Origin of the sequence: Paraburkholderia phytofirmans PsJN (genome assembly GCF_000020125.1) — a bacterium.
Lineage (GTDB): Bacteria > Pseudomonadota > Gammaproteobacteria > Burkholderiales > Burkholderiaceae > Paraburkholderia > Paraburkholderia phytofirmans.
Window position 1 is genome coordinate 3,999,070 of the sequence record NC_010681.1, and the last position, 225,504, is coordinate 4,224,573.

At 61.5% G+C, this 225,504-nt stretch carries 212 protein-coding genes, 6 tRNA genes, 3 rRNA genes, 3 pseudogenes and 3 riboswitches (2 of these 227 cut by a window edge); of the genes and pseudogenes, 72 read left to right on the plus strand and 152 right to left on the minus strand.

Annotation, left to right across the window (positions count from 1 at the left end; genetic code table 11):
* The 18 genes from hisB to BPHYT_RS17785 all read right to left on the minus strand — a co-directional run.
* Positions 1–318 carry the 5' portion of an imidazoleglycerol-phosphate dehydratase HisB gene (hisB, locus tag BPHYT_RS17700; protein WP_012434507.1) on the minus strand. 270 nt of this gene lie to the left of the window's left edge, so the window shows 318 of its 588 coding nt (coding positions 1–318); its start codon is at positions 316–318; its stop codon lies off the left edge, out of view.
* Positions 319–431: 113 nt separating this feature from the next.
* Positions 432–1,502, minus strand: a complete 1,071-nt coding sequence (gene hisC / locus BPHYT_RS17705) for a histidinol-phosphate transaminase (RefSeq protein WP_012434508.1) — start codon at positions 1,500–1,502, stop codon at positions 432–434.
* 168 nt (positions 1,503–1,670) lie between these two features.
* The gene (hisD, locus tag BPHYT_RS17710) at positions 1,671–2,993 is read right to left on the minus strand and encodes a histidinol dehydrogenase (RefSeq protein WP_012434509.1); all 1,323 of its coding nucleotides are present in this window, start codon (positions 2,991–2,993) and stop codon (positions 1,671–1,673) included.
* A 57-nt stretch (positions 2,994–3,050) separates the two neighbouring features.
* A complete protein-coding gene (hisG, locus tag BPHYT_RS17715; protein ID WP_012434510.1) occupies positions 3,051–3,749 on the minus strand; it encodes an ATP phosphoribosyltransferase in 699 nt (232 codons plus the stop codon).
* Positions 3,746–5,008 carry a UDP-N-acetylglucosamine 1-carboxyvinyltransferase gene (murA, locus tag BPHYT_RS17720; RefSeq protein WP_012434511.1) on the minus strand — a complete coding sequence of 421 codons (1,263 nt, stop codon included), beginning with the start codon at positions 5,006–5,008 and terminating at the stop codon, positions 3,746–3,748. Before murA ends, hisG begins: the two co-directional genes overlap by 4 nt.
* A gap of 111 nt (positions 5,009–5,119) precedes the next feature.
* A complete protein-coding gene (locus BPHYT_RS17725; RefSeq protein ID WP_006052280.1) occupies positions 5,120–5,359 on the minus strand; it encodes a BolA family protein in 240 nt (79 codons plus the stop codon).
* 15 nt (positions 5,360–5,374) lie between these two features.
* Positions 5,375–6,130, minus strand: coding sequence for an ABC transporter permease (locus tag BPHYT_RS17730; RefSeq protein WP_012434512.1), 756 nt, complete (start codon positions 6,128–6,130; stop codon positions 5,375–5,377).
* The gene (locus BPHYT_RS17735; RefSeq protein ID WP_012434513.1) at positions 6,127–7,059 is read right to left on the minus strand and encodes an ABC transporter ATP-binding protein; all 933 of its coding nucleotides are present in this window, start codon (positions 7,057–7,059) and stop codon (positions 6,127–6,129) included. Before BPHYT_RS17735 ends, BPHYT_RS17730 begins: the two co-directional genes overlap by 4 nt.
* A gap of 171 nt (positions 7,060–7,230) precedes the next feature.
* Positions 7,231–7,524, minus strand: coding sequence for an STAS domain-containing protein (locus tag BPHYT_RS17740; protein WP_012434514.1), 294 nt, complete (start codon positions 7,522–7,524; stop codon positions 7,231–7,233).
* A complete protein-coding gene (locus BPHYT_RS17745; RefSeq protein WP_012434515.1) occupies positions 7,521–8,153 on the minus strand; it encodes an MlaC/ttg2D family ABC transporter substrate-binding protein in 633 nt (210 codons plus the stop codon). Before BPHYT_RS17745 ends, BPHYT_RS17740 begins: the two co-directional genes overlap by 4 nt.
* A gap of 115 nt (positions 8,154–8,268) precedes the next feature.
* A complete protein-coding gene (locus BPHYT_RS17750; protein ID WP_012434516.1) occupies positions 8,269–9,291 on the minus strand; it encodes an MlaA family lipoprotein in 1,023 nt (340 codons plus the stop codon).
* A gap of 11 nt (positions 9,292–9,302) precedes the next feature.
* Positions 9,303–9,863: an outer membrane lipid asymmetry maintenance protein MlaD gene (gene mlaD, locus BPHYT_RS17755; protein WP_012434517.1), complete on the minus strand. Its 561-nt coding sequence runs from the start codon at positions 9,861–9,863 to the stop codon at positions 9,303–9,305.
* A 91-nt stretch (positions 9,864–9,954) separates the two neighbouring features.
* Positions 9,955–10,722, minus strand: coding sequence for a lipid asymmetry maintenance ABC transporter permease subunit MlaE (mlaE, locus tag BPHYT_RS17760; RefSeq protein WP_012434518.1), 768 nt, complete (start codon positions 10,720–10,722; stop codon positions 9,955–9,957).
* Complete coding sequence (locus BPHYT_RS17765) at positions 10,719–11,540, minus strand: ABC transporter ATP-binding protein (RefSeq protein ID WP_012434519.1); 822 nt, start codon at positions 11,538–11,540, stop codon at positions 10,719–10,721. The genes mlaE and BPHYT_RS17765 overlap by 4 nt, the downstream gene beginning before the upstream one ends.
* Before the next feature lie 94 nt (positions 11,541–11,634).
* Entirely contained in the window at positions 11,635–12,738 is a 1,104-nt protein-coding gene (gene thiE / locus BPHYT_RS37330; RefSeq protein WP_012434520.1) for a thiamine phosphate synthase, read from the minus strand.
* Positions 12,735–13,550 carry a thiazole synthase gene (locus tag BPHYT_RS17775; RefSeq protein WP_012434521.1) on the minus strand — a complete coding sequence of 272 codons (816 nt, stop codon included), beginning with the start codon at positions 13,548–13,550 and terminating at the stop codon, positions 12,735–12,737. Before BPHYT_RS17775 ends, thiE begins: the two co-directional genes overlap by 4 nt.
* 72 nt (positions 13,551–13,622) lie before the next feature.
* Positions 13,623–13,820 (minus strand): sulfur carrier protein ThiS, encoded by a 198-nt coding sequence (gene thiS / locus BPHYT_RS17780; RefSeq protein ID WP_012434522.1) that lies wholly within the window; start codon positions 13,818–13,820, stop codon positions 13,623–13,625.
* Between the two features lie 81 nt (positions 13,821–13,901).
* A complete protein-coding gene (locus tag BPHYT_RS17785; protein ID WP_012434523.1) occupies positions 13,902–15,032 on the minus strand; it encodes an FAD-dependent oxidoreductase in 1,131 nt (376 codons plus the stop codon).
* A gap of 216 nt (positions 15,033–15,248) precedes the next feature.
* Positions 15,249–15,372, minus strand: a riboswitch (TPP riboswitch).
* A gap of 381 nt (positions 15,373–15,753) precedes the next feature.
* Here BPHYT_RS17785 and BPHYT_RS17790 point away from each other — a divergent pair.
* The 5 genes from BPHYT_RS17790 (at position 15,754) to BPHYT_RS17810 (ending at position 20,625) form a co-directional block, all read left to right on the plus strand.
* Entirely contained in the window at positions 15,754–17,505 is a 1,752-nt protein-coding gene (locus BPHYT_RS17790; protein WP_012434524.1) for an ABC transporter ATP-binding protein/permease, read from the plus strand.
* Positions 17,502–18,311 carry an SDR family NAD(P)-dependent oxidoreductase gene (locus tag BPHYT_RS17795; RefSeq protein ID WP_012434525.1) on the plus strand — a complete coding sequence of 270 codons (810 nt, stop codon included), beginning with the start codon at positions 17,502–17,504 and terminating at the stop codon, positions 18,309–18,311. Before BPHYT_RS17790 ends, BPHYT_RS17795 begins: the two co-directional genes overlap by 4 nt.
* Before the next feature lie 302 nt (positions 18,312–18,613).
* Positions 18,614–19,075: a hypothetical protein gene (locus BPHYT_RS17800; protein WP_012434526.1), complete on the plus strand. Its 462-nt coding sequence runs from the start codon at positions 18,614–18,616 to the stop codon at positions 19,073–19,075.
* Positions 19,076–19,163: 88 nt separating this feature from the next.
* Positions 19,164–19,805, plus strand: a complete 642-nt coding sequence (locus tag BPHYT_RS17805) for a hypothetical protein (protein ID WP_012434527.1) — start codon at positions 19,164–19,166, stop codon at positions 19,803–19,805.
* Positions 19,806–19,896: 91 nt separating this feature from the next.
* Positions 19,897–20,625 (plus strand): response regulator, encoded by a 729-nt coding sequence (locus tag BPHYT_RS17810; RefSeq protein ID WP_012434528.1) that lies wholly within the window; start codon positions 19,897–19,899, stop codon positions 20,623–20,625.
* Between the two features lie 85 nt (positions 20,626–20,710).
* On the opposite strand, the gene BPHYT_RS17815 is transcribed toward BPHYT_RS17810, so the two are convergent.
* The 4 genes from BPHYT_RS17815 to BPHYT_RS37335 all read right to left on the minus strand — a co-directional run bounded on the left by BPHYT_RS17815 (position 20,711) and on the right by BPHYT_RS37335 (position 22,557).
* Positions 20,711–21,382, minus strand: a complete 672-nt coding sequence (locus BPHYT_RS17815; protein ID WP_012434529.1) for a flagellar basal body L-ring protein FlgH — start codon at positions 21,380–21,382, stop codon at positions 20,711–20,713.
* 62 nt (positions 21,383–21,444) lie between these two features.
* Positions 21,445–22,158, minus strand: coding sequence for a hypothetical protein (locus tag BPHYT_RS17820; RefSeq protein ID WP_012434530.1), 714 nt, complete (start codon positions 22,156–22,158; stop codon positions 21,445–21,447).
* 3 nt (positions 22,159–22,161) lie between these two features.
* Complete coding sequence (locus BPHYT_RS38250; protein WP_012434531.1) at positions 22,162–22,329, minus strand: DUF6726 family protein; 168 nt, start codon at positions 22,327–22,329, stop codon at positions 22,162–22,164.
* 45 nt (positions 22,330–22,374) lie between these two features.
* On the minus strand, positions 22,375–22,557 hold the full coding sequence (locus BPHYT_RS37335) for a hypothetical protein (protein ID WP_012434532.1): 183 nt from the start codon (positions 22,555–22,557) through the stop codon (positions 22,375–22,377).
* Positions 22,558–22,966: 409 nt separating this feature from the next.
* Between BPHYT_RS37335 and BPHYT_RS17825 the strand changes: the two genes are divergently transcribed.
* Together BPHYT_RS17825 and BPHYT_RS17830 are read left to right on the plus strand one after the other, a co-directional pair.
* Positions 22,967–23,707, plus strand: coding sequence for a response regulator (locus BPHYT_RS17825; protein ID WP_012434533.1), 741 nt, complete (start codon positions 22,967–22,969; stop codon positions 23,705–23,707).
* Positions 23,704–24,975 (plus strand): ATP-binding protein, encoded by a 1,272-nt coding sequence (locus BPHYT_RS17830; protein ID WP_012434534.1) that lies wholly within the window; start codon positions 23,704–23,706, stop codon positions 24,973–24,975. Before BPHYT_RS17825 ends, BPHYT_RS17830 begins: the two co-directional genes overlap by 4 nt.
* Before the next feature lie 187 nt (positions 24,976–25,162).
* Here BPHYT_RS17830 and BPHYT_RS17835 read toward each other — a convergent pair whose 3' ends face one another.
* Positions 25,163–26,113: a tyrosine-protein phosphatase gene (locus tag BPHYT_RS17835; RefSeq protein WP_012434535.1), complete on the minus strand. Its 951-nt coding sequence runs from the start codon at positions 26,111–26,113 to the stop codon at positions 25,163–25,165.
* Between the two features lie 334 nt (positions 26,114–26,447).
* Here BPHYT_RS17835 and BPHYT_RS17840 point away from each other — a divergent pair, with 334 nt between their 5' ends.
* The gene (locus tag BPHYT_RS17840) at positions 26,448–27,707 is read left to right on the plus strand and encodes an MFS transporter (protein ID WP_012434536.1); all 1,260 of its coding nucleotides are present in this window, start codon (positions 26,448–26,450) and stop codon (positions 27,705–27,707) included.
* 17 nt (positions 27,708–27,724) lie between these two features.
* Complete coding sequence (locus BPHYT_RS17845) at positions 27,725–28,999, plus strand: D-amino acid dehydrogenase (RefSeq protein ID WP_012434537.1); 1,275 nt, start codon at positions 27,725–27,727, stop codon at positions 28,997–28,999.
* A 164-nt stretch (positions 29,000–29,163) separates the two neighbouring features.
* On the opposite strand, the gene BPHYT_RS17850 is transcribed toward BPHYT_RS17845, so the two are convergent.
* The 3 genes from BPHYT_RS17850 to BPHYT_RS17860 form a co-directional block, all read right to left on the minus strand.
* Entirely contained in the window at positions 29,164–30,633 is a 1,470-nt protein-coding gene (locus BPHYT_RS17850; RefSeq protein ID WP_012434538.1) for a glutamate synthase subunit beta, read from the minus strand.
* Positions 30,634–30,754: 121 nt separating this feature from the next.
* Entirely contained in the window at positions 30,755–35,458 is a 4,704-nt protein-coding gene (locus BPHYT_RS17855; RefSeq protein WP_012434539.1) for a glutamate synthase-related protein, read from the minus strand.
* Between the two features lie 294 nt (positions 35,459–35,752).
* Positions 35,753–36,460, minus strand: coding sequence for a transposase (locus BPHYT_RS17860; RefSeq protein ID WP_012434540.1), 708 nt, complete (start codon positions 36,458–36,460; stop codon positions 35,753–35,755).
* 187 nt (positions 36,461–36,647) lie between these two features.
* Between BPHYT_RS17860 and BPHYT_RS17865 the strand changes: the two genes are divergently transcribed.
* A complete protein-coding gene (locus BPHYT_RS17865) occupies positions 36,648–37,373 on the plus strand; it encodes an OmpW/AlkL family protein (protein WP_012434541.1) in 726 nt (241 codons plus the stop codon).
* Positions 37,374–37,722: 349 nt separating this feature from the next.
* On the plus strand, positions 37,723–38,103 hold the full coding sequence (locus BPHYT_RS17875; protein ID WP_012434543.1) for a DUF883 family protein: 381 nt from the start codon (positions 37,723–37,725) through the stop codon (positions 38,101–38,103).
* A gap of 125 nt (positions 38,104–38,228) precedes the next feature.
* Here BPHYT_RS17875 and BPHYT_RS17880 read toward each other — a convergent pair whose 3' ends face one another.
* The 7 genes from BPHYT_RS17880 to pilM form a co-directional block, all read right to left on the minus strand.
* Positions 38,229–39,434, minus strand: a complete 1,206-nt coding sequence (locus tag BPHYT_RS17880; protein ID WP_012434544.1) for a deoxyguanosinetriphosphate triphosphohydrolase — start codon at positions 39,432–39,434, stop codon at positions 38,229–38,231.
* A 71-nt stretch (positions 39,435–39,505) separates the two neighbouring features.
* On the minus strand, positions 39,506–40,591 hold the full coding sequence (gene aroB / locus BPHYT_RS17885) for a 3-dehydroquinate synthase (protein ID WP_012434545.1): 1,086 nt from the start codon (positions 40,589–40,591) through the stop codon (positions 39,506–39,508).
* Positions 40,591–41,142, minus strand: coding sequence for a shikimate kinase (locus BPHYT_RS17890; RefSeq protein ID WP_012434546.1), 552 nt, complete (start codon positions 41,140–41,142; stop codon positions 40,591–40,593). The genes aroB and BPHYT_RS17890 overlap by 1 nt, the downstream gene beginning before the upstream one ends.
* 195 nt (positions 41,143–41,337) lie before the next feature.
* Positions 41,338–43,113, minus strand: coding sequence for a type IV pilus secretin PilQ (locus tag BPHYT_RS17895; protein ID WP_012434547.1), 1,776 nt, complete (start codon positions 43,111–43,113; stop codon positions 41,338–41,340).
* Positions 43,113–44,045, minus strand: a complete 933-nt coding sequence (locus tag BPHYT_RS17900) for a hypothetical protein (RefSeq protein ID WP_012434548.1) — start codon at positions 44,043–44,045, stop codon at positions 43,113–43,115. Before BPHYT_RS17900 ends, BPHYT_RS17895 begins: the two co-directional genes overlap by 1 nt.
* Positions 44,042–44,761, minus strand: a complete 720-nt coding sequence (locus BPHYT_RS17905; protein ID WP_012434549.1) for a hypothetical protein — start codon at positions 44,759–44,761, stop codon at positions 44,042–44,044. Before BPHYT_RS17905 ends, BPHYT_RS17900 begins: the two co-directional genes overlap by 4 nt.
* Positions 44,758–45,750 carry a type IV pilus biogenesis protein PilM gene (gene pilM, locus BPHYT_RS17910; protein ID WP_012434550.1) on the minus strand — a complete coding sequence of 331 codons (993 nt, stop codon included), beginning with the start codon at positions 45,748–45,750 and terminating at the stop codon, positions 44,758–44,760. The genes BPHYT_RS17905 and pilM overlap by 4 nt, the downstream gene beginning before the upstream one ends.
* Before the next feature lie 254 nt (positions 45,751–46,004).
* Here pilM and BPHYT_RS17915 point away from each other — a divergent pair, with 254 nt between their 5' ends.
* A complete protein-coding gene (locus tag BPHYT_RS17915) occupies positions 46,005–48,404 on the plus strand; it encodes a penicillin-binding protein 1A (RefSeq protein ID WP_012434551.1) in 2,400 nt (799 codons plus the stop codon).
* 123 nt (positions 48,405–48,527) lie between these two features.
* Here the strand turns inward: BPHYT_RS17915 and cyaY are convergent, their stop codons facing one another.
* A complete protein-coding gene (gene cyaY / locus BPHYT_RS17920) occupies positions 48,528–48,845 on the minus strand; it encodes an iron donor protein CyaY (protein WP_012434552.1) in 318 nt (105 codons plus the stop codon).
* Between the two features lie 35 nt (positions 48,846–48,880).
* Here cyaY and lptM point away from each other — a divergent pair, with 35 nt between their 5' ends.
* Together lptM and lysA are read left to right on the plus strand one after the other, a co-directional pair.
* Entirely contained in the window at positions 48,881–49,219 is a 339-nt protein-coding gene (gene lptM / locus BPHYT_RS37340; RefSeq protein WP_012434553.1) for an LPS translocon maturation chaperone LptM, read from the plus strand.
* Positions 49,220–49,228: 9 nt separating this feature from the next.
* On the plus strand, positions 49,229–50,491 hold the full coding sequence (gene lysA, locus BPHYT_RS17930; RefSeq protein ID WP_012434554.1) for a diaminopimelate decarboxylase: 1,263 nt from the start codon (positions 49,229–49,231) through the stop codon (positions 50,489–50,491).
* 87 nt (positions 50,492–50,578) lie between these two features.
* Here the strand turns inward: lysA and msrQ are convergent, their stop codons facing one another.
* From msrQ to BPHYT_RS17955, 5 genes are all read right to left on the minus strand, one after another.
* Entirely contained in the window at positions 50,579–51,277 is a 699-nt protein-coding gene (gene msrQ / locus BPHYT_RS17935) for a protein-methionine-sulfoxide reductase heme-binding subunit MsrQ (protein ID WP_012434555.1), read from the minus strand.
* A gap of 11 nt (positions 51,278–51,288) precedes the next feature.
* Positions 51,289–52,284: a protein-methionine-sulfoxide reductase catalytic subunit MsrP gene (gene msrP / locus BPHYT_RS17940; protein ID WP_012434556.1), complete on the minus strand. Its 996-nt coding sequence runs from the start codon at positions 52,282–52,284 to the stop codon at positions 51,289–51,291.
* 189 nt (positions 52,285–52,473) lie between these two features.
* Positions 52,474–53,679, minus strand: a complete 1,206-nt coding sequence (gene ccsB / locus BPHYT_RS17945) for a c-type cytochrome biogenesis protein CcsB (protein WP_012434557.1) — start codon at positions 53,677–53,679, stop codon at positions 52,474–52,476.
* 4 nt (positions 53,680–53,683) lie between these two features.
* Positions 53,684–55,897 (minus strand): cytochrome c biogenesis protein ResB, encoded by a 2,214-nt coding sequence (locus BPHYT_RS17950; protein ID WP_012434558.1) that lies wholly within the window; start codon positions 55,895–55,897, stop codon positions 53,684–53,686.
* A 201-nt stretch (positions 55,898–56,098) separates the two neighbouring features.
* Positions 56,099–56,752 (minus strand): c-type cytochrome, encoded by a 654-nt coding sequence (locus BPHYT_RS17955; protein ID WP_012434559.1) that lies wholly within the window; start codon positions 56,750–56,752, stop codon positions 56,099–56,101.
* Between the two features lie 264 nt (positions 56,753–57,016).
* Between BPHYT_RS17955 and yihA the strand changes: the two genes are divergently transcribed.
* The gene (yihA, locus tag BPHYT_RS17960) at positions 57,017–57,670 is read left to right on the plus strand and encodes a ribosome biogenesis GTP-binding protein YihA/YsxC (RefSeq protein WP_012434560.1); all 654 of its coding nucleotides are present in this window, start codon (positions 57,017–57,019) and stop codon (positions 57,668–57,670) included.
* 252 nt (positions 57,671–57,922) lie between these two features.
* Complete coding sequence (gene hemB / locus BPHYT_RS17965; protein ID WP_012434561.1) at positions 57,923–58,921, plus strand: porphobilinogen synthase; 999 nt, start codon at positions 57,923–57,925, stop codon at positions 58,919–58,921.
* A gap of 294 nt (positions 58,922–59,215) precedes the next feature.
* Here the strand turns inward: hemB and dsbD are convergent, their stop codons facing one another.
* The 56 genes from dsbD to BPHYT_RS18245 form a co-directional block, all read right to left on the minus strand.
* Positions 59,216–61,096 (minus strand): protein-disulfide reductase DsbD, encoded by a 1,881-nt coding sequence (gene dsbD, locus BPHYT_RS17970; RefSeq protein WP_012434563.1) that lies wholly within the window; start codon positions 61,094–61,096, stop codon positions 59,216–59,218.
* Positions 61,089–61,421, minus strand: a complete 333-nt coding sequence (gene cutA, locus BPHYT_RS17975) for a divalent-cation tolerance protein CutA (RefSeq protein ID WP_012434564.1) — start codon at positions 61,419–61,421, stop codon at positions 61,089–61,091. The genes dsbD and cutA overlap by 8 nt, the downstream gene beginning before the upstream one ends.
* Before the next feature lie 167 nt (positions 61,422–61,588).
* On the minus strand, positions 61,589–61,981 hold the full coding sequence (rplQ, locus tag BPHYT_RS17980; protein WP_006052227.1) for a 50S ribosomal protein L17: 393 nt from the start codon (positions 61,979–61,981) through the stop codon (positions 61,589–61,591).
* 182 nt (positions 61,982–62,163) lie between these two features.
* Positions 62,164–63,141 (minus strand): DNA-directed RNA polymerase subunit alpha, encoded by a 978-nt coding sequence (locus BPHYT_RS17985; protein ID WP_006052226.1) that lies wholly within the window; start codon positions 63,139–63,141, stop codon positions 62,164–62,166.
* Positions 63,142–63,265: 124 nt separating this feature from the next.
* The gene (gene rpsD, locus BPHYT_RS17990) at positions 63,266–63,889 is read right to left on the minus strand and encodes a 30S ribosomal protein S4 (RefSeq protein ID WP_012434565.1); all 624 of its coding nucleotides are present in this window, start codon (positions 63,887–63,889) and stop codon (positions 63,266–63,268) included.
* 147 nt (positions 63,890–64,036) lie between these two features.
* On the minus strand, positions 64,037–64,441 hold the full coding sequence (gene rpsK / locus BPHYT_RS17995) for a 30S ribosomal protein S11 (RefSeq protein WP_006052224.1): 405 nt from the start codon (positions 64,439–64,441) through the stop codon (positions 64,037–64,039).
* Between the two features lie 28 nt (positions 64,442–64,469).
* Complete coding sequence (gene rpsM, locus BPHYT_RS18000; RefSeq protein ID WP_012434566.1) at positions 64,470–64,835, minus strand: 30S ribosomal protein S13; 366 nt, start codon at positions 64,833–64,835, stop codon at positions 64,470–64,472.
* A gap of 41 nt (positions 64,836–64,876) precedes the next feature.
* Positions 64,877–64,993, minus strand: coding sequence for a 50S ribosomal protein L36 (gene rpmJ / locus BPHYT_RS18005; RefSeq protein ID WP_004199844.1), 117 nt, complete (start codon positions 64,991–64,993; stop codon positions 64,877–64,879).
* A gap of 20 nt (positions 64,994–65,013) precedes the next feature.
* Complete coding sequence (gene infA, locus BPHYT_RS18010) at positions 65,014–65,232, minus strand: translation initiation factor IF-1 (RefSeq protein WP_004521905.1); 219 nt, start codon at positions 65,230–65,232, stop codon at positions 65,014–65,016.
* A gap of 8 nt (positions 65,233–65,240) precedes the next feature.
* Positions 65,241–66,587 (minus strand): preprotein translocase subunit SecY, encoded by a 1,347-nt coding sequence (gene secY, locus BPHYT_RS18015; RefSeq protein ID WP_011490049.1) that lies wholly within the window; start codon positions 66,585–66,587, stop codon positions 65,241–65,243.
* 46 nt (positions 66,588–66,633) lie between these two features.
* Entirely contained in the window at positions 66,634–67,068 is a 435-nt protein-coding gene (gene rplO, locus BPHYT_RS18020; RefSeq protein ID WP_012434567.1) for a 50S ribosomal protein L15, read from the minus strand.
* 29 nt (positions 67,069–67,097) lie between these two features.
* Entirely contained in the window at positions 67,098–67,280 is a 183-nt protein-coding gene (gene rpmD, locus BPHYT_RS18025; protein WP_007180126.1) for a 50S ribosomal protein L30, read from the minus strand.
* Between the two features lie 10 nt (positions 67,281–67,290).
* Positions 67,291–67,809 (minus strand): 30S ribosomal protein S5, encoded by a 519-nt coding sequence (gene rpsE / locus BPHYT_RS18030; RefSeq protein WP_006052219.1) that lies wholly within the window; start codon positions 67,807–67,809, stop codon positions 67,291–67,293.
* Between the two features lie 14 nt (positions 67,810–67,823).
* Entirely contained in the window at positions 67,824–68,189 is a 366-nt protein-coding gene (rplR, locus tag BPHYT_RS18035; RefSeq protein WP_012434568.1) for a 50S ribosomal protein L18, read from the minus strand.
* Positions 68,190–68,201: 12 nt separating this feature from the next.
* Positions 68,202–68,732 carry a 50S ribosomal protein L6 gene (rplF, locus tag BPHYT_RS18040; RefSeq protein WP_012434569.1) on the minus strand — a complete coding sequence of 177 codons (531 nt, stop codon included), beginning with the start codon at positions 68,730–68,732 and terminating at the stop codon, positions 68,202–68,204.
* An 18-nt stretch (positions 68,733–68,750) separates the two neighbouring features.
* A complete protein-coding gene (gene rpsH / locus BPHYT_RS18045) occupies positions 68,751–69,146 on the minus strand; it encodes a 30S ribosomal protein S8 (protein ID WP_006052216.1) in 396 nt (131 codons plus the stop codon).
* A gap of 14 nt (positions 69,147–69,160) precedes the next feature.
* On the minus strand, positions 69,161–69,466 hold the full coding sequence (rpsN, locus tag BPHYT_RS18050; RefSeq protein ID WP_006052215.1) for a 30S ribosomal protein S14: 306 nt from the start codon (positions 69,464–69,466) through the stop codon (positions 69,161–69,163).
* A gap of 7 nt (positions 69,467–69,473) precedes the next feature.
* Positions 69,474–70,013, minus strand: coding sequence for a 50S ribosomal protein L5 (rplE, locus tag BPHYT_RS18055; protein WP_006052214.1), 540 nt, complete (start codon positions 70,011–70,013; stop codon positions 69,474–69,476).
* Positions 70,014–70,030: 17 nt separating this feature from the next.
* On the minus strand, positions 70,031–70,339 hold the full coding sequence (rplX, locus tag BPHYT_RS18060) for a 50S ribosomal protein L24 (protein ID WP_006052213.1): 309 nt from the start codon (positions 70,337–70,339) through the stop codon (positions 70,031–70,033).
* 9 nt (positions 70,340–70,348) lie between these two features.
* Positions 70,349–70,717, minus strand: coding sequence for a 50S ribosomal protein L14 (rplN, locus tag BPHYT_RS18065; protein ID WP_006052212.1), 369 nt, complete (start codon positions 70,715–70,717; stop codon positions 70,349–70,351).
* A 290-nt stretch (positions 70,718–71,007) separates the two neighbouring features.
* The gene (gene rpsQ, locus BPHYT_RS18070; RefSeq protein ID WP_007180129.1) at positions 71,008–71,280 is read right to left on the minus strand and encodes a 30S ribosomal protein S17; all 273 of its coding nucleotides are present in this window, start codon (positions 71,278–71,280) and stop codon (positions 71,008–71,010) included.
* Complete coding sequence (gene rpmC, locus BPHYT_RS18075) at positions 71,277–71,471, minus strand: 50S ribosomal protein L29 (RefSeq protein WP_007180130.1); 195 nt, start codon at positions 71,469–71,471, stop codon at positions 71,277–71,279. The genes rpsQ and rpmC overlap by 4 nt, the downstream gene beginning before the upstream one ends.
* Positions 71,472–71,481: 10 nt before the next feature.
* Positions 71,482–71,898, minus strand: coding sequence for a 50S ribosomal protein L16 (gene rplP / locus BPHYT_RS18080; RefSeq protein WP_007180131.1), 417 nt, complete (start codon positions 71,896–71,898; stop codon positions 71,482–71,484).
* 2 nt (positions 71,899–71,900) lie between these two features.
* Entirely contained in the window at positions 71,901–72,707 is an 807-nt protein-coding gene (gene rpsC / locus BPHYT_RS18085) for a 30S ribosomal protein S3 (protein WP_012434570.1), read from the minus strand.
* A gap of 11 nt (positions 72,708–72,718) precedes the next feature.
* The gene (gene rplV, locus BPHYT_RS18090; RefSeq protein WP_007180133.1) at positions 72,719–73,051 is read right to left on the minus strand and encodes a 50S ribosomal protein L22; all 333 of its coding nucleotides are present in this window, start codon (positions 73,049–73,051) and stop codon (positions 72,719–72,721) included.
* A 7-nt stretch (positions 73,052–73,058) separates the two neighbouring features.
* Positions 73,059–73,334, minus strand: coding sequence for a 30S ribosomal protein S19 (gene rpsS / locus BPHYT_RS18095; RefSeq protein WP_004199273.1), 276 nt, complete (start codon positions 73,332–73,334; stop codon positions 73,059–73,061).
* A 10-nt stretch (positions 73,335–73,344) separates the two neighbouring features.
* Entirely contained in the window at positions 73,345–74,172 is an 828-nt protein-coding gene (rplB, locus tag BPHYT_RS18100) for a 50S ribosomal protein L2 (protein WP_012434571.1), read from the minus strand.
* 2 nt (positions 74,173–74,174) lie between these two features.
* Entirely contained in the window at positions 74,175–74,489 is a 315-nt protein-coding gene (rplW, locus tag BPHYT_RS18105; protein WP_007180135.1) for a 50S ribosomal protein L23, read from the minus strand.
* Positions 74,486–75,106, minus strand: a complete 621-nt coding sequence (gene rplD, locus BPHYT_RS18110; RefSeq protein ID WP_007180136.1) for a 50S ribosomal protein L4 — start codon at positions 75,104–75,106, stop codon at positions 74,486–74,488. The genes rplW and rplD overlap by 4 nt, the downstream gene beginning before the upstream one ends.
* On the minus strand, positions 75,106–75,765 hold the full coding sequence (rplC, locus tag BPHYT_RS18115; RefSeq protein ID WP_007180137.1) for a 50S ribosomal protein L3: 660 nt from the start codon (positions 75,763–75,765) through the stop codon (positions 75,106–75,108). The genes rplD and rplC overlap by 1 nt, the downstream gene beginning before the upstream one ends.
* A 201-nt stretch (positions 75,766–75,966) precedes the next feature.
* Positions 75,967–76,278: a 30S ribosomal protein S10 gene (gene rpsJ / locus BPHYT_RS18120; RefSeq protein WP_006998489.1), complete on the minus strand. Its 312-nt coding sequence runs from the start codon at positions 76,276–76,278 to the stop codon at positions 75,967–75,969.
* A 130-nt stretch (positions 76,279–76,408) separates the two neighbouring features.
* A complete protein-coding gene (gene tuf / locus BPHYT_RS18125; protein WP_012434572.1) occupies positions 76,409–77,599 on the minus strand; it encodes an elongation factor Tu in 1,191 nt (396 codons plus the stop codon).
* Between the two features lie 47 nt (positions 77,600–77,646).
* The gene (gene fusA, locus BPHYT_RS18130; RefSeq protein WP_012434573.1) at positions 77,647–79,749 is read right to left on the minus strand and encodes an elongation factor G; all 2,103 of its coding nucleotides are present in this window, start codon (positions 79,747–79,749) and stop codon (positions 77,647–77,649) included.
* 134 nt (positions 79,750–79,883) lie between these two features.
* Positions 79,884–80,354: a 30S ribosomal protein S7 gene (gene rpsG / locus BPHYT_RS18135; RefSeq protein WP_006053291.1), complete on the minus strand. Its 471-nt coding sequence runs from the start codon at positions 80,352–80,354 to the stop codon at positions 79,884–79,886.
* 178 nt (positions 80,355–80,532) lie between these two features.
* A complete protein-coding gene (rpsL, locus tag BPHYT_RS18140) occupies positions 80,533–80,913 on the minus strand; it encodes a 30S ribosomal protein S12 (RefSeq protein WP_012434574.1) in 381 nt (126 codons plus the stop codon).
* Positions 80,914–81,135: 222 nt separating this feature from the next.
* On the minus strand, positions 81,136–82,983 hold the full coding sequence (gene recQ / locus BPHYT_RS18145) for a DNA helicase RecQ (RefSeq protein WP_012434575.1): 1,848 nt from the start codon (positions 82,981–82,983) through the stop codon (positions 81,136–81,138).
* A 218-nt stretch (positions 82,984–83,201) separates the two neighbouring features.
* The gene (gene rpoC, locus BPHYT_RS18150) at positions 83,202–87,440 is read right to left on the minus strand and encodes a DNA-directed RNA polymerase subunit beta' (RefSeq protein WP_012434576.1); all 4,239 of its coding nucleotides are present in this window, start codon (positions 87,438–87,440) and stop codon (positions 83,202–83,204) included.
* A 21-nt stretch (positions 87,441–87,461) separates the two neighbouring features.
* Complete coding sequence (rpoB, locus tag BPHYT_RS18155; RefSeq protein WP_012434577.1) at positions 87,462–91,568, minus strand: DNA-directed RNA polymerase subunit beta; 4,107 nt, start codon at positions 91,566–91,568, stop codon at positions 87,462–87,464.
* A gap of 371 nt (positions 91,569–91,939) precedes the next feature.
* Positions 91,940–92,314, minus strand: coding sequence for a 50S ribosomal protein L7/L12 (gene rplL / locus BPHYT_RS18160; protein ID WP_011490060.1), 375 nt, complete (start codon positions 92,312–92,314; stop codon positions 91,940–91,942).
* 63 nt (positions 92,315–92,377) lie between these two features.
* Positions 92,378–92,881: a 50S ribosomal protein L10 gene (gene rplJ, locus BPHYT_RS18165; RefSeq protein ID WP_007180144.1), complete on the minus strand. Its 504-nt coding sequence runs from the start codon at positions 92,879–92,881 to the stop codon at positions 92,378–92,380.
* Between the two features lie 301 nt (positions 92,882–93,182).
* Positions 93,183–93,881 carry a 50S ribosomal protein L1 gene (gene rplA, locus BPHYT_RS18170; protein ID WP_007180145.1) on the minus strand — a complete coding sequence of 233 codons (699 nt, stop codon included), beginning with the start codon at positions 93,879–93,881 and terminating at the stop codon, positions 93,183–93,185.
* Positions 93,882–94,313, minus strand: coding sequence for a 50S ribosomal protein L11 (gene rplK, locus BPHYT_RS18175; protein ID WP_012434578.1), 432 nt, complete (start codon positions 94,311–94,313; stop codon positions 93,882–93,884). It lies immediately after the preceding gene.
* A gap of 165 nt (positions 94,314–94,478) precedes the next feature.
* Positions 94,479–95,036, minus strand: coding sequence for a transcription termination/antitermination protein NusG (gene nusG / locus BPHYT_RS18180; protein WP_007180147.1), 558 nt, complete (start codon positions 95,034–95,036; stop codon positions 94,479–94,481).
* Position 95,037: 1 nt separating this feature from the next.
* Complete coding sequence (gene secE, locus BPHYT_RS18185; RefSeq protein WP_012434579.1) at positions 95,038–95,418, minus strand: preprotein translocase subunit SecE; 381 nt, start codon at positions 95,416–95,418, stop codon at positions 95,038–95,040.
* Positions 95,419–95,454: 36 nt separating this feature from the next.
* Positions 95,455–95,530, minus strand: a tRNA-Trp gene (locus tag BPHYT_RS18190).
* A gap of 64 nt (positions 95,531–95,594) precedes the next feature.
* The gene (gene tuf, locus BPHYT_RS18195; protein WP_012434572.1) at positions 95,595–96,785 is read right to left on the minus strand and encodes an elongation factor Tu; all 1,191 of its coding nucleotides are present in this window, start codon (positions 96,783–96,785) and stop codon (positions 95,595–95,597) included.
* 63 nt (positions 96,786–96,848) lie between these two features.
* Positions 96,849–96,923 (minus strand) — tRNA-Thr (locus BPHYT_RS18200).
* A gap of 16 nt (positions 96,924–96,939) precedes the next feature.
* Positions 96,940–97,013, minus strand: a tRNA-Gly gene (locus BPHYT_RS18205).
* 41 nt (positions 97,014–97,054) lie between these two features.
* A tRNA-Tyr gene (locus tag BPHYT_RS18210) sits at positions 97,055–97,140 on the minus strand.
* Between the two features lie 156 nt (positions 97,141–97,296).
* Positions 97,297–97,410, minus strand: a 5S ribosomal RNA gene (gene rrf / locus BPHYT_RS18215).
* A 205-nt stretch (positions 97,411–97,615) separates the two neighbouring features.
* Positions 97,616–100,495 (minus strand): 23S ribosomal RNA (locus tag BPHYT_RS18220).
* A 321-nt stretch (positions 100,496–100,816) separates the two neighbouring features.
* A tRNA-Ala gene (locus tag BPHYT_RS18225) sits at positions 100,817–100,892 on the minus strand.
* A gap of 68 nt (positions 100,893–100,960) precedes the next feature.
* A tRNA-Ile gene (locus BPHYT_RS18230) sits at positions 100,961–101,037 on the minus strand.
* Between the two features lie 79 nt (positions 101,038–101,116).
* Positions 101,117–102,647, minus strand: a 16S ribosomal RNA gene (locus BPHYT_RS18235).
* Together the 16S, 23S and 5S rRNA genes with 5 tRNA genes alongside form the textbook arrangement of a ribosomal RNA operon.
* Positions 102,648–103,148: 501 nt before the next feature.
* On the minus strand, positions 103,149–104,417 hold the full coding sequence (locus BPHYT_RS18240; RefSeq protein ID WP_012434580.1) for an SGNH/GDSL hydrolase family protein: 1,269 nt from the start codon (positions 104,415–104,417) through the stop codon (positions 103,149–103,151).
* A 91-nt stretch (positions 104,418–104,508) separates the two neighbouring features.
* Positions 104,509–106,131 (minus strand): NAD(P)/FAD-dependent oxidoreductase, encoded by a 1,623-nt coding sequence (locus BPHYT_RS18245; protein ID WP_012434581.1) that lies wholly within the window; start codon positions 106,129–106,131, stop codon positions 104,509–104,511.
* A gap of 215 nt (positions 106,132–106,346) precedes the next feature.
* Between BPHYT_RS18245 and paaA the strand changes: the two genes are divergently transcribed.
* From paaA to BPHYT_RS18285, 8 genes are all read left to right on the plus strand, one after another.
* Positions 106,347–107,345 carry a 1,2-phenylacetyl-CoA epoxidase subunit PaaA gene (paaA, locus tag BPHYT_RS18250; RefSeq protein ID WP_012434582.1) on the plus strand — a complete coding sequence of 333 codons (999 nt, stop codon included), beginning with the start codon at positions 106,347–106,349 and terminating at the stop codon, positions 107,343–107,345.
* Between the two features lie 38 nt (positions 107,346–107,383).
* Positions 107,384–107,668, plus strand: coding sequence for a 1,2-phenylacetyl-CoA epoxidase subunit PaaB (paaB, locus tag BPHYT_RS18255; protein WP_007179854.1), 285 nt, complete (start codon positions 107,384–107,386; stop codon positions 107,666–107,668).
* An 8-nt stretch (positions 107,669–107,676) separates the two neighbouring features.
* Complete coding sequence (gene paaC / locus BPHYT_RS18260) at positions 107,677–108,480, plus strand: 1,2-phenylacetyl-CoA epoxidase subunit PaaC (protein ID WP_012434583.1); 804 nt, start codon at positions 107,677–107,679, stop codon at positions 108,478–108,480.
* Between the two features lie 7 nt (positions 108,481–108,487).
* On the plus strand, positions 108,488–109,039 hold the full coding sequence (gene paaD, locus BPHYT_RS18265) for a 1,2-phenylacetyl-CoA epoxidase subunit PaaD (RefSeq protein WP_012434584.1): 552 nt from the start codon (positions 108,488–108,490) through the stop codon (positions 109,037–109,039).
* Position 109,040: 1 nt separating this feature from the next.
* Entirely contained in the window at positions 109,041–110,129 is a 1,089-nt protein-coding gene (gene paaE, locus BPHYT_RS18270) for a 1,2-phenylacetyl-CoA epoxidase subunit PaaE (RefSeq protein WP_012434585.1), read from the plus strand.
* Positions 110,130–110,275: 146 nt separating this feature from the next.
* Positions 110,276–111,088, plus strand: a complete 813-nt coding sequence (locus BPHYT_RS18275) for a DUF1835 domain-containing protein (protein WP_012434586.1) — start codon at positions 110,276–110,278, stop codon at positions 111,086–111,088.
* Positions 111,089–111,102: 14 nt separating this feature from the next.
* Positions 111,103–111,711 carry a TetR/AcrR family transcriptional regulator gene (locus BPHYT_RS18280; RefSeq protein WP_012434587.1) on the plus strand — a complete coding sequence of 203 codons (609 nt, stop codon included), beginning with the start codon at positions 111,103–111,105 and terminating at the stop codon, positions 111,709–111,711.
* Positions 111,712–111,952: 241 nt separating this feature from the next.
* The gene (locus BPHYT_RS18285; protein ID WP_012434588.1) at positions 111,953–112,621 is read left to right on the plus strand and encodes a GNAT family N-acetyltransferase; all 669 of its coding nucleotides are present in this window, start codon (positions 111,953–111,955) and stop codon (positions 112,619–112,621) included.
* Positions 112,622–112,703: 82 nt separating this feature from the next.
* Here the strand turns inward: BPHYT_RS18285 and BPHYT_RS18290 are convergent, their stop codons facing one another.
* Positions 112,704–113,201 (minus strand): Lrp/AsnC family transcriptional regulator, encoded by a 498-nt coding sequence (locus BPHYT_RS18290; RefSeq protein ID WP_012434589.1) that lies wholly within the window; start codon positions 113,199–113,201, stop codon positions 112,704–112,706.
* Positions 113,202–113,355: 154 nt separating this feature from the next.
* On the opposite strand from BPHYT_RS18290, the gene hppD reads away from it, so the two are divergent.
* Positions 113,356–114,453 (plus strand): 4-hydroxyphenylpyruvate dioxygenase, encoded by a 1,098-nt coding sequence (hppD, locus tag BPHYT_RS18295; protein WP_012434590.1) that lies wholly within the window; start codon positions 113,356–113,358, stop codon positions 114,451–114,453.
* 157 nt (positions 114,454–114,610) lie between these two features.
* On the opposite strand, the gene BPHYT_RS37345 is transcribed toward hppD, so the two are convergent.
* Positions 114,611–114,811: a hypothetical protein gene (locus BPHYT_RS37345; protein WP_012434591.1), complete on the minus strand. Its 201-nt coding sequence runs from the start codon at positions 114,809–114,811 to the stop codon at positions 114,611–114,613.
* A 357-nt stretch (positions 114,812–115,168) separates the two neighbouring features.
* On the opposite strand from BPHYT_RS37345, the gene BPHYT_RS18305 reads away from it, so the two are divergent.
* Positions 115,169–118,768, plus strand: coding sequence for an indolepyruvate ferredoxin oxidoreductase family protein (locus BPHYT_RS18305; protein WP_012434592.1), 3,600 nt, complete (start codon positions 115,169–115,171; stop codon positions 118,766–118,768).
* A 221-nt stretch (positions 118,769–118,989) separates the two neighbouring features.
* On the opposite strand, the gene BPHYT_RS18310 is transcribed toward BPHYT_RS18305, so the two are convergent.
* A complete protein-coding gene (locus BPHYT_RS18310) occupies positions 118,990–121,272 on the minus strand; it encodes an NADP-dependent malic enzyme (protein WP_012434593.1) in 2,283 nt (760 codons plus the stop codon).
* 313 nt (positions 121,273–121,585) lie between these two features.
* Positions 121,586–122,818 carry an MFS transporter gene (locus BPHYT_RS18315; RefSeq protein WP_012434594.1) on the minus strand — a complete coding sequence of 411 codons (1,233 nt, stop codon included), beginning with the start codon at positions 122,816–122,818 and terminating at the stop codon, positions 121,586–121,588.
* 363 nt (positions 122,819–123,181) lie between these two features.
* Between BPHYT_RS18315 and BPHYT_RS18320 the strand changes: the two genes are divergently transcribed.
* Positions 123,182–123,868, plus strand: coding sequence for an orotate phosphoribosyltransferase (locus BPHYT_RS18320; RefSeq protein ID WP_007179868.1), 687 nt, complete (start codon positions 123,182–123,184; stop codon positions 123,866–123,868).
* A gap of 92 nt (positions 123,869–123,960) precedes the next feature.
* Here the strand turns inward: BPHYT_RS18320 and BPHYT_RS18325 are convergent, their stop codons facing one another.
* Positions 123,961–124,650: a response regulator gene (locus tag BPHYT_RS18325; RefSeq protein WP_012434595.1), complete on the minus strand. Its 690-nt coding sequence runs from the start codon at positions 124,648–124,650 to the stop codon at positions 123,961–123,963.
* A 265-nt stretch (positions 124,651–124,915) separates the two neighbouring features.
* Here BPHYT_RS18325 and BPHYT_RS18330 point away from each other — a divergent pair, with 265 nt between their 5' ends.
* The 6 genes from BPHYT_RS18330 to BPHYT_RS18355 all read left to right on the plus strand — a co-directional run bounded on the left by BPHYT_RS18330 (position 124,916) and on the right by BPHYT_RS18355 (position 131,733).
* Positions 124,916–125,518 (plus strand): YbhB/YbcL family Raf kinase inhibitor-like protein, encoded by a 603-nt coding sequence (locus tag BPHYT_RS18330; protein WP_012434596.1) that lies wholly within the window; start codon positions 124,916–124,918, stop codon positions 125,516–125,518.
* Between the two features lie 216 nt (positions 125,519–125,734).
* A complete protein-coding gene (locus tag BPHYT_RS18335) occupies positions 125,735–126,307 on the plus strand; it encodes a flavodoxin family protein (RefSeq protein ID WP_012434597.1) in 573 nt (190 codons plus the stop codon).
* A gap of 184 nt (positions 126,308–126,491) precedes the next feature.
* Positions 126,492–127,439, plus strand: a complete 948-nt coding sequence (gene argC / locus BPHYT_RS18340; protein WP_041759048.1) for an N-acetyl-gamma-glutamyl-phosphate reductase — start codon at positions 126,492–126,494, stop codon at positions 127,437–127,439.
* Between the two features lie 494 nt (positions 127,440–127,933).
* Positions 127,934–129,364, plus strand: coding sequence for a DUF2957 domain-containing protein (locus BPHYT_RS18345; protein WP_012434599.1), 1,431 nt, complete (start codon positions 127,934–127,936; stop codon positions 129,362–129,364).
* A 125-nt stretch (positions 129,365–129,489) separates the two neighbouring features.
* Positions 129,490–130,734: a DUF2957 domain-containing protein gene (locus tag BPHYT_RS18350; protein WP_012434600.1), complete on the plus strand. Its 1,245-nt coding sequence runs from the start codon at positions 129,490–129,492 to the stop codon at positions 130,732–130,734.
* Positions 130,735–130,908: 174 nt separating this feature from the next.
* Positions 130,909–131,733, plus strand: a complete 825-nt coding sequence (locus tag BPHYT_RS18355; protein ID WP_012434601.1) for an OmpW/AlkL family protein — start codon at positions 130,909–130,911, stop codon at positions 131,731–131,733.
* Between the two features lie 271 nt (positions 131,734–132,004).
* On the opposite strand, the gene BPHYT_RS18360 is transcribed toward BPHYT_RS18355, so the two are convergent.
* Together BPHYT_RS18360 and BPHYT_RS18365 are read right to left on the minus strand one after the other, a co-directional pair.
* Positions 132,005–132,640 carry a LysE family translocator gene (locus tag BPHYT_RS18360; protein WP_012434602.1) on the minus strand — a complete coding sequence of 212 codons (636 nt, stop codon included), beginning with the start codon at positions 132,638–132,640 and terminating at the stop codon, positions 132,005–132,007.
* Positions 132,641–132,722: 82 nt separating this feature from the next.
* Positions 132,723–133,592, minus strand: coding sequence for an NAD(P)-dependent oxidoreductase (locus BPHYT_RS18365; RefSeq protein WP_012434603.1), 870 nt, complete (start codon positions 133,590–133,592; stop codon positions 132,723–132,725).
* Positions 133,593–133,686: 94 nt separating this feature from the next.
* Between BPHYT_RS18365 and BPHYT_RS18370 the strand changes: the two genes are divergently transcribed.
* Both BPHYT_RS18370 and BPHYT_RS18375 read left to right on the plus strand, forming a co-directional pair.
* Positions 133,687–134,448: a Mut7-C RNAse domain-containing protein gene (locus BPHYT_RS18370; RefSeq protein ID WP_012434604.1), complete on the plus strand. Its 762-nt coding sequence runs from the start codon at positions 133,687–133,689 to the stop codon at positions 134,446–134,448.
* A gap of 128 nt (positions 134,449–134,576) precedes the next feature.
* On the plus strand, positions 134,577–134,855 hold the full coding sequence (locus BPHYT_RS18375) for a hypothetical protein (protein WP_012434605.1): 279 nt from the start codon (positions 134,577–134,579) through the stop codon (positions 134,853–134,855).
* A 154-nt stretch (positions 134,856–135,009) separates the two neighbouring features.
* Here the strand turns inward: BPHYT_RS18375 and BPHYT_RS18380 are convergent, their stop codons facing one another.
* Complete coding sequence (locus BPHYT_RS18380; RefSeq protein ID WP_012434606.1) at positions 135,010–135,219, minus strand: hypothetical protein; 210 nt, start codon at positions 135,217–135,219, stop codon at positions 135,010–135,012.
* A 224-nt stretch (positions 135,220–135,443) separates the two neighbouring features.
* Positions 135,444–136,196 carry an IclR family transcriptional regulator domain-containing protein gene (locus BPHYT_RS18385; protein WP_012434607.1) on the minus strand — a complete coding sequence of 251 codons (753 nt, stop codon included), beginning with the start codon at positions 136,194–136,196 and terminating at the stop codon, positions 135,444–135,446.
* A 203-nt stretch (positions 136,197–136,399) separates the two neighbouring features.
* Between BPHYT_RS18385 and BPHYT_RS18390 the strand changes: the two genes are divergently transcribed.
* Complete coding sequence (locus BPHYT_RS18390) at positions 136,400–137,332, plus strand: DMT family transporter (RefSeq protein WP_041758615.1); 933 nt, start codon at positions 136,400–136,402, stop codon at positions 137,330–137,332.
* 87 nt (positions 137,333–137,419) lie between these two features.
* Here BPHYT_RS18390 and BPHYT_RS39120 read toward each other — a convergent pair whose 3' ends face one another.
* The 5 genes from BPHYT_RS39120 to BPHYT_RS18405 form a co-directional block, all read right to left on the minus strand.
* Positions 137,420–137,671, minus strand: coding sequence for a hypothetical protein (locus BPHYT_RS39120; RefSeq protein WP_012434609.1), 252 nt, complete (start codon positions 137,669–137,671; stop codon positions 137,420–137,422).
* A complete protein-coding gene (locus BPHYT_RS38255) occupies positions 137,668–137,874 on the minus strand; it encodes a hypothetical protein (RefSeq protein WP_148225098.1) in 207 nt (68 codons plus the stop codon). The genes BPHYT_RS39120 and BPHYT_RS38255 overlap by 4 nt, the downstream gene beginning before the upstream one ends.
* Before the next feature lie 576 nt (positions 137,875–138,450).
* Positions 138,451–139,137, minus strand: a complete 687-nt coding sequence (locus tag BPHYT_RS18395) for a DUF2242 domain-containing protein (RefSeq protein ID WP_012434610.1) — start codon at positions 139,135–139,137, stop codon at positions 138,451–138,453.
* Between the two features lie 156 nt (positions 139,138–139,293).
* Entirely contained in the window at positions 139,294–139,944 is a 651-nt protein-coding gene (locus BPHYT_RS18400) for a lytic transglycosylase domain-containing protein (RefSeq protein ID WP_041758618.1), read from the minus strand.
* Positions 139,945–140,316: 372 nt separating this feature from the next.
* Complete coding sequence (locus tag BPHYT_RS18405) at positions 140,317–141,300, minus strand: helix-turn-helix transcriptional regulator (RefSeq protein WP_202945175.1); 984 nt, start codon at positions 141,298–141,300, stop codon at positions 140,317–140,319.
* Between the two features lie 115 nt (positions 141,301–141,415).
* Between BPHYT_RS18405 and BPHYT_RS18410 the strand changes: the two genes are divergently transcribed.
* The 3 genes from BPHYT_RS18410 (at position 141,416) to BPHYT_RS18420 (ending at position 143,178) form a co-directional block, all read left to right on the plus strand.
* Positions 141,416–142,063: a glutathione S-transferase family protein gene (locus BPHYT_RS18410; RefSeq protein ID WP_012434613.1), complete on the plus strand. Its 648-nt coding sequence runs from the start codon at positions 141,416–141,418 to the stop codon at positions 142,061–142,063.
* 179 nt (positions 142,064–142,242) lie between these two features.
* Positions 142,243–142,503 (plus strand): DUF6723 family protein, encoded by a 261-nt coding sequence (locus BPHYT_RS18415; RefSeq protein ID WP_012434614.1) that lies wholly within the window; start codon positions 142,243–142,245, stop codon positions 142,501–142,503.
* 72 nt (positions 142,504–142,575) lie between these two features.
* Positions 142,576–143,178: a copper-binding protein gene (locus BPHYT_RS18420; RefSeq protein WP_012434615.1), complete on the plus strand. Its 603-nt coding sequence runs from the start codon at positions 142,576–142,578 to the stop codon at positions 143,176–143,178.
* A 4-nt stretch (positions 143,179–143,182) separates the two neighbouring features.
* Here BPHYT_RS18420 and BPHYT_RS18425 read toward each other — a convergent pair whose 3' ends face one another.
* Positions 143,183–143,560 (minus strand): response regulator, encoded by a 378-nt coding sequence (locus tag BPHYT_RS18425; protein WP_012434616.1) that lies wholly within the window; start codon positions 143,558–143,560, stop codon positions 143,183–143,185.
* A gap of 194 nt (positions 143,561–143,754) precedes the next feature.
* Here BPHYT_RS18425 and BPHYT_RS18430 point away from each other — a divergent pair, with 194 nt between their 5' ends.
* A complete protein-coding gene (locus BPHYT_RS18430) occupies positions 143,755–144,405 on the plus strand; it encodes a DUF429 domain-containing protein (RefSeq protein WP_012434617.1) in 651 nt (216 codons plus the stop codon).
* Between the two features lie 526 nt (positions 144,406–144,931).
* Here BPHYT_RS18430 and BPHYT_RS18435 read toward each other — a convergent pair.
* From BPHYT_RS18435 to BPHYT_RS18450, 4 genes and pseudogenes are all read right to left on the minus strand, one after another.
* Entirely contained in the window at positions 144,932–145,912 is a 981-nt protein-coding gene (locus tag BPHYT_RS18435; RefSeq protein WP_012434618.1) for a hypothetical protein, read from the minus strand.
* 169 nt (positions 145,913–146,081) lie between these two features.
* Positions 146,082–146,594 (minus strand): annotated as a pseudogene (locus BPHYT_RS18440) (MFS transporter); the annotation flags it as partial.
* A gap of 133 nt (positions 146,595–146,727) precedes the next feature.
* Positions 146,728–147,084, minus strand: a complete 357-nt coding sequence (locus tag BPHYT_RS39650; protein WP_012434620.1) for a DUF190 domain-containing protein — start codon at positions 147,082–147,084, stop codon at positions 146,728–146,730.
* 36 nt (positions 147,085–147,120) lie between these two features.
* The gene (locus tag BPHYT_RS18450) at positions 147,121–148,431 is read right to left on the minus strand and encodes a voltage-gated chloride channel family protein (protein ID WP_012434621.1); all 1,311 of its coding nucleotides are present in this window, start codon (positions 148,429–148,431) and stop codon (positions 147,121–147,123) included.
* A 79-nt stretch (positions 148,432–148,510) separates the two neighbouring features.
* Positions 148,511–148,582: riboswitch (Fluoride riboswitch) on the minus strand.
* A 320-nt stretch (positions 148,583–148,902) separates the two neighbouring features.
* Between BPHYT_RS18450 and arsD the strand changes: the two genes are divergently transcribed.
* The 5 genes from arsD to BPHYT_RS39655 all read left to right on the plus strand — a co-directional run bounded on the left by arsD (position 148,903) and on the right by BPHYT_RS39655 (position 154,436).
* Positions 148,903–149,268: an arsenite efflux transporter metallochaperone ArsD gene (arsD, locus tag BPHYT_RS18455; protein ID WP_012434622.1), complete on the plus strand. Its 366-nt coding sequence runs from the start codon at positions 148,903–148,905 to the stop codon at positions 149,266–149,268.
* A 13-nt stretch (positions 149,269–149,281) separates the two neighbouring features.
* Positions 149,282–151,036, plus strand: coding sequence for an arsenical pump-driving ATPase (arsA, locus tag BPHYT_RS18460; protein ID WP_012434623.1), 1,755 nt, complete (start codon positions 149,282–149,284; stop codon positions 151,034–151,036).
* Between the two features lie 115 nt (positions 151,037–151,151).
* Positions 151,152–152,414, plus strand: coding sequence for a putative Na+/H+ antiporter (locus BPHYT_RS18465; protein WP_012434624.1), 1,263 nt, complete (start codon positions 151,152–151,154; stop codon positions 152,412–152,414).
* A gap of 396 nt (positions 152,415–152,810) precedes the next feature.
* A complete protein-coding gene (locus BPHYT_RS18470) occupies positions 152,811–153,464 on the plus strand; it encodes an H-NS family nucleoid-associated regulatory protein (protein WP_012434625.1) in 654 nt (217 codons plus the stop codon).
* Between the two features lie 582 nt (positions 153,465–154,046).
* Positions 154,047–154,436, plus strand: coding sequence for a LysR substrate-binding domain-containing protein (locus BPHYT_RS39655; RefSeq protein ID WP_407669197.1), 390 nt, complete (start codon positions 154,047–154,049; stop codon positions 154,434–154,436).
* Positions 154,437–154,651: 215 nt separating this feature from the next.
* Here BPHYT_RS39655 and BPHYT_RS18475 read toward each other — a convergent pair whose 3' ends face one another.
* Positions 154,652–155,752 (minus strand): porin, encoded by a 1,101-nt coding sequence (locus BPHYT_RS18475; RefSeq protein WP_238535664.1) that lies wholly within the window; start codon positions 155,750–155,752, stop codon positions 154,652–154,654.
* Between the two features lie 402 nt (positions 155,753–156,154).
* Positions 156,155–157,381: an MFS transporter gene (locus BPHYT_RS18480; RefSeq protein ID WP_012434627.1), complete on the minus strand. Its 1,227-nt coding sequence runs from the start codon at positions 157,379–157,381 to the stop codon at positions 156,155–156,157.
* Positions 157,382–157,674: 293 nt separating this feature from the next.
* On the opposite strand from BPHYT_RS18480, the gene BPHYT_RS18485 reads away from it, so the two are divergent.
* Positions 157,675–159,123: a M81 family metallopeptidase gene (locus BPHYT_RS18485; protein ID WP_012434628.1), complete on the plus strand. Its 1,449-nt coding sequence runs from the start codon at positions 157,675–157,677 to the stop codon at positions 159,121–159,123.
* A 212-nt stretch (positions 159,124–159,335) separates the two neighbouring features.
* Here the strand turns inward: BPHYT_RS18485 and BPHYT_RS39790 are convergent.
* A pseudogene (locus BPHYT_RS39790) lies at positions 159,336–159,446 on the minus strand (AtuA-related protein); the annotation flags it as partial.
* On the opposite strand from BPHYT_RS39790, the pseudogene BPHYT_RS39660 reads away from it, so the two are divergent.
* Positions 159,440–159,972 (plus strand): annotated as a pseudogene (locus BPHYT_RS39660) (LysR substrate-binding domain-containing protein); the annotation flags it as partial. The pseudogenes BPHYT_RS39790 and BPHYT_RS39660 sit on opposite strands and share 7 nt — an antisense overlap.
* 10 nt (positions 159,973–159,982) lie before the next feature.
* Here BPHYT_RS39660 and BPHYT_RS18490 read toward each other — a convergent pair.
* The 3 genes from BPHYT_RS18490 to BPHYT_RS18500 all read right to left on the minus strand — a co-directional run bounded on the left by BPHYT_RS18490 (position 159,983) and on the right by BPHYT_RS18500 (position 163,519).
* The gene (locus BPHYT_RS18490; protein WP_049869098.1) at positions 159,983–160,876 is read right to left on the minus strand and encodes a LysR family transcriptional regulator; all 894 of its coding nucleotides are present in this window, start codon (positions 160,874–160,876) and stop codon (positions 159,983–159,985) included.
* 186 nt (positions 160,877–161,062) lie between these two features.
* A complete protein-coding gene (locus tag BPHYT_RS18495; protein WP_012434630.1) occupies positions 161,063–162,523 on the minus strand; it encodes an N-acyl-D-amino-acid deacylase family protein in 1,461 nt (486 codons plus the stop codon).
* Positions 162,524–162,607: 84 nt separating this feature from the next.
* Positions 162,608–163,519: an ornithine cyclodeaminase family protein gene (locus BPHYT_RS18500; RefSeq protein WP_041759053.1), complete on the minus strand. Its 912-nt coding sequence runs from the start codon at positions 163,517–163,519 to the stop codon at positions 162,608–162,610.
* Between the two features lie 334 nt (positions 163,520–163,853).
* On the opposite strand from BPHYT_RS18500, the gene BPHYT_RS18505 reads away from it, so the two are divergent.
* The 6 genes from BPHYT_RS18505 to BPHYT_RS18530 all read left to right on the plus strand — a co-directional run bounded on the left by BPHYT_RS18505 (position 163,854) and on the right by BPHYT_RS18530 (position 169,218).
* Positions 163,854–165,137 (plus strand): D-amino acid dehydrogenase, encoded by a 1,284-nt coding sequence (locus BPHYT_RS18505; RefSeq protein WP_049869180.1) that lies wholly within the window; start codon positions 163,854–163,856, stop codon positions 165,135–165,137.
* A gap of 25 nt (positions 165,138–165,162) precedes the next feature.
* Positions 165,163–165,516 carry a RidA family protein gene (locus BPHYT_RS18510; RefSeq protein ID WP_012434633.1) on the plus strand — a complete coding sequence of 118 codons (354 nt, stop codon included), beginning with the start codon at positions 165,163–165,165 and terminating at the stop codon, positions 165,514–165,516.
* Between the two features lie 75 nt (positions 165,517–165,591).
* Positions 165,592–165,720, plus strand: coding sequence for a hypothetical protein (locus tag BPHYT_RS39460; RefSeq protein WP_274378458.1), 129 nt, complete (start codon positions 165,592–165,594; stop codon positions 165,718–165,720).
* A 1,231-nt stretch (positions 165,721–166,951) separates the two neighbouring features.
* Complete coding sequence (locus BPHYT_RS18520; RefSeq protein ID WP_041759055.1) at positions 166,952–167,527, plus strand: LexA family protein; 576 nt, start codon at positions 166,952–166,954, stop codon at positions 167,525–167,527.
* A 102-nt stretch (positions 167,528–167,629) separates the two neighbouring features.
* Complete coding sequence (locus tag BPHYT_RS36685) at positions 167,630–168,307, plus strand: hypothetical protein (protein ID WP_012434635.1); 678 nt, start codon at positions 167,630–167,632, stop codon at positions 168,305–168,307.
* 161 nt (positions 168,308–168,468) lie between these two features.
* Entirely contained in the window at positions 168,469–169,218 is a 750-nt protein-coding gene (locus BPHYT_RS18530) for a DUF5131 family protein (RefSeq protein WP_012434636.1), read from the plus strand.
* A gap of 7 nt (positions 169,219–169,225) precedes the next feature.
* Here BPHYT_RS18530 and BPHYT_RS18535 read toward each other — a convergent pair whose 3' ends face one another.
* The gene (locus BPHYT_RS18535; protein WP_012434637.1) at positions 169,226–170,503 is read right to left on the minus strand and encodes a three-Cys-motif partner protein TcmP; all 1,278 of its coding nucleotides are present in this window, start codon (positions 170,501–170,503) and stop codon (positions 169,226–169,228) included.
* Between the two features lie 113 nt (positions 170,504–170,616).
* Between BPHYT_RS18535 and tcmP the strand changes: the two genes are divergently transcribed.
* Together tcmP and BPHYT_RS18545 are read left to right on the plus strand one after the other, a co-directional pair.
* Positions 170,617–171,453 (plus strand): three-Cys-motif partner protein TcmP, encoded by an 837-nt coding sequence (gene tcmP / locus BPHYT_RS18540; protein WP_238535600.1) that lies wholly within the window; start codon positions 170,617–170,619, stop codon positions 171,451–171,453.
* A 187-nt stretch (positions 171,454–171,640) separates the two neighbouring features.
* Positions 171,641–173,275 (plus strand): anti-phage dCTP deaminase, encoded by a 1,635-nt coding sequence (locus tag BPHYT_RS18545; protein ID WP_012434639.1) that lies wholly within the window; start codon positions 171,641–171,643, stop codon positions 173,273–173,275.
* Between the two features lie 992 nt (positions 173,276–174,267).
* Here BPHYT_RS18545 and BPHYT_RS18555 read toward each other — a convergent pair.
* The 6 genes from BPHYT_RS18555 to BPHYT_RS18580 form a co-directional block, all read right to left on the minus strand.
* Complete coding sequence (locus BPHYT_RS18555; RefSeq protein ID WP_012434643.1) at positions 174,268–175,242, minus strand: DUF3644 domain-containing protein; 975 nt, start codon at positions 175,240–175,242, stop codon at positions 174,268–174,270.
* Positions 175,243–175,854: 612 nt separating this feature from the next.
* Positions 175,855–177,672 carry a glutamine--fructose-6-phosphate transaminase (isomerizing) gene (gene glmS, locus BPHYT_RS18560; protein ID WP_012434644.1) on the minus strand — a complete coding sequence of 606 codons (1,818 nt, stop codon included), beginning with the start codon at positions 177,670–177,672 and terminating at the stop codon, positions 175,855–175,857.
* Between the two features lie 69 nt (positions 177,673–177,741).
* A complete protein-coding gene (glmU, locus tag BPHYT_RS18565; RefSeq protein WP_012434645.1) occupies positions 177,742–179,103 on the minus strand; it encodes a bifunctional UDP-N-acetylglucosamine diphosphorylase/glucosamine-1-phosphate N-acetyltransferase GlmU in 1,362 nt (453 codons plus the stop codon).
* 126 nt (positions 179,104–179,229) lie between these two features.
* The gene (gene ttcA / locus BPHYT_RS18570) at positions 179,230–180,240 is read right to left on the minus strand and encodes a tRNA 2-thiocytidine(32) synthetase TtcA (RefSeq protein WP_012434646.1); all 1,011 of its coding nucleotides are present in this window, start codon (positions 180,238–180,240) and stop codon (positions 179,230–179,232) included.
* 3 nt (positions 180,241–180,243) lie between these two features.
* Positions 180,244–180,639 carry a dihydroneopterin aldolase gene (locus tag BPHYT_RS18575; RefSeq protein WP_012434647.1) on the minus strand — a complete coding sequence of 132 codons (396 nt, stop codon included), beginning with the start codon at positions 180,637–180,639 and terminating at the stop codon, positions 180,244–180,246.
* A 90-nt stretch (positions 180,640–180,729) separates the two neighbouring features.
* Positions 180,730–181,548: an SDR family oxidoreductase gene (locus tag BPHYT_RS18580; RefSeq protein ID WP_012434648.1), complete on the minus strand. Its 819-nt coding sequence runs from the start codon at positions 181,546–181,548 to the stop codon at positions 180,730–180,732.
* Positions 181,549–181,561: 13 nt separating this feature from the next.
* Between BPHYT_RS18580 and BPHYT_RS18585 the strand changes: the two genes are divergently transcribed.
* Both BPHYT_RS18585 and BPHYT_RS18590 read left to right on the plus strand, forming a co-directional pair.
* Entirely contained in the window at positions 181,562–182,752 is a 1,191-nt protein-coding gene (locus BPHYT_RS18585; protein WP_012434649.1) for a class I SAM-dependent methyltransferase, read from the plus strand.
* 22 nt (positions 182,753–182,774) lie between these two features.
* On the plus strand, positions 182,775–182,969 hold the full coding sequence (locus tag BPHYT_RS18590; RefSeq protein ID WP_012434650.1) for a DUF2905 domain-containing protein: 195 nt from the start codon (positions 182,775–182,777) through the stop codon (positions 182,967–182,969).
* 749 nt (positions 182,970–183,718) lie between these two features.
* On the opposite strand, the gene BPHYT_RS18595 is transcribed toward BPHYT_RS18590, so the two are convergent.
* The 4 genes from BPHYT_RS18595 to BPHYT_RS18610 form a co-directional block, all read right to left on the minus strand.
* Positions 183,719–184,951, minus strand: coding sequence for a multifunctional CCA addition/repair protein (locus tag BPHYT_RS18595; RefSeq protein ID WP_012434651.1), 1,233 nt, complete (start codon positions 184,949–184,951; stop codon positions 183,719–183,721).
* Positions 184,948–185,601 (minus strand): glutathione S-transferase family protein, encoded by a 654-nt coding sequence (locus tag BPHYT_RS18600; protein WP_012434652.1) that lies wholly within the window; start codon positions 185,599–185,601, stop codon positions 184,948–184,950. Before BPHYT_RS18600 ends, BPHYT_RS18595 begins: the two co-directional genes overlap by 4 nt.
* Before the next feature lie 26 nt (positions 185,602–185,627).
* Positions 185,628–186,581, minus strand: a complete 954-nt coding sequence (locus tag BPHYT_RS18605; protein ID WP_012434653.1) for a complex I NDUFA9 subunit family protein — start codon at positions 186,579–186,581, stop codon at positions 185,628–185,630.
* 82 nt (positions 186,582–186,663) lie between these two features.
* Positions 186,664–188,631, minus strand: a complete 1,968-nt coding sequence (locus BPHYT_RS18610) for a lytic transglycosylase domain-containing protein (protein ID WP_012434654.1) — start codon at positions 188,629–188,631, stop codon at positions 186,664–186,666.
* 77 nt (positions 188,632–188,708) lie between these two features.
* On the opposite strand from BPHYT_RS18610, the gene BPHYT_RS18615 reads away from it, so the two are divergent.
* A complete protein-coding gene (locus tag BPHYT_RS18615) occupies positions 188,709–189,251 on the plus strand; it encodes a 5-formyltetrahydrofolate cyclo-ligase (protein WP_012434655.1) in 543 nt (180 codons plus the stop codon).
* Positions 189,252–189,294: 43 nt separating this feature from the next.
* On the opposite strand, the gene BPHYT_RS18620 is transcribed toward BPHYT_RS18615, so the two are convergent.
* Complete coding sequence (locus tag BPHYT_RS18620; protein ID WP_012434656.1) at positions 189,295–189,807, minus strand: winged helix DNA-binding protein; 513 nt, start codon at positions 189,805–189,807, stop codon at positions 189,295–189,297.
* Positions 189,808–190,012: 205 nt separating this feature from the next.
* Here BPHYT_RS18620 and pxpB point away from each other — a divergent pair, with 205 nt between their 5' ends.
* From pxpB to BPHYT_RS18650, 6 genes are all read left to right on the plus strand, one after another.
* Positions 190,013–190,666 carry a 5-oxoprolinase subunit PxpB gene (gene pxpB, locus BPHYT_RS18625; RefSeq protein ID WP_012434657.1) on the plus strand — a complete coding sequence of 218 codons (654 nt, stop codon included), beginning with the start codon at positions 190,013–190,015 and terminating at the stop codon, positions 190,664–190,666.
* Entirely contained in the window at positions 190,663–191,715 is a 1,053-nt protein-coding gene (locus tag BPHYT_RS18630) for a 5-oxoprolinase subunit C family protein (RefSeq protein ID WP_012434658.1), read from the plus strand. The genes pxpB and BPHYT_RS18630 overlap by 4 nt, the downstream gene beginning before the upstream one ends.
* A gap of 103 nt (positions 191,716–191,818) precedes the next feature.
* Positions 191,819–192,571 carry a 5-oxoprolinase subunit PxpA gene (pxpA, locus tag BPHYT_RS18635; protein ID WP_012434659.1) on the plus strand — a complete coding sequence of 251 codons (753 nt, stop codon included), beginning with the start codon at positions 191,819–191,821 and terminating at the stop codon, positions 192,569–192,571.
* A gap of 264 nt (positions 192,572–192,835) precedes the next feature.
* On the plus strand, positions 192,836–193,585 hold the full coding sequence (locus BPHYT_RS18640) for a DUF969 domain-containing protein (RefSeq protein WP_012434660.1): 750 nt from the start codon (positions 192,836–192,838) through the stop codon (positions 193,583–193,585).
* Positions 193,582–194,538, plus strand: a complete 957-nt coding sequence (locus BPHYT_RS18645; protein WP_012434661.1) for a DUF979 domain-containing protein — start codon at positions 193,582–193,584, stop codon at positions 194,536–194,538. Before BPHYT_RS18640 ends, BPHYT_RS18645 begins: the two co-directional genes overlap by 4 nt.
* 213 nt (positions 194,539–194,751) lie before the next feature.
* Positions 194,752–196,560: a tetratricopeptide repeat protein gene (locus tag BPHYT_RS18650; RefSeq protein WP_012434662.1), complete on the plus strand. Its 1,809-nt coding sequence runs from the start codon at positions 194,752–194,754 to the stop codon at positions 196,558–196,560.
* Between the two features lie 71 nt (positions 196,561–196,631).
* On the opposite strand, the gene BPHYT_RS18655 is transcribed toward BPHYT_RS18650, so the two are convergent.
* From BPHYT_RS18655 to BPHYT_RS18695, 9 genes are all read right to left on the minus strand, one after another.
* Positions 196,632–196,907, minus strand: coding sequence for a BrnA antitoxin family protein (locus BPHYT_RS18655; RefSeq protein WP_238535601.1), 276 nt, complete (start codon positions 196,905–196,907; stop codon positions 196,632–196,634).
* A 21-nt stretch (positions 196,908–196,928) separates the two neighbouring features.
* Positions 196,929–197,207, minus strand: a complete 279-nt coding sequence (locus BPHYT_RS18660; RefSeq protein ID WP_012434664.1) for a BrnT family toxin — start codon at positions 197,205–197,207, stop codon at positions 196,929–196,931.
* A gap of 200 nt (positions 197,208–197,407) precedes the next feature.
* Positions 197,408–198,571, minus strand: a complete 1,164-nt coding sequence (locus BPHYT_RS18665) for a TraB/GumN family protein (RefSeq protein WP_012434665.1) — start codon at positions 198,569–198,571, stop codon at positions 197,408–197,410.
* Positions 198,564–199,583: a peptide ABC transporter ATP-binding protein gene (locus BPHYT_RS18670; RefSeq protein WP_012434666.1), complete on the minus strand. Its 1,020-nt coding sequence runs from the start codon at positions 199,581–199,583 to the stop codon at positions 198,564–198,566. Before BPHYT_RS18670 ends, BPHYT_RS18665 begins: the two co-directional genes overlap by 8 nt.
* On the minus strand, positions 199,580–200,584 hold the full coding sequence (locus BPHYT_RS18675) for an ABC transporter ATP-binding protein (RefSeq protein ID WP_012434667.1): 1,005 nt from the start codon (positions 200,582–200,584) through the stop codon (positions 199,580–199,582). Before BPHYT_RS18675 ends, BPHYT_RS18670 begins: the two co-directional genes overlap by 4 nt.
* Complete coding sequence (locus tag BPHYT_RS18680) at positions 200,585–201,502, minus strand: ABC transporter permease subunit (protein ID WP_012434668.1); 918 nt, start codon at positions 201,500–201,502, stop codon at positions 200,585–200,587.
* A gap of 6 nt (positions 201,503–201,508) precedes the next feature.
* Positions 201,509–202,519 (minus strand): ABC transporter permease subunit, encoded by a 1,011-nt coding sequence (locus BPHYT_RS18685; RefSeq protein ID WP_012434669.1) that lies wholly within the window; start codon positions 202,517–202,519, stop codon positions 201,509–201,511.
* Positions 202,520–202,657: 138 nt separating this feature from the next.
* The gene (locus BPHYT_RS18690) at positions 202,658–204,286 is read right to left on the minus strand and encodes an ABC transporter substrate-binding protein (RefSeq protein ID WP_012434670.1); all 1,629 of its coding nucleotides are present in this window, start codon (positions 204,284–204,286) and stop codon (positions 202,658–202,660) included.
* Positions 204,287–204,527: 241 nt separating this feature from the next.
* Entirely contained in the window at positions 204,528–206,171 is a 1,644-nt protein-coding gene (locus BPHYT_RS18695) for an ABC transporter substrate-binding protein (RefSeq protein ID WP_012434671.1), read from the minus strand.
* A 35-nt stretch (positions 206,172–206,206) separates the two neighbouring features.
* Between BPHYT_RS18695 and BPHYT_RS18700 the strand changes: the two genes are divergently transcribed.
* Positions 206,207–206,464 (plus strand): hypothetical protein, encoded by a 258-nt coding sequence (locus BPHYT_RS18700; RefSeq protein ID WP_041758627.1) that lies wholly within the window; start codon positions 206,207–206,209, stop codon positions 206,462–206,464.
* Between the two features lie 7 nt (positions 206,465–206,471).
* On the opposite strand, the gene metF is transcribed toward BPHYT_RS18700, so the two are convergent.
* The 4 genes from metF to BPHYT_RS18720 form a co-directional block, all read right to left on the minus strand.
* Positions 206,472–207,302 (minus strand): methylenetetrahydrofolate reductase [NAD(P)H], encoded by an 831-nt coding sequence (gene metF, locus BPHYT_RS18705; RefSeq protein ID WP_012434672.1) that lies wholly within the window; start codon positions 207,300–207,302, stop codon positions 206,472–206,474.
* 11 nt (positions 207,303–207,313) lie between these two features.
* Entirely contained in the window at positions 207,314–207,667 is a 354-nt protein-coding gene (locus BPHYT_RS18710) for a phage holin family protein (protein WP_012434673.1), read from the minus strand.
* A 129-nt stretch (positions 207,668–207,796) separates the two neighbouring features.
* Positions 207,797–209,218 carry an adenosylhomocysteinase gene (gene ahcY / locus BPHYT_RS18715; protein ID WP_012434674.1) on the minus strand — a complete coding sequence of 474 codons (1,422 nt, stop codon included), beginning with the start codon at positions 209,216–209,218 and terminating at the stop codon, positions 207,797–207,799.
* A 32-nt stretch (positions 209,219–209,250) separates the two neighbouring features.
* Positions 209,251–209,384, minus strand: a riboswitch (S-adenosyl-L-homocysteine riboswitch).
* Positions 209,385–209,510: 126 nt separating this feature from the next.
* Entirely contained in the window at positions 209,511–210,287 is a 777-nt protein-coding gene (locus tag BPHYT_RS18720; protein WP_012434675.1) for a glycosyltransferase family 2 protein, read from the minus strand.
* 174 nt (positions 210,288–210,461) lie between these two features.
* Between BPHYT_RS18720 and BPHYT_RS18725 the strand changes: the two genes are divergently transcribed.
* Positions 210,462–211,424, plus strand: coding sequence for a LysR family transcriptional regulator (locus BPHYT_RS18725; protein WP_012434676.1), 963 nt, complete (start codon positions 210,462–210,464; stop codon positions 211,422–211,424).
* 59 nt (positions 211,425–211,483) lie between these two features.
* Here the strand turns inward: BPHYT_RS18725 and BPHYT_RS18730 are convergent, their stop codons facing one another.
* Together BPHYT_RS18730 and BPHYT_RS18735 are read right to left on the minus strand one after the other, a co-directional pair.
* Positions 211,484–213,238: an OmpA family protein gene (locus tag BPHYT_RS18730; RefSeq protein WP_012434677.1), complete on the minus strand. Its 1,755-nt coding sequence runs from the start codon at positions 213,236–213,238 to the stop codon at positions 211,484–211,486.
* Positions 213,239–213,410: 172 nt separating this feature from the next.
* Entirely contained in the window at positions 213,411–215,069 is a 1,659-nt protein-coding gene (locus BPHYT_RS18735) for a GMC family oxidoreductase (RefSeq protein ID WP_012434678.1), read from the minus strand.
* Positions 215,070–215,377: 308 nt separating this feature from the next.
* Here BPHYT_RS18735 and BPHYT_RS18740 point away from each other — a divergent pair, with 308 nt between their 5' ends.
* Together BPHYT_RS18740 and BPHYT_RS18745 are read left to right on the plus strand one after the other, a co-directional pair.
* Entirely contained in the window at positions 215,378–217,063 is a 1,686-nt protein-coding gene (locus BPHYT_RS18740) for an isovaleryl-CoA dehydrogenase (protein ID WP_012434679.1), read from the plus strand.
* Between the two features lie 112 nt (positions 217,064–217,175).
* The gene (locus tag BPHYT_RS18745; protein WP_012434680.1) at positions 217,176–218,594 is read left to right on the plus strand and encodes a coniferyl aldehyde dehydrogenase; all 1,419 of its coding nucleotides are present in this window, start codon (positions 217,176–217,178) and stop codon (positions 218,592–218,594) included.
* A 3-nt stretch (positions 218,595–218,597) separates the two neighbouring features.
* Here the strand turns inward: BPHYT_RS18745 and BPHYT_RS18750 are convergent, their stop codons facing one another.
* The 5 genes from BPHYT_RS18750 to fliE all read right to left on the minus strand — a co-directional run bounded on the left by BPHYT_RS18750 (position 218,598) and on the right by fliE (position 221,791).
* Positions 218,598–218,957, minus strand: a complete 360-nt coding sequence (locus tag BPHYT_RS18750; protein ID WP_012434681.1) for an EscU/YscU/HrcU family type III secretion system export apparatus switch protein — start codon at positions 218,955–218,957, stop codon at positions 218,598–218,600.
* Entirely contained in the window at positions 218,957–220,390 is a 1,434-nt protein-coding gene (gene fliK / locus BPHYT_RS18755; RefSeq protein WP_012434682.1) for a flagellar hook-length control protein FliK, read from the minus strand. The genes BPHYT_RS18750 and fliK overlap by 1 nt, the downstream gene beginning before the upstream one ends.
* 91 nt (positions 220,391–220,481) lie before the next feature.
* Positions 220,482–220,808: a flagellar protein FliT gene (locus BPHYT_RS18760; RefSeq protein ID WP_012434683.1), complete on the minus strand. Its 327-nt coding sequence runs from the start codon at positions 220,806–220,808 to the stop codon at positions 220,482–220,484.
* Positions 220,805–221,239 (minus strand): flagellar export chaperone FliS, encoded by a 435-nt coding sequence (gene fliS / locus BPHYT_RS18765; RefSeq protein ID WP_012434684.1) that lies wholly within the window; start codon positions 221,237–221,239, stop codon positions 220,805–220,807. The genes BPHYT_RS18760 and fliS overlap by 4 nt, the downstream gene beginning before the upstream one ends.
* A gap of 216 nt (positions 221,240–221,455) precedes the next feature.
* A complete protein-coding gene (fliE, locus tag BPHYT_RS18770) occupies positions 221,456–221,791 on the minus strand; it encodes a flagellar hook-basal body complex protein FliE (protein ID WP_012434685.1) in 336 nt (111 codons plus the stop codon).
* A gap of 235 nt (positions 221,792–222,026) precedes the next feature.
* On the opposite strand from fliE, the gene fliF reads away from it, so the two are divergent.
* The 4 genes in view from fliF to fliI are tightly spaced (each overlapping or abutting the next) and all read left to right on the plus strand, a layout consistent with a single transcriptional unit that may run on beyond the window.
* Positions 222,027–223,838, plus strand: coding sequence for a flagellar basal-body MS-ring/collar protein FliF (gene fliF, locus BPHYT_RS18775; RefSeq protein ID WP_012434686.1), 1,812 nt, complete (start codon positions 222,027–222,029; stop codon positions 223,836–223,838).
* Positions 223,828–224,823 (plus strand): flagellar motor switch protein FliG, encoded by a 996-nt coding sequence (fliG, locus tag BPHYT_RS18780; protein ID WP_007179928.1) that lies wholly within the window; start codon positions 223,828–223,830, stop codon positions 224,821–224,823. Before fliF ends, fliG begins: the two co-directional genes overlap by 11 nt.
* A complete protein-coding gene (fliH, locus tag BPHYT_RS18785) occupies positions 224,810–225,493 on the plus strand; it encodes a flagellar assembly protein FliH (RefSeq protein ID WP_012434687.1) in 684 nt (227 codons plus the stop codon). Before fliG ends, fliH begins: the two co-directional genes overlap by 14 nt.
* A protein-coding gene (gene fliI, locus BPHYT_RS18790) for a flagellar protein export ATPase FliI (RefSeq protein WP_012434688.1) crosses the window boundary here: on the plus strand, positions 225,487–225,504 show its 5' portion. Its footprint extends 1,632 nt past the window's final position; 18 of the gene's 1,650 nt are visible here — the first part of the coding sequence; the start codon lies at positions 225,487–225,489; its stop codon lies beyond the right edge, outside the window. Before fliH ends, fliI begins: the two co-directional genes overlap by 7 nt.

Below are 225,504 nucleotides of genomic sequence, written 5' to 3' on the forward strand. Positions count from 1 at the left end.
CACGACGCGCGACAACGCTTCGTCGAGCGGCACGTAGGAATGACCGTAGCGGACGATGCCCTTACGGTCGCCGATCGCTTTCGCGACGGCCTGGCCGAGCGTGATACCGGTGTCTTCGACCGTGTGATGGTCGTCGATATGCAGGTCGCCATGCGCTTCGATTTCGAGGTCGAACAATCCATGCCGCGCGATCTGGTCGAGCATGTGGTCCAGAAACGGCACGCCGGTGGCCAGCTTTTGCTGACCGGTGCCGTCCAGATTGATCTTCACACGGATCTGCGTTTCGCTGGTGTTGCGAACGACTTCCGCAAGGCGCATGGTAATTCCTCGAATCTAGCTAGAAAGCGTCAGGTAGGTGGGATGGGAAAACGGCGGGCCACGCATACTTTCCGCAAAATGGGAAAGCGCTGCGCGGCCGTTCGGCACGCCATTCAGTTCAGCACGAGTTTCAGTCCAGCGAGCAATTGGGCGTTTTCTTCCGGCGAACCGACGGTCAACCGCACGCAATTGGCCAGCAATGGATGCATTTTACTCACGTTTTTGATCAGAACCCGCGCCGTCAGTAGCGTTTCGAACAGAACCGACGCGTCGGGCACGCGCACCAGCAGGAAATTGCCGGCGCTCGGGAACACTTCGGCGCCCGGTAATTGGGACACCGCGCGCGCGAGTTTCGTGCGTTCTTCGCGCAATTGCGCCGCTTGCGAGTCGAGTACGTCGACGTGGTCGAGCAGGAAATCGGCGGCGGCTTGCGTGAGCACGTTGGTATTGTACGGCGGCCGCACTTTGTCGAATTCGGTCAGCCAGCCGGGTTTGCCGACCAGATAGCCGAGACGGATGCCGGCAAGGCCGAGCTTGGACACCGTGCGCATCACGACGACGTTGTCGAACGCATCGGCGCGCGGCAGCCAGCTCTGTTGCGCGAACGGCTGATAAGCCTCGTCGATCACCACGAGGCTCTTATTGGCCGCGGCGATGATGCGCTCCATGTCGGCGTCGTCGTACAGCGTGCCGGTCGGGTTGTTCGGGTAGGCAAGATAGATGATCGCCGGCTGGTGCTCGGCGATCGCGGCTAGCATCGCTTCGGTGTCGAGTGTGAAATCCGCTTTCAGCGGCACGCCGATGAACTCGAGATTCGCCAGCTTCGCCGACATCTGATACATCACGAATCCCGGCACCGGCGCGAGCACCTTGGCGCCCGGCTGCGCGCACGCGACCGACACCATGCTGATGATTTCATCCGAGCCGTTGCCGAGCAGCACGTCGCAGCCGGCCGGCACTTGCATCACCCGCTTGATCTTCTCGATCAGCGCATCCGGACGCGGCGCCGGATAGCGATTCAGCGCGACGCCGGCCAGATGCTCGCCCAGATGCGCGGCCAGCACCGGCGGCAACGTGAACGGATTTTCCATCGCGTCGAGCTTGATGTAGCCCGTGGCGTCCGGAACCGGATAGCTCGTCATCGCGAGCACGTCGCGGCGGATGATGTCTTGAGGTGTCGTCATAGGTCGGTGAAGCGGGTCGCAAGGAACGCCGGCCCGGCGTTGGCGACATGCGGGCCGCCCCAGGTTGTCTGTATTGTCTTTATTAAACGAAGAACCGCGCGCAATCCGTCGCCGGTATTCGCGGGCGCCGGTTCGACGCCTGCGGCTTCAGCGCCGGATCAAATACGCTTAGCCGTTTTGCCGCATCCGGTATTCGGCGCTGCGGGCATGCGCCTGCAGGCCTTCGCCGTAAGCGAGCTCGGCGGCGATCTCGCCGAGCGTCTGCGCGCCTTCCGCGCTGACCTCGATCACGCTCGAACGCTTGAAGAAATCATAGACGCCCAAAGGAGACGAGAACCGTGCGGTACGAGACGTAGGTAAGACGTGATTAGGCCCCGCGCAGTAGTCGCCGAGGCTTTCGCTGGTGTAGCGGCCGAGAAAGATCGCGCCGGCATGGCGGATCAGTTGGCCCCAATGATGCGGCTCCAGCGCGGAGATTTCGAGGTGTTCCGGGGCGATGTCGTTGGCGATCGCGCAGGCTTGCTCCATGTCGCGCACCTTGATCAGCGCGCCACGGTCTTCCAGCGACTTGCGGATCACGTCGCGGCGCGGCATGGTGGGCAGCAGTTCGTCGATCGCGTCTTTCACGCGGCCGATGAACGCATCGTCAGGGCACAACAAGATGGACTGCGCGAGTTCGTCGTGCTCGGCTTGCGAGAACAGATCCATCGCGACCCAGCGCGGGTCCGTGGTGCCGTCGCAGAGCACGAGGATTTCCGACGGCCCGGCGATCATGTCGATGCCGACCGTGCCGAACACGCGGCGCTTGGCCGACGCGACGTATGCGTTGCCGGGACCGCAGATCTTGTCGACCGCGGGAATGGTCGCCGTGCCGTACGCCAGCGCGCCGACCGCCTGCGCGCCGCCGATCGTGAACACGCGGTCCACGCCGCCCAGCAGCGCGGCCGCGAGCACCAGCGGATTCTTCACACCGTCCGGCGTGGGCACGACCATGACGATTTCGCGCACGCCGGCCACTCGCGCCGGAATAGCGTTCATCAGCACTGACGACGGATACGCCGCCTTGCCGCCCGGCACGTAGATACCCGCGCGATCCAGCGGCGTGACTTTCTGGCCGAGCACGGTGCCGTCGGCTTCCGTGTACTGCCAGCTGTGGCTGCCGCACTCGATCTTCTGCTTCTCGTGGTACCCGCGCACCCGCGCCGCCGCCGCTTCGAGCGCCGCGCGGCGCTTCGGCTCGAGATTCTCGAGCGCCGCTTCCAGTTCCGACATCGGCAACTCGAGCGCATCGACGCTCTTCGCCTCGACACGGTCGAAGCGCTGCGTGTATTCGAGCACTGCAGCGTCGCCGCGCGCCTTCACGTCGTTCAGAATCTGCGCGACCGAGCGCTCGATTGCTTCGTCTTCGCTCGCCTCGAACGCGAGCACCGCGTGCAGCGACTTCTGGAAGTCGGGAGCGGTGGAATCGAGTTTGCGAATCTTGATAGACATACGGGTATCCGTTTCGGTAAGGCGCGCTTTAGAACGTGGTCACGCTGACACTCACACTCAGGCCGTCGCGGCGCCGGCCTTCGACGCGCGTTCGAATGCGTCGAGGATCGGCCGCAACGCCGCGCGCTTGAGTTTCAGCGCCGCCTGGTTCACCACGAGGCGCGACGAAATCTGCATGATCTCCTCCACCTCGACCAGATTGTTGGCGCGCAAGGTATTGCCCGAACTCACCAGGTCGACGATCGCATCGGCGAGACCGACCAGCGGCGCCAGTTCCATCGAACCGTACAGCTTGATCAGATCGACGTGCACGCCCTTGGCGGCGAAATGCTCACGTGCTGTTTCAACGTACTTGGTCGCGACGCGCAAGCGCGCGCCCTGGCGCACCGCGTTCGCGTAATCAAAACCGGCGGCCACCGCGACCGACATGCGGCAGCGCGCAATATCCAGATCGACCGGTTGATACAGGCCGCTGCCGCCGTGTTCGAGCAGCACGTCTTTGCCCGCCACGCCGAAGTCCGCCGCGCCGTATTCGACGTAGGTCGGCACGTCGGTGGCGCGCACGATGATCACGCGCAGGTTCGCGTCGGTGGTCGGCAGAATCAGCTTGCGCGAGGTTTCCGGGTCTTCAGCCACTTCAATGCCGGCTGCGGCGAGCAGCGGCAACGTTTCCTCGAAGATACGCCCTTTCGACAACGCCAGCGTGAGCGGTGCGCTCACTGCCGGCGACGACGAAGTTTGCGGCATGGCGCTCATGCCTGGCTCCCCGAGACCCGGCGCACCTTCGCGCCGAGAGCGGTGAGCTTGGTTTCCATGCGGTCGTAACCACGGTCGAGGTGATAGATCCGGTCGATCAGCGTTTCACCGTCGGCGCGCAACGCGGCGATCACGAGACTCGCGGAGGCGCGCAGATCGGTCGCCATCACCTTCGCGCCCGAAAGCTGTTCGACGCCGGTCACGAGCGCGGTGTTGCCGTCGATCGTGATGTTGGCGCCGAGGCGGTTCAATTCCTGCACGTGCATGAAGCGGTTTTCGAAGATCGTCTCGACGACCTGCGAAGTGCCCGTCGCGATCGTGTTCAGCGCCATGAACTGCGCCTGCATGTCGGTCGGGAACGCCGGGTATTCGGAGGTGCGAAAGGTGACCGCGCTCGGACGCTTGTCCATGCGCACGCGCATCCAGTCGTCGCCTTCTTCGACCGTGACGCCGGCTTCGCGCAGCTTTTCGGTGACCGCTTCGAGAATCAGCGGACGCACTTTACGCAGTGTGACGTCTCCGCCTGCCGCCGCTACCGCGCACAGGAAGGTGCCGGCTTCGATCCGATCCGGAATCACCGTGTGCTTCGCGCCATGCAGCTTGTCGACACCCTGGATCACGAGGCGATCCGTGCCGATGCCTTCGATCTTCGCGCCCATCGCGACCAGCAAATGCGCAAGGTCGCCGACTTCCGGCTCGCGCGCCGCGTTCTCGATGACGGTCTCGCCCTCGGCCAGCACGGCTGCCATCAGCAGATTCTCCGTGCCGGTGACGGTGATCATGTCGGTGACGATACGCGCGCCCTTCAGACGCTTCGCGCGCGCTTCGATAAAGCCGTGCTCGATCGTGATCTCAGCACCCATGGCCTGCAGGCCCTTGATGTGCTGATCTACCGGACGCGCACCGATCGCGCAGCCGCCCGGCAGCGAAACCCGCGCGTGACCGAAGCGCGCGACCAGCGGGCCGAGCACGAGGATCGACGCGCGCATGGTCTTCACCATTTCGTACGGCGCGACGAGGTTATCCACCTTCGACGCGTTCAGCGACACGCGCCCATCGCCGCTTTCGATCTGCACGCCCATCTGGCCGAGCAACTTGAGCATCGTGCGCACGTCCTGCAGGTCGGGCACGTTTTCCAGATGCACCGGCTCCGCGCTGAGCAGACTCGCGCACAGAATCGGCAACGCCGCATTCTTCGCACCCGAGACGACGACTTCACCCGACAGCGGGTAGCCACCTTCAATGACGAGTTTATCCATGCCTGTCAGTTCCTGATTGACCCGGACTTCGGCCGGGGCTGCTTTGACTGTGTTCGGCGCGCCGCTACCGGCGTCACGCCCTTCTTGAGTAATTCGCACTAAATTTCCAGATTACGCGTTCTGCCATTCGGCGGGCGTCAGCGTTTTCATGCTGAGCGCGTGGATTTCTTCGCGCATACGGTCGCCGAGCGCCGCATACACGAGTTGATGTCGCTGGATCAGACGCTTGCCTTCAAAGCTCGGCGAAACGATGGTCGCAAAGAAATGCTGGCCGTCGCCTTCGACTTCGAGATGCTGGCAGGCGAGCCCAGCCGCGATGTATTGCTTGACCTGTTCGGGAGTCGGCAACATAAGAGAAGCTCCTGATCAGTGGCGCAGTTTGTAGCCGGAGGCGAGCATGCGCATCGCCACCACGGCCAGCACCACAAAGAAACCGGCAACGATCGCAAGGCTCGCGAGCGGATTGATATCCGACATCCCGAAGAAACCGTAGCGAAAGCCGTCGATCATGTAGAAAAAGGGATTCAGCCGCGACACTTCGCGCCATACCGGCGGTAGCGTGTGCGTGGAGTAGAACACGCCGGAGAGGAACGTGAGCGGCATGATCAGAAAATTTTGAAACGCCGCGAGCTGATCGAATTTGTCGGCCCAGATACCGGCGATCAAACCGAGCGTACCGAGAATCGCCGCGCCGAAAATCGCGAACAGAATGATGTAGAGCGGCGCGCTGAAACTGACCGGCACGAACCAGATCGTCACGATGAATACGCCGAAGCCGACCGCCAGCCCGCGCGCCACGGCCGCGAGCACATAAGCGCCGAACATCTCGTAGTGCGACAGCGGCGGCAGCAACACGAACACCAGGTTGCCCGTGATCTTCGACTGGATCAGCGACGACGAGCTATTGGCAAACGCATTTTGCAACACGCTCATCATCACGAGACCCGGAATCAGAAAACTCGTGTATTCGACGCCCGGATAGACCTCAACGTGACCGCGCAAAGCGTGGCCGAAAATCGTCAGATACAGGAGCGCGGTGATGACCGGCGCCAGCACCGTCTGGAACGCCACCTTCCAGAACCGCAGAAGCTCTTTGTAAAACAGCGTACGAAAACCGCTCATGCAAGCCCCTCGATCACTTCCGGACCGTTCATCACCTGAACGAACACATCTTCGAGATCGGCTTTGCGGACCTCGATTTCTTCGAATACGCAGCCCGCCGCGCGGCACTGCGCGAGAATTTTCTCGACGTCGTCATAGCTCGCCAGACGCAGCAGATGCTGGCGGCCATTGCCGTTGCCCGTGCCGCTTTCCACCTCGAGCGGACGCAGATCGGCCGGCAAGACGCCTTGCGCGAACCGCAGGAACAGTTGCATGCCGGCAAAGCGTTGCAGCAGTGTGCTGGTGCGTTCGAGCGCCACCACCTCGCCGCGCCGCAGCATTGCAATGCGGTCGCACAGCGATTCGGCTTCTTCCAGGTAGTGCGTGGTCAGCACGATGGTGTGGCCTTCGCGGTTCAGGCGCGAAATGAATTTCCACAGCGTTTGCCGCAATTCGACGTCCACACCCGCGGTCGGCTCGTCGAGCACGATCACCGGCGGACGATGCACCAGCGCCTGCGCGACCAGCACGCGACGCTTCATGCCGCCCGACAGCGCGCGCATGTTGGCGTCGGCTTTGTCGGTGAGGTCGAGATTGGCCATGATCTCGTCGATCCACGCGTCGTTGTTGCGCAGCCCGTAGTAGCCGGACTGGATGCGCAAGGTTTCGCGGACCGTGAAGAACGGATCGAAGACCAGTTCCTGCGGCACCACGCCGAGCGCGCGACGCGCGTCGCGGAAATCGCTGACCACGTCGTGGCCGCGCACCGCGATGCTGCCTTCGTCGGCGCGCGCGAGCCCGGCGAGGATGCTGATGAGCGTTGTCTTGCCCGCGCCGTTCGGACCGAGCAGTCCGAAGAACTCGCCTTCTTCAACTGTGAGGCTGACGCCCTTGAGCGCCTGCAAATCCTTGTAGCGCTTCTTGACGTTACGAATTTCTATGGCTGACATGACTATGGGCCGCGTGCGTCGCGGCGCCTAAAGGAGCCCTGAGAGGGCGCGCAAATGCTTGGAAGGAACGGAATTGGGGCCGGTTAGGTGCCCCAAAAAACGTTTGATTATAGGGCAAAAATCTGTGGCCCTATCTCAGTAGGAGGTGTTCGGAGATGACGCGTTAGAGCGTCAATGTCGCGCGCCGATGAGGGTATCGACGCCGTAGGCTTGTGCAAGGCTGGCGAGACCAGCCGGCAGGTTGACGATCTCGAACGTGGCGCCGCGCGCCTGGGCGGCACGCTGCCACGCGAGGAGGACGGCCAGCGCGGACGAATCGAACTGCGTGAGCGGTGCGCAGTCCACGCCGTTCGCGCCCGCCGCGATACGCTGCAAACCCGCCGCGAGCGCGGCAGTCGCGCTCGCGTGGGTCAGCGTCGCGCCGCACTCGAAGCGGCTGACGACGGGGCTCAACACTTCGCTCACGACTGCTTGCCCGCGGCGAGTTGCTGGTTGCGCTGCGTGAGGAACTGGATCAGCCCGTCCACGCCCTTCTGCTGGATCTGCTCGTTGAACTGCTGCTGGTACGCCTGGATCAGCCATGCGCCGAGCACGTTGATGTCATACACGCGCCAGCCTTGCGGCGTCTTGTACAGACGGTAGTCGAGTTCGATCGGCGAGCCGTTGTTCATCACGACCGAGCGCACCACCGTGTCGGTGTCGTCCGGGTTCATGCGGAACGGCTTGTACTGGATCTGCTGATCGCGCACCTGAGCCAGCGCGCCCGAGTACGTACGGATCAGCAGCATCTTGAACTGCTCGACCACCGCGTTTTGCTGCTCCGGCGACGCAGTGCGCCAGTTGCGGCCCATGGCCAGCTGCGTGGTGCGGCGGAAATCCGTGTACGGCAGGATCTTTTCGTTGACCAGCTTGGTGATGTGCGAGATGTCGCCCTGCTGGATCGACTTGTCTGCACGAATTGCGTCGATCACCTGCTGGGTGACGGTCTTGATCAAGCCGTCAGGCGAATTGGTGTCGACCGTCTGTGCCGATGCACCGGCACTGGCAAACGAGAACAACGCGGCGAACAGCGGAATCAGGAAGAATTTTTTCATTTGGAGCCTTGCCTTAAAAGATAGTGCAACCGTTTGAGCCGACATTAACACGCGAGTTCAGCAGCAATCCATGCGCAAACTGCGAGAGTCGTATCGATCTGTTACGGGTGCACGATCAACGCAATTTGAATGACGGAAAGTTAAAGCGCGTGGGCGGAACCAGTTGGCCGGCCGGGATCTGAGTCGTTTCAGGACCGCCGTTCAGGTCCAGCGGCGGAGATTCGGCCGTGCCCGAAGCAGCCTCAGGCGCGGCCGCGGTGCCCGACGCCGCTTGCGGCGGCGTTGCCGCGGTCGCATCCGAAGCCGGCGCCGCCTTCGCGGCAGCAGCACCCTGCGTGCCCGCGGCGCCCGCCGGCGCATCGGCGGCTCCGCTGTCGACGTCGTCGTACTTCGGCAGCGGCGCTTCGTCGCCATAATTGGGCAGCGCCTGCGACTGTTTGCCGTCCGACAACAGGTACTGACGGCGTTGCAGATACGCGCTACGCACGAACGAGTATTTGTCGAGCGCGGCGCCTTCCAGCACGTCGCCGGCGTTCAGCAGATTCGCCCGCGTGTTGACGATGTTCAGGCCGTACAGCGCCCAGCTGAGCCCATCCGGATGAATGTAGCTGAGCGGGTTCACATAGTAATTGCCGATCGAGCCGACCGCGTCGCGCACAGTGCTCGGTCCGAACAGCGGCAGCACGAGGTATGGGCCCGCCGGCACGCCGTAGTGGCCAAGCGTGAGGCCGAGGTCGTTGTCGTGCTTGGGCAGCTTGGCGAGCGTCGCCACGTCGAACAGACCGCCAACGCCGAACACCGTGTTGATCACGATTCGCATGATGTCTTCGACGCCGTCGGTGATCTTCAACTGCAGCAAGTTGTTCGCCGCAATGTAGACGTCGCCGATGTTCGAGAAGAAGTTCGTCACGCTGTCGCGCACCGGCTGCGGTGTGATGAACACATAGCCCTTCGCGACGGGCTTGAGCGCGTATTGATCGAGCTTGTCGTTGACGGTGAAGATCGTGCGGTTCAAGCCTTCGAGCGGATCGCCCGGGGTCGGCGTCTGCACAGTCGTACAGCCGGCGAGCAGCGCTGCGGCTACCGCCAGCTTACCGGCCTGGAAGGCGCGCGCGCCGCTGATGCGTGTGGTCTGCATTCTTATTCTCCTTATTGAGCGGCCGCGCCGGAGGCGGGCAAGCTCGACGCTGCAGGCGCTGCGGAAGGCGCCGGCGTGGGAGCACCCGCCGCCGCGCCAGGTTTGGACGCCCCCGAATCCGCGGCCTTGCTGTACAGAAACTGGCCGATGAGGTTTTCCAGCACGATCGCCGATTGCGTCATGGAGATGGTGTCGCCCGCCTTGAGCATTTCGCTGTCGCCGCCGGGTTCGAGCCCGATGTATTGCTCGCCGAGCAGCCCCGAGGTCAAAATCTTCGCCGAGGTGTCTTTCGGAAACTGGTATTGCTTGTCGAGGTCGATCGTGACGAGCGCCTGATATGCATTGCTGTCAAAGCCGATCGAAGCGACGCGGCCGACCGTCACACCCGCGCTCTTCACGGGCGCGCGGGCCTTCAGTCCGCCGATATTGTCGAACTTGAGCTTGACCGGATAGGTCGGCTGGAACGACAACGAGCTCATGTTGCCGGCCTTCAGCGCGAGAAACAGCAACGCCACGAAACCCAGCACCACGAACAGGCCGACCCAGAAGTCGAGAGCAGCAGTCTTTTTCATCGTCATCCCAAAGTGAATCCGCCACGCCGCCGATACTCCCCGCCGCGTGCGCCCAGTGACGCGCCGCCGGCGGAAAACATGCAACGCAGTCTTAGCTGAACATCAGTGCGGTCAGCAGAAAATCGAGGCCGAGCACCGCGAGCGACGCGTACACGACCGTCTTGGTCGTGGCGCGCGACACGCCTTCCGGCGTCGGCTTGGCTTCATAGCCTTGAAACAGTGCAACGAACGTCACCGCAAGGCCGAACACCACGCTCTTGATCACGCCCGCGCCAACGTCGCGCCAGACATCGACGCCGCCTTGCATCTGCGACCAGAACGCGCCGGCATCGACGCCGATCAGCAGCACGCCCACCACATAGCCGCCGAACACGCCGACCGCGCTGAAGATCGCCGCGAGGATCGGCATCGAGATGATGCCGGCCCACAGACGCGGCGCGACCACCACCTTGACCGGGTCGACGGCCATCATTTCCATTGCGGTCAGTTGCTCGCCGGCCTTCATCAAGCCGATCTCGGCGGTGAGCGACGTGCCCGCGCGCCCGGCGAACAGGAGCGCCGTGACCACCGGGCCGAGTTCGCGCACGAGCGACAGCGCGACCAGCAGGCCGAGCGCCTGCTCGGAGCCGTAGCGGTTCAGCGTGTAGTAGCCCTGCAAGCCAAGCACGAAGCCGACGAACAGCCCCGACACCGCAATGATCACCAGCGAATAATTACCCACGAAGTGGATCTGCTTCGTGACAAGACGCGGACGGCGCAACAACGGAAAAAACTCGAGCAGCAGCCGGAAGAAAAAGCGCGTGGCGTAGCCGGCTGTGCCCAGCCCGCCGATCACCGAGCGGCCGATCGCACTGATCATGACTGACCTCCGCCGATGCCGAAGTCCGCCGCGAGCGGCGTCTTGCTGGGATAGTGAAATTTGAAAGGACCGTCGGGTGCGCCGTCGATGAACTGACGCACGGTGGGATCGGTCGAGGCCCGCAATTCGGCGGGCGTGCCTTCGGCGTGAACCCCGCCGTTGGCGAGAAAATAGACGTAATCGGCGATCGCGAACGATTCGGGCACGTCGTGCGTGACGAGGATCGAGGTGGCGCCAAGCGCCTGATTCAGCGCGCGAATCAGGTTCGCGGTGATGCCGAGCGAGATCGGATCGAGACCGGCGAACGGCTCGTCGTACATCATCAGTTCGGGATCGAGCGCGATGGCGCGCGCCAGCGCCACGCGCCGCGCCATGCCGCCCGAAATCTCCGACGGCGCGAGGTCGCGCGCGCCGCGCAGGCCGACCGCGTTGAGTTTCATCAACACGAGATCGCGGATCAGTTCTTCGGGAAGGTCGGTGTGTTCACGCAGCGCGAAGGCGACGTTTTCGAACACGGACATGTCGGTGAACAGCGCGCCGAACTGGAACAGCATGCCCATCTTGCGACGCAGCGCGTACAGGCCGTCACGCGTTTGCCGGCCGATGTCCTGGCCCTGGAACAGGATCTGGCCGCGCTGCGCGCGCACCAGGCCGCCGATCAGGCGCAGCACCGTGGTCTTGCCGCAACCCGACCCGCCCATGACCGCGACCACCTGACCGCGCTTGAAGCGCAGATTCAGGTTCGACAGGACGAGCCGGTCGCCATAACCGAAGTCGACGTCACGCAGCTCGAGTAAGGTCTCGGGGGAGGAAGACACGAAACTGACAGTCCTTTTACACGGAAGGCGAATTATAGGGCCACCGTGCAAAAGTTGCCGTGGGGGTGCCCTGTCCCTTAACTAATCATGACGATTATCGCGTAAACCCTTGTTGCAATGCAGAAACGGCGGCAGCCGGATCCGCCGCTTCCGTTACCGCCCGCACCACGGCCGCGCAACCGACACCCGTCGCCAGCACGTCGGGCAACACCTGCAGGTCGATTCCGCCGATCGCCACCAGCGGCACGACGCCGTCGAGCAGCCGCACGTAACGGGCTAGACGCCGTAGACCCTGCGGCGCGGTCGGCATGACCTTGGTGGTGGTGGGAAACACCGCACCCAGAGCAATGTAGCTTGGCCGGAAATGCAGTGCTCGCAGAATCTCGTAGAAACCGTGAGTCGACAGGCCGAGCCTGACGCCGCCCGCGGCGAGCGCGGCGAGATCCGCCGTATGCACGTCTTCCTGACCCAGATGGACGCCGTATGCGCCCGCCTCGAGCGCGGCCTGCCAATGGTCGTTGATGAACACCTGAGCGTCGTGCTGACGGCCGACGGCCACGCAGCGGGCAATTTCACGCTTCAGCTCTTCGGCGGGTTCGGATGATTTGCGGCGCAACTGCACCGTCTTCACGCCGAAGCCCACTACGCGTTCGACCCACTCCGCCGTCGGCAGAACCGGATAAAGCCCCAACCGGTCCGGGCAGCGCGGGAACGCCTGCGCCAGCGCGTCGGGCAAGCCGGCGAGTCGCGGGAAATGGCTGAGATCGGCGGGAAAAGCGTCGTCGGCACGGGTTTCGTCGCCGTCGCGCCAGGCCAGCGCCAGCACCAGCGCGTCATGCGGGTCGAAACCGCAGTCGAGGAACGCCGCCAGCGCGGCAACCCAGTCTTCCGCCAGATGGCCTTCGAGACGGTATTTTTCGCCGCCCAGATGCAGCGTGGCCTTGTCCTCGGCGGCTTCGATCACGCCGGCGCCCCGTACCAGCCAGCGCGCCACCTGCTCGCCATGCTGCTGCGCGTCGGCGATCACGATCAGATCGCCGCCGTTCGGCTCGTCCGGCGCGGTCAGGCAGATGCGCCACGGCGCGTGCGTCGGCGGCCAGTCGCCGAGCCGGGCGCGGATGCGCTCGGCGGCTTCGGTGAGTTCGTCGGCAGGCGGCCAGAAAAGGTCGCGGTCTTTCAATGTCAAAGTCTGCGTCATGCGGCGCTCCCGTCTTGATGCCAGAACGGCATGCCGACCACCGGCGTGCTCGCGTGCGCGCTTTCGCGCTCGGCCATCGGTCCCGCCAGAAAAGCCTGGCGGCCCGCTTCGACACCCAGCGCGAAGGCGCGCGCCATCGCGTCGGGGTGAGTGGCCTGCGACACGGCCGTGTTCAGCAGCACGCCGTCGAAACCCCATTCCATCACCTGCGCCGCGTGCGACGGCACGCCGAGACCGGCGTCGACGATCAGCGGCACGTCCGGCAGACGCTCACGCAACACACGCAGCCCATAGGGGTTGATCACGCCCTTGCCGGTGCCGATCGGCGCGCCCCACGGCATCAGCGCTTCGCAGCCGGCGTCCAGCAGACGGCGGCCGATCACCAGGTCTTCGGTGCAATACGGCAGCACCTTGAAGCCGTCCTTGACCAGTTGTGCCGCCGCTTCGATCAGACCGACCGGGTCGGGCTGCAGCGTGTAGTCGTCGCCGATCAGTTCGAGCTTGATCCACTCGGTCTCGAAGATTTCGCGCGCCATATGCGCGGTCGTCACCGCCTCGCCGACGGTCAGGCAGCCGGCCGTGTTCGGCAGCAGCGGCACGCCATGGCGCTTCAGCAGATCGAAGAAGCCGGCTTCCGCGCCGCCCTCGTTCATCTGCCGGCGCAGCGCGACGGTCACCATGCCGGGCCGCGCGGCGTCGATGGAATCGGACAGCGATTGCAGCGACGGGTAACGCGAGGTGCCGAGCAGCACGCGGCTCGCGAAGGTCTGGCCGTAGAGCGTGAGCGCGTCGGCGGTTTGGGGGGAAGTCATTTGCATAATCCTGTTTGTCTCCAGCAATCCTGTCTCCGGCAATCCGGTGTTCCCGCAGCGCGCGGCGGACGTTCAGCCGCCGGCCACGGGTTGCACGACATCGAGCTTGTCGCCCGCCTGCAGCGCGCGCGCCGCATGCTGGGTGCGCGCCACGAAGTCGCCGTTCAGCGCGACCGCGAACGGCGGACGTGCGCCGAACGCGGTGAGCGCGTCGGCGACGGTCGCGCCTTCGGGCAGCGACAACGGCTTCTGATTAATATGAATATCCATGGTGTTCGAATACGTTTCAGTCGATGGCGAAAGCGGCGTGGCGTGCAGTACTCGTCTGCGTAATGACGAGTCGCGCAACGCTCATGCCGGCTCCCGCGCGGAATCCAGTTGAAAGAGCTCGCTCCAGCGCGCGTCGCGCTGCCAGTCGGCGAAGGCATCGGCGTCGCCGATGCGGCCGTCGAGCAGCGCCGCGGCGAAGCGCACGGCTTCGTCGGCGACTTCGGGCACGATCATGTAGCCGTGCCGGTACAGGCCGTTCACGCGCAATGTCTGCGCGCCGTCCCACAGCAACGCCGGACGGTGGTCCGGCAAAGTTGGGCGGCACTGCGAATTCAGTTCGAGAATGCGTGCCTCGCCGAAGCCGGGATGCACGGAAAACGCCGCGCTCAGCAGCTCAAGCGCGGAGCGTACGCTGACCGGCGACATATCCTCGCCTTCCACTTCGGTGGCGCCGATCACGTAGAGATCGTCCTGCTTCGGCGCGATGTAGAGGGGATAGCGTGGATGCAGCAGCCGCACCGGCCGCGTCAGCTTGATACCGGGCGCATGCACGCGCGCGACTTCGCCACGAATGCCGCGCAGCGTGGGCAGCACGGGCTTCGCGCCGAGGCCGCGGCAGTCGATCGTGATGCGGGCGGGCGGCAGCGCACGCTCGTCGACCGGCGTGTTCCAATGAGCGTCGACGCCGCGTTGCGCGAGGCCTGCGGCCAGCGCTGTGAGCACCTGGCGGTTATCCAGCTGGCCTTCACGCGGCAGCAGCCAACCCTGGTTAAAGCGGCCTGCCAAAGCAGGCTCGGCGGCGCCGAGCTGCGCGCCTGCCAGCGTGACGAAGCCGCCGTTCAGCAGTTCAGCGGGCGCATTCGAACGCACCCGGCGTTCGAACAGCGGCGCTTCGGTTCGATCCGAGTGATGCCACACGACCAGCGTGCCATTGCGTTGATAGAACACCGGCTCAGGCAACTCAGCCAGCACTTGCGGCCACGTCTCGAGCGAACTCGCGCCGAGGCGCGTGATCAGCAGTTCCGCGCTGGCGGCTTCCGCGAGCGGTGCCAGCATCGCTGCGGCGACCCACGCGGCCGATTGTGTACCGGCGGCATCGCCACGCTCATAAAGCGCCACGCGATGCCCCTGTCCGGCGAGACGCCACGCGACAAGCCGCCCGCACAGGCCACCGCCGAGCACGGCGAAATCGGGTTGTGCAGAACGAGTCATCGCGCACACTCCGTTTCAGGACGGCAAGCAAAGCTAAAGCGCGACGCGCCGAAGGCGGCGTGACGACGAGCAAAACACATATCTGAAGAATAGGCGGTCATCGAGTCCTTTCCGTACGGCAACACAACGCACGTACCCAGGACGAAACCGGCGGGTGAGGCCGGCCGGACAATGCGCGATCCAATGACGGACGCTGCCCGGCGGGGAATGGAAGACTGGCTGCTTCCGGAAACTTCCCGCGCCGGTATTACCCGGATCGGGTGCAAAGGGTGTCTCTCAGCCTCGCCGCTGCGCCATGAAAATCATGCCGCCTGTGCGCGAAGCACCCCTGTTTCGTCGAAGGTCATTAGACCATAAAAGGCGCGGCGCCCGCAAACCAGCGGCTGGCCGCGTCGCGCGCGATTTGATCCGGCACCATCTTTCACGTTATGAATGCGGCCGAAGGCGGCGCTCTGGCACAATGCCAGCACAGGATGCCGCACGAGCGCGGCGCGGGCGGCACGCCGTCCCGCCATGTTCGCAGCGGCACCGGCGCGGGGCCTCGCGGCGCAAATTAATTTTCGCTTAAGGGCTTCGCGCCAGAATCTGACGCTCACCCGGGCGTGCGTTCGTCGAGCACGACGCCCGGGCATGTACCGCAAACCCGCCGCAGGGCAGCCCGCCGACGGGCTCGCCCCAAATGGGTCAGCCCCGAATGGGCCAGCACTACTTCAGGATGCTCATGACACCGAATACCTCTGCCACCCCCGTGCTGCCGCCGGACGAAAAAGTCTCCGCCTGGAGCCTGATCAAACCCTACTGGGTTTCCGAAGAACGAAAAACGGCATGGGGCCTGCTCATCGCGATCATCGTGATGAATCTGCTCGTGGTGTGGATCAACGTACGGCTGAACCGCTGGAGCGCCGACTTCTACAACGCGCTGCAAACCAAGAACGTGCGCGACTTCCCTCACCTGCTGATGGTGTTCTCGGGGCTCGCGTTCGGCTTCATCATTCTCGCGGTGTACGGCCGTTATCTGCGTCAGATGCTCGGCTTCCGCTGGCGCCAGTGGCTGACCACGCGCTATCTGAACGAGTGGCTGAACGACAGCGCGTTCTACCGGATCGAACGCGATCGCCTCGCCGACAACCCCGACCAGCGGATCAGCGACGACCTGCAGTCGTTCGCCACCAGCACGCTCTCGTTGACGCTCGACCTGCTGTCCACCGTCGTCACGCTGGTGTCGTTCATCACCATCCTGTGGTCGCTGGCCGGCGCACTGACCATTTCGCTCGGCGGCATGCCGATCGAGATTCCCGGCTACATGGTATGGGCCGCGGCGCTCTACGCCGTGGTCGGCTCGCTGATTATCCAGAAGGTCGGCCATCCGCTCGTGCCGATCAATTACCAGGCGCAGAAAGTAGAGGCGGATTTCCGTTTCGGCCTGATCCGTCTGCGTGAAAACGCCGAGCAGATCGCGTTCTACAACGGCATGGATACCGAGAAAGCGAACGCGCACTCGCTGTTCGGCCGCATCCGCGACAACTGGTGGCAGGTGATGAAGTACACCAAGCGGCTCACCTTCGTGCTGAGCTTCTATGGCCAGATCGCGATCATCTTCCCGCTGGTGGTCGCCGCGCCGCGCTACTTTGCCGGCGCCTTCACGTTCGGCGTGCTGATGCAGATCTCCAGCGCCTTCGGCACCGTCAGCGATTCGTTCTCGTGGTTCATCAACAGTTACGGCACCTTGGTCGAATGGCGCGCTACCGTGAACCGGTTGCGTGAATTCAAGCGCGTCGTGCATGCACCGCGTCTGAAGGAATCGGTCTCGCCGGCTACCGCGCATGGCGGCATCAATCTGCATTTCGTCGACGAAGACAAGCTCTCCACCGAAGGCCTCAAGCTCGCCCTGCCTAACGGCAACCCGCTGTCGCGCATTCGCGATGTGGCGATTCAGCCGGGCTCGCGCTGGCTGGTGCGCGGCCCGTCAGGCTCGGGCAAGAGCACGCTGATGCGCGCGCTCGCCGGTTTATGGCCGTTCGGCGACGGCTCGATCGATGCCCCGGTCAACGCCCGCATGATGTTCATCCCACAGGTCAGCTACATGCCGATCGGCACGCTCAAAGCGGCGCTCGCCTATCCGTCGGCCGCCAGCACCTACACCGACGACGAATGCCGCGAGGCGCTCATCGTCTGCCATCTGTCGGAATACGCGGACCGTCTGCAGGAATCGGGACACTGGACTCGTATTCTGTCGCCGGGCGAGCAGCAGCGCCTCGCCGCCGCGCGCGTGCTGCTGCACAAGCCCGACTATCTGTTCCTCGACGAAGCCACCAGTGCGCTCGACGCGGAAAACGAGGCGCGTTTGTACCGCCTGTTCACGGAGCGGCTGCCGAAGGCGGCGATTGTGAGCGTCGCGCATCGCGAGTCGCTGGCCGCGTTCCATGACGAGACGCTCGACGTCGAGCGCTCGGGCGAAGCGGTCGCGGCATGACCACCGTGAGCCGCGTGAGCGACCTGAACGAAGCGGGCAGCGCCGGCTTCGAGCGCGTCGTGCTGATCACCGGCGCGGGCTCGGGTATCGGCGCGGCGCTGGCCCGGCGCATCGCCGCGCCGCGCTCGGCCTTGATGTTGCACGCACGCGGTGCCGATCAGGAAGCGCGGGAACGGCTCGCGCAAGTCGCCGCCGATTGCAGCGCGAACGGTGCGCGCTGCGCGACGGTATTCGGCGATCTCGCCGAACGCGGCGCCGCGGAACATGTTGTCCATCAAACGCTGGCGAGCTTCGGCGCACTCGATCAACTCGTCGCCAACGCGGGACACGCGCAGCGGCAAACGCTGAATGCGCTCGATCCCGACGCGCTCGGCGCAGCCTTCGCGGCGATGCCGGCAGCGTTCGCGGCGCTCGTCAAACGCGCGACGCCCGCGTTGGAAACCTCGAAGCGCGGCCGCGTGGTCGCGCTCAGTTCGTTCGTCGCGCACCGCTATCGCGCGGACACGCCGTTCGCCGCGACGGCTGCGGCGAAAGCGGCGCTCGAATCGCTGGCGAAAACCGCTGCCGCCGAACTTGCGCAGCATGGCGTGACGGTCAATTGCGTGGCGCCCGGCTATACGCGTAAAGATCGCGGGCCGAGTGCCGATAATGCAGCGGTGTGGAGTCGCGCCGCGGAGGCGACGCCGCTCGGCCATGTCGCCGAACCCAAGGATGTCGCCGCGCTGATCGCGTTTCTACTTTCCGACGAGGCGCGTCATATCACCGGTCAGGTGATTCATGTGGACGGTGGTCTCACGCTTGGGTGAGTGATAGGCGACATGCGCCACGCGGACTGCGAAAGCCGCAGGCGCGATCGCAACTCCTGCTCGCGCCGCACCGCTTCACCGCCTCACCCACCCACGCCAGATTCCACCGGCTCCTCACCACATCCCTTCGTGATCCCAAGCAACACCCCGCAACATCCCGAAACACGCGAGAAGAGTTCGAAAGCATTTGCGAAGCGGGCAAGCTGTTCCGCGCTTTGAAAATGCCTCCCAGCGGCGACGATAGTTGTGCGGGCCATACAGGCTTGCCCCACGTCATTCATCGCTACTGGATTTCTCCGCCCATGTCATTCGATCGCCGCTTCCATCCTTTGACCCAGCGTCTGGCGCTTGCTCTTGGCGCCGCGCTGCTTGTCACGAGCGTTGCGCATGCAGCCCAACTTAACCAGGTCAACGAACCGGCCGACGTTTGCCCCGCGCTCAAGCACATTGTCGACGCCGCCGATTTCCGGCAGTTGCAAACCCAGGCCGCCGCGCAATTGCCGGGCACCTCGAGCGCCGACGACTGCCGCGCCAGCACGCACGCCTACGATTGTCACTGGCGCGCGCACTGGCAGGCAGACGGCGTCGTCACCGATCCGCTCGAAGAATTCAGCGCCGATATCGCTGCCTGCTTCCCGAACGTCGTGCACGACGTCAACACACCGACGCGCCAGCATTTCATCGTAAGCACCCCCGCGCGCCGCGTCAGTGTCACGGCAAGCGTGCAGGGGCAAAACGAACTGCGCCTGCGCGTCGCGCGCTGAGCGTGATCCTGATCGCAGCTATCCGCGGTGATTCGCGGTGCTTCGCTGTGATTCACCGCATCGACCGACCGCCACCAGGCACCGCCTCATGACCTTCATGCCGAGCATGCGCGCTTATGCATTCACGCGAGCCCCACGGGCCGCGTGGGTCACGTTGCGACGTCCCTGCGCGTGGCTCACCGTGTCCGCCACGCTGGCGGTCGGCCTGAACGGCTGCGCCTGGACATTGATCCAGGCCGCCGACGCCACCGGCTCCGTGATTCAGGCAGGCTACGCGATCGCGGCGAACTATTCGTCGCCGACCTTCGTCAACGGCCGGCCAGCCGAGGTGAGCCACGTTTGCATCGAAGTGAATCAGAACGTGTCGGTCGGCGATTTCGTGCCGGCGCTGCAACTCGCGCTCGACCGGCGCGGCATTCGTTCGGACGTCTACAATCCGGGCACCTCGCCCGCCGGCTGCGAGGCGCGCCTCGTCTACAACGCCGCGATCGATTACGGCCGCCGCTCGTTCAGCGACGAAACGATCCAGTATCTGTCGATCATCGACCTGACGCTGATTCAGAACGGCCGCATTCTCGTTACCGCCCGTTATCAGACCGGCGGCCTGAACACCGATCGTTTCTCGTCGGCGTCGACCAAGCTCAACGGGCTGATCGAGCGAATGGTGGTCGATCGAACCGACTTCGCGCGGCAGCCGCTGCAGACCATCCAGACCTCGCAGGCGAACTAGCCACGCGGGCTCTTGCCATCTCTTACACGGGAAAGGATTCGAAAGCGTTACGCGCTTTGCTCCGCGCGCGTGCTTCTCTAAGATGACCTGAATGAACCAATCCATTCTGGTCGTCGATGACGACCCCGTCGTACGTGAACTCGTCAGCGGCTATCTGCAAGGGCGCGGCTTCAAAGTCGACACGCTTCAGAACGGCCTTGCGCTGCAGCGTCGCTTGCAGGACGAGCGCCCCGCCTTGATCGTGCTCGACATCATGATGCCGGAGCTCGACGGCATCAGCGCGCTGCGCGCCTTGCGCGTGGCCGGCGACGACATTCCCGTGATTCTGTTGACGGCGCGCTCCGATCCGATCGATCGCGTGATCGGTCTCGAACTCGGCGCGGACGACTATCTCGGCAAGCCTTTCGAACCGAGCGAACTGGTGGCGCGGATTCGCACCGTGTTGCGCCGTCGCGGCACGATTGCGCCGAGCGCGCCGGAGCACCGCGCGCCGTATCGCTTCGGCCGTTTCGAAGTGAATTTTCCGGCGCGCGAATTACGCCGGGACGGTGAGCGCATCTCGCTGCGTTCAAGCGAATTCGCCATGCTGAAGGTATTCGTCAGTCACGCGATGACCGTGCTGACGCGCGCGCAGTTGCTGGAGAAACTGCACGGCAATAGCGAGGTGCATCGCAATCGCAGCCTGGACGTGTCGATCTGGCGTTTGCGCCGGCTGATCGAAGTGGATCCGTCGGAGCCGCGCTATGTGCAAACCGTGTGGGGACGCGGCTACGTGTTCGTGCCCGACGGTGAAATCGGCGCGGCCGAACGCGGCGCCTGACGGGTGCGCGAAGCGCGCTGGACTTCCGGCTTCATGCGTCGCCTACATTTCAGACCTGTGGTCAGACCCGTAGCACGCCGACGGTTCAGAACGTCAGCACGCTCATGAACATTCTCTGCAGCCAGCCCATCGTCGTGGAGTCGGACACCATGCCCACGCCGGCCTGCTCGATACGCGCGTTCGCCACCTTGCTCGACGCCACGTAGTTTCCCGCTTCGATATCCTTAGGATTGACGATGCCTGACAGGCGCAGCCGGTCGCGGTTGCCGCTCATCGCAATCACCTTCTCGCCCGACACCACGAGATTGCCCGTCGACATCGTGCCGATCACGGTGACGGCGAGCGTGCCGTTCATGCCGCTGACATCGGTGAGACTGCCCTGCCCTTTGTATTCGGTGCTCGCCGAGCCGATATTGAACAATCGCGCGAGCCGCGCGGCGGCGTTGGTGGAATGATCGGCGGCGTCGGCGGTGATGCTGCTCGAGCGGCTCGCCGCCGCCGTCGCGCTGTTGTTGCCGCTGTACGATTCCGAAAGACGGATCGTCAGCACGTCGCCGATATGTTGGGCGCGCGGTGTTTCGTACAGCAGCAGCGGCGTGCCGGCTTGATAGATCGCGCCTTGCGTGTTGACGTTCAGCGGAGCCGAGGCGAGCGGCGGCGCCATCGGCGTATCGACGATCGAGTTTTGCTGGTGGCTCGCGCAAGCCGCGAGGTAAGCCGCCGCGCCGAGCGCGACAGTCAGACGTAGCACAGTCATGCATGCTCCTTGTTGGGAACGGGTGATGCGGCCGCCGTTAGTGCCGCACTCATTGGCGCGCATCAGCCCGCCTCCGCGCCGCTCGCCTGCCATTGCCGCACCACCGACTTCACCCACGCATCCGAGCCCTTCAGCAAATAGGTGAGCGTGCCGTTGCGCGTGCCCGGCAGAAAGCACAACGTGATCGAACTCACCGCGTTTTCCCAGACATACGTGGGCATCGCGCCAGTCGCCGACACGTTCTGCGTGGCGAGACGCGGCGGCCCGTAGCGATCCGCGAGCGCGTCGCGCAAATCCTCGGCGGTGATCTCGTCGATCACGAAAGAAATTTCGTACAGATGCAGCGCGCTCTGCCCATCTACGCGCGCGAAGCGCAGCACGTGCTCCAGCGCGGGCGCGCCGTCGACCACCGCTTGCGACACCGCCCAGCCGTTGTCCGCGCGATGCGCCCAGCGGCAGGCCACCGTCAGACTGTCGCGCGACTTGAGCCGCATGCCGAGCGCGCCCGCCTGCACGTCCGTCTCGCAGACCGGGACGCTGCCGAGCGGCGTCGCCCGCACGCTCGAGCCCGCGCGGAATTCGTCGAGCGTGATGCCGAGCGTAATGCCACGGAAGGCGAACGGCGCGTCTTGCGAACGCCGCCGTGCATCGGCGGAAGGGTCTTTCGACGCGGCGCTCGCCGTACTCGCGTCGCGTGCGGGCGGCTGCGCTTTCGCGCTCGACGACAGCACGCCGCACAGCAACGCCAGCGCCAAGGCAATCCGTTTGAGTGTCATGATTCAGTCGATGGCGGATGAACACATGTCGAACGGCGAGGCCGCTGCATGGCCCACGACCGGGACGATTTTCAGCGTGGCCGAAGTCAGCCGGCACGGCAGGGCGGCGACGGCGCAGCCACCCAGGGGCAGCAGCGCCGCGCCGAGCGTCAGCCACGCAACGACACGCATGAAGCGGCGAAGAATTCTCGGAGTCGACACGTGGGCCTCGGTACGTCAGGCGGTCGTATTGACGTGGTGCCCGACGAGCCCGGTGGGCAGCGACGGCGGCGTCTGAGCACCGGACTCTCGCGTCGGCGTGGCGGCGCTGGGGTTGTTGGCCGCTACAGGCCTTTCGGCCGGCGACGTCGGCGCCAAAGAAGAGAAGCGGGTTGAAGACAGATTGCTGGGAACGGTCATGATGAGCCTCGCGTGGCGCTAGGTTTCGATTTCACGCCGCCTGCCGTGGGCCCAAGGCGTTAGGCTTTTTTCAGCATGCGGCGCAACGTACTGCACGACGAATCATCTCGCCGGCCACGCGATGCCGATGCACGAAGGAAAGCGCGCTTTCCGACGGTTCTTACGAGCCGTTCCGACCTGTTTCGAGCGGTTCCAGATGCGCGCAAATTCTTGCCTGCGATGATTGTTCGCGCTGCGAAACGAAATCGGCGCCGCCGCGCGCGTTGCCCAATATGAGGCGGCTGAAATATCTCGCAAGCCTTGCGTAGCAGGCCTGACAAGCGGGCCGGCCGAAGCGGAGCGGCCTCTCGTAAGCGTTGGTAAGAAAACAGTCGGCCGCGCGTCGTGCGCGTCAGCTTAAAATTTCAGCATGAATCCACAGGTCCTTATCGTCGACGACGATCCGGTCGTACGCGATCTGCTTTGCAAGTTTCTGCAGTCGAACGGCTTTGACGCGTCCGTGCTCCACGACGGCACACACCTCCAGCGTCGGCTTGAACGCGAACGGCCGTCCGTCGTCGTGCTCGACATCATGATGCCGAACACCGACGGCTTGCGCGCGCTCACCGCGTTGCGCGCCGCCGGCGACGACATTCCGGTGATCTTCGTAACGGCGCGCGGCACGGTGGCCGACCGCATTGTCGGGCTCTCGCTCGGCGCGGACGACTATCTGACCAAGCCGTTCGATCCGCGCGAATTGCTCGCCCGCATCCACACCGTTTTGCGCCGGCGCGGGCCGTCCACCACGAGCGCGCCGGAAGCCCGCAAGCCGTATCGCTTCGGCCCGTTCGAGCTCGACTTCGCCACCCGTTCGCTGTGCCGCGACAACTCCAAGCTGCCGCTGCGCGACAGTGAGTTCGCGCTCCTGAAGATCTTCGTCAACAATCCGTACAAGGTGCTGTCGCGCGTGCTGATTCACGATCTCGTGCATCGCGACAATCTCGCCTTCCGCGACCGCAGCCTCGACGTGCCGATCTGGCGCCTGCGCCGCGTGATCGAAGACGACCCGTCCAATCCCTGCTACGTGCAAACGGTGCGCGGCAAAGGCTACGTCTTCGTGCCCGACGCCGACGGCACGCCCTTCGCCGACGAGGCCGCCTCAAGCGCATGAAAAACCCGCTGAACACGCTGTTCGGCAGAATGGCGTTACTCTCGGCGGCGGTGTTGTTCGCCATTCAGGCCGGCTGGTTCGTGCTGGTGGTGATGCAGCCGCCGCGCCATGAAATTGACGGCTTCGCGCGCGGCATTTTGCTGGTGCTGCAGGCCGTCAACGGCGAGCCGATGAAGGGCGCCGCGCTCGCGCCCGCCATGCGCGTGCACCTCGTGCCCACCTGGAACATGCCGGCGAGCGTGCATCTGCATAAGCCGACGCAGCATCCGCTGGAAGAGCTGAGCCGGCATTTGCGCGAAAATCTGCCGCCCGGCACGCAGATCGCCGTCGACGACCTACGCCCGCCGCAGTTATGGGTGCTGTTTCCCGGCAAGCCGAACTGGGTCGTGGTGCCGGTCGACGTGCCGCCGCGCCCGCGCTTTCTGATCGAATCGATTTCGATGCTGCTCGCCGCGCTGATCCTCTCGCTGTTCGCGGTCTGGCAGATGCAGCGGCCGCTCTCGCGCGTCGCCGATGCCGCGCGTGCGTTCGGTTCGGGCGGCCGTCCGGAACCCGTGACGGTGCAAGGCCCGCGCGAGTTGCGCGATCTGATCGGTTCGTTCAACGACATGATGCGGCGTCTGAACGAAGCGGGCGACGATCAGGCCGTGATGCTGGCCGGCGTCGCGCACGATCTGAAGGCGCCGCTCACGCGGTTGAAGCTGCGCGCGAGCGTGCTGGTCGCGGAAAACGAGCGCGCCGGCCTGATCCGCGACGTCGACTCGCTCACCAACATCGTCCAGCAGTTTCTCGAATTCGCGGGCCAGTCCGCCGACGCCGGGCCGCCGGTCGAAGTCGACGACTTCCTGCAAGAGCAGTTCTCCGCCAGCGACAGCACCGAAGCACCGCTCTTCACACTCGACCTGCGCGCCGGTTCGGCGTTCAAACTGCCGCGTACCCTGCTCGACCGGCTGGTCACGAACCTCGTCGACAACGCGCTCGAACACGGCGCGCCGCCGGTGGATATCGCCACCGCCCGTACTGACGGCCGTTGGGTGATCAGCGTGCGCGACCGCGGTCCCGGCATTCCGGACGACCGCATCGCCGCCGCCATGAAGCCGTTCGTCCGGCTCGACGCGGCGCGTGGCGGCGAAGGACATTGCGGCCTCGGGCTCGCGATCGTCGCGCGGCTCGCTCACGATCGCGGCGGACGCTGTCACGTGCGCAATCACGCGCACGGCGGTCTGGAAGTGCGGATCGAATTGCCGGTTGTACCGGCGTTGACGTGAGAGAGACGTGAGCGAGATTGGACGGCGCTTACGCGCCCTTACTGGATCGACCGTCGCAGGCGCGGCGGCTTTATAGTCGGCCTCGGCAACCTCGATGCCGCCCTTCTCTGTCCGCCCCGTCATTTAGGGCGGACTTTTTTTGCCCGCGTTTAACGTCTTCTGGCGCTCGGGTCGCCGCGTTGACGCCTCAGACCACGAGGCGGCTGTGCAAGGTGTCGATGGTCGTTTGCGAGACGCCGAGGCCTTGCGTCAGATAGCTCACCATCGTGCCGTAGATCGCCTGCACCTGGTCGAATCCCGCCTGCAGATAATTTTCCTGGACATTCATCAACGGCGCTTCGGCGGAAGCAATGGCGTCGCCGTCCTGTGCGCGCAACCTGTTGGTTTGCGTCTCGATCGACGGCGCCAGATAGACGTTGCTCAGCAGATAGTCCTGCATGATGACGTCGAGCGGAACGTTCGCAATGCTGAGCAGGAGCGCCGCGACCCAGCCGGCGCGGTCCTTGCCCGCGTTGGAGTGAAAGAGTTGCGCGCCGGGCCCTTCGGCGAGACTCGTCAGCAGTGCACCGTATGCGGCGCGCTGAGCGGCGCCGGTGACATAACCGCGCGCCTGCGATTCCATGAACGCGACGGCGGCGCCCGTCGTCTCGAAGTTTGGCGCGACGAAGTCAGCGATGCCGAGCACATTGAGCGTCTGGGTGGTCGCGCCGCTCGGCAGGATATCGGCGGTACGGGTGATTTCACCGGGCGTGCGCAGATCGTAGACAGAGGCAATGCCGAGCCGGTCGATCGTCGCCCGGTCGGTGGTGTTGAGTGTCAACGCGTTCGCGCGGTAGAACGCACCCCGGCGCATCTGTTTGCCGTCGACGGTCGGATATCCCGCGGCCGCGCCCGCCAGATCGCGGAAGTTATCGACCGATGCGAGACGCGGCGTGGCCGGCTGATCGGCGTCGAGGTTGCCGCCGCCACACGCGGACAGCAGCGAGCCGCTCATACCGGAAACCAGCAGCACGCTGGCCGAGCGCTTCAGAAACGCGCGGCGCGAGGCCAGCGGCGCCTCGTTCGAGAGTTGGCTTGCCCGCGGAAAAGTGCTCGCGGAGCGACGGGATGGCGAGCAGGTTTTTGCGGTAGCGGGCATCGGCGTGGCTGGCGCGGGCGTGAGTGGATAAGTCGCAGCATCGGCGCTGCGAGCGCAGTTTAACCATGCTCAATATCGTTTGGGTTACACGGTAGTAGTTGGTAAGGAAAAAGCGGCTCGCGCGCGTCGCCCGAACAGCGCGATCGCCAGCCTGGCCGCGGCATTGGCTTTTCCTCGCGCAGATTTCTCCGGCTTTTCATCTCTTATCGGTTTCTTACCGGTGCCTGCCATTTTTGACCACAACTGGCCGCACGACGCCCCATCCCCTTAGAATACAAACACCCCACATTCACGCCGACGGCAGGCCAACAAGCCCTGGAGACCACAACAAAACATGCCTTCTCTCCAATGGTTCACCGAACTGACCCAGCGCGAACGCCGCACGCTGTACGCCGGCTTCGGCGGTTACGCAGTCGACGCCTTCGACTTCATGATTTACTCGTTCCTCATTCCGACGCTGATCGCGACGTGGGGCATGACCAAGAGCGAAGCCGGCATGATCGCCACCAGTTCGCTGATCTCGTCGGCGGTGGGCGGCTGGCTCGCCGGCATTCTGGCCGACCGCTACGGCCGCATCCGCGTATTGCAGTGGACCATCGCCACCTTCGCGCTGTTCACTTTCCTGTCCGGCTTCACGCACTCGTTCTGGCAGTTGCTCACCACGCGCACGCTGCAGGGCATCGGCTTCGGCGGTGAATGGTCGGTCGTGACGATCATGATGGCCGAGACCATTCGCTCGCCTCAGCATCGCGCGAAAGCGGTCGGCACCGTGCAAAGCAGTTGGTCGTTCGGCTGGGCGGCCGCGGCCATCATTTACTGGGCATTCTTCGCGCTGCTGCCGGAGCAATATGCATGGCGCGCCTGCTTCTGGATCGGCCTGCTGCCCGCCGCATGGATCATCTACATTCGCCGCAACGTGAGCGATCCGGAGATCTTTCTCGAAACACGCCGGGCTCGGGAGAGCGGTTTCGACACCTCGCACTTCCTGCAGATCTTCTCGGGCGCCCACCTCAAAACCACCCTGCTCGGCAGCGTGCTGTGCACCGGCATGCTCGGCGGCTATTACGCGATCACCACGTGGCTGCCGACCTATCTGAAAACCGTGCGGCATCTGTCGGTGTTCAACACCAGCGGTTATCTGATCGTGCTGATCGTCGGTTCATTCACGGGGTATATCGTCGGCGCGATTCTGTGCGACAAGATCGGCCGGCGCGCGTCGTTCGTGCTGTTCGCGATCGGCTCTTTCGTGCTCGGCATGTTCTACACCATGCTGCCGATCACCGACGGCATGATGCTGGCGCTCGGCTTTCCGCTTGGCATCGTGGTGCAAGGGATTTTCGCGGGCGTGGGCGCTTACCTGTCCGAGCTTTATCCGAATGCGATACGCGGCTCGGGACAAGGATTCTGCTACAACCTCGGGCGCGGACTCGGTTCATTCTTTCCGATTCTGGTCGGTACACTGTCGCAAACCATGACGCTGGTGAAAGCGATGGGCATCGTGGCCGGCTCGGGCTATCTGCTCGTGATCGTCGCCGCGTTGTGTCTGCCCGAAACCAAGGGCAAGGTACTCGGCACGGCCCAGCCTACCGCCTGAATCCGCAGTACACACACATGAAAACGATTGTTCTGGGCGGCGGCGTGATTGGCGTCGCCACCGCTTTTTACCTGCGCCAGCAGGGCTGCGAAGTCACTGTGATCGAGCGCGAACCGGACGTTGCGCTCTCCACCAGTTTCGGCAACGCGGGGGTAATCGCGCCGGGCTATGTCACGCCTTGGGCCGCGCCCGGCATGCCAGCCAAGATCCTCAAATACCTGTTCAAGCCGGCCTCACCGCTGATCTTCCGCCCCACTCTCGATGCGGCTCAATGGCGCTGGATCGCGCGCTGGCTGCATGAATGCGATCTCGAACGGTTTCGCGTCAACAAGCAGCGCATGCAGCGCATTGCTTACTACAGCCGCGACTGTCTGCATGAATTCCGCGCCCGCTATCCCTTCGACTACGGCCGCAGCCAAGGCTATCTGCAGTTGTTCCGCAGCGAGTACGACGTCGAACTCGCGCAGCCGGCGCTCGCCGTGTTGCGCGACGCGGGTATCGCGCATCGGGAAGTCAGCGCGGCGCAGTGTGTCGAGATCGAGCCGGGTTTGAGCTGGGCGCGTCAGGCGCCGCTCTCGGGCCTTTATCTGCCCGACGACGAAGCCGGCGATTGCGCCCGCTTCACGCGCGAATTGCGCGCTATATGCGAGCGCAACGACGTGCGCTTTCGCTTCGATACGCGGGTGACGTCGCTCGATGTGCACGGCGGGGCGGTGCGCGCGGTGCGTATCGAGAGCGAACGCGGCGCCGAGATGCTGTACGCGGATGCCGTGGTGGTGGCGCTGGGCGTCGACAGCGCGGGGTTGCTCGCGCGGCTCGGCGTGAAGGTGCCGCTTTATCCGGTGAAGGGCTATTCGGCGACGCTACCCGTCACCGATGAAGAAAAAGCCCCGCGCGGCGCGCTGATGGACGAATCGCTGAAGACGGCGATTACGCGATTCGGCAACAACCTGCGGGTGGCCGGCACCGCGGAACTTGGCAATCGCCAAACCACCTTGCGCGAACAGGCCTTGCAAACGCTGATGAAAGTGCTCAACGACTGGTTCCCTCACGCGGCCAATCCCACGTCCGCGCATTTCTGGGTGGGACGCCGTCCAATGACACCCGACGGCGCGCCGCTGCTCGGTCCGTCCGGCGTGGAAAAGCTGTGGCTGAACCTCGGACACGGCTCGACGGGCTGGGCAATGTCGATGGGTTCGGGACGCGTGGTCGCGGACCTGATCACGCACCGCAAGCCGGAGATCGATCTCGACGGATTGACCTTGGCGCGGTATCGCAAGTCACGCGGCTAATACTGCATCGAGAGGACATGTAAAAAGCCGGGTCACCCTCTCAGGTGCCCGGCTTTGTTTTTTACCGCTTGATGCACCGCTGACGCGGCACATTGTCGTCTCCACCTCTTCCTGCAAGCAGTAGCCGGTTTCCATGCATCAGCACGAAAACCAACCGGAGACGTTTAACGCGGCAGTTCCGAATGGCCCATCAGGAACGCATCAACCGAACGCGCGCACTGACGGCCTTCACGAATCGCCCACACCACCAGCGATTGACCGCGGCGCATGTCGCCCGCGGTAAACACCTTGTCCACCGAGGTGTAATACGCCTTCTCACCTTCGGTCGAGGCGCGCACGTTGCCGCGATTATCCTTGTCGACACCGAACGCTTCGAGCACCGGCGACACCGGTTGCGTGAAGCCCATGGCGAGCAGCACCAGATCGGCCTTCATTTCGAATTCGGAACCCGGCACTTCCTGCATCTTGCCGTCCTTCCATTCGACGCGCGCCGCGATCAGCTTCTCGACCTTGCCGTTCTTGCCTTCGAGGCGCTTGGTCGCGACCGCCCAGTCACGCGAGCAGCCTTCGTCATGCGACGACGACGTGCGCAGCTTGATCGGCCAGTACGGCCACACGAGCGGCTTGTTTTCCTCTTCCGGCGGCTGCGGCAGCAGTTCGAATTGCGTGACGCTCTTCGCGCCATGACGATTCGACGTGCCCACGCAGTCCGAACCCGTATCGCCGCCGCCGATCACGACCACATGCTTGCCCTTCGCGAGCAACTGGTTCGCGACCTTGTCGCCGGCATTGACCTTGTTCTGCTGGGGCAGGAATTCCATCGCATAGTGGATCCCTTCCAGCTCGCGGCCCGGCACCGGCAGATCGCGCGGCGTTTCCGAACCGCCGGCGATCACCACGGCGTCGAACTCTTCCTTCAGTTGCTCCGGCGAAACGGTTTCCTTCGCCGTGTTGCCGATATGTGCCGGCAGCGAATCCGCGCGGCCGATGAACACGCCCGCGCGGAACGTCACGCCTTCGGCTTCCATCTGACGCATGCGGCGATCGATCAGCCACTTCTCCAGCTTGAAGTCGGGAATGCCATAACGCAGCAAACCACCGATGCGGTCGTTCTTTTCGAACACGGTGACATCGTGCCCCGCGCGCGCGAGTTGCTGCGCGACGGCCAAACCAGCGGGGCCGGAACCGACCACGGCGACCTTCTTGCCGGTCTTGTGCTTCGGCGGCTGCGGCGCAACCCAGCCTTCGGCCCAGGCTTTGTCGATGATCGCGTGTTCGATCGACTTGATGCCGACCGGGTCGTCATTGATGCCGAGCGTGCACGCCGCTTCGCACGGTGCCGGGCAAATGCGGCCCGTGAACTCGGGGAAGTTGTTCGTGGAGTGCAGCACTTCAATCGCGTTCTTCCAGTCCTGATGGAACACCAGGTCGTTGAAGTCCGGGATGATGTTGTTCACCGGGCAGCCGTTGTTGCAGAACGGAATGCCGCAGTCCATGCAACGTGCGCCTTGAATCTTCGCTTCGTCGTCGGTCAGTGCGGCGACGAATTCCTTGTAGTGCTTCACACGCGTGAGCGGAGCTTCGTACGCCTCGTGGCGGCGCTCGAACTCGAGAAAACCGGTTGCCTTGCCCATGTGGTTCTCTTCTCTATCTGTATCTAGGGGTGATCTGGACCCGCCGCGTCGCAACGTTGAACGGTCGCGCGCGGCGGGTACGGCTTGTATGTGACGTCTTCGGCTTGAGGCCGGTTGCGAATCAGGCGGCGAGCACTTCCTTGTTCGCCTTCTTCGCCGCCATTTCGCCCAGCGCGCGCTTGTATTCGGTCGGGAACACCTTCACGAATTGACGGCGCGACGCGTCCCAGTTTTCGAGCAGCGCCTTGGCGCGCGGCGAACCCGTGAACTGGAAGTGACGCTCGATGAGTCCCTTGAGCAGCGCTTCGTCGGTCGCGCCGGCGTGCCACAGGCCCTTGTCGACCGTGCGTTCTTGTTCGGCCGTTTGCAGGACCGGATCGAGCGCAACCATCGACTTGTTGCACTTGCCCGCGAACGAGCTGTCCGGGTCGTACACGTAGGCGATGCCGCCCGACATGCCGGCCGCGAAGTTACGGCCTGTTTCGCCGAGCACGACCACCGTGCCGCCCGTCATGTATTCGCAACCGTGGTCGCCTGTGCCTTCGACAACCGCCGTTGCGCCGGAGTTACGCACGCAGAAGCGCTCGCCGGCGACGCCACGGAAGAACGCTTCACCTTCGATCGCGCCGTACATCACCGTGTTGCCACAGATGATGTTCTCTTCCGACTTGCCGCGGAAATCGTTGGTCGGCCGGATGATGATGCGGCCGCCCGAGAGGCCCTTGCCGACGTAGTCGTTGCCGTCGCCGACCAGATCCAGCGTGACGCCTTTCGCGAGGAACGCGCCGAAGCTTTGACCCGCGGTGCCCTTCAACTGGATATGGATCGCGTCGTCGGGCAGGCCGTCGTGGCCGTACTTCTTCGCGATCGTGCCGGACAGCATCGCGCCGACCGTACGATTCACGTTGCGCACCGGCTGGATGAACGAGACGTGCTCGCCCTTCTCGATCGCTGCCTTCGCCTTCTCGATCAGCGTGTGGTCGAGTGCCTTGTCCAGACCGTGATCCTGCACATCGACATGCTTGCGCGCCACTTCAGCCGACACTTGCGGCAGATAGAACACGCGCGAGAAGTCGAGACCCTTGGCCTTCCAGTGCTCGATGCCCTTCTTCATATCGAGCAGTTCGGCGTGGCCGATCAGGTCGTCGAACTTGCGGATGCCCAGTTGCGCCATGATTTCGCGCGCTTCTTCCGCAACGAAGAAGAAGAAGTTCACGACGTGTTCCGGCTGGCCCTGGAACTTCGCGCGCAACACCGGATCTTGCGTCGCGACGCCGACCGGGCAGGTGTTCAGATGGCACTTGCGCATCATGATGCAGCCTTCCACGACCAGCGGCGCCGTCGCGAAACCGAACTCGTCCGCGCCGAGCAGCGCGCCGATCACGACATCGCGGCCGGTCTTCATCTGACCGTCGGCCTGCACGCGGATACGGCCGCGCAACTGGTTCAGCACCAGCGTTTGCTGCGTTTCGGCGAGACCGAGTTCCCACGGCGTGCCGGCGTGTTTCACCGACGACAGCGGCGACGCGCCCGTGCCGCCGTCATGGCCGGCGATCACGACGTGGTCGGCCTTGGCCTTGGCGACACCCGCGGCAACCGTACCGACGCCCGACTCCGACACAAGCTTCACGGAAATGCTGGCCGCCGAGTTGGCGTTCTTCAGATCGTGGATCAGCTGCGCCAGGTCTTCGATCGAGTAGATGTCGTGGTGCGGCGGCGGCGAAATCAGGCCGACGCCCGGCACCGAGTAACGCAGCTTGCCGATGTAGTCCGACACCTTGTGGCCCGGCAACTGACCGCCTTCGCCCGGCTTCGCGCCTTGCGCCATCTTGATCTGGATCTGATCCGCCGACGCGAGGTATTCCGCGGTCACGCCGAAACGGCCCGACGCCACCTGCTTGATTTTCGAGCGCAGCGAATCGCCTTCTTTCAGCGGAATGTCGACGATCACTTCGTCGCCGATCACCGACTTCATGGTGTCGCCGTTCTTGATCGGAATGCCGCGCAGTTCGTTGCGGTAACGGTTCACGTCCTCGCCGCCTTCGCCGGTGTTCGACTTGCCGCCGATGCGGTTCATCGCGACCGCCAGCGTGGCGTGCGCTTCAGTCGAGATCGAGCCCAGCGACATCGCGCCGGTGGCAAAACGCTTGACGATTTCCTTCGCCGATTCGACTTCGTCGAGCGGGATGGCCTTGGTCGGATCGAACTTGAATTCGAACAGGCCGCGGAACGTCATGTGACGCTTGGTCTGATCGTTGATCAGATGCGCGTATTCCTTGTACGTCTGATACGAGTTGCTGCGCGCCGAGTGTTGCAGCTTCGCGATCGCATCGGGCGTCCACATGTGTTCTTCGCCGCGCACGCGATAAGCGTATTCGCCGCCCGCGTCGAGCATGTTCGCGAGGACCGGGTTGTCGCCGAACGCGTCGCGATGCAGACGGATCGCTTCTTCCGCGACGTCGAACAGACCGATGCCGCCCACCTTCGACGACGTGCCCTTGAAGTACTTCACCACCAGGTCTTCAGCCAGGCCGACCGCTTCGAAAATCTGCGCGCCGGTGTAGGACATGTAGGTCGAAATGCCCATCTTCGACATGACCTTCATCAGGCCCTTGCCGACTGCCTTCGTGAAGTTGTAGACCGCCTTCTCCGCCGACAGGTCGCCCTTCAGGCCGGACGCGAGCTGGCTCAGCGTTTCCATGGCGAGGTACGGGTGCACGGCTTCCGCGCCGTAGCCCGCGAGCAGCGCGAAGTGGTGCGTTTCACGCGCCGAACCGGTTTCCACGACGAGGCCCGCGCTGGTGCGCAGACCATGCTGCACGAGGTGCGTGTGGATCGCGGCGGTAGCCAGCAGCGCCGGGATCGCGACGTTGTCGCGGTCGGTCTTGCGGTCCGAGACGATCAGCATGTTGTAGCCGGACTTGACGGCATCGACGGCTTCCGCGCACAGAGACGCGAGGCGCGCTTCAATGCCTTCCTTGCCCCACGCCACCGGATAGCAGATGTTCAGCTCGTACGAGCTGAACTTGCCGCCCGTGTACTGATCGATTGCGCGGATCTTCGCGATGTCCTTGAAGTCGAGCACCGGCTGCGACACTTCGAGACGCATCGGCGGGTTGATGTTGTTCGTGTCCAGCAGGTTCGGCTTCGGACCGACGAACGACACCAGCGACATCACCATGTTTTCGCGGATCGGGTCGATCGGCGGGTTCGTGACTTGCGCGAACAGCTGCTTGAAGTAGTGATACAGCGTCTTGTTCTTGTTGGACATGACCGCCAGCGGCGAGTCGTTGCCCATCGAGCCGACGGCTTCCTCACCGGCTTGCGCCATCGGCGCCATCAGGAACTTGAGGTCTTCCTGCGTGTAGCCGAACGCCTGCTGGCGATCCAGCAAAGCAGCGGCTTCGCGGCGCTCCGTCGCGACGTCTTCGGCCTTCGCCTCGATTTCGTCGAGCTTGATGCGCACGGCGTCGATCCAGCTCTTGTACGGCTTGGCGTTCGCGAGGTTGTCCTTCAGTTCCTTGTCGTCGATGATCCGGCCGTGCTCCATGTCGATCAGGAACATCTTGCCCGGCTGCAGACGCCACTTCTTGACGATCTTCGACTCAGGAATGGGCAGCGTGCCGGCTTCCGACGCCATGATGACGAGGTCGTCGTCCGTGACGATATAGCGCGCCGGACGCAGGCCGTTACGGTCGAGCGTCGCGCCGATCTGACGGCCGTCGGTGAAGGCGATCGCAGCGGGGCCGTCCCACGGCTCCATCATCGCGGCGTGGTATTCGTAGAACGCGCGGCGGTTGTCGTCCATCAGCGTGTGCTGTTCCCAGGCTTCCGGGATCATCATCATCATTGCGTGGACGAGCGGGTAGCCGGCCATCACCAGCAGTTCGAGACAGTTGTCGAACGAGGCGGTGTCGGATTGGCCCGGATAGATCAGCGGCCAGAGCTTCGGCAGATCGTCGCCGAGCACGTGCGAGGCGATCGCGCCGGTACGGGCGTTCAGCCAGTTGACGTTGCCCTTCACCGTGTTGATCTCGCCGTTGTGGGCAATCATGCGGTACGGGTGAGCCAGTTCCCACGCGGGGAAGGTGTTGGTCGAGAAGCGTTGGTGCACCAGCGCCAACGCGGAGACCGTGCGGTCGTCCTGCAGGTCGCGGTAGTACACGCCGACCTGGCCGGCCAGCAGCAACCCCTTGTAGACAACAGTGCGCGCCGAGCACGAGGGCACGAAGTATTCCTTGCCGTGCTTAAGCTTGAGCGCCTGAATGCGGTGGCTCGCGGTCTTGCGGATGATGTACAGCTTCCGCTCGAGCGCGTCCGTCACCATGATGTCCTTGCCGCGGCCGATAAAGATCTGGCGGATCAGCGGCTCGCTCGCCTTCACGGTGGGCGAAATCGGCATGGTGTGGTCGACCGGCACATCGCGCCAACCCAGCACGACCTGGCCTTCTGCCTTCACCGTGCGTTCCAGTTCCTGTTCACAGGCCAGACGCGAAGCGTGTTCCTTCGGCAGGAAGACCATGCCGACGCCATATTCGCCGTGCGGCGGCAGCACCACGCCCTGCTTGGCCATTTCCTCGCGATAGAAGCCGTCCGGAATCTGGATCAGGATGCCCGCGCCGTCGCCCATCAGCGGATCGGCGCCGACGGCGCCCCGGTGGTCGAGGTTCTCGAGGATCTTCAGGCCCTGCTGGATGATCTCGTGGCTTTTCTTGCCCTTGATGTGAGCGACGAAGCCGACGCCGCAGGCGTCGTGCTCGTTTTGCGGGTCGTACAGACCTTGCGCGGCGGGAACCGGGTGAGTCGGTTGCTGGTGGTCGTTCATGGGGACACCGTCTGTGAGGGGCCGGACAGGCCGTTAAACCGTTTTTCTATTGCCGCAGTGCGATTCACAACCGCGACGGCGCGCTCGATGCTCGATGCTACCCGCGTCAAAAAGCGCCGGAATTCGGAATATACGCGACGAATCAATGGAATAGCAAATAAAACGTGATCATTGAACCCCAATTATCAAGTTGGTGCATTGCGGTGTATTTTTATTGGTTCCACATCAAAGTGGGGCAAAAGAAAACGGCATGCGAAGATGCCGTTTCACTGCAGCCCTTTGATCCGAAACGCTTTATTGCTGCTGCGGCGTCTCGCGCACCTTGCGCGGCCGCCCGCGTGGCAGTGGCGACACACGCCGGTTGGCGGCCCGCGCCGCCCACTCGCGGTACGTCTCGCTGCCCAAAACCCAGCCCTTCAGCGTGGCCTGCTGAAGCTGGCTGGCTTCGCGTTCGTCGAGCGGCTGCTCGCACAGTTCGCGGTAAGCGCGCTGGCGTTCGAACGGAGTATTGCCGAGCGACCAGTACAGCGGGTGGTCGGTGATCAGGCTGTCGAGCGTCAGGCCGATGTGATGGCGGTAGCTCGACCAGCGGTAGTCTTCCGGCGCGCTCACGAGTCCCGCGCGGACCGGACACATCTCGACCACGCGGCTCGCCAGCAGAAAGTAGCGCTCGCCTTCGATCACCGTAGCTCTGTAGCGCCCTTCCCACAACGTGCCACGGCGCGCGTAGCGCCTGTTAAAGTGCGCCACGTAACGGCGCCCAACCGCCTGCATCGCCTTCGGCAGACTCGACTCCTCCGTCGGCGTAACGAGCAGCTGCACCGCACCCGGCATCAACGCGTATGCGTGGATGGACAAGTGGTGATCGCGCGAAGCCGCTTTCAAACAATCGATGAAGAGCTCGTAGTCCTGGTCGTCGACGAAAGCGGGCTGCTGATCGAGCCCGCGAAGGATGACGTGCTGCGGCTGGTCAGGGACATAGAGACGTGCAAGCCGTGCCATGCTGGAGTATCCAATAGTCGCGTTGGTACATACCCGAAGGTCCGAAGAACCGCATGCGCTCAAGCTTCGGCGCCATGCGGCAGAGCCAGAAACCACGCGGCGCTTAGGGAGAAAGCTCTAACCGCCGCGTATGGTTTGTTTCAAACGTTGTAGTCATAATGAGCGGGCCTTTTTTGGAGGAGCACATATGAAATTAAAACAGGCCGTAACGGGGATCGCGGCGCTAGCCTGCATGACAACGGCAGCACACGCGCAATCGGCCGGTAGCTTTTACGTCACCTCGGGCTGGTTCCATCTAGCGCCTCAATCGAGCAGCGACCCGCTGAAAGTGACGAGCATTGGGGGCAGCCCGACCAACATCACCGAAGCCAACACCGGTGCAAAACTGGATTCCGCCGACACCATCGGCTTTACCGCGGGTTACTTCGTCACCGATCACATCGCGACCGAATTCGTGATCGGCGTGCCGCCCAAGTTCGACCTGGAAGGCTCGGGTAGCCTCGCCCAGTTCGGCAAGCTGGGGCAGGCAAAACAGTGGAGCCCGACTCTGCTGTTCAAGTACTACTTCAATGCTCCGACCGCTGCATTCCGCCCGTACCTCGGCATCGGCGTGAGCCGGGTTTCGTTCACCGACGAAAAGATCACCAACAGCGCGTTCGAGGCCAATGTCCTGCATGGTCCGACCACTGTTACTACGGATAGTTCGTGGGAGCCGGTGTTTAATGCCGGCTTCACTTACGCATTCACCCAGCACTGGTTCGCGGGCGTATCAATTTCTTACCTGCCGCTCAGCACCACCGCCAAGCTCAACACCGCGGCCAACACGCCGGTGGGCACGTTGAATGTGCAATCGGAAACCAAGATCAAACTGAACCCGATCGTCACCTACGTCAACATCGGTTACCGTTTCTAACGCTTCCGGAAATTAGGGGCCGTAGAGCTAGGGTAGTCGAATTTTCGTGGCTTGGACAACGCCGTCATGCATCCAATGGCGGCGTTTTTATTTTGTGCACGCTTCATGGAGGCTGGGTCGGCGATCATGGAAGCCGCGCGCGCATCATTGTCGGCGTTTGTAAATTTGACCCAGAATTGCGCCATGATGTGCAATACCTGCTGATGAATCTGCGTTCGAGCCACGGTGGCTAGGGCCTGCAGGGTTTGGCACCGAAGTTGCGTTCGCATGGTGTTTCCCGCGTCGCGACGTGATACTGCGTCTTCGTGACAACGCGCGGGACCCTTTTCACCTCATCGACGGAGCGACCATGACTGCACTTCCGAATACGCGAGACGCCCTCGGCGAATCCTGGACCAGCACCAGCCGCCGTGCGCGGCGTATCGCTCGCCACAGCCGCCACGCAGCCGAAGATATCGCAGGCGAACTGCGCACGCTAATGTCGGAACTCGAATCCACGCTGGCGGATGGCACCCAGGCCGACGCGGTGGCGTTGCGCGGCAAACTTCGTAAGCAACTCGACGTCGCGCGCGCCCGCCTGAACGATACGCGCGATGCCGTGCGTGAACGCGCCCAAGTGGCGGTGGCGGACGCCGACGATTACGTGCATGAGAATCCGTGGCAGACGATTGCGATCGTCGGCGGCGTCGCGCTGATTGCGGGCGCGCTGTTCGCGTCGCGGCTGCGTTAAGGCGTCTACCGCGGGCGTCTACCGCGCGAAGCTGCCGCCGATCGGCGGCGGCTTGCCGCAGGTGTTTTATACGACGCGTTGCACTCGCGCCGGCTCGCGGCCGGCGCTAATTTGTGCCGCGCTGCTCAGTTGTCGTCGATCACGAACAGCCGCTGGTATTCCTTGACCGCGTAGCGATCCGTCATCCCCGCGATGTAGTGGGCGATCAGACGCGGTTGCTGCGTCGCGTCGCTTGACTGGTAACTCGGCGGCAGAAGCCGCGGATCGTCCGTGAACGCGTCGAACAACCCGGCGACGACGCGGCGCGCCTTGTTGGCCATACGCATCACGCGGTAATGGCGATACAGGTTCTTGAACAGAAAGCGCTTGAGCGCCGCAGCCTGCGCGGCAGTCTCTTCGCTGTGCGCGACGAGCGCGGGCGATAGGCGCACGGCGTCGAGCGACGCCGGCGCGTGCAGGTCCAGATTCAACCTGGTCGTATCGATCAGATCGACTATCAGCGTATTGATGATGCGGCGCACCGTTTCGTGAATGAGCCGCCGCCCTTCGATCTGTGGAAAATCGCTGCGCGCCGTTTCGTAGTGCACCTGCCACAACTCCACTTCGGCGAGTTGTTCGACGGTGAGCAGGCCCGAGCGCAGACCGTCGTCGACGTCGTGATTGTTGTATGCAATCTCGTCCGCCACGTTCGCGATCTGCGCCTCGATGGACGGTTGCCGGCCTTCCAGAAAGCGCTCGCCCAAGGCGCCGAGCCGCCGCGCGTTCTCGCGTGAGCAATGCTTGAGAATCCCCTCACGGGTTTCGAAGCACAGATTCAGGCCGTTAAACGCGCCGTAGTGCTCCTCCAGATCATCGACAACCGCCAGGCTCTGCAGATTGTGCTCGAAGCCACCGTGCTCACGCATGCATTCGTTGAGCGCGTCCTGCCCAGCATGGCCAAACGGCGTATGACCCAGGTCGTGGGCAAGGGAGATGGCTTCGACGAGATCTTCGTTCACCCGCAGATTGCGCGCGACCGACCGCGCGATCTGCGCGACTTCCAGGCTGTGAGTCAGACGCGTGCGAAACAGGTCGCCCTCGTGATTCACGAACACCTGAGTTTTGTACTCGAGCCGGCGGAATGCCGTCGAATGGACAATGCGGTCACGGTCGCGCTGGAATTCGGTACGCGCGCTGGGGGCGGCTTCCGGATAGCGGCGACCGCGCGATTGCGCGGAATGCGCCGCGTACGGCGCGAGATGCGCTTCGAGTGCTTCCTGCGAAGGCACGCTGATTGGCGCCGTGCCTGCCGCCGATTCATGCTTTACATCGTCGCTGCGCCTGTCAGTCACCGGGTTCTCCGAAACATGGGCGGCGCCTCGTGACGCGAGTGCGTGCTGCGTTGCTGGATGCCCCGCGAGACTCAGACGGCGGCGGCCAGCGTGGCGTGCACCTCGGCGTCGGGCGCCTGGGTGATCAGCGTCTCACCGAAACGCTTCAGCAGAATGAATTTGATCGCGCCGGCTTCCGCCTTCTTGTCGACCCGCATGAGTTCGACATAACGCGAGTCGCCGAGCGCGGGCGCGCGGGTCGGCAAATGCGCGGCGACGATGACGTCGACCAGACGCTTGCGCGCGGCCTCGTCGAGATAGCCAAGGCGTACGGACAGATCCGCCGCCATCACCATCCCGCAGCCCACTGCTTCACCATGCAGCCACTCGCCGTAGCCGAGGCCGGCTTCGATCGCATGGCCGAAGGTGTGGCCGAAATTGAGGATGGCGCGCAGTCCGCCCTCGCGCTCGTCCTGTGCGACCACCGACGCCTTGATTTCGCACGACCGCTTGACCGCCTCGGCCAGCGCTTCGGGTTCGCAGCGGTTCAATGCCTCGATATTGGTTTCGATCCAGCGAAAGAAACCCGCGTCGGCGATGGCGCCAGTCTTGATCACTTCGGCGATGCCGGCCGCCAGTTCACGCGGCGGCAGCGTGCGCAGCGCGCCGATGTCGGCGATCACCGCCTGCGGCTGGTAGAACGCGCCGATCATGTTCTTGCCGAGCGGGTGATTGATGCCCGTCTTGCCACCCACCGACGAATCCACCTGCGACAGCAACGTGGTCGGCACCTGAATGAACGGCACGCCGCGCATGTAGCAGGCGGCCGCAAAACCCGTCATGTCGCCGATCACGCCGCCGCCCAACGCGATCAACGTGGTCTTGCGATCGGCGCGGCCGCCGAGCAGCGCGTCGAAAATCAGGTTCAGGGTTTCGAGATTCTTGTACGCCTCGCCATCCGGCAAGACGACCGTGGACACCTGCTTGCCGAGCGGCGCCAGCGCGGCGCGCAGCTTGTCGCCGTACAGCGGATCGACCGTGGAATTGGTGACGATGGTGACCGAACTACCGGCGATATGCGGCGCGAACAGCGCGGTCTGGCCGATCAGATCGGTTCCGATATGGATAGGGTAGGCGCGCTCGCCCAGTTCGACGTTGACGGTATTCATACGGTCCATTATGACGCAGGATGTTTGGCGACGCCGGCCATCTCGAGCTGCATCAGAACCATGTTGACGAGTCCGTTGACCGAAGGTCGGCCGGTTTCGATCACGAAATGCGCGCATTCCCGGTATAACGGATCGCGCACTTCGTAGAGTGCTTCGAGACGCGCTTTGGGGTCTTCGGTCTGCAACAGCGGACGATTCTTGTCGCGCCGGGTGCGCAGCCACAGGTCGTGCGGATTGGCTCGCAAATAGATCACCACTCCGCGATTTTGCAGCGCTTCGCGGTTTTCCGGCCGCAGTATCGCGCCGCCGCCGGTGGCGAGGACGATACTGTCACGTCCGGTCAGGTCGGAAATCACGCTGGCTTCGCGCTCGCGAAATCCCGCTTCGCCCTCCAGCTCGAAGATCACCGGGATGCGCGCGCCCGTGCGCGCCTCGATTTCATGGTCGGAATCGAAGAACGGGCGATCGAGACGGCGCGCAATGGCCCGGCCCACGGTGGTTTTCCCTGCCCCCATGAGCCCTACGAAAAATACATTGGCGTGTGCGTCCCGCGCTTGCAACGGTGTCCTCTGGCTAATCCGGTTTGGTTCGTGCCGCAGCTTACTGGCAAAGCGGCTGCCTTGTCGAGCCTGCGCCCCGCCTGAGTGCGCCCTCAGCCCTGTCGCTTCGCGCCAAGCCCGTTAATAGGGCGACTGGCGGAGCGGAAAAGCTGAGGCGGTCCGGCGCGCTCTTAAAAAGGCGGCGGCAGCGTGCCCCTAATTTGTCTGAACGACGCGCGGCGTAATGAAAACAGCCAGTTCGCTGCGCTGGTCGCGATGAGCCCGATGGCGGAAAAGCGCACCCAGAACCGGTATTTTGCCCAGGACCGGAACCCGCGTCACATCGTCCCGGTCGTCGGTCGCATAAATTCCGCCGATCGACACCGTACCACCATCCTCGACCTCGACGCGCGTTTGCACGTGCTTGGTGTTGATCGCGGGCCCGGCGTCGGTCTGTTCGCCGACGCTGTCCTTGGCGACGTCGAGGTCAAGCACCACCCGGCCGTCCGGCATGATTTGCGGCTCGACCTCCAGTTTGAGCGTGGCGCGGCGAAACTGCACGCCCGACACGCCTTGCCCCACTTTCGCCTGATACGGCAGCTCGGTGCCCTGCTCGACGACCGCTTTCATCCGGTCGGCGGTGACCACGCGCGGACTCGAGACAATTTCGCCGCGCCCCTGCGCTTCCAGCGCGCTCAGCTCGATGTTCAGCAGCCGCGTCGCGCCGGCGGCGAACAAGGTCAGGCCGGCAGTCGCGACATCGAAGCCGGAAATCGGGCGCGCCGACAGATCATAGCCGGCGTCGGTCAAGCCTTTCGCGGTGCCGTCGGCGTTGGTGGCCGCCATGGAGAGCTTCACGCCGAGATTGCGCGAAAACCCATGTTCGCCCTCGACGATACGCGCTTCGATCAACACCTGGCGCGTGGGCCGGTCGACGGAAGCTAGCAGCGCGGCTATCTGCGCGAGGCGCCCTTCGAGATCGGTCACGAACAGCAGATTGGTGCGCGGATCGGCAGTCGCGGCACCACGCTTGGACAACACGCGCTGGGCGCCCGAACCGGTCAGCAGACGCCTGACGTCTTCGGCGTGCGCGTAGTGCAGTTCGAAAGTGCGGCTCGCGAGCGGTTCGAGATCGGCGGCCCGGGCGTGCGCTTCGAAGCGCTGCCGTTCGCGCGCGGCCAGATCCGCGATCGGCGCGACCCAGATCACGTTGCCGTGGCGCTCCATCGCGAGCCCGTTGACGTCCAGAAGGGTGTCGAACGCGGTGCGCCATGGCACCTTGTCGAGCCGCAACGAGACGGCGCCGCGCACTCTCTCGCTCGCAACGATGTTCAGCCCGGTGAATCGGGCGAACGCACTGAGGACGGCGCCGAGTTCGGCACGCTGGAAATTCAGCGAGATCGGTTTGTCGTCGGGGGCGAGGACCGCGTCGGCGGCGCTGCGTGGCGCGTTGCTCAGGCGCGCGAGCGGCGGCAGCGGCACCGGCGGACCTTCGAGCGCGGCGGTGCCGGTCGCATCGGCGCGAGCCGACGCAGCGAACTGTCTTCGCAGCGGCACGGAGCCGTCGAAATCGGCGTCGGGGTCCTCGCGAGTTGGAGTGATGGATTGCCTTCGCGACTGCGACTGTAACTGCAGCAAGCCCTCGGCATCATCGGCGGCAGGTTCGTCCGTGCGAGTATTCGCCGCTGTCGCGCTGCTCATACGCGACGCGTCGCGATCGTCTGCGGAATCCTGACGAAACGGATTGGGCACCTCCTCCGCGGAAACGTCGCGCGGCAGCGGCGGTGTGCCGTTGTACGAAGCATCGCGTGGCGATACCGCGTCGTCGAACGGCATGTAGGCGGGCAACGGCGGCAACGGTGGAGTCGACGCCCGCGTGACGCCGGCGCCCAGCGCCGCGCCAAAACACAGGCTGAGACCGACTATCAGACGAGGCGACACACGTGTATCGGCACTCGACACGGCAATAGAAAATAGCTTCGCCAGTCTCATCAGGAAGCCTCCGTCAGCGCCAGCGTGCGTGTCGCGCCATCCCTTGCGAGCGTAATGCCAGACGCGTCCAGCTTCGTGACGCGCTCGGCGCCGATCCGCTCCCCGGGTTTGACGCTCGTCACGCCGTCCGGCGTATCGAGCACCGCCAATCCACGCGTGCGATCGCTCAGCAATCCGACCAGACGCAGTGGCGAGCCATCGGGCGAATCGCCGGCGGCCTGCATCTGCGGCTGCGAAAACGGATCGAAGAAGACAACCTCTTCGTCGTCGTCCGAATCGACGCTGTCGTCATCGAGTGCCTCCACAGAGTTTGCCAACGATGCCGGCCGCAGCGCGTCGAACACGCGCAGCGTGGCGCTCACCGACAACGCCGCGACATCCCGCTTGACGGTCACATCGACGGGTACGATCAGCACCGGCAGATCGGACAGTCCGCGCAGAAATGCCATCAGGTGAACGAAGTCCGTGCGCGCCGTCAGTTGCAGCGGACGCATACTCTCGACGCCCGCGCCGCTCACTGCGCCGGGTTCCACCGCCAGCAACGCGACGTTATTTTGCGCAGCCAGTTCGGAGACGACGCGGACGTCGTCGGCGGAACTCCACGGCCCTAATGGACGCGCAGTCGAAGCAGCGACCGGCATGGCCGCAGCTTCGCGGCGCAGCGCAGGCAGTTGCGCAAGCGCAAGCCGCGCGTTCGCAAGACGCAAGCGACTGGCCTCCAACGCCGCACGGCTCGCTTCGACGCCACCGAGATCGGCCACCACCCAGCCATGCGCGCTCAAACCGAACACCACGACGGCAATCATCAACGCGACCAGCCAGCGGCGGCGCCGGCTCCATGCACCGAGCGGCACGCGCACGCGCTTCATCCAATGGGAAAGAAAAAGCCGCGCGTTTGCCGCGCCGCCGAACTCGACAAAGATCGTACTCATTTCGCACCTCTTGATTGTTCAGACTTCACAGGACGCTGCGTGGCGGACCCAGCCAGGCGAGCCGCTTTTTGCGCCGGCTCGTTCCAACGCAGATGCGCGCCGAATTCGATCGGACCGCCAAGGCTCGCCTGTGCAACCGCGCCGCTGCGCGGGACCGAACGATGCAGGTCGCTCACTTCCGCCCCCTTCACGCCACGGATCGCACTCAAGCGCTTGAGCCACTCGGCCGAAGCGAGATGCCCACGCGACGTCGCCAGCAACTCGGTCTCGTCTTCGCGCTGACGCAACTGCTGCAGCACTACGCCGTCGCCCGGTTCGAAACTCAACGCGTCGAGCAGATCGCGTAGGTGTACGAGCGGTTCCGACAGGCTTTTCGCGCGGGCGCCGTTCTGCCGCTGTTCGTCTCGCGCGCGCAGCAACGTGCTGTGCTCGGCGAGCGGCGCCGATAGCTGCGTGAACGTGTGTTCGACCGCCACGCGCTGTGCCTCGAACCGCGCGCTCTCGATTGCCTGCCACGCGCCCAACACGAAGATGGCGGCCAAACCGGCGCAGACCGCCGCTATCCATTCGAGCACGCGCCGCCGGCGCGCGAGCCTCGCGTCGCGTTGGCGATAAGGCAGCAGATTGAAACCGCCGAGCCTGGATCGCGCGAAGCACGCGCCGCGTTCCGGCGCTCGCGTGTTCGAGGCCGTGGCATGCAACAGGCCGCCCGTCATTCGAGCACCCCGCGCAACGCAAGTCCGAATGCGACCGCGCCTGACGGTTCGAGCAACAGCGAATCGTCCAGGGGTCGAGCGAAGCCGCCGAGCGTCGCGCATTGGAACGGCAGCACCGAGCAGCCCAATACGTCCGCGATATCCGCAGTCGAGAAACCCACGCCGCCGAGCAGATCCACCTCGCCGCTCACCAACGCGCAATCGAGTTCCGGGCCGTGCGCCAGATCCCGCAACGCATCGGCGAGGTCGGTGTGTTCCGGCGCCGGGTAGCGCATTTCGCGGGCGACGATGTCGTCCACGATGCGCCAGCCATACACGCCGTCCGTGCCGATCCACAACGCGACATAGGGCTCGTGCGGATCGAGCTCGTAACTCGCCGCGTAGCGCATGGCGCGCAACGCCGCATGCGGCTCGCCGTCGATGGCCGTGAGCGAGATGCCGGCAATCGCCGCGCATTCGATTCGCGCTTCGAGATGTTGCCGCGCGGTGGCGGCGATGGTCACGGAGCGGACCGGCGCATACGCTTCGTCGAGATACCAGTCGACAGCGAGCGCATGCCGCTCGAGGCCCGCGATGCGCTCGACTTCGCTCATCACCGCCGGCTCCAGTTCAGCCAGTTGATGCCCGCCGTCTTCCGAACAGCCGCTCTGCGCGGCAAGCCGCGTGAGCGGCACAGTGGTGGTCATGGTGGCCGATGCGGGCAGCGCCATCGCGCACCGCAAGGCCTGCGTCGCGCATGCATGCGGCAGATCGGCGAACGCGTCGCGCAACGCACGCGCCACCGCGTGGCGGTCGGCGATTTCGCTGCCGGCCATCGCACCGGCGACAAGCGGGACCGTGCTCGCGTATTCGATATGCAGCGCGCCTCGCGAGCGCGCGCGCTGACTCAGCACGACCAGACGCACGGTCTGCGAGCCAACATCGATCCCCGCAGCAAAACGCTGCGCACCCGGTTGCACTGCCTGAAGCCAAGATCTTCTCAACGCCATGACGCCCTCCCTCTGACTCACGCGACGAACCATTCGAACGCAAGTGATGAGGAAGAATTGTGCGTAGCCGCGCCGCCGCGCGACACTCAGCCAAACGGCTAACGTTGAGCAACGCACGACCTGTACGCCATCAAAGCGACTACAGTGAAGTCATTCCCGTGCGGCGCGCAGACTTGTCAAGAAGTGTCAGTAAGCATGCCGAAAGCTGAAAAGCGAGGCGGCTATAATCGCGGGACTGCTTTTTTGGTGCCTACATGCAATCCACGTCTTCTACGTCCCCGCCGCCCGCGCCTAAAAAGCGCAAACGCCCGTTGTGGCTGAAGCTCATCCTGGGCTTCGTGGGTCTGATCGTCGCAGGCATTCTGTGCGTGCTGCTGGTGCTCGGCTATGCGCTCGTCGTCGCCACGCCCAACCTGCCGTCGCTCGATGCGTTGACCGACTACCGGCCGAAGGTGCCGCTGCGCATCTATACGGCCGACCATGTGCTGATCGGCGAATTCGGCGAGGAACGGCGCGACATCGTCCATATTCAGGATGTGCCCGATAGTCTGAAGAAGGCGATCCTCGCCATCGAAGACGCGCGCTTCTACGATCACGGCGGCGTCGACCTCACGGGCATTGCGCGCGCGGGCTTCGTCGCGCTGACCAACGGCCACGCCACGCAGGGCGCAAGCACGATCACCATGCAGGTGGCGCGCAACTTCTTCCTCTCGAGTGAAAAGACCTACACGCGCAAGATCTACGAGATGCTGCTCGCGTACAAGATCGAGTCGAAGCTGTCCAAGGATCAGATTCTCGAGGTGTACATGAATCAGATCTATCTCGGTCAGCGCGCCTACGGGTTTGCGAGCGCGGCGCGCGTATATTTCGGCAAGGACCTGAAGGAACTGACGTTGGCGGAATCGGCCATGCTGGCCGGCTTGCCGAAGGCGCCGTCAGCGTATAACCCGGTCGTCAATCCGAAGCGTGCGAAGGTGCGTCAGGAGTACATCCTGCAGCGCATGTACGAGTTGCACTACATCACGCAGGAACAATACGACGAAGCGAGCAAGCAGCCGCTCGTGGTCAAGGGCGCGGGCAAGGAATTCAGCGTGCACGCGGAGTACGTCGCGGAAATGGTGCGTCAGATGATGTACGCGCAGTATCGTGAGGAAGCCTATACGCGCGGCCTGAACGTGGTGACCACGATCGATTCTGCCGATCAGGACGTCGCATACCGCGCGCTGCGCAAAGGTCTGATGGACTACGAACGGCGTCACGGCTATCGCGGTCCGGAGGCGTTCATCGATCTGCCGTCAGACGCCGACGACCGCGAGCAGGCCATCGACGACGCGCTGCTCGAACACCCGGACAACGGCGAGATCATTGCCGCCGTGGTCACCGCGGCGAGTCCGAAGCAGGTGCAGGCTGCTTTCATCGACGGCAATGTCGCGACGATCCAGGGCGACGGCCTGCGCTTCGCGCAGTTCGCGCTCGGTCCGCGCGCGCAGCCGAATCAACGCGTGCGGCCCGGCGCGATCATCCGGCTCGTCAAGAACGACGATGGCAACTGGTCGATCACGCAATTGCCGCAAGTGGAGGGCGCGTTCGTTTCGGTGATCCCGCAAGATGGCGCGATCCGCGCGCTGGTCGGCGGTTTCGACTTCAACAAGAACAAGTTCAATCACGTCACGCAGGCGTGGCGTCAGCCGGGGTCGAGTTTCAAACCGTTTATCTATTCGGCGTCGCTCGAAAAAGGACTCGGACCGGCGACCATCATCAATGACGCGCCGCTCTTTTTCAGTGCCGCTGAAACGGGCGGCCAGGCGTGGGAACCGAAGAACTACGGCGGCGGCTTCGACGGCCCGATGACCATGCGCACCGCGTTACAGCGCTCGAAGAACCTGGTGTCGATTCGTATCCTGAACCAGATCGGCACGAAGTACGCGCAGCAGTACATCACGCGTTTCGGCTTCGACGCGGATCGTCACCCGGCTTATCTGCCGATGGCGCTGGGCGCCGGTCTCGTCACGCCGTTGCAGATGGCGGGTGCGTTCTCGGTGTTCGCCAACGGCGGCTATCGGATCAATCCGTATCTGATCGCCGAAGTCACGGATCAGCGCGGCATGGTGGTCGCCCATGCGCAACCGCTGGTCGCCGCGCAGAGCGCGCCGCACGCGATCGAGCCGCGCAATGCGTACGTGATGAACAGCCTGCTGCAAAGCGTCGCGCAACGCGGCACGGGCGCCAAGACCAACGTCTTGAAGCGCACCGATCTCGCCGGCAAAACGGGCACGACCAACGATTCGCGCGACGCGTGGTTCGCCGGTTATCAGCACACCCTCACTGCGATTGCGTGGATCGGCTACGACAACCCGCGCAGTCTCGGCGACAAGGAAACCGGTGGCGGCCTCGCGTTGCCGGTGTGGGTCGAATACATGGGTCGCGCGCTGAAGGGTGTGCCGGAGTACAAGATGCCGAAGCCCGACGACGTCACGGAAATCGGCTCGGAGCTTTATTTCGACGACTTCACGCCGGGGAATGGTTTCGTTGCCACGGTCGGCGTCAGTCAGGCGACACTGGATGCGCAGTCGAGCGCTGCGTCGGCCGCCGCGCCTGAGCAGGTCGGCGAGCAGGAGAAGCAGGACATCATGAATCTGTTCCGCGGACACTGACGCCCGCGCTTACACAGTCCAGCAGAAAAGCAAATGGCCGCGCTAAATGCGCGGCCATTTGCTTTGTGCGATCAGGGCGAATCGATTCGGCCGCTTTGGCGGCGCTCGCCCGATCGGCGGATCTTACGCTTTGAAGTGAACCGGCTCGCCGGCCTGCTGCGTTGCGTACTCCGACAAGGCAGCGAAAAACTCGGTGCCGCTGCGCGTATCACGCCATTCGCCATCGACGAAACGGAAGTGGAAACCGCCCGCTTTCGCGGCGATCCAGATCTCGCTCATGGGCGGCTGAAGGTTGACGATAATCTTCGTGCGGTTCTCGAATTCGAGGGTCAGGACGTTGCCGCTGCGCTCCAGTTCGATGTCGGCATCCGTGTCGTCGAGCGCGCGTTCGATGGCGGCTAGCGCGGCTTCCGCGCGGGTCAGGTATTCACTATCGGACATGCTAAACTCCATCGATTATTTATTCAGGGACAGTCATGCGAGTCGTATCTCGGATGCGCGCGGCGGCGCCCGGCCGCGCGATTGTAGCGGTTTTAGCCATTCTCGCAGGTTGTGCACTTGCCGGCTGCGGACAACGCGGTTCGCTCTATTTGCCCACCGTGCCGCCGCTACCGGCCAAGCCGACCGATCGCACGCAAACGCCTGGCGTCGCACAACCCGCGTCGACTACATCCACCGACATGAGCACCGTCCCGGATACCTCCGGCACGCCGCTTTCGTTGGCGCCGGAAAACGAACTCGCCGCGCCGCCCGCCTCCGCTGCATCCGCCACGGCGGCTCCGCTGCCTGCTTCTGCCGCCACACCTGTTCAATAAGACTTTCGCATGATTCGATCCGCATTTGACTACGTCGATGGCGTGCTGCACGCCGAAGGCGTGTCCGCCGTCTCCCTCGCCGAGCAGTTCGGCACGCCGCTGTACGTGTACTCGCGCGCCGCGCTGACCGAGGCGTGGAACGCTTACGCAGGCGCTTGCGCCGGCCGTCGCGCGAGCGTTCATGTGGCCGTGAAGGCCAATAGCAATCTCGCGGTGTTGAACGTGTTCGCGCGCCTCGGCGCCGGCTTCGACATCGTGTCGGGCGGTGAACTGGCGCGCGTGCTGGCCGCTGGCGGCAGAGCGGAAAACACCGTGTTTTCCGGCGTCGGCAAGCACGCGGACGAAATGCGCGACGCACTCGCGGCCGGCGTGAAATGCTTCAACGTCGAATCGATTCCCGAGCTGGACCGCCTGAATGCGGTTGCCGCGGCAATGGGCAAGAAGGCGCCCGTCTCGCTGCGCGTGAATCCGGACGTTGACGCGAAGACGCATCCGTATATTTCCACGGGCTTGAAGTCGAACAAGTTCGGCGTCGCGTTCGAAGACGCGCGCGCCACGTATCAGGCGGCCGCGGCTATGGCGAATCTCGAGGTGGTCGGCATCGACTGCCATATCGGCTCGCAGATCACAGAAGTCGCGCCGTATCTCGACGCCGTCGACAAGGTTCTGGAACTGGTCGAGCAGATCGAGCAGGACGGCGTGAAGATTCGTCACATCGACGTGGGCGGCGGTCTCGGCATCACGTACGACGATGAAACGCCGCCGGAAATCGGCGAGTTCGTGCGCACCGTGCTCGATCGCATCGAAGCGCGCGGTCACGGCCACCGTGAAGTGTATTTCGAGCCGGGCCGTTCGCTGGTCGGCAACGCCGGCATGCTGCTCACACGCGTCGAGTTTCTCAAGCCGGGCGCGGAAAAGAATTTTGCTATCGTCGACGCAGCCATGACCGATCTCGCCCGCCCGGCCATGTACGAGGCGTATCACGCGATCGATCCGGTCGTGAAGCGCGACGTACCGGCTCACGTGTACGACGTGGTCGGTCCGGTTTGCGAAAGTGGCGACTGGCTTGGACGTGAGCGTCTGCTGTCTGTTGAACCGGGCGATCTGCTCGCGATTCGTTCGGCCGGCGCGTATGGCTTCGTGATGAGCTCGAACTACAACACACGTCCGCGCGCGGCTGAGGTGATGGTGGATGGTACACAGGTGCACGTGGTGCGCGCACGCGAAGAGGTGAAGCAGCTGTTTGCGGGCGAAACCATTCTGCCGGCATAACCTTCAGTAGTTGAGCCAACAGCAAAAAGGCGATGCCGCTGTGGCATCGCCTTTTTCTGTTTACGACGCGAGGCGGACCGAGGTCCGTCAGCGCATCTTCCTGTCACGCAGCCACACGATCAACCGCCAACCAAGCAACGCCACCATGATCGCGCCGTAAATCTTCGGCAGGATCAGATCGTGTTTGCCGGCCTTCATCCACCAGAAGTGCAGGATCGCGAGCGCGCCGATCGCATAAATGGACCGATGCAGCATCTGCCAGCGGCGCCCCAGTTTGCGCACCATCGCGCGCGGCGACGTTACGGCCAATGCGATCAGCAACACGAACGCCGCGAAGCCCACCGTGATGAACGGCCGCTTGCCGATGTCCTTGATGATCGCGGCGACATCGAACCACTTGTCGAACCAGAGATAAGTGGTGAAATGCAGCGTCGCGTAGAAGAACGCATAGAGCCCGAGCATGCGGCGAAAACGCACGAGCGCGGCAACGCCGGTGAGTCTGCGCAATGGCGTCACAGCAAGCGTGATGCAGAGGAAGACGAGCGTCCAGAGACCGGTCGAGCGCGTGATGAACTCGATCGGATTTGCGCCCAGCCGGTCAGTCACGCCGAAAAGCACGATACGCGCGAGCGGATACCACGCGGCGATGAATACCGCGATCTTGGCCGGCACGATCCAGCGCGCGCCGGATGCGGGCCGCCTTGCCGTCGTCGTTGTCGCGGACGACTGCGCGCGCTGCGCTTTGCGCTCGGTCTGCGTAGCGGATTGCGTCTCAGAGGAAGCCATGTTCACGCCGCTCAGAAATTCTTCTTCAGGTCCATGCCCTGATAGAGCGATGCGACCTGTTCGCCGTAGCCGTTGAACATCAACGTCTTGCGCTTGGGCGTGAAGAAACCATCTTCGCCGATGCGACGCTCCGTCGCCTGACTCCAGCGCGGATGATCGACGTTCGGATTCACGTTCGAGTAAAACCCGTATTCGTTCGATGCATACGTATTCCAACTGGTCGGCGGCTGCTTGTCGAGGAAGCGGATCTTCACCAGCGACTTCGCGCTCTTGAAGCCGTATTTCCACGGCACCACGACGCGCACCGGCGCGCCGTTCTGATTAGGCAACACCTGGCCGTAGAGGCCCATCGTCAGCAACGTCAGCGGATTCATCGCTTCGTCCATGCGCAGCCCTTCGGAGTATGGCCAATCGAGTACGGGCGTCGACAGTCCGGGCATTTGCGACGGATCGGCCAGCGTGATGAACTGTACGTACTTTGCGTTGCCCGTCGGTTGCACGCGCTTGATCAATTCCGCGAGCGGCACGCCGATCCACGGAATCACCATCGACCAGCCTTCGACGCAGCGCATTCTGTACACGCGCTCTTCGAGCGGCGCGAGCTTGAGCAATTCGTCGATATCGTAGACCTTGGGATTCTTGATCTCACCCTCGACGCTCACCTTCCACGGATGCGGCCGCAGCGTCCCGGCGTTATGCGCGGGATCGGCTTTGTCGGTGCCGAACTCGTAGAAGTTGTTGTACGTGGTGATGTCCTTGTAAGGCGTGATTTTGTCGAGCGCGACGAACTTGGCGTTGGTCTTCGCCGCCAGCTTCTGCGCCTTCGGATCCGGCGACGTGTAAGCCGCCAGCGCCTCGCCATTCACCCCGATCAGACTGCCGAGCGCCGCCGCGCCGGCCGCCTGCAACACGCGCCGCCGGTTCTGAAAAACATGTTGCGGCGTGATTTCGCTGCGCGCAATGTCGTCGCCGCTGAGTAGAATTCTGTCGCTACGTTTGATCCACATCGTGCTGCTCCTTGCCGGCCCATCGGTCAATGCATCTCAAGGGGCCATGTTGATGATCGCTCGTCCGTCCAGCCGTCTAAAGGTACTGTGAGGGCGAACACTTTGGATGCAGTGGATATTCCATCGGCCATAAAAAAGCCGCCGGTGCGAAGCACACGGCGGCTTTAAGTCGGTTCAGCGCGGCAGATATTACAGCTTGCCGTAGCTATGCAGGCCCGACAGGAACATGTTGACGCCGAGGAAGGCGAAAGTCGTCACCAGCAGGCCGGTCAGCGCCCACCATGCCGCGACCGCGCCGCGCAGGCCCTTCATCAGACGCATGTGCAGCCAGGCGGCATAGTTCAGCCAGACGATCAGCGCCCACGTTTCCTTCGGGTCCCAACTCCAGTAGCCGCCCCACGCTTCAGCGGCCCACAGCGCGCCGAGAATCGTGGCGATCGTGAAAAACGCGAAACCGACGGCGATCGACTTGTACATCACGTCGTCGAGCACTTCGAGCGCCGGCAGGCGATCGGCCAGTACGCCGCGCTCTTTCGCCAGATACGCGACACCCACCATGGCCGACAGCGCGAAGCTGCCGTACCCGATGAAGTTCGCCGGCACGTGAATCTTCATCCACCAGCTTTGCAGCGCGGGAACCAGCGGCTGGATCTGCTGCGCGTCGCGCGCCACCGAATACCACATCAGGAAGCCGACTGCGGCGCTGATCACCAGCAGCACGAACGCGCCGAGCGCGCGGGTGTTGTAGTGCTGCTCGTAGTACAGATAGAACAGCGCGGTGATCAGGCTGAACAGCACGAACACTTCGTACAGGTTCGAAATAGGAATATGGCCGACATCCGCGCCGATCAGGTACGACTCGTACCAGCGCACCATCAGGCCGACAAAGCCCATCACCACGGCCGCCCACGTCATTTTCGAGCCGATCGCGGCGCCGGTCGGCGAGCGCGACAGCAGGCCGATCCAGTAGAACACCGTGGCGAACACGAAGAGCGCGCTCATCCACAGAATCGCGGACTGGCTCGACAGGAAATATTTGAGGAAGAAAGCGTTATCCGCGCGGCTGAGGTCGCCGTGATAAATCTGAATGGCCAGCAGCGACAGCGCCGCGATGCCCACCATCAGCGGACGCACCGGTTTCCAGCGCCAGCCGAGCACCACGAAAACCGGCACGGCGCAGCAGAGCACCAGCTTGTCGTAGTAATTCATGAACGGGTGATAGCGCGACAGCGCGAAACCCGCGCCCGCGACCATCGCGAGTGCAAACAGCCAGTCGACGATGCCGAGCCGTTTCAGGAACGGCCGTTCGTCGTACTCGCCGATGTTGAGCGACTCGCCTGCCAGCGCCTTTTGGGGCCGCGAAGAGGGAGATTGGGAAACCTGAGTCAAGTCCATGATCTTACCGGGTCGAATCTTGTGAGCTTGCGGACGGCGCGCTGGCGTTGCCGGATTGAGCGGAGGCGTCGGGTGCGTCAACGAGTTTGGCGCCCAGTGCGGCGCCTACCGCGTCGCGCGTCTGAACGAACTCTTTCTCGAAGTCGAGCGTCTTGCGCGCGCTCGACATTGCCATCACGACATTCGTGCCGTGCTCGGTGTCTTTGAGCCAGAACCAGAGGCGCCGTTCGCGGACGTAGAACATCGAAAAGATGCCCAACACGAGGAGCAGGCTGCCAAGATACACGACTTTTTTGCCCGGCGCGCGCGTCAACTGAAATACCGAAGCTTGCACCTGCTTGAATGAGTCGAGTTGCAAGTAGACCGGCGATCCATACAAAAAGCTGTCGGATATCGCGTTGATCGAGCTTTGGATGAAACGGCTGGCGTCCGCATTGGCCGTCGCCTGGGGCTCGCCGAGCTGCTGGCGGGACAGTTGATACAGGTCCCATGTCGAGCCTTCCAGCATGCGCAGCAGCAGACCGGCGGCCTTTTCCTGCTCGCCCTTCGGCACCGAATGGTCGATAAAACCGGCGATCGCCTGGAAGCCGCCGACCGTCTGGCCGTTCGGCATCTTGATGCTGTTGTCCGCGCCTGCAAAAAGGGTCAGCACGCGCAGCGCGCTTTCTTCCAGATGCTGTTGCAGTTCGGCATTCGAGCCAGGCACCGAGCGCAGCGCGAAACTGTGCGCCGCCGAAGCGCGCATGGCCGGATCTTCCAGCGCGGCGCGCAGGTTCATCCATTCCTTGACGGTGCCGCCAGTGTCGGCGGGAATGCGCAGGTAGCGAAACGGATCGTCCGGGTTCACGCGCATGCCGGCGAGGAACATCTTTTCGCCCGACACGTCGACCGGCAGCATGTAGTTGTTGTACTCGCGCGCCTGGCCGTCTTTGTCGCGCACCTTGTATTGCACCGACGGGCCGACGTTGTGCAGATCGAGCGGCTTCGAGGTCTTCGCGCCGGAGCCGAGGCGCTCGTCGAACGCTTCTTTGAGCGTACGGTGCGCCGCGACGCCGCGGGCATCGGTCTGGCCGCTGCCGTTCTGGATGTTTTCGACGTTGATCGCGCGGAAATCCGTGAATTCGACCGTCTGGCCGTCGGCGAGCGGCGTGGCCGTGCTCAACGGCGCGTTGCCGCCGATCGTCCCGCCGAACGGCGCGGTTTTCGCGCTTGCGCCGCTCATCGGGTAGGCGGTCATCTGCATCTGCGAGCCGCCGTCCTGGAAGCTCGACTGATAGATCGACACGCCGTCGTATGTGAACGGCTTGTTCACTTCGACGCGTGCGGGCACGCGCGCGCCCGTCTTGTGGTCGACCACGACGATATCGCTCGCAAACAGCTTCGGCATGCCCGTCGAGTAGTAATCGACGATGAACTTGTTCAGTTCGATCGAAAACGGCAGATCCTGGATCAGCGAGCCGTCGGGCTGGTTGAGAATCGCCGTGGACACGTGCTGACCTTCCGGCACCCATGCATAGCCGCGGAACGTCGGGTTCGTCTGCGACAGGCGATGATCCGGCGTGATGTCGTTGATCACCGTGTTGGCGCGGATCGGCGACTTGTCGAACAGCCACATTTGCAGCTTGATCGGCAGATTGCTGTCGAGCAGACCGCCGAGGCAGATCACCACGATCGCGAGGTGAGCAGAGATGTAGCCGAACTTGGTCAACGCGCCGCGCTTGGCGGCGATCAAGGTCGCGCCGTCGGACTCACGGGTGACGAACTTGTAGCCGAGCTTCGCGGAGAGCCTCGCGAGCAACGCCGCGGTCTGCGCGCGGGAGCCGTGCACCGCGAATTCGCCCTTGTGATGGAACGCGCGCAGGCTCCCTTCGCGAACCTTGTCCTTCCAGCTCTTTACGTCGGCGATCATTTTGGGCGCATTGCGTATCACGCACAGCGACACCGACACCATCAGGAAGCCGAGAATCAGCATGAACCACCACGAGCTGTACACGGTGTACAGGCTCAGCGAGCGGAAGATGTCCGCCCAGAACGGGCCGAACTGATTGACGTAATTGGGATACGGATCGTCCTGCGTGAGGACGGTACCGATGATGCTGGCGATCGACAGAATCACGAGCAACGAAATGGCAAACCGCATCGAACTCAAGACTTCGAGGACGCTGCGCATGACCCGATTGCTCGACTTCGACTGCAAACCCGACGTGGTGACGCTCATTCATACTCCGACTGAACAGCAAAAAAGGGTGAAGGGCTGTCGTAGGCACGACACCCTCACCCTTTTCTTGTTTTGTACCGACCTCGCCGGGCCGGTTGCACTTGCGTGCCGACTTGTGAGAAAACGCCGGGCCGCCCCAGATTTTCTCACGCCCCCGCGGGAAGACTTGGCGCAAAGCGCCAAGTTTGGAGGCACTCGATCCTAGTGCAAGCCCGCGATGTAATCGGCTACTGCCTTGATCTCACTATCCGACAGACGCGTTGCGATCGCATGCATCGGCTCGTTGTTGTTACGCGCGCCCGGACCTTGCGTGAACGCCAGCAACTGCGCCACCGTGTATTCCGACCACTGCCCCGAGAGCCGCGGATACTGCGACGGAATCCCTTGACCGGTCGGCCCGTGACAGCTCGCGCACGCCGGCACGCCCTTGTCGGCGATCCCGCCGCGATAAATCTTCTGGCCGAGCGGAACGGTGTCTTTGTTGTGCGCGTAGCCTGGCTTCGGGGTCTGCGCCGCAAAATACGCCGCAACGTTGACCATGTCCTGATCAGACAACGCTGCCGCCATGCCCGCCATGATCGCATTGTTGCGCGCTGGCTGCTTGGCGCCCGGCTGGGTCTTGAAGTCCTTGAGCTGCTTGACGAGATACTCAGGGTGCTGGCCCGCCAGCTTCGGGTATGCGCCGCCAGCGCTATTGCCGTCTGCCCCGTGACATGACGCGCATACCTGCACCGCGATTGCCTGCCCCCGATTGACGTCCGGCTTTGCCGGTTCTGCTGCTCGTGCCTGAATTGCCAAACCTGAAAGACCTGCCGCTACATGAAGCACCATCAGAGTCTTGCTCAGTCGATTCATTCGCACACCCTGTCTCGTCTTGTGGGATTTTTAGAGAGCTCCTGGACCTGCCGCTGCGCGCCAGGTCCGGCGTTTTCTTGAAGGTTTTGCAAAACACGACGGCGACCGAGTGACCGCCAGGAGCCGCCAAGGCACGTGGGCTGGCCCCCTCAGGTTTTCAGTAAACCATCGTATTGTACAATAACTCGCTAATCGCTAAGACGCCAGTCGGGCTTGACCCGTCCCCACTCCGGGTTCCCCGGCGTCTCGAATCTCGGCCTGATCATGTCCTTCCTGCTCCACCAATCCCGCTTTTTCACGACGGTCAATCACTTGCGTGATCTGCCGGCGACTTCGCAACCCGAGATCTGCTTTGCGGGGCGCTCGAACGCGGGCAAGTCGACGGCCATCAATATTCTGTGCAATCAGAAGCGCTTGGCCTTCGCCAGCAAGACGCCGGGACGCACGCAGCATATCAATTACTTTTCGGTGGGTAAGGCGGATGAGCCGACCGCGCATCTGGTCGATCTGCCCGGTTACGGCTACGCGGAAGTGCCGGGCGCCGCCAAGGCGCACTGGGAAGCGCTGCTGTCCACCTATCTGCAAACGCGCTCGCAGCTGCGCGGCATGATCCTGATGATGGACTCGCGCCGCCCGTTGACGGATCTGGATCGCCGCATGATCGAGTGGTTCGCGCCGACCGGCAAGCCGATCCACACGCTGCTGACCAAGTGCGACAAATTGACCCGCCAGGAAAGCGTCAACGCATTGCGTGCGACGCAGAAAGGTCTGGCTGAGTACCGCACCGCCGGCTATCAGGGCGAACTGACCGCCCAGCTGTTCTCCGCGCTCAAACGCGTCGGCATCGACGAAGCACACGAGCTGATTGAAAGCTGGCTGATCCCCAGTGACAAAGGCGAAACGGACGCCGCTCAGTAAGCGAGGCGAGCGTCGCCGGCGAGGGCAAAAAACGCTATTCCGGCCGCCCATAAAAAAACCCGCCGCTTTAACGGCGGGTCAAACAGCCTAATCGAAAAAAACGACAGGCACCCGCTCAGGGAGGAGAAGCGGGGAGGTCAGCGCAAGGCGCCTTGCTCGATCGGTATGATATACCATTGTCTCGAAAAGTTTCCGGGAGCGCAGGCAGGCGTTATTTGTCCCCTCCACACATCCACGTTTCCTCGATCCGTTATGAGCTTCTATCCGCACCACCGTCCGCGCCGCATGCGCCGCGACGACTTCTCGCGCCGTCTGATGCGGGAAAACATCCTCACCACCAACGATCTGATTTATCCGGTCTTTATCGTCGAAGGCAGCAACGTGCGGCAAGCCGTTCCGTCCATGCCGGGCGTCGAACGCGTGTCGGTCGATCTGCTGATGGGCGTGGCTGAACAGTGTGTCGAACTGGGCGTGCCCGTGCTGTCGCTGTTTCCGGCGATCGAACCATCGCTGAAAACTCCCGATGGTCGCGAAGCGACCAACCCCGCCGGTTTGATTCCGCGCGCGGTTCGCGAACTGAAGAAGAATTTCCCCGAGCTGGGCGTGCTCACCGATGTGGCGCTCGACCCGTACACGAGCCACGGCCAGGACGGCGTGCTCGACGAAGCCGGCTACGTGATCAACGACGAGACCGTCGAGATTCTGGTCGAACAGGCGCGTGCGCAGGCTGAAGCGGGCGTCGATATCGTCGCGCCTTCGGACATGATGGACGGCCGCATCGGCGCGATCCGCGAAATGTTCGAGAGTGAAGGCCATGTCCACACACGGATCATGGCTTATGCGGCCAAGTTCGCGTCGGCCTTCTACGGCCCGTTCCGCGACGCCGTCGGCTCCGCGACGAACCTCGGCAAAAGCAACAAGATGACCTATCAGATGGATCCGGCCAATTCGAATGAGGCGCTGCGCGAAGTGCAAGCGGACATCAACGAAGGCGCGGACATGGTGATGGTCAAGCCGGGCATGCCGTATCTGGACATCGTGCGTCGCGTGAAGGACGAGTTCCAGTTTCCGACGTATGTGTATCAGGTGAGCGGCGAGTACGCGATGCTGAAAGCGGCCGCGCAGAACGGCTGGCTCGATCACGACAAGGCGATGATGGAATCGCTGCTGGCGTTCAAGCGGGCGGGTGCCGACGGGGTGCTGACCTATTTCGCATTGGATGCCGCGCGGATCTTGCGTTCGCAGAAGTGACTCGACGAGCCGCCTTGCGGGGCAACTCGGGTGTTGTAATGAACGGAGGACGACTTGTGTGTCGTGCCTCCGTTTTTTTGTTCAAGCGTTCGCGGTTGGTCTGTTTCGGTCATGATCGGCTTGCGCTCGACATTCAGCTGCGGGCGCTGCGCTTCGCGCGCGACTCCCAGTTGCATGGAAGTGCCGCCTGACCATGCATCGGTTCCCTGAGGTTACTGATCGACATCGCGATGGTTGATTGGCCGTCGATCGTCGCGGGCGCCACCGACGCCGCGATAGACCGACTGCTACCCGTTACGCGCCGGGCGCACTCGCCCGATCCAGACTGCGCAAGAATTTATCCGCCGACTCATATCCCACGACGCGCAGCACTTCCTTGCCACGCTGATCGAAAAAGATAATCCCGGGCGGCCCGAACAGGCTGAAGCGCTTGAGCAGCGCTTGATCGGCGGTGTTGTTCGCGGTCACATCGGCGCGCAACAGGTTCATCTGCGTCAATTTCGCCTGAACACGCGGGTCACTGAAGGTGAATTTCTCCATTTCCTTGCAGCTCACGCACCAGTCCGCGTAAAAATCGAGCATGGCGGGCTGTGCAGCCGATTTGACGGCCTGGTCGAGTTCATTCGATGAGCGAACTGGAGCGAACGTCAGATCGCCCTGCGGCGCGCTGTCCGGCTTATTCGACGCGCTCGCGACACCCGCTTCCCCGCCACGCGCCGCCAGCACGGCAAGCGGACGCAGCGGATCGGAGGAGCCTGCCGCCAACCCGACCAGCAGCACTGCAGCCCAGATAGCGAAGGCAGCGCCAATGCCTCGGCCAAGCCTGCGCCACACGGAAGCCTCCGCGGTCGGTGCCGAAAATAAGCCGAGAGAGGCCGAGGCGACCAGCAACCAGAGCGCGCTCAAAAGCATCGTCGCCGTCGCGCCAAGCACCGGCCAAACGATCCATAACGCGGCCGCAAGCAGCACGACGCCGAAGAACACCTTGACGCCGTCCATCCATGCGCCAGCGCGCGGCAACAGCGTGCCCGCACCAAAGCCGAGGATCAGCAGCGGCACGCCCAGACCCAGCCCCATCGAGAACAGCGCCGCACCGCCTAGCACGGCGTCGCCCGTATGCGCGATGAACGCCAGCACCGCAAAGAGCGGCGCGGTCATGCATGCACCGACCACCAGCGCGGACAGCGCGCCCATGACGGCAACCGCCGCAAACTTTCCACCCGAGCGCCCAGAGGACGCGCGCGAAACGCCGTCCTGCCAACGTTGCGGCAGCGCGATATCGAAGCCCGCAATCAGGGTCAGCGCGAAAATGGTCAAAAGTACGCCGAATGCGCCGAGCACCCACGGATTCTGTAGCCACGCGCCGAGACTCTGCCCGACCAACGCAGCGGCGATACCGAGCGCCGTGTATACGAGCGCCATGCCGACAACATAGGCCAGCGACAGCGCAAATCCGCGGGCACGCGTCACGCGCGCACCTTCTCCGATGATGATCGCCGAGAGAATCGGAATCATCGGATACGAACAGGGGAGCAGACTGAGCACGGCGCCGGCGACAAAAAAGAGCCCAACGATCGCGAAGAAACCACCGCCTTGCAGCAGCGACTGCGCGTAGTCGGCGCTGGTGGCGCGGTCGTACCACGAGGTGCCCGCCGCGGCGGCGGAAGGCTGTGCGACGTCGGCTACCGGAGTTGCCACGCTGCCGGCCGCCTGAAGTGCTGCGCCGCTCACGTGATACACGCGCTCCATCGGCGGATAGCAGATGCCCGCATCGGCACAGCCTTGCGACGTCACCGCCAGATCGAACGGCCCGGCTGCCTGTTTAACGGGAATCCGGATCGTCAGTTCATTGCGATAAGTCTCGACGTTCTTGTTAAAAGTCTGATCGAACTTGATGTGGCCAGCCGGCAATTGCGGCTCGCCGATCGTGGTCGTGCCGTTGCGCGTCGCGAACGCAAAGCGCTCGCGGTACATGTAGTAACCGTCCGCGATCTTGTAGGTCACGTCGACTTCGCCGGGCTTCTCCGACGCGCTGAATTTGAACGCGACCGCGGGATCCAGAAAATCGTCCGCCGCGCGGGCGAGCGTGCCGAACTGCGCGAAGATCAGGCAACCGAACAGGAAGAATACGGTGCGCAGCGCATTGCGCGCGCGCCGGTCGAGGCCTTTAAACATGGAGAGGACGTCGAGTTTCAGCAGTGATCCACTGGCCGTACGCGGCGGACGCCGTCGCTTGCCATGAGAGAATTTCCGGCGTGTCGTAGGGATGATGAGCCTGAATGTACTGCTCGAGTTCGAGCGCGCGTGCCGCGCTGGTCTTGAACAGCAACTGGATTTCCTGCGCGGTTTCAACCGCTCCCTGCCAGTGATAGCTGGACTGCACGGAGCCCAATTGCGTGACACAGGCGCATAGCCGCACGGCCAGAGCATCCGCCGCAAGCTTCTGAGCCACGGCCGCATCCGGCACCGTCGTCAGAATCAAGGTCACATTCACGCTCACAGATGGCTCCGGCACGGCACGATTCAGGTGCCGATATCGTATCACCTAGCCTTGTCTGCTCGCTGACCGCTCCGCGGCAACCATGCGGCGGATGGCCGCGGCCAACGCCCGACGCTACAAACAAAAAAGCCAGGCTTGGCGCCTGGCTTTTTCAGATGCTCGGAAGCTTACTCAGCTTCTTGCACTTCGACTTCTTCAACTTCCGGACGGTCGAGCAATTCGACCAGTGCCATCGGCGCGTTGTCGCCAACGCGGAAGCCGAACTTCAGGACGCGCAGGTAGCCGCCCGGACGGGTAGCGTAACGCGGGCCCAGCACTTCGAACAGCTTCGTGACCGAGTCACGATCGCGCAGGCGATTGAACGCCAGACGACGATTTGCCAGCGAAGGCTTCTTGCCGAGCGTGATCAGCGGCTCGACAACTTTACGGAGTTCTTTTGCTTTCGGCAGCGTGGTCTTGATGACTTCGTGCTCGATCAGCGAGTTGGACATATTACGGAGCATTGCCAGACGGTGGCTGCTCGTGCGGTTCAGTTTCCGCAAACCATGACGGTGACGCATGTTAATTCCTTCGATTTAAAGTTTTGGTCCAGCTCTTCTATCGCATTCAATTCACCCGAAGGTGTGAGTGCACGGGCCGGTAGTGAAAAAAGACAAGACGCGGATTTTAAAGGAAAATCCGCGTCTTTGCCAGTGCAGCGGCGGGTTGTGTCCCGAGATTACTTGTCGACTTACTTGTCGACTTACTTGTCCAACCCTGCCGGCGGCCAGTTTTCGAGTTTCATGCCGAGCGTCAAACCACGCGACGCCAGTACTTCCTTGATTTCGTTCAGCGACTTGCGGCCCAGATTCGGCGTCTTCAGCAACTCGTTTTCCGTGCGCTGGATCAGGTCGCCGATGTAGTAGATGTTCTCGGCCTTCAGGCAGTTCGCGGAACGAACCGTCAGTTCGAGATCATCGACCGGACGCAGCAGGATCGGATCGATCTGCGGCGCACGCGACGGCGCTTCAGCCGTTGCTTCGGTGCCTTCCAGTGCAGCGAAGACCGACAGTTGATCGACCAGAATGCGCGCCGACTGGCGGATCGCTTCTTCCGGCGAAATCACACCGTTGGTTTCGATGTTCATCACGAGCTTGTCGAGGTCGGTACGCTGTTCGACGCGAGCGCTTTCAACGGCGTAGCTCACGCGGCGAACCGGCGAGAACGACGCGTCCAGCACGATACGGCCGATGATCTTGGCCGACTCTTCGCCATAACGACGCACATTGCCCGGCACGTAGCCGCGGCCCTTTTCGACCTTGATCTGCACGTCGAGCTTGCCGCCCTTCGACAGATGCGCAATCACGTGATCCGGGTTGATCACTTCACAATCATGCGCGAGTTCAATGTCGCCAGCGGTGACAACGCCTTCGCCTTCCTTGCGCAGCGTAACCGTCACTTCGTCACGGTTGTGCAGCTTGAACACCACGCCCTTCAGGTTCAACAACAGGTTGACCACATCCTCTTGCACACCGTCGAGCGTCGAATACTCATGCACGACGCCTGCGATCGTCACCTCGGTCGGCGCATAGCCGATCATCGACGACAGCAGCACGCGCCGGAGCGCGTTACCCAAGGTGTGGCCGTAACCGCGTTCAAACGGTTCCATGACCACTTTCGCATGGCTCTCACCAAGCGATTCAACAGCGATGATCTTGGGCTTCAACAAACTGGTTTGCATAGGTTTTCCTTTTCAATACCCTCGGCTCGTTACACCGATAAGGCTGACCGGTAACAACCTGAAAATAAACAGCCGAGACGCCTCCTTGCATAGCGCAATCGAGGTGCCCCGGCCGTTAATCCGATTACCGCGAATACAATTCGACGATCAGGCTTTCGTTGATATCGCCAGCGATGTCGCTGCGTTCCGGCTTCTGCTTGAACGTACCTTCGAACTTCTTCGAATCGACAGCGACCCAGCTCGGCATACCACCTTGCTCAGCCAGCGACAGCGCTTCGAGAATACGCGCCTGCTTCTTCTTCGTTTCGCGCACCGCGACGACGTCGCCAGCCTTCACTTGCATCGACGGGATGTTCGACACGACGCCGTTCACGACGATCGCCTTGTGGCTCACGAGCTGACGTGCTTCAGCGCGCGTGGAGCCGAAGCCCATGCGGTACACGACGTTGTCCAGACGCGATTCGAGCAATTGCAGCAGGTTTTCACCCGTGTTGCCCTTCAGGCGGTCGGCTTCAGCGAAGTAACGACGGAATTGACGCTCGAGGACACCGTAGATGCGCTTCACTTTTTGCTTTTCGCGCAGCTGCGTGCCGTAGTCGGACGTACGAGCGCCCGAGGTGCGGCCGTGTTGGCCGGGCTTGCTGTCAAGCTTGCACTTGTCAGCGAGCGAACGACGGGCGCTCTTCAGGAAGAGGTCAGTGCCTTCACGGCGGGACAGCTTGGCCTTAGGGCCGATATAACGTGCCACGTTGATTCCTTTGTTGATTGATCACGCGGATGCATGCACCCGCGCTAGTCCGAACCCTTTGGGCCGAACGGTGGGCTTAGTCAATTCAATAACGCAAGCAGCCTGCCGCCGCCCAAGGCGGCAACAGGCGCTAGCAAAATCGGCGTCTTAGATACGACGACGCTTCGGCGGACGGCAGCCGTTGTGCGGGACCGGCGTCACGTCGGAGATCGCGGTGATCTTGATGCCAAGACCATGCAACGCGCGCACCGCCGACTCACGGCCAGGACCAGGGCCCTTGATCCGCACTTCGAGGTTCTTCACGCCGTATTCCATCGCCACGCGGCCAGCCGATTCGGCTGCCACCTGGGCTGCAAACGGGGTCGATTTACGCGAACCCTTGAAGCCCTGACCACCCGACGTTGCCCAGGCAAGCGCATTGCCTTGACGATCGGTGATCGTGATGATGGTGTTGTTGAACGACGCGTGAACGTGAACCACGCCCTCGGCGACGTTCTTCTTGACCTTCTTGCGAACGCGTTGCGCCGCGGAGTTGTTCGAAGCCTTAGCCATTACGTTTTCCTGTAACTGTCAGTTCCGCTTACTTCTTCAGCGATTGCGCTGCACGACGCGGACCCTTGCGCGTACGGGCATTCGTACGCGTACGTTGGCCGCGCAGGGGCAAGCCCTTACGATGCCGAACGCCACGGTAGCAGCCGAGATCCATCAGGCGCTTGATGTTCATCGTCGTTTCACGGCGCAGATCGCCTTCAACGATGAACTTGCCGACTTCTTCACGCAGCTTTTCGAGGTCTGCGTCGTTCAGGTCTTTGACCTTCTTCGAAAATGCCACACCAGCAGCGACGCAGATGTCGCGCGAGCGCGTGCGGCCGACACCGTAAATAGCCGTCAGGCCGATTTCGGTATGCTGGTGATTCGGGATGTTAACCCCTGCGATACGAGCCATTGTTTTTCCTCAAACAAAAAGCGCAGCAAAAAGCGCGGCGTTCAGCCTTGACGCTGTTTGTGGCGCGGATCAGAGCTGCAAATCACGCGCACAACGCCTTTGCGCTTGATGATCTTGCAATTGCGGCAAATGCGCTTAACCGATGCCATCACTTTCATGATATTACCCTTTTTTCAAATCACTTCGCCCGGAACACGATCCGCGCACGCGACAGATCGTAAGGCGTCAATTCAACCGTCACCTTGTCGCCCGGCAAGATTCGGATGTAGTGCATCCGCATCTTGCCGGATATGTGTCCCAATACGACATGGCCGTTTTCCAGCTTCACCCTGAAGGTAGCGTTAGGCAGGTTTTCGATGACTTCACCCTGCATCTGGATAACATCGTCTTTGGCCATAAGTCCTTTCAACGCATCGGGACGCCGCCGCCTTTGAAATTAGCTTTCTTCAGCAGCGATTCATACTGTTGCGACATAACGTACGACTGCACCTGCGCCATGAAATCCATTGTGACGACGACAATGATCAGCAGCGACGTTCCACCAAAATAAAACGGCACGTTCCAGCGCAGCACCAGAAACTCGGGCAGCAGACAAACAAACACGATGTAGATCGCACCGGCCAGCGTCAGACGCGTCAAGATGCGGTCAATGTATCGCGCCGTTTGATCGCCCGGGCGGATGCCTGGGACGAAAGCGCCACTCTTTTTCAGGTTGTCGGCCGTCTCTCTGCTGTTAAACACCAGTGCGGTGTAGAAGAAACAGAAGAAGACGATCGCCAACGCGTACAGCAACACGTACACGGGTTGACCGGGCTTGAGGGCCTCGGCCACGTTGTGCAACGTGTCTGCGAACCAACCGGTACGCGACCCCGAACTAAACCAGTTCAGAATGGTTGCCGGGAAGAGAATGATCGACGATGCAAAGATCGGCGGAATCACGCCCGACATGTTCAACTTCAGCGGCAGATGCGAAGACTGACCGCCGTAAATCTTGTTACCGACTTGCCGCTTCGCGTAGTTCACAAGAATCTTGCGCTGGCCGCGTTCAATGAACACCACCAGATACGTAACAGCAGCAATCAGCGCGACGACGATAATCGCGGATATCGGACTCATCGAACCAGTTTGCACCAGCGAAACAAGACCGCCGATCGCATTCGGGAAACCCGCTGCAATCCCACCGAAAATAATGATCGAGATACCGTTGCCGAGCCCACGCTCCGTGATCTGCTCACCCAGCCACATCAGGAACATCGTGCCGGTCACCAGCGTCACGACCGTCGTCAACCGAAAAACCATCCCCGGATCGATCACCAGGCCCGGCTGATTTTCCAACGCGACGGCAATGCCGAACGCCTGGAACGTCGCCAACAGGACCGTAAAGATACGCGTGTACTGCGTAATCTTCCGCTGACCCGCCTGCCCTTCTTTTTTCAGCGCTTCGAGTTGCGGCGAGACAATTGCCAGCAACTGCATGATGATCGACGCCGAAATGTACGGCATGATCCCCAGCGCAAAAATCGTGAACCGCGATAGCGCGCCACCCGAGAACATGTTGAACATGCCAAGGATGCCGCCCGACTGACTTTGGAACAACTTCGCCAGTTGGTCCGGGTCAATACCCGGCACCGGAATATGCGCGCCGATTCGGTAGACGATCAGCGCCAGCAGCAGGAACACTGCCCGCCGACGCAGATCGCCGAACTTCGCCGCGCTGCGACCGGGTTTTGCGAGACTCGGGCTGTTAGCCAAGTACCTTCTCCGATGCAAATGCTAGTGACGGCAATTAACTTGCGCGTTACTCGGCGAACGAGCCGCCAGCTGCTTCGATAGCAGCGCGCGCACCTTTCGTCGCACCCAGACCTTTCACAACGACCTTACGCTTCAACTCGCCGGTCTTGATGATCTTGGCGCTCGTGATCATCTCGCCAATCAGGCCAGCTTGTTTCAGAGCCAACAGATCGATCTCGTCGACCGGCAGTTTTTCCAGATCCGAGAGACGCACTTCACCGACGAATTCCTTCGTCAGCGAGGTGAAGCCACGCTTGGGCAGGCGACGCTGCAGCGGCATTTGACCGCCTTCGAAGCCAACCTTGTGAAAGCCGCCCGAACGCGATTTCTGACCCTTGTGACCGCGGCCAGCCGTCTTGCCCAGACCGGAGCCGATGCCACGGCCGACGCGACGCTTAGCGTGCTTCGAGCCTTCAGCCGGCTTCAGGTTATTCAATTCCATTATCAACTCCTTGAGTCCTGGTCAGCCGCTTAGCTGATGACCTTAACGAGGTACGAAACCTTGTTGATCATGCCGCGCACAGCCGGCGTGTCCTGCAACTCGCTAACCGAGTTGAGTCGGCGCAGGCCCAAGCCACGCACCGTTGCGCGGTGCGTTTCACGGGTGCCGATCAGGCTCTTGACGAGCTGGACCTTGACAGTTTTATCAGACATGGTGTCCACCTTAGCCCAGAATATCTTCGACGGACTTGCCGCGCTTCGCCGCGATGTCGCCCGGCGTGGACTGCTTGCGCAGACCGTCGAGCGTTGCACGAACGAGGTTATACGGGTTCGTCGAACCGTGGCTCTTGGCCACAACGTTCTGCACGCCCATCACGTCGAACACTGCGCGCATCGGGCCGCCAGCGATCACGCCGGTACCGTCCTTGGCCGGAGCCAGGAGGACCATCGATGCGCCGTGCTTACCGTGCACTTCGTGTTGCAGAGTACCGTTCTTGAGCGGCACCTTGAACATGTTGCGGCGAGCCTGTTCCATCGCCTTCTGAACAGCGACCGGCACTTCCTTCGCCTTGCCCTTGCCCATACCGACGCGGCCATCACCGTCGCCAACCACGGTCAGTGCGGCGAAACCGAGAATCCGGCCACCCTTCACGACCTTGGTCACGCGATTGACCGAAATCATTTTTTCACGAAGGCCGTCGTCGCGTTCGTCAGCCTGAACTTTCGCTTGCATCTTTGCCATGACGAATTCTTCCCTTAGAACTTGAGTCCGGCTTCGCGCGCCGCATCAGCCAGCGCTTTCACGCGGCCGTGGTAACGGAAACCCGAACGGTCGAAGGCGACGGATTCGATGCCGGCAGCCTTAGCCTTTTCTGCGATGCGCTTACCGATCAGGGTCGCAGCATTGACGTTGCCGCCCTTGCCCGTCTGATCAGCCAGTTGCGCACGCACTTCGGCCTCGAGCGTCGACGCGCTGGCGAGCACCTTGGTGCCGCACGGCGAGAACACTTGCGCGTAGATGTGCGTGTTCGTGCGATGCACGGCGAGACGCGCGACCTGCAGCTCAGCGATCTTGATACGCGTCTGACGAGCGCGGCGCAGGCGAGATTGAGTCTTATCCATGATTGCGCACCCTTACTTCTTCTTCGTTTCTTTGAGGATCACAACCTCATTGGCGTAACGCACACCCTTGCCCTTGTAGGGCTCCGGCGGGCGATAGCCGCGCACTTCTGCAGCGACCTGGCCAACTTGTTGCTTATTGATCCCCTTGATCACGATTTCGGTTTGCGTCGGGGTTTCAGCCTTGACGCCTTCCGGCATCTGGTGCACCACGGGGTGCGAGAAACCCAGCGACAGGTTCAGCTTGTCGCCTTGCGCCTGTGCGCGGTAACCAACGCCAACCAGCGTCAGCTTGCGCTCGAAACCCTTCGTCACGCCGTTCACCATGTTCGCAACCAGTGCGCGCATCGTGCCCGACATCGCATTCGCTTCGCGGCTTTCGTCAACCGGCTCGAAATTCAGCGTGCCGTTGTCGTTCACCACTTTCACGAGGCGGTTTGCCGCCTGCGTAATCGTACCCAGCGGGCCCTTGACGGTGATGCGATCGTCGCTCAGGGCCACTTCTGCGCCTTGCAGCGCGACCGGGCTTTTACCTACTCGAGACATGTTTCTCTCCTTTCGGCCTTAAGCGACGTAGCAGATGACTTCGCCGCCAACGCCCGTTGCGCGCGCCTTGCGGTCCGTCATCACGCCCTTCGGCGTCGACACGATTGCCACGCCGAGGCCATTCATGACCACGGGGATGTCGTTACGGCCGCGGTACACACGCAGACCAGGCTTCGAGACGCGTTCAATGCGCTCGATAACCGGACGGCCAGCGTAGTACTTCAACACGATGTTCAATTCAGACTTCGCACCTTCGGACTTCACTGCGAAATCATCGATATAGCCTTCGTCCTTCAGGACCTGCGCAATCGCAACCTTGACTTTCGACGAGGGCATAGTCACCGAGACTTTCTCAACCATCTGCGCATTGCGGATGCGAGTCAGCATATCGGCGATAGGATCACTCATGCTCATTTACGTTTCTCCTATTACCAGCTCGCCTTGGTCAGGCCAGGGATCTCGCCGCGGAACGCGATTTCGCGAATCTTGTTACGCGCCAGCCCGAATTTACGGAACGTGCCACGCGGGCGACCAGTAATTGCGCAACGGTTGCGCTTACGGGTCGGGTTAGAGTTGCGCGGCAGTTGTTGCAGTTCCAGACGTGCTGCGTAATGCTCTTCGTCCGACTTGCTCATATCGCCGATAATCGCTTTCAGCTCAGCACGCTTGGGAGCGTACTTAGCGGCCAGGCGAGCACGCTTCTTTTCACGTTCGATCAGTGCCAGTTTAGCCACGGTAACCTCAGTTTCTGAACGGGAACTTGAAGCTGGCGAGCAGAGCCTTTGCTTCGTCGTCAGTCTTCGCAGTCGTCGTGATGCTGATGTTCAGCCCACGCAGTGCGTCGATCTTGTCGTAGTCGATTTCGGGGAAAATGATCTGCTCTTTCACACCGATGTTGTAGTTGCCGCGACCATCGAACGCACGACCCGACACGCCACGGAAGTCACGCACCCGGGGGAGCGCAACCGTCACGAAACGGTCTAGAAATTCGTACATTGCCTGACCACGCAACGTGACCATTGCACCGATCGGATAGCCTTGACGGATCTTGAAGCCAGCGATTGCCTTGCGTGCCTTCGTGATCACCGGCTTCTGGCCAGCGATCTTCGTCAGATCGCCAACGGCGTTTTCGATGATCTTCTTGTCAGCAACCGCCTCGCCAAGACCCATATTGAGGGTGATCTTGGTGATACGCGGCACTTCCATCACGGACTTGTAACCGAACTTCTCGATGAGGCCGGGTACAACCTTCTCTTTGTAAAACTCTTGCAAACGAGCCATTTTTTTACTCCGCAGCGTCAGGCGCTCAGCTCGGCACCGGTCGTTTTAAGGAAACGGACTTTCTTGTCTCCTTCGACCTTGATGCCTACACGCGACGCCTTGCCATTCGCGTCGACCAATGCGACGTTCGAAATTTGCAGCGGCATCGTCTTGGCTTCCACACCGCCCGTCGTACCCTTCATCGGGTTCGGCTTGACGTGTTTCTTGACGAGGTTGATGCCCTCGACAATCACTTTGCCTTCGCCAACGGACAGCACGACGCCGCGCTTGCCTTTATCTTTGCCGGTGATGACGATAACTTCGTCACCTTTGCGAATCTTGTTCATCGCGACTCCTTACAGCACTTCAGGTGCCAACGAAACGATCTTCATGAATCGTTCGCTACGCAACTCGCGCGTGACAGGCCCGAAAATACGGGTGCCAATAGGTTCGAGCTTGGCATTCAACAACACAGCGGCGTTGCCATCGAACTTGATCAGCGAGCCGTCCTGACGGCGCACGCCCTTGGCGGTGCGAACCACCACGGCGTTGTAAATTTCGCCTTTCTTCACGCGCCCGCGCGGCGTTGCTTCTTTGACGGTCACCTTGATGATGTCGCCAATGCTGGCATAACGACGCTTCGAGCCGCCGAGCACCTTGATGCACATGACTTCACGCGCACCCGTGTTGTCGGCCACTTCAAGCCGAGTTTCGGTCTGGATCATGGTTTATCTTTCCCAACTTAATCCGGCCACACCACCATGGCGTACCCGGTCAGTCTTGGTCCCGTCAGCCAATCGGCTGCTTGGGTATGAACAGCAGCGACGGCAAACGAAACCCGCCATCGCAATCCGGTGAATCCTACGGAACAGACTGGCGCCCGAACCGCTTCCCCCACCAACTTCGCCCGCGACGGGGCTCCCATAAAAGAGGGAAGACCGAGATTATAACAAATAATCTCGGTCTTGCAAGCGAAACTTACTGCGATTTCAATTACTTCTACAACTTTGCGGCGTCAGATGACGCGAGCAGCCTCGACCAGGCGAGCCACAACCCAAGCTTTCGTCTTCGAAATCGGACGCGTTTCCTGGATTTCAACGAGGTCGCCCTCGTTATACGTGTTCGCATCGTCGTGCGCGTGGTATTTCTTCGAGCGCACAACGTACTTGCCGTAGATCGGATGCTTCACGCGGTGCTCGACCAGCACGGTGACCGTCTTGTCCATCTTATTGCTGACGACCTTGCCGACCAGCGTCCGCTTGAGCGAGGTTTTTACGCTATCGTTCATTTCTGGTTCGCCTTCTCAGTCAGGACGGTCCGCACACGTGCGATGTCGCGACGGACCTTCTTCAGCTGGCTCGTGTTCGTGAGCTGCTGGGTCGCGAGTTGCATGCGCAGGCCGAATTGCGCCTTCAACAGGTCCGACAGCTCCTTGTTGAGCGCGGCCTGATCTTTCTGGTGAAGTTCGGAAGCCTTCATCATTTGCTCCTTAGGCGCCGAGCTGACGCACGATAAACGTCGTCTTGAGCGGCAGCTTAGCTGCAGCCAGACGGAACGCTTCGCGTGCCAGCTCTTCGGTTACGCCGTCCATTTCGTACAGCATCTTGCCCGGTTGAATCTCTGCGACGTAGTACTCAGGGTTACCTTTACCGTTACCCATCCGTACTTCGGCCGGCTTGTGCGAGATCGGCTTGTCCGGGAAGATGCGGATCCAGATGCGGCCACCACGCTTGATGTGACGCGTCATTGCACGACGTGCCGCTTCAATCTGGCGCGCGGTCAAGCGACCACGACCGATAGCCTTCAGGCCGAACTCACCGAACGACACCGCGTTGCCGCGGGTGGCGATGCCGGTGTTACGACCCTTCTGCTCTTTGCGATACTTTCTGCGTTTCGGTTGCAGCATCGTTATTCTCCAGTCTTCCCGTCGCCGCCGGCACCGCCAGCACGACGAGGAGCGCCACGGCGTGCACCTGCCGGGCCACCACCTTCACCATCGCGACGCGGACGGCGATCGCCACCCGGACGTGCGTTACGGCGCGGACGCTTTTCTTCGGCGACTTCTTCGACCACCGGTGCGTCATTGCGGCCGAGCGTGTCGCCCTTGTACACCCACACCTTCACGCCGATGATGCCGTACGTCGTCTTCGCTTCCGAAGTCGCGTAGTCGATATCGGCACGCAGCGTATGAAGCGGCACGCGACCTTCGCGATACCATTCCGTACGAGCGATTTCGATACCGTTCAGGCGGCCAGCGCTCATGATCTTGATGCCTTGAGCACCCAGACGCATGGCGTTTTGCATCGCACGCTTCATCGCGCGGCGGAACATAATCCGGCGCTCGAGCTGTTGCGTGATCGAATCCGCGATCAGTTGCGCATCGGTTTCCGGCTTACGGATTTCTTCGATGTTGACGTGAACCGGAACGCCCATGCGCTTTTGCAGCTCGGACTTCAGCAGTTCAATGTCTTCACCCTTCTTACCGATCACGACACCCGGACGCGAGCTGAAAATCGTGATACGGGCGTTCTTTGCAGGACGCTCGATCACAACGCGGCCGACGGACGCGTTCTTCAGCTTTTTCTTCAGGTATTCACGAACACCGATGTCTTCCTGCAACATCGCCGCGAAATTGTTGTTGTTCGCGTACCAACGCGACGCCCAATTGCGGCTGACGGCCAAACGGAAGCCAGTCGGATGAATTTTCTGTCCCATCGTATGACCCCTTAATTCCCGACCGTCACAGTGATGTGACAGGATTGCTTCTCGATGCGGTTACCACGGCCTTTAGCGCGCGCGGTAAAACGCTTGAGCGACGCAGCCTTGTCGATGTAGATGCTCGTGATCTTGAGCTCATCGATATCGGCGCCTTCGTTATGCTCCGCATTCGCGATCGCCGACAGCACGACCTTTTTCACGATTCCCGCAGCCTTCTTCGGCGAAAACGTCAGAACGTTCAGCGCCTTGTCGACCGGCAAACCGCGGATCTGGTCAGCCACAAGGCGCGTTTTCTGCGCCGAGATGCGGGCACCGCGATGAATTGCTTTCACTTCCATCATGAGCCCCTTATTTCTTAGCCTTCTTGTCGGCTGCATGACCCTTGAACGTACGGGTCAGTGCGAACTCGCCAAGCTTGTGGCCGACCATGTTTTCCGAGATGTACACCGGAACGTGTTGACGACCGTTATGAACGGCGATCGTCAGACCGATGAAATCCGGGAGGATCGTCGAACGGCGCGACCAGGTTTTGATCGGCTTCTTATCCCGCGAAGCTGCTGCCGCCTCAACTTTCTTCAGCAAATGGGCGTCGCAGAACGGACCTTTTTTTACAGAACGTGCCATTGCCTACTCCTTAACGCTTGTGACGGCGCTGGACGATCATGCTCGTCGTGCGCTTGTTGCTGCGGGTGCGATAACCCTTAGCAGGCGTGCCCCACGGGCTCACCGGATCGCGACCTGCAGCCGTCTTGCCTTCACCACCACCGTGCGGGTGATCGACCGGGTTCATTGCAACGCCACGCACCGTCGGGCGGATACCGCGCCAGCGGTTCGCGCCAGCCTTACCGATTTGACGGAGGCTGTGCTCTTCGTTGCCAACTTCACCAATCGTCGCGCGGCATTCAACGTGAACGCGGCGAATTTCACCCGAGCGCAGGCGGACCTGTGCGTAGATGCCTTCACGAGCCAGCAGCATCGCCGACGTACCAGCCGAACGCGCCATTTGCGCGCCCTTGCCCGGCAGCATTTCGATGCAGTGAATCGTCGTACCGACCGGGATGTTGCGGATCGGCAGCGTATTGCCTGCGCGGATCGGAGCTTCCGAACCCGACATCAGTTGCTGGCCAACCGTCAAACCCTTCGGCGCGATGATGTACTTGCGCTCGCCGTCTGCGTACAGAACCAGCGCGATGTTCGCGCTACGGTTCGGATCGTACTCAAGACGTTCGACCTTCGCTGCGATACCGTCCTTGTTACGACGGAAATCGACGACGCGATAGTGATGCTTGTGACCACCGCCCTTATGACGGGTGGTGATGTGACCGTTGTTGTTACGGCCGGCGGTCGAGGATTGCGAGTCGAGCAGCGGTGCGTACGGCTTGCCCTTATGCAGTTCCTTGTTGACCACCTTGACCATCGCACGGCGACCCGGCGAAGTCGGCTTAACTTTAACGATTGCCATGATTACTTGGCCTCCGCTTCAAAGTTGATTTCCTGGCCGGGCTTCAAGCAGACGTACGCCTTCTTCACGTCCTTGCGCTTGCCCATGAAGCGGCCAAAGCGCTTGGCTTTGCCCTTCGAGACCAGCACGTTGACGGAATTGACTTCCACCTTGAACAGCAGCTCGACTGCAGCTTTCACTTCCTGCTTCGTGGCATCGGGCGCGACTTCGAACACGACTTGCTCGTTCTTGTCGGCCACCAGCGTCGCCTTTTCGGAGATCACCGGCGCGAGCAGGACCTGCATCAAACGATGATCGTTCTTGCGAATCTCGCTCATGACAGCAACTCCTCGATCTGGGCGACCGCAGCCTTCGTGATCAGGATCTTCTTGAAGTAGATCAGCGACAGCGGGTCGGCGTAACGCGGCTCGACAACTGCCACATGGGCCAGGTTGCGCGACGCGAGGTACAGGTTTTCGTCAACCGTGTCGGTAATCACCAGCACGGAGTCGAGACCCATCGCCTTGAATTTTTCGGCCAGCAGCTTCGTCTTCGGCGCTTCGAGCGTCAGCTCGTCAACCACCGAGATGCGGCCTTCGCGGGCCAGCTGCGAGAAGATCGAGCAGAGACCTGCGCGATGCATCTTCTTGTTGACCTTGTGCGAAAAGTTTTCTTCCGGCGAATTCGGGAAGATCCGGCCACCGCCGCGCCACAGCGGGCTCGACGACATACCGGCACGGGCGCGGCCCGTACCTTTCTGGCGCCACGGCTTCTTGGTCGTGTGCTTGACTTGCTCACGGTCCTTCTGCGCGCGGTTGCCGCTACGGGCATTCGCTTGATACGCGACCACCACCTGGTGAATCAGGGCTTCGTTGTAATCGCGGCCGAACACGACGTCCGACGCGCTAACGCCCGCACCTTCCTGACCATTGGCATTCAGGAGCTTAAGTTCCATTATTTCGCTCCTTTCACGGCACGCGTCTTCACGGCCGGCGTAACGAATACCTTGCCACCCTTCGCACCCGGAACGGCGCCCTTGACCAGCAACAGCTTGCGGTCAGCGTCGATACGAGCGATTTCGAGGTTTTGCACGGTTACCGTATCGTCACCCATGTGACCGGTCATGCGCTTACCCGGGAAAACACGACCCGGATCCTGCGCCATACCGATCGAGCCCGGCACGTTGTGCGAGCGCGAGTTACCGTGCGATGCACGGCCGGATGCGAAGTTGTAACGCTTGATGGTACCGGCGTAGCCCTTACCGATCGACACACCTTGCACGTCGACCTTCTGGCCTACTTCGAACAGGTCGGGACCGACCACGGTGCCGTTCGACAACTCGGCAGCCTTGGCAGCATCGATCTGGAATTCTTTGAGGATTTCACCGGCTTGAACACCGGCTTTGGCGAGATGACCGGCCAACGGCTTCGTCACGCGCGATGCACGGCGCGTACCGAATGCAACCTGCACGGCCGTGTAGCCGTCGGTTTCAACAGTCTTGATCTGCGTCACGCGGTTGTCGGACACGTCCAGCACGGTAACGGGAATCGAATCCCCTTCTGCCGTGAAGATACGGGTCATGCCAACCTTGCGACCTACGAGTCCAAGGCTCATCGTTTTCTCCATTCCCGACTGCGATTGGTCGGGGCTAATTTACAAAATGCCGGTGCCGTTTCGGGCATGAATTCATGCTGCAGCACACCGACTTTTTTGCGCAAATGCGCGAAAAGCCCACTATTATAGCGAGGCTTTTCGTTTTCCGCAAGCAATCAATGACTTAGCGCTGCCCGGCACGCCAGGCAACACTTTGAAGCTTTATTGCAGCTTGATTTCGACGTCCACACCAGCCGGCAGGTCCAGCTTCATCAGTGCGTCAACGGTCTTGTCCGTCGGATCGACGATGTCCATCAGGCGTTGGTGGGTACGAATTTCGAGCTGATCGCGCGACGTCTTGTTGACGTGCGGCGAACGCAGGATGTCGAAGCGTTGAATGCGGGTCGGCAGGGGCACCGGACCACGAACGATTGCGCCAGTCCGCTTTGCCGTGTCGACGATTTCAGCTGCCGATTGATCGATCAGGCGATAGTCGAAAGCCTTCAGGCGAATGCGGATTTTCTGGTTCTGCATGACAATTCCTTGGAAAAGAGCGAGGCGGTATTGCACCGCCAGACAGTAAAAGAACGTAGAGCCGGGTGCCCGCTGAGGGCCGGCGCCCGGCTCCGGGCACCACTTACAGCAAATACGTCAATTCGCGATTTTACTCGAGAATCTTGGCAACCACACCTGCACCGACCGTACGACCGCCTTCGCGGATTGCGAAACGCAGACCTTCTTCCATCGCGATCGGGTTGATCAGCTTCACCGTGATCGACACGTTGTCGCCCGGCATGACCATTTCCTTGTCCTTCGGCAACTCGATCGAGCCCGTCACATCCGTCGTACGGAAGTAGAACTGCGGACGATAGTTGTTGAAGAACGGCGTGTGACGGCCACCTTCGTCCTTGCTCAGCACGTACACTTCAGCCGTGAAGTGCGTGTGCGGGTTGATCGAACCCGGCTTCGCCAGAACCTGGCCACGCTCCACGTCTTCACGCTTCGTGCCGCGCAGCAGGATACCCACGTTGTCGCCTGCCTGACCTTGATCGAGCAGCTTGCGGAACATTTCCACGCCCGTGCAGGTCGTCTTCACCGTCGGCTTGATACCGACAATTTCGATTTCCTCGCCGACCTTCACCACGCCGCGCTCAACGCGACCCGTCACCACCGTGCCGCGACCCGAGATCGAGAACACGTCTTCCACCGGCATCAGGAACGCACCGTCAACTGCGCGCTCCGGCGTCGGGATGTACGTGTCCAGCGCGTCGGCCAGATTCATGATCGCCACTTCGCCCAGCTCGCCCTTGTCGCCTTCCAGCGCCAGCTTGGCCGAACCCTTGATGATCGGCGTGTCGTCGCCCGGGAAGTCGTACTTCGACAGAAGTTCGCGCACTTCCATCTCGACGAGTTCGAGCAGCTCAGCGTCGTCCACCATGTCGCACTTGTTCAGGAACACGATGATGTACGGCACGCCAACCTGACGCGCCAGCAGGATGTGCTCACGCGTTTGCGGCATCGGGCCGTCTGCAGCCGAGCACACCAGGATCGCGCCGTCCATCTGCGCTGCGCCCGTGATCATGTTCTTCACATAGTCAGCGTGGCCCGGGCAGTCGACGTGTGCGTAGTGGCGGTTAGCCGTTTCGTACTCGACGTGCGCCGTGTTGATCGTGATACCACGTGCCTTTTCTTCCGGCGCCGCGTCGATCTGGTCGTATGCCTTCGCTTCGCCGCCAAACTTCTGCGTCAGAACCGTCGTGATCGCTGCCGTCAGCGTGGTCTTGCCGTGGTCAACGTGACCGATCGTGCCGACGTTCACGTGCGGCTTGGTCCGTTCGAATTTACCTTTAGCCATGTTTCTCTTCTTTCAAAAAGTTAATCGTTGAATGACTTGCCGCGCGATTACTTCGACTTCGCGTTGATGATCGCTTCAGACACGTTACGCGGTGCTTCAGAGTAGTGCTTGAACTCCATCGTGTACGTTGCACGACCTTGGGTCAGCGAACGCAGCGACGTCGAGTAGCCGAACATTTCCGACAGCGGGACTTCGGCGCGAACGATCTTGCCGCCGCCAACCATGTCGTCCATGCCCTGAACGATACCGCGACGACCCGACAGATCGCCCATCACGTTGCCCATGTAATCTTCAGGTGTTTCGACTTCAACAGCCATCATCGGTTCGAGGATGACCGGTTGGGCCTTGCGCATTGCTTCCTTGAACGCCATCGAACCGGCCATGCGGAACGCATTTTCGTTCGAGTCAACGTCGTGGTACGAACCGAACGTCAGGTGAACCTTGACGTCGACGACCGGGAAGCCTGCCAGCACGCCAGCCTTCAGCGTTTCCTGGATACCCTTGTCCACCGCCGGGATGTATTCGCGCGGAATCACGCCGCCCTTGATCTCGTCGAGGAACTCGTAGCCCTTGCCTTGCTCATTCGGCTCAAGCGTGATGACCGCGTGACCGTACTGGCCGCGACCACCCGACTGCTTGACGAACTTGCCGTCAACGTCTTCCGCCTTGCCGCGAATCGTTTCGCGGTATGCAACCTGCGGCTTGCCGACGGTTGCTTCCACGCCGAACTCGCGCTTCATACGGTCAACCAGAATTTCCAGGTGGAGCTCGCCCATGCCCGAAATAATGGTTTGGCCCGATTCTTCGTCCGTTTGAACGCGGAACGACGGATCTTCCTGTGCCAGGCGGTTCAATGCCAGACCCATTTTTTCCTGGTCGGGCTTGGTCTTCGGCTCAACAGCCTGCGAAATCACCGGCTCCGGGAAAATCATGCGTTCGAGCACGATCGGGCTTTGCGGATCGCACAGCGTGTCGCCGGTCGTTGCGTCTTTCAGGCCGACTGCAGCAGCGATGTCGCCTGCGCGGACTTCCTTGATTTCTTCGCGCTGGTTCGCGTGCATCTGCAGAATACGACCCAGACGTTCCTTCTTGTCTTTGGTCGCGTTCAGCACGGTGTCGCCCGAATTCACGACACCCGAGTACACACGGAAGAAGATCAACTGGCCGACGAACGGGTCGGTCATGATCTTGAATGCCAGTGCCGAGAACTTCTCGTCGTCGGCAGCGCGGCGCTCACCCTTTTCACCGTTTTCCAGCTCGCCGGTCACCGGCGGGATGTCGATCGGCGACGGCAGGAAGTCGAGCACTGCGTCCAGCATGCGCTGCACGCCCTTGTTCTTGAACGCGGTGCCGCACAGCATCGGCTGAATTTCGCAAGCGATCGTACGGTCGCGCAGACCCTTGATGATTTCCGCTTCGGAGAGCTCGCCCTCTTCCAGGTACTTGTTCATCAGCTCTTCGCTCGACTCGGCAGCCGCTTCGATCATCTTCTCGCGCCACTCGTTGCACGAGTCAGCCAATTCTGCCGGGATTTCTTCGTACGAGAACTTCGTGCCTTGGGACGCTTCATCCCAAATGATCGCTTTCATCTTCAGCAGATCGACGACGCCCGTGAAGTTTTCTTCCGCGCCGATAGGCACCACGACCGGAACCGGGTTCGCCTTCAGACGCAGCTTGAGCTGGTCGTAAACCTTGAAGAAGTTCGCGCCGGTACGGTCCATCTTGTTGATGAACGCGAGACGGGGAACCTTGTACTTGTTAGCCTGACGCCACACGGTTTCCGACTGGGGCTGAACGCCGCCCACAGCGCAGTACACCATGCACGCGCCGTCGAGCACGCGCATCGAGCGCTCAACTTCAATCGTGAAGTCGACGTGACCCGGGGTGTCGATGATGTTGATGCGGTGCTCAGCGCGGTCGCCGGCCATGCCTTTCCAGAACGCCGTGGTAGCAGCGGACGTGATCGTGATGCCGCGTTCCTGCTCCTGCTCCATCCAGTCCATGGTGGCAGCGCCGTCGTGAACTTCACCAATCTTGTGGTTCACGCCGGTGTAGAACAAGATGCGCTCGGTCGTCGTCGTTTTGCCGGCGTCGATGTGAGCGCTAATACCGATGTTACGGTAGCGCTCGATAGGTGTCTTGCGAGCCACTTTGATCCTCTATTGGGATGACGCGATGCGAGAAAATACCCATCGCGCTGTAACACAAACGGGCGAGGCGCTTTGTAAGCGCACCCGCCCGGAATTTCTTTCCGTTTTTTCTGCTAAACCCGGGTTCGGGAAGCTTAGAAACGGAAGTGCGAGAACGCCTTGTTGGCTTCTGCCATCCGGTGAACTTCGTCGCGCTTCTTCATTGCGCCGCCACGGCCTTCCGCCGCTTCGGAGAGTTCACCTGCCAGACGCAGGGCCATCGACTTCTCGCTGCGCTTCTTCGCGGCTTCACGCAGCCAACGCATCGCCAATGCCATACGACGCGACGGGCGCACTTCGACCGGAACCTGATAGTTCGCACCACCAACGCGGCGGCTCTTCACTTCGACCACCGGCTTGACGTTGTTGAGCGCTACCGTGAACACTTCCAGCGGGTCCTTGCCACCCTTGGTCTGGATCTGTTCGAAAGCGCCGTACACGATACGCTCGGCAACCGACTTCTTGCCGGAGAGCATCAGCACGTTCATGAACTTAGCTACATCAACGTTACCGAACTTCGGATCCGGCAACACTTCCCGCTTGGGGACTTCGCGACGACGCGGCATGTTTCTTCCTTTAACTTTTCAGTTGGAGCTATTTTTAGCCCCGCGGCCACCAACTAACCCGATTCATCTCTTACGACTTACCAGCCCGGTCGGGTGACCACTTACTCGACAGCACCGGCGATTCCGGCACCACCGCTATTACCGCCTTTGCAGGCGACCTGAAATACCGACCGGCTAATTACTTGCCAGCCTTGGCACGCTTCGCACCGTACTTCGAGCGAGCCTGCTTACGATCCTTGACGCCCTGGGTATCCAGCGAGCCGCGAACCATGTGGTAACGCACACCCGGCAAGTCCTTAACACGGCCGCCGCGAATCAGCACGACCGAGTGTTCCTGCAGGTTGTGGCCTTCACCACCGATGTACGAAATAACTTCGAAGCCGTTCGTCAAACGAACTTTGGCAACCTTACGCAGTGCCGAGTTAGGCTTCTTAGGCGTCGTGGTGTACACACGGGTGCACACGCCGCGACGCTGGGGGCAGTCCTGCAAGGCCGGGCTCTTGCTCTTAGTCGTTTCCGACTGGCGGCCTTTGCGAACCAGTTGATTGATGGTTGGCATTGTTTATTCCTGAAATTGAACAAAATCGACGCATATGTTTCCGGGCAAAGCAGAAACGATCGCGCATCGAACTTCCGGACCGGCTAGTCCGCGCATGAATTGACTTCGCGCACAGGCATTCCAAGAACCGGAACCTAGCATAATATTCCGAAATTACTAAGGGAGTCAACAGGTTGCGATGTTTCGCACCCCTGCCGACCTGCTCAGGCACTTGCAGAGCGCTTAGTCGGCGGCGACGACTTCCAGCAATTCATCGCCGAAACGGTCGAGTTTGCGTGCGCCCATACCCGGGATACCGCGCAAATCGTCAATCGAGTCAGGGCCGTTGCGGGCAATTTCCGCCAGGGTTGCATCGTGGAAAATCACGTAGGCCGGCACGCCGTCGCTCTTCGCAGTTTCAGTGCGCCATGCCCGCAACCGCTCCCAGCGCGCGCGTTCGCGCGGGCCCATGCCGATCGTCGGGTCGGCGCGCTCACTGGTGCGGCCGGACGATTGACGCGTGCGCGTAGGCTTCACATAGCGGCGCATGGTGACGTTCTGCTCACCTTTGAGCACCGGCTTGCTTGCCTCGGTCAGGACGAGTGAGCCGAAGCCTTCGTGATCGACCGTCAGATAGCCGAACGCGACCAACTGGCGGAAAACTGCTCGCCACTCCTGCTCGCCTAGCGCCGAACCGATGCCGAATGTGGTCAGCTTCTCGTGACCACGCTGCAGGATTTTCTCGCTGCTGTTACCGCGCAGGATGTCGATTAGATGACCGGCGCCGAAATGAAAGCCGCTCGCGCGCTGTGCGCGGAACACACACGACAGCGCCATGCGCGCCTCACGCGTTGCGTCCCATGTGTCCGGCGGTTCAAGGCAGTTGTCGCAATTGCCGCAAGGCTTGCTCGATTCACCGAAATACCCGAGCAGTCGCACTCGCCGGCAGGTCGCCGCTTCGCACAATCCGAGCAACGCATCCAGCTTGCCGGTCTGGACGCGCTTGTGCGCGTCGTCGGCGTCGGATTCGTCGATCATTTTGCGCTGCTGCACGACGTCGCCGAGACCGTAGGCCATCCATGCATTCGCCGGCATGCCGTCGCGGCCCGCGCGACCCGTTTCCTGGTAGTAGCCTTCGACACTCTTCGGGAGGTCGAGGTGAGCGACAAAACGCACGTCCGGTTTGTCGATGCCCATACCGAATGCGATCGTCGCGCACATCACAATCCCTTCCTCGCGCTGAAACATCTCCTGATGCTTCTGGCGGATTTCGAACTCCATGCCGGCGTGATACGGCAGCGCGCTCATGCCTTTTTCCTTCAGCCATTCCGCCGTCTCCTCGACCTTACGGCGCGACAGGCAGTAGACGACGCCGGCGTCGGTCGTGCCGTCCGGCTTTGAATGCTCCGCGCGGATGAAGTCCAGCAACTGCGCACGCGCATTGTCCTTCTCGACGATGCGATAACGAATGTTCGGCCGGTCGAAGCTCGACACGAAAACGCGCGCATCGTCCAGCGCCAGGCGGTGGATGATCTCGTCGCGCGTGATGTCGTCAGCGGTGGCCGTCAGCGCGATTCGCGGCACGTTCGGGAAGCGCTCGTGCAGCACCGACAACTGAATGTATTCCGGGCGGAAATCGTGCCCCCATTGCGACACGCAATGGGCTTCGTCGATGGCGAACAAGCCTATACGCGTGCGCTCCAGCAACTCCTGGAAACGGGGTGTCATCAAACGTTCCGGCGCCACGTAGAGCAGATCGATATCACCGTCGCGCAACGCGCGCTCGGTCGCCATCGCCTCGGCGCTCGAGAGCGTCGAATTCAGATATGCCGCGCGCACGCCCACTTCGGTGAGCGCGGCGACCTGATCCTGCATCAGCGCGATCAGAGGAGAAACGACGATTCCGGTGCCGAAGCCGCCTTCGCGCCGTACCAGCGACGGAATCTGATAGCAGAGGGACTTGCCGCCGCCCGTCGGCATCAACACGAGGCAGTCGCCGCCGCCGGCGACGTGCTCGACAATTTCGCCCTGCTGCCCTCTGAACGCGGGGTAACCGAAGACTTCGTTGAGAATTTCGAGCGGACGGGACATGAATTTGAGAGAAGCAGCGTGATGCCGGTGACACGAATTTTACCAACGCATTCGTGTTGCGCCCGCGCTTTGATGCAGCGTTAGCCGTTTGGCCTACTAGTCCGCAAAAAGAGCGCTAAAAGGAAAAGCGCAAAAAAAAGCCGCTCAGTCGAAACTGAGCGGCTTCGCTGGCTGGTGAGCCCAAGCGGCTTACGCCGCCTGGACTTACTGACCTGAGCTTACTCGCCTGAGTGCTGCTGTTCGGCGGCCGGGGTTTCCGGCGTACCGAATTCGAACGACTCTTCCGCTGCGATCTGATCGAAACGCTCGCGGTCGGACAGTTCCTTGCTCTTGCGCGCCTTGTGGAACGCGAGACCCGTACCGGCCGGAATCAGACGGCCGACGATCACGTTTTCCTTCAGACCACGCAGGTCGTCGCGCTTGCCCATGATCGCCGCTTCGGTCAGCACGCGGGTCGTTTCCTGGAACGACGCCGCCGAGATGAACGAATCGGTCGACAACGAGGCCTTCGTGATACCGAGCAGCACGTTTTCGTACGTTGCCGGACGCTTGTCTTCCGCGATCATACGGTCGTTCTCGTCGAGCATATCCGACCGCTCGACCTGTTCGCCCGGGATGAAACGCGTATCGCCGTTGTCCGTAATCTGCACGCGACGCAGCATCTGACGAACAATCACTTCAATGTGCTTGTCGTTGATCTTCACGCCTTGCAGACGGTACACGTCCTGCACTTCGTCCACGATGTAACGCGACAGCGCTTCGATACCTTGCAGACGCAAGATGTCGTGCGGATCGGCCGGACCGTCGACAATCATTTCGCCCTTGTTGACGACCTGACCATCGTGCACTAGGACCTGCTTTTCCTTCGCGATCAGGAACTCGTGCTGATTGCCGTCGAGGTCCGTGATAACGAGACGCTGCTTGCCCTTCGTGTCCTTACCGAACGACGTCGTACCCGTGACTTCCGCCAGGATACCTGCGTCCTTAGGCGAACGCGCTTCGAACAGCTCGGCCACACGCGGCAGACCACCGGTAATGTCACGCGTCTTCTGCGATTCGACCGGGATACGTGCCAGCACTTCACCGACCTGCACTTGCTGACCGTCCTTCACGGTGATCAGAGCGCCGACCTGGAAGCCGATCTGCACCGAGTGCTCGGTGTTCGGGATCTTGACTTCTTCGCCGTTCGCATCGAGCAGCTTGACCTGCGGACGCACCGTCTTCGAAGCTTGCGAACCACGACGCTTCACGTCGATCACGACCAGCGTGGACAGACCCGTCACATCGTCGATCTGCTTCGCAACGGTCACGCCTTCTTCGACGTTTTCGAACTTCACCGTACCGCCCCACTCGGTGATGATCGGACGCGTCATCGGATCCCACGTTGCCAGTTGCGTGCCGGCCTTGATCTGCGCGCCGTCCAGTTGCAACAGCGTCGCGCCGTACGGCACCTTGTGACGTTCGCGCTCGCGACCGTGGTCGTCGGTGATCATTGCTTCGCCCGAACGCGAGATGACGATCTGCTCGCCCTTCGCGTTGGTGACGTAACGCATCGTTGCCGTGAAACGCACCGTACCGTTCGACTTCGCTTCAACCGACGAAGCCACTGCCGCGCGCGACGCCGCACCACCGATGTGGAACGTACGCATCGTGAGCTGCGTGCCCGGTTCGCCAATCGACTGCGCAGCGATCACGCCGACTGCTTCACCGACGTTGACCGACGAGCCGCGGCCCAGGTCGCGGCCGTAGCAGGCTGCGCACAGACCGTAACGCGTTTCGCAAGTCAGCGGCGTACGCACGCGCACTTCGTCGATGCCGAGGCGTTCGATTTCTTCGACCGCATCTTCGTCGAGCAACGTGCCCGTTTCGTACAGCGTTTCCTGCGATTCCGGATTGACGACGTCAGCCACCGTCACGCGACCCAAGATACGGTCACGCAGCGCTTCGACGACTTCCCCGCCTTCGACCAACGCCTTCATCGCGACGCCGTTGGACGTACCGCAATCGTCCTCGACCACCACCAGATCCTGCGTCACGTCAACCAGACGACGCGTCAGGTAACCCGAGTTTGCCGTCTTCAGTGCCGTATCAGCCAGACCCTTACGTGCGCCGTGGGTCGAGATGAAGTACTGCAACACGTTCAGGCCTTCACGGAAGTTCGCCGTAATCGGCGTCTCGATGATCGAGCCGTCCGGCTTCGCCATCAGGCCACGCATACCGGCCAGCTGACGAATCTGAACCGCGGAACCACGAGCACCCGAGTCCGCCATCATGTAGATCGAGTTGAACGATTCCTGACGCGTTTCGTTGCCGTCGCGATCCGTGACCGGTTCCGTCGACAGCTGCTCCATCATCGCCTTGCCGACCGCTTCCGACGTTGCCGACCAGATGTCGACCACGTTGTTGTAGCGCTCTTGCGACGTGACGAGACCCGACATGTACTGACGGTCGTATTCCTTCACCTTCTTCGCGGCGTCGCCGACGATGGTTTCCTTCTGCGGCGGCACGAGCATGTCGTCGACGCAGATCGAGATACCAGCGCGCGTTGCCAGACGGAAACCCGACTGCATCAACTGGTCGGCGAAAATCACCGTTTCACGCAGACCGCACTTGCGGAACGCGGTGTTGATGAGGCGCGAGATTTCCTTCTTTTTCAGCGGCTTGTTGAGCACCGAGAACGGCAGGCCCGGCGGAAGGATTTCCGACAGGATTGCACGGCCGACGGTGGTCGGGTACAGCGTGATCTTCGGCACGAACGCCGGCGCACCTTCCGACTTGTCTTCGTTGTGGACCATTTCGGTGATCCGCACGTTGACGCGCGAGGCGAGCTCGACTTCCTTGTTCTCGTAGGCACGCAGCGCTTCCGAAACGCCGGTGAACGTCAGGCCTTCGCCCTTTGCGTTCACTGCTTCACGGGTCGCGTAGTACAGACCGAGCACGATATCCTGCGACGGCACGATCGACGGATCGCCGTTGGCCGGGAACAGGACGTTGTTCGACGCCAGCATCAGCGTGCGCGCTTCCATCTGCGCTTCCAGCGACAGCGGCACGTGAACAGCCATCTGGTCACCGTCGAAGTCGGCGTTGAACGCCGCGCAAACGAGCGGGTGCAGCTGGATTGCCTTACCTTCGATGAGCACCGGCTCGAAAGCCTGAATGCCAAGACGGTGCAGCGTAGGCGCACGGTTCAGCATGACCGGATGTTCGCGAATGACTTCTTCGAGAATGTCCCACACCACCGGCGTCTGGTTCTCGACTTCCTTCTTCGCAGCCTTGATGGTGGTAGCGACACCCATCACTTCGAGCTTGTTGAAGATGAACGGCTTGAACAGTTCGAGCGCCATCAGCTTCGGCAGACCGCACTGATGCAGCTTGAGCGTCGGGCCGACCACGATCACCGAACGGCCCGAGTAGTCAACGCGCTTACCGAGCAAGTTCTGACGGAAACGACCGCCCTTACCCTTGATCATGTCGGCGAGCGACTTCAACGGACGCTTGTTCGCGCCGGTCATGGCCTTACCGCGACGACCGTTGTCGAGCAGCGAATCGACGGCTTCCTGCAGCATCCGCTTTTCGTTGCGGACGATGATTTCAGGCGCCTTCAGCTCGAGCAGACGCTTCAACCGGTTGTTACGGTTGATCACGCGGCGATACAGGTCGTTCAGGTCCGACGTCGCGAAGCGGCCGCCATCGAGCGGCACCAGCGGACGCAGTTCCGGCGGCAGCACCGGCAGCACTTCGAGCACCATCCAGTCAGGCTTGATGCCCGAACGTTGGAAAGCCTCGAGCACCTTCAGGCGCTTCGCGTACTTCTTGATCTTCGCTTCCGAACCCGTGTTCTTGAGTTCGGTGCGCAGCATCTCGACCTGTTCGTCGATGTTGATCGCGCGCAGCAATTCGCGCACGCCTTCCGCGCCCATCTCGGCACGGAATTCGTCACCGTATTCTTCGACCTTGTTGTAGTAATCCTCTTCGGTCATGATCTGCCGCGCTTTCAGCGGCGTCATGCCCGGATCGATCACCACATAGGCTTCGAAGTACAGCACGCGTTCGATGTCGCGCAGCGTCATGTCGAGCACCATGCCCAGACGCGACGGCAGCGACTTCAAAAACCAGATGTGCGCAACCGGCGAGGCCAGTTCGATGTGGCCCATGCGTTCGCGACGCACTTTCGCCAGCGTCACTTCAACGCCGCACTTCTCGCAGATCACGCCACGATGCTTCAGGCGCTTGTACTTGCCGCAAAGGCATTCGTAGTCTTTGATCGGCCCGAAGATCTTCGCGCAGAACAAACCATCGCGTTCCGGCTTGAACGTCCGGTAGTTGATGGTTTCCGGCTTCTTCACTTCACCGAACGACCACGAACGGATCTTGTCCGGCGAAGCCAGACCGATCTTGATCGCGTCAAAAACTTCAGGCTGTTGGACTTGCTTGAATAGATCGAGCAGAGCTTTCATTGCTTTCTCTCCGTAGTCCGATTAGTTGCGGTCGAGGTCGATATCGATACCGAGCGAGCGGATTTCCTTCACCAACACGTTGAAGGATTCCGGCATGCCGGCGTCGATCACGTGATCGCCCTTGACCAGGTTTTCATAAACCTTGGTCCGGCCTGTCACGTCGTCCGACTTCACCGTCAGCATTTCCTGCAGCACATACGATGCGCCGTACGCTTCGAGCGCCCACACTTCCATTTCACCGAAACGCTGGCCACCGAATTGCGCCTTACCGCCCAACGGCTGCTGCGTCACGAGCGAGTACGGGCCCGTGGAACGCGCGTGCATCTTGTCGTCGACCAAGTGGTGCAGCTTCAGGTAGTGCATGTAGCCGACCGTCACCGTACGTTCGAACATTTCGCCCGTGCGGCCGTCGTACAGACGCACCTGATTCTTCGACGGCGTCATGCCGAGGTTCTTCGCGATGTCGTCCGGGAATGCCAGATCCAGCGCGCGCGACATTTCTTCTTCCGTCGCGCCGTCGAACACCGGCGTAGCGAACGGAACGCCTTCGCGCAGGTTCTTCGCCAGTTCGACGATCTCGTCGTCCGTGAAGCTGTCCAGCTCTTCAGCGCGGCCCGACTCGTTGTAGATCTTGGTCAGGAATTCGCGCAGTTCAGCGATCTTCGCCTGACGCTGCAGCATTTCGCCGATACGCCAGCCGAGACCCTTCGCGGCCCAACCCAGATGCACTTCGAGAACCTGACCCACGTTCATCCGCGACGGCACGCCGAGCGGGTTCAGAACGACGTCAGCCGGACGGCCGTCGGCCATGTACGGCATGTCTTCGATCGGAACGATCTTCGACACGACACCCTTGTTACCGTGACGGCCGGCCATCTTGTCGCCAGGCTGCAGGCGGCGCTTGACTGCCAGGTACACCTTGACCATCTTCAACACGCCCGGCGGCAGTTCGTCGCCTTGCGTGAGCTTTTTGCGCTTTTCTTCGAACGCCAGATCGAACTGGTGACGCTTCTGTTCGATCGAGTCCTTGATGGCTTCGAGCTGTGCCGCTGCTTCTTCGTCCGCGAGGCGGATGTCGAACCAGTGGTAATGATCCAGATCTTGCAGGTAAGCCTGTTCGATCTTCGTGCCCTTCGCCAGCTTCTTCGGACCGCCGTTCGCGACCTTGCCGTCGAGCATACGTGCGAGACGCTGGAACGCGTCGCCTTCCACGATACGCAACTGGTCGTTCAGGTCGAGGCGATAGCGCTTCAGTTCATCGTCGATGATCTGTTGCGCACGCTTGTCGCGCTGAATGCCTTCACGCGTGAACACTTGAACGTCGATCACGGTGCCGCTCATGCCCGACGGCACGCGCAGCGACGTGTCCTTCACGTCCGAAGCCTTTTCACCGAAGATCGCGCGCAGCAGCTTCTCTTCCGGCGTCAGCTGGGTTTCGCCCTTCGGCGTGACCTTGCCGACCAGCACGTCGCCCGCTTCGACTTCAGCGCCGATGTAGACGATGCCCGACTCATCGAGACGGCCGAGTTGCACTTCAGCCAGGTTCGAGATGTCGCGCGTGATTTCTTCCGGTCCGAGCTTCGTATCGCGAGCAACGACGTTCAGTTCTTCGATGTGGATCGACGTGTAACGGTCGTCCGCAACCACCTTCTCCGAGATCAAAATCGAGTCTTCGAAGTTGTAGCCGTTCCACGGCATGAACGCCACCAGCATGTTCTGGCCGAGAGCCAGTTCGCCGAGGTCGGTCGATGCACCATCAGCCAGCACGTCGCCACGCGACACGATGTCGCCGACCTTTACGATCGGGCGCTGGTTGATGTTCGTGTTCTGGTTCGAACGCGTGTACTTGATCAGGTTGTAGATGTCCACGCCGGTTTCGCCGGCCGCGGCTTCATCGTCGTTCACGCGGATCACCATACGGCCCGCGTCGACGTAATCGACCACACCGCCGCGGAATGCCTGAACGGTCGTACCCGAGTCGACTGCCACCGTGCGCTCGATACCCGTCCCGACCACGGCCTTTTCAGGACGCAGACACGGCACAGCCTGACGCTGCATGTTCGAACCCATCAATGCGCGGTTCGCGTCATCGTGCTCGAGGAACGGAATCAGCGATGCTGCCACCGACACGATTTGCGACGGCGCCACGTCCATGTACTGGATGCGGTCCGGCGTGACCATCAGCGTTTCGCCGGCTTCACGCGACGACACCAGTTCGTCGGTCAGCGAGCCGTCTTCCGCCACCGCCGCGTTCGCCTGAGCGATCACGTAACGGCCCTCTTCGATCGCCGACAGATAGTCGATCTGATCGGTCACCTTGCTGTCCACGACCTTGCGATACGGCGTTTCGAGGAAGCCGTATTCGTTCAGGTGCGCGTACAGAGCGAGTGAGTTGATCAGGCCGATGTTCGGACCTTCCGGCGTTTCAATCGGGCACACGCGACCATAATGAGTCGGGTGCACGTCGCGGACTTCAAAGCCAGCGCGCTCACGCGTCAAACCGCCCGGGCCAAGAGCCGAAACACGGCGCTTGTGGGTAATTTCCGACAGCGGGTTGGTCTGGTCCATGAACTGCGACAGCTGCGACGAACCGAAGAACTCGCGAATTGCCGACGAAATCGGCTTCGAATTGATCAGGTCGTGCGGCATCAGGTTTTCGCTTTCGGCCTGACCCAGACGTTCCTTCACAGCACGTTCGACACGCACGAGACCTGCGCGGAACTGGTTTTCCGCCAGTTCGCCCACGCAACGCACACGACGATTGCCCAAGTGGTCGATGTCGTCCACTTCGCCCTTGCCGTTACGCAACTCGACCAGGATCTTGATCGTGGCGAGGATGTCGTCGTCTTGCAGCGTCATCGGGCCGACGATTTCGTCGCGGCCGACACGGCGATTGAACTTCATACGACCCACCTTCGAGAGGTCGTATGCGTCTTCGCTGTAGAACAGACGGTTGAACAGCGCCTCGACCGCTTCTTCGGTCGGCGGTTCGCCCGGACGCATCATGCGGTAGATCGCGATGCGAGCGGCCATCTTGTCCGCGGTTTCGTCGATACGCAGCGTCGACGAGATGTACGGACCTTGATCCAGATCGTTCGTATAGAGCGTCTGGATGTCTTTGATCTTCGACTCGCGCAACTTCTCGAGCACGGTTTCCGTGATTTCGTCGTTCGCGTTGGCGATGACTTCACCCGTGTCGCCGTCGACGACATTCTTTGCCAGCACGCGGCCGAGCAAATAGTCTTCCGGGACCGAGATGAACTTGGTCTTGGCGTTGTCGAGGTCGCGAATGTGCTTCGCGTTGATCCGCTTGTCCTTCTGGACGATCACGTTGCCATCACGGTCCGTGATGTCGAAACGCGCGACTTCACCACGCAGACGCTCGGGCACGAATTCCATCTGCGCGCCTTCCGGCATCAGCGTGAAATTATCGAACACGAAGAAGTTTGCGAGGATCTGTTCCGGCGTGAGGCCGATTGCCTTCAGCAGGATCGTGACCGGCATCTTGCGACGACGGTCGACGCGGAAGTACAGCACGTCCTTCGGGTCGAACTCGAAATCGAGCCACGAACCGCGGTAGGGAATGATACGTGCCGAGAACAGGAGCTTGCCCGAGCTGTGCGTCTTGCCCTTGTCGTGTTCGAAGAACACGCCCGGCGAACGGTGCAGCTGCGAAACGATCACACGTTCCGTGCCGTTGATGACGAACGAACCCGTCGGCGTCATGAGCGGAATTTCGCCCATGTACACTTCCTGTTCCTTCACTTCCTTGACGACCGGCTTGCTCGGCGATTCCTTGTCGAGCAGCACCAGACGCACTTTCGCGCGCAGCGCCGAGCAGTACGTCAAACCGCGCTGCTGACATTCTTTGATGTTGAATGCCGGCGGCGACAGCATGTAGCTGACGAACTCTAGACGAGCGAACCCGTTATGCGAAACAATCGGAAAAACGGAGGTAAACGCAGCTTGCAGGCCTTCCGGCTTGCGTTGCGTGGACGACGTGTCTGCTTGCAGAAACGTGCTGAATGATTCAAGCTGGGTAGCCAGCAGGAAAGGTACTTGGTGAACGATGGGGCGCTTCGCAAAACTCTTGCGAATACGCTTCTTCTCGGTGAAGGAATATTGCATACGATCTCCGAATCACGGCGGGCATTGTTGTCGAGGCAGGATACCTTGATGAGACAACCCGAGTGTTCACCGACTGAGACCCGATGGCCGTCCGATGGCTTGAACGAGCCTAGAAGCTTGGTGGTTGGCCGCTACCAACCGCTGGCTGACGGCAGCGGATGCCTATGTTGCCCGCTACCCGACCAAACTTGCCTTCTGCAGTCGCTTCAGAAGACAAAGAGAAACGCCGGTCAATGCTGCCGAAAGGCGGTTTTCTTTGGCCTCTGGGAGCCACATTCTTGCCGAAACGGCCAGGCAAAAAACGTGTCTCCCACAAAGCACAAAAAGGCCGGCGGTGGAAAACCGCCAGCCTTCGCACAGCGAGCTGAAACTTACTTGATTTCAGCCTTCGCGCCGGCTTCTTCCAGCTTCTTCTTGGCTTCTTCAGCAGCAGCCTTCGGTACCGATTCCTTAACAGGCTTCGGTGCACCGTCGACCAGGTCCTTCGCTTCCTTCAGGCCGAGACCCGTCAGTTCGCGAACAGCCTTAATGACCGAAACCTTGTTCGCGCCGACTTCCGTCAGGTTGACCGTGAATTCGGTTTGCTCTTCAGCAGCAGCAGCAGCGCCGCCGCCTGCCGGGCCTGCCACTGCAACAGCAGCTGCCGACACGCCAAACTTTTCTTCGAACGCCTTAACCAGCTCGTTCAGTTCCAGAACCGACATCGAGCTTACTGCCTCGAGGATGTCTTCTTTTGCGATTGCCATTTGAAATACTCCTAAATTGAATTCGGATACAGCCAGCGATCAATCACGCTCGACTGATGTGCATTACGCAGCGGTTTCTTCGCCTTGTTTCTTTTCTGCCAGCGCGGCCAGAGCGCGCGCGAAGCCGGAAACAGGTGCCTGCATAACGTACAACAGCTTGGAGAGCAGTTCTTCGCGGCTCGGGATGTTTGCCAGCGCTTGCACGCCAGCCTTGTCCATCACCTTGCCTTCGTAGGAACCAGCCTTGATGATCAACTTGTCATTGGTTTTGCCGAAGTCGTTGACGACCTTAGCAGCAGCAATTGCATCTTCCGAGATGCCGTAGATCAGCGGACCAGTCATCTGCTCTGCCAGCGGAGCAAACGGGGTACCTTCGACAGCGCGACGCGCCAGCGTGTTCTTCAACACACGAAGGTAAACCTGTTGCTCACGCGCTTTCGCGCGCAGCTTGGTCAGATCGCCAACCGCGATTCCACGATACTCAGCCAGAACCACGGTCTGGGCTTTCGCGACTTGCGCGGCAACCTCAGCGACGACGGCCTGCTTGCTTTCTTTGTTAAGTGGCACGGTTAACCTCCAGATTCGATACACGCGGCGTGCGCCTTGTGTACCGCGTTCAATAACGGCGTCCGACCAGTCAGGAGTATTTCGACCGCCTGAGTCCGCATTGCTGCGGATATCAACCGGCTTCATCACTACAAAACCTTTTCGGGTTCGCCATCTGCGTTGGCTTTACATTAAGGACACACCTACCTGCTGCGTGCCCGCCAACGGTCTTTGACAACCGGTCGCTCGATGCAGACTGCCACCTTACGACCGCCCAAAGCCCATAAAACCGCCCCGACCTACGCCGAGGCGATGAAATCTATTACTGTGCTGCGATCGATGCCTGGTCGACGCGAACACCAACGCCCATCGTGCTCGACAGAGCAACTTTGCGCAGGTACACACCCTTGCTCGTTGCCGGCTTCGCTTTTTGCAGCGCGTCGACGAGAGCGTTCAGGTTGCTACGCAGAGCTGTCGGCTCAAACGAAGCACGGCCGATGGTGGCGTGGATGATACCGGCCTTGTCGACACGGAATTGCACCTGACCAGCCTTGGCGTTCTTCACGGCAGTCGCGACGTCCGGCGTAACCGTACCGACCTTCGGGTTCGGCATCAGGCCACGCGGGCCGAGGATCTGACCGAGCGTACCGACGACGCGCATCGTGTCCGGCGAAGCGATCACAATGTCGAAGTCCAACTTGCCAGCCTTGACTTGCTCAGCCAAGTCTTCCATACCGACGACTTCCGCGCCGGCTGCACGAGCTTGCTCAGCCTTTTCGCCTTGCGCGAACACTGCAACGCGAACAGACTTACCGGTACCGGCCGGCAGGACGACCGAGCCACGAACCACTTGGTCCGACTTCTTCGCGTCAATACCGAGCTGCACTGCGACGTCGATCGACTCGTCGAACTTCGCGCTTGCGCATTCCTTCACGAGCGACAGGGCTTCGTCGATTGCGTACAGCTTTTGACGATCAACCTTGGCTGCAAATGCTTGCAGACGCTTTGAAAGCTTAGCCATTTACACGCCCTCCACGGTGATGCCCATCGAGCGGGCGCTACCCGCGATCGTACGAACCGCTGCGTCCAGATCAGCTGCCGTCAGATCGGGCATCTTGGTCTTGGCGATATCTTCAGCTTGAGCGCGGGTGATCTTGCCGACCTTGTCGGTATGCGGCTTGCTCGAACCCTTATCGATCTTCGCCGCCTTCTTGATCAAAACCGTTGCCGGCGGCGTCTTCAGAACGAACGTGAAGCTCTTGTCCGCGAACGCGGTGATCACAACCGGAGTCGGCAGACCCGGTTCCAGTGCTTGGGTCTGCGCGTTGAACGCCTTGCAGAACTCCATGATATTCAGGCCGCGCTGGCCTAGTGCCGGACCAACCGGCGGCGACGGATTGGCTTTACCTGCAGGAATCTGCAGCTTAATAAAGCCGATAATTTTCTTTGCCATGTTGAAAACCTCGTTGGAACACCGCATGAATACATGCAGACGTTCAGTGAGTAGTAGCGCGCGTTCGCCGAAATATTGGGTACTTACGCTCCTCAACGGCCATTACGCGGACCGTAAGCGCGAAATACGGAACGCACCGCATGGTGCGCCCCGTAGAATTCTGGACTACAGCTTTTCAACCTGGCCAAATTCGAGTTCGACCGGCGTTGCGCGGCCGAAGATTGTAACGGAAACACGGACGCGCGACTTTTCGTAGTTCACTTCTTCGACGCTACCGTTGAAATCCGTGAACGGACCGTCCTTCACCCGTACCATCTCGCCGACTTCGAACAGGGTCTTTGGACGCGGCTTTTCCACGCCTTCCTGCATTTGCGACATGATTTTCTCGACTTCCCGAGGGGAAATCGGACTCGGACGATTACGCGCACCACCCACGAAACCTGTCACCTTTGCCGTGTTTTTCACGAGGTGCCACGTCTCGTCAGTCATTTCCATTTCAACGAGCACATAGCCCGGGAAGAAACGGCGCTCGGTCACCGATTTGTGACCGCCTTTTACCTCGACCACCTCTTCAGTCGGAACGAGGATTTGACCAAACTGGTCTTGCATGCCAGCACGTTCGATGCGCTCTTGAAGCGCACGTTGCACGCTCTTCTCCATGCCGGAGTAGGCGTGCACAACATACCAACGTTTGCCGCTCGGGGATGCCGGAGTATCGCTCATATCATTTCCAACCCAGAATCACCGAGAAAATCGCCCATTCGATGGATTTATCACCAATCCAAAGAAAGATCGCCATGACGAACACGAAGCCAAATACTACGAGCGTTGTCTGAGTAGCCTCTTTACGAGTCGGCCAAACAACCTTGCGGACTTCCTTGTACGAATCTTTGGCGAAAGCGATGAAACCCTTGCCAGGCGCGGAGAGAAGACCGACTGCAACACCCGCGATCGCACCAACAGCTAAGGCGGCTCCGCGGACGTACCATTCCTGGCCGCTCAGCCAGAAAAAACCCACGAACCCGGCCAAGACAAGCAATACGCCCGCGACGAGCATCAGCTTGTCGCCCGATGTATTCACAGTTTCGACGGAAGGATTCGCCATAACACCTTAACGAAGCGCCACATACGGCGCGAGAGTTGGCAGGGGCAGAGGGAATCGAACCCCCAACCTTCGGTTTTGGAGACCGACGCTCTGCCAGTTGAGCTATACCCCTAAACCATTTGGGGTTGACGACACCGCCAACCCCGAAACTACCGATTAACGAGAACTATCTGGCGTTACTCGAGAATCTTGGCAACCACACCTGCACCGACCGTACGGCCACCTTCGCGGATTGCGAAACGCAGACCTTCTTCCATCGCGATCGGGTTGATCAGCTTCACCGTGATCGACACGTTGTCGCCCGGCATGACCATTTCCTTGTCCTTCGGCAACTCGATCGAGCCCGTCACATCCGTCGTACGGAAGTAGAACTGCGGACGATAGTTGTTGAAGAACGGCGTGTGACGGCCACCTTCGTCCTTGCTCAGCACGTACACTTCAGCCGTGAAGTGCGTGTGCGGGTTGATCGAACCCGGCTTCGCCAGAACCTGGCCACGCTCCACGTCTTCACGCTTCGTGCCGCGCAGCAGGATACCCACGTTGTCGCCTGCCTGACCTTGATCGAGCAGCTTGCGGAACATTTCCACGCCCGTGCAGGTCGTCTTCACCGTCGGCTTGATACCGACAATTTCGATTTCCTCGCCGACCTTCACCACGCCGCGCTCAACGCGACCCGTCACCACCGTGCCGCGACCCGAGATCGAGAACACGTCTTCCACCGGCATCAGGAACGCACCGTCAACTGCGCGCTCCGGCGTCGGGATGTACGTGTCCAGCGCGTCGGCCAGATTCATGATCGCCACTTCGCCCAGCTCGCCCTTGTCGCCTTCCAGCGCCAGCTTGGCCGAACCCTTGATGATCGGCGTGTCGTCGCCCGGGAAGTCGTACTTCGACAGAAGTTCGCGCACTTCCATCTCGACGAGTTCGAGCAGCTCAGCGTCGTCCACCATGTCGCACTTGTTCAGGAACACGATGATGTACGGCACGCCAACCTGACGCGCCAGCAGGATGTGCTCACGCGTTTGCGGCATCGGGCCGTCTGCAGCCGAGCACACCAGGATCGCGCCGTCCATCTGCGCTGCGCCCGTGATCATGTTCTTCACATAGTCAGCGTGGCCCGGGCAGTCGACGTGTGCGTAGTGGCGGTTAGCCGTTTCGTACTCGACGTGCGCCGTGTTGATCGTGATACCACGCGCCTTTTCTTCCGGCGCCGCGTCGATCTGGTCGTATGCCTTCGCTTCGCCGCCAAACTTCTGCGTCAGAACCGTCGTGATCGCTGCCGTCAGCGTGGTCTTGCCGTGGTCAACGTGACCGATCGTGCCGACGTTCACGTGCGGCTTGGTCCGCTCAAACTTACCCTTGGCCATTTTCGACTCCTAAGAGGATTTTTCCGTACGTTGCGCCGGGCGCAAACAATCAGCGAGAACTTCTGGTGCCCATGGGCAGGATCGAACTGCCGACCTCTCCCTTACCAAGGGAGTGCTCTACCACTGAGCCACATGGGCGCTACTTCTGTATTGCTGGAGCGGGTGAAGGGAATCGAACCCTCGTCGTAAGCTTGGAAGGCTTCTGCTCTACCATTGAGCTACACCCGCAAGGATCCATGGATTCCCAACAACTGCTGCAACTTGCATTCTGGTGGAGGAGGTTGGATTCGAACCAACGTAGGCGTAAGCCAACAGATTTACAGTCTGCCCCCTTTAGCCACTCGGGCACCCCTCCGCAGAGAACTGATGATTATGGGGGAACTACAACTTATTGTCAAGACTTGCTTGACCGTTCCAAACCCAAGGCTCTCACTTATATGGTGATTTGAGCGCTTCCGTAAACGCAGAAACCCCACCTTTGTTGGGGTGGGGTTTCTGATGCTGCAGGGGAGCCTGACGATTACCTACTTTCACACGGGTAATCCGCACTATCATCGGCGTGGAGTCGTTTCACGGTCCTGTTCGGGATGGGAAGGGGTGGGACCGACTCGCTATGGTCATCAGGCTTTGACGGGTTGCTGCCTCGCTCGGGGAGCGCTGCAGCCAATCTGGAAGAAGTAGTTTCTGGTGATGCTCACCAGGGGTAAAGCGGTTGGGGTTGTGTTGATTCTGGCACAACACGATCACTTAACCTGAGTGTTCCTGCCCCCTTCGGGGGTTGACCTGAGTAAGCGCTGAAGCGCTAACTCATGTCAAAACACACCTGTTATAGGATCAAGCCTTACGGGCAATTAGTATCAGTTAGCTTAACGCATTACTGCGCTTCCACACCTGACCTATCAACGTCCTGGTCTTGAACGACCCTTCAGGGGGCTCGAAGCCCCGGGGATATCTCATCTTAGGGCGAGTTTCCCGCTTAGATGCTTTCAGCGGTTATCTCTTCCAAACATAGCTACCCGGCGATGCCACTGGCGTGACAACCGGTACACCAGAGGTTCGTCCACTCCGGTCCTCTCGTACTAGGAGCAGCCCCCTTCAAATATCCAGCGCCCACGGCAGATAGGGACCAAACTGTCTCACGACGTTTTAAACCCAGCTCACGTACCTCTTTAAATGGCGAACAGCCATACCCTTGGGACCGGCTACAGCCCCAGGATGAGATGAGCCGACATCGAGGTGCCAAACACCGCCGTCGATATGAACTCTTGGGCGGTATCAGCCTGTTATCCCCAGAGTACCTTTTATCCGTTGAGCGATGGCCCTTCCATACAGAACCACCGGATCACTATGACCTGCTTTCGCACCTGCTCGACTTGTCGGTCTCGCAGTTAAGCACGCTTATGCCATTGCACTATCAGCACGATTTCCGACCGTACCTAGCGTACCTTCGTACTCCTCCGTTACACTTTGGGAGGAGACCGCCCCAGTCAAACTGCCTACCATGCACTGTCCCCGATCCGGATTACGGACCAAGGTTAGAACCTCAAACAAACCAGGGTGGTATTTCAAGGATGGCTCCACGCAGACTGGCGTCCACGCTTCAAAGCCTCCCACCTATCCTACACAGACCGGTTCAAAGTCCAATGCAAAGCTACAGTAAAGGTTCATGGGGTCTTTCCGTCTAGCCGCGGGGAGATTGCATCATCACAAACACTTCAACTTCGCTGAGTCTCGGGAGGAGACAGTGTGGCCATCGTTACGCCATTCGTGCAGGTCGGAACTTACCCGACAAGGAATTTCGCTACCTTAGGACCGTTATAGTTACGGCCGCCGTTTACCGGGACTTCAATCAAGAGCTTGCACCCCATCATTTAATCTTCCGGCACCGGGCAGGCGTCACACCCTATACGTCCACTTTCGTGTTTGCAGAGTGCTGTGTTTTTATTAAACAGTCGCAGCCACCAGTTTATTGCAACCCCTTCACCCTTTGCGCGCAGGCGCATCAGGCTACAGGGGCGTACCTTATCCCGAAGTTACGGTACCAATTTGCCGAGTTCCTTCTCCCGAGTTCTCTCAAGCGCCTTAGAATACTCATCTCGCCCACCTGTGTCGGTTTGCGGTACGGTCCTGTTAAACTGAAGCTTAGAGGCTTTTCTTGGAACCACTTCCGATTGCTTCTTCACCGAAGTGAATGGCCTCGCACCCTTGAATTCCGCGCCCGGATTTGCCTAAGCGCCTTCTCCAATGCAAGGACCGGGACTTCCAACACCCGGACAACCTTCCGCGATCCGTCCCCCCATCGCATTTAACAATGGTGCAGGAATATTAACCTGCTTCCCATCAGCTACGCATTTCTGCCTCGCCTTAGGGGCCGACTCACCCTACGCCGATGAACGTTGCGTAGGAAACCTTGGGCTTACGGCGAGGGGGCTTTTCACCCCCTTTATCGCTACTCATGTCAGCATTCGCACTTCCGATACCTCCAGCACACTTTTCAATGCACCTTCGCAGGCTTACGGAACGCTCTCCTACCATGCACATAAATGTGCATCCGCAGCTTCGGTATATTGCTTAGCCCCGTTACATCTTCCGCGCAGGACGACTCGATCAGTGAGCTATTACGCTTTCTTTAAAGGATGGCTGCTTCTAAGCCAACCTCCTGACTGTTTTAGCCTTCCCACTTCGTTTCCCACTTAGCAATATTTGGGGACCTTAGCTGGCGGTCTGGGTTGTTTCCCTCTTGACACCGGACGTTAGCACCCGATGTCTGTCTCCCGTGATTGCACTCTTCGGTATTCGGAGTTTGCTATGGCGTAGTAATCCGCAATGGACCCCACAACCATGACAGTGCTCTACCCCCGAAGGTGATACACGAGGCACTACCTAAATAGTTTTCGGAGAGAACCAGCTATTTCCAGGTTTGTTTAGCCTTTCACCCCTATCCACAGCTCATCCCCTAACTTTTCAACGTTAGTGGGTTCGGACCTCCAGTACGTGTTACCGCACCTTCATCCTGGCCATGGATAGATCACCTGGTTTCGGGTCTACACCCAGCGACTGAATCGCCCTGTTCGGACTCGCTTTCGCTACGCCTGCCCTAATCGGTTAAGCTTGCCACTGAATGTAAGTCGCTGACCCATTATACAAAAGGTACGCCGTCACCCCTTGCGAGGCTCCGACTGTTTGTATGCATGCGGTTTCAGGATCTGTTTCACTCCCCTCCCGGGGTTCTTTTCGCCTTTCCCTCACGGTACTGGTTCACTATCGGTCGATCACGAGTATTTAGCCTTGGAGGATGGTCCCCCCATCTTCAGACAGGATTTCACGTGTCCCGCCCTACTTGTCGTACACCTAGTTCTTCCTCGCTGTTTTCGTCTACAGGGCTATCACCTGCTATGGCGGCACTTTCCAGAGCCTTCGACTAACAATGAAGATAAAGAGTACAGGCTGGTCCCATTTCGCTCGCCACTACTCTGGGAATCTCGGTTGATTTCTTTTCCTGCGGTTACTTAGATGTTTCAGTTCACCGCGTTCGCTTCTCATGACCTATGTATTCAGTCATGGATGACCCATTCGGGCCGGGTTTCCCCATTCGGATATCGGAGGATCAAAGCTCGTTTGCCAGCTCCCCTCCGCTTTTCGCAGGCTACCGCGTCCTTCATCGCCTGTGATCGCCAAGGCATCCACCACATGCACTTGTTCGCTTGACCCTATAACGGGTGTGTCTCGCACGCCCTTCACTGGGAAGGACCGTGGCTGCCACACTCGCTACAGGTTGAGTATTCGTGTTGCGCCGTATTCCAAAGCAATCTTTCGATCACCTTTTCATACATTGATACAATCACAACCCTGATTCACCTACTCGCACACCCATCTCTAAGCATGCTTTCGTGAATCTCTTTACTACTTCTTCCTGATTGTTAAAGAACGACAGCCGATATCATGGTTGCTATAACCATGTATCACTCTGACTGGCTCAATCGCCAATGCACAGCACTCTGCTTCTCACAGCAGCGCTACGCATTGAGGATTGGTGGAGGATGACGGGATCGAACCGACGACCCCCTGCTTGCAAAGCAGGTGCTCTCCCAGCTGAGCTAATCCCCCAGTCATGCACAGACCATCATCTGTTGCCACTCAGGGGTTTTGCCGGTCAGCCATCGCAGACAAGACAATGGTGGGTCTGGATGGATTCGAACCATCGACCCCCGCCTTATCAAGACGGTGCTCTAACCGACTGAGCTACAGACCCCTGAGTCTGTCTGCGTTTCTGTCTTTAATTCACAGCCGATAAGCGTGAGCGCTCAACACGATTGACACGTGAGCTCGAGAAAGGAGGTGATCCAGCCGCACCTTCCGATACGGCTACCTTGTTACGACTTCACCCCAGTCATGAATCCTACCGTGGTGACCGTCCTCCTTGCGGTTAGACTAGCCACTTCTGGTAAAACCCACTCCCATGGTGTGACGGGCGGTGTGTACAAGACCCGGGAACGTATTCACCGCGGCATGCTGATCCGCGATTACTAGCGATTCCAGCTTCACGCACTCGAGTTGCAGAGTGCGATCCGGACTACGATCGGTTTTCTGGGATTGGCTCCCCCTCGCGGGTTGGCGACCCTCTGTTCCGACCATTGTATGACGTGTGAAGCCCTACCCATAAGGGCCATGAGGACTTGACGTCATCCCCACCTTCCTCCGGTTTGTCACCGGCAGTCTCCCTAGAGTGCTCTTGCGTAGCAACTAGGGACAAGGGTTGCGCTCGTTGCGGGACTTAACCCAACATCTCACGACACGAGCTGACGACAGCCATGCAGCACCTGTGTTATGGCTCCCTTTCGGGCACTCCCACCTCTCAGCAGGATTCCATACATGTCAAGGGTAGGTAAGGTTTTTCGCGTTGCATCGAATTAATCCACATCATCCACCGCTTGTGCGGGTCCCCGTCAATTCCTTTGAGTTTTAATCTTGCGACCGTACTCCCCAGGCGGTCAACTTCACGCGTTAGCTACGTTACCAAGTCAATGAAGACCCGACAACTAGTTGACATCGTTTAGGGCGTGGACTACCAGGGTATCTAATCCTGTTTGCTCCCCACGCTTTCGTGCATGAGCGTCAGTATTGGCCCAGGGGGCTGCCTTCGCCATCGGTATTCCTCCACATCTCTACGCATTTCACTGCTACACGTGGAATTCTACCCCCCTCTGCCATACTCTAGCCCGCCAGTCACAAATGCAGTTCCCAGGTTAAGCCCGGGGATTTCACATCTGTCTTAGCGAACCGCCTGCGCACGCTTTACGCCCAGTAATTCCGATTAACGCTTGCACCCTACGTATTACCGCGGCTGCTGGCACGTAGTTAGCCGGTGCTTATTCTTCCGGTACCGTCATCCCCCTCAGGTATTAACCAAGAGGTTTTCTTTCCGGACAAAAGTGCTTTACAACCCGAAGGCCTTCTTCACACACGCGGCATTGCTGGATCAGGCTTGCGCCCATTGTCCAAAATTCCCCACTGCTGCCTCCCGTAGGAGTCTGGGCCGTGTCTCAGTCCCAGTGTGGCTGGTCGTCCTCTCAGACCAGCTACAGATCGTCGCCTTGGTAGGCCTTTACCCCACCAACTAGCTAATCTGCCATCGGCCGCCCCTGTAGCGCGAGGTCCTAAGATCCCCCGCTTTCATCCACAGATCGTATGCGGTATTAATCCGGCTTTCGCCGGGCTATCCCCCACTACAGGACACGTTCCGATGTATTACTCACCCGTTCGCCACTCGCCACCAGGGTTGCCCCCGTGCTGCCGTTCGACTTGCATGTGTAAGGCATGCCGCCAGCGTTCAATCTGAGCCAGGATCAAACTCTTCAGTTCAAACCTGTTACTGTTTTTCGGTTGTCGCAGTTGCCTGCTTGCAACCGGTCGCTCACTCAACGTACTGACGAATGATCTCTCCATCTTTCAATGGAAAAACCTTCCTTTCATTACTGTGTGAGACTTGATACTTTCGCTTCCAGCAAACCCCGAAGGATCCACTGCGCGTCGCGCATCAAGCGCCCACACTTATCGGCTGTTAATTTTTAAAGATCGATTCCGCATTCACCACCAAACCGGCACCGCGCGCCGCTGACATCAATCATCAGCATTCCAACTACCCGGCACCGCTTCGTTCTGCGTCGCTGCATCAGCAGCAGAGAAACGAGATTATGAAGGCTCTTTTTCGTTTCGTCAACAACATTTTTTCGCTTTCGCTTAAAACCTCGTTGACGCTACGCCCGCTGGTTTCTGCCGCGGCCTCGTTCTGCAACGAGGAGGCGAATCTTAGGTGAACATCGGCCATATGACAAGGGTTCGATCGAAATCTTTTTTGGCGGCTCACTTGCGCGTAGATTTCACTACCGCGTCCAGCGGAACTGCTTCCGCCATTGCTGCATAACCCGCGTCGCTTGGATGGATGTGATCGCCACTGTCGAAGTTGCGCTGCAGGCGCTCCACTTGCGCCGGGTCACGCAGCGCGGCGTCGAAGTCCACGACGCCGTCGAAGGCATGACTAGTCCGAATCCACTGGTTGACGGCGAGCCGAATGCTTTCTCGCTGCGGCGGAAGCGACGCCGGCGTCAGCGTCGCACCGAACAATTTCACGCCGGCATGCCGGGCCGTAGCGATCAACCGCTGGTAGCCGGCAATCAGATCGGCGGCTGTCACTGAGGTGTGCGGAAAGTCGCAATCGAGACCGTTGCGCGGCGGCATTGCCGCGAAGTTGATGTCGTTGATTCCGATCAGCAGAATTGCCGTCTTGACGCCCGGGCGCGCGAGCACGTCATGCTCGAAGCGCGTCGCGAGCGCGTCGCCGTAGCAAGGAGAGTCGCTCAACAAGCGGTTGCCGCTGATTCCCAGATTGACGATCGCGGTCGACCGGTCGCCGCTAGCGGCAAACCGGCGCGCCAACGCGTCAGGCCAGCGGCGATTCTGATTCAGACTGGAGCGCATGCCATCGGTGATCGAGTCACCGATCGCGACAACGGCGGCGGATGCAGGCGCCGCGTCCACCGACAATCCGGTCATCCACACATATTGTGTAAACCGGCCGCGAAACGCATCCGTGGAAGCGTCCGCCGCATGATTACCCGGCGCCGAAACGTAATTCACCTGGTTCGAAACGCGATGCCACGCCACGATGCGCTGCTCGGGCCCCATAAACGCGCTGAGAGCGTAAGGCGCACCTTCGGCAATATCGACTGCGACCGGGTCGCTGTCCAACTCGCCACCCGGCGGAATCGAGACCGCGCCCTTGCCCCCGAACGTCACGTGCGTCCCGCCGCCAATTGCCGCCGCGCCGCCCGCCGAGCGTGCGATGCGCAGATCTTCAATAACGAGGGGTGTTTTGCCGTACCGGTTGCTAAGGTGGACTCGCGCCAATTTTCCGGTCAACGTCGGATAGACGATCTGGCGCACCGTGCGCCCGGCAACTTCCGGTGCGCGATAGAGCGGCGGCAAGTCCGCCCGCAGTGGGACAGGCTGCAGCGCCGTCGCCCAGGCGGTGACCCAATGTGCCGGGGTGTCGGCGGCAAAAACGGTTGGGGAAACGGCAAGCTGGGCAAGCAGCGCCGCGCCGCATGCGGCAGCCAGGGTGCGAATGGTCATTCGGGTGGTGGGTTCGAGGCAAAACGTGCATTGTGCCCGATCGCACCAGCCGTCGCGGATCTGCACGACGGCGCTCTCGCGCTCCGCCGACTCAGGCCGTCTGCGCCTCGGCCATCTTCAACGCGAGCGCTTCGGCGACCTCGATCCCGTCGATGGCCGCCGAATAGATCCCGCCAGCGTAGCCAGCGCCTTCGCCGGCCGGATAAAGGCCTTCGACATTCATGCTCTGATAGTCATCCCGCCGACGCACGCGAATCGGCGACGACGTTCTCGTCTCGACGCCCGTCAGCACGGCATCGTGCATCGCGAACCCGGCGATCTTCTTGTCCATTTGCGGCAAGGCTTCGCGAATAGCCTCGATCACGTAGTCGGGAAGCGCCGTGCTGAGATCGGTAGGATGCACGCCCGGTTTGTACGACGGCACCACCGAACCCAGCGACGTGGACGGCCGCCCGGCGATAAAGTCGCCGACCAGCTGGCCCGGCGCCATATAGTTACCGCCGCCCAGCTCGAAAGCCCGCTCTTCCCATTTGCGCTGAAAAGCGATGCCGGCGAGCGGCCCGCCCGGGTAGTCATCCGGCGTGATACCGACCACGATTCCGGCATTGGCATTTCGCTCGGCCCGCGAATACTGGCTCATGCCGTTGGTCACGACGCGGCCCGGCTCGGAGGTCGCCGCCACCACGGTGCCGCCCGGGCACATGCAGAAACTGTAGACGGCGCGGCCGTTGCTGCAGTGATGCACCACCTTATAGTCGGCGGCGCCGAGCTGTTTGTGACCGGCAAACTTGCCGAACCGGCTACGGTCGATCAAACCCTGCGGATGCTCGATCCGGAAACCGAGTGAAAACGGCTTTGCTTCAATATAGACGCCGCGGTCGTTCAACATCTGGAAGGTATCGCGCGCGCTATGGCCGACCGCCAGCACGACATGGTCGCAGCGCAACGTTTCGCCGGTCGACAGCTTCAGCCCGCGCACTTTGCCCTGATCGATCTCGATATCGTCGACGCGGGTTTCGAAACGCACCTCGCCGCCCAGTTCGTGAATGGTCGCGCGCATTTTTTCGACCATGCTCACCAGCCGGAACGTGCCGATATGGGGCCTGCTGAGAAACAGAATGTCCTCGGGGGCGCCGGCTCGCACGAATTCGTCGAGCACCTTGCGGCCGTAATGCTTCGGGTCCTTGATCTGGCTGTACAGCTTGCCGTCGGAGAAAGTGCCCGCGCCGCCTTCGCCGAACTGCACATTCGACTCGGGATTGAGCACCGACTTGCGCCACAGGCCAAAGGTGTCCTTGGTGCGTTCGCGCACGGCCTTGCCGCGCTCGAGGATGATCGGCCGGAAGCCCATTTGCGCAAGGATCAGCCCGGCAAACAGGCCGCACGGCCCCATGCCGATTACGACGGGGCGCGGCGCGGTCATCTGCGCGGGCGCCCTGGCGACGAACTTGTACGTCATGTCGGGCGTCACGCCGCAATGCGGCACGTCGGCGAGCCGCTTGAGCGCCGCCGCTTCGTCCGTGACCTCGACATCGACGATGTACGTGAGCTTGATGTCGGCTCGCTTGCGCGCATCGTGCGCGCGGCGAAACACGGTGTATCGGATGAGCCCATCCGCTGCCACGCCGAGTTCCGCGAGGCGCGCACGCACGGCGGCTTCGAGGGCGCTCTCGGGATGATCGAGCGGGAGTTTGATTTCGCTTAGACGTAACATGAGTACCGGGGGATGCAGGAAGGCCGCAAATCGCGGCCAATTCGCAATTTTATAGGTTTAGTGTAGGGACGGGGCGGCGGCCAGGCGAAACGCTCGCGAAGGAAGCCACCCGATCTCCTATCGGCTCGACCGACTCGTCTCAAAAAATTTATTAACCGACCGGTCGGTTGGCTTATACTGTGCGCACACAGACAACTTCCGCAGAGAGCGTCCCCATGTACACGCAATCCCTGGATATTCCCGGCAATGTCGCTCCGCTGGACGCGGGCTCAGACTCGTCCGAGCAGGTGCAGTTCGACGCAGTCATGGCCGCCGACGGCAAGATCGAAGCTCAAGACTGGATGCCGGAGGCCTACCGCAAGACGCTGGTCCGGCAGATCTCGCAGCACGCGCATTCGGAAATCGTCGGCATGCTGCCGGAGGGTAACTGGATCACGCGCGCGCCCAGCCTGAAGCGCAAGGCGATTCTGCTCGCCAAAGTGCAAGACGAGGCCGGCCACGGCCTCTATCTATATAGCGCAGCGGAAACGCTCGGCGTGTCGCGCGATCAGCTGATCGCCGCGCTGCACTCGGGCAAAGCCAAATATTCGAGCATCTTCAATTACCCGACGCCCACGTGGGCGGACGTCGGCGTGATCGGCTGGCTGGTGGACGGCGCGGCGATCATGAATCAGATTCCGCTGTGCCGTTGCACCTATGGCCCGTACGCACGCGCCATGATCCGCATCTGCAAGGAAGAGTCGTTTCATCAACGCCAGGGTTTCGACGCGCTCATGTCGATGATGGCCGGCACCGAAGCACAACGCGAACTGGTCCAGCAGGCAGTGAACCGCTGGTGGTGGCCGGTGCTGATGATGTTCGGCCCGAGCGACAAGGATTCGATCCACAGCAACCAGTCGTCGAAATGGGGCATCAAGCGCATCTCGAACGACGACCTGCGCCAGAAATTCGTCGACGCCACCGTCGACCAGGCCAAGGTGCTCGGCGTCACGCTGCCCGACCCGGACCTGAAATGGAACGAAGCGCGCGGCCATCACGACTACGGCGACATCGACTGGGAAGAGTTCTGGCGCGTGGTGAACGGCGACGGCCCGTGCAACCGCGAGCGTCTCGCCACCCGCGTCAAAGCGCACGACGACGGCGCCTGGGTCCGCGAAGCCGCCCTCGCCCACGCCGAAAAACAGCGCCAGCGCGCACAACAGCACGCCGCCTAACCGCGCGGTATGCCGGACAAAAAATCAGGAGATCTGCAATGAACAAGGAATGGCCGATTTGGGAAGTCTTCGTGCGTAGCAAGCAGGGACTCGACCACAAACACTGCGGCAGCCTGCACGCCGCCGACGCGCCGATGGCGCTGCGCATGGCGCGCGATGTCTACACGCGCCGCCAGGAAGGCGTGAGCATCTGGGTGGTGCCGTCGTCGGCGATTACGGCGTCCGCGCCGGAAGACAAGGCGGAACTGTTCGAACCGGCTGGCGACAAGATCTACCGCCACCCGACGTTCTACACGCTTCCCGACGAAGTCAACCACATGTAAGCGCGGCCATGACCATCACGCCCCAACATCTCCAGTACGTGCTGCGCCTCGCGGATACCGCGCTGATCCTCGGTCAGCGCAATACCGAATGGTGCGGCCACGGCCCGATCCTCGAAGAGGATATCGCGCTGTCGAACATGAGCCTCGACCTGATCGGTCAGGCGCGTCTGCTGTACACGCACGCTGCGTCGCTCGAACAGCAACTCACCGGCAAAAACCGCACGGAAGACGACTACGCGTACTTTCGCGCCGAGCGCGAGTTCGCCAACTACACGCTCGCCGAGTTGCCGCATGTCGGCCCGCTGTCGGCCACGGCAAAAGCCGAGAAGGATTACGCGGTCACGATCGTCCGCAATTTCCTCTACTCGACGTTGATGGCGCATCTGTGGACGGCCCTCACGGCGTCCACAGATGAGCAATTGGCGGCGATCGCGTCCAAGTCGATCAAGGAAACCAGCTATCACGTGCACCACGCACGCGAGTGGTTGATCCGTTTCGGCGACGGCACAGAAGAATCGCATCGCCGCGCGCAAACCGCACTGGACTATCTGGTGCCGTATTCGCGGGAGTTCTTCAGCACGGACGCCGTCGAGGAAAGCATCGCGGCAGCCGGCATCGGCCCGCTGACGTCGGACCTCGAAACGGCATGGCTCGACGACGTGCGCGCCACGCTCGACGAAGCCACCTTGACGCTGCCCGAACCGGTCAAGCACGTCACGACCGGCAAGCACGGCGAACATTCCGAGCACATGGGCTTCGTGCTGGCTGAAATGCAGAGCCTTGCACGCCAACACCCCGGCGCCACTTGGTAATCCGACGATGACGACTTCGACAGCCCTCCGCGCGACCGAAACGACCGAAACGACCCTGGCACGCGCATGGGCCGTGCTCGAAACGGTGCCCGATCCGGAGATTCCGGTGGTGTCGATTCGCGAACTGGGCATTTTGCGCGACGTGCGGCGCGACGCCGACGGCACGCTCGAAGTCGTGATCACGCCGACCTACTCCGGTTGCCCGGCCATGTCGCAGATTGCCGAGGACGTCGCGCATGCGCTCGACGCGGCGGAACTGAAGCCCTATCGGATCGCGACGGTGCTCGCGCCGGCCTGGACGACCGACTGGATGACCGCCGACGCACGCGAAAAGCTGCGCGCCTACGGCATCGCGCCGCCCACGGGCAATTGCGGTTCGCCCGCGCCCGTGCAGGAAAAAGTGATGCGCTTCGTACCCCGCGCGCTGCCCGCGCCGTCGTGCCCGCGTTGCGGCTCGGCGCACACCGAGCGTCTCGCGCAATTCGGCTCGACTGCCTGCAAAGCTCTGTACCGCTGCCTCGACTGCCGCGAGCCCTTCGACTACTTCAAACCATACTGATATGGCCACTCCGCAATTTCACCCGCTGCGTATCCGCGAAGTGCGGCCCGAAACCGCCGATTCGGTTTCGGTCGCCTTCGAAGTCCCCGCCGAACTGCGCGACCACTATCGTTTCACGCAAGGCCAGTTCGTCACGTTGAAGACGCATATCGACGGTGAGGAAACGCGCCGTTCGTATTCGATCTGCGTCGGCGTCACCGATTACGACCGCGACGGCGAACTGCGCATCGGCATCAAGCGCGTACGCGGCGGGCGTTTCTCGAACTTTGCCTTCGACACGCTGCAGCCCGGCCACACGATCGACGTGATGACGCCGGACGGACGCTTCTTCACCCATCTGAACGCCGATCAAGGGCAGCAATATCTGGCGTTCTCGGGCGGTTCGGGCATCACGCCGGTGCTGGCCATCATCAAGACGACACTCGAAGTCGAACCGCGCAGCACCTTCACGCTCGTGTACGGCAACCGCAGCGTCGATCAGATCATGTTCGCGGAAGAACTCGAGGATCTGAAGAACCGCTTCATGAACCGCTTCGTGCTCTATCACGTGCTGTCCGACGATCTGCAGGACGTCGAGTTGTTCAACGGCGTGCTCGATCAGGATAAGTGCGCTGCCTTCATCGAGAATCTGTTGCCGGCCGACGCGATCGACGAAGCCTTCATCTGCGGCCCCGCTCCGATGATGGACGCCGCCGAAGCCGCGCTGAAAGCCGCCGGCGTGCCATCGGAAAAGGTGCACGTGGAGCGCTTCGGTTCGCCGCTGCCGCAAGCGGGCGTGCCGCCGGTCGAAATCACCGAAGATACGCCGGCTGCCGACCTCGAAATCGTCCTCGACGGGAAACGCCGCAAGCTGCGCCTGCCGTATCAGGGCGTGAGCGTGCTCGACGTCGGCCTGCGCGCCGGTCTCGCGCTGCCTTATGCGTGCAAGGGCGGCGTCTGCTGCACCTGTCGCGCGAAGGTTCTGGAGGGCGAAGTGAAGATGGAAAAGAACTACACGCTCGAAGAACACGAAATCCGCGACGGGTTCGTGTTGACGTGCCAATGCCATCCGATCAGCGACCGCGTGGTGGTGAGCTACGACGAACGTTGAGCCGCGTGCGAAGGCGGGCCCGCAAGACGCCCGTCGCGCTTTCAGCAGGTGCGCGATCCGCTTACACTAGGGGCCGCTCGCGACCGGACACCTGTTCCGGTTGGTGAGCGGCCCCTAATGTTGTCAACCGCCCTACGCCACTGCCGATGAGCACGATCCACCTCACCAACGGCGATGTCGCCGCCGAGTCACTGCGCACCGCCTTGCGCGATGCGGGCCGCGATGAGCGCGTGCACGCACTGCGCGACGATCTCGCGGTCGGCCCGCTACGCGGCGTCGACGACGCGCCTGACGTGCGCGCGGACTTCTGGGATCGCGTGAGCGCCGACACGAAGCGCGATTTCCTGCGGGAATTTCGCGAACAGGCCGCGGCGCTGGAGAATATCGCGCGCGGCGAAGCGAATCTGGTGGTGTGGCACGGCGAAAGCGCATCGGATCAATTGATGCTACGCCGCGTCTGCTATCACCTGCGCAACAACCCGCAGCGACTGAACGAAGTGCGTCTGTCGATTCGCGATCTCACCGATCCGGGCGCGTGGGCGCACAGCCGCAAAGACCGCGCGACGTCGGTCGGCATGTTCGCGCCAACCGTTCTGCAATCCCGTCTGCCGGACGCCGCGCCGATTTCCGTGCTGCGCATCAGCCGGCTCGCGCTCGAATGGCAGGAAGTCAAACACGCGAACGGTGAAACCCGGCGCTGGCGCGACAATACTTTTACGAGCGGAAGCTTCGCGGAACTCGACGCGCTGATTATCGAGCACGTGACTGAAGACTGGCAGCCCGCCGCGCGCGTCGCCGCCGAATTAATGACCGCCGAGCTCGGCTTCCTGGTCAGCGACACCGTTGTGCTGTGGCGCTTCCGTGAACTGGCCGCAACCCGGCGCATCAAGCTTCGCGGCGACGCGAGCGCCTGGCGCACGCTCGAATTGTGCGCGGCGTTCGCCCCCTGTCCACATTAATAGAACAGACGACTATGGCCCGCACCCGAGCGCCTGACCACGAAACCCAGCGCGAACAGATTCTCGAACTCGCCGCGGCGAAGTTCGCCCAGACCAGCTATCCCAGCACCTCGATGGCCGACCTCGCCGCCGCGAGCGGCACCTCGAAAGCGCGCCTCTACCACTACTACGCCAGCAAGGAAGCGATCCTGTTCGATCTGCTGGACCGTTACACCAAGCGGCTCATGCTGATCATCGCGGAGGTGGAAGGCGCGAGTCAGCGGCGCGGCTTGTCGGAGCGTGAAACCTTCGCCGAGCTGATTCGGGCGTTTCTGTCGGAGTATGAGACGTCGCACAGTCGGCACGTCGCGCTGTTGAACGACGTGAAGTATCTGGTCGATACCCAGCGTGAAGTGATCCTGAACCGTCAGCGTGACGTCGTGGCGGCGTTTGCGCGGCAGTTGGCTCGCGCCTATCCGGAGCGCGCCACGCGCGACAACCAGACCGCGCTCACCATGATGGTGTTCGGCATGATCAACTGGACCTTCACCTGGCTGAAGCCGGACGGCCGGATGGGTTACCGTGAATTTGCGGAACAAGTGGTCGGTATGGTGGACCATGGATTGGGCTCAAACGCGGCTTGATTCCGCGCCGCAGCAATATTCATACAAAATAACGGCTGAAAGTGACCGATGTGCGACATCGTGTTACGAACGCTCGTCTGATTTATTTATTTTCTAAAATCAACGACTTAAAAATAGGGCGCGAGTTTTTTAGGCAACCTCTTCAAATATTGATACGGGTTTTCCCTAGTGCGCAGTGTCGATCTCCGCTAAAATTGCTTTTGCGGTGCACCACGCCGCTCGACCAAAAGGAGAACCGACCATGAACTTGACTACACCCCGCGCCGCTGAGCCGATCGTCGCGCACGATCGCTTGATGCAGCCAGCCGGTCGTGCGCCTGCTCTGGTCCGCGAGCTCACTGAAGTCGACCGCGAACGCCTGCTGACCCACTTCCTGGCGCTCGACGAAGACGACCGGCTCCTGCGCTTCGGCCAGATCGTGCCGGACCACGTCATCGAAAACTATGTTCGCGCGATCGACTTCAAACGCGACACCGTCTTCGGCGTCTTCAACAACCAATTGCAGTTGACCGGCGTTGGCCACCTGGCGTACCTGCCGGCCGAAGGCGACAAGCGTACGGCCGAGTTCGGCGTGTCCGTGCTGGAAAGCGTCCGCGGCCAGGGCATCGGCTCGAAGCTGTTCGAGCGTGCCGCCATTCGTAGCCGCAATACGCACGTCACCATGCTGTATATGCACTGCCTGTCGCGCAATTCGACCATGATGCATATCGCGAAGAAGGCCGGCATGAAGATCGAATACGCGTACGGCGAGGCAGACGCTTACCTCACGCTGCCGCCGGCGGATCAATCGAGCATCATCACGGAAATGCTGCAGGAACAGGCCGCCGTGTTCGACTACGCGCTCAAGCGGCAGGCGCGTCAGGCGTCGAAGCTGTTCGAATCGTTCATGCCTACGGCTGTCGCAGCCTGAGAGCGCTGAGCTTCAGCAAGAACAAAGGGCAGCCCTGTGGCTGCCCTTTTTGTTTGCCCTTCACCTCACTCCGCAGTTCGCCTCACAAGATCGGCAGCGCGGTCGTCTCCTTAAGCTTTTCCAGCGAGAAGCTCGATTTCACGTCGATTACCGACGGATGATGTAGCAACTGGTCCTGCACGAAACGTGAAAAGTGCGCCATGTCTTTTACCTGGACGCGCAGCAAATAATCCATGTCGCCGGTCATCGCGTGGCATGCCACCACCTCCGGCCACGTTTGCACCGCCGCGCGAAACAGATCCGCATGCGTGGCGTCGCCGCGCGAACTGAGCGCCGGACCGCCGCGCTTTTCGAGCCGCACGTTCACATAGGCAAGCAAATCGAGCCCAAGCTGTTGGGCATCGAGCAGCGCCACATAGCCGCGGATCACGCCGCTCTCTTCCAGCCGACGGATACGCCGAAGACACGGACTCGGCGAAAGATTGATACGCTCGGCGATTTCCTGATTCGACAGCCGGCCGTTCTCCTGAAGAATCGCCAGAATTCGCCTGTCGATGGCGTCTATCTCTATATTGGCCATTTTCTGCCGTCCATTCGAAATGTTGAGCTAGAAACTAGCGCAAGCGTAGCGACGCGCGATTAAGTTCGCAAGTTTTCGCCACAGATAGGTCTTTACACTGGCGTCATTCAGTCGCGCAATCGCCCATCCGGCTCGCGCCCATCAGGAGACAGACATGCAGGTTTCAACTTGGGAAAATCCGCTCGGCACAGACGGCTTCGAGTTCATTGAATACACCGCGCCGGATCCGAAAGCGCTCGGCAAGCTGTTCGAACAGATGGGCTTCACCGCCGTGGCCCGGCATCGTCATAAGGACGTGACGCTGTACCGCCAGGGAGAAATCAACTTCATCGTCAACGGCGAGCCGGATTCGTTCGCGCAACGCTTCACGCGTTTGCACGGCCCTTCCATCTGCGCGATCGCTTTCCGCGTTCAGGACGCCGCCAAGGCGTACAAAGAAGCGCTGGAAAAGGGCGCCTGGGGCTTCGACAACAAAACCGGCCCGATGGAATTGAACATTCCGGCGATCAAGGGCATTGGCGACTCGCTGATCTATTTCGTCGATCGGTGGCGCGGCAAGAACGGCGCGGAGCCGAACAGCATCGGCAACATCGACATTTACGATGTCGACTTCGAACCGATTGCCGGCGCGAACCCGAATCCGGTCGGCCACGGCCTGACCTACATCGACCACCTGACGCATAACGTGCATCGCGGCCGGATGCAGGAATGGGCGGAGTTCTACGAGCGTCTGTTCAACTTCCGCGAAGTGCGTTATTTCGACATCGAAGGCAAGGTGACGGGCGTGAAGTCGAAGGCAATGACCTCGCCGTGCGGCAAGATTCGCATCCCGATCAATGAAGAAGGTTCGGAAACCGCCGGCCAGATTCAGGAATATCTCGACGCGTATCACGGCGAAGGCATTCAGCACATTGCCCTCGGCAGCAACGACATCTACCGCACGGTGGACGGCTTGCGCGGATCGAATATCTCGCTGCTCGACACGATCGACACGTATTACGAGCTAGTCGATCGCCGCGTGCCGAATCACGGCGAGCCGCTCGACGAACTGCGCAAACGCAAGATTCTGATCGACGGCGCACCCGAAGATCTGCTGCTGCAGATTTTCACCGAAAACCAGATTGGCCCGATCTTCTTCGAGATCATTCAGCGCAAGGGCAATCAGGGCTTCGGCGAGGGCAACTTCAAGGCACTGTTCGAATCGATCGAACTGGACCAGATTCGCCGTGGCGTGGTGCAAGACAAGGTCTGATGGCCTGCGCCGCTTCACGAGAGCGGCTGTGTAGACCCGAATGAAAAAGGGCGAAGATCTCACGACCTTCGCCCTTTTTCATGGCACCGTTGTCTCAAGCGAAACCTTGGTCGGACAACGGCAAATTATTCAACCGACACACCGCATGCGCGGCGCATCACGAATTCTGATCTTCCTCGCCGGACTTAACGGATCGCGCGACGCGGTTCATGGCAATACGAGCCGGCGCGACTTGCGCCGTACGGGTTACCGCGTTCGACAGCGCCCCTGCACTGCCCGAATTCGAGCGCACCGGTGCGCTCATGGCGAAAAATGCTGCCGAGACCATCAGGAAGGTCTGGATGTTTCTAGTGTTCATGCGTACTCCTTTTCTAACTGCCCTGTTGTCGTGAAGCTCCGCCGAATGCGGAGCGTTGCGCGGACATTGCTCACAGGTGGGGGTTAGACAGACATTTCGAGCGCGGTTCCGCAGATTTGTAGTTTTTACAGCTTGTTACAGGCTGTCGCTGGAGCGGTGCGCGGCTAGAAGCGAGCGAGCGTGCCAACATCCGCGACAAAAGCGGAAGCCTCGTTCTTCCTAAGCTGCGGCGGGTTTTCACCAGTGCTACCATCACTTAAAACACGTCAATATGACGGCCCCGGCCCTACGCATTCACAAGATGCCGCGGCCCAAAAAAGTTTTGGTGATCCCAAACTGGTTGGAGGAGTACACATAATGAACGCCCCGCTAGACGCAGGTCAGCGAGCCTCGCTCGAAGCCGCGCTATCTTCCGTCACGCTCGACGACAAATACACCCTCGAACGCGGCCGCGCGTACATGAGCGGTATCCAGGCGCTGGTGCGTCTGCCGATGCTGCAACAGGAACGCGACCGGGCCGCCGGGCTCAACACCGCCGGCTTTATTTCCGGTTACCGCGGATCGCCACTCGGCGGACTCGACCAATCTCTGTGGAAGGCGAAACAGCATCTCGCCGCGCATCAGGTCGTGTTCCAGCCAGGCGTCAACGAAGACCTCGCGGCTACCGCCGTTTGGGGTTCGCAGCAAGTCAATCTGTACCCGAGCGCCAAATACGACGGCGTGTTCTCGATGTGGTACGGCAAAGGCCCCGGTGTCGACCGTTCCAGCGACGTCTTCAAGCATGGCAACTCGGCCGGTTCGGCGCGCAACGGCGGCGTTCTCGTCCTTGCCGGCGACGACCACGCCGCGAAATCGTCCACGCTCGCGCACCAGTCCGAACACATTTTCAAGGCGTGCGGCCTGCCGGTTCTGTTCCCATCCAACGTGCAGGAATATCTCGACTTCGGTCTGCACGGCTGGGCGATGAGCCGCTACTCCGGCCTGTGGGTCGCCATGAAATGCGTGACCGATGTGGTCGAGTCGTCGGCATCGGTCGACATCGACCCGCATCGCACGAAGATCATCCTGCCGGAAGACTTCGCGATGCCCGAGGGCGGCCTGAATATCCGCTGGCCGGATCCGCCGCTGGTGCAGGAAGCGCGTCTGCTCGACTACAAGTGGTATGCAGCGCTCGCCTACGTACGGGCCAACAAACTCGACCGCGTCGAAATCGATTCGCCGCATGCGCGCTTCGGCATCATGACCGGCGGCAAGGCGTATCTCGACGTGCGTCAGGCGCTGACCGACCTCGGGCTCGATGACGAAACCTGTTCGCGCATCGGGATCCGTCTGTATAAGGTCGGCTGTGTGTGGCCGCTCGAAGCGCAAGGCGCGCAGGCGTTTGCGCGCGGCCTCGACGAAATTCTGGTGGTCGAGGAAAAGCGCCAGATTCTCGAATACGCGATCAAGGAAGAATTGTACAACTGGCCCGACGCGCAACGTCCGCGCGTGTTCGGCAAGTTCGACGAGAAAGACGGTGCAGGCGGCGAATGGTCGGTGCCAATGGGCAACTGGCTGTTGCCGGCGCACTACGAACTTTCGCCGGCGATCATCGCCAAGGCAATCGCCACGCGGCTCGACAAGTTCGACTTGCCGTCCGATGTGCGCGCGCGCATTGCCACGCGGATCGCCGTGATCGAAGCAAAGGAAAAAGCGCTGGCGCGGCCGCGCGTCGAAGCCGAACGCAAGCCGTGGTTCTGCTCCGGCTGCCCGCACAACACGTCGACGAACGTGCCGGAAGGCTCGCGTGCAATGGCCGGCATCGGCTGCCATTACATGACGGTCTGGATGGACCGCAGCACCAGCACCTTCAGCCAGATGGGCGGCGAAGGCGTCGCGTGGATCGGCCAGGCGCCGTTCAGCAACGACAAGCACGTGTTCGCCAATCTCGGCGACGGCACCTACTTCCACTCCGGGCTGCTGGCGATTCGCGCGGCGATCGCGTCGAAGGCCAACATCACCTACAAGATTCTCTATAACGACGCGGTCGCCATGACCGGCGGCCAGCCGGTCGACGGCGTGCTGACGGTGCCGCAGATCACGCATCAGCTTGCCGCCGAAGGCGCAACGAAGATCGTGATCGTCACCGACGAGCCGGAGAAGTACTCGGCGAACGTCGGCCTCGCGCCGGGCATCGACATTCATCATCGCGACAAGCTCGACGAAGTGCAGCGCCAACTGCGCGAAGTGCCCGGCACGACGATCCTGATTTACGACCAGACCTGCGCAACGGAGAAACGCCGCCGCAGGAAACGCGGCACGTATCCGGACCCGGCACGCCGCGTCGTGATCAACGAGGCCGTGTGCGAAGGCTGCGGCGATTGCTCGGTGAAGTCGAACTGCCTGTCGGTCGAGCCGCTCGATACCGAGTACGGCACGAAGCGCCAGATCAATCAATCCACCTGCAACAAGGACTTCTCGTGCGTGAACGGTTTCTGCCCGAGCTTCGTCTCGGTTGAAGGCGGTCAGTTGCGCAAGCCGAAGGCCGCTTCCGGTCTCGCCGGCGACGCGATGCCGCCAGTGCCGGAACCCGACCTGCCGTCCATGGAGCGGCCGTACGGCGTGCTGGTCACGGGCGTCGGCGGCACGGGTGTCGTCACGATCGGCGCGCTGCTCGGCATGGCCGCGCATCTGGAGAACAAGGGCGTTACCGTGCTCGACGTCACCGGCCTCGCGCAGAAAGGCGGCGCCGTGATGAGCCACGTCCAGATTGCGAAGAATCCGGCCGACATCCACGCGACCCGAATCGCCATGGGCGAAGCGAGTCTCGTGATCGGCTGCGACGCGATCGTCACGGCCAGCGACGAATGCGTGTCGCGTATGCAGGCGGGCCGCACGCGCGTCGTGTTGAACAGCGCGCATACGCCGACCGCGGAACTCATCAAAAACCCGAACTGGCGCTTCCCAGGCAGCAGCACGGAAGCTGACGTGCGCGCCGCCGCCGGCGACGACGGTGTCGATACGGTCGACGCGAATCACTTCGCGGTCGCGCTGCTCGGCGACGCGATCTATACGAATCCGTTCGTGCTCGGCTATGCATGGCAACGCGGCTGGGTGCCGCTCACGTATCAGTCGCTGATGCGCGCCATCGAGTTGAACAACGTGCAGGTCGAGAAGAACCGTGCGGCGTTCGAGTGGGGCCGCCGTGCCGCGCACGATCTGGCCGGCGTGCGCAAGCTCGCGCAATCGCAAGGGCGCGGCGCTGCGGCGGAAACGGCGAGCAGCAAGATCATCTCGCTGCACACGCCGAAGGCGCTCGACACGCTGATCGACAAACGCGCCGAGTATCTGACCGCGTGGCAGAACAGCGCGTATGCCGACCGTTACCGCGCGCTGGTGTCGCAAGTGCGAGCAGCGGAATCGGCGCTCGATTCGATCGACGGCCAGTTGCCGTTGACCGAAGCAGTCGCGAAGAACCTGCACAAGCTGATGGCCTACAAGGACGAGTACGAAGTCGCGCGTCTGTACAGCGATCCGGCGTTCATCGAAAAGCTGAAGGCAAATTTCGAAGGCGACTGGAAGTTGCACATTCACCTCGCGCCGCCGACGTTCTCGAAGAAAGATGCCAAGGGTCATCTGGTGAAGAAGAAGTACGGCCCGTGGGTTTTCAGCGCGATGCACGTGCTGGCACGCTTGAAGTTCCTGCGCGGCACAGCGCTCGACGTGTTCGGCAAGACGGAAGAGCGTCGCACCGAACGTGCATTGATCGGCGAGTATGAAGCGCTGGTGCGCGAACTGATCGCCGGCCTGACTGCGCAGAAGCGTGAGTTGGCCGTCGAACTGGCGAATCTGCCGGACGGCATTCGCGGCTATGGTCACGTGAAGGAAAACAACCTGAAGGGCGTGCGCGTCAAATGGAACGAGTTGCTCGCGCGGTGGCGTTCGCCCGAGGCCGGCAAGACGCAACACGCGGCGTGATCGGCATGGCTTGACCGGCTCGCCGGTCTGAAAACAGAAAGGCGGCTGTCCTCGCGGACAGTCGCCTTTTTTACGTGCCGTGCTGTGAAACATGACGTGCGATGCTGTTGCAATGACAGCGCGCCAATAGAAAAGCCACGGAAACGACACCCGTGGCTTCTTTCGCAGACTCGTCGCGCGCGTCTCGACGAGGCGCCGCTCCGATTCTCAAAGCATCCGCATTACTTCGCGTTCACTGCCTTGCGTGCGTTGGCCGAAGCCACTGCCGTCATGTTGATGATCCGGCGCACGGTCGCAGCCGGCGTCAGGATGTGCACCGGCTTTTCGGCGCCCAGCAGGAACGGACCGACCGTCACGCCTTCGCCGCCGATCATCTTCAGCAGGTTGTACGTGATGTTTGCCGCTTCCACGTTCGGCATAATCAGCAGGTTGGCTTCGCCGGTCAGCGTCGTGCCCGGGAACGCAGCCTTGCGCACCACTTCCGACAGCGCGGCGTCGCCATGCATCTCACCGTCGATCTCGAGCGAGGGCGCACGTTCGACAATCAGCTTGCGAGCCGCTGCCATGCGTTGCGACGACGAGGACGGCGCGCTGCCGAAGTTCGAGTTCGACAGCAACGCCACCTTCGGCGTGATACCGAACTTCTCAATCTCACCAGCCGCCAGCATCGTCATATCGGCGAGTTGCTCGGCGGTCGGCGTTTCGTTCACGTACGTATCGCAGATGAACAGATTGCGGCCCGGCAGCATCAGCAGATTCATGGCAGCGAAGTTCTGCACATTGTCCGCCTTGCCCAGCACCTGCTCGATGAACTTCAGATGCGCGTGGTACTGGCCGATCATGCCGCAGATCATGCCGTCCGCTTCGCCGAGGCGCACGAGGATCGCGCCGATCAGCGTGTTGAACTTGCGCATCGCGGCCTTCGCCACGTCCGGCGTCACGCCTTCGCGCGCGCCAAGTTCGTGGTACGCCTGCCAGGATTGCTGATAGCGCGGATCGTCTTCCGGATCGACGATCTCGAAGTCGTCGCCGCACTTGAGTTTCGAGCCCATCTTTTTCAGACGCATCTCGATCACCGACGGACGGCCGACCAGAATCGGCTTGGCGATCTTTTCCAGCAGCACGAATTGCGCGGCGCGCAGCACGCGCTCGTCTTCACCTTCGGCGAACACGATACGCGCCGGCTCCGACTTCGCGGCCGCGAACACCGGACGCATCACCATGCCCGTGCGATACACCGTCGTGCCGAGTTCTTCGCGGTACGCGTCCATGTCCTTGATCGGACGGGTCGCCACGCCGGAATCCATCGCGGCTTGCGCGACGGCCGGCGCGATCTTGATGATCAGACGCGGATCGAACGGCTTCGGAATCAGATACTCGGGACCGAATTCCAGCGAGTGGCCTTCGTAAGCCTTCGCGACTTCGTCGCCCTGATCGGTTTCTTCAGCCAGCTCGGCGATGGCGCGCACGCAAGCAAGCTTCATTTCTTCCGTGATCGTGGTCGCGCCGACATCCAGCGCGCCACGGAAGATGAACGGGAAGCACAGCACGTTGTTGACCTGGTTCGGATAGTCCGAACGGCCAGTCGCGATGATGCAGTCCGGGCGAACCTTCTTGGCGTCTTCCGGGCGGATTTCCGGTTCCGGGTTCGCCAGCGCGAGAATCAACGGCTGCGTGCCCATTTCGGCGACCATCTCCGGCTTCAGCACACCTGCGCTCGAGCAACCGAGGAACACATCCGCGCCGCGGATCGCGTCAGCAAGCGTGCGCGCTTCGGTGTTCGCCGCGTAGCGTTCCTTCGACGGATCGAGGTTGCCGCGGCCTTCGTAGATCACGCCCTTGGAGTCGGTGACGAGAACGTTCTTCTTCGACAGGCCCAGATTCACCAGCAGGTCCAGACAGGCGATTGCCGCAGCGCCCGCGCCCGAACACACCAGCTTCACTTCGTCGAGCTTCTTGCCGACCACTTTCAGGCCGTTCAGGATCGCCGCCGAAGCGATAATCGCCGTGCCGTGCTGATCGTCGTGGAAGACCGGAATCTTCATGCGCTCACGCAGCTTCTTCTCGATGTAGAAGCACTCGGGCGCCTTGATGTCTTCGAGGTTGATGCCGCCGAGCGTCGGCTCGAGCATCGCGATCGCTTCGACCAGCTTGTCAGGATCGGACTCGGCGAGTTCGATGTCGAACACGTCGATGCCGGCGAACTTCTTGAAGAGACAACCCTTGCCTTCCATCACCGGCTTCGCGGCGAGCGGGCCGATGTTGCCGAGACCAAGCACGGCCGTGCCATTCGTGATCACGCCGACGAGATTGCCGCGCGAAGTGTACTTCTGCGCGTCGAGCGGTTCGTCGTAGATCGCCATACAGGCCGCGGCGACGCCCGGCGAGTACGCCAGCGACAGATCGAGCTGATTCGATAGCGGTTTGGTGGGCGTGACCGAAATCTTGCCCGGTTTCGGATTCTGGTGGTATGCGAGAGCGCTTTGCTTAAGTTGTTCGTCCATTTTTTGGCCTGCGAGACGTAAGAAATTGGGCCGGGCACACCGCACCGTCAGCGTCGCGTGCATCTATCGAATGGATAATCGATTGAGGCGGTTTTCGCTTGCGCCGGTTGGGCGCCGCGTCGAACCTCGCAGGAGGACCGGACGATGCGGAGTGCTTCGCGGGTCGGTTAGTGTACACCCCGAATGAGACGATGCACTGACTGGTTAACCATGCTCACCATCGGCGAAACATGGCGTGGGCATTGCTGCGGCGCCGCATTCGACGGGGTTCTGGCGGCTTGTCATTCGCAGGTCACGGACAGGCTGTTCGCACTCACTCGAGCTCAGCGCCGCGTCGTTCGGGAATCAGGAAAAGTGTCGCGAAGATGTCGAGCAGGTAGATCGAAGCGAGCAAAGCGAGCGCCGCACCGAACGAATAGCGCGCGGCCAAAGCGCCCACCACCACCGGTCCGAAACCGCCCACCGCGCGGCCGGCGTTGAACAGCACGTTCTGCGCGGTGGCGCGCGCATCGGTCGGGTAAAGCTCGGAGATCAGCGCGCCGTAACCGCCAATCATGCCGTTGACGAACACGCCCATCGCCGCGCCGCCGATCAGCAATGCCATCGGCGTGCTCAGGTGAGCGTAGACGAACACCATCACCACCGCGCCCGCCTGATAGAACAGAAAAGTCGGCTTGCGGCCGAAGCGGTCGGCGGCGATGCCGAACAGCCAGATGCCGCACGCCATGCCCAGAATCGTCGCGGAGGTCCATAGTCCAGATTTGGTCAGCGAATAGCCGAAGGTTTTCGACAGATAGCTCGGTAGCCAGATCATCAGACCGTAGTAGCCGAAGTTCTGGACCGAACAGAGAATCGCCACGCCGATGCTTGCCCGCGTGGTGCGGCCGTCCGCCACCAGCAATTTCAGCGGCAGCTTGCGCATGCCGCGCGCCATGCGCTCGGTAAAGAGCGCCGGTTCTTCGACGCGGCGCCGCACGAAGAACGACACCACCGCCGGCAACAACCCGAGCGCGAACATGCCGCGCCAGCCGATTACCGGCAACAGCAGCGGCGTCAGCAACGCCGCCGCCAACACGCCGAGCTGCCATCCCAAACCGACATACGACGACACGCGCGCCCGCTGCGCTGCCGGCCACGCTTCGGCGACCAGCGTCATGCCGATGCCGAACTCGCCACCGAGCCCGATTCCGGCAATGGTCCGGTACACCAGCAGATCGGCATAGCCTTGCGCGAGCGCACACAGGCCGGTGAACACGGCGAAGATCAGGATCGTCCACGTCAGCATGCGCACGCGGCCGAAATAGTCGCTCAGCACGCCGAAGATCAACCCGCCCGCTACCGCGCCGATCAGCGTCCAGGTGACGAGCGAACCGGCCTGCGTGGAACTCAGATGCAAATCGGCGGCAATCACCGGCAGCATGAAGCCGAGGATCAGCAGATCGAAGCCATCCATCGCGTAGCCGAGCACGGAGGCGATCAACGCGCGGCCGGCATAACCATTTCGTACGGATGCGCGGGAGTCGGCGGCGGAGGGAGCGACGTTCATGGAAAGCATTCCGTAGGTCGAATGGGCGGCAACGGCGTCAAGCGCCCGAGAAATTCGCGTGAGTGTAAAGGCGCCTTTAACGGCCCACAAGCGAACCAAAAAGCACCCGTCCGGCGCCGTCCTTCAACGTTCGGCAAGCTTGCCCGGCGCGTCCGTTATGACCGTCATTCGCCGCGGCCACGCACGACGGCCTCCTCGGAAGAGCCCGTTTCGGGTAAAATGTCGGCCTACGCGCGCAGCAAAAACCGGCCTGCACTCCACTGACCGGCCGCGTATTCCGCCCAACATGGCGCGAAATACCACGCTTGCTGCGCCACCGGGCCCCGCGCCCGCTTCTCCCCGCTCACACCCAAGGATCCGCCCATGACAGGCTTCGATCGCCAGACGATCTCCGACACGACCGCCAAAATGCTGCTCGAAGTGCAAGCCGTGCACTTCAACGCGGAGAAACCGTACATTTTCACGTCCGGCTGGGCGAGCCCGGTTTATATCGACTGCCGCAAGCTGATCTCGTATCCGCGCGTGCGCCGTGGCCTGATGGAAATGGCCGAGACCACGATTCTGCGCGACGTCGGCTATGAGCAGATCGACGCGGTCGCCGGTGGCGAAACCGCCGGCATCCCGTTCGCCGCATGGCTCTCCGATCGCCTGATGGTGCCGATGCAATACGTGCGCAAGAAGCCGAAGGGTTTCGGCCGTAACGCGCAGATCGAAGGCCTGCTGACCGAAGGTCAACGCGTGCTGCTGGTCGAAGACCTGACCACGGACAGCCGCAGCAAGATCAACTTCATCAACGCGCTGCGCACCGCCGGCGCCACGGTGAACCACTGCTTCGTGCTGTTCCACTACAACATCTTCAAGGAAAGCGTGTCGGTGCTGAAAGACATCGACGTCGATTTGCACGCGCTTGCCACGTGGTGGGACGTGTTGCGCGTCGCGAAGGAAAATAAGTACTTCGACACCAAGACGCTCGACGAAGTGGAAAAATTCCTGCACGCGCCGGCTGAATGGTCGGCGGCGCACGGCGGCGCAACCTCGACGCCGCAGTAAGCCTCTCCGCCTCGCGCGGATCGAGTAAAAAGGGCGCCTGTCTTATCGACAGGCGCCCTTTTCTATTTTTGCCTTAAGCCTTGCATGCGGCCTTAAGACGCTCCGCTATCGTCTTCGGTTGAGTGCGACGACAGGTTCAGCAAGCCATTGCTCTGCGCGTACTGGAACAACTCCGAATCCCGTTCGATGCCGAGCTTGCGCATGGCGGTGTTCTTCTGTGTGCTGATGGTCTTGATGCTGCGGTTCAGGTGCTCCGATATCTCCTTGATCGTCATGCCCGACACGAACAGGCGCACCACTTCCAGCTCGCGTTTCGACAGCATGACTTCGTCGTTCTTACCGCCGGCGTTCATGCGCAATGCATCTAGCGACGCCTTCACCGACGGGCTCATATATTCGAGATTGCGGCTGACGTGCTGCACCGCGAGCCCAATATGACTGAGATCGTCCGACTTGTTCACGACGGACGTCACGCCGAGTTCGCTTAGCCGCTTGAGCAACGCCGCGTTCTCAAGCATCGTCAGGACGACGATGGGAAGCTTTGGAAAATTGCGGCGCAGGTAGCCGATCAGCGGCAAACCGTCGCCATATTGACCGCCTGGCATTGCCAGATCCGTGACGAGCACGTCGCAGGCAACGGTTTGCAGTATTTTGATCAATTCGGTTGACTGTCGCGCACGCGCCACGACCTGCAAACCGGGAAACTTGAGTAAAGCCTGCTCGGCGCCGAACAGAATAACCGGATGGTCGTCAGCCACCACGACCCTGACTGGATCTTGCATTGCCCTCCCCTCGACAGATACACCACTCTGCAAAACTTCCGACATGTCTTATGTATTCTTACTTCTGAAACGGGTGAGGGCGCGGCCTGTCTCCGCGCGGAAAATTCTTCCGACTATAGCCGATTCTGGTCTGCAAATTCCAGCGGACCGTGACAATGATGTGCCATGAAGCTAATGTTAGACTTGAATCGACCTTGAGGCACAAAATAGGGACAATAACCATCGCGAGGACAACCGTCTCGCGCCCTCACAGGAGAACCGGCACATGCGCTCGCGTTGCCTGGTTGTTTCGATTGCTTCGCCGTTGGGCCGTCTGCCGTCGTTTCCCTGCGCCATGCTGGGCCTCGCGCTACTGGCCGCGCACGGGCCTCATGCTCTTGCCGAGGGCGCGTTTTCGCTGACGAGCGCCAGCTTCCGCGCGGGCGGCGCCGTGGCGGACGCCCAGGTATTCAATCAGGACGACTGCAAAGGCGGCAACCGCTCACCGCAACTTTCCTGGCACGACGCGCCGCCCGGCACGCGTGGCTTTGCCGTCACCATGTTCGATCAGGATGCGCCGGGCCGCGGCTGGTGGCACTGGTCGGTGGCCGGCATTCCGGCGACTGTCACCAGCTTGCCGGAGAATGCGAGTTCTTCCGGTTTCCTTAGCAAACTCGGCGCGGTCGAAGCCCGCAACGACTTCGATACCGACGGCTATGGTGGTCCCTGTCCGCCGCCGGGCAAACCGCATCGCTACATCATCACCGTTTATGCGCTCAGCACCGTCGACCTGCGCCTCGCGCAAGGCCGTCCCGCGCTAATGTTCGATCATGAGATCGGCACCGCCACGCTCGGCTTTGCGCGGATGGTGGTCAATTACGGACGCTAATTTCGCGTATCGCGGCACAGCGGGTCGCGTGCAAACCGCGCCGCTGTGGCTGGCGTACGGCTTGCGTCATATTGCCGCCCGCGCGGAAATTCTGTCATCCGCGCACGCTAATGTGCGGCGTGGCCGTGTGCGACGTGCTCAACGCCGGCGCGCCGCCGCAGTTGCGCACCACTGCCGTGCCCGACCCATCGTCTTTTCACTTTGCTGGAGCGTCTCATGTCGAAGATCGTCATCGTTTATCACAGCGGCTACGGCCACACGAAGAAAGCCGCCGAGTCCGTGCTGGCGGGCACCCTCGAAGCCGGCGCCGACGCGAAACTGATGCCGGTCGGCGAGATCGACGATACAGCGTGGGCCGAACTGGCCGCGGCCGACGCCATCGTCTTCGGTGCGCCGACCTACATGGGCGGCCCCTCCGCCGACTTCAAGAAATTCGCCGATGCAAGCTCGAAGCCGTGGCTCGAGCAAGCGTGGAAGGACAAGATCGCGGCCGGCTTCACCAACTCCGCGACCATGAACGGGGACAAGTTCTCGACGATCCAGTACTTCGTCACGCTGGCCATGCAGCACGGCATGATCTGGGCGGGCACCGGCATGATGCCGTCCAACACCAAGGCGGCGACCCGCAACGACCTGAACTATGTGGGTGGCTCGACCGGCCTGCTTACGCAATCACCCGCCGACGCCTCGCCGGAAGAAGCACCGCCCCCGGGCGATCTGGAAACAGCGCGAATGTTCGGCGCACGCGTAGCCGCGGTCACGGCGCGCTGGATCGCCGGAGCCCGCTGACGCGCGGACTGCAGCGATCCAGCCGGCATCGGCTTGCATCTGCCTCACAACGGGTCACGCCGATGTCATGTTCGGCGCGCATCGTCGTTTTTTCACCCCTTTTGCACGCCCGGCGCCGTCAGGTCTTAAAATGACGTTCCAGCGCGGTGTCGCGCCCCGTTTCCAGCAAGCCAGTGAGAGCGAGATGAGCACGAAAGTTTTTGTCGACGGACAGGAAGGCACGACCGGCCTGAAGATTTTTGAATACCTGTCGCAACGCGCCGACGTAGAGATCCTGCGTATCGAAGAAGCGAAGCGCAAAGACCTCGAAGAGCGCCGTCGTCTCATCAACGCGTCGGACGTCACGTTCCTGTGCCTGCCGGACGTCGCCTCGCGCGAATCCGCCTCGCTGGTCGCGAACGATCGCACCGTGCTGATCGATGCGAGCACTGCGTTCCGCACGTCCGCCGACTGGGCTTACGGCCTGCCCGAACTGGCCCGCTCGCAGCGCGAGCGTCTGCGCACGGCGAAACGCATTGCCGTGCCGGGCTGCCATGCGTCGGCCTTCGTGCTCGCCATGCGCCCGCTGGTCGAAGCCGGCGTGGTGACGCCCGAGTTCGCCGCGCACGCTTACTCGATCACTGGCTACAGCGGCGGCGGCAAGAAAATGATTGCCGACTACGAAGCCGGCGGCAACGACAAGCTGAAGAGCCCGCGTCCATATGCGCTCGGTCTCACGCATAAGCATCTGCCGGAAATGGCCGCGCATACGGGCCTGAAGTCGGCGCCGATCTTTACGCCGATCGTCGGCGACTTTTATAAGGGGCTGGCGGTCACCACTTTCTTCTCGCCGAACCAGTTGGCGAAGAAGGCCACGCCGCAAGACGTGCAAGCGCTGTTCGCCGAGTACTACGCGGGCGAGGCATTCGTGAACGTCGCACCGTTCGACGCGGAAGCGAACCTGGACAGCGGCTTCTTCGACGTGCAGGCAAACAACGACACGAACCGGGTCGACCTGTTCGTGTTCGGCAATGAAGAGCGCTTCGTGACCGTCGCTCGTCTGGACAACCTGGGCAAGGGCGCGTCGGGCGCCGCGATCCAGTGCATGAACCTCGCGATCGGCGCCGCTGAGGAAAGCGGCTTGAAACGCTGATCCAGCTCGCAATTGCGGACGGTAATTCGCCGTCAATCGATTGAAAGGCCGGTCTGCAAAAGACCGGCCTTTTTGTTTTTAAATGCGCGCCACTCAAAATTCCCTTTCTGCGATTAATCAGTAGTAGCCCGTATTTCTTAAAAAATCAAAATCGGACTAGCCGACAAATCGCCGGTAATTCATTCCTGATATCGACGCATAGCGCATAGTTTTCCGCCTAGGGAAACTCCGGATTTTTTTGCGAACGGTCGTTCGCAGATGATATAGCCATTTTGCTCAAAGGCTTACCTGGAAAGGGAGTGCGACGAAGCAACGTTGCCGGCCTCCAGGCGAAAAATCCTTTTTTGTTTAAAAGGCTCGCAGATGTCCACGCGGTGCGCGTGCGGCAAAAAATGCGCTGTTTGAATCGGTCTTTTTAGACGGCTCATTCAATTGACAGCCATTATCCGCACAGCGAAATTAGCTCGCACAATTACATGAAGGGAGACAGCTGCATGTCGCACGCCATTACTCGAGGCCTCGCGCTGGCCATTGCCACGGCCCCATTCCTGATCGCTTGCGGCGGCGGCAAGGCCGACAATCCAGGCGCGATCAACGCACCGCAATGTTCGGGCGCGAGCTGCGGCGTGCAAGGTCCGCCCGCCTCGGGCGCCGGCGCAGCGGCGTTGTGCCCGGCAACGGCCGACATCGTCAAGAGCACTTTCCTGGGTGGCGCAGGTAGCGGCGAAGTGGTGCAACTGAACATCGACGCGACGGCGATGACGTACACGCTGAAGTGGCTCAAGTCGCCGATCCCGCTGACCAGCGCCGATGTCACGCTCACGCGCGAAGGCACTCAGATCACCGGCGCGGTCATTCATCCGCCGGCCGGCACGCTGCCGACCGCGGAGCAAACGCGTTGCGCATTCATCCTCGGCAAAGGCACCGGCACCGCGCCCGCCAACGGCACGACCTACACGACGCCCGACTTCGTCAACAACCCGAACCCGCCGATGATCCTGGTCGGCCAGGGCGTGGCCGGCGGCGGCATTCCGGGCGCGACCGTCGAGTACGACGGGCTGACCATCATTCCTGGCATCATCGACCATGTCGGCGCAGTCCCTAACCGGCACTTCGATTTCTATCCGTTCCTCGGCTTCGCCAGCACGACGAACGACGTCACCAAGCTGGCCGGCACCTACAACGGTCTGCTCTATCACCTGGTGCCGTCGGGCTCGTACGCGGCGACTGCCACCAACACGGTTGAAACCTTCGACGTGGCCGGCAACTGCACGGGCTCCAATCCGGCGAACGCGGCCTTTACGCCGAGTTCGAGCGGTTGCCTGACCACAGGCACGGCATGGACCGCCAATAGCAGCGGCTACTTCGACAGCCAGAACGCGCCGCAGATCGGCACACAACTCAAGCTGCCGCCGCTGAATCAGCCGAGCGGCGTGTCTGCGTCGGCGCACATGATTCTCGGACAGATCAACGGCGCCACGGTGCCGCTCGTGATCCGCACGGGCTCCGTGAATCTGGGCACCGCCCCGCTGCACCTCGACGCCAAGGTCGACGACGAATCCGGTATCGCCATGCTCGCCGCCGCCACACCGCTTGCTTCCGGCGGCTTCGACGGCGGCTACGTCGGTGCCGACTCCAACTTCAAGTACACCGCGGCGTTGATCCAGGGCCGCGTCGGCACCTTCATCAATCCGTCGACTTCCGTAGGGGAGGACGGCTTCGGCCTCGGCTACGGTTTGCCGAGCCCGGGACTGGTCGGTGTCCAGCAGGCCAACGGTCAACAAGGACTCGCGATCGCTTCGGGCGGCCTGTACGCGATCGAGATTCAAGGGACCGTCAATGGCGGCGTAGCGCCGACGTCGCAACTCAGCAGCACGGCTTCGAGCGCGCCTTACTTCGGCATCGGAGCGCAGATCAGCAAGTAAATCGCGCAAGTGAGCCACGCAAATAAGCCACAGCGGACCGGCAGTGGGCAGTAAGAGAGACAAATAGCAAAGAGGTGGCGGGACTGGGAGCCGGCCACACACAACGAGAAAATTCTGGAGGCGGTATGAATTGGAGAATCCTTTCGGTGCTCGCTCTTGCTGCACCGTTGCTGGGGGCATGCGGTGGCGGCGGAGGAGGCGACGGGCCGGTGACGGAAGTCAGGCTGTGTCCGGCGTCGCTGGACTACAGCACGGTGTTCACGGGCGGCGGCGGCGACGGCGAACTGGTCAAGCTGCAACTCGATACGACCAAGATGACCTGGCAGGTCAATTACATCGAATCGCCGATTCCGGCAACCACCGGCACCGTCGTCCCGACACGCGCGGGCCAGTCCGCCAGCGGCACGCTGACTCAGGAAACGCTCCTGCCGACCAACAAGCTGAACCAGTGCGCGTTCCGCCTGAACGGCGCGAGTCTCGATCCGAATCGTCCCGCGCGGATTTTCGTCGGCGAAGGCGTGGCGGGCGGCACGATCCCGGGCGCCGAGATTTCGTTCGGCGGGATTCTCGGCGTGGGCGCCGTGCCGGATACCAAGTTCCCGTATTACCCGTTCATCGGCTTCTCGTCGATTGAAACGAATCTCGCGAACGTGGCCGGCACGTACAACCAGCTCGGCTATCACCAGGTGCCGTCACAAAACTTCGCGCCGGTCGCGGTGGATTCGAAGATCACGATCAACGCGGACGGCACGTGGACCGAGTGCGACAACTCCGGCGTCAACGCGGGCAAGTGTCAGCAGCCGGGCGGCAACTTCGCGCCGGCGGCGGACGGCAGCGGCGCGTTCCAGACCAACAACTTCCAGGGCCAGGCTAAACCGACGCTCGCGGCGACGCCGGAAGCGCGCGGCTACATGATCGTCGGCAAGCTGCGCAACCAGCTCGTGCCGATCCTGGTGCGAACGGGCGCGGCGAACTCGTCGGTGACGGTGCCGCAAAACGGCGCACTCGGCCCGTACGCCGACGACGAATCAGGCATCTCGATTCTGGCGCCGCAAAGCGCGATCACGGTGAACTCGCAGAACGGGGAGTACATCGGCGTGGATAGCCAGTTCGACTATCGCACCACCGCGCTCGAAGGCACCGAGGCCACGCTGCTCGATCCGTTCAACGCCTCGCAGGCATCGCTCGCGACGGCGCTGAATCTCGACTTCACGCAAGCCGTGCCGGGCGTGGTGACGACGACGAAAGTGGGCGCTTCCACCGGCACTACGCCGACCGGAAAGATGATCTTTACGGGTGGTGTGTTCGGCTACCTCGATCTGACTAACGCGGCCTCGCCGTACTTCACGATCGGCGCCTTCGTCCAGTAACGGACGCAGCACGCGCCCGCCAATTCGCAACGTGGCGTTCGCGTCCCGGCTGCTGCGCAGCGTTATCGCTGCGGCAGCCGGTGCCCAACGAATATGCAGCGCGCCGGCGTGGTCGCGAACCCGCCGCCGCTTGCCGCGCGCGATGAGCTTCGGCCGCGCCCCAGGAGGAACAAGATGAAAAAAATCTATTTCGCGTTACTGGCCGCCTGCCTGTCCGCCAGCGCGCACGCCCAGCATGCAGGCGACAACGTCGCCGTGCTCGGCTGGTTTCACGTGATGCCGCAGGATTCGAGCTCGCCGCTCACCACCAACGTCGCGCCGACGCCGATCAACACGCCGCTGCGTCTGCCGAGTTCTTTCACGTCGCCCGGCACGAGTTTGTCGACCAATAGCGCCAACACCGTCGGCCTGGTGTTCAGCCACTACCTCACCGATCACATTGCCGTGACGACGGTGGCGGGCGTGCCGCCGGTCTTCAAGATCTATGGACACGGCACCATCAAGCCGCCGGGACCGGCCGGCGCGCTCGGCCAGCAGGATCTCGGCGATCCGCAGGCCAACCCGATCGTCAAAAGCGTGCGCCAATGGAGCCCGGCGCTGCTGTTCCAGTATTACTTCAATGCTCCGACGGCGCATTTTCGGCCGTTTGTCGGCGTCGGCGTGTCGTATAACTGGTTCTCGGACGTGCAGCTGGGCCAGAACTTCGTCCAGTCGACGCAAAACAACTTAGGTGCGGTGCTGGCCGCCGGCGCGGGAAAGCCGGGGCAGACGCAGGTGTCGGCGAAAGCGTCGTCGTCCTGGGCGCCGGTGTTCAACGCGGGCCTTGCGTACAACATCACCGATCATTGGGGCCTGGTGGCGTCGGTCACCTACATTCCGCTGAAGACGACCTCGTCGGTCATCATCAAGGCCGCGGACGGCACGGAACTGGGGGTGTCGAAGGCAGAACTGAAGGCGGACCCGATCATTTCGTTCCTCGCCGTTTCGTACAAGTTCTGAGTTCGGTCCTGACGTAACAAAGCCGGCGGCCTTGCGCAAGGGTCAGCCGGCTTGGTCTTTTCTGGGAACTGGAATTCGAGGCAAAAAAAAGCCCGCCTAATTTGGCGGGCTGAATCCATATCAGAGGAGACATGGAGGAGACAAGACAAACTATAGCAAACGGCTTGGTGCGGCGCAACATGAAAATCAGGGTAGACCCTCGATGTTGCAAATACACAACACCCTACCAAATGTCTTGCCGTCTCCGTTGACGTGACACTGCGGTTCGCGCTCAGTGGCGCACCAGCGCCATCATCGCGCCGAAGCCGACGAACACGCCGCCCGTCAGCCGATTGAACATCCGGGCAACGCTGCGGCTCTTTAATTTGGCGCCGATGCGCGTGCCGAATCCCGTGTACACCAGATACCAGCTCACCTCGATCACGGCGAACGTGGCGACGAGCACGCCGAACTGCGGCAGCTTGGGCTGCGCGGCGTCGATGAATTGCGGCAGCAGCGCCGCCGCGAACAGAATCGCCTTAGGGTTGCTGCCCGCCACCAGAAACCCGTTGCGAAACAGTGCGAAGCGCGAGCGCGCGGGCTTCGCGGCGAGTTCGTCGGCATTGCCGGCGGCGGCTTCGTCGGCCGGTGCGCGCCACGCCTTGATGCCGAGATACATGAGGTAAGCCGCGCCGATCATCCGCAGCGCGTTGAACATGGCCGGCCACGCCTCGAGGAAAACACCGAGACCGGCAGCCGACACCGCCAGCATCAGCACCAGCGCCGACAGGCAACCCGCCATGGTTGCGCTGGAGCGGCGCAAGCCGTGCTGGGCGCCGTGCGTCATCACGAGCAACATGTTCGGACCGGGAATCGCGGAAACGACGAAAACGGTGGCAACGAATAGCCACCAGGTATGCAGACTCATGGAAATCACGGCGGATAAGGCATCGGGCGGCTATTATGCCCGCCCGCGTCCTTCAGTGCCGCCGGCCAGTTGCTTTTGCTTTTTAGCGCCCGGCTCGCCGCGCGGCGACCTGGCCCAGCACCGCGAAATCCTTCTCGCCGTCGCCGTGGGCCACGGCTTCGATCAGGCTGTCGCGCACCACGCTGGCGATCGGCAACGGCGTCGTCACGGCGTCGGCAGCGGCCAGCGCGAGACGAATGTCTTTCAGACCGAGACGCGCCTTGAATAGCGCCGGCTCGTAGCGCTGCTCCGCGATCAACTTGCCGTAGCCGGAATAGACCGGACCCGGAAACAGGCCGCTCGTGATGACATCGAGGAAATCCTGCATGGCGACGCCGTGCCCGGTGACCAGCGTGCCCGCTTCGCCGAGCGTTTCGACGGCCGCGCCGAGCATGAAGTTGGCGGCAAGCTTCATGACGTTCGCCTGTTGCGGCAGCGAACCGATGCGCCAGGTCTTCTGGCCGATCACGTCGAAAATCGGCTGCACGCGGTCGATCGATTCGGCCGGGCCGCCCGCCACGATGGTCAGCTTGCCCGCCGCCGCGACGTCAGGCCGGCCCAGCACCGGCGCGGCGACGTAGTTGACGCCGCGGGACGCGTGCGCCGTCGCCAGTTCCTCGGCCAGCGCCACCGAGATCGTCGCCATGTTCACGTGGATCAGCCCGCGCGGAGCGTGTTCCAGCAACGAAGCGGTGATGACCTCGCGCAAGGCGCTATCGTCGGCGAGCATGGAGAACACGGCGTCGCCCGCAAACGCTTCGGCCGGCGTCGCGACGACCCGCGCGCCTGCGTCGGCGAGCGGCTGCGCGCGCTCCGGTGAGCGGTTCCACACGCGCACCTGATGCCCGGCTTTCAATATGTTTGCAACCATCGCGGCGCCCATCTCGCCGAGACCGATAAAACCGATGTCCATCTGTCGCTCCGTCTTCTAAAGAACTGGAAGTAAAACACACCCATGCGACACGTGCAGGACAGCGCGCAAAGAAACACGGTGCGATACTGCGGTGATGGTGAGCGCGACATTCCGCTTCTACGAGGAGCTGAACGATTTTCTCGCCCGGCCGCTGCGCCGGCGCGCGTTCAGTTACGCCTGCGCGCCGGCTGCCACCGCGAAGCACATGATCGAAGCGCTCGGCGTGCCGCACACCGAGGTTGAGCTGATTCTGGTCAACGGTGAGTCGGTCGGTTTCAATCATCTTCTTGCGGACGGCGATCGCGTAGCCGTCTATCCGAAGTTTGAAGCGCTCGATATTCAGCCGCTCCTGCGCGTGCGCGAACGGCCGTTGCGCGTGGTGCGTTTCATCGCCGACGCGCATCTGGGCGGTCTCGCGCCGCTTCTGCGGCTCGCGGGCTTCGACACGCTGTACGACAACCACTACCCCGACGCCGACATTGAAGCGCTCGCCGCCGCGGAGCAGCGCATCGTCCTGACACGCGACCGCGAATTATTGAAACGCCGCAGCATCACGCATGGCTGCTACATTCGCACGCTCAGGCCGCGCGAACAATTGCGCGAAGTGTTTGAACGGCTCGATCTGGCCGGGAGCGCGCAACCGTTCCGCCTATGCCTGATGTGCAACGTGCCGCTGCGGCGCATCGCCAAGGAAGAAGTCGGCACGCGTGCGCCCGACGGTGTACTGGAACGGCATGCGCAATTCGTTACCTGCGACGTGTGCCGCCGCGTGTTCTGGGAAGGCACGCATTGGCAAAGAATGCGTGCGCTGATGGACAGCGTGGCTGCCGCGCCGCGCCAGTCCGTGCGAACGTAGAGCGAGTTCATCCCGCTTCCGAATACGCGTGCCGTCCCGTGCGCGCGGAACCCGAACGCTGCGCGCTCGCGCGACGTCCGGCGCGGTGCGTACAATGCGGGATTACTTATCTGGCAGAGGCCTTCCGAATGGCGATGAAAAAAACCGACCTTGAAAAGAACAAGGCACTCAAGCTGAACAATGCAATGAAGCTGTCGACCGCCGACCGTTTCGGCAAAGCCGCCGCGGCCGAGCCGAAGCTCGATCGCCGCGAGCAGCGCAAGCTCGATCAGGCGCAAGGCCTCGTCGCGTTTGCGTGCAAGCTGAACGGCGATCTGGTGACCGAACTGAAAGAGCGCGCCGCGACGCATCCCGAAGGCATGACCGGTCTGCTGAACGAAGTCATCAAGCGCGGCCTTGCCGGCTGATCACCGCAACAAAGCTGTCCCAAATGCAAAAAGGCCAGAGCTCGTGCTCTGGCCTTTTTGCTTGCTACGCCTTCATCCGGATCGTGCCGCACTCGCCGGCTAGCGGCGCCGTGCGATCGACCGGTGAAGCTGGCCCGAAGTATCGGGCAGCAGCTTAGTTTTGCACGCCCTTGTCGTTCGTGCCAGCTGCCGAAGCGGCTGCCGAAACCGGAGCGCGCTTGCCGTGCGTCTTCAGCTTCTTGATGTGATGCTTCTTCGGCGCGCTTGCTGCAGCAGCCGGTGCTGCGTCCGACGCTTGTGCGAAAGCTTGAACGGAAACCAGCGCGATCGAAGCGGCTGCGAGCGAGACGATAACTTTTTTCATGTGTTGTTCCCCAAACCTGGACGACTGAGTCAATGTGAATGAATAAGCTGCACGGTGAAGCAGACAGGGCTTGAGGCGCCTTCCCGCTCCCCGCGGGAGAGTATTACCCAGTGTAGGCGGTTTGTCATGCCCAAAACTCGATATGTATTTTCCGGGAGACAGCTTGCTTTCGACCCGCTTTCACTCATTAAACACGCCATACCAGGGGATTCACCTAGACCGCCTCAAACGAGGTTGCGCAGCAGGCTGGCGTTCTCCAAAAGGGTCGGCAGCACGCGGTGTAGCGCGGCATTGGCCGACTCCTGTCCGATCGGCATGCTGACACTGATTGCCGCCACGACCGAACCATGCCGGTCGCGCAACGGCACCGCGACGCCGCGCACGCCCAGCTCCAGTTGCTGGTCGGTGACCACGTAGCCATTGCGGCGAATTTCGCCGAGCACGTCGCGCAACTGGTCGATCGTCGAATAGGTGTGCGGCGTGAACACCTTGATCGGATAAGACGCCAGCCACTGCTCGATGCCTTCCGGCGCCTGGAACGCCAGCAGAACCAGTCCCGCCGACGACAACGGCGCCGGCGCGCGCGAACCGAGCACGAAACCCACCGCCATCGCCCGGTTCACGCCGTTGCGCGCAACGTACACCACGTCGTGTTCGTCGAGGATCGCGACCAGCGCGGTTTCCTGCACGGTCGCGGTGATGCGTTGGAGGAACGGCTGCACGGTGCGCGGCAAGCGCGCCGAATCCAGATACGACTGCCCGAGCCGCAAAACACGCGGCGCGAGCCAGAACAGCTTGCCATCGGTATCCACGTAGCCGAGTTCGCGCAGCGTCAGCAAATAACGGCGCGCCGCCGTGCGGGATAGACCCGCACGGCCGGCCACCGTGGTCGGCGTCATGCGCGCGTGCTCTTCGTCGAATGCTTCGATGATCGCCAGCGCTTTCGCAGCGCCGGCGATCCAGTCTTTTTCATCCATTGCGTTCGCCTGAAAATCGGCCAGTCGTTGAGGCTGTCGTGTCTTGAGGTTTCAGGGCCGACTCGCGCGATTATCGCGCGGGTCGGCGAGGAAATGAGAGGCCGGCGGTCGCGTTCGGGTGTTCGCTCCATGTCGGGTTTTTTCGCACACGCGGATAAAATCGACGCCTGCCCGTCACAACAACCGAATTAGAAAACCCACCGTTGAAAGCCGAAACCCGCCAACACCTGCGCGCCAATGTTCTGATGCTGATCGCCGCGATAATCTGGGGTTCCGCGTTCGTCGCGCAACGCCTGAGTCTCGATGCGATCGGCCCGTTTCTCTTCACTGGCCTGCGCTTCCTGCTCGGCGCGCTCGTCGTGTTGACGCTGATCGTTTGCGTGCGGCGCTCCGCACTCGCTGAACTGTCAAAGCGCGAACCCGGCGGCGCACGCGAGTTGCTCGGCGCGGGCGCGCTGCTCGGCATGGTGCTGGCCGCCTCGATTTCATTGCAGCAGATCGGCCTGCAGTACACGAAGGTCGCCAACGCGGGTTTCATCAGTTCGCTGTACGTAGTGATCGTGCCGCTGCTGGGGGTGCTGTTCAGACATCGGACGGGAATCGGCACGTGGCTCGGTGCGGTGCTCGCGGCCGTGGGCATGTATTTCCTGAGCGTCAACGAACATTTTTCAGTGCTGTACGGCGACTGGTATCAGCTTGCCGGCGCGCTCGTGATCTCCGTTCAGATGATGCTGGTCGGACGTTTCGCGGTACGCCACGACACGCTGATGCTCGCGCTCGTGCAGTTCGTGACCTGCGGGCTCGCATGTCTAGTGGTCGGTCTCGCCATCGAGCCAATCAGCTTTGCGGTGATCGCGCGCGCCGCGCCGACCATCCTGTACGGCGGGGCACTGTCGGTCGGCGTCGCCTATACGATTCAGGTGGTCGCGCAAAAGCATGCGGCGCCGTCGCACGCGGCGGTGATCTTCAGCATGGAAGGCGTGTTCGCCGCGCTCGCGGCGTGGCTCGTGCTCGGCGAAACACTCTCGGCGCGCGCACTGTTCGGATGCGCGCTGATGCTCGCGGGTTTGATCGTATGTCAGGTGATGCCGGCGTGGCAACGCGGGCGTGAACGTGTGCCTCACACGTCGTCTTGAGGACGGAGCCAGTCGCCGCATTCGGCACTGGCGCGCGCAATGTGTTTGTTTGCGCGGGTGGTCGTGTCTTTGGCCTGCTTGCCGCTCTCAGGCTGCCCGCGGATAAGCAAGCAAAGACGGTGTATCGGCGGTCGGCGGAAACACACACCAGCAGCCGTCGTCGTGACGAAAGAAAAACAGGCCGCGTGAGCCCGCCTGAAGCGAAGTCTCGACGCGCACATAACGCCGGCCTCCCAGGCGAGTGCGGCTGAATTCGGTGACATGAACCGCCGCCGAAGGCTCCGGCGCAAGCCATTTATCGACTAGGAACCGCAGTGACCGTTCGCTCGACGCTCTCATGATCTACTCCGGGCCGGCTTGTCCTGATGCGCGTCGCGCGCGGCGTCGGTGTTTTCATCGCTGTCGGCGACATCCGCTTCGTGTTCAGTGGAGGCGAGCGCGATGGCCCGGTTGGTGGCTGCCGCCCGCAGCGTACTGCAATGACTGGCATGTCGAAGATCCGAGAGAAGACGGACAAGCTGTCGTGCTGTTCTGCGTTTCATTACACACCCCCGCACTGCACCAATAACTTCAGAAAACACTTTAACTCTATGCCTGGATCAGCCGTTGCCGAAATGGTTTTGACTAAATAGCAACAGTTGCGCTTGCAAAAAGAGAGACGCAATCTTTGTACCGTCCGACTTTAATGTGCGCGTACGGCCGTAAGCGGTCTGTTCGCTGGCGAGCGCTTGGCCGGGTTGAAAAACTTGCCCTGCATCTATTGGAAAAACGACCTCAGGCGCGAGTTATCCACATTTCCCTATGAATAACTTTGGGATAGCGCATGGAACAGACTGTGTGCGGAATCTTGATAAGACCGCCGACGGAGCACGCCCCAGCAGAGTTATCCCGAGTTGGCAGTTTCTCTACAGACGTGATCCGAAGGGTTATGGAGTTTGTATGACGTTGATGTGACTGCACATTTGGGAGTTATCCACAGAAAGGGTTAACCCTTGTTAACTATTACTACATATGTATACGTATGAAGTAAAAGACATAGGATAAGTGATGCATCGCGATGCGCTTAAAGGCTGATCGCATCTTGACCAGCCTCGACACCGCGAAATCCCGCGTGTGGATCAGGGCACCACGCCGGCGCCGCTCGCCGGTTGCACGGACGCCGCCTTGCCGATGGCATCGGGCATCGCGGGAACGGGCACCGGCGCCGTCGCTTCGACCGGCACCGGCAAAAGGCGCGTCTCGATGCGGTTACTGGCGACCGGCTGCGTGCGCACCACCGTTTGTAGATAGTGGTCCACAAGACCGAAGAACCGATCGTAGAACTTGCCTGACGGGATGGTCTCGCTCGAAATCTTGACCATTGCATCGCTGTTCGAGCGGATCGGCAGCGACAGCGAACCCAGCACGCTCAGTCCAACGCTCGCTGACGTATCGCTTTTCTTCAGCGCAAAACCGTTTTGCACGGCGTTGACGTAGACGATGCTGGTGTCGCTCGCCTCTTCTCCCGGGGTGCAGACCACATGAAATTCGACGACCACGTGGGTGTCGCCCGTCGGCTGGAAGTTCTTCGTGCCGTCGACGGTGTCGCTGCGCGTCATCGTCGTCAGATAGCCCTGGCTCAGGAGCGCCCGGCGCGCGGCCTCGCAGCTATCCGTCGTGCTCGAATTGAAATTGCGCGCATAGGGACTTGCGCCCGTTTCGAACAATTCCTGCTGGAATTTTGGCTGGGGCGTGCTGCTACAGGCGGCAAGTGTCAGCAGGCCCACACACGCGGCGGCTGTGATTCTGAAAAGCGAGGTCAACATGGTCGGTCGGAAGAGGCGCTGTGTCAGCGCGAATGGGAATGCATTGTAGAGCGGTTACGAACTGTGCGTAAAAAGCGCGCAACGGGTGTCGTACAGGGCGTGACAAAGCATTGCCACAGCAGCAACGCGGCGGCAGAAGAAGCGCTTGGTTGTTGCTTAATGCGACGTCGCGTGAGGTCCGGTTGCCGGCGTAGCGGCGCCGTTCAACCCGGCAGCATTGACAGCCGGAAGGGTGAACGCATTGACCCAGTTGCCTGGTTCCGCACAACGATCAGACGTCGATCGTGGCGTGCACGTGCCGGCCTGCGCGTCCGATTGCTGAGCGGCTTCTTGCGACGGTGCGACCGCCGCAAAGTCTTCGACGCGCAAGCTCACCTTCTGCGCGTACGCTTGCGATCCGCCGTAGCTTTTGAGCGCGGCGTTCATGTCGCCGTTGGCTGAGCGCATATAGCCGTAGAGAATCGCCGAGCCCACTTCGATGTTCGCGGTCGGTTCGGTCAGGTCCTTAACGTTCCTCAGCAGCCCGCGATGCGCGCCCGGCACGACCTGCATTAGCCCGGTCGCGCCGTTGGCGCCCTTGGCCTTTTCCTTGAAACGGGATTCGATCGAGATGATCGCCAGCAGGAGCGCCGGCGGGAGGGAATATTTCGAGGCGGCGGATTGCACCGCGTCGGAAATCTTTTGAGCCTTTTCTTTTGCCAGACCGAACTTTTGCGTCAGATACGCGGACATCCGGTCGGTGTTCTCGTCGGCCGTCGCGGTCTGCATCAGGCCGAGCGAAAGCATCAGGCAAAGTAACCGGCTCATAGCGGAGGACGGGAAAAAAGGGGATCCGGGCATTATAGCTCTGCCCCCAAATCAGGCCCAGAGACAGTCTAAATTCGTCTTAGGAATCGCGCGCGGGCCGAGCTTGATTGAGTTTTAGCGCGAGGTGTCGGACTCCAGCAAGTCGCCCCGCCCGCCGGGTTGTCGACCGGTTTCTTTGCTTCTCAGTTCTTGTGCCGTTAGTTGCAATTCGCTGTTTAGCTAGTAATCGAACTTGTTGCTGTTATCCGTCCCACTCGGAGCCTCTGCTGCGCTCTCCGCCAACGTGCGACTCCATATCGACGTGCGTTTCAGCCGTACGCCTGTCAGCTCACGCGCCGTATGACCGCGCCCGCGACGGATGCCGTCACGCCATCATTGCGCATAACGGCGATGCAGCGTCGCCGCAACCTCCGACATCCGGGCGCGCAACTCGGGTGGCGCCAGCACTTCTGCCTCAGTGCCGAAGCGCAGCAACTCGGCGCACGCCTGCCTAACCGAACCGACCGGCAGCGTCACGGTGCGCCAACCATCGTTGGGATCCGGTTCACCGATGATCGCCGCCGAACGCGCGAACGGCGACGTGAAGACATCGAGCATCTGGATGCCCCAGGGCGACAGACGCAGCGTCGCTTCGCTCGCATGCATTTCCTCGGAGAGACGCTGCGTGCTGTCCTGCCAGTAAGTGGTGAGATCGAACGCACACGGCCGCTCGAACGTCTCGTCCAGCAGGCTTATTTCGAGAATGCGCGAAATACGATAGATGCGCAAATCCTGCCCCACGCGTCCGACCACATACCACGCGCCGCTTTTTAGCACGATGCCAAGCGGTTCGATCCGGCGAAACTTCTCGGCTTTCCAGCTCTGATAGCGAATCTCCAGCGGATGCTGCTCCCACACCGCACGCGCGATCAAAGGCAGATGGGCGGGCTCGTCCGCGTCCGAAAACCACGCGGGGGCGTCGAGATGAAAACGCGAGCGCATGCGCTCCGCGGTGGAGCGTAATTCGACCGGCAGCGCGGCCAGCAACTTGGTCTGCGCACCGGCCATCACCGCGCCCAGGCCGAGCGCCTGCATCGGGCCGGGCAGGCCGGCGAGGAACAGCGACTCCGCTTCCTGCGAGGACAGGCCGTTCAGCCGTGTGCGGTAGCCGTCGAGCAGGCGGTAGCCGCCTTCCGCCCCACGCTCGCTATGAACGGGGACACCGGCGGCGCTCAGGGCGTCGATATCGCGATAGATGGTGCGCAACGACACCGCGCATTCATCGGCGAGGAACTGTGCGGTGACGCGGCCACGCGCCTGCAGCGTCATCAGGATAGAAAGAAGTCGGCTCGCTCTCATGCGGACAAGTGTAGTCATACCTGCCACAAACTGACAGGTATGGACGCTTAGGATGAAGACACCTCCGGCGCCTCGTCATTGCCGCCGAGCCCGGTTTTTTCGTCCGCCACGCTCATTCGGGAAGTCTCAAGCCATGACCACAGATCGCACGATCACGCTGTTCCACTCGCCGCAGTGCCGCTCCGTCAGCGCACTCACACTGCTCGAAGAACTTGGCGCGCCATACGAGTTGAAGGTGCTGAACATGAAAGCCGGCGAACAGCGTAAAGCGCCTTATCTCGCCATCAATCCGCTCGGCAAAGTGCCGGCGATCCTCCACGGTGACGCGCTCGTTACCGAACAGGTCGCGATCTTCATCTATCTGGCGGACCTGTTCCCTGAAGCGCGTCTCGCGCCGGCGCTCGACGATCCGTCGCGCGGGCCCTACCTGCGCTGGCTGGTGTACTACGCGGCGTGCTACGAGCCCGCACTGGTCGACAAGGCGATGAAACGCGACCCCGCACCGGCCGCCACGTCACCCTACGGCGATTTCGATTCGATGATCGGAACGGTGACGAGCCAGTTGCAAGCCGCGCCCTATCTGCTCGGGGACACGATGTCGGCGGCGGATATCTTGTGGGGCATCGCCTTGCATTGGGGAATGATGTTCAAGCTGGTGCCCGAAACGCCAGTCCTGCTCGATTATGTCGAGCGCATCTGCTCACGGCCGAGTTTCGTGCGCGTGAGCGAGCGGGACGTGGCGCTGGCGGCCGAGCACGCGGCGGCCGTCAAAGACGCCTGAGCAGACTTGCGGGCGGCCTTGTCACCGGCCACCGCCCGTCTCGCGTGCGGGCTCGCCAGTTGAGTCCGCATGGATTTGAGACAATGAAGCCCGCCGGCGAATATCTTCCCGGACAACCGGGTGTAGGCTTGGCGTTTTCATGCCGCCGCCGGCCCATCGAACAAGAGATGTCTTCAGGTATGAGCAAGACCGCATTTATTCCCAGCGTCCCCGCGACGTCGGAGGACGAGTTCGAAATTTCAGCCACGTCGAAGCTGGCCGGCTACCGGCGTTTCTTCGGCGTGTTGAAAGTGGTTCGAACCACCGACGGACGCGTACTGTTTCCGTTCGACGGCGCGCCCGAACTCGGGCCGTACGCGACCAAGCTGGAAGCCGTCGCGGCGGCGCAGGTGTACGGCGAACATATTGTCATCAGCGACCTGGCGCGACCGGAGTTGTAGAAGCGAGTGCATGCCGGCGTTGCGTTGATGGCTCGAGTTTCATCGTCGTGGTGATCACTTCGGGAGCAGCAAATGATCTGCGCGCGCAAAGTCGGTTCATCGGCCGCAGTCGTGCGGCGTGCGGCCTCCCTCTTGAGCGTGCTCGCCGCCACGCTCTGTCAATCCGGCTTCGCACAGGACGCCAGTGCCCCCGCCGGACAACAGGCACTCGGACGCGCCGAGGTGATTCACGCACAGGTTCGCGTTGTCGCGATCAATACCGCCACGAATAGCGTCACGCTGCGCGGTCCACGCGGCAATCTCGCCGATGTCGACGTCAATCCTTCCTTGGCCGACGTCAGCCGGCTCAAGGTCGGCGACAAGCTCAACGTTGCTTATCAGCAGGCGCTCCTGTTGAACATCGACAAGCTCGCGACAAAAGGTGTGCGCGAGCGCGTGGAGACGACCGCGGCAATACCGGCGTCGGCGGGCTACGCGTCGTCGGCGCATAGTGTGAAGGTGGTCGCGACGGTGATGAAGATCGATCGCAAGAGCCGCATGGTGACGCTGCGTGGCCCGAAGCATCAGCAGGTGCTCAGGGCCGCGAAGGGTATTTCGCTCGATGGGTTGAAAGTCGGCGACAGCGTGCGCGCGGAATTCGTTTCGGCGGCGGCCGTGGAACTGGTAAGGGAGTAGCGACCTATCGATGCCGTTGCCGATGCGTAACGTGCTCAGCCAGCAGCCGATGCATCGTAGCCAATAAAATCGGCCCATCTACCGGCTTACGAAGGAACCCGTCGTAGCTGACAAAAGCGGGCGGACTCGGCTCTCCGGAAACCAGAATGAAAGCGAAGTCGGCTAATCCAGGAAGTGTTCGCAACCGATGGCAGAATTCGCTCCCCGACATGACGGGCATCCGCCAATCCGCGACCACTATATCGACCGGGGCTTCAATGAACATGGCCAAGGCCGACCGGCCGTCGCTGGCGGTCCTTACTTCAAATCCATCAGCGGCACAAATGGCGCCCCATGCGGCCAATGCTTCCTCGTCATCGTCTACCAGCAGTACGCTTGCCATACCCTTTTATCCGAGTCGCCATATTCCGTTTGGCAGCCTGGTGTCGGCCAAAGTTCACACGGCCATTAGGCTCGGCTCAATCACCGTCAATGCAGTAAAAGGTACTGAGTGAAACAGCATTACACCTGTAACGATAGCCGCAAGGGAGAACATCGCGCGCCGACGCTGGGATTCAATTCAGGAGCAATTGCACGATGAAGTCGGAACGCGTTGTAGCTGGAATCGATATCGGCGGAGACCGGAAAGGGAATCACCTCGTTATTCTTCGCGGCACCGAGATTGTGTGCAACATCAGCAAGGAGCCGCCTGCTCATATGCTCGAAAAGTGCCTCCAATTCGAGGTGGCAGCGGTAGGTATCGATGCGCCCTGTCTATGGCGAATTGGCGAGGCTGGCAGGCAAGCCGAGAAAGAACTCGCCCGGCAACGAATCTTTTCATTTGCCACGCCGACTCGCGAACTGGCCTTGGCCAGTCAGAGCGGATTTTACGAGTGGATGTTCAACGGCGAGCGTGTTTATCAGGCATTCGCATCGCATTTTCCTCTTTTCACCCATCGAGGCGAAGTCAACGGCCGAGTCTGCTTCGAGACGTTCCCACACGCGATCACCACCGCGCTTCTTAAGACTGAGGCTGCTTCAGCGAAGAAAAAACGAACGCAACGCCGAGAGGTTCTGAAAGATGCGGGAATTGAAGCAGCTTCGCTAAGGTCTATCGACGAAGTGGATGCGGCGCTATGCGCGTTGAGCGCTCATTACCTGCAAGAAGGAAAGGTCGTGACGTATGGCGATGAACTCGGCGGATTCATCGTCGTGCCGGCTCAACTTGACGGCAGCAGAACGAAGTAAGTCGGGCTCCTTGAGCGATTGAAGTTATACGCGTGTGCTCAAGAGCCGTCGGCAACGAATAAGACGTCGTAAAGCGCGAAGCGCTTCTGCCTGCAAGGCAGAAGCGCTTCGATTACACGCCAACAACAACCGTTGGAGAGCACAAATAGTTTCAGTTAACGAATGCCAACAGTTTCGGTTAGCGAGGAATTTTTTGAGTTAAAACAGGCAATTAGAAGTATCCCGACTCGACGAGTGTCCAATTCAGCTGCATTGTAAGCGTCAAAGCGCGGTTCGCAGCACCGACACCATCAGTTCCGGATAACGCCCCCCAAGTGCAATCCTACGGTCGTCCGACTATCTGTCGGTAAGAATATTGAAGGTCGCTTCGCCCGGAGGACGCTAACGCAGCGATGCTGAATGAACATCAACAAGCAAGCGTCTTCCCGAAGTCACACCTATCGGCGGGTGCGCCTTCGGGTTAGGACGCTTGGAGTCGTCTCTCGTCAAAAATGAGTCCGGCGGAATCCGCACAGACGTTAACACACTAGATGTCACCGGCAAACCGCAGGTCGTCGTCTGGGTTATACCCGCTCGACACCGGGCCTTCAGAAACAGCGAGCCAGTTGTCCGGCATATCTACGTCGAAGGTCTCGAAAGCCTTGCGTTCCGCGTCACGTCGTTCGGCTTCAACTTTCGCACCGCGGTTGGCGACCTTCGCGCCGGTGGCGCATTTTGGCCTCTTGGGAAGGCCGTGCGAGGCAGCAATGACCTGCCTCATCCTGCCTGGCAACTTTGCTTTTCTGCTCTGCACCTCGGTAATGTACTTGCTCGCACTTCGCGCGGTCTGACGCGCGTGATGTACCAGCCAGACGTTGCGTCCAAACTTTCGCTTAGACTCCCGCTCTATTCTGAGAGGCCTCATCGTTCCATCTTCCACGGCCCAAACAACGAATTGATTCGTGTCAGGATGCTTTTTAACCTTAATGAACAGGTCACCACGTCGCCCCGATGGAGTCGACATGTGCTGATTCCATAGTGTCTTCAGACTGTCACACGAATAGCGCGCACCGTCGACGGAAACCGTTCCTTCGCTGACCTGAAGTGGAATAGTCTCAATCAATCGTGCGTAGGTTTCCTGAGACGACCACTCAATCGCGGCGTCAGCCAACCTTTCGGCACGCAGGAGGTCAAATAAGCCTTTCGGCGTCACAGCGTCGCCCTTCCACTTTCCATCCTTCACCATCCACTCAGGAAGACGGTCGAACACATTTCTAGCTGTGTTCCAGTCGTGGATAAACGTTAGAACAAGTTCGACGAAGACGTCGAACTGGATTCGCGCCCACCGCTCACTATGGGCCTTGGCATCCTTATCGTTGCCAGCCCTCCCTCGAACGTAGAAGCCCGGCAGCCTTTTGAGAGCCTCCTGGATAAACTTGTTGACAGCTTCTACGATTGACTTGTCGCGCCCCCTCCTTGCTCGGGCAAACCGCACCCCCACCTTCATCTCGCTTATAAGGGCATTCACGAGACCACGGGCCTTTCCCGGTCCCCGGTCAAAACGAGCCTCGTCGCAACTGCCGTGCACGAATCCTGGAGTCAAATGTGCTAACCCCATGGTTTCTAGCAACTCGGTCTTGTCTGAAAACGCATTGAACAAGCAATTCCGATAAGCGTGAGAAGACTCGTTTTGCACCGTTATCTGCCCACACCAGCATGATGACGACGGCCACTAGCGGTTCCAGGAACGCACCCACCGTATCAAGCGACTGACGAAGTCCGAATGCAGCACCGCGCAGATGGTGCGGAGTCACGTCCGCGACAAGCGCGTCGCGAGGCGCGCCTCGAATACCCTTGCCGACCCGGTCGATGACGCGAGCGGCCACCACGATTCCAATGGTTGGAGCAACCGCAAACAGCGGCTTGCTGATTGCGCCGAGCGAATAGCCGGCCACAGCCAGCCACTTTCGGTTGTCCAGGTAATCACTCAGCGTTCCTGAGAATACCTTGACGATTGGGGCCGTGGCCTCAGCAATGCCTTCGATGAGACCTATTGTGCCAGCACTGGCGCCAAGGCTTGCCAGCAGAAACATGGGCAGAACGCTATGAACTATTTCGGACGAGACGTCCATGAAAAGACTGACGTAACCGAGAATCCACACGCTGCGTGGAATCTGGTGGATAACACCGACCGGCGGTCTTCTTTGCATTGGATTTGGTGACATCAAATGGTAGCTCGCAAGGGCGCACTATAGACAAGGCTTTAGGCGACCCAACTGTCGCCAATCTCGTTCAGCTTCGTCGAGCAAATATCGGCTAGCCGGGGACCGGCACCCTCGAGATTCAGCCATCAATTTTCGCGGTCTCGCAAGGCAAAAACACCGCGCGAACGCCTTCCAGTCCCCTACCGTGGATTTTCCAGAAATCCCTAACCTTAATTTCCAGGTCAATGAGTTCGAGGCAATGTGGAAAGCGATGGTGCGCCACCTCCACGTGTTCGTGATGCACACGGTCACTACCGAGATAGCCGGCGTGAACGCGATGCAGAACTGCCTGCTCAATACCTGCGTTCTTTGCGTGATGAAGGAGATGACGCGCAAGACTCGGGCGCGTGAGGCGATGCCAAAAGCGGTTCGACTGGTGGGTATGGGCGCGCTCTGAGTGGTGGAAGTACAAGCGCAGCGAGATTAGTTTCGACATGGTTCAGTTGTAGGCAAGAGCGGCACTAGACAGGATTCAGGGGCGGGTTACGGTGGCGGAGTCCGGCCGTCCGGCACGGCGTATCGCGGGGATGTCCGAAAGTCGCATCCCCGAGGGCAGTAGCGGATGTTTCGCATGGCCGACGCGTTGGGCACGGTAGATACCTGTGTGGCCGGAAAACAGATAAGCCACGACGCAGGCCAGCGCCGCATACATGCCGATGTCTGCGCCAAACAGCTCGATTGCCATGACAGTCGAAGCAATAGGTGTATTAGCGGCGCCGGCGAATACGGCGACGAAACCCAAGCCGGCGAGGACTGGCATCGGCAACGCCAGCACGTGCCCCAGCGCATTCCCGAGTGTGGCTCCGATATAGAACAGCGGCGTGACTTCGCCGCCCTTGAAGCCCGAAGCGAGCGTAACTACGGTAAAACCGAATTTGCCCGCAAAGTCATAGACAGGCAAAGACTGGTTGAACGATTCAACGATAGTCGGAATACCCAGGCCAAGGTATTGCGGTACATTAAGCACGGTCGCGGCTAGCGCTACAACGAGTCCACCTACGAACGGACGCGCCGGTGCGTAAGCAATCTGTCGCTTGATGAACGCCGACAGCGCGTGGGTCGAATCGGCAAACAGCATACCGACGACACCGAACGCAATGCCCGCAAGAATAACGGAGCCCAGTCCGAGCGGCGAGACGTGCGGAACGAACGGAATCGTGTAGACCGTGTGATGAATCCCCCAGACGCGACAGACTTGGTTTGCAACCAGTGACGACGCGACGCAGGTCAACAGCGCGTCGTAGCGCAGGCGCCCGATTGACAGCACTTCCAGTCCGAATATCGCCCCTGCCAGCGGGGTGCCAAACACCGATGAGAAGCCCGCTGCGATTCCACCCATTAGCAGGATGCGGCGGTCTTCCCGTTCGAGGCCAAAGAGTTTCGTTACCTGGTCTGCCAGCGCCCCGCCCATCTGAACGGCCGTTCCCTCCCGCCCGGCCGAGCCGCCGAACAGATGCGTGACTACGGTGGCGATGAGTACGAGCGGCGCCATGCGCTTAGGCACGATTTTTTGAGGGTCGTGGATTTCGTCAATCAGCAGGTTGTTCCCGCCCTCTACTGGCTTGCCGACGCGGTGATAGACCCAGCCGGTCGCAAAGCCAGCAATGGGCAAAAGCCACAGCAGCCAGGCGTGGCCAACACGAACGTCGGTCGCGCTGTCAAGCGCATAGAGGAACAAGGCGGATGCGCTACCCGCCAGTGCACCCAGAATGCACGAGAGCAGCAGCCAGCGCGCGAGGTACGGAACCATCGCGAACTGCTCAATAGACTTCAGGTGTTTCATTGCGGTCCAGGTTTGCGTGTGCGTCAAACCTGGGCGACAGGGGGCGTCGCATGGACGGCCTACGACCTCCTGCACCCAGGAACTCGTAGGCATCATCAGCTCTGCGGGAATGCAGGGCGGTTACGGGAGGAATGCCATCTCCGAAAGCTTCGTGATTCTATGCGACAAGATATGGCACTGCAACAAGATTGTCGCCGAGAATATGGGGCAGATTACGACGACTACAGCAGCGTAAGAAAGAGAATCGCAGCCAGCAAAGCCCCGATACCTGTTACCAGCGACCCTGCCTTGATGCTTGTCAACGAAGCAACTGGAGGCGCCAGGCAAGCGATTCGATTCCCCATGCAGCGAAATGCCGCTCCATCGTCTGTAACTTGACCGATGTCAATGACGCGTCCTTCAACGGGACGAGCATGACGGAGTGGACGCGGCTGCGGTCTGGCCGGACAGGCGGAATTCGTGGGAGCAACGATGAGCAAACTTGAAGTGTTTGAGCCGGCCATGTGCTGCGCCACTGGCGTCTGCGGCGTCAACGTGGACCCGACGCTTGTTCAGTTTAGCGCTGATGTCCGGTGGCTCGCTGAACATGGTGTCGAAGTCGTTCGGCACGGCCTCGGGCACGACGCGGCAGCCTTTGCCGCCAATCCGGAAGTCGTCCGGGAGCTGCATGCGGGGATGGACCGCCTGCCCATCGTAACAGTGGATGGTCGGGTCATCTCCGCCGGGGTATATCCGTCACGTGTCCAACTGATTCAGAAACTGGGGCTCAAGGTTCCCACCACTGATAAGCCGCACATCAAGGTTGGAAGCTGCGGCTGCAAGCCCGGCGAATGTTGAGCGGCGCAATGATATGACACTCCCTCTCGTTACAACTCGCCATCTCTTTTTCACCGGCAAGGGCGGCGTCGGGAAGACGTCGCTCGCCTGTGCTACAGCGCTGCAGCTGGCTGAAAAGGGTAAGACCGTGCTGCTGGTCAGCACCGACCCAGCGTCCAATCTCGATGAGGTGCTCGAGACTCAACTGTCCGGGCAGCCAACGCCAGTCGCGCAGGTTCCAAACCTCCACGCGCTGAACATCGACCCCGAACTCGCGGCGGCGGCCTACCGCGAGCGTACGGTCAGCCCTTATCGAGGCGTGTTACCCGATGCGGCAATTCGCAGCATGGAGGAACAGTTTTCCGGTGGCTGCACCGTCGAGATAGCGGCGTTCGACGCCTTTGCAGACTTGCTGGGCGGCAGTGCCACAGCGAATGCGTACGACCACATCATTTTCGACACCGCACCCACGGGGCACACGTTGCGTTTGCTGACACTGCCGTCGGCTTGGAGCAACTTTCTGTCGACGAACACGACCGGCAATTCCTGCCTGGGCCCTCTGGCAGGCCTTGAGCAAAACAGGCAGCTGTATGCAGCGGCCGTTGCCGAACTGACCAATCACGACCGCACCACTGTGGTCCTGGTGACCCGGCCCGAGGCATCGGCATTCCGTGAGGCGGAGCGCACCCGTATCGAACTGGCCGACCTCGGGGTTCGAAACCTGGTGCTCGCAGTCAACGGAGTTTTCAAGGCTGTCTCTTCTGACGATGCCATTGCTCGCGCGATGGAAGAACAGCAGGCTGTATCTATCAAGACAATGCCGCCGGGTCTCGCAGCCCTTCCGCGAAGCGAAACAGGCTTCATTCCCAGGGGATTGGTCGGGCTGACCGCGTTAAAGGCGTATTTGCACCCGGAGCAGATTGCAGCGCCCAGGACAGATGTCCGGTTGAGCGTGGAGTTGCCCGGCGGCCTCTTGCCGCTCGTTGACGACCTTGAGAAGGCGGGCCATGGCCTTGTCATGACAATGGGCAAGGGTGGCGTCGGCAAGACGACGGTTGCTGCGGCGATAGCACTTGACTTGGCGCAGCGCGGACACGCAGTCCTGCTTTCGACCACTGACCCAGCTGCACATGTGGCGTGGACTCTCCAGGAATCGCTGCCGGGTCTAACCGTGAGTCGCATCGACGCGGAACAGGAAGTGAACCGCTATCGCGATGAAGTTCTTGCCAAGGCCGGTGCCCATCTCGACGCCCAAGGGAAGGCGATGTTGGAGGAGGACCTGCGGTCGCCGTGCACCGAGGAGATAGCGGTTTTTCGTGCTTTCGCGCGAACGGTGGATGAGGCCCGGGACTCGTTCGTGATACTGGACACGGCTCCGACCGGACACACCATTCTGCTGATGGACTCAGCGGAGGCCTACCATCGCGAAGTCACGCGCACGCAGGGTGATATGCCAGAAGCGGTTCGCCAACTATTGCCACGTCTGCGCGACCCCGATTTCACGCGTGTACTTATCGTGACGCTCGCCGAGGCAACACCTGTTCATGAGGCCGAGCGACTACAAGCCGACCTCCGGCGGGCCCAGATTGAACCGTATGCCTGGGTCATTGACCAAAGTCTGCTCGCAAGCGGCACCCACGACCCGGCACTTGCCGAACGAGGGCGCTACGAGGTGCCATTTATCGAGCGCGTAATGAAGCAGGATGCGAAGCGGGCTGTGTTGCTGCCGTGGCAGGCGCACGCGCCCGTTGGTCTACATGGGCTGGAAGAGTTGGCTCGCGGGCATTGACTATAAAGCGGTCGTAGCGGACAGAATCGCGGGTAGGCGAATAAACTGGCGCGTAGGGTGTCTGTAATATTATGACGGAGTCGTCAACACGAAAGCGTCTCCAGCACCCTGTTCAATGCCCCATTCTGTAGAAATTTCTGCCGCCATCATCTTTGCCTTTGCGCTCATTCATACGTTCGCCGTAGCGCGCATTGAAAAGCTCTCCCACCGTTTTCCGCGGCATGCGGGTGTTTTCCACTTCCTCGCGGAGGTGGAGGTCGTCTTCGGATTCTGGGCGCTGATTCTGTGTCTCGTGATGTGGGCGCTCGTCGGGTCACATGTGACCATCGAGTACCTGGAGCATCGCGAGTTTACGGAGGCGCTGTTCGTCTTTGTCATTATGGTGGTCGCCGCGAGTCGACCTATTCTCGTACTGGTGACGACCATTGTGATGCGGCTTGCGCGGTTTCTGCCGGTGCGCACCCAGGTTGCCGTTATCTGGTTCTCTCTGTCCGCAGTTCCCCTCCTGGGCTCCATCATCACTGAACCTGCGGCGATGACACTCGCCGCGCTATTGCTGCGCGACACGCTGTTCTCCGCGCGAAGTTCCGAGCGGGTGAAGTATTTTGGCCTGGCGTTGCTTTTCGTGAATGTGTCCATCGGTGGGGTCATGACGGCGTATGCAGCACCGCCGGTGTTGATGGTCGCGAGTGCCTGGGGGTGGAGCACCGGATTTATGGCGGCCACCTTCGGATGGAAAGCAGCGCTCGCAGTTGTTTTCAATGCTACGGCTTTCGTCGCCCTGATTGCCAGGAGCGTGCCGACGTCCCAAGGGAGCGAGGGTGGTACAACCTCACCGTCCCAACGCGTTCCGGTTGGCGTCACGCTAGTCCATCTCGGGTTTCTCGCGCTTGTCGTCATCAACTCGCACCACGCTGTCGTGTTCATCGGGGCATTCCTCTTCTTCCTGGGCTACACGCACGCTTACGAGCGCCACCAGTCGCCTCTCATGCTGCGCGAAAGCCTTCTGGTCGCTTTCTTCCTTGGTGGGCTGGTTGTGCTCGGTGGCCTACAGCAATGGTGGCTTCAGCCGATAGTGCGTTCCATGGATGCGTTGACACTGTATTTCGGCGCGACAGGTCTGACGGCAGTTATGGACAACGCTGCCATCACCTATCTCGGGTCGCTCATACCTGGCTTATCAGACAGCGCAAAGTACCTGCTCGTGGCGGGAGCGGTGACGGGCGGAGGATTGACGGTGATTGCAAATGCTCCGAACCCGGCCGGCCTCGCGATACTTGGAAATCGGTTTTCAGGAGGCGCAGTCAGTCCGATAAAACTGCTCGGCGCCGCGCTCATGCCTACCATAATCGCAGGTCTAGCCTTTCTGGTTTTATAGGCAGGTCGAACAAAAGCGACACGGGCGGTCGCGGCGTTCAAATGTCCGCAGGTGATGTGCCCGGACAACGACGCAGGAACGCACGAAAGTTCTCGGTTGGTGGCGTACCTGCGGCGCCGAGGCCTCATCATCGGAGACGGCTCACCCGGACGACGGAAGTGATGGCAAGCATGTAGCTCTGGGAAACGACTTATGTCAGTGCAAATGCGAGCCTTTTCCGAAATTCGTGGCCTCGCAAGAAGCCGCCACCTTGTCGCCATGACCAATTACACGAAAGCGTTGCACTAAACGCTGCGGTAGCAAATGGCTCAAAGAGCTCTCATCTGGCTCCGCGCCGAACTAGCCGACCTCCTCGTCAACATGGCATAGTTTGACATCTCAACTGCGGAGCCACGAATGGCGACCTTGGAATCCTTGCAAGCAAAAATCCAGAGACTACGGGCGCAAGCCGACGCGCTGCTCGCGAAAAAGTCGAGTGCCGTAATCGAGAAGATTAAGAACTTGATGGCAGAACACGGTCTTACGACTGCTGACATCGATGCGCATACAGGTGGCAAGAAACGTGGACCAAAGCCGGGCGCTAAGGCCGCTGCCAAGTCGTCGGTTTCGGCCGCGAAGTACCGTGACCCGAAGACGGGCGCGACATGGTCGGGTCATGGCCGCGCGCCGGGCTGGATTGCCAGCGCTAAGGACCGCTCTACGTTTTTGGTTGAAGGCAACGCAGTGTCCTCCGCTCCTGCCGCAAAAAAGTCAGCGAAAGCCGGAAATTATGTCAGGGGCCCGCAGCCAGCGCTCTATCGTGACCCCAAGAGCGGCGCGACATGGAGTGGACGCGGGCGCGCGCCGGCGTGGATTGCTAGCGCCAAGGACCGCAGTCGATTTCTGATTGACGGTGCTAACGCGGTCGACAAGAGGCCGGTGGTCAAGAAGCCTGCGGCCAAGAAGGCCCCGGCGGCAAAGAAAGCGTCGGGGACGACAGCGTCGAGCAAGAAGATGACTGCGCCCGCTCCGGGGGCGAAGGCCGGCTCTGAAGCTGCAGCGACTGTCTAAGAATGGCGATGTGCACCAGTAGAGCCGACATTGTGTTCGGCTCTACCGGCGAGCGGTGATTGACGCGCTTTACTGGTCCGACGGGGCCTGCCTCTGTGCAGCTTGCTCGTGGCGACTTTCACCATCGCACTGGACGGTCATGCCGTCGTGCATTGAAATAAGATAGCGCGCCTTGTAAGCATCGTTTCATGCAAAGACCCAGCGGCATTCTGCAACGCATTTCCCTCTAGCAAACATCCTGTGTTTTTGTGAATGCCCCTTGGTGAAGTTGAGCCCCGCCTTATCCTGAGCGAGGCCTTCAGACACGTTCCAGCATCGTTAGATGCCCCTCGGAGCCAGCGTCGCCCGTCAGCCGTTCGCCTCAGGGCGCTAACTTCGCCACCCTGTCCGGTATCTCAAGGCTATCCCACAGTACCGGCTGTCCAGTGACCCGCCGTTGATGTCCGACCAGTCACGCGGCTGCACCGCGGAACAGGCAGCAGTATGTATACAGCGCGACAGACGCGATGTTTTCGCATCGGAGAGACGCGCTCGGAAATCTGGCTACGAGCAAAGTAGATTTGTCTGCAAGAAAATTTTGGAATCCGGAGGCGACCCACGAGAAGCGGAGGTTCGCCGTTTGTTCGCCGTTTGTTCGCCGAGAAGGTTTTTCCGGTTTGTTCTCCGGCGTACTCAAGTGGCCGTCTGCTGTCACCGACCGACTTGTCGGGTTGCACGTTACTCACGCTCGAGGACGCAGAGCGAAACTGGATGTCATGGCCATCGTGGTTCTCGCTTGCTCATGTCGAGCTTAAGAACTCTCACAACAAAATCACGTGCAACCGCTATTCGGTGCTTCTTGGTCTGGCCGCAACCCGGCAGGGTGTCGCCCTAGGCTGGGACAACATTATCGACCCGCTATTGAATGACGGAACACTCGTGCGAGCATCTGACGTTGATGCTTCTCTTGGCGGCGCATTTTTTCTGACCTGACCTGCTGAGCGGGACCATAGCCTTCCCGGTCGACGCTTTCGGGCTTGGATTGAACGGAAGTTTGACTCGAAGCGTTAATCCAACGTCTTTGATGTGAGTCCGCATGACTGCCGCACCCAAGATTCTCTGTTGGAGGCCCTGAATGTTCTGCAAGTCCAGTTAAACAAAAAAAGCGGAGACACCTTCGACAGGCAGCCCCCCTTGGGTACGGGCAATTAGAACTTGTGCCTAATGCCCACCACGACGCCAGTCTGGTTGTCGTTCGCCAAGGTGGTTCCATAGCCGCCAACTCCGAGCGTCGAACCGCCCTTGTTATGCGCAAAGGCCGCCGTCGCGTAGAGGTCGGTCCGCTTGGACAGGAAGTAATCCGCGGACAGCACCGCGAGCCACGGGTCTGCACTCGTTGAGTGAACGTCTTGATAGTACGCGCTCGCCGTAAGGGCAAACGCCGGCGTGACGTAATATTGGGCGCCAAACCAATACATGTTAGCGGCGTTGGCTTGCGAGCCGTTCGCCACTGCAATGGGACTTGCGGGAAGGAAAGCGCTCGCTGCGCGCAGGTAACGATACCCTGCATACGCCTTCACCTGACCGAATTGATACGACGCAGCAGCGGACGCTCGACGCTCGGTGGCGGTGTTCGTTGCTGCAGTGTTGCTGTTGCGCTGTTCGTACACGGCGGTCGCAGCGAATGGGCCTGTGGCATAGGTGAGTGTGCCACCGAAGTAGCGGCCGGTCAGCTCCGCCCCCGGCACTTCCGTACCGTAGCCCGTGTCGTAGCGCGTACTGTACATCGCAGTTGCGGTCAACGGCCCGAACTTGCCGGTATACTTCGCGGAGTTATCGATACGCCCGGCGAACGCAGAGTCAACCGACAGAGTCGAGTAACGCGTCGCTGCACCGAACGGGTCGAATGCGATAGCCTCTTCGAAGAGTAGCGAGTTTTGGCGCCCGAACGTCAACTGATGATTGTTGTACGCAAGCCCTACCCATGCCTGTCGACCGAAAAGTCGCGAGGTGGTCGTGGCATTCGCACCGAGACCTTTGGTTGACTGGCCCAATGTACCGTCGTTGACGTTGAACCCGCTTTCAAGAACGAAGAGCGCCTTGAGGCCGCCGCCCAAGTCCTCTACGCCTCTCATGCCCCAGCGTGAGCCCGAGGAGTTCCCCGAGACTTCGCGGGTCACGGCACCGCCCGAAGTCGTGTTATTCAGGTGTTCAATGCCGACATCCACAATGCCGTAAAGAGTGACACTACTTTGCGCGTTTGATTTAGCTGGCAAGCCCAAAAGGGCAGCTGAAGCGGCGACCCCCATCACATACGCGGGATTTGCGAGGGCGTTCTTTTTTAGCTTCTTAAAAGGCATTTTTTCTCCAAACATTTTGATAATAGTTATGCGAGTAAATCTGTGGCTCGCCAATCGATAGGCACAGACGAGCCATCCCCGCTGCGGCATGACTAGGCCGGCAGACCAGGAAGTTGCCCTCGAGGCGCAGGGGCATGAGTGCTGTGTACAGCGGGTGCTTTGCGGGCTACGCTGCTACAACGAATCTCGGAGGAGGAAGGACCGCAAGATGAGCGTGCGTTGCGGATACGTTGCTTGGAGTGGCCGAATAGCCGAGCAAACGAATACCCGCAAACGCACAGCTTTCGAGAACACCGAGGGGTGTTTCACGAACCCCTGTCGAATAAAACTACTTCAGGCGGTTCAGTGAGCTCAATTTATCGCCAATTCAAGTGAGCTGTTAGTCTCATTCGGAACCTTGAATACGAGCGCAGCGACCACCGACAAAACTCCGACCCCAATGAGCAGATAGAAAGCTGAGAAGAATGCTCCATTTGCTGCTGTGATAAGGGCGCCCATAATTGCAGGGAAGATGGAGTTCGCCAGTTGACCGCCGAAGTTCATAAGACCAGAGGTCTTCCCAATCAATTGCTCCGGTACCCGACGCAGCGGAGTGGCGAATACTGTGGCGTACACCAGATTGAACGACAAGGAGAAGAGCGTCCAGTATGTAAGCAGCAGCCAAATTTGGGTGGTTGTAATCATAAGCACCAAGAAAACAGTGCTGAGAGCCGAGCCCGCGACCAAGCAACCCTTCTCAAAACGCTTATCGAGCTTGTCCAGGAAAAACCCGACCGTATTAGCGCCTGCGAACGCAATCAGGTTGGGCACGACCAGAGCAAGTCCGGCGTGCTTCAAGCTGATGTGATAGCTCGTCATGAGGTAGGTCGGCATCCACGAATTCACACCGACATGCAAGGCACTGGTGAAAAACCACACTGCCGTGAGCTTCCACGCCAAGGGGGATTGAAGAACTGGCTTCCAGGCGACGCGAGGACGCTCTACATCAGTCTTCTGCCGCGCTCGCTTATCGCCACGCAGACTGAACCAGAGAATGACAGCGACGGCGAAGCCGACAACAGACAGAATGTCGAACGCCCCACGCCACCCAAGCTTGGTAACGCTCGCTGCAATGATTGCTGAGCCAACGGCACTGCCCAGAAACGTCGTGGAGACGAGAAAGGATTTGGCTCTCGCTCGTTGCTTCTTGGGGAACACTTCAGCGACCGTGACAGAACTCGCGGGCGAGAAGCTGCCTTCGCCGAGACCGAACATGAAGCGAATCACCAGCAGCGACGCAAACGACCACCCCAAGCTAGTCACGCCGGTGAAGATGGACCACATTACGACGCACGCGACCACGACAATCCGGGAGCCGAACTTGTCGGACAGCCAGCCACCGGCTAACTGCATGATTGCGTAGCTGAAATAGAACGCGCTCAGAAGCATGCCTCCCTCCTGAGCGGTGAGCATGAACTCCTTCGAGATTGGAACGAGCGCGACGCTCATCAGAATGCGGTCGGCGTAACCGACCGCCCACGCGAGGAAAAGACCTGCAATCACTGCGGTCTTCTGCGCTCGGCTGAATTTATCTCCCATCACCTTCTCCAATATATTTAGGGCCGGGGCTAGTTTGCTTACCACCACCCACCCCTGCAATTTGCTTCGCCGGTATTACTGCGTCCAATGAAAAGAAATTGGGAGACATAGACTCAGGTTATATCGCGCCCGCTGCATAGCTTAGTCCCGACCGCATAACCACAGGTTAATCCTCCCCTCGTATATTCAATTGTCGAGAACCGTCCGTACGTTCACACTTGGCTGCACACAGCGCGGATGCGCTTTCCATTGGGGCGTCGCCGCCTTGTAGGGCGACCAAAATAGGGGGACTTATGCGAGTTTTCACTGCAGGGATGGGGACAGAGACAAATACTTTTTCCCCAGTGCCGACGGGACTTGATGCTTTTCGTGAACGCGGAATTTATCCTTCCGGGACACATCCAGACCGCATGTCGCGCTACGGCGCTCCCATGTTCATTGCTCGCGAGCGTGCTCGAAGCGAAGGCTGGACAGTTTTCGAAGGCCTTTACGCGGAAGCCCAGCCTGCGGGACTCGTCACGCGCGAGGCATACGAGAGCCTGCGGGATGAGCTTCTCTCTGACTTGAAAAGAGTGCTTCCTATCGATGTCGTGCTTCTTGGGCTGCACGGGGCGATGGTGGCCGACGGCTACGACGACTGCGAGGGTGACCTCATCGCTCGCGTGCGTGAACTGGTGGGACCGAAGGCAATCATCGGCGCCGAACTCGACCCGCACGCGCACCTGAGCAAGGAAATGGTCGAGAGCGCAACGTTGCTCATCGCTTACAAGGAATACCCTCACACGGACATCAAGGAGCGTGCGGTCGAACTGGTAGACCTTTGCGCACAAGCCTTTGCGGGAAAGATTCATCCGGTCGCCGCCGTTGTCGACACGAAGATGGTCGTTCCGATTCACACCTCGCGAGACCCCGGCCGTAGCTTCGTCGACAAGCTGAGCGCGATGGAAGGCAAGAACGGGGTGCTTTCTCTTTCCGCCATCCAAGGGTTCGCCACCGGTGACGTACCGTCGATGGGTACTAAGGTCCTTGTCTACACGGACGGCGACAAGGCGGCGGCGCAGACGCTGGCAAAGGAATTGGCAGCCGAGCTTATTTCCCTGAGGGATAAGCTGCGCGTGAACTATCTGTCGGTGGACGAGGCGCTGGACAAGGCGCTGGAAGGAGGACCTACGCCGGCAATCCTGGCGGACCGAGCCGACAATCCTGGCAGCGGCGCGGCAGGCGATTCGACGTTCATCCTGAGACGGCTGCTCGAGCGCAAGATTTCCGACGTAGCGATTGGACCGCTCTGGGACCCGATTGCGATTCAAATGGCGTTCGGAGCGGGCGTTGGCGCCCGCATGCCGTTGCGCATTGGCGGGAAAATCAGCCCGATGTCCGGAGACCCGGTCGACGCCGTTTGTTTGGTGAAGGAATTGAGGCGCGGCCATGTCATGACCGCGCAAACTGGCGAACCCCTGAGCGTCGGCGACTCCGCGTTGATTGAAGTCGACGGCATCGAGTGCGTGCTGATTTCCGTCCGCGCTCAGGCAATCAACGTCGACCTTTTCACGGGGTTGGGTTGCAATGTCGCCAGCAAGAAAATCGTGGTGGTTAAGTCGGCGCAGCATTTCTATGCATCGTTTTCGACCGTTTCGAAGCGAGTTCTTTACGTGGGAGCGCCCGGCTCCGCGACGCCTCGATATGACCAGCTGACCTATCGTAAAGCCGAACTTCCAAAGTGGCCCATCACGCTCGACTGACAGCACCGCATTGCTGATGAAAGCGGTGGTCTCCGCCACCGCCTCGACCCGCCTGAAGATTCGAAACGCCTGCTTTCCGGCTAGCGCCGACCTCCAGGCGTACAGAAACGCGACCAAGTATGTAAAAAAGGCAACGCATCCCAGATGCGTTTCCAGAATCTTTAAGGCTGGCACGTTCCACACGACAGTCAGCCCGTCGCCGCTGTGCAAGTCTACGTTCGGGTCGGTCCTTTGACCTCGATGTCCAGCAGCGGCGAACTCATTGACTTGCCGTGCGCGTCCAGCGCCAACGGACGCGTGACGCCGCCGCCAAGTGATACGCGCCGTGGTCGCGGGCGCGGTAAATGCATTGGTGCGCAACGATGAGGCCGACATCGGTCTAACAGACGGTGGCATACAGGATTCGACACTCGAAGTGCTTCACACGGGAACGGACCGTCTGGTCGCAGTCTTCCCGAAGACGCATTCGATGGCGAAACAACAAAAAAATTTGGCATCAGAGAGTTGCTGCGTTCGCCTCTTGTGCTCACCGCACCGGGCACCAGCGTAAGAGCAGTCGTCGATAGCGCGTTCGCCCAAACCGGCGAGCAACCAACGATTGCCAGCGAGACAACCTACACAATGACAGCCGTCGCGATGGTACGCGCGGGACTAGGTGTGGCAATCTTGCCTGAGTCAGCAAGAGAGCTGCGTGCCGAACCAGAACTCGTGACTAACGTGATTAAGCATCCCTCGTTCGTACGGCCAATTGCGCTCATAAAAAAGCGGGGCCGCACGCCTCCTCCAGTCACCGAGCCGTGTATTGCCCTGCTACGCGACGCGTTGGACGACGCCGCGCGCCACCGATGAAAGTCGGCGATTACGACCTCCCCACGCGCTTAGCGAGTTGTTGCATGAACACCTTTAGTGCGTGAGTTCCAGCATTGCTCGCAGCGGTCATCACGCTAACCCCAATTGAGAAAGCAGGTTCGAGCTCCTTGACGAAACTGCGGTCTCCCATCCCTGTGGCGGTGTATTCGTCGATAATCGTGAAGCCTACGCCGCTCTCGGCCAGCGCGCGGGCAAGGTAGTAGGTCTTCACCTCAATCATGGGCGATACATCGTGCTTGTCGAGAGTCGCCAACGTGGCGCTTATTTTCAATCCGAGCGGGTCCGCGGAGTCGAGGCCAATCCACTTCGAGTAGTCCAGGTCACCGAGATGGACAGGACTGAGGCCACTACCGGTTGTCCCATCGTTTGGACCAACAAACACTGCCTTGGCTTGCCCGAGTTCTTCGATGGTAATACCGGCCTTTGCTGTCGGTTCAAACGCGATACCAACGTCGATTTCCTGTGCTAGCAACAGGGCCGAAAGGGTCTCGTTGTTTTCCGTTCGAATGTTTAGCGACACGTCGGGACAAAGGCCAGTGAACGCAGCGACTGCCTGTGGAACGAGACTGAGACCAAGGCTCGGGATGCACCCAATTCTCAGCATCCCGCCTGGATGTGAGGCGAGGTTGCGGGCCAGATTCCGGACTCGCTCAAGGCTCAAGTGAAGAGATTTCGTCTCTTGAAACAACATGACGGCTTCGGGTGTGGCCTTGAGCCCGCCAGGCAATCGCTTGAACAGCGCGACACCGAGGCTGTGCTCGGCTTGCGCGAGCATTTTGCTCGCGGCCGGCTGAGAAATATTCAAGAGGTCAGCCGCTCCCGAGAGAGAGCCCGCCTGCATTACTGCATGGAAAACCTCGATGTGACGCAAGCGCATGGTCATGCTAGTGACGTGTTTAACTGTTGGCGAGACACCAGCTCCGAGCACCGAAGCAGGTGACCCAGCTACGCCGGCATAGTAACGTGGCTGATGGAAGTTTACTCCCATCAGCCACTCTGAACTCGCCGTTGAAGATGAGCAACTCTTCGCGGGACCGGGCCTCGGGGAGTTGGTGGGCTGATTTGCGAACTATCGCTTCGTGCGAGTAATCACAGTGCCGTTTCGAGCGCCGAGATGGGCGCGCTGCTGCCACGTAACAGTGCCATTCACGATGACATAGTCGATACCGTCTGCCGGCTCCTTGGGGTTATCGTAAGTGGCACGGTCCAGAACAGTGTTGGGGTCGAACACGACGACATCGGCGTGGTTTCCGACCTCGAGGATTCCGCGCTGCTCAATCCCGAAATTCTGTGCTGTCAGGCCAGTCATTTTCCAGACTGCAGTCTCCAACGAGAAGAGTCCGAGCGTGCGACTGTAGTGACCAAGAACCCGAGGAAAGGTACCCCAGAGGCGTGGGTGCGGATTTTCTCCGGTAGGAAGACCGTCTGACCCAATCATCGTCTCATCGAACGCCAGAATCCGCTGCACGTCGTGCTCGTCCATGCTGAAGTAGATGGCGCTTGCCGGCTGCAGCCGCTTCGACGCTTCAGACCTACTCACGCCCCATTCTTCAGCGATGTCGCCGAGTTCCCGCCCGACAAGCTCTGGGTGAGTGCCGCTGCTCGCAATTCGAATCTTGCCTGTCAATCTGTCTTCGGCGAGGTGCAACATCGTCGAGCTTGCGTTGTAGGGGTAGCAATCGAGCGCTACGCACTGACATTTCATCGCGGCACGGATGAAAGGAAGCGTGATTGTCGACTTTCCGAAATTCTGCTCGCGCATCAACTTGTGGTGGGACACTACCACTTTGACGTCTAGTGCTTTACCGATTGCAAAGGTCTCTTCGAGCGACTCAATGCTGCTATCGGCCTCGTTGCGCATATGCGTTGCGTACACGGCACCTGTTCCGGTCAGGGGCCGACAGACTTCGATGACTTCTTCCGTAGTGGCTGCTGCGGCCGGTGGATATGCCGTTCCAGTCGATATGCCGAGAGCGCCCGCATTGAGCGCTTCGGTCAGCAACTCTCGCATATCGGAAATCTCTGCGGAAGTCGCGGTGCGACTCAGGTCCGCCATGGTCCGCGCTCGAAGCGTGGTATGGCCTACCATAGGTGCAACGTTGACCGCACACGGCGCCGCGCGAAGTGCTTCGACGTAGTCGCTGAACGTTTGGAAGGACGTTCCATCCTGAGGTTTCTCTGGGACCAGCAAATTGAGCGGCGCGGGCACCGGCGAGTCCGCACGCAGCGGAGCGATACTCACACCGCAGTTGCCTGTAACAACGGTCGTGACGCCTTGCGAAACCTTAGAGTCCATCGAAGGTAGGCGCAGGACTGCGGCGTCATCGTGAGTATGCGAGTCGATAAAGCCGGGCGATACTATCTTCCCTGAGGCGTCGAGAGTCGTTTTTGCGGCTTGGCCTCTCAAGTTTCCGATGGCGACGATACGACCGCCACGAATACCGACATCCGCCTCGTAGCGCGGGCGCCGCGTCCCGTCGATGACCGTGCCACCAACAATCAACAAATCGAAGTCTTCAGCGACGGACATTCTCAGAGCCTCATTTTTCAGGTGACCGGCTGTCCACCGGCGGCCTATGAGACAGAGCGCGCCGCTGAACTCCACAAACGTGCCTTAAGCAGCAAGCTTCTTATAGACCAAGGCAGAGAGAGCGACGTCCACAAGACCAACGCCAACGGACTTATATACGGTGATGCCTTTGGCTCGCTCTTGTCCCTCGGACGCAGCCAGGACAGGGCCCAACTCCTCAACCTTTGCCCAATCAACGATACCCTCCTTGGCCATCAGAAGGTCACCTGCTTCTTTCTGCGCTTGCTCTTTCAGTTCGACGATGACACGGCTCGCACGTTCAAGTGTCGTGTCGTCAATCTCGCGTGTTTGCGGCTTGCTTGACCCGATTGCAGCCACGAAGACGTTGGGCTTCAGGAGAGCGCCGTCGAAAATCGGAGTCGGACTACGCGTGCAGGTGACGAGCACATCTGCCTGCGACACCGCAGACTGGATGTCTTCGGTCAAAAACTCGACATCCGGATGACTAGCTCTGAATTTTGAGGCGAGTTGCTCGCCATCGCCTTTGCTGACAATGTAGACGCGCTTGAACACGCCAATCTCAAGCAGAGCTGCGATGTGCGCTTTTGCCTGCACCCCAGCACCAAACACCGTGAGGGTACTCGCGTTTTCCGGGAGTTGTGCCTCGACAGCCACGCGGGTGGTTGCAGCGGTGCGGAACTCTGTAAGGGCATTGCCCTGGATGCTTGCGAGATAGCGTCCGTCCTTCGTATCGAAGAGAACGACTACAAAGTCGAACTTGCCTGCCAGCGTTGAATAGACCTTCGCGCCGCACACCTCCGCGTCCGTGACAATCCCGCCCATCACGCTGAGGGTCACATTGTCTAATTGCTTACGACTTCTTTGCAGCGAGACTGCGCGACCCCGTGCGTCCGCGAGAAACGCATCGCGCACGACCGAACTACTCTCGTTGAGGGTAAGGGCGCCGCGGACCTGTTCATCGGTAATCAGTTTCATGTGCATGCGTTGGCTTAACTCCAGACAGTCAACCAACTTTCCTAAAAGTTATGTCGAGTCTGATTGTTTCCCGTGAGAACCAAGCAGTCTAATGCAATTTTTTAGTTCGACATAACCTGCGGTTATGCGCAGCCTCCCTGCGTAGACGACGCATCAATTGCCAAATAGTGGGCAACGCGTCGTACATCCAGACAAGAGCTCCTGCACTTAACCATGGGTTATGTCCTGCGTCGAATTCTCAATTGCGACGACTGCCGAACCTTCCCATACTGGATTTATCTCGGGATTGACACGACCCCGCAGCAAATCGAACCATTTTGGGAATTGAATGACAATGCATGTCTGTGTGCTCGGCGGCGGAGTTGTTGGTGTGACTACTGCCTACTTTCTGGCTCGCGAAGGCTATCAGGTGACGGTAGTCGAAAAACACACGCAGGCAGCTGCTGAAGCAAGCTTCGCGAACGGCGGCCAGCTCAGCTACAGCTACGTTGCGCCTCTGGCTGGGCCATCGGTACTGAGCCATCTTCCAGGTTGGCTGTTGAGCCGCACCGCGCCGCTTCGTTTTCGCCCCAGCCTCGATGTTGACCAATGGAAATGGTGCTGCGAGTTTCTTCGACATTGCACGAGTGCGCGCAGCCGACAAACGACCGTCGAACTACTGAGGCTCGGTGCCTACAGCCGGACAGTGATGCAGGAGCTGATGACGAACGAATCGCTCGACTTTGCCTTCAACAAGAGCGGAAAACTCGTCGTCTACCGCAACGCCGAGGATTTTGCGGGCGCGCGCAAGCAAATGGATTTCCAGGCCGGGTTTGGCGTCGAGCAGTCGGCACTCGATGCCGATGCATGCATTGCCGTCGAGCCGGCTCTGGAAAGCATCCACCAAAAGCTCGTTGGCGGCATCTACACCGCATCAGAGGAAGCCGGTGACTGCCATCTTTTCACTCGAGAACTCAGCCGATTGGCGACCGAAAAGTATGGCGTGCGCTTTCTCTTTGGGACGCAATTGCACGGGCTGAGGCAGGAGAGTGGCAAAGTGGTGGCTGCTCAAACCTCAGAAGGCGACATCATCGCGGACGACTACATTGTCGCGCTTGGCAACGGTAGCCCAAATCTCCTCCATCCACTCGGTATCAATCTGACCATGTATCCGCTCAAGGGATACAGCCTTACCGTACCAGTGAACCTTGGCAACGTAGCACCGAAGGTCAGTGTGACTGACCTCCATCACAAAATCGTATACGCTCGCCTCGGCGACCAGCTCCGCATTGCAGGCATGGTCGATATGACGCCTGCCGGTTCGAAAGAAGACTCTGCGCGAATTCGCCTGTTGCAGTCGCAAGCGCAAGCTACGATGCCAAACGCCGGCGACTTTTCGGCGACGCAGATTTGGACGGGGTCTCGCCCGACCACACCTGATAGCAAACCCCTTCTCGGAGCCACTCGTTTCCCCAATCTTTGGCTCAATACCGGCCAAGGCTCCCTTGGTTTCACCCTCGCCGCTGCCAGTGCGAAATTGGTCACAGACGCCGTTCGAGGCCGAACGACTCGAATCGACATCTCGCCTTATCAGCTCGCAGGCAGAAACGAAGCACGGACATACGAGTTCGCCATCTAAGCTTCGAGACAGGGACCACTGAACCATGGGTAACGAGATTCAGCGATTGCAAACAAACGCTCGCATGAGCCAAGTTGTTGTGGCGCGCGGTACGGTGTATCTGTCGGGCCAGGTACCCCACACGCCCAATGCCTCAATCGAAATTCAGACGACAGAAGTGCTCGACCGTATCGACAAACTGCTCGAGACCGAGGGCATTGACAAGACTCGACTTCTGACTGCGAACATCTGGTTGAGTAGCCCCGAGCATTTCGCTGAATTCAATGGTGTCTGGGATGCCTGGGTTGCGGAAGGCACTGCGCCGACGCGCGCATGCGTCACATCGCTGCTCATGCGCAAGGGGCTTGATGTGGAGATTGCTGTCACGGCGCTCGCTTAGTTGCTCCAGTGGACGTGTACATTAAGCCGCGAATACGCCTCACGAAAGATTGCGACATCCGGTCTGACGCCTGACGTGGCGCTGAGTCGCGCCGAAAAGGGCGTGAAGTTGAAGGTCGACGCCGGCGAGTGGGAGTTCTCGCAGCGCGAGGTCGCGTGGGTCATGAAGCGCACGCGGGAACTGTCGCCCTCGAGCGACGATTAGCCGAGCGCTGCCGTAGGCGCCACGCCGCGCGCCGGGCGCTCCACGGCAACCGCCACCACCCCATCGGCCACTGCGGCGCGCACACCCCCCGAAAACCCTGTACTCACCTTCCTACGTTTCAACGCGTCTCCTCAGCGTTCATCCTGTTTTTCGAGTGATGCCCCTTGGTGAAGTTGAGCCCCGCCTTATCCTGAGCGAGGCCTTCAGACACGTTCCAAACATCATTAAGATGCCCCTCGGAGCCAGCGTCGCCCGTCAGCCGTTCGCCTCAGGGCGCTAACTTCGCCACCCTGTCCGGTATCTCAAGGCTATCCCACAGTACCGGCTGTCCCGCGACTGCTGCCGTTGATGTCCGAACAGTCGCGCGGCCGCACCGAGGAACGGGCAGCAGTATGTATACCGCGCGACAGGGGTGATGATTTTCGATTTGGAGACCGTGTTCGCAAACCTCGCCGTGTGCTGGGGAGATTTTCCAGAAAAATATTTTGGCGGACTGGCGGAGCGCGTGTGCGACCCTCGACGAACAGTTCGTCAACGACTTCCGCGAGGCGCAGCGTTGCCACGCCCACCGCCTGACGGATTTCCAGTCGTGCTCGGCCAGTTACCGCCGGAAGAGCCACTTCCCGACCGGCCACCACTCCCGGCTGATTTGGCCCCGCTGGACGAGCCCTTCGATGCACCGCCCGAGTTGCCGCGCGCGCCGCCTTGGCTGCCGCCTGTTCCTTTGCTCATCGCCGCCCTCATTGAAATTTGGGGTAATACCAGCCGCGTCCGATGAGTCCGATTGCGCATCGGAATCGAGACCATCACAACAAGATACCTCTCAGGGCGTCGCTTCGGCGCATCCTTGGATAATCTAGTCGGCGAGAACGCAGACGCTCCAGCTCAGGCGAAGCGCCGGCGGGCATAGCTGCCTAGCAGCTGCGCGTGAGCTCTATCTGCGTCGAAAACTATCGATTCCATCTGTTCGCCAAGTTGCGCAAAGCGTCGGTTCGCTTGCCTGAAGGCATCGCGAACGCCGGTCAACGCGACGCACACAGCACGCAGTTCGATGTTGGTCCGGTCGGTCAGGTCTGCGCAGACACGAACCCCTTCCAACTTCGCTTCGTCCAGCGTCTCGTAGTCATGTGCTTCTGCGTCGAGTCGAGTGAAGCAGGCGGCCGCAACCTCATTCGAGTGCGCGGCAGATGCGCTACAATGCTATCGAATGAACGTTCGATGGGTCGAGCAAATGAACGACGAAACGCACTTGGCCGCTCTACGTAGTTATTGGAAGCGACATCAGACCTTTCCAGCGATGTCGAAACTCTGCGATGTCGTTGGCCTAACAAGCACGAGCAGCATCTTCGCCCTTATCAAAAGGCTATCCGAGGCGGGCTTCCTCGAACGAGTCGAAGGTCGCATCGCGCCGACGCGCCGTTTTTTCGGTCGCCCCGTGCTCGGCGCCGTCCGAGCCGGTCAGCCCCAGCCTGAGGGGCAGGAACCGCCGGAACTGCTGACTATCGACGATTACCTCGTTGATGACCCAAACAGAACAGTGCTCTGCCGGGTGCGAGGTGAGTCGATGCGAGATGTCGGTCTTCTGGACGGAGACTTGGTGGTCGTCGAGAAGAATCGGCCGACTCGTCCTGGCGACATCGTCGTTGCGGTCGTCGATGGCGAGATGACCGTGAAGACTCTGCGTCTCGACAAGAATGGTGCGTATTATCTCGAGCCCGCTAATCAGGACTTTCAGGTGATTCGACCGCAGGGGTCGCTTGAGATAGTTGGTGTTGTAGTCGGCTCTGTTCGCAAGTACGGCCGTTAACCCACGAGGCCTATCGGATGTCCTCTAGCGCGGCAACCAACCTTCAGACCTCGCTGTCGGTATGAGACGCATAAACAGCAAATGAGCTTTCGGTAGAAAAGAATGACGGACTTCGTGCTAACAATGCTCAACTCGGTGATGAGCGACGGATTGAGCGCTGAGAAATTTGCAGCAGCCAGTTCGGCGTCTGCTCTCGCAGCAGAAACACTGAAAGGCGTAATGAAACGACGCCATGCGACTGCCGTGCGAATCCTTCTCGAGGAGCTGAAGGCTGGGAAAACGACTCCAAGCGACAGCGATGTTCCTGAGGTGATAGCTGCTCTATTCCGATTTCAACGCGCGGCTGAGGAAGGGGCTGCCAGACTCAATCTTCGGCTGATGGGGGCGGTCTTCGCCGGACAGGTTGTCCATCGGTCAATGACGGCGGACGAATTTCTATATCTGGCAGATATTCTCGCCCCACTTAAACGGGAAGAAGTCATTCTGCTCGGCACGTTCGCACGACTCTGCGAGGATGGCGGACCAGCGTTAGAGCCGCGCGATTTGCAGCTCCGCGCAATCCAAGAGCTCGTACCCGATGTTTTCGACAACGTTGATGCCTTCATGGCGACAGCCGGCGCTTTGCTGCGAACAGGGTTCGTGATGGCAAGTGTCCCTCCTACGAACTACGCAGCTCAAATGAGCGGGTTCATTTACCGTCCCACGCATCTTTTAAGTCGACTCAGCGGGCTCTTGGACATTGAAGGCGTCGTCAAGCGCCACGAGGCGGACCAGAGTTAGCATAAACGCAGTCAATACCCATCAAGCCGCGGCCGGACACATAGAACGGCGACGACAATATGACAGCGGCGTATTTCAGTTAGTACATGATGGAAGCATGGCTATCGCTTCCGGGCTGAAAGAAGCTGGATAGAATCGCACTCTACAAGAGAGGTCGACCAATGAGTGGCGGGCAAAGCAAAATTGAATGGACGGAACGCACGTGGAACCCAACGGTCGGGTGCACGAAAATCTCCCAAGGCTGCAAGAACTGTTATGCGGAGGGAATGGCCAAGCGTCTCAAGGCCATGGGCACTCCAGGTTACGAGAACGGTTTTCGTCTCACGTTGTTACCGAATCGGCTTGAAGAGCCGCAGAAGCGGAAGAGCCCGACAGTCTATTTCGTGAACTCGATGTCGGACCTCTTCCATCAGTCTGTCTCAGACGCGTTCGTTAATGAGGTGTTTGACTCCATAAGAGCCTGCCCCCAGCACACTTTCCAAATTCTCACGAAGCGTGCTGAGAGGTTGGCGACCTACTGCAGCCGACATGAAATACCTCAAAATGCCTGGCTAGGCGTATCTGTCGAAGACCGCCGCCACGGCGTCCCACGCATCGAACACCTCAGAAGCGTCACAGGACGCATCCGGTTCCTCTCTGTAGAGCCACTTCTGGAGGACCTTGGGACGCTTGACCTCAGCAACATAGACTGGGTCATCGTAGGGGGTGAGTCTGGTCCCAAGGCTCGACCAATGAATGAGCAGTGGGTCCGCCGAGTGAAGGTCCAGTGTGAGGACCAAGGCGTCAAATTCTTCTTCAAGCAGTGGGGTGCCTGGGGGACCGACGGAGTTCGTCGCTCCAAGAAGGCGAATGGCCGTCTCCTCGACGGCCAGACATGGGACGACATGCCAGAGCGACTGTGTTCCGCCTGAGAAACCACTAAGTCAGGAAGTGCCGCTGTCCCGAATACTGGATGATGTCCGTCGGCTTGTAGAGCTTCGAAGGCCGACGATTCCGGTCCTCGCTCGTGGTGACCACGATGCTCTTTGACGCGTGCATGCCGCGAATCACCTTTTGAAGCCGTGACTCGTCCGCCATCGTGTTCGAGATGCTCGTTTCCAGGAGCTGGGCTACCGTAATTGGTTGCCCGCTGTCGGCAAGTTTCCGACCGAACTGGTCGACCAGGGCTTCGAAGCAACGCTGCTCTCCGCTCAGGTCAAACAGGAGCGACGTCTGTCCGCTGTACTCCTCGTCCTTGCGTGGGTTGTATCCAAGCATGAAAATGCCTGGCTCCAATTCGTGCCCGAACTCGCTGGAATGCTCCCAGTGGAGCGCTTTCATGACATCGTGCGCCTTATAGTGCTGCGAGAGGTGCACGAGCCAATAGCTCCACGGGTTCGCTGAGTGCGGGCGCACGAAGAACAGCGTCATGAACAAGGCCCTGGTCTCGGTCTTGATGCCATGAGCGATGTGTCGCTGGAGCGTGGCGCGCCAGTCCCGCCGAGATTTGAGGTGCTTCAGTTGCTCCCAAGGGATGTATTTCTCGAGACCGACGTTCCGCAGCGGCTTCCGGTTGCGCTCGGTGTCGCTAAGGAAGGTCAACAGCGAATCGACGTTGAAGTTGAGGATGACCTCTGCCCGCGGAAGCTCGGTCATCAGCCAACGTAGGCTTTCCATCGAGACAGCGTCGTAGCTGTATTGGTCCAACAGAAAGATGGCACGCCCGCCGGCCCGTCGGCTCTTGATGCGCTCAACGACACCCCGCAACTCGCTCTCAAAATCGCCATTCCGAAGGCTGATTCGAGGATAGTCCTCGTTCGCAATCGCGCCTTCACCGCGACGCTTTTCGATATGGTGATGCAGGTACTTCGCCGATTCCTTGTTTTTCTCAACGAAGAAGAACTCGGCATCGATTTCGCGCGGCGTTACGGTTCGGCCGACATTGATTTTCGCCCGGGCTTCATGGACCGCTTGGAGCATGACGAGCGGCGTCCCGTCCACCGAACCGGCACCGTTTTCATCGAGATATTCGCCGCCGCCCGCAAATCCATCGACGAGTGAAAGTGTCAGCTTCGGGATACCCGGTTGCGACATTAACGTCTCGATGTAGCGGGTGATATAGCTACGCACAATCGAATGTTTAACTGCACTGTGCTGGTCCAGCTTCGGCGGGGCGTGACCCACGAGCCAGTCATATTTATCTTCGCTCTTGGCCATGGATATTTTGATGGGCCTTGTTTTTTGCAAGATTAGCAGGTTTACCCCCTTGTAAACGGCACGTTGCCGTATTATTTGAATCCCCAATACACGCGTTGTTACGCAACAAAAGCGTGAAAAATACAGAATCTGAGAAACCGGTCTACGACCCGGTAGACGGCCTTCCCGTGATGAAGGTCGGTGCGTGGTCGGAACTGAAGCACATCGCCTTGTCCCGTTACGTTGACTCCGCCCGGGGCGCCCGGGCGAGATGGGGCTACACCTCATTTATCGACCTCTTTTGCGGGCCCGGCCGCGTCATCAACCGGGAAACGAAAGAGATGTTGGACGGTGGCGTCCTCACCGCGTGGAAAATGTCCGCGCGCGGCCAAGGCCCGTTCAGCCAAGTGTTTATCGGTGACCTCGACGGCGACGCGGTCGATGCCTGCGAGCGCCGGTTGGTTGCAGCTAATGCACCGGTCCGCTCCTTCGTCGGTAGCGCGATTCAGACCGTCGACACGGTGATGGCAGAGTTGCCACACGGTTTGCATTTCGCCTATCTCGACCCGTTCAGCATCGAGCAGCTGGACTTCGAGCTCATCCGCAAGCTCTCGTCACAGCGTCACATCGACATCCTGATTCACTTCAGCGTGATGGACGTGCAGCGCAATATCGGCGGCGATTTCAAGTTGAGCAGCTCGCGCCTGGATGCAGCAGCGCCCGGGTGGCGTGATGCGCTCAAGCTCGACGTATTACCTAAGCGCGAGCATGTCGGGGCATACCTGGAGTACTGGGAGTCGCTCGTGGTCGAGCTGGCCCGCATGCAGGTGTCGGCGAATAAGCCGCTGTTCGTGAACGCAAATCGCGGCCCGCTGTATCGCCTGATTCACCTCAGTCGCCATGAGCTGCCGCAAAAACTCTGGAATGACGCGGCGTTGCCTAAGTCGACCCAGCAAAGGCTTCCGTTCTGAGCGCAGCCGCCGCTGACACCGCTGGCGACAGCTCGACTTCGGCGCCATCACCGCGCACTCATACGCCACCTATCAACGTTTCGACGGCAATAGAAACACGATTTAAAGTTTGCAGCCGCGGTGCCGCTATCCTGAGTACCCAACCTGCCACATGCCGTGTGCCGTTTAGCTTCAGGAAGATTCGGTCGTGAAAAACAACCTGGCCATCGTCAATCGGTCGAGCGGTCGCGCGAAGCGACAAGGCCTCGGCGACCAAAAGACCATCGACAACACCCGCACGCCGGAAGTGGTGATTGCGCTATGCGGTCCGATGGGAACGCCTTTGCACGAAGTTGCCGAGACGTTTCAGACCCTGCTAGAAGGCACCGACTATAGGTATAAAAAAGTAAACATCATCCGGCTCAGCCAGGAGATTCGACGCTTAACCGGGATGCGCGATGATGTGACATCCATTCGCGAACTCATAGATGCAGGCAACCAGCTCCGAGCGGACCATGATAACGCGGTGCTTGCTCGTGTCGCGATTCAGCAGATTGCGCTCGAGCGCGCAGAACTGAATGAAACTGACGACGCAAAACAGACGGATATGTTCGAGGACGAAGGCATGGCCCCCGATGCCGTCCGGCCAACTAAGTCCGAGCGTTGTTGCCACATCATCGACTCCATCAAGCACATCGACGAGCTACGCCTCCTGCGGTCCGTGTATGGCGACATGCTTCATGTCGTTGGCGTGTACACTCCGATTGAGCTTCGCCTCGAAAAACTGGCCAAACGCGCGCTGAAGGGCGAAGACGTCTACAAGCTCATCGACCGCGATTCTGGGGAGGAGCTCGCCCATGGCCAACGGGTACAGGACACGTTTCCGCTCTCGGACTTTTTCTTGCGCGCAGATAAAGCAACGGATTCACAGCTTCGTGCGCGCGTAAAGCGCTTTCTGGATTTGATGCTCGGGACGCGAATCGCGACACCGACGGTCCAAGAGCGGGCGATGTACGCCGCTTTTTCGGCTGCGCGCAACTCTGCTTGCCTGTCCAGACAGGTGGGCGCTGCTCTGACCAACGAGCGCGGCAACGTCATCTCAGTCGGATGGAATGACGTCCCGAAGCCATTCGGGGGACTGTATGAGACGCAGGACGCCGGCGACTCCTTCGATACAGACCATCGCTGTTGGAATCTCGACGGCGGCCGCTGCTTCAACGACAGCGAAAAAGACGTCATCGCGGAGACCGTCGTCAAAAAAATGGTCGACAACGGAATCATCACACCGGAGAAGCGGAACGCCGCCTATGGCTTGATGCGCCATGACAGCCAGCTCAAAAGCCTGATTGAATTTTCGCGCGCGGTGCACGCCGAAATGCACGCGCTGCTGAGTGCGGGTGCGACCCATGGCAACGAGATTCGTGGCGGAAAACTCTTCGTGACAACGTATCCGTGCCATTCATGCGCGCGGCACATTGTCGCTGCTGGAATTTCCGAGGTGTACTTCCTTGAGCCTTACCGGAAGAGCCTTGCGACCAAGCTGCACTCCGACGCCATCACCGACCGGGAAACGGACACAGACAAGGTCCGAATCATGCCTTTCGACGGGGTAGCACCTTCACGCTTCCTGAAGTTCTTTTCGTCACACGAGGGCGGCCGTAAGAATGGTTCGGGGATGATGAACGTGCGTCCCGCTTTTCCTGTCACAGCAATCACCCTCGAAGCGATTTCAACGCTTGAGGGAATTGCCCTACGTCAACTACAATCCTCGGGACTGGCCGACGATGCGTTGCCAGCTCAAGGAAGTACGGGCTCGGAAGCCGACCCCGACAAGACAACGTAACCCTGCGAGGAAGACATGGACAGAGAAGAGCAGCTCTCGCTGTGTTTTGATTCGGCGGACGACATACGCTCTGCGGCCGCACCCGCAAGGCCCGAGACAGCGGCTCGCGGCCCAGCACGCCAAGCTGTCGTCATTCATCTGGACAAGTTCAAGCAACGGCAAGACTCGAAGCCAGACCCCGTCAAGGCGCGCCTGCTTCAAAAGCTCACGCGTAAGGTCATGTACTTCTGATTTCAGTGTCCATGCATGTTCATGGCACGAACACGATGCTAGGCCCGCTCTGAAAGCGGGCTTTTATCGTTGTGGCCCCAATAAAACATGAGTCAATACGTCTCGGTTTTGCCGTCCTGCTGGCCTCCCGTTGCGCCGGTCAATATCTGAACACAACGGCGACGTTACCGGGTAAACCCGGAGTCAAGGGCACGATGAACCCAGACAAACAGAGCAGGCGCTGCTCGACATCTTAGTGATGGGCAAGACCGAAATCGAGGCAGGCAACTTCCGTGATGCGGATGAGTTCCTGCGAGAGCTCGTCGACAGCGATAAGCCCAGCGGCCCCTTGGGCGACTGAGCCCTTGGAGTTGAAAAGCTCGGGTACATGGAGGTCGCTATTATGGAAAGGAATGGGCCCAGGAATGGCTCTGACGAACCTGGTTGCGCGACCGCGCCGATGACGATTGGAGAAGCCGCCGCAGCTCTCAACGTCTCGACCGAATTCGTTCTGAAATTCTCGGCCGCCGGTGAACTGGGGCCGTCGCCCAAGGCGAGGATGAGTCTCCGCAGTTGTCTGGCAAGTCCATTCTGCTCTTTCGCGACGAGCGGGAGAAGCAGGGATTGGCTGCGCTCCAGGACGTAATCGACGTCAGCCAGGGAACGAGGGCGTACGGGAGCGGCATCGACCGCACGCCTCACGCCGGCCGGCGCTAACAGTTCATGCCAGCAGAGCGAAGTATCGGTCGCGTCGTGACGACGACCCGATGCAACAGGCTGGGCTACTTCTTCTTGGTGTACTGCTTGTCGAGGACCTTCAGGACATTGGTCGAGTAGAACACTTTCTTCGAGCTGCTCAAATTGTTCGGGTCGAGATACCTGACGCGAGTCAATGCTGAGTTCTGCTTCGCCTGCGCGCAGATGTCGTTGAAGGTCTTGTTCTGCACGAAATCTGAGTATCGGCCGCGACACCGCTTCAGCAGTTCGGCGTAGTCCCATGGGAATGCTTGGCGGACGTCCTCTTCCTGCAGGATGACCTTCATGGCGTTCGGGTCCTGCGACAGTTGCAGTTGCGAGGCCATCGCACCGGGGGAGCGCTTTAGCTTTACGTCAACGGACAGGGCGACAAAATACTCTGCCGCGGCGTCGCCATCCGCCGCTTTCTCAAGCTCCGCAAGATATTTGATGAGCCGCTCCTCGTCTGGACTTGTCGGCACAGCCTTTGCCTTCAGATGAGAGCCGACGAAGCCAACTGGAAACAACAGTGACAGGCTCGATGACAAATCGCGCTTGAACCATTGCCCCACGAGAACGACGAAGTTGGTGACGCTCGCGCTGCCGATTTCCAGAACCTGCTTTGAGAACGCCGGACCGATGTTGATGAGGTGCACAGCGTTGTCGCGTATCTCGGTCAGCGACTCGATGTTGGCGCGGACGGCCGCAGGCAACGCAGCGTTTGGCAATTCGTCAAGCCGAGCCATCGCCTTATGCAAATTGATGGTGGTGGGATTACCTGACCTGTTCTGTTTTATCTGGCGCTTTTTGGATGGCTTCCCGTTGGCGAGCAGCTTGTTCGTGAACTCATAGATGGCCGTCTTGTTGCCACCGCTCTCTGCCATCACCTTTGCCTTCAGCAGGAGTTCCCAAGCATTGATGGCAAGGATGGAAAAGCTCTCTTCTCGATAAGGGAAGTTGGGTTTGTTATAAATTTCAATGGCCGCAACGAGGGCCGCTTCCGCCTTCTCCACAAGGCGCATATATCCGCGTGGTCGCACTCACGTCCCCGTCAAGAGCTTACAGAATTCACATCCTAACGGATACGCAGAGCGGGTGTCTTGCCGTATCCGCTGCTAGCCTTATGGAGACAAGAACTGACAAGATGGGCGGCGGAGCCGCTGCTGACTGCCAGACGCGCGTTCCGCCACTAATCAGTGTGCTGCGGGCAGATGCGGTATCCCATTTAGAGGTAGTCAGGCGTGAGCTCGGGCTCAGCGGAGAGTTGGTAAGGTGCCTGCAGCGCGCGTTGGACCGGCCCGGTTGTGCGCAAGGAGTTTTGGATGCAGACCAAAGGAGCCGGTTCAGGAACCGCGGCGGCAACCTTTGGAAGCAAGCGCGTTAGGCGGTTCGGTTGCTCGCAGAGAATTGGCCGGAGGAGTATCCGGAAGGTGCGGTTGAGTGGCTCTTGATAAAGCCCGCTAGCGCGGAACGTGCGCCAATGGAGCCGGCTACGGCGCGGGACTATTAGTTCCGGTTAATCCTTTGCTGTCAAGGAGTTGGACGCGGCTTTGAACCGCCGCTAACTGAAACTAATGGTGCCCACTATCCGAAACTAATAGTGCTCTCCAACCGTCAACGCCCCAGCCGGCAACTCACTCCACCGTCACCGACTTCGCCAGATTCCGCGGCTTGTCCACGTCCGTGCCCCGCGCACACGCCGTGTGATACGCAAGCAACTGCAACGGCACCACATGCAGAATCGGCGACAACAAGCCATAGTGCTCCGGCATACGGATCACATGCAGACCTTCGTCATTGACGATCTTCGTGTCCGCATCCGCGAACACATACAACTCACCGCCGCGCGCGCGCACTTCCTGGATGTTCGACTTCAGCTTTTCCAGCAGCGCGTCGTTCGGCGCCACCGTCACCACCGGCATCGCTTCAGTCACGAGTGCGAGCGGCCCATGCTTCAACTCGCCGGCCGGATAAGCCTCGGCGTGGATATACGAAATTTCCTTGAGCTTCAGCGCGCCTTCGAGTGCGATCGGATAGTGCAGGCCACGCCCGAGGAACAGCGCATGTTCCTTGCGCGAAAACTCTTCCGACCACGCGATGATCTGCGGCTCCAGCGCCAGCACGCTATTCAATGCCGCCGGCAAGTGGCGCAGTTGCTTCAGGTATTCCGCTTCCTGCTCGTCACTCACACGACCGCGCATTTTGCCCAGCGTCGCCGCCAGCACGAATAGCGCAACCAGTTGCGTGGTGAACGCCTTGGTCGACGCCACGCCGATCTCGCGGCCCGCGTGTGTCAGAAACGAGAATTCCGTCTGACGCACCATCGCGCTCGTACCGACGTTACAGACCGCCAGCGTATGTTTGTGACCGAGTTCCTGCGCATGCTTGAGCGCCGCGAGCGTATCCGCCGTTTCGCCCGACTGCGAGATCACGACTACCAGCGACTTCGGATTCGCCACCGACTCGCGGTAGCGATACTCGCTGGCAATTTCCACCTGAGTCGGAATCTTCGCGATCGATTCGAGCCAGTACTTCGCGGTCAGCCCCGAGTAGTAGCTCGTGCCGCATGCGAGGATCAGCAGGCTGTCGATCTCCGCGAACACCTTGCCCGCGCCCTCGCCGAACAGCGATGCGTCGAACGAATCCGCTTGCGGAATCGTGTCGGTGATCGCGCGCGGCTGCTCGAAAATTTCCTTCTGCATGAAGTGGCGATACGGTCCGAGTTCGACCGCGCCGCCATACGCCGCTACCTGACGCACTTCGCGCTGCGCCTCATTGCCGTCGCGATCGGCGATGCGCACGCCATCGAGCGACAGTTCGCAAACGTCGCCTTCTTCGAGGAAGATGAACCGTTCCGTGCTGCCCGCGAGCGCCAACGCGTCCGAGGCGAGGAAGTTCTCGCCCTGACCGAGCCCGACCACCAGCGGCGAACCCTGCCGCGCACCGACCACCGTATGCGGCTGGTCCTTATGCAACACGGCGATCGCATACGCGCCATGCAATTGCCCGACAGTTTCACGCACCGCCGCGAACAGATCGCCGCGATACAGGCTATGAATCAGATGGGCGATAACCTCTGTGTCGGTTTGCGAGACAAACGTGTAGCCCTTACCACGCAGCATTTCACGCAGCGATTCGTAGTTCTCGATGATGCCGTTGTGTACCAACGCCAACGCATCTTTCGAGAAAATCGGGTGTGCGTTGTCCGTGACCGGCGCGCCGTGCGTCGCCCAACGCGTATGGGCGATACCCGTGATGCCTTCGAGGTGGCTCTCGCGTACCTGCTCGTCGAGGTCGGCCACGCGCGCCACGCTGCGCGCGCGGCGCGGCCCGTCCTTGCCGAGCACGGCCACGCCGCACGAATCGTAGCCGCGATATTCGAGGCGACGCAGTCCTTCGATCAGGACTGGAACGATGTTACGTTGCGCTACTGCGCCGACAATGCCACACATGGCTCATTCCTTTTCAATGCTCTAAGTGCTGGATTTCAATGAGCGCGCTTATTACGCGCCTCACGCCTATCAGCTCTTCTTTTTGGTCGGACGCACGTAGCCCGTTTTGCTCGTTTGCGTCTTGTCGTTCAGAACCAGCGCGTCGGCTTCGACATCCTTCCAGACCGTTGTGCCCGCCGCGATCGTCGCGCCGCGCTTCACGCGCACCGGTGCAACCAGTTGCGTATCCGAACCGACGAACACGTCGTCTTCGATGATTGTGCGGAATTTATTCGCGCCGTCGTAGTTGCAGGTGATGGTGCCCGCGCCGATGTTCACGCGCGCGCCGATATCCGAGTCGCCGATATACGTGAGGTGGTTCGCTTTCGAACCGCGGCCGAGCACCGCGTTCTTCACCTCGACGAAATTGCCGACGTGCGACTCGTCGTGCAGCGACGCGCCGGGGCGCAAGCGCGCATACGGTCCGAGCACGGCATTCGCGCCGACTTCGGCGCCTTCGATATGCGTGAATGCGTCGACGCGCGTACCGGCGCCGATGTTCGCATCGCGGATCACACAGTTCGGTCCGATGGTGACGTTGTCAGCCAGCGTCACGCGGCCTTCGAACACGCAGTTCACGTCGATCGAGACATCGCGGCCGCATTCGAGCGTGCCGCGCACATCCAGACGCGCCGGATCGGCGAGCGTCACGCCCGCCACCAGCAGCGCATCCGCCACGTTGTGCTGATGAATCCGCTCGAGTTCGGCGAGCTGCTGCTTGCTGTTCACGCCGAGCGTTTCCCACTCGTCTTCCGGCTGAGTGGTCACGACTTCAAGTCCGGCTTCGATCGCCATCTCGACCGCGTCGGTCAGATAGAACTCGCCTTGCGCATTGTCGTTCTTCAACGCAGCAAGCCAGCGACCCAGACGCTCGGTCGGCGCGACGATGATGCCGGTGTTGATCTCGGCGATCTCGAGTTGCTCGGGCGTCGCGTCTTTCTGTTCGACGATGCGCGCCACTTTGCCTTGCGCGTCACGCACGATGCGGCCGTAGCCGCTCGGGTCCGCGAGCGTGACCGTGAGCACGCCGTAGCCGCCCTGCCCCGCGCGCTCGGTCAGCGCCTGCAGCGTGCCGGCGCGCGTGAGCGGCACGTCGCCGTAAAGCACCAGCGTGGGCGCGGACGGATCGAGCAGCGGCAACGCCTGCTGCACCGCGTGCCCCGTGCCGAGCTGCTGCTCCTGCACGGCGAACTGTACGTCCGGCGCGGCGACCGCTTTGCGCACGGCTTCCGCGCCATGGCCGACCACCACCACGAGATGCGTGGGCTTGAGCGTGCGAGCCGTGTCGATGACGTGAGCGAGGAGCGGCTGGCCAGCCAGAGGATGAAGCACCTTGGGAAGCGCGGACCGCATGCGCTTGCCGGTGCCTGCCGCCAAAATCACAATGTTCATGGCACGGCAAATAGACGAGTTTGGAGGCGTCGATTCTAACACGCACCCTCTAGCGAAAAAGGCCGCTGTGGCGGCCTCGATGCGTGCTGCAATGTGCGGAAACGCCCATACCACGGGCGTTTTTTGTCAAAGATCGTCGAACTGGACGATGGAAATCGACTTGGTCGCGCCAGGCATTGCGCCTTCTGCGGCATCGGTCGAACACGGCTCCTCGTCGAACGCGATATCGCCTTGCGGATCGGCCTCGCCGGTCGCGCGCAGACCCGCGAACGGGAACAGCTTGTGATCCATCAAATGCGAGGGCACGACGTTCGACAGTGCGTTGAACATATTTTCGATGCGGCCCGGGAAACGCTTCTCCCAATCGCGCACCAGCGCTTTCATTTCCGCGCGCTTCAGATTCGGCTGGCTGCCGCACAGGTTGCACGGAATGATGGGAAATTCACGCAGCTCGGCGTACTTCTCCAGATCCGTTTCCTTCACGTAGGCGAGCGGACGGATCACGATATTCTTGCCGTCGTCCGATTGCAGCTTGGGCGGCATGCCCTTCAGCTTGCCACCGTAGAACATGTTCAGCAGCAGCGTTTGCAGAATGTCGTCGCGATGATGGCCGAGTGCGATCTTGGTCGCGCCGAGTTCGCCGGCCACGCGGTAAAGAATGCCGCGCCGCAGCCGCGAGCACAGCGAGCAGGTGGTCTTGCCTTCCGGCACCAGCCGCTTGACGATGCTGTAGGTATCCTGATTCTCGATGTGAAACGGAATGTCGAGCTGCTTCAGGTACTCGGGCAGCACGTGCTCGGGAAAGCCGGGCTGCTTCTGGTCGAGATTCACCGCGACGATGTCGAAGTTGATCGGCGCGCGCTCACGCAGCCGCATCAGGATTTCGAGCATCGCGTAGCTGTCTTTCCCGCCCGACAGGCACACCATGACCTTGTCGCCGTTCTCGATCATGTTGAAGTCGACGATCGCCTCGCCGACCTGGCGCGCGAGCCGCTTGAACAGCTTGTTGTTCTCGTACGCTTCCTTCTGCTCACGGCGCGTGAGCGGCGTCTTGGCACGCGCGGCGGTTTGCGTGGCCTCGGTTGCGTCGGCAGGCGAGGCGGTCGCGGCGCCGTTCAGGATTTCCGGAGCATTCATGGCTTAATCCTCCTTGATACGGAAGACTTCGACGCCCACCGCGTCGCAATCAGGATAAACGTCCGGCTTTTCCGTCGACACGCGCGCGGCCCGCACTTGCGGATGCTCCAGCATGGTCTTGACGAGGTCGTCGCAGAGCGTTTCCTGCAAGTGGATGTGACCTTGCTCGACGCGGCGCGAGATGGTGGAGCGCATGAAGTCGTAGTCGACGACTTCGTTCAGCTTGTCCTGAACCGGCGTGGACAGCGCGAGCGGCACGAACAGTTCGACGTTGATCACGACGCGCTGTTCGCCGCGCTTTTCGAAGTCGTGCACGCCGATGTTGATGTGCACTTCGTAATTGCGCAGAAAGAGCCGGCGGCAATCGGCGAGCCGGGGATGCGAAAGAGCGGCAAACATGTTCGTTCCAGTCGAAAAAGGCGTGCGGAGCACGCAAAGGGACGCTTCACGGCACGGCGGCCGCCGCTATCACGGCCGGCCGCGCGCGCTTCAGGCGCCCGTCAAAAACATAACGTCGCGCGGCAGGGGCACGAGGTGCTGCCCGCCGTCGACCACCAGCGTCGTTCCGGTGACGCCCGCTGCATCCGCGAGATACAGCGCGGCGGCGACAATATCCTCGGCCCGCGACGCGCGGCCCAAAGGCGTAGTACGGTGAGCGGCTTCAAAACCTTGCGGCGTTTGATCGCCGGATTGCATCGTCAGACCGGGCGCGAGTCCGACCACGCGCACTTTCGGCGCCAATGCCTGCGCCAGCGCGACCGTGGCTGTCTGCAACGCCGCCTTGGTCAGCGTGTACGACAGATAGTCCGGGTTCATGTTGTACAGCTTCTGATCCAGCACGTTGATGACGACGCTACGCAGGCTTTCGTCGGTGCGCGCGGCGTCCGGCGTCGCCTCGAACAGCCTGCGCGCCAGCACCAGCGGCGCGCCGACGTTCATCGCGGTGAGCTTCAGCAGCAGTTCGTAACCGACGGTTTGCGCCGTGTCTTCCTCGAAGCGCGACGCATTGTTGACGATACACGACGGCCGGCCCAAAGCGTCGATACAAGCCGGCAAAAGCCGCTCGACTTGCGCTTCATCGCCTAATTCCGCCTGCAAGGCGACGGCCCGGCGGCCCAGAGCGGTGATTTCAGCGACCAGTTCGTCGGCTTCCTCACGCGAAGCGCCGTAGTGGACGGCCACGTCCCAGCCACGCGCGGCAAAGCCGAGCGCGAGCGCCCGCCCGATACGGCGGGCGGCGCCGGTAATCAGCACGACGCGCGGCGTTTCGGGCGCGCGCGGGGCGGCGGTGTCCAGAGAGGCGGTCATTTACAATGCGGGGATGAATCCGAAAGCTCACCAACCCGATAGTTTACCTGCTCCCGGCCCGAGCGCGCTTGCGCAGTCCGAAGCGCTGGTCGCGCAGATCCGTGCGGAGCTCGATACCGCTGGCGGCTGGCTGCCGTTCGATCGCTACATGGAACGTGCGCTGTACGCGCCGGGACTCGGCTATTACAGCGGCGGCGCCCGCAAATTCGGGCTGCGCGGCGACGACGGCAGCGACTTCGTCACTGCGCCGGAACTGTCGCCGCTGTTTGCTGCGACACTGGCGCGCCCGGTTGCCGAGGCCTTGCAAGCGAGCGGCACGCGCGACGTGATGGAATTCGGCGCCGGCACGGGCAAACTCGCCGCCGGCGTGCTGAACGCGCTCGACGGATTGGGTGCGGAATTCGACAGCTACTCGATCGTGGATCTGTCGGGCGAGCTTCGCGAACGCCAGCGGGAGACGATCGAAGCCGCGGCGCCCACGCTCGCTGCCAAAGTGCGCTGGCTGGATGCTTTGCCGGAGCGGTTCGAGGGCGTGGTGATCGGCAACGAGGTGTTGGACGCGATGCCGGTGCGGCTGTTCGCGTTCAACGGCGGGGCATGGCTCGAGCGCGGCGTGGTGTGGCGCAACGGGGCGTTCGCATTCGACGACCGGCCTGTGTCCGCCGCTGCGGATCTCGCGCTGCTGTCGGAAATCGAAACCGCCGGCGAAGCCTACGTGACCGAAACGCACGAAGCCGCGAGCGCATTTACGCGAACCATCTGCACGATGCTTGCGCGCGGCGCGGCCTTCTTCATCGACTATGGTTTTCCGCGTCACGAGTATTACCATGCGCAGCGTGCACAGGGCACGTTGATGTGTCACTACCGGCACCGGGCACATGGCGACCCGTTCCTCTATCCGGGCTTGCAGGACATCACGGCGCATGTGGAATTTACCGGCATCGCCGAAGCGGGCGTCGAGACAGGGGCGGACTTGCTGGGGTTTACGTCGCAAGCGCGGTTTCTGCTGAATGCCGGGATTACCGACGTGTTATCTGAAATCGATCCTGCGGATACGGCGAGATATTTGCCTGCGGCGAATGCGGTGCAGAAGTTGTTGTCGGAGGCGGAGATGGGTGAACTGTTCAAGGTGATTGCGTTTTCGCGCGGACTGGATGACACGCTGCAAGCGTTTTCCAGCGGCGACCGGTCGCATACGTTGTGAATTTTTGCTTCAGGAGCTGGCCATGATTCGCTGGCTGTTGACTACGTTTATCGCCGTGGCGGTGTTGTCGTCTTGCTGGCCGTGGCTCAGGAAAATTGGTATTGGGCGGTTGCCTGGTGATGTGACTTTGCGGATTTTTGGGCGGGAGTATCCGTTTCCGTTTATGTCGACGTTGGTGCTTTCTATGGTGTTGTCGATTGTTGCCAGGGTTTTGTAGGTTGGGTTTTTTTGCCTTTGGCGGTGGGGGTTGCTTCTTTGTCTGGTTGGCTGGGGGTGTTGGCCTTTCCTTGAATTTTTAGTGGTCTATTAGTGTTGCCCCTGTGCGGGGCGGCACCTACTTCTCTTTGCCGCCGCAAAGAGAAGTAGGCAAGAGAAAGCGGCTCACACCGCTAATTCTTAAGCGGGTCCCCCGCGCAGTCACGGTAGTGGTGCATCTGGAATCTGTGCTCTCGCGCATTCGGCGCCTTTGACAAAGCAGTCATACATCCGGCGGCGCTGCGCGCGCCGTCGCGGTCGTTCGGCAAACCAACCTCGGATTTTTTCACTCTTAATAGTTAGGATAACTACTGTACAGCGCCTAAGTGCAACGTCGAAGAGTTGAGCAGCCGAGTTTGACATCTGCCCAGTTCCGACGCGGAGCCAGTGCCCGCAATGCGAACGACTCCCTGTTTTTCAGCCGGACCGTTCCGGCGAGCGCGCAGCGCGAGGCGGGAAGAATGAGTGCTGTGTCACAGGCGCAAAATGTGCGAGAGCACAGATTCCAGATGCACCACTACCAAAACTGCGCGGGGGACCCGCTTAAGAATTAGCGGTGTGAGCCGCTTTCTCTTGCCTACTTCTCTTTGCGGCGGCAAAGAGAAGTAGGTGCCGCCCCGCACAGGGGCAACGCTAATAGACCACTAACAATTCAAGGAAAGGCCAACACCCCAAGCACAACGAACCACACCAAACCGAGCACCAAAACCCTCATGAAATAGCCAACTCCACAGCCCGCACCCGCTCCTGATGCAAAGCATCCTTAATCCCCGCAGGCGCGTCAGCAAGCCGCTTAGCCACAGCACCGGCATCAACACCTCGCGCAGCGACCAAAGCCACCCTCAACCGCTCAGCCTGCGGATACTCCCGCCTCTCAAACCCAAGCCGTCCGCGAGCATCCGCCTCACAAGCCTGCAACGCTTCAGCAAACCGCGCAGGTTTCCGAATCGCATCACTGCGCTCCAACAACCTCACCAGCGCGGCAGCGCCCATCTCCATCACGCGATGAATATTGCCATGCTCACGCGCAACCAGCACCGCAAGATCGCGGCAATCGTTCGGCACCCGCAACCGCTCGCATAACGGTTTCAACAGATCCACGCTGCGCCCCTCGTGGCCAATATGCCGCGGCAACATATCTTCGGGCGTCGTCGCCTTGCCGAGATCATGCGCCAGCGCAGCAAATCGAACCTGCAGCGCATAACCCTGCTGCGCGGCATGATCGACCACCATCATCACATGCACACCCGTGTCCACCTCAGGGTGATAATCGGCGCGCTGCAGCACGCCAAACAGCGCGTCAATCTCCGGAAGAATCCGCGCCAACGCCCCACACTCGCGCAGCACCTCGAACATGCGCGACGGCTTCTTCTCCATCAACCCGCGCGACACTTCCTGCCACACGCGCTCAGCCACCAGCGCATCCACTTCGCCGTCAGCCACCATCTTGCGCATGAGCGCCAGCGTCTCCGGCGCGACCGTGAAGTCCACAAAGCGCGCGGCAAACCGCGCGATCCGCAAAATCCGCACAGGGTCTTCCAGAAACGCATCGCTGACGTGACGAAACACGCGCGCCTGCACGTCACCCTGACCGTTGAACGGATCGATCACCGGGCCGGTCAACTCGCCGTCCGGGCGCACCTCGCGCGCCATGGCGTTGATGGTCAGATCGCGGCGCGCCAGATCTTCTTCGAGCGTGACGTCCGGCGCATAGAAGAACTGGAAGCCGTGATAGCCGGCCGCCGTCTTGCGCTCCGTGCGGGCGAGCGCGTACTCCTCATGCGTCTGCGGATGCAGGAAGACCGGAAAATCCTTGCCCACCGGACGGTAGCCCTGCGCCACCATCTGCTCCGGCGTCGCACCGACCACCACGTAATCACGGTCCTGCACCGGCACGCCCAGCAACTCGTCGCGGATCGCGCCGCCTACTGCGTAGATGTTCATGGGCACACGTCCAGGTACGGAACCGCGTGCGATTCACTCAGCGCGTCGTCGATCCACGCTCGCACCGCCGGCAGTTCCGTCACGCGCCGCATATAAGCTTTGGAGACTTCCGACAACGCCGGCTGCCACGTTTTAAAACGCATCACGACCGGCGCGTACATTGCATCGGCAATGCTGAACTCGCTGAATAAAAACGGGCCGCTGTAAGTCTCGAGACAGTCGCGCCAGATCGCCTCGATCCGCGCGATATCGGCGAGCGCGCCCGGCGTCGCGTTCTTGCCCGGAAACGACGCGCGAATGTTCATCCACATGTTCGAGCGCAAATCCCCGAAGCCCGAATGCATTTCCGCGCTCACGCTGCGCGCGCGACTGCGTGCCGCCGCGTCGCGCGGCCACAGCGCGTGTTGAGGAAAGCGCTCGGCCAGCGTTTCGGCGATCGCCAATGAATCCCACGTGGCCGAACCGTCTTCGTTGACAATGCATGGGATCTTGCCCGGACCGGATGGCGCAAGCGCGAGCACTTTCGCGTTGGTGTCCGGCTGATTCAGATGAATCAACACTTCCTCGAACGGAATGTCGAAGTGTTTGAATAGCAGCCACGGTCGCATCGACCACGACGAGTAGTTCTTATCACCAATAAGCAGCTTCATGCTTTGTATAAGGAATGGGAGAAAATTTAGCGTCCCGCGTTGGCGCGGAATGTGTCGAAGCGTGAACGCGTCGACGCACCGGTCAGATAGATCGGCGCGATCGCTTCGATGCTGGCCGGCTCGATGCCGAGTTCGGGCGCAAGCGGTCCGCTCAACACGTTGTCGACTTTCATCGAATCGAGATTGTCGCGCGAGATCACCGGTTCGCCGGGCGCCATTTCGAACGTCAGCGCCTGCAGCCGCGCTAGCGCCTCCGGCAAGCGGATGATGCGTGCATGCTTGCCGATCACATCGCCGCAATATTTGACGAGCTCTTCGAGCGAGTAAACGGTCGGGCCGCCGAGTTCATAAGTGCGGCCGCTGGCGGCATCGAGATCGAGCACGTTGACGATCGCCTTCGCCACATCGCCAACATAGACCGGCTGGAATTTCGCATCCGGCATGGCGAGCGGAATCACCGGAAACATCCGTTGCAGAACGGCGAACTTGTTGAGGAATTGATCTTCCGGACCGAACACCACGGAAGGCCGGAAAATCGTCCACGCCAGATTCGCTGCGTGCACTGCCTTCTCACCGTCGCCCTTCGAGCGTGTGTACATGCTTGGACCGTTCGGATCGGCGCCCAACGCGCTGATATGCAGCAGCCGGTGCACGCCCTTGCCTTCGCATGCGGCCACGATTTTGGTCGGCAATTCCACGTGCATCCGCGCGAACTCGGGCCCGTAGGGCGTGCCGCGTTTGCCGTGCAGCGTGGCCACGAGATTGATCACGCAATCAGCGCCTTCGACGAAGCGCGCGAGTTGAACCGGATCGAACACGTCCGCTTCGATCACGTCGATGGGCAAGAGGGTGAGATGGCGGGCGTTGTAACGCCGCCGGGTGGCGATGCGCACGTCTTTGCCCATTTCGACGAGGGCGTTGACGAGATGGCTGCCGATAAAACCGGAGCCGCCGATAATCGCAATGGCTTTATGTCGCATTTTCGACTCCCTGGTGGAAGCCGCGGCAACGGCTGGCGTGGCGCGCCGCCGCCTCTGAATGAAGCGGCGGCGGCACGGCGCTTTACGGTGCGATATAACCCAGACGCGCCTTCAGCGATTGCGGACGGCCTTCGAACAATGCCGCGTAATAGACCGTGTTGGACAACACATTCTTAACGTAGTCGCGCGTTTCCTGGAACGGAATCGCCTCGGCGAAGATCGCGCCTTCCACCGGATGCTGCAAGGACTGCCGCCAGTTGCGCGGACGACCCGGGCCGGCGTTATAGCCCGCGGTGGCCAGCACGGCCGACCCATCGAACTGATTGTAGATCATCGACAGATAGTTCGTGCCCAGCAGGATGTTGGTGTTGATGTCGTTCATCTGTTCGCGCGAGATCGGACCGAGGCCGATCTTCTTCGCGACCAGTTGCGCGGTGCCCGGCATCAACTGCATCAAACCGCTCGCGCCGACTTCCGAGCGCGCGTTCATGATGAAGCGCGACTCCTGGCGAATCAGGCCGTAGGCCCACTCCACGTCCAGCCCATTCGACTGCGAATCGCGCTCGACGATATCCTTGAACGGCGACAGATAGCGCAGCGAGAAATCATGCTCGCTCTTCGTGCGATCCGCCGTGTTGACGGTGCGGTCATACAGTTCAATTCGGCGCGCGTATTCGGCGGCCGCGATCAATTGCCGGTCGCTCATGGTGCGCAGCGGCCAGTTCCATTCGCGATTGCCTTCGAGCCGCAGATTCAGCGCGTAGAAACGCTGCGCCAGATCGAAACCGGGCGTGTTGCCGGCCTGTTGCACTTCGGCGTCGCTCACCGTGGTTTTCGGCGGAACCGTGATCTTCTGGCCCAACTCTTCCGCCGCCAATTGACCGTAGAAGTTGTAGCCCTGCGAGATCGACTCGAATTCCTGGTTGGCGGTGGTCGTGTCGCCGGCCTGCTTGAGCGCGCGGGCATGCCAGTAGACCCATGACGGCTGATTGCGCAGCGCAGCGGGCATCTGTTCAATCGACCAGCGCACCATCGTCCAGTCGCCCGCGAGCAAGGCGGTGCGGGTGCGCCACTCATACGCGGGATTCGACAGCGGCGCATTCACCGACAGGCGATACCAGTCCACCGCACTCGGCATCTGCTTGGTGGCGGCCTGATAGGCAATCGTGCCCCAGCCGATGGCGCGTTCGGGCGAACTCAGCGACGGCGCCACCGACGCGAACGTGGCCGCGGCCATGGCCGGATCGTTGCGCGCCATGCGCGTGATGGCCAGCAGCGCGAGCTGATGCGACTGCGTATCCGGGCCGACGCCGCGCGCGAGCAACAGCGGCGGCGTGGTGGTGGCCTGATTGAACAGCACCGGATCGGGCGGCTGGTTGCTGAGCGCGTCGACGAGCTTGGCGCCCGTGTTGGTGTAGTTCTGTTCGTAGGCGAGGCGGATCTGTTGCCACACGTCGGCGGAACTGAACTGCTGGTTGATGGACAGCGAGGTGATCAGATCGACGCAGCCGTCGCCGTACCACTTCGGATCGACCAGCAGCGCGCGCGCTGCGTCGGCGACGTTTTCGCCACGCGAGGCACGCGATTCGAGCGCGTAGCATTTCACCTGGGTATCGTCGTTCAGCACGAAGCGGGCGTATTGCTGATCGAAGTTGCGCCAGTCGTGCCGCGCCCCGAGCACCGTGAGGTAGTCGTTGCGCATGCGGTCGGCGATCGCCTGGCCGTCGTACTTCTGCAGGAACGCCAGCACCGGCGCGTCCGGCGCGTCGATCCGCGCGTGGCCGCTCGAATCGAACAACTGCGGCTTGATCTGGAAGTACTCCAGATACGAAGGCGCCGGATAGCTCGGGATCATGGCGGCCAGTTGCGCGGCGCGCCCTGCGTCATTATTGCGGGAGGCTTCGCGCAATTGGACGAAGATCTGGTCGTCGTTCGTGAGTTGCGAAAGGGGAAGGGGCTTGACGGCGGAGGCCGTGCTGCACGCGACGAGTGCCGCAGCGGCAAGCGCCAGACCGGCCGCGCGATATACTCGGTAAAGGCGTTTTGACATCGTTGTTTCTGGAGCGCGAATTGAACCCAAGCATAGCATGCAACCCTGCCGCGGAATCGAAAAAGGCGCTGCGGAAAATGCTATTGGAAGCAAGGCTGCAGGCCGCTTCCGACCCGGCGCACAATACCGCGCTCGCCCGGCACCTGCTCGATGCATTGAAGCAGTACGGCGTGCACAGCGTGGGATTCTACTGGCCGCTCGCCGGCGAGTTCGACGCGCGCGCCGCGATCTCGGTCTGGCTTGCGGCCGATGCGCAACGCGAGGCGAGTCTGCCGGTGGTCAAGGAACGTAGCGCCCCGCTTGAATTTCACGCATGGACGCCCACCACGCCGATGAGGATCGGCCACCACAAGATCGGCGAACCCACGTCCGGACGCATCGTGATTCCGCAACTGCTGTTCGTGCCGTGCGTGGGCTTCGATTCGCATGGCTATCGGCTCGGCTACGGCGGCGGCTATTACGATCGCACGCTGGCTGCGTGGCCCGCAGAGACCAAGCCGATCACGGTCGGCATCGCGTATGAAGCGTGCCGCACGCAGGCATTTCTACACGAAGTCCACGACATTCCGCTCGATCTGATCGTCACCGAGGCCGCGCTTTATCCGCGCCCGGTGGATTGAGCATCCTGTAAGCGCCGCGCTGCGGCAAACAGACATCCCTGAGTTATAAAGACGCCGCCGCCCGCGCGGCCGTGTCGTAAAGACCTGAGGCGTTGCGCATCAGTTGCGCCGCTTCGCCGATCTGCTCGTTGGTCAGGCCGCTTTCCTTCAGCGTTGAAATCAGACAGCTCTCGCGCACCTCGCGATATTTCAGACAAAGCGCGCGGCCCGCATCGGTTGCCGAGAAGAACACTTCCTTGCCGGTCTTTTCGCTTTTTACATACCCTCTAGCTACGAGCTTCTTCAACGCGTAGGTGGCGACGTGCGTGTCCTCGATGTTCAGCACGAAGCAGATGTCCGCCAGCTTCTTGCGGCGCTCGCGATGGCTGACGTGGTGCAGCAGCGAAACCTCGATGGCGGTCATATCTTTTTCGCCCGCCGCCGACATGCAGCGCACCATCCATCGGTTGAATGCATTGCCCGCCATGATGAGCGCGTACTCGAGTTCGGACAGTTCCGCGCTGGTCTCGGACACGAGATGTTCCGAGGAGACGATCTTGGTGGGATGGCGCGACATGGTGACGATTCTCGGCAAACAGGTTGGGAAGGTGTCGGGAGTGTACGACGCGCGTCGAATCCCAGGGAGCCTGGCACAAACGCTTATTGAGAAATTGTTGATATTTTATTGATAATGTACGCTTCAACCGTCGCCTGCCCTATGCCGATAACCGATCAAAGGCGTGCTGTGCCCGAATCTTCCGACTCGACCTGGGCCCTAATCCATGAGCCAACCTAGAATCTTTCCGCTCGGCGATGCCGCGCTAGTCTGCGAAGCGCCGCCGCCCGCCACGCTGGAATGCCAGCGGCGCGTGTGGGCGGCCGCCGAGGCCGCGCGCGACTGGCCGCATGTGCTGGAGGTGGTGCCGGGCATGAACAACCTCACGCTCGTCTTCGACCCGCTCGAGGCCGACCGCGACGCGCTGGTGAGCCATCTTCAAGCGGCCTGGGATGCGGTGAGCGACGCGCCCGCGCTGGGCCGCGAAGTCGAGATTCCGGTGCAGTACGGCGGCGAGTTCGGCCCCGATCTGCAGACGGTCGCCAATCACACAGGCTTGAGCGTGCGCGAGGTCGTCGAACGTCATTCGCAGGGCGACTATGTCGTGTTCTTTCTCGGCTTCCAGCCGGGCTTCGCCTATATGGGCGGCCTCGAAGCCGCGCTGCATACGCCGCGCCGCGCGTCGCCGCGGCTGGAAGTGCCGGCCGGCTCGGTCGGCATCGGCGGCGAACAGACCGGGATTTATCCGGCCACTTCGCCAGGCGGCTGGCAGTTGATCGGCCGCACCGAGCTGCCGCTGTTCGACCCGGCGCGCCGGCCGCCCACGCTGTTGCAGCCGGGCGACCGGGTGCGCTTCACCATCGCGGGGATACACGCATGATCGATGTGATTCGCGCGGGTCTGTTGACCACGATTCAGGATCTCGGCCGTCACGGCTACCGGCACCTCGGCGTCGCGATGGGGGGCGCGCTCGATCGTCTGTCGCTCGAAGTCGGCAACCGGCTGGTCGGCAACCGGCCCGATGCAGCGGGTCTGGAAATCACCTTCGGCCCGACCGTGCTGCGCTTTCTGCGCGCCACGCGGGTCGCCATTACCGGCACCGAATTCGGCGCGACGCTCGACGGCAAGCCGGTCTACTCGTGGTGGAGCCTGCCCGTGCAGGCCGGCCAGGAGCTGGTGCTCAATGCGGCGAAGCGCGGCATGCGCGGCTATGTGTGCGTGGCGGGCGGCGTCGACGTCCTGCCGATGCTCGGCTCGCGCAGCACCGATCTGGCCGGCCATTTCGGCGGACTCGGCGGCCGCGCGCTGCGCGACGGCGACCGCCTGCCGGTCGGCGCGCCGCCGCAGCGCGGCCATCTCGGCTTTACCCCCGAGGCGCCGGAATTCGGCGTGAAGGCGCCCGCCTGGTGCAAGTTCGTGCTGGTCCATGAGCCGCTGCGGCGTGGCCGTCATCCGTCGGGCGTGCCGTGGGCGGTGCCGATCCGCGTGCTGCGCGGACCGGAATACGAGAGCTTCACCGATGAAGCCCACGAGTCGTTCTGGTCCGATGAATGGCTCGTCACGCCGAACAGCAATCGCATGGGCTACCGCCTCGCGGGCACCGAACTCAAGCGCACGCGTAAGGCCGATCTGCTTTCGCACGCCGTGCTGCCCGGCACGATCCAGGTGCCGCCGAACGGCCAGCCGATCGTGCTGATGAGCGACGCGCAAACCACCGGCGGCTATCCGAAGATCGGCGCGGTGATTCAGGCCGATCTGTGGAAGCTCGCGCAAGTGCGCCTGAACGCCGCGGTCCGCTTCATCCCGACGACGCCCTACGAGGCGCGTCAGGCTTTGCTGGAAGAACGTACGTATTTGCGGCAGATCGACGCCGCGATCGCAATGCATGAAGAACGCTGCGCACGGCAGTCGGCCGTCGCGACACTGTAACGACGAACGATAAGCGTCTCCAACCTGGTGCTTCGCGCCAGTTGCCGGGGAGCCCAGGAAACCTGCGGCCGCCCGGCGTTTTGTTGAAAAGTAGAGGAACACCATGGAAATCGATTTGAACGCCGATCTCGGCGAAGGCTGCGGGTCCGACGAAGCACTGCTCGACCTGGTCAGCTCGGCGAACATCGCGTGCGGCTGGCATGCGGGCGGCGCCAACGCGATGCGCGACTGCGTGCGTTGGGCGGTGCAGAAAGGTGTGTCGATCGGCGCGCATCCGAGCTTCAACGACCCGGAGAATTTCGGCCGCAAGGAAATGGATCTGCCGGCCAGCGACATCTACGCGGGCGTGCTCTATCAACTCGGCGCGCTGTCGGCGATTGCCCAGGCCGAAGGCGGGCGCATTGCGCACGTCAAGCCGCACGGCGCGCTCTACAACCAGGCCGCGCGCGACAGCAAGATCGCCGACGCGATCGTCTCGGCGGTGCACGATTTCGATCCATCGGTGGCGGTGTTCGCGCTTGCCAACAGCGGACTCGTGACGGCCGCGCGCAACGCGGGTCTCGTCGCCGTCGAAGAAGTCTTTGCCGATCGTGGCTATCGCGCGGACGGCTCGCTGGTGCCGCGCAAAGAACCCGGCGCGCTGCTCGACGACGAAGACGAAGTGCTGACGCGCACGCTCGCCATGATTCGCGAGCAACGCGTGCAAGCCGTGGACGGTCAATGGGTGTCGCTGAACGCACAGACCATCTGCCTGCACGGCGACGGTCCGCATGCTCTGGCGTTCGCGCGGCGCATTCGCGGCGCGCTGCAGGATGCGGGCATCGAGGTCCACGCGGCCGGCGCGGCGCGCGCCTGAAGCGTCGCTAGGAGCGCGAGCCGGACAGCGCGATTCAAACCTTCTGCATCTTGCAACGCCCCGCTTCAAGCGGGGCGTTTGCCAGGTACAGGACGCATTGCAGTACCCGCAGTCGATCAGCAGGCGCAGGTGTAGTTGCAGGTGTAGTTCGAAGCAAACGCGGCCATCAAGAGCCGCAGCAACAAGACGGCGTCTGGACCACCAGCCGCCGGCCCACGTTAGCCGTCACAAGCGGCGAGGTTGAAACCCTGTTTGGAGATCCAGATGCAGACAACAGTCAGTCTATGGCCGCTCATTGGCGTGGCCGTCATCATCGTCGGCTTTTTATTACGGTTCAATCCGATGCTGATCGTGGCGGTCGCCGCGATTATCACCGGCCTGGCCGCGCACTTCCCGCCTGAAAAGATTCTTGCCGATATCGGCACCGGCTTCATCAAGACCCGCAATATCCCGCTGATCATTCTCCTGCCACTCGCCGTGATCGGTTTGCTCGAACGGCACGGCTTGCGCGAACGCGCGCAAACGTGGATCGGCGGCATCAAGGCCGCGACCGCCGGGCGTCTTCTGATCGTCTATCTGCTGGTGCGCGAGCTGACCGCCGCGGTCGGTTTGACCGGGCTAGGCGGCCATCCGCAGATGGTGCGTCCGCTGATCGCGCCGATGGCCGAAGGCGCCACCGAAACCCGCTTCGGCAAGATCAGCGACGCGGTGCGTTTCAAACTGCGCGCGTTCTCCGCGGCGACCGACAACGTCGGCCTGTTCTTCGGCGAGGACATCTTCGTCGCGTTCGGCGCGATCGTGCTGATGACCACCTTCCTGAAAGAAGCAGGGATCGTCGTCGAACCGATTCACGTGGCCGTGTGGGGCATTCCGACCGCGATCTGCGCGTTTCTGATTCACGGCTTCCGCCTCTATCTGCTCGACCGCAAGCTCGAGCGCGAACTGCGCGGCAATGCCACGGCGAGCAACGCCGCCGGTACGTCGACGCAATCCGCCGCAGGAGACAAAGCATGACGCTCACGATCACCTATCTTTTCTGGCTGCTGGGCGTGGTGCTGCTGGTTGTCGGCGGCATGATCGTCACGGACAAGGATCACCCGCGTCGCTTCACCGCCGGCGGTTTCTGGATTCTCTACGCGCTGATCTTCCTTATCGGCGACAAGCTGCCGCCCGCCGTGGTCGGTGTGCTAGTGATCGTCATGGCGCTGATCGCCGGCTTCGGCGGCGTCACCGCGGGCAAGCCCAGGGTGCTGTCGCTCGAAGCACGCAAGGCGAGCGCCGCGCGTCTGCGTAACAAGCTGTTCGTGCCCGCGCTGACCATTCCGGTCGTCACCGTGATCATCACGCTGTCGGCGAGCCATCTGGTGTTCGGCGGGATGCCGCTGGTCGAGAAGGCGAACGTCACGCTGATCGGCTTCGGCATCGGCTGCGTGATCGCGCTGGCGATCGCCTGCGTGATGACGCGCGACACCGTCGGCCAGTCGATGAAGGAAGCCCGCCGCCTTGTCGACGCGCTGTCGTGGGCCGCCGTGCTGCCGCAGATGCTCGGCATGCTCGGCCTCGTGTTCTCGGACGCGGGCGTCGGCAAGGCCGTCGCGCACGTGACAACGGCGTACATCAGCCTCGACTATCGCTTCATTGCGGTGGCCGTGTACTGCATCGGCATGGCGCTGTTCACCATGGTGATGGGCAACGGCTTCGCCGCGTTCCCGGTGATGACAGGCGGCGTCGGCGTGCCGATTCTGGTGGGCGTGTTTCACGGCAACCCGGCGGTGATGGTCGCGATCGGCATGTTCTCCGGCTACTGCGGCACGCTGATGACGCCGATGGCCGCAAACTTCAACATGGTGCCGGTCGCGCTGCTGGAGCTGCCGGATAAGAACGCGGTGATCAAGGTGCAGATTCCTACCGCGCTGAGCTTGCTGGTCGTGAATATCTTGCTGCTGAATTTCCTGATGTTTTTATAGGACTCTTACCGCTGGTATTGAGCTGTACCGACGCATCGCAGGATCGCTCTGCGATACGTCGGTGAAATGGACTCACTGCAACGCGCGGATGCGACCGAATTAGGATGCGTCCGATCGTCGGGAAATGGGCGGCGACCCTACGATGCTGGACGCTCTCCCATCCACACGCCGGTGCGCGCAACGCACGCCGCCGACGCTCTCCCGCAGGTTTCCATGGAACACCGATCCCAGCCTGATCGCGTGCGCACCGAACCGTCGCACGCCGCTTACCTTGCCTCATTGATCGACGCCGCGCTCGAAGCGCATCAAGCGGGCCGGCTCGACGCCGCCGAATCCCTCTATCGCGAAACCCTCGTGCTCGATCCTGCTCATACGGGAGCGCTGCACTACTTCGGCGTGCTGCAATTCCAGCGCGGCGATCACGACACGGCCGCGAGCCTGATGAGCCGCGCACTCAAACTCGACCGTCACGATGCCGCCTGCTGGAGCAACCGCGGACTCGTGGCCGCCGCACTCGGCCACCTGGACGAAGCGATGATCTGCTATGACCAGGCGCTGCAACTCCAGCCTGATTTCGCCGATGCGCACAACAACTTCGGCGTCGCACTGCAAGCGCAAGGCGATCTCAGTGAAGCGATCGAGCAGTATCGATTGGCGCTGGCCTCGAACCCCATGCTGCTCGACGCACGTCTGAACCTCGGCACGGCGCTCAGCAAACTTGGGCACTTCGACGACGCGTTGGCGTGCTATCGGGAGGCCTTGTCGCTCGATCCGACATCGGCGGAAGCGCACTTCAATGTGGGCAATGCGCACAAAGCGCGAGGCGATCACGGCGCGGCAATCGCCAGCTTCGAGCGAGCGCTTTCGCTGCGCGCGAATTACACCGAGGCGCACATCAATCTGGGTAGCCTGATCGGCAAGCTCGGCGACTACGCGGGCGCTGAAGCGCATTACCGGCGCGCGGTCGCGCTCAAACCGAATCCGACTCACCTCGTGTGTCTGGGCGGATCGCTCGGCGCGCAAGGTCGGCTGGACGAAGAGGAAGGCTTTTATCGCCAGGCGCTCGCACTCGATCCGCACTACGCGGACGCGCATCAGAATCTCGCGTGGCTGTTGCTCAAACGCGGCGACTATCGACAGGGCTGGGCCGAATTCGCGCTGCGCTGGCGCAAGAGCGACTATGACGCGATCGCGGTGCCGGGCGTTGCTGAATGGCGTGGCGAGTCGTTAGAGGGGCGCCGTCTGTTGCTGGTCGGCGAGCAGGGTTTCGGTGACCATTTCCAGTTCCTGCGCTTTGCGGGCGTACTCGCCCAGCGCGGTGCAACGGTCGAGCTGTGCGTGCGCGAGCCGCTGCTGCCTTTGGTCGAACGCATCGCGGGCGTGCATCGCGCATTCAGCGGCAAACCCGACGGCCAATACGATTTCTGGGTGCCGATGATGAGCGTGCCCTCGTGTATCGGTTTGGATCGTCTTGCCGACATTCCCGCAGAAGTGCCCTACCTGTTCGCCGACAAAACGAAGATCAAGGCATGGCGCAAACGTCTCGGCGCGACCGACAAGTCGAAGCGCAAGGTGGGACTGGTCTGGGCCGGCAGTCCTGGATTCGGCAACGACCGCTACCGCTCGATGCAACTAGCCGAACTAGACGCGCTCAGCGACATTGAAGACATTGCCTGGTACGCGCTGCAGAAAGGCCCCGCGCATGCGCAACTGGCCGAGGCGCCGCCCGCTTTCCGTGCCCACGATTTCACAGCCGAGCTGAACAGCTTCGAAGACACGGCCGCGTTGATCATGAACCTGGATCTGGTGATCGCCGTGGACACCGGCGTCGCGCATCTGGCCGGAGCGTTGGGCAAACCGGTGTGGTTGATGTTGCCCGCCAATTCGGACTGGCGCTGGCTCGAAGCACGCAGCGACTCACCGTGGTATCCAGGAATGAGATTGTTCCGGCAGCCGATGCTAGGAGATTGGGCGCCGGTGGTCGAGGACGTGACCGGCGCACTGCGCGAAGGCGGGATCTAACTGCCACACTGCGCTGAGGACCGCCGCCTGAGCGCGGCACCGCTGACACGGGGCATCGACGAAGTGCGGCCTTACGGACGCCGCCGCTGCTGCGCCAGCATATAGGCGCGCAACAGTTTGTTGATGCGCGTCTGATAACCCTGCCCCTGCTCCTTGAACCAGTTCAGCACGTCCGCATCCAGACGCATTGTCACGGCCTGCTTCGGCGGAACGTGCAACTCGGCGCGTTGAAAAAAATCGTCGCCCAGTTCGGGCACGTCGGTTGTATCGATTTGCGCGTCGTCTGTTTTGGCGAGTCGCTTCCAGTCTGTTCCCGATGCCTTAACCATCATTTCACCTCTGCTCATGCCTGATTGCCACAGTGCCCGTCAATGCCAGACACGCTGCTTGAAGTGCCTGACCTCGTGCCGCGTTGCCTTGCGTGCCGAAATGATCCGCACCACGTCTTCGACCCGCTCGACATACACCACGATGCCCACAATGTTTGCGATCCAGCCCATCGCGAACCAGCGGTCTTCGCCGTAGTCTTCCCGCCGGTCCAACGCCGTGAGTAACGGGTGATTGAACACGTCGATAGCATCCTGAAAATCGATGCCGTGTTTGCGGATGTTGATCTGATTTTTGATTTCGTCCCATTCAAACAGCACGCGTCACCTGTATTGACGTTTGTACATACATCATAGCATGCAAAGGGCCGCTATGGCTGCGTGTGCCACGAGCTTTTGCGGCATACGTGTACGTCGGACTGGGTGCTTCAGATACCGGTTCCTAGGATGGCCGATCGGCCGAGCCGGTCTAGGACGTTTGAGTCGTTACGTATGTTTTTCGTGCTCGGTTCCGATGAAACTCACCCCGCCTCGACCACGAACCCATGCTGCCGCAAAAGCTGCAGCACGCCCTTACGGCCACCCAGATGCAGCGCGCCGATCGCCACGAAAACCGGCTTGTTCGGTGCGGCGATCATCAGCATCCGCGAGACGAAGCGCCGGTTGCGGTCATAGACGATCTTGTTGTCGATCGAATCGGAGATGTGTTTGTCACGGGCCAGCTTTTCCGATTTCGCGGCCTGCCAGGCGGCGATCGCATCCGCGTCGCCCACGCGCCACAGCCGATGCAAGGTCCGCACGTCCGCGACATTTTCCGCGGGCGTCTGCACCAGATCCTGTGCCAGCATCTCGCGCTGCTGCGCGAGCGACAGCCCCGTGAATGCGCGCATCTGCTGCGACAAGGTTTCGAGACCGACGATCTTGCCGCGTGTGCGCAAATACACGTTTTGCAGTTGCGCTTCCGACCCGTACTCGGTCTGCAGACCGGCACTCAGCGAATCGTAGGTTTCGACCAGCAACGAAGCGAGCCACGGCCGCATCTTCTTGATGGCGTCGAGTGCCGCCGGGTTGCCGTGCAGCCGGAGGGCCAGCTTGCGCCACAAAGGATCGGGCAGCAGTCCCGGCAGACAGTCGCGCCGGCAGACGCCGTACTTCGAGACGTCGTCTTGCGAAACCAGCAGTTCGTCGGGCGAGAGTTCGAGCGCCAGCGTCGGCGAGGCGGCGAGCGCGCCGAGGATCGGGGCGCGAAAAGGCTGATCGGCGGGATAGTCGGCGGGATCGCCGACATGCAGTGTGCCCAGCACGTAGATGGTGGTCGCGCCGCGCGTCGCGACATAGAACGGCATGCGCGCCGGCTGCGCGCGCACCGGGCCGCTCGCCGTGGTGCCCGGCAAAGCAGGCGGTGAAGCGGGAGGCGGGTTGGAGCCCGGCAAGCCGACGCGTGGCGGGGCCGGCATGTTAGGCACCGGCAGCGCCGGACGCCCCGCCTGCGCGGGTGCGTTGGCGGCGGCCCCGGCGGCATGCGCCACGCCGGACTGCCCTATGCCGAGAGGAAATACAGAACAAACGCCGAAGAGCGCGGCACCAGCCAGTGCACGCGCCTTCCAGCGCCGCGTTGAAGCGGCGTTCAGGCCGCCATCACGCAAGCGGCGCGCAAGACGACGCGCCGCCAACCCATCAGGCATCCACGTCCCCCACCTCCTCGGCGCGGTGACACGACACCTGGCGGCCATCCACTTCACGCAGCTTCGGTTCTTCGCTGCGGCAGCGGTCGATCACGTACGGGCAGCGCTGATGAAACGTGCAACCCGACGGCGGATTCAGCGGCGAAGGCATTTCGCCTTGCAGCTTGATCTTGATCGTGCGATCCGCCTCGAAGATCGACGGCGTGGCCGACATCAGCGCGCGCGTGTACGGATGACGCGGGTTCGAGAAAATCCGCTTCTTGTCGCCGAGCTCCGCCACGCCGCCGAAGTACATCACCATCACGTCGTCGGCGATATGCTCCACCACCGAGAGGTTGTGCGAGATGAACACGTAGCTGGTCTTGAACTGTTCCTGCAGATCCATGAACAGATTCAGAATCTGCGCCTGGATCGACACGTCGAGCGCCGATACGGGTTCGTCGGCGACCACGATCTGCGGGTCGAGAATCATCGCGCGCGCAATCGCCACACGTTGCCGCTGACCGCCGGAGAACATATGCGGATAGCGCTTCGCATGTTCCGGACGCAGGCCGACGGTGCGCATCATCTGCGCGATCCGTTCGGCGCGCTCGGTCGCGCTCAGTTGCGTGTTGATTGCGAGCGGTTCGCCGAGCGTCTGCTCGACGGTCTTGCGCGGATTGAGCGAGGCAAACGGGTTCTGGAACACCATCTGCACGCGCCGGCGCAGCGCTGCGATCTTCGCGTGATCGGCGCCGGCCACGTCTTCACCGTCGATCAGCAGACGGCCCGCGGAGGGCGCTTCGATCATGGTCAATTGACGCGCGAGCGTCGATTTGCCACAGCCGGATTCGCCAACCACTGCCAGCGTCTTGCCGCGTTCGAGCGCGAACGAGACTCCGTTGAGCGCCTTCACCGTGCCGGACGCGAACATGCCGCGCTTGACCGTGTAGTAGCGCGCCAATTGCTCCGCGACCAGCACGTGGTCGCCCGCATGGTCGGACTGGCGCCGCGTTTCGAGTACTGCGTTCATCGTGCGCCTCCATGGGTGTGAACGTTGGCGTCGCCGCCCAGGTTCAAAGGTTTGATGCAGCGCACGCGCGCTACTTCAGCGTGACCTTGCATCGGCGCGAGTGCCGGTCGCGCTTTCAGGCAGTCGTCGACCACGTATTTGCAGCGCGGCGCGAACAGACACCCTTTGGGACGGTCGTCGCGGCCCGGCACCATGCCCGGCAATGCGGCGAGCCGCACGGCGCCGACATTGTGCTCGGGAATCGCCGCCAGCAACGCTTCCGTGTACGGATGATGCGGCGCGGCGAAGATGTCCGGCACTTTGTTCGTTTCGATCACTTCGCCAGCGTACATGACCGCGACGCGTTGCGCGACTTCGGACACCACCGCGAGATCGTGCGAGATCAGCACGAGCGCCATGCCGCGTTCTTTCTGCAGCTTGATCAGCAACTCCATGATCTGCGCCTGGATCGTCACGTCGAGCGCGGTGGTCGGTTCGTCGGCGATCAGCAGCTTCGGGTTGCAGGCAATCGCCATGGCGATCATCACGCGCTGGTTCATGCCGCCCGACATCTGATGCGGAAACGAACCGATGCGCCCTTTCGGGTCGGGAATGCCGACCTGATCGAGCAGTTCCAGCGCGCGTTTGTCCAACGCGCTGCCGCGCAAGCCTTCGTGCAGCTTCAGCACTTCCTTGATCTGATAGCCGACGGTGTAACTCGGATTCAGACTGGTGAGCGCGTCCTGAAACACCATGGCGATGTCTTTGCCGATGATCTTGCGGCGTTCTTTTGCCGATGCCTTCAGCAGGTTCTTGCCGTTGAAGGTGATTTCGTCGGCGGTGACTTTGCCGGGCGCGTCGATCAGGCCCATCAGCGCCATCATCGTCACGCTCTTGCCCGAGCCCGATTCGCCGACCACGCCGACCACTTCGCCCGGCGCGACATCGAGGTTGATGCGGTCGACAGCGGGCAGGCCGTTGAAGTTCACCGCCAGATTGCGGATGGTCAATAAGCTAGACATTTAGGCCATCCTTTTCAGTTTGGGATCGAGTGCGTCGCGCAGCCCGTCGCCGAGCAGATTGATGGCAAGCACCGAGATCAGGATGGACAAGCCCGGCATGGTGACGATCCACCAGGCGCTGTCGATGTAATCGCGCGCCGAGGCCAGCATCGCGCCCCACTCCGCCGACGGCGGTTGCACGCCGAGGCCGAGAAAGCCGAGTGCGGCGGCATCGAGAATCGCCGACGAAAAGCCCAAGGTGGCCTGCACGATCAACGGCGCGGTGCAGTTCGGCAGCACTTGCGAGAACATCAGGCGCATGGTGCCGGCCCCCGCCACGCGCGAAGCCGTCACGTACTCCTTCTGCAACTCGCCCTGCGCCGATGCACGCGTCAAACGCACATAGCCCGGCAGCGCGACGATCGCGATCGCGAGCATTGTATTGACGAGGCCCGGACCGATGATCGCCACGACAGCGACGGCGAGCAGCAGCGACGGCAGCGCGAGCAGCACGTCCATGATGCGCATGATCGGCGTGTCCGCCCACTTCTCGAAGAAAGCCGCGATCAGACCGAGCACGACGCCCGGAATCAGCGCGAGCACCACCGAGACGAAGCCGATCCAGAACGACAGCCGCGCGCCGTACATCAGACGCGAGAGGATGTCGCGGCCCGCTTCGTCGGTGCCGAGAATGAACTTCCAGTTGCCGCCCTCGAGCCAGGCGGGCGGAATCTTCACGAAGTCGCGGTACTGTTCGATCGGACTGTGCGGCGCGATCAACGGCGCGAAGATCGCGATGAAGATCAGCACGAGCACGATGACGCCGGCGCTGACCGCGCCACGGTTGCGTGAGAAATTCGCCCAGAATTCACGGGCGGCGATAGCGCGGCCACTCGGGGGAGTGACCGACTGGGGGACTGCGTTTTGAATGTCTGCCATTTCGGTTTACCTCGTATGGCGGATGCGCGGGTTCAGCACGCCGTACAACAAATCGACGACGAGGTTCACGACGATCACCAGCGTGGCGATCATCAGAATACCGCCCTGCACCACCGGGTAGTCGCGCCGGCCGATCGCGTCGATCAGCCACTTGCCGATACCCGGCCACGAAAACAGCGTCTCGGTCAGCACCGCGCCCGCGAGCAGCGTGCCCACCTGCAGACCGATCACCGTCACCACCGGAATCAGCGCATTGCGCAACGCATGCACGACGATCACGCGCCCCGGCGACAAGCCCTTCGCGCGCGCGGTGCGAATGTAGTCCTCACGCAGCACTTCGAGCATCGACGAACGCGTCATGCGCGCGATCACCGCCAGCGGAATCGTGCCGAGCACGATAGCCGGCAGGATCAGGTGACTGAGCGCGGATTTGAACGCGCCTTCGTCGGTGGACATCATTGCGTCGATCAGCATGAAGCCGGTCACGTGCGGAATGTCGTATTCGACCGCGATGCGGCCGGACACCGGCGTCCAGCCGAGCTTCACGGAGAACACCATGATGAGGATCAAGCCCCACCAGAAGATCGGCATCGAGTAGCCGGTCAGGGCCGTGCCCATCACGCCGTGGTCGACCACCGTGCCGCGCCGCAAGGCCGCGAACACGCCCGCAGGCAAGCCGACGATCAGTGCGAACAGCATCGCGCAGATCGACAGTTCGACGGTGGCGGGAAAGCGTGCGAGGAATTCGCCCATCACGCTGGTGTTGGTGATGATCGAGGTGCCGAGGTCGCCGTGCAACGCACGCCCAATGTAGTGGACGTACTGCATGGGCAGGGATTCGTCGAGCCCGAGCCGGTGCATTGCCGCGGCGTGCATGGCGGGATCGACGCCGCGCTCGCCCATCATCACTTCGATGGGGTCGCCCGGTATCAGGTGAATCAGCGCAAACGCGAGGATCGTGATGCCGATGAAAGTCGGAATCACCATGCCGATGCGGCGCAAAACAAAGCGGAACATGGTTCGTCCCTATGGTCTTGGTGAAGAAAAAACGCAACCGGCGACGAGGGCTCGTGACCCCGGTCGCCGGACCATTTCGACCAGTTTTCTAACCGTGCGAAAAGCGTACTGCGCGAATTTTACGACTAGCTCGACGAATTACTTGATGCTGACGCCGTCGAAACGCGCATAGCCGAGCGGTTCGATACGCATATCCACCACCTTCTTGCTGACAGGCTGGTAGACCGTGGAGTGAGCGATCGGCGAGAACGGCAGTTGCTGCGCGAAGATCTGCTGCGCCTGCATGTAAGCCGTCGTGCGCGCGCCCTGATCGGACGTGACGCGGCCCTTCTGGATCAGGTCGTCGAACGGCTTGTAGCACCACTTCGAGAAGTTGTTGCCGTTCACCGCTTCGCAGCCGAGCAGCGTGCCGAGCCAATTGTCCGGATCGCCGTTGTCGCCGGTCCAGCCGATCAGCATCGTGTCGTCCTCACCTGCGTGAGCGCGCTTGATGTACTCGCCCCACTCATACGTGACGATCTTCGCCTTCACGCCGATCTTGGCCCAATCGGCCTGGATCATTTCCGCCATCAGGCGGGCGTTCGGGTTGTAGGCGCGTTGCACCGGCATCGCCCACAGCGTGATGTCAAAGCCGTTCGGATAGCCAGCCTTGGCCAGCAGCGCCTTGGCCTTGTCCGTATCGTAGGCCGCGCCCTTCAGGTTCTTGTCGTACGACCATTGGGTCGGCGGCATCGGATTCGTGGCGGCCTGGCCTGCGCCCTGGTACACGGAGTCGATGATCGCCTTCTTGTTGATCGCCATGTCGAGCGCCTGACGCACTTCGACCTTGTCGACCGGCTTGTGCGACACGTTGTACGCGAGGTAGCCGAGGTTGAAGCCCGGTTGCGACGGCATTGCGATGTTCGCTTCAGCCTTCAGCGGCGCGATATCGGCCGGACGCGGATAGCTCATCACCTGGCATTCGTCGCGCTTGATCTTCTGCACGCGCACGCCGGCGTCCGGCGTGATCGAGAAGATCAGCTTCGAGATCTTCACCGTGTTCGGCTTCCAGTAATCCGGATTGCCGTCGAAGCGGATCGTTGCATCTTTCGTGTAGCTCTTGAAAATGAACGGGCCCGTGCCGACCGGGAACTGGTTGATGTCGGCGGCCTTGCCGGCTTTCATCAACTGGTCGCCGTATTCGCTCGACAGGATCGACGCGTATTCCATTGCCAGATTCTGGATGAACGGCGCGTTGACTTCCTTCAGCGTGAACTTGACCGTGTACGGATCGACCTTTTCGACGCCGGTGATCAGCTTGTCGAGGCCCATGTCCGTGAAGTACGGGAACTGGACCGGGTAAGCCTTATGAAAGGCCGAGTTCGGGTCCAGCATGCGCTGGAACGTGAACACGACGTCGTCCGCGTTGAATTCGCGCGTCGGCTTGAAGAACGAGGTGGTCTGGAACTTCACGCCATGACGCAGATGGAACGTGTACGTCTTGCCGTCCGCGGACACATCCCACTTTTCCGCAAGGCCCGGTTCGACCTTGGTGCCGCCGCGTTCGAATTCGACGAGACGGTTGTAGACGGTGAACGTATTGGCCGTGAAATCGGTGCCCGTGGTGTATTGGGCAGGATCAAAACCCGCAGGGCTGCCTTCTGAGCAGTAGACCAGGGTTTTATTCGGAATCTCGGCGCGCGCGACACTTGCGCCCACCATCGATGCCGCTGCAGCTGCGACGAGCGTCGTAACACGCGCGGCGCGCAACAGATTGTTTTGCTTCATGTTTCCTCCAGGTTCGTGGCCGGCTCCCGCCAGCGTAGCGCGATATTACTTGAGCTTGGCTCACAGCACCAAGCGGAGGAAATTCCTGGTGTTGCGATCGGAGTTAGCGCTTCAGCGGTTACTCCGATCCCACGCAGCGCGGACGATCGGAAACCCTTCGGGCGTCAGGGCGGCCGCACGCCGGCGCTGGCCGGGCATGCGGCTCTAGAGGGCTGTCTCAGCAAAAAACGGCCCGCCGTCCTTACTTCAGGCCCACGTTCATGAATTGCGTCGGGCCGAACGGGTCTACCTTGAAGCCGGTAACATCTTTGCTGATCGGCTGATAGACCGTCGAGTGAGCGATCGGCGTGAACGGGACTTGATCCTTGAAAATTTCCTGAGCTTCGGTGTAAGCCTTGGTGCGCTCCGCCAGATCCGTCGTGCCGCGCCCCTTTTTGATCAGGTCGTCATACGGTTTGTAGCACCATTTGGAAAAGTTACTGCCGTTCACCGCGTCGCACCCGAGCAGCACGCCGAGCCAGTTATCCGGATCGCCGTAATCGCCCGTCCAGCCGATCAGCATGGCTTCATGCTCGCCAGCATGGCCGCGGCGAATATATTCACCCCACTCGTAAGTGGTGATCTTCACCTTCACGCCGATCTTCGCCCAATCGGATTGCAGCATTTCCGCCATCAGCCGCGCATTCGGGTTATAGGGCCGTTGAACCGGCATCGCCCAGAGCGTCAAATCGAAGCCGTCCGGATAACCTGCCTGTTTCAACAGTGCCTTGGCTTTTTCCGTGTCGTATGGAGCATCCTTCAGATTCTTGTCATAGCCCCACTGGGTCGGCGGCATGGGGTTGGTCGCCGCTTGTCCGGCACCCTGATACACCGACTCGATAATCGCTTTCTTATTGATCGACATATCGAGCGCGCGGCGCACCAGCACGTTGTCGAGCGGCTTCTTGGTAGTGTTGTAGGCAATAAAGCCGAGATTGAAACCGACCTGATTGGGGACGACGAGCGACGCGTCGGCTTTGGCTTGCGGAATATCAGCGGGACGCGGATACGACATGACCTGGCATTCGCCGCGCTTCAGTTTCTGCAGACGCACGGCCGGATCGACGGTAATCGCAAATATCAGTTTGCCGACTTTGACGACACCCGGCTTCCAGTAATCCGGATTACCGTCGAAGCGAATCGTGTCGTCTTTCGTATAGCTTCGGAAAATAAACGGACCCGTGCCGACCGGATATTGATTGATATCCGACGCCTTACCCGCTTTCAATAACTGATCGCCGTACTCAGCCGAGATAATCGACGCGAACGGCATGGCGATCTGCTGTAAAAACGGCGCATCGACTTCTTTCAGCGTGAATTTCACGGTGTACGGATCGACCGCTTCGACCTTCGCGATGTTCTTGGCGAGGCCGAGATCGGTGAAATACGGGAACGGCACCGAGTACGCTTTGCGGAACGGCTGCTCGGGATCGAGCATGCGCTGATAGGTGAAGACGACGTCGTCGGCGTTGAATTCGCGCGTCGGCTTGAAGAACGACGTGGTCTGGAACTTCACGCCGTGGCGCAAATGAAACGTATAGGTGAGCCCGTCAGGCGATACATCCCATTTTTCGGCGAGGCCCGGTTCGATATCCGTGCTGCCGTGCGCGAACTCGATCAGCCGGTTGTAGACCGTGTACGACGCCGCGCTGAACTCGACGCTGGTGGTGTATTGCGCACTGTCGAAGCCCGCCGGACTGCCCTCGGAGCAGAACACGAGCGTCTTGTCGGGCAACTTGGCCGCGTCGGCGACGGCGGGCAGCAGCGCGGCGCTCAGAACCGTACAGGCGCTCAGCACTGGAAGGCAGGTTTGGCGAACTGCAAACAGCAACTTGGGTACCGTCATCACGTTCTCCGCACAGCAGCCACGTCAGCTGCGCTTTGATCATAGACAGCACAAAAATCGGGTTCAATGAGGGCTTACGCGCCGCAAGTTGCATTCGCGCGGGCGTGTTTATTGCGTTGCAGCAGCCGCTGCTGCGGTCGCGCAAGCACGGAATCCGCGGTTTTGGCTTCGTTCGCGTGGCGCTCGGCCGGCACCCCTATGAGGCTCGCGCCGCCCGCCGCCGCGCCATTCGTCGCGCGAAAAAAAACCGCGCGGCCAAACGCGCCGCGCGGTTTTTCGTCTCCACGACGTGATGCGAGCTTAAACGGCCAGCCGTTCGCAGATCGCTTTCGTCGCCGCCGCACCGTTCAGCGTGTAGAAGTGCAGGCCCGGCACTTTGACGTCGATCAGACGCCCGCACAGGTCCGTCACCACATCCAGCCCGAACGCGCGAATCGACTCACGGTCGTCGCCGAAGCTTTCCAGCCGCCGAGCGATCCAGCGTGGCACTTCAGCGCCGCACATCTCCGAGAAACGCATCAGTTGCGAGAAGTTCGTGATCGGCATGATGCCCGGCACGATCGGCACATCGACGCCGAGTTTCCGTGCGTCGTCGACGAAACGGAAGTACGCGTCCGCGTTGAAGAAGTACTGCGTAATCGCCGAATTGGCGCCGGCCTTCACCTTGCGGGCGAAGTTGTCCAGATCGTGACGCGGCGAGCGCGACTGCGGATGGTATTCCGGATAGCCGGCCACCTCGATCCAGAACCAGTCGCCGAATTCGGCGCGGATAAAGCTCACCAGTTCCGACGCGTAACGCAACTCGCCGACCTCGCCCATGCCGGACGGCAGATCGCCGCGCAGCGCGACGATATGGCGGATGCCATGCGCGCGGTATTCGGTGAGAATCGCGCGCAGGCTCTCTTTCGACGAGCCGATGCACGACACGTGCGGCGCCGCCTCGAGCCCTTCCTTCGCCATTTCGACGACGGTATCGAGCGTGCCCTGTTGCGTCGAGCCGCCGGCGCCGAACGTGACGGACATGAACTTGGGCTTGAGCGTGACAAGTTGTGCGCGCGTGGCGCGCAGCTTGTCGACGCCTTCCTGCGTTTTCGGCGGGAAGAATTCGAATGATAGTTCGATCGGGTTCATGATTCAGTGTGTCAACCGAGACTGCGGTTGCCGAAAATAAGCGCGGACAGCAGCCAGGAAACGATGCTGTACAGAATCGAGCCGATGAACGCCGACCAGAAACCCGACACTTCGAAGCCCTTCAGCAGCGACGCGCACAGCCAGAAGCACAGCGCATTGACCACCAGAATGAAGAGTCCGAGCGTGAGGATCGTGACGGGCAGCGTCAGCAGGATCAGCACCGGCCGCAGGACCGTGTTGATCAACCCGAGCACCACCGCGACGATCAATGCGGTGCCGAAACTGCGGATATGAATCGACGGAACGAGGTAGGTGATGATCAGGAGCGCAAGCGCATTGATCAGCCAGGTCAGCAGCAAGGTCATGTAGAGCTCCTTCGGCAGGATGTCCGATAACGGGAAAAGCGCGTAAAGCGGCGGGCATGGCGGACAAAGCGGCGCATCATGCGCCGCCCTGTCGTCAAACTGTCATGCGGTCAAACCGCCGCGACGCGCTTAATAGCGGTAGTGGTTCGGCTTGAACGGACCATTCTTGTCGACGCCGATGTAGCCGGCCTGATCGTCCGACAGCACGGTCAGGTTCGCGCCGATGCGCGCCAGATGCAGGCGTGCGACTTTCTCGTCCAGATGCTTCGGCAGCACGTACACCTTGTTCTCGTACTTCTCGCCTTGCGTGAACAGTTCGATCTGCGCGAGCGTCTGGTTCGTGAACGAGTTCGACATCACGAACGACGGGTGGCCCGTCGCGCAACCCAGGTTCACGAGGCGGCCTTCAGCCAGCAGGATCACGCGCTTGCCGTCCGGGAAAATGATGTGGTCGACTTGCGGCTTGATGTTGTCCCACTGGTACTGGCGGGTCGACGCAACGTCGATTTCCGAATCGAAGTGCCCGATGTTGCAGACGATCGCGTTGTGACGCATCGCCTTCATGTGGTCGTGGCCGATCACGTGGTAGTTGCCGGTTGCCGTCACGAAGATGTCGGCCTTGTCCGCCGCGTATTCCATGGTCACGACACGATAGCCTTCCATCGCCGCCTGCAGTGCGCAGATCGGATCGATTTCGGTGACCCACACGGTCGCGCCCAGACCGCGCAGCGATTGCGCGCAGCCCTTGCCCACGTCGCCGTAACCGGCGACCACGGCGATCTTGCCCGCGATCATCACGTCGGTCGCGCGCTTGATGCCGTCGACCAGCGACTCACGGCAGCCATACAGATTGTCGAACTTCGACTTGGTGACCGAGTCGTTGACGTTGATCGCCGGGAACGGCAGACGGCCTTCTTTTTCCATCTGATACAGACGGTGCACGCCGGTCGTGGTTTCTTCCGTCACGCCCTGGATGTGCGCGAGGCGCGTGGAGTACCATGTCGGGTCCGCGTCGAGGTGCGAGGCGATCGACTTGTACAGCGCGACTTCTTCTTCATTCGTCGGCTTCGAGATCACCGAGCGGTCTTTTTCCGCCTTCGAACCGAGGATCAGCAGCAACGTGGCATCGCCGCCATCGTCGAGGATCATGTTGGCGAATTCGCCGTTCGGCCATTCGAAAATGCGGTGCGAGAATTCCCAGTACTCGTCGAGCGATTCGCCCTTGAATGCGAACACCGGCGTGCCGGCCTTGGCGATCGCCGCGGCGGCGTGATCCTGCGTCGAGAAGATGTTGCACGACGCCCAGCGCACGTCCGCGCCGAGCGCGGTCAGCGTTTCGATCAGCACGCCGGTCTGGATGGTCATGTGCAGCGAACCTGCAATGCGCGCGCCTTTCAGCGGTTGCTGCGCCTTGTACTCTTCGCGCGTCTGCACGAGACCGGGCATTTCCGTCTCGGCAATGTTGAGTTCCTTGCGGCCCCAGTCGGCAAGCGACATGTCGGCAACAACGAAGTCCTGGGAATTTTTGGAATCGATAACAGCGGCGTTCATCACGCCCTCCTTTCTAAGTAGTGACTAGAAATTTGACGTGAGCGCGGTTCGATGCGGTGGACAGGAAGCGCTACGCGCATCCAGCCCTCCGATTGAAGTCTCCGAGCCTGGCGGGCGGCCGGCGAATAGCTGATTCGCGGTACCCGTCGCAACGCTCCTCGAAGACGAACGGCGATTGTAGCAAAACGAGATGGCTTCGGGGCACGGATCGGGTTTTCAGGCGATGCGGATTTCTTGCGCTTCGTGCCTTCGCGCAGCCGCTGTGATGGACGCCTTGCAGGCGTCGCACGGCCTAGGACGCGGTGGCCTCGGCCGTCAAATTCGCCGCGCGCAATTGTGCGATGCCGGTGCGCGCGGTGTCGAGAAACTGCCTCGACACGCGGAACGCTTCGGCGACATCGGCGGGATCCGGAATCTGCAGTCCGAGTGCAACGCGGAAGTAGCGTTCGGCGTGAATGCCCGTGTGGTAATGCATGCGCACGCGCTTCGCATCACTGAGCCGCGGGTTGCCGAAGATATCGCGCAGCGCCCACGAAAACGCGCCGTCTTCGCCGCCGATACGGCGAAACGCGTCGTCCATCGGAAAGCCGCCGAGCGCGAGATAAGCCGCCCGGCGAATGAACAGGCCGCTGGGCACCGTATTGCTGAGCGTTGCAGCATGCGTGGCGAAGTCAGGGTGAGCCGTGAGCTCGCGCGGAAAATCCGCGTACTCGACGTCGAGCCGCACGGACACTTCCTTCGGGTTTCGCGCGAGGAATGCGCTCGCGGCGGCGAGGGCGCCGGGCAGATATTCGTCGTCGGCGTCGAGGAAGGCGATCAGGTCGTGCGACGCATGCATCGCGCCCCAGTTGCGCGCTCGCGCCGCGCCGCCGTTGTACGGCATCCGCAGCAGACCCACGCGCGCGTCGAGGCGGCCGCATTCGGCCACGATGTCCGCGGAGGCATCGATCGAGCCGTCGTCCACCACGACGATCTGCGTGGCTTCAGGCTGGATCCGGCAACTTTGCAGAGCGCGCGCGAGCGTCGCCGCGCCGTTGTAGCAGGGAATGATGATGGAAATGGGTGTCATGATGACCGAGCGTAATGGACGGCTAGGCGGTGAAAATCCCTTGATGTTATTCCGCTTGCCGCCGGGCGCATCTTGAAATGACCGCGACGTCTCTGGATCGGCACTCTGCAATATAAATATATTGACTTACAATCCACCGGATCATTCCAATTTGGAATTCTGGAGCCTGAGATCGTGGAACTACGTGCGCTGCGGTATTTCGTCGAAGTGGTGCGTCAGCAGAGTTTCACCGTCGCGGCCGAGCAGATGTTCGTCACGCAGCCGACCATCAGCAAAATGGTCAAGTCGCTGGAAGACGAAATCGGCTCTCCGCTGCTGCTGCGCGACGGGCGCCAGATGGTGCTGACCGATGCCGGCCGGATCGTCTACCAACGCGGCCAGGACGTGCTGGCCGCGCACGCGCAATTGCAGGCGGAACTGAACGATCTCGACACGCTCGGCCGCGGTCAACTCACCATTGGGATTCCGCCCATGGGCGGCTCGCTCTTCACGCCGGCCATCGCCGCGTTCCGCCAGCGCTATCCGAAAATCGAACTCAAGCTGTTCGAGCAGGGCTCACGTGCCATCGAGACGGCGCTGATCAACGGCGAACTGGAATTAGGCGGCGTGCTGCAGCCGGTCGACCCGGAAAATATCGATGTGCTGCCCATGACGCGTCAGTTGCTGTGGCTCGTCGCGCGCACGGGCTCGAGTTGGGACGATCTGCACGAGGTGCCGCTCGCACAACTCGCCAACGAGCCGTTCGTCTTCTACGGCGAAAGTCTCGCTCTTAATGATGTCGTCCTGAACGCGTGCCGCACCGCCGGCTTTGCGCCGACCATCGTCGGGCGCAGCGGGCATTGGGATTTCATGGCGGCGCTGGTGCTAGCCGGTGTCGGCATCGCCCTGTTACCGGCGCCGTATTGCCGGCGGCTCGACCCTGCGCAGTTCACCTGCCGGCCGGTGGTGGAACCGGAGATTCCGTGGGAAATGGCGATCGGCTGGCGCCGCAATGGTTATCTGTCGCACGCCGCGCGCGCCTGGCTCGAAGTCGCGCGCGAGGCGCTGCCGGGCCAGGCCGCCGACGATTTCATGCTCGGGCCGGGCATCGGCGTGACGGGTATCACGACACCGTTTCCGGCGCGGCCCGCCGAATAAAGCAATGCCGCCCGGCGCAAACCGGGCGGCATGTCTTACGCGCTGATTCCAGCCCGCAGTTACTGCTGCGCGACGAACTCGATGCGGCGATTGGCAAAGCGCCCGCTCGCCGTGTCGTTGCTCGCCACCGGACGCGCCTGACCATAGCCTTGCGCCAGCAGCGAATCGGCCGGCACGCCGGTCTTGACGAGGTAGGCGCGCACCGCATTGGCACGTTGCTTCGACAATTGCAGATTCGCCTGTTCGCCGCCGACGTTGTCCGAATAGCCCGCCACTTCCAGCCGCGCCGTCTTGCCGTTGCCCGCGCAGGCGTTCAGCACACGCGCCGATTGCTTCAGATCATCCACAGCCGAAGCCGGCACATGCGCGCTGGCGCTCGCGAAGTTGATCACTTGCAGATTCAGCACTTTGACCACGTCCGCTGCCGCGCACGAGCTATCCGGCGCGAGCAGGTTCTTGATCGCGCTGCGGAAGTTCTCGTTGGCATCGGCGACGGCGTGCGCGACGTCGAACGAACCGATCTGATACGACGTGCCGAGCAGCGACTTCAGCTTGTCGAGCCAGCCGAGCTTCTTGTCCGCGGCAGTGCCGCTCAGTTCGATGTGCGTACCGGCCACTTTCACTTCCGCGCCGGGCAGCGACAGCAGCGGCAACAGGCTGTCGAAATGAGCCAGCCAGTCGGCCGGTTTCGTGGCCGGGTCCACCGTGATATTCGGCACGAAGTTATATTGACCGAGGCGTTTTGTCAGCTCGTCCATCAGTTGCGTCTTTTCGGCTTCGCTGCCGACGGTGGCCGTCAGCGTCGGTTTGCCGGCGGCGTCGACGGTAAAGCTGAACTGGCTGTCTTGAGTCGGCACGATCGCGGCGGCCGGCTGCTGGGCGTCGCTAGCCGAACTGGCGGGCGTCGCGGCGCTGGCGGCAGGTGCCGATGCTGCCGCGTCGCTGGCGGTTACCACAGCGGCCGAAGCCTGAACCGGCGCCAAAGGTGGTTGCGCGGTAACCGGCACGTCGGCACTGTTGTGCGCGCCGACGCGGCCGGCGCTCTGCTCACCCTGGCAGCCGCGCAAAAACAGAAACGCCAGCACCGCAGCGATTGCCGCAAGCAGCCACCACAGCCACGTGTGCGAGCGGCGCTCTTCGCGCACCACGGCGTCCACGGGCACCTGGATGCTCGGCGACGCGTCGGCCGCCGGCTTGGCCGCGGGTGTCGGATGATCGATGTGCGACGAAACAGCCTTCAATTGCGCCAGTATGTTGCCGGCAAACGCGCCGACGCCGCCCAGACCGAGTGCGGCCATCAGGCGATCGTTAAGAAAAGGCGCAATGACCGGCAGTTGATGGCCCAGCAGCGTGGGCAATTGCCCGGCGTTGCCCCGACCTTCGAGACAATGCCGTTTCAGCAAGCCGAGCAGCGTTGCCCCGACGATGCCCGTCATGGCATGCGTGGCGTGCGCCGGCACGCCGGTTTGCGAGGCGACCTCGTCGCTCAACACGTCGACGCGGCGGTCCAGCGTTCGTTCGAGCAACTGCCGCCCGGCCATTTCGAGTTGGCTCAAGCCAGTCGTGCTGCCGATCAGGCGCGGCAGCTGTTCGGCGATATGGCCGTTCACTTCCGGCGAGAGGATCGTGGCGAAAAGCGAACGCGCACCGTCGAGCGTCGCGCCCTTTTGCATCAGACCGGCAACGAGCGCCGGCGCCGCGACGGCCAGCACCTTTTGAGTCGCGTCCGCCGGCAGCCCGAAGCGCCCCGCTAGCTGCCGCACCACACCGTCCGTCATGGCGGACTGAATCAGTTGAATTGCGTTGATGCTCATCGCTTCGCTTCCTCGAGTTCCCGAACGCGCCACCTAGCACGCTCCCTTTTGCGGCGCGATTATAGGTTTCGGGAAATCTCATAAACGAAACGGCACAATTTATGACGAATTGGCAGACGTTCGCTCAAGTTGTCTCATATTTAGCGGCAAAATCTGACATGTCGCTGAAGGCTCAGGCAGTATCCGCCGCCATGCCCGCTCTGCTGGTCGACGCGATCTTCAGCTCCGTTTGCGATGCGCGACGGGCCGCCGCGATCAGATCGGCCGCGCGCTCGCCGATCATCACCGTCGGCGAATTGGTGTTGCCGCCGATCAGCGTCGGCATCACCGAGGCGTCGACGATCCGCAGCCCCGTTACGCCTCGCACCCGCAACTGCGGATCGACCACGGAGCGCGCGTCGCCGCCCATCCGGCACGTAGCCACCGGGTGATAGATCGTGTCGGCATGCTCGACGATCGTGCGGCGCAACTCCGCGTCCGACTGGCCAGAATGGGTGTACAGCTCGCTGCCGCCATGCAGCGCGAGTGAGGGCGCATCGAGAATGCGCCGCGCCATTCGCGCGCCGTCCACCAGCAGATCGAGATCGCGCGGGTCGCTGAAGAAACGCGGATCGATCACCGGCGCGGTTCGCGCATCGGCGCTCGCGAGAGTCACGGTGCCGCGACTGTGCGGCCGCAACACGCACACGTGCAGCGAATAGCCGTGGCCCCAATGCATATGACGGTTGTGATCGTCGACGATGGCCGCGCAAAAATGCAATTGCAGATCCGGCCGGTCGAGCGTCGGCTTGCTCTTCAGAAAACCGCCCGCCTCGGCGACATTGCTCGACAGCATGCCCCGCCCATGACGCATGAACGTGACGAACTGCGGCAACATCCGCGCAATGCCGCGAATCGAAAAGCCGGTCGGCTCGATCGACGAAACCCGCTTGTTGATCGTGAAATCGACGTGGTCGATCAGGTTCTGGCCGACCTCCGGCGCGTCGTGCAGCACCGCAATGCCGAGCGACTGCAGATGCGCCGCCGGTCCGATACCCGAGCACATCAGCAGTTGCGGCGAATTGAACGCGCCCGCGGCAAGCACCACCTCCGCGCGCGCTTCGAGCGTTTCCGTGCGGCCGCCGCGCACGATCTCCACGCCGCTCGCGCGCTTGCCGTTGAAGGCGACGCGCAGCACGGTCGCGTCGGCGATCGTATGCAGGTTGGGACGCGCGCGGTCGTAGATATAGGCGCGTGCCACGCTGCAGCGACGTCCGTCGCGCTGCGTCACCTGGTAGAAACCGATCCCTTCCTGATCCGCGCCGTTGAAGTCGCTATTCGGTTTGTAGCCGGCTTCTATCGCTGCCTGCACGAAGCGCCGTGAAAACGGATTCTGATAGCGCAGATCGGAGACAGTGAGCGGGCCGCTGTCGCCATGCCACGCGTCGGCGCCGCGCTGGTTGCCTTCGGTACGGCGGAAATACGGCAGCACCTCCGTCCACGACCAGCCTTCGCAACCCAGTTCCGCCCATTCGTCGTAATCGAGCGGATGGCCGCGCGTGTAGATCATCGCGTTGATCGCACTCGATCCGCCGAAGCCGCGCCCGCGCGGCTGATACCCTTGCCGTCCGCCGAGCCCCGGCTGCGGCGTGGTCAGATAACCGTAATTGGTCTTGAGTTTGTGCGGCACCACGGCCGCCACGCCAACCGGCATGTTGACGAACAGATTGCGGTCCGTGTGCGGGCCGGCTTCGATCAGCGCGATCGTCGCGTCCGGGCAGCTATCCGCGAGACGGCTCGCCAGCGCGCAACCGCCCGAGCCTGCACCGACGATGATGTAATCGTATTGCATCCGCTCCTCCTGATGGGCCGCGTTGCTCGCGAACCCTTATGTCGTGCACACTTGTCTACGTGTGTTTCCCCGGCATTGTAGGGAGCGTTCGGATGGCGCGGCGGCTTCGCGCCAGAGCGATTCCTCTAAACGGAACGGCCGCCGCGCCCCTATGATGAAAGACGCGCTAACGCCCGCCTGGCGGCTGCGCGCGGCATTCAAACACGCCGTTGCACACGCCGTCCTTTCGACGCGCGGCATGACACGCGGCGATCAAACAGCGCATTGCCGGGCTGCATCGGCGAGCATGCGTTGAACGGAGACAGCAGATGGAACGGCACAGCTTCGGCCAGACTCACGAGGTGACCAATCAGGTTCCGCCGCTCGCGGACTACAACCTGTTTTCCAGCGACGCCGCGTTGTCCGCCGCCCTCGAACGCGACGGCGCCGGGTGGCATCGCGGTGCATTGGTGCGGCACGGCGCGGCGCTCACCACGCCCGAAACGCTGGCGCTCGCCGAGCTGGCCAACCGTCACGAGCCCGAACTTGTCACGCATAGTCCGCGCGGCGAGCGCATCGACGCGCTGGAGTTTCATCCTTCGTGGCACGCACTGCTCTCGCTGCTGCGCCGCGAAGGCCTGCACGCGCTGCCGTTTTCCGATCCACAACGCGGCGCGATGGTGGCGCGCTGCGCCGGTTACTTCCTGCATGCGCAAATCGAATCCGGCTCGCTCTGCCCGTTGACCATGACCTTCGCGAGCATCCCCGTGCTGCAACGCGAACCCGCGCTATTCGCGACGTTGCGCGACAAGCTCTACGCGCGCGAGCACGATTCGCGCGATTTGCCGCTCAAGCAGAAAACTTCGGCGATGATCGGCATGGGCATGACCGAAAAACAGGGCGGCTCGGACGTGCGCAGCAATCAGACCCGCGCCTACTCCACCGCCGGCAGCGGCCGTGGCGCCGCCTACCGGCTCGTCGGTCACAAATGGTTTTTCTCCGCGCCGCAGTGCGACGCGCATCTGGTACTCGGCCGCACCGACGAACACGAAGGCCTTTCGTGCTTCTACGTGCCGCGCTTCGCGCCGGACGGCCGCAAGAACAACGTGCAGATCCAGCGCCTGAAAGACAAGCTCGGCAACCGCTCGAATGCGAGCAGCGAAGTCGAATTCCTCGATGCGTTCGGCATCATGATCGGCGACGAAGGACGCGGCGTGCCGACCATCATCGAAATGGCGAATTACACGCGGCTCGATTGCGTGATCGGCAGCGCGGCGCTGATGCGTGCGGCGCTCGTGCAGGCAATTCACCACGCGCGTCATCGCAGCGCGTTCGGCCGGCATCTCGCCGATCAGCCGCTCATGCGCAACGTGCTCGCCGATCTGGCTTTGGAATCGGAAGCGGCGACGGTGCTGTTCATGCGTCTCGCGCGCGCTTTCGAAGAGTCGACCGACGCCGCCTCCACCTCGCTGGCCGAGCGCGCGTGGCGCCGCATCGTCACGCCCGCGGCAAAGTACTGGGTCTGCAAGCGCGCGCTGGAATTCACCGGCGAAGCGATGGAGGTCTGGGGCGGCAACGGCTACGTCGAAACCGGTCCGATGGCGCGCTTCTACCGCGAAGCGCCGGTGAATTCGATCTGGGAAGGTTCCGGCAACGTCATGTGCCTCGACGTGCTGCGCGCGATGGAGCGCGAGCCGGAAGCGGCGCAAGCATTGTTCGCCGCGTGGCATGCGGATGCGCAAGCGCATCCGGCGTTGAGCGCCGCACTCGGCAAACTCGCCGCCACGCTCAACGGACCGGCCGAGCATCGCGAAGCTTCAGCGCGGCGGATCGCGCAGCAAGTCGTGCTGATCGCGCAGGCCACCTTGCTGCTCAAACACGCGCCAGCGGAAGTGGCCGAGGCGTTCGTTGCCACGCGTCTCGCCGAAGGTTGCGGCGAAAGCGGCCGTGTATATGGCACGCTGCCGGCCACGTTTGATCACGCGGCGATCATCGAAAGAGCGTTTCCTGTCTGACGTTCGGCACGCACGCTTCAATCAAGCCGGGAAGCTACGGAAAAGCAGCGCAAGCAAATCCAAAAAAAGCGCGACTCGACGCGCAACGCAATCCATCAGGGAGTGGACACACATGAAGAACGATCTGCCGGAAGTCGCCGCGCTCGAAGCGCTGCTGCGCGAGCAGCGCCACGCCTATTTACGCGCGCCGTATCCGTCGTGGGACGCACGCGCCGCGCATCTGAAAGCGCTGCGCAAAGTCATGCTCGACAATCGCGACGCACTTGCCGATGCGATGAACGCCGACTTCGGCAATCGTGCGAAACAGGAAGTGCTGCTCGCGGAATTCCTGCTGGTGAAGGAGGAAATCGACGGCGCGCTACGGCATGGCAAGCGCTGGATGAAATCACAACGCCGCAGCACCAACAAATGGCTGCTGCCGGCGCGCGCGAAAGTCGTGCCGCAGCCGCTCGGCGTGGTCGGCATCATCGTGCCGTGGAATTATCCGGTGTTGCTCGCCGTCAGTCCGCTCGTCAGCGCGTTGACCGCCGGCAATCGCGCGATCGTCAAAATGTCCGAATTGACGCCGCGCACTTCGGCGCTATTCGAGCAGTTGATCGGCCAGACCTTCGCGCGCGATCACGTCGCGGTGGTGAACGGCGACGCCGCGCTCGCCGCCGCCTTCAGCGCGCAGCCCTTCGATCACTTGCTGTTCACGGGTTCGACCAAGGTCGGTCACGAAGTGATGCGCGCCGCCGCCGAGCATCTGACGCCGGTCACGCTCGAACTGGGCGGCAAGTCGCCGGCCATCATCGGCGCGCATGCGCGTTTCGACAACGCGGTGGACAACCTCATCGCCGGCAAGACGCTCAACGCGGGGCAAACCTGTGTCGCGCCCGATTACGTGCTGGTGCCGCGCGGCAAGGAGCAGGCGTTCGTCGAACGGGCGCGCGCGCGGATGGCGAAGATGTATCCGAATTTCGCCAATAACCCGGATTACACCTCGATCATTTCGACGCGCCACTTCGCGCGGCTGGAGCGTCTCGCCGACGAAGCCCAGGCCGCCGGCGCTCAATTGCACGCACTCACCGACAGTTCGCCCGATGCAGCGAGCCGCCGCTTTCCGCTGATCGCCGTCACCAACGCGCCGGACGAATGCGCGCTGATGCAGGAGGAGATTTTCGGGCCGCTGCTGCCAATCGTGTCCTACGACACGCTCGACGACGGGATCGCGTGGATCAACGCCCGGCCGCGTCCTCTCGCGCTCTATCTCTACGCCGACGACACCGCCACCATCGAGCGCGTGACGCACGAAACCATCGCCGGCGGCATGGCGATCAACGAAACGCTGATGCATCTGGCGTGCGAGAGCCTGCCGTTTGGCGGAGTCGGCGCGAGCGGAATGGGTGCGTATCACGGCTACGAAGGCTTCGTGACGTTCTCGAAGATGAAGCCGGTGTTGACGCAGGCGCGTCTGAACGCGCGCGGCTGGATTTCGCCGCCGTACGGCAAACGGGTCGACGCGCTGCTGAAACTGATGATGCGGTTCTGACGCTCAACGGGTCGCCGGCCCACCTTCGATTTCGGTGGCCACCACGTCGATGACATCCGGCGCGTCGGCGTTCGCGGCCGGCGGCGGCTCGTTCTCGGCGCCGCTTTCCAGCCGATGCAGCCACGCGAGCATTTCCGCCACCGCCTGATAAAGCTGCGGCGGAATGCGCGCATCGAGATCCACCTGCATCAGCAGCGAGACCATTTCGGGCGCTTCGTGCACGTACAGGCCAGCCTCCTTGGCCCGCTGCACGATCATCTCGGCCAGCATGCCGTAGCCTTTGGCGATCACGCGCGGCGCGGGATCACTGCCTTGGGCGTCGTAGACGAGCGCGGCCGCGCTGCGGCGATGTTTGCGGCTCATCACATGTCCCAGTCGAAATCGTCGGGCGGCGTGGCTGCGGTGCGACGGCGCACGCCCGCGGTTCGGCTCGCCGCCGAAGCGGCCGCACCGCCCGCCGCCGCCGAACCGGTCGCCGAAGCCGAGCGCGCATACGCCGACGCCGCCGCCTGAGCGGCCGCCGCGCCCGCGGCATTCGCGGCGGTGGCGGGCGCGCCGCCGCCGATCTCGCGAATCGTCAAACCATTCAACTGGATGCCCGCCGCCGCGAGCCGCTGACGGAAGCTCTCACCCTGCATCGCAAGGCGCGCGGCGCCGCCGGGACTCGCCTGCACGCGCGCGACGAGGCGCGTGCCGGTCAGTGTCAGTTCCGCGTCGACGGTGCCGAGCGTCGGCAGCGATAGCGTCAGGCGCGTGCGCCACGGCTGATCGTCCTCGCTTGCCGTGCCGCCGCCGCTGCGGTCCCATTCGTCGCCTTCCTGCTCGATGGTCCAGTCGAGCTTGGCGCCCGGCCATGCTTCGCCGGTCCAGCGAAACTGCCCGGTCGCGAGCAGATCGAGCTGCTGACGCACCAACGGCACGGTCGCGGGATGAACCGCGGCGGCCATCGGCTGCGAATTCTGCGAGGCGCCTCCGTCGACGGTTTGCGCGGCCGCGTTATGCAGGCTCGCATGCGCGGGCTGGCCGTTCAGGTCCGACAGGGAACTGGCCAGCACTTCGCCGGCCACGAAACGCGCGGCTTGCGCATTGGGGATCGAAGGCATCCCGCGAGCAGCGGCGCCGGCGTCTTGCGTGCCGCCGTTCGATGGACCATTCGGCGCCGCACCCATGCCCTGCCGGGCGGACGGATTGGCGGGCGACGCGTCGCCGCCGTCGTTCGCCCAATCGAGCGGCAGTTGCGCGGCAGCGGCAACGAGTTTGTTCTGCGCCTCGCCAGCGAGCGAAGCGGGAGAACGCTGTCCCGCCAGCCATTGCGCGAGATGCGCTTCATAAAAGAGGCCGCTATCGCCGACGGTCTGTTCGAGCGCTGCGGCGAGCGCCGCGACCGGCACCTGGGCCGCCGCGACATTGGCGGTGGCCGCGGTGGTAGCGGAATTCGGATTGGCGGTGGATGCAGTGGAAGCCGTTGCGGCAGCGGACGTGTCGAACAGCGGCAACGCGTCCACTTCGATATCGAGCGCGGGCGCGGCCGGCCAGATCGGCGTCTGGCCGATCACGGCGGGCGTCGCCTCGCCGCCCGAGCGCACGATCGCATTGAGCGTCAGCGCGACGGCGGACAGCGCGGTCTGGGCGGAAGGCTGCGGCGCGGGCGTCTCAATGAGCGCCGGCATGGTCGGCGCGGTTTCGACGCCCGCCGTGCCGGCCTGCGAAGCAGCCGCACTGCCTGGCGCGATATTGAGCAGACTATCGATCCGGCTCGCGAGCACCGAAGCGACAGTCGTGTCGATCCCGTTCATGCCGATTCCTTGGTCACATTGGCGGCGTCGCGCTCAAATAAAGTCAGTCAGCCGGATGAATAGAGGCGCCTCTCGGCGCGCACGGCGCAACTCAGCGCGCTCCGTACAGCTCCTTGAGCACGCGCGTGGGCCGTCCGGCGAACAGCGCGGACAGATTGGCCATGCGCGGATTCGCCAGATCGCGGATCGCGGCGTCGTCGGCGAGGATCTGGCGGATCAGCGCGTACTTGCGCAGACGCTCCGCCTCGTCGAGCTTCACGCCCGTTTCGGCGTCTTTCAACGCCTCCACCAGATGGCGGTATTCCTCCTGCAGGTGGACCAGATCGTTCCACAGCGCGCGCCGGGCAGCTATCAGCATGCGGCAGGAAATCGCTGCAATCGCCTCGTAGCGGGCGAAGTATTCTGCGTTCGATGTCATCTCATGCTTTCCGCGGCGGGCTGGGCTGCCATCCGCGCGATCTCCGGGGCAATCCCGATCCATGCCTCTTCGAGAGTGGCCAGAAGACCGTCCACCTCGACCAGCATCGCCTCGCTTTGTTTTATGTTGGCTTCGAGCAGCCGGCGCGACATATAGCTATACAGCGCGTTCAACCGCTCCGCAATCTCACCGCCCGCCTCGAGGTTGAGCGATTGCTGCAGCCCGCTTTCGACGATCTGAATCGCCTTGCCGACCGCCTCTCCGCGAGCCGGCACATTGCCCTGCTGCAAATGCATGCGCGCCTGCGCGATCGCTTGCCTTGCGCCCTGATACAACATCACGATCAGACGATGCGGACTCGCGCCCATCACCCCTGTCTCGACGCCGACGCGTGCGTACGCATTGGCTCCAGAGTGTCCTGGGGAAAACATCGGCGCTCCTCCTCTCTTGCACTGCGGTTGGTCGTGGCACCTCGTCCGGGCACGTTGCCGCGCCCCGATCTCTGCCTGTACCTTGTTATCGGAAAGACAGCGGGAAAGCTTTAGGCCAGCGCAAGGAGGATTAAGCGGCCAATGGTGCAGCCTTCGAGAGCCGCACGGCGCGCACACTTTCGGGCGGGCGGAACAGCCTTGCCGCCCGAGCCGCGTTCACACCGACATCTGCATGATGTCGTTATAGGCGGACACCAGCTTGTTGCGCACCTGCAGGCCGAACTGGAAGCCCACGTTGGCCTTTTGCATGTCGACCATCACGTCGTTGAGCGACACGTTCGACGAGCCGAGTTCGAACGCCTGCGATTCGCCGACCGCCTTGGTCTGATCGCCGCTGATCTTGTCCAGCGAGGCTTTCAGTGCCGACGCAAAACCGGTGGGCGTCGCCGCGCCGGACGTGTCGGCGACCGTATTGCTGCCGCCGGCCGCTTGCGCCGCCATCGACTGCATCTGTTGCAGCGCCGACGAAAGCGCGTTCACGGGGAAAGTCATGTTTTCTCCAGGGAAGGACGACCGGCATGCCAAACCGTACCGATCTGGACGAAAGCATAGCAGCGGGCCATACGGGAAAGCCCCGAAACTAGGGGGGAAACCCGGCTCTATTCAAGCAATCGGGTTGAGCCGCGCTGCGGATAATTTCAAGGGTGAAAGTCTCTGTCCGTGCGCCCGCCGACCCTCGGTGCGGTAGCGGGCAGAACGCAAAAGGCATCCCGGAGAAACCCGACGCATGGATTCGTCAGCCAACTCTTTGATCAACCCCGACGCCCGCATGGGCCTCGCCGGTGCGCAGCCCGGCGCCGGTGCGGCCGGTGCCGGCCAGGCCGGCGGCGCAGCAGACCTCGGCGGCCTGGGGAGCAACCTCGGTGGCAACTTCGGTCAGCGCCTGTCCGGCCTCGCGCAGATGCGCGGCAACCCGCGCGCTCCGCTGATCTTCGCGGTGGCGCTGCTGGTCGCCGTGGTGGCGGGGCTGTTCCTGTGGTCGCGGGCGCCGGACTACAAGGTGCTCTACAGCAACCTGTCGGACCGCGACGGCGGCGCCATCATCACGGCACTGCAGGCGGCCAACATTCCCTACAAGTTCTCCGACGCCGGCGGCGCGATCCTCGTGCCGGCCGAACAGGTGCATGAAATGCGTCTGCGTCTGGCCTCGCAAGGCTTGCCCAAGAGCGGCTCGGTCGGCTTCGAACTGATGGACAACCAGAAGTTCGGCATCAGCCAGTTCGCCGAGCAGATCAACTATCAGCGCGCGCTGGAAGGCGAACTGGAACGCACGATCGAGTCGATTTCGTCGGTGAAGTCGGCGCGCGTGCATCTGGCGATTCCGAAGCCTTCCGTGTTCGTGCGCGACAAGGAAGCGCCGTCGGCCTCCGTGCTGGTCAACCTTTATCCGGGCCGCGCGCTCGACGAAGGCCAGGTGCTGGCGATCACGCATATGGTGTCGTCGGCGGTGCCGGACATGCCGGTGAAAGGCGTGACCATCCTCGATCAGGACGGCAACCTGTTGACGCAGCTGTCCACCGGCAGCGGACTCGACGCCTCGCAACTGAAGTACCGCCAGCAGATCGAGCGCAGCACCCAGCAGCGCATCGACGCGATCCTCGCGCCCCTGTTCGGCTCGGGCAACGCGCATTCGCAGGTCAGCGCCGATATCGACTTCTCGCACAGCGAGCAGACCTCGGAAAACTACGGCCCGAACGGCAACCCGCAACAGGCGGCGATCCGCAGCCAGCAATCGAGCAGCGCCACCGAAATGTCGCAAGGCGCGGCCTCGGGCGTGCCGGGCGCGCTGTCGAACCAGCCGCCGCAGCCCGCATCGGCGCCGATCAACGCGCCCAACGGCGCGAGCGGCGTGACGACCACGCCGGTCAGCGACCGCAAGGACTCGACCACCAACTACGAACTCGACAAGACGGTGCGTCATCTCGAACGGCCGATGGGCGGCATCAAGCGTCTGTCGGTGGCGGTGGTGGTGAACTATCTGCGTGTGGTCGACGCCAAGGGCCACGCCACGATGCAGCCGGTCACCGCCGACAAGCTCGCGCAGGTCAACCAGCTGGTGAAGGACGCGATGGGCTTCGACCAGGCGCGCGGCGACTCGGTCAACGTGGTCAACAGCCCGTTCAGCACCGAGGTCGATCCGAACGCCGACCTGCCGTGGTGGCGCACGCCGGACATGATTGCGCTCGCCAAGCAGATCGCGACTTACCTCGGCATCGGCGCGGTCGCCCTGTTCCTCTACTTCGTGATGGTGAAGCCGGCGCTGCGCCGCGCCTTCCCGCCGCCGGAGCCGGCCGCCGTCGCGGCGCTGGCGTCACCGGACGAGCCGATTTTGCTGGACGGCATTCCCGCCGCCGAGCGCATGGGCGCGAACGGCACCAGCAGCAGCGTCGCCGAACTGGAAGGCGACAGCGAGCTGCTGGCGCTCGAAAGCGCCAAGCACAAATATGAGCGGAATCTGGAATTCGCGCGCAGCATCGCGCGCCAGGATCCGAAGATCGTTGCAACCGTCGTGAAAAATTGGGTGTCCGATGAGCGCTGAAGGCGTAATGAAGAGCGCGCTCCTGCTGATGTCGATCGGCGAGGAAGAAGCCGCGCAGGTGTTCAAGTTCCTCGGGCCGCGTGAAGTCCAGAAGATCGGCGTCGCGATGGCCGCATTGAAGAGCGTGACCCGCGAGCAGGTCGACGAAGTCCTGCAGGAGTTCGTGCGCGAGGCCGAGCAGCACACCGGCATGTCGCTGGATTCGAACGAGTACATCCGTTCGGTGCTGACCAAGGCGCTCGGCGACGACAAGGCCGGCGCGATCATCGACCGCATTCTGCAAGGCAGCGATACCAGCGGTATCGAAGGCCTCAAGTGGATGGATTCCGCGGCGGTCGCCGAACTCATCAAGAACGAGCATCCGCAGATCATCGCGACCATCCTCGTTCACCTGGACCGCGATCAGGCGTCGGAAATCGTCGCCTGCTTCACGGAACGGCTGCGCAACGACGTGTTGCTGCGGATCGCGACGCTCGACGGCATCCAGCCGGCCGCGCTGCGCGAACTCGACGACGTGCTGACCGGCCTGCTGTCCGGCAGCGACAACCTCAAGCGCAGCCCGATGGGCGGCATCCGCACGGCGGCGGAAATTCTCAACTTCATGTCGAGCAATCATGAAGAAGGCGTGATCGAGAACGTTCGCCAATACGACGCGGAACTTGCGCAGAAGATTATTGATCAGATGTTTGTGTTCGAGAACCTGCTCGATCTGGAAGACCGCGCGATCCAGCTGTTGCTGAAGGAAGTCGAGTCCGAGGCGTTGATCATCTCGCTGAAGGGCGCGCCGCCCGCGCTGCGCCAGAAGTTCCTGTCGAACATGTCGCAGCGTGCGGCCGAACTGCTCGCCGAAGACCTCGACGCGCGCGGTCCGGTGCGCGTCTCCGAAGTCGAGACGCAGCAACGCCGCATCCTGCAGATCGTGCGCAACCTGGCCGAAGGCGGCCAGATCGTTCTAGGCGGCAAGGCCGAAGATGCATATGTCTGATCAGAACTCCGCAGCGAAGGAACGCCTCTCGGCCTACCAGCGCTGGGAGATGGCCTCGTTCGATCCGGTGCCGCCGGCGCCGCCCGAACCCGAAGTCGACGACGGCGCGTTCGAAGCCGAACTCGAACGCCTGCGCGACGCCGCTCATGCGCAGGGCATCGCGTCCGGCCACGTGGCCGGTCAGGCGCTCGGTTATCAGGCCGGTTACGACCAGGGCCACGCTCAGGGTTTCGAGCAAGGCCAGAGCGAAGCGCGCGAAGAAGCCGCGCGGCTCGCGGCGCTGGCCGAAACCTTCAAGGCCGCGCTCGACGGCGCTCAGGGCGCGATCTCCGAAACGCTGGTTGCGCTCGCGCTCGACATCGCGCAGCAGGTGGTGCGTCAGCACGTGCAGCACGACCCGACCGCGCTGATCGCCGCCGCGCGCGAGGTGCTGGCCGCCGAGCCGACGCTGGTCGGCGCACCGGCTTTGATCGTGAGTCCCGCCGATCTGCCGGTTGTCGAAGCCTATTTGATGGAAGAACTGCAAACGCGCGGCTGGACCGTGCGTACCGATCCGGCGGTGGAGCGCGGCGGCTGCCGCGCGCAAGCCAACACCGGTGAAGTGGACGCCGGCATCGACACGCGCTGGGAGCGCGTGGCCGCCGCGCTCGGCAAGGTGAGCACATGGTGAAGCCGACGCTC

What these genes read in the sequence shown, in the direction of transcription:
- BPHYT_RS18395 (WP_012434610.1), bottom strand. Translation starts at nt 139,137, where the DNA reads ATGTTGACCTCGCTTTTCAGAATCACAGCCGCCGCGTGTGTGGGCCTG.
- BPHYT_RS17875 (WP_012434543.1), top strand. Translation starts at nt 37,723, where the DNA reads ATGACTGCACTTCCGAATACGCGAGACGCCCTCGGCGAATCCTGGACC.
- BPHYT_RS39650 (WP_012434620.1), bottom strand. Translation starts at nt 147,084, where the DNA reads ATGTCGAAACTAATCTCGCTGCGCTTGTACTTCCACCACTCAGAGCGC.
- BPHYT_RS17730 (WP_012434512.1), bottom strand. Translation starts at nt 6,130, where the DNA reads ATGAGCGGTTTTCGTACGCTGTTTTACAAAGAGCTTCTGCGGTTCTGG.
- BPHYT_RS18710 (WP_012434673.1), bottom strand. Translation starts at nt 207,667, where the DNA reads ATGACCTTGCTGCTGACCTGGCTGATCAATGCGCTTGCGCTCCTGATC.
- BPHYT_RS18365 (WP_012434603.1), bottom strand. Translation starts at nt 133,592, where the DNA reads ATGGACATCGGTTTTATCGGTCTCGGCGAGATGGGCGCCGCGATGGTT.
- BPHYT_RS18380 (WP_012434606.1), bottom strand. Translation starts at nt 135,219, where the DNA reads ATGAAAAAAGTTATCGTCTCGCTCGCAGCCGCTTCGATCGCGCTGGTT.
- BPHYT_RS18520 (WP_041759055.1), top strand. Translation starts at nt 166,952, where the DNA reads ATGAACGACGAAACGCACTTGGCCGCTCTACGTAGTTATTGGAAGCGA.
- paaA (WP_012434582.1), top strand. Translation starts at nt 106,347, where the DNA reads ATGTACACGCAATCCCTGGATATTCCCGGCAATGTCGCTCCGCTGGAC.
- tuf (WP_012434572.1), bottom strand. Translation starts at nt 77,599, where the DNA reads ATGGCTAAAGGTAAATTCGAACGGACCAAGCCGCACGTGAACGTCGGC.
- BPHYT_RS18405 (WP_202945175.1), bottom strand. Translation starts at nt 141,300, where the DNA reads ATGACTACACTTGTCCGCATGAGAGCGAGCCGACTTCTTTCTATCCTG.
- BPHYT_RS18555 (WP_012434643.1), bottom strand. Translation starts at nt 175,242, where the DNA reads ATGCGCCTTGTGGAGAAGGCGGAAGCGGCCCTCGTTGCGGCCATTGAA.
- BPHYT_RS18370 (WP_012434604.1), top strand. Translation starts at nt 133,687, where the DNA reads ATGGTGAGCGCGACATTCCGCTTCTACGAGGAGCTGAACGATTTTCTC.
- pilM (WP_012434550.1), bottom strand. Translation starts at nt 45,750, where the DNA reads ATGGCGTTGAGAAGATCTTGGCTTCAGGCAGTGCAACCGGGTGCGCAG.
- BPHYT_RS17865 (WP_012434541.1), top strand. Translation starts at nt 36,648, where the DNA reads ATGAAATTAAAACAGGCCGTAACGGGGATCGCGGCGCTAGCCTGCATG.
- BPHYT_RS17745 (WP_012434515.1), bottom strand. Translation starts at nt 8,153, where the DNA reads ATGAAAAAATTCTTCCTGATTCCGCTGTTCGCCGCGTTGTTCTCGTTT.
- BPHYT_RS18285 (WP_012434588.1), top strand. Translation starts at nt 111,953, where the DNA reads ATGAACTTGACTACACCCCGCGCCGCTGAGCCGATCGTCGCGCACGAT.
- BPHYT_RS18410 (WP_012434613.1), top strand. Translation starts at nt 141,416, where the DNA reads ATGACCACAGATCGCACGATCACGCTGTTCCACTCGCCGCAGTGCCGC.
- paaD (WP_012434584.1), top strand. Translation starts at nt 108,488, where the DNA reads ATGACGACTTCGACAGCCCTCCGCGCGACCGAAACGACCGAAACGACC.
- rpsQ (WP_007180129.1), bottom strand. Translation starts at nt 71,280, where the DNA reads ATGAACGATAGCGTAAAAACCTCGCTCAAGCGGACGCTGGTCGGCAAG.
- rplF (WP_012434569.1), bottom strand. Translation starts at nt 68,732, where the DNA reads ATGTCTCGAGTAGGTAAAAGCCCGGTCGCGCTGCAAGGCGCAGAAGTG.
- arsD (WP_012434622.1), top strand. Translation starts at nt 148,903, where the DNA reads ATGAGCAAACTTGAAGTGTTTGAGCCGGCCATGTGCTGCGCCACTGGC.
- thiS (WP_012434522.1), bottom strand. Translation starts at nt 13,820, where the DNA reads ATGGATATTCATATTAATCAGAAGCCGTTGTCGCTGCCCGAAGGCGCG.
- BPHYT_RS18480 (WP_012434627.1), bottom strand. Translation starts at nt 157,381, where the DNA reads ATGGGAGATAAATTCAGCCGAGCGCAGAAGACCGCAGTGATTGCAGGT.
- BPHYT_RS18680 (WP_012434668.1), bottom strand. Translation starts at nt 201,502, where the DNA reads ATGGCAGACATTCAAAACGCAGTCCCCCAGTCGGTCACTCCCCCGAGT.
- BPHYT_RS18650 (WP_012434662.1), top strand. Translation starts at nt 194,752, where the DNA reads ATGGAACACCGATCCCAGCCTGATCGCGTGCGCACCGAACCGTCGCAC.
- rpsM (WP_012434566.1), bottom strand. Translation starts at nt 64,835, where the DNA reads ATGGCTCGTATCGCAGGGGTTAACATCCCGAATCACCAGCATACCGAA.
- BPHYT_RS17800 (WP_012434526.1), top strand. Translation starts at nt 18,614, where the DNA reads ATGTCATTCGATCGCCGCTTCCATCCTTTGACCCAGCGTCTGGCGCTT.
- BPHYT_RS18240 (WP_012434580.1), bottom strand. Translation starts at nt 104,417, where the DNA reads ATGACCATTCGCACCCTGGCTGCCGCATGCGGCGCGGCGCTGCTTGCC.
- BPHYT_RS18335 (WP_012434597.1), top strand. Translation starts at nt 125,735, where the DNA reads ATGTCGAAGATCGTCATCGTTTATCACAGCGGCTACGGCCACACGAAG.
- thiE (WP_012434520.1), bottom strand. Translation starts at nt 12,738, where the DNA reads ATGACGCAGACTTTGACATTGAAAGACCGCGACCTTTTCTGGCCGCCT.
- BPHYT_RS38250 (WP_012434531.1), bottom strand. Translation starts at nt 22,329, where the DNA reads ATGCGTGTCGTTGCGTGGCTGACGCTCGGCGCGGCGCTGCTGCCCCTG.
- BPHYT_RS17905 (WP_012434549.1), bottom strand. Translation starts at nt 44,761, where the DNA reads ATGACGGGCGGCCTGTTGCATGCCACGGCCTCGAACACGCGAGCGCCG.
- BPHYT_RS18400 (WP_041758618.1), bottom strand. Translation starts at nt 139,944, where the DNA reads ATGAGCCGGTTACTTTGCCTGATGCTTTCGCTCGGCCTGATGCAGACC.
- BPHYT_RS17805 (WP_012434527.1), top strand. Translation starts at nt 19,164, where the DNA reads ATGACCTTCATGCCGAGCATGCGCGCTTATGCATTCACGCGAGCCCCA.
- rpsS (WP_004199273.1), bottom strand. Translation starts at nt 73,334, where the DNA reads ATGGCACGTTCTGTAAAAAAAGGTCCGTTCTGCGACGCCCATTTGCTG.
- BPHYT_RS17855 (WP_012434539.1), bottom strand. Translation starts at nt 35,458, where the DNA reads ATGAACGACCACCAGCAACCGACTCACCCGGTTCCCGCCGCGCAAGGT.
- BPHYT_RS17775 (WP_012434521.1), bottom strand. Translation starts at nt 13,550, where the DNA reads ATGACTTCCCCCCAAACCGCCGACGCGCTCACGCTCTACGGCCAGACC.
- rplK (WP_012434578.1), bottom strand. Translation starts at nt 94,313, where the DNA reads ATGGCAAAGAAAATTATCGGCTTTATTAAGCTGCAGATTCCTGCAGGT.
- rplX (WP_006052213.1), bottom strand. Translation starts at nt 70,339, where the DNA reads ATGAACAAGATTCGCAAAGGTGACGAAGTTATCGTCATCACCGGCAAA.
- rplQ (WP_006052227.1), bottom strand. Translation starts at nt 61,981, where the DNA reads ATGCGTCACCGTCATGGTTTGCGGAAACTGAACCGCACGAGCAGCCAC.
- rpmC (WP_007180130.1), bottom strand. Translation starts at nt 71,471, where the DNA reads ATGAAGGCTTCCGAACTTCACCAGAAAGATCAGGCCGCGCTCAACAAG.
- BPHYT_RS18510 (WP_012434633.1), top strand. Translation starts at nt 165,163, where the DNA reads ATGGGTAACGAGATTCAGCGATTGCAAACAAACGCTCGCATGAGCCAA.
- mlaD (WP_012434517.1), bottom strand. Translation starts at nt 9,863, where the DNA reads ATGAAAAAGACTGCTGCTCTCGACTTCTGGGTCGGCCTGTTCGTGGTG.
- rpsK (WP_006052224.1), bottom strand. Translation starts at nt 64,441, where the DNA reads ATGGCTAAGGCTTCGAACAACTCCGCGGCGCAACGCGTTCGCAAGAAG.
- BPHYT_RS18320 (WP_007179868.1), top strand. Translation starts at nt 123,182, where the DNA reads ATGACAGGCTTCGATCGCCAGACGATCTCCGACACGACCGCCAAAATG.
- fliG (WP_007179928.1), top strand. Translation starts at nt 223,828, where the DNA reads ATGAGCGCTGAAGGCGTAATGAAGAGCGCGCTCCTGCTGATGTCGATC.
- BPHYT_RS18685 (WP_012434669.1), bottom strand. Translation starts at nt 202,519, where the DNA reads ATGTTCCGCTTTGTTTTGCGCCGCATCGGCATGGTGATTCCGACTTTC.
- infA (WP_004521905.1), bottom strand. Translation starts at nt 65,232, where the DNA reads ATGGCCAAAGACGATGTTATCCAGATGCAGGGTGAAGTCATCGAAAAC.
- BPHYT_RS18610 (WP_012434654.1), bottom strand. Translation starts at nt 188,631, where the DNA reads ATGTCAAAACGCCTTTACCGAGTATATCGCGCGGCCGGTCTGGCGCTT.
- rplV (WP_007180133.1), bottom strand. Translation starts at nt 73,051, where the DNA reads ATGATGGAAGTGAAAGCAATTCATCGCGGTGCCCGCATCTCGGCGCAG.
- lysA (WP_012434554.1), top strand. Translation starts at nt 49,229, where the DNA reads ATGATTCGATCCGCATTTGACTACGTCGATGGCGTGCTGCACGCCGAA.
- pxpB (WP_012434657.1), top strand. Translation starts at nt 190,013, where the DNA reads ATGAGCCAACCTAGAATCTTTCCGCTCGGCGATGCCGCGCTAGTCTGC.
- BPHYT_RS18760 (WP_012434683.1), bottom strand. Translation starts at nt 220,808, where the DNA reads ATGACATCGAACGCAGAATACTTCGCCCGCTACGAGGCGATTGCAGCG.
- BPHYT_RS18750 (WP_012434681.1), bottom strand. Translation starts at nt 218,957, where the DNA reads ATGAGCCGCAAACATCGCCGCAGCGCGGCCGCGCTCGTCTACGACGCC.
- glmU (WP_012434645.1), bottom strand. Translation starts at nt 179,103, where the DNA reads ATGAACATTGTGATTTTGGCGGCAGGCACCGGCAAGCGCATGCGGTCC.
- rpsH (WP_006052216.1), bottom strand. Translation starts at nt 69,146, where the DNA reads ATGAGCATGAGTGATCCTATCGCCGATATGCTGACTCGCATCCGCAAT.
- rpmJ (WP_004199844.1), bottom strand. Translation starts at nt 64,993, where the DNA reads ATGAAAGTGATGGCATCGGTTAAGCGCATTTGCCGCAATTGCAAGATC.
- ahcY (WP_012434674.1), bottom strand. Translation starts at nt 209,218, where the DNA reads ATGAACGCCGCTGTTATCGATTCCAAAAATTCCCAGGACTTCGTTGTT.
- BPHYT_RS18280 (WP_012434587.1), top strand. Translation starts at nt 111,103, where the DNA reads ATGGCCCGCACCCGAGCGCCTGACCACGAAACCCAGCGCGAACAGATT.
- BPHYT_RS37345 (WP_012434591.1), bottom strand. Translation starts at nt 114,811, where the DNA reads ATGAACACTAGAAACATCCAGACCTTCCTGATGGTCTCGGCAGCATTT.
- BPHYT_RS18325 (WP_012434595.1), bottom strand. Translation starts at nt 124,650, where the DNA reads ATGCAAGATCCAGTCAGGGTCGTGGTGGCTGACGACCATCCGGTTATT.
- BPHYT_RS17985 (WP_006052226.1), bottom strand. Translation starts at nt 63,141, where the DNA reads ATGCAAACCAGTTTGTTGAAGCCCAAGATCATCGCTGTTGAATCGCTT.
- rpsG (WP_006053291.1), bottom strand. Translation starts at nt 80,354, where the DNA reads ATGCCGCGTCGTCGCGAAGTCCCCAAGCGGGAAGTGTTGCCGGATCCG.
- yihA (WP_012434560.1), top strand. Translation starts at nt 57,017, where the DNA reads ATGTCCTTCCTGCTCCACCAATCCCGCTTTTTCACGACGGTCAATCAC.
- BPHYT_RS18465 (WP_012434624.1), top strand. Translation starts at nt 151,152, where the DNA reads ATGCCCCATTCTGTAGAAATTTCTGCCGCCATCATCTTTGCCTTTGCG.
- rplR (WP_012434568.1), bottom strand. Translation starts at nt 68,189, where the DNA reads ATGGATAAGACTCAATCTCGCCTGCGCCGCGCTCGTCAGACGCGTATC.
- rplC (WP_007180137.1), bottom strand. Translation starts at nt 75,765, where the DNA reads ATGAGCCTTGGACTCGTAGGTCGCAAGGTTGGCATGACCCGTATCTTC.
- BPHYT_RS17820 (WP_012434530.1), bottom strand. Translation starts at nt 22,158, where the DNA reads ATGACACTCAAACGGATTGCCTTGGCGCTGGCGTTGCTGTGCGGCGTG.
- BPHYT_RS17815 (WP_012434529.1), bottom strand. Translation starts at nt 21,382, where the DNA reads ATGACTGTGCTACGTCTGACTGTCGCGCTCGGCGCGGCGGCTTACCTC.
- aroB (WP_012434545.1), bottom strand. Translation starts at nt 40,591, where the DNA reads ATGGACCGTATGAATACCGTCAACGTCGAACTGGGCGAGCGCGCCTAC.
- BPHYT_RS18605 (WP_012434653.1), bottom strand. Translation starts at nt 186,581, where the DNA reads ATGCGACATAAAGCCATTGCGATTATCGGCGGCTCCGGTTTTATCGGC.
- hemB (WP_012434561.1), top strand. Translation starts at nt 57,923, where the DNA reads ATGAGCTTCTATCCGCACCACCGTCCGCGCCGCATGCGCCGCGACGAC.
- BPHYT_RS18355 (WP_012434601.1), top strand. Translation starts at nt 130,909, where the DNA reads ATGAAAAAAATCTATTTCGCGTTACTGGCCGCCTGCCTGTCCGCCAGC.
- BPHYT_RS18640 (WP_012434660.1), top strand. Translation starts at nt 192,836, where the DNA reads ATGCAGACAACAGTCAGTCTATGGCCGCTCATTGGCGTGGCCGTCATC.
- rpsL (WP_012434574.1), bottom strand. Translation starts at nt 80,913, where the DNA reads ATGCCAACCATCAATCAACTGGTTCGCAAAGGCCGCCAGTCGGAAACG.
- cyaY (WP_012434552.1), bottom strand. Translation starts at nt 48,845, where the DNA reads ATGTCCGATAGTGAATACCTGACCCGCGCGGAAGCCGCGCTAGCCGCC.
- BPHYT_RS18450 (WP_012434621.1), bottom strand. Translation starts at nt 148,431, where the DNA reads ATGAAACACCTGAAGTCTATTGAGCAGTTCGCGATGGTTCCGTACCTC.
- BPHYT_RS18675 (WP_012434667.1), bottom strand. Translation starts at nt 200,584, where the DNA reads ATGTCTAGCTTATTGACCATCCGCAATCTGGCGGTGAACTTCAACGGC.
- BPHYT_RS18590 (WP_012434650.1), top strand. Translation starts at nt 182,775, where the DNA reads ATGATTCGCTGGCTGTTGACTACGTTTATCGCCGTGGCGGTGTTGTCG.
- BPHYT_RS17895 (WP_012434547.1), bottom strand. Translation starts at nt 43,113, where the DNA reads ATGAGACTGGCGAAGCTATTTTCTATTGCCGTGTCGAGTGCCGATACA.
- BPHYT_RS18305 (WP_012434592.1), top strand. Translation starts at nt 115,169, where the DNA reads ATGAACGCCCCGCTAGACGCAGGTCAGCGAGCCTCGCTCGAAGCCGCG.
- paaC (WP_012434583.1), top strand. Translation starts at nt 107,677, where the DNA reads ATGACCATCACGCCCCAACATCTCCAGTACGTGCTGCGCCTCGCGGAT.
- BPHYT_RS17860 (WP_012434540.1), bottom strand. Translation starts at nt 36,460, where the DNA reads ATGGCACGGCTTGCACGTCTCTATGTCCCTGACCAGCCGCAGCACGTC.
- BPHYT_RS18505 (WP_049869180.1), top strand. Translation starts at nt 163,854, where the DNA reads ATGCATGTCTGTGTGCTCGGCGGCGGAGTTGTTGGTGTGACTACTGCC.
- mlaE (WP_012434518.1), bottom strand. Translation starts at nt 10,722, where the DNA reads ATGATCAGTGCGATCGGCCGCTCGGTGATCGGCGGGCTGGGCACAGCC.
- rplP (WP_007180131.1), bottom strand. Translation starts at nt 71,898, where the DNA reads ATGCTGCAACCGAAACGCAGAAAGTATCGCAAAGAGCAGAAGGGTCGT.
- BPHYT_RS17845 (WP_012434537.1), top strand. Translation starts at nt 27,725, where the DNA reads ATGAAAACGATTGTTCTGGGCGGCGGCGTGATTGGCGTCGCCACCGCT.
- rpmD (WP_007180126.1), bottom strand. Translation starts at nt 67,280, where the DNA reads ATGTCTGATAAAACTGTCAAGGTCCAGCTCGTCAAGAGCCTGATCGGC.
- BPHYT_RS17810 (WP_012434528.1), top strand. Translation starts at nt 19,897, where the DNA reads ATGAACCAATCCATTCTGGTCGTCGATGACGACCCCGTCGTACGTGAA.
- secE (WP_012434579.1), bottom strand. Translation starts at nt 95,418, where the DNA reads ATGGCGAATCCTTCCGTCGAAACTGTGAATACATCGGGCGACAAGCTG.
- rplL (WP_011490060.1), bottom strand. Translation starts at nt 92,314, where the DNA reads ATGGCAATCGCAAAAGAAGACATCCTCGAGGCAGTAAGCTCGATGTCG.
- BPHYT_RS18485 (WP_012434628.1), top strand. Translation starts at nt 157,675, where the DNA reads ATGCGAGTTTTCACTGCAGGGATGGGGACAGAGACAAATACTTTTTCC.
- BPHYT_RS36685 (WP_012434635.1), top strand. Translation starts at nt 167,630, where the DNA reads ATGACGGACTTCGTGCTAACAATGCTCAACTCGGTGATGAGCGACGGA.
- BPHYT_RS18350 (WP_012434600.1), top strand. Translation starts at nt 129,490, where the DNA reads ATGAATTGGAGAATCCTTTCGGTGCTCGCTCTTGCTGCACCGTTGCTG.
- BPHYT_RS17825 (WP_012434533.1), top strand. Translation starts at nt 22,967, where the DNA reads ATGAATCCACAGGTCCTTATCGTCGACGACGATCCGGTCGTACGCGAT.
- BPHYT_RS39120 (WP_012434609.1), bottom strand. Translation starts at nt 137,671, where the DNA reads ATGAGAGCGTCGAGCGAACGGTCACTGCGGTTCCTAGTCGATAAATGG.
- arsA (WP_012434623.1), top strand. Translation starts at nt 149,282, where the DNA reads ATGACACTCCCTCTCGTTACAACTCGCCATCTCTTTTTCACCGGCAAG.
- fliE (WP_012434685.1), bottom strand. Translation starts at nt 221,791, where the DNA reads ATGACTTTCCCCGTGAACGCGCTTTCGTCGGCGCTGCAACAGATGCAG.
- BPHYT_RS18600 (WP_012434652.1), bottom strand. Translation starts at nt 185,601, where the DNA reads ATGAAGCTGCTTATTGGTGATAAGAACTACTCGTCGTGGTCGATGCGA.
- BPHYT_RS17830 (WP_012434534.1), top strand. Translation starts at nt 23,704, where the DNA reads ATGAAAAACCCGCTGAACACGCTGTTCGGCAGAATGGCGTTACTCTCG.
- BPHYT_RS17840 (WP_012434536.1), top strand. Translation starts at nt 26,448, where the DNA reads ATGCCTTCTCTCCAATGGTTCACCGAACTGACCCAGCGCGAACGCCGC.
- BPHYT_RS17750 (WP_012434516.1), bottom strand. Translation starts at nt 9,291, where the DNA reads ATGCAGACCACACGCATCAGCGGCGCGCGCGCCTTCCAGGCCGGTAAG.
- rplD (WP_007180136.1), bottom strand. Translation starts at nt 75,106, where the DNA reads ATGGAACTTAAGCTCCTGAATGCCAATGGTCAGGAAGGTGCGGGCGTT.
- BPHYT_RS18595 (WP_012434651.1), bottom strand. Translation starts at nt 184,951, where the DNA reads ATGAACATCTACGCAGTAGGCGGCGCGATCCGCGACGAGTTGCTGGGC.
- BPHYT_RS18645 (WP_012434661.1), top strand. Translation starts at nt 193,582, where the DNA reads ATGACGCTCACGATCACCTATCTTTTCTGGCTGCTGGGCGTGGTGCTG.
- BPHYT_RS17900 (WP_012434548.1), bottom strand. Translation starts at nt 44,045, where the DNA reads ATGAGTACGATCTTTGTCGAGTTCGGCGGCGCGGCAAACGCGCGGCTT.
- BPHYT_RS17915 (WP_012434551.1), top strand. Translation starts at nt 46,005, where the DNA reads ATGCAATCCACGTCTTCTACGTCCCCGCCGCCCGCGCCTAAAAAGCGC.
- rpsC (WP_012434570.1), bottom strand. Translation starts at nt 72,707, where the DNA reads ATGGGACAGAAAATTCATCCGACTGGCTTCCGTTTGGCCGTCAGCCGC.
- BPHYT_RS18615 (WP_012434655.1), top strand. Translation starts at nt 188,709, where the DNA reads ATGCTATTGGAAGCAAGGCTGCAGGCCGCTTCCGACCCGGCGCACAAT.
- argC (WP_041759048.1), top strand. Translation starts at nt 126,492, where the DNA reads ATGAGCACGAAAGTTTTTGTCGACGGACAGGAAGGCACGACCGGCCTG.
- BPHYT_RS18275 (WP_012434586.1), top strand. Translation starts at nt 110,276, where the DNA reads ATGAGCACGATCCACCTCACCAACGGCGATGTCGCCGCCGAGTCACTG.
- ccsB (WP_012434557.1), bottom strand. Translation starts at nt 53,679, where the DNA reads ATGGACTTGACTCAGGTTTCCCAATCTCCCTCTTCGCGGCCCCAAAAG.
- dsbD (WP_012434563.1), bottom strand. Translation starts at nt 61,096, where the DNA reads ATGTTTAAAGGCCTCGACCGGCGCGCGCGCAATGCGCTGCGCACCGTA.
- BPHYT_RS18730 (WP_012434677.1), bottom strand. Translation starts at nt 213,238, where the DNA reads ATGAGCATCAACGCAATTCAACTGATTCAGTCCGCCATGACGGACGGT.
- rplN (WP_006052212.1), bottom strand. Translation starts at nt 70,717, where the DNA reads ATGATCCAGACCGAAACTCGGCTTGAAGTGGCCGACAACACGGGTGCG.
- BPHYT_RS17790 (WP_012434524.1), top strand. Translation starts at nt 15,754, where the DNA reads ATGACACCGAATACCTCTGCCACCCCCGTGCTGCCGCCGGACGAAAAA.
- BPHYT_RS18310 (WP_012434593.1), bottom strand. Translation starts at nt 121,272, where the DNA reads ATGGACGAACAACTTAAGCAAAGCGCTCTCGCATACCACCAGAATCCG.
- BPHYT_RS18315 (WP_012434594.1), bottom strand. Translation starts at nt 122,818, where the DNA reads ATGAACGTCGCTCCCTCCGCCGCCGACTCCCGCGCATCCGTACGAAAT.
- fliH (WP_012434687.1), top strand. Translation starts at nt 224,810, where the DNA reads ATGCATATGTCTGATCAGAACTCCGCAGCGAAGGAACGCCTCTCGGCC.
- BPHYT_RS18290 (WP_012434589.1), bottom strand. Translation starts at nt 113,201, where the DNA reads ATGGCCAATATAGAGATAGACGCCATCGACAGGCGAATTCTGGCGATT.
- recQ (WP_012434575.1), bottom strand. Translation starts at nt 82,983, where the DNA reads ATGTCCCGTCCGCTCGAAATTCTCAACGAAGTCTTCGGTTACCCCGCG.
- rplO (WP_012434567.1), bottom strand. Translation starts at nt 67,068, where the DNA reads ATGGAATTGAATAACCTGAAGCCGGCTGAAGGCTCGAAGCACGCTAAG.
- BPHYT_RS18670 (WP_012434666.1), bottom strand. Translation starts at nt 199,583, where the DNA reads ATGAACGCAGTACTCGAAACGCGGCGCCAGTCCGACCATGCGGGCGAC.
- hisG (WP_012434510.1), bottom strand. Translation starts at nt 3,749, where the DNA reads ATGAGCGCCATGCCGCAAACTTCGTCGTCGCCGGCAGTGAGCGCACCG.
- rpsE (WP_006052219.1), bottom strand. Translation starts at nt 67,809, where the DNA reads ATGGCAAAGATGCAAGCGAAAGTTCAGGCTGACGAACGCGACGACGGC.
- BPHYT_RS18665 (WP_012434665.1), bottom strand. Translation starts at nt 198,571, where the DNA reads ATGCCTGATGGGTTGGCGGCGCGTCGTCTTGCGCGCCGCTTGCGTGAT.
- BPHYT_RS18420 (WP_012434615.1), top strand. Translation starts at nt 142,576, where the DNA reads ATGATCTGCGCGCGCAAAGTCGGTTCATCGGCCGCAGTCGTGCGGCGT.
- BPHYT_RS18655 (WP_238535601.1), bottom strand. Translation starts at nt 196,907, where the DNA reads ATGAGCAGAGGTGAAATGATGGTTAAGGCATCGGGAACAGACTGGAAG.
- fliS (WP_012434684.1), bottom strand. Translation starts at nt 221,239, where the DNA reads ATGTTTTCCCCAGGACACTCTGGAGCCAATGCGTACGCACGCGTCGGC.
- rplA (WP_007180145.1), bottom strand. Translation starts at nt 93,881, where the DNA reads ATGGCTAAGCTTTCAAAGCGTCTGCAAGCATTTGCAGCCAAGGTTGAT.
- BPHYT_RS17950 (WP_012434558.1), bottom strand. Translation starts at nt 55,897, where the DNA reads ATGAGCGTCACCACGTCGGGTTTGCAGTCGAAGTCGAGCAATCGGGTC.
- BPHYT_RS18360 (WP_012434602.1), bottom strand. Translation starts at nt 132,640, where the DNA reads ATGAGTCTGCATACCTGGTGGCTATTCGTTGCCACCGTTTTCGTCGTT.
- BPHYT_RS18500 (WP_041759053.1), bottom strand. Translation starts at nt 163,519, where the DNA reads ATGAAACTGATTACCGATGAACAGGTCCGCGGCGCCCTTACCCTCAAC.
- BPHYT_RS18425 (WP_012434616.1), bottom strand. Translation starts at nt 143,560, where the DNA reads ATGGCAAGCGTACTGCTGGTAGACGATGACGAGGAAGCATTGGCCGCA.
- BPHYT_RS18630 (WP_012434658.1), top strand. Translation starts at nt 190,663, where the DNA reads ATGATCGATGTGATTCGCGCGGGTCTGTTGACCACGATTCAGGATCTC.
- rplB (WP_012434571.1), bottom strand. Translation starts at nt 74,172, where the DNA reads ATGGCAATCGTTAAAGTTAAGCCGACTTCGCCGGGTCGCCGTGCGATG.
- BPHYT_RS18345 (WP_012434599.1), top strand. Translation starts at nt 127,934, where the DNA reads ATGTCGCACGCCATTACTCGAGGCCTCGCGCTGGCCATTGCCACGGCC.
- hisD (WP_012434509.1), bottom strand. Translation starts at nt 2,993, where the DNA reads ATGTCTATCAAGATTCGCAAACTCGATTCCACCGCTCCCGACTTCCAG.
- BPHYT_RS17785 (WP_012434523.1), bottom strand. Translation starts at nt 15,032, where the DNA reads ATGACTCGTTCTGCACAACCCGATTTCGCCGTGCTCGGCGGTGGCCTG.
- msrQ (WP_012434555.1), bottom strand. Translation starts at nt 51,277, where the DNA reads ATGGCTTCCTCTGAGACGCAATCCGCTACGCAGACCGAGCGCAAAGCG.
- BPHYT_RS18580 (WP_012434648.1), bottom strand. Translation starts at nt 181,548, where the DNA reads ATGACCGCCTCTCTGGACACCGCCGCCCCGCGCGCGCCCGAAACGCCG.
- BPHYT_RS17955 (WP_012434559.1), bottom strand. Translation starts at nt 56,752, where the DNA reads ATGAATCGACTGAGCAAGACTCTGATGGTGCTTCATGTAGCGGCAGGT.
- BPHYT_RS18575 (WP_012434647.1), bottom strand. Translation starts at nt 180,639, where the DNA reads ATGTTTGCCGCTCTTTCGCATCCCCGGCTCGCCGATTGCCGCCGGCTC.
- pxpA (WP_012434659.1), top strand. Translation starts at nt 191,819, where the DNA reads ATGGAAATCGATTTGAACGCCGATCTCGGCGAAGGCTGCGGGTCCGAC.
- rpoB (WP_012434577.1), bottom strand. Translation starts at nt 91,568, where the DNA reads ATGCAATATTCCTTCACCGAGAAGAAGCGTATTCGCAAGAGTTTTGCG.
- hppD (WP_012434590.1), top strand. Translation starts at nt 113,356, where the DNA reads ATGCAGGTTTCAACTTGGGAAAATCCGCTCGGCACAGACGGCTTCGAG.
- BPHYT_RS18735 (WP_012434678.1), bottom strand. Translation starts at nt 215,069, where the DNA reads ATGCAATACGATTACATCATCGTCGGTGCAGGCTCGGGCGGTTGCGCG.
- paaE (WP_012434585.1), top strand. Translation starts at nt 109,041, where the DNA reads ATGGCCACTCCGCAATTTCACCCGCTGCGTATCCGCGAAGTGCGGCCC.
- metF (WP_012434672.1), bottom strand. Translation starts at nt 207,302, where the DNA reads ATGAACCCGATCGAACTATCATTCGAATTCTTCCCGCCGAAAACGCAG.
- BPHYT_RS18330 (WP_012434596.1), top strand. Translation starts at nt 124,916, where the DNA reads ATGCGCTCGCGTTGCCTGGTTGTTTCGATTGCTTCGCCGTTGGGCCGT.
- tuf (WP_012434572.1), bottom strand. Translation starts at nt 96,785, where the DNA reads ATGGCCAAGGGTAAGTTTGAGCGGACCAAGCCGCACGTGAACGTCGGC.
- BPHYT_RS18375 (WP_012434605.1), top strand. Translation starts at nt 134,577, where the DNA reads ATGGCGATGAAAAAAACCGACCTTGAAAAGAACAAGGCACTCAAGCTG.
- BPHYT_RS18415 (WP_012434614.1), top strand. Translation starts at nt 142,243, where the DNA reads ATGAGCAAGACCGCATTTATTCCCAGCGTCCCCGCGACGTCGGAGGAC.
- BPHYT_RS17725 (WP_006052280.1), bottom strand. Translation starts at nt 5,359, where the DNA reads ATGTTGCCGACTCCCGAACAGGTCAAGCAATACATCGCGGCTGGGCTC.
- rplW (WP_007180135.1), bottom strand. Translation starts at nt 74,489, where the DNA reads ATGAGCGAGATTCGCAAGAACGATCATCGTTTGATGCAGGTCCTGCTC.
- nusG (WP_007180147.1), bottom strand. Translation starts at nt 95,036, where the DNA reads ATGAGCGATACTCCGGCATCCCCGAGCGGCAAACGTTGGTATGTTGTG.
- BPHYT_RS38255 (WP_148225098.1), bottom strand. Translation starts at nt 137,874, where the DNA reads ATGAAACGCAGAACAGCACGACAGCTTGTCCGTCTTCTCTCGGATCTT.
- BPHYT_RS18620 (WP_012434656.1), bottom strand. Translation starts at nt 189,807, where the DNA reads ATGTCGCGCCATCCCACCAAGATCGTCTCCTCGGAACATCTCGTGTCC.
- BPHYT_RS17795 (WP_012434525.1), top strand. Translation starts at nt 17,502, where the DNA reads ATGACCACCGTGAGCCGCGTGAGCGACCTGAACGAAGCGGGCAGCGCC.
- BPHYT_RS18720 (WP_012434675.1), bottom strand. Translation starts at nt 210,287, where the DNA reads ATGACACCCATTTCCATCATCATTCCCTGCTACAACGGCGCGGCGACG.
- BPHYT_RS17850 (WP_012434538.1), bottom strand. Translation starts at nt 30,633, where the DNA reads ATGGGCAAGGCAACCGGTTTTCTCGAGTTCGAGCGCCGCCACGAGGCG.
- BPHYT_RS18495 (WP_012434630.1), bottom strand. Translation starts at nt 162,523, where the DNA reads ATGTCCGTCGCTGAAGACTTCGATTTGTTGATTGTTGGTGGCACGGTC.
- BPHYT_RS18745 (WP_012434680.1), top strand. Translation starts at nt 217,176, where the DNA reads ATGAAGAACGATCTGCCGGAAGTCGCCGCGCTCGAAGCGCTGCTGCGC.
- fliF (WP_012434686.1), top strand. Translation starts at nt 222,027, where the DNA reads ATGGATTCGTCAGCCAACTCTTTGATCAACCCCGACGCCCGCATGGGC.
- ttcA (WP_012434646.1), bottom strand. Translation starts at nt 180,240, where the DNA reads ATGAATGCTCCGGAAATCCTGAACGGCGCCGCGACCGCCTCGCCTGCC.
- rpsJ (WP_006998489.1), bottom strand. Translation starts at nt 76,278, where the DNA reads ATGCAGAACCAGAAAATCCGCATTCGCCTGAAGGCTTTCGACTATCGC.
- fliK (WP_012434682.1), bottom strand. Translation starts at nt 220,390, where the DNA reads ATGAACGGGATCGACACGACTGTCGCTTCGGTGCTCGCGAGCCGGATC.
- BPHYT_RS18530 (WP_012434636.1), top strand. Translation starts at nt 168,469, where the DNA reads ATGAGTGGCGGGCAAAGCAAAATTGAATGGACGGAACGCACGTGGAAC.
- BPHYT_RS18740 (WP_012434679.1), top strand. Translation starts at nt 215,378, where the DNA reads ATGGAACGGCACAGCTTCGGCCAGACTCACGAGGTGACCAATCAGGTT.
- BPHYT_RS18385 (WP_012434607.1), bottom strand. Translation starts at nt 136,196, where the DNA reads ATGGATGAAAAAGACTGGATCGCCGGCGCTGCGAAAGCGCTGGCGATC.
- BPHYT_RS18470 (WP_012434625.1), top strand. Translation starts at nt 152,811, where the DNA reads ATGGCGACCTTGGAATCCTTGCAAGCAAAAATCCAGAGACTACGGGCG.
- BPHYT_RS18430 (WP_012434617.1), top strand. Translation starts at nt 143,755, where the DNA reads ATGAAGTCGGAACGCGTTGTAGCTGGAATCGATATCGGCGGAGACCGG.
- lptM (WP_012434553.1), top strand. Translation starts at nt 48,881, where the DNA reads ATGCGAGTCGTATCTCGGATGCGCGCGGCGGCGCCCGGCCGCGCGATT.
- BPHYT_RS18690 (WP_012434670.1), bottom strand. Translation starts at nt 204,286, where the DNA reads ATGAAGCAAAACAATCTGTTGCGCGCCGCGCGTGTTACGACGCTCGTC.
- BPHYT_RS18490 (WP_049869098.1), bottom strand. Translation starts at nt 160,876, where the DNA reads ATGACCATGCGCTTGCGTCACATCGAGGTTTTCCATGCAGTAATGCAG.
- BPHYT_RS37335 (WP_012434532.1), bottom strand. Translation starts at nt 22,557, where the DNA reads ATGACCGTTCCCAGCAATCTGTCTTCAACCCGCTTCTCTTCTTTGGCG.
- glmS (WP_012434644.1), bottom strand. Translation starts at nt 177,672, where the DNA reads ATGTGTGGCATTGTCGGCGCAGTAGCGCAACGTAACATCGTTCCAGTC.
- BPHYT_RS17735 (WP_012434513.1), bottom strand. Translation starts at nt 7,059, where the DNA reads ATGTCAGCCATAGAAATTCGTAACGTCAAGAAGCGCTACAAGGATTTG.
- BPHYT_RS18245 (WP_012434581.1), bottom strand. Translation starts at nt 106,131, where the DNA reads ATGTTACGTCTAAGCGAAATCAAACTCCCGCTCGATCATCCCGAGAGC.
- BPHYT_RS18695 (WP_012434671.1), bottom strand. Translation starts at nt 206,171, where the DNA reads ATGACGGTACCCAAGTTGCTGTTTGCAGTTCGCCAAACCTGCCTTCCA.
- msrP (WP_012434556.1), bottom strand. Translation starts at nt 52,284, where the DNA reads ATGTGGATCAAACGTAGCGACAGAATTCTACTCAGCGGCGACGACATT.
- murA (WP_012434511.1), bottom strand. Translation starts at nt 5,008, where the DNA reads ATGGATAAACTCGTCATTGAAGGTGGCTACCCGCTGTCGGGTGAAGTC.
- rpoC (WP_012434576.1), bottom strand. Translation starts at nt 87,440, where the DNA reads ATGAAAGCTCTGCTCGATCTATTCAAGCAAGTCCAACAGCCTGAAGTT.
- BPHYT_RS18475 (WP_238535664.1), bottom strand. Translation starts at nt 155,752, where the DNA reads ATGGGGGTCGCCGCTTCAGCTGCCCTTTTGGGCTTGCCAGCTAAATCA.
- BPHYT_RS18585 (WP_012434649.1), top strand. Translation starts at nt 181,562, where the DNA reads ATGAATCCGAAAGCTCACCAACCCGATAGTTTACCTGCTCCCGGCCCG.
- BPHYT_RS18535 (WP_012434637.1), bottom strand. Translation starts at nt 170,503, where the DNA reads ATGGCCAAGAGCGAAGATAAATATGACTGGCTCGTGGGTCACGCCCCG.
- hisC (WP_012434508.1), bottom strand. Translation starts at nt 1,502, where the DNA reads ATGACGACACCTCAAGACATCATCCGCCGCGACGTGCTCGCGATGACG.
- rplE (WP_006052214.1), bottom strand. Translation starts at nt 70,013, where the DNA reads ATGGCTCGTTTGCAAGAGTTTTACAAAGAGAAGGTTGTACCCGGCCTC.
- BPHYT_RS17835 (WP_012434535.1), bottom strand. Translation starts at nt 26,113, where the DNA reads ATGCCCGCTACCGCAAAAACCTGCTCGCCATCCCGTCGCTCCGCGAGC.
- paaB (WP_007179854.1), top strand. Translation starts at nt 107,384, where the DNA reads ATGAACAAGGAATGGCCGATTTGGGAAGTCTTCGTGCGTAGCAAGCAG.